We start from the raw sequence: 223,545 nt of genomic DNA, 5'->3' as shown, positions 1-223,545 counted from the left end.
TCGCGGATCAGGCGGCGATAGGCGGCCTTCAGGCTGTCGTCGTCGATCTGCGGCTCGACCCCCAGAACGCCGTAAGGGTCGACGTCGCAGCCGGCGCATTCCTCGGCGCAGAGCCGGTGGAAATCGGCCTGGCCGAGGCCGAACAGCCCGGCGACGGCGCGCAGATAATCGAGTTCTGCCGGCTTCACGTCGCCATCGGACTTGGCGATGTAGAACAGGCACTGCAGCAGCTCCTCCAGCACCTCCGGCCGGTCCCGGAACATGCCGGCGAGCTGCCGGGCATAGGGCTCGAACCCCGCGGAATCGCGGCGCGCCAGGTTGAACAGGCGCTCGACATTCGCCTCTTCCTCCGGCGGCACACGGAAGACCTGGCGGAAGGCCGTCACCTCCTCCGCCGTCACCGCGCCGTCGGACTTCGCCATCTTGGCGCCCAACGCGATCACGCCGATGGTGAAGGCGATGTGCTGAGTGGCGTCGCCATCCGCCGGCGGCTGGCCGCGATACCAGTCGACGGCATGGCCGGCCACGGCGCCGAGCAGCGCCCCGATCGGCCCGCCGATGGCCAGGCCTGCGGCCGCACCGACGATCTTTCCCCAGATGCTCATCCCTCGATCCGCTCGCCGATACGCCGCCCCTCGCCGCCCATGATATCAGTGTCGCGCAGCGGAGCGGAGGGGGTGCGGCGACACGGGTCAGCTCGCTTCCGGCGCGTTGCGCAGATAGTAGCGCCGGGTCGGGAACACCGCCTTGATCTCGGCGAAGTCCGCCGATCCCGTCGTCCCGCCGCCGGCCGGAAGCCGGGCCGCCTGCTGGTCCAGCAGCTCGATGCGCTCGCGGGTGTCGGGATGGCTGGAGAACAGGGAGGTGGTGGCGTCGGTTCCCGGCGGCACCAGCGAGTCCAGGGTCCTGAACACCGCCGAGGCCTGCCGCGGATCGTAGCCGGTGGCGCGGAACACCGTCAGGATATAGGCGTCGGCCTCGCGCTCATGCGTGCGGGAATAGCCGGAGGTGACCAGCTTCTTCACCGGCCCCTCGAGCTGATCGAGGGCGGCCTCGCTCAAGGGATCGACCACGCCGCTCAGCGCTCCGGCATTGGCGCTGATCTCGGTCTGGGCCACGGTCTTGCCGAATGTCGCCAGCCGGTCGAGCAGCCCCTTGCGATTCAGTTCCTCCACCTGATGGCTCAGCTCGGCATGGCCCATCTCATGCGCGATCACCGCCGCCAGCTCGGCCTCGTCGGCGACGTAGCGCAGCATGCCCTTGTTGATGCCCAGCTTGCCGCCCGGCAGCGACCAGGCGTTCGGGCTGTTGTCGTCCAGCACCGTGATCTCCCAGCGGAAGGAACGCTTGGAGACCCGGAACAGAGGCTCGGAGAAGCTGCGCACCGCCGACTGAACCCGGGCGTTCGGATAGGCGCCGCCCGACTCCGCGATCAGGCGGGGATACAGCCCCTCGCCCATCGCCAGCTCCTCGGTCGGGCTCATGTTCTTGGAGGCGAAAAGCTGGCCGATCGTGCTCGCCGCCGACACCGGGTCGCTGGCGAAGCCCTGCACGGTCTGGCAGCCGCCGAGCGCGAGCGCCGCGAGGCTGGCTCCGGCCCCGGCCAGAAAGCCGCGGCGATGCAGGGTGGTGGGCGTGAATGGCTTCATCGAAATGTCCCTCTTCATTTTGTGGTCAGACTATGGCTTCGGTCCCAATCGGCCGGCGGCGGCGCCTGGGCCCAGGCCGCGGCGCGGTCGCGGTAGAGTGCTGAGGCCGGATCCGTGCCGGCCAGCGCCGCGAATTCATCCGCCGCCTCGGCGAAGCGGCGGCGGTAGTAGAGAACCAGCGCGGCGTGGAACCGCCGCACGGCCTGCACCTGCCCGGGCGTGGCGTCGGCCAGCGGCGCCACCGGCTCGTACACCCGGACCGGCCGGGCCTTGCCCTTGACCGCCAGATAGTCGAGCCGCCGCGCCAGCCAGCGCCGCGGCAAAGCCCGATACGTCGTCTCGCCGATCAGCAGCCGGCTGCCGTAGAGCTTGTTGGCGCCCTCCAGCCGCGAGGCCAGGTTCACGGCGTCGCCCAGCACCGTGTAGTTCAGCCGGGTCGGCGACCCGACATTGCCGACGACGGCCCAGCCGGAATTGATGCCGGCGCGCAGGCCGAGCGGCGGCAGGCCCTGCGCCCGCACCACCGTGGCGTTGTAGTCGTCGAGCGCGGCGAAGGCGGCGAAGGCGGTCTCGACCGCCCGCTCGGCCTGCCGCGGATCGGCCAGCGGCGCGCCCCACACCGCCATCACCGCGTCGCCGATGAACTTGTCGACATAGCCGCCATGGCGCTCGATCGCGTCGGCGACGCGGGCCAAGAGGCCGTTCACCACCGCGACCAGCTGCTCCGGCTCTTCCGCCAGGCGCTCGCCGAGCGTGGTGAAGCCGACAATGTCGTAGAAGGCGATGGTGACCGGCCGGATCTCGCCGCCGAGATGCAGAGCCTCTGAATTCTCGGCCAGCTGCTCCACCAGCGCCGGGGCGAGATAGTGGCGGAAGGCGTGGACCACCCGCCGCCGCGTCCGGTCCTCGACCACGAAGCGGTAGACATAGATCGCGGTGTAGGTCAGTCCGAAGGCCAGCAGCAGCGGCAGCAGCGGCAGGACGACGCCGCTGCCGAGCGCGTGCAGCGAAGCGATGACGGCGACCGCCGCGGCGCCGGCCAGCGCCAGCAGGCCCCAGCCCGGCGCCAGCAGGAACAGCAGCGTGCCGAGCGCGGTCGAGGCTACGCCGACCATCGCGGCTGCGGCCAGCGGCGGCAGCATCTGCGGCGCCCGGCCGAGGGCGAAGGTCAGCGCGGCGATGGCGTGGATCTGCGTGCCCGGCGTGGTGCGGCGGCCCAGCATCGACACCGGCTGCCCCGGCGCCGGCATGCAGCGCGCCGCCGGCTCCTGGTCCGCCACCTCCTCCAGCACCCGGCGCGGCGTGGTGTGGCGGTCCTCGACGTCGAGGATGCCGCCGATGACGACGATCCGGTCGGCGAATTCGCGGCGGAAGAAATCGACCCGGCCGGCGGCGGCGCAGGCGGCGAGGTCGGCGAATTCGTAGATCGGCACGTCCCGCGGGCCGATGGTGAAGTCGATCAGCGGCTCGCCCCGCGGTGGCGCATAGCCGGCGCGGGACACCAGCTCGGCCGCAAAGGACGGGGTGTCGCCGCCGCCCTGCAGCGGCAGCCGGACCGGGTACAGGCGGACGACGTCGTCGCGGTCGCGCAGCAGGTTGATCGGCCGCAGATTGGCTTCGCCAGCCGCGATCACCTGCGCCTGCTCCGGCCGCAGCGCGAGGTCGCCGGACTGGGCGAAGCCCAGCACGATCTTTTGCGCCGGGCCGAGCACGGCCAGGGCCTGCAGCAGCGGCCGGTCGTGGTGGCGGATCAGGTCCGGCCGGTCGAGCGTGGTCGGGTAGATCTCGTCCAGCCCGATCACCGACGCCCCGCCCTGGGCCAGCCCGGCCAGCACGGCGCCGAGCTGCGGTGTCCAGGCCACCTTCGGGCGGTTCTGCAGCGGCGGCGTGCGGTAGGTCTCCTCCCGGATCGCCACCACCGCCACGGGCAGCCGGTCCGGCAGCGGCCGGCGGGTCCAGCCGAGCGGCCGGTCAAGCCACAGCAGCACGTCGATCCCCTGACGCTGCAGGAGATCGGCGCCGGGCAGCAGCGCGCCGCCGCCCAGGACCGCACCGATCCCGAACGCCACGGCCAGGCGGCGGAGCCTTCGCATGATCTGGAGCGGGAAGAAGCTGCCGGCCGCGCGTCAGCGCAGCACCACCGCGCCGCCCGCCCCCTTGGCGCCGGGATCGACCGAGAACACGGCGGACCGGCCGCCCGCCTCGATCCGGTAGGGCACGCCCGTCTGCAGCTTCGGCGCGTTGCCGGGATAGCGGAAGCTGCCGCCGCCCTGGCCTTCCCACACCGTCTGCGGCGACGGCGCGTCCAGCATGACGATGCGGACGAGACCGTCAGCGCCGGAGAATTGCGGCCGGGCGGAGGACACGGTGGTCTCGGCCCAGAGCCGCGGGTCGAACGGACTCTCGCCCAGCCGGCTGACGCCGGCCCCGGCTTCGGCCGAGCGGGCGGTGGCCGCGACCTGGGTGCGGGCGCAGCTGCCGCCGCTGGTCTCCATCTGGCCGCCGGCGACGCGGCTCGAGGCGACGCCGACGGTGACGATGCCGCCGCGGATGGTCTCGACCGTGCAGCCGTCGCCATAGGCCAGGGTCAGCCGGCCGCTGCCGCCGAGATCGATGGTCTGGCCGGGGTAGACACCGTCCGTCACCTCGACCCCGGCCCCGGGGGCACCGCTGATCGCCGTCACCCGCGCCGACGGCTCGCCGCCGGTCGCCGGGCTGGGGGAGCTGCTGGAACCGGTGCCGGTGGTTGAAGACAGAATGCCCTGCAGCAGGCCTTCGAACTGGGCGGATGCCGTCGAGGGAAGGAGGAGAGCCGTCGAAAGGACGGCGGCGGACAACGCCGCAACAAGCTTATTCATATAGGCCAATCCCAGACTTAAAATTGCATCAAATGCTGATCTGTCATCAGGGGGAAGTCAAATGCCCCGTCTTTGTGTCGCATTGACGGCGTCTCTGCCACGGGATTGCGGCAAGGAGGCTCCGACGGCCCGGCCTTGCCGCGCGGCGGGCGCGGGCCTAAGGTCGACCGCCTCCGTTATGTCCGATCTTTGAACCCGATCATGGCCGCTCCCCAGTCGCCCCGCCCCGCCATCGACGACCGCGCCCTCGCCGCGCTGCGCGCCCTGCTGGGTGACCGTCTGTCCACCGCCGCGGCGGTGCGCGAGCAGCACGGGCGGGAGGAGACCTGGCACCCGACCATGCCGCCCGACGCGGTCGCCTTCCCGCAGTCGACCGAGGAGGTGGCGGCGGTGGTCCGGATCTGCGCCGCGCACGAAGTCCCGGTCATCCCCTACGGCACCGGCACCTCGCTGGAGGGCGGCATCGCGGCGCTGCGCGGCGGCGTCACCATCGACCTGTCGCAGATGAACCGGGTGGTGCGGGTCTCGGCCGAGGATCTCGACTGCACGGTCGAGGCTGGAGTGACGCGCAAGCAGTTGAATGAGCATCTGCGTGACACCGGCCTGTTCTTCCCGATCGACCCGGGTGCCGACGCCAGCCTGGGCGGCATGGCGGCGACCCGCGCCTCCGGCACCAACGCGGTACGCTACGGCACCATGCGCGACAACGTGCTGGGGCTGACCGTGGTGCTGGCCGACGGCCGCATCATCCGCACCGGCGGCCGGGCGCGCAAATCCTCTGCCGGCTACGACCTGACCCGCCTCTTCGTCGGCTCGGAGGGCACGCTCGGCATCATCACCGAGGTGACGCTGCGGCTGTACGGCATCCCGGAGGCGATCTCCGCCGCGGTCTGCGCCTTCCCGACCGTGGCCGACGCGGTCAACACCGTGATCGCCACCATCCAGATCGGCATCCCGGTGGCGCGGATCGAGCTGCTGGACGAGGTCCAGATCGGCGCCTGCAACGCCTATTCCAAGCTCGACCTCGAGGTCGCGCCGACCCTGTTCTTCGAGTTCCACGGCACCGAGGCCGGCGTGGCCGAGCAGGCGGAGACGGTAAAGTCACTGGCGGGGGAGAATGGCGGCGGGGAGTTCCGCTGGGCGACGAAGGCCGAGGACCGCAGCAAGCTGTGGGAGGCGCGGCACAAGGCCTATTACGCCGGCATCGCCCTGCGCCCCGGCTGCCGCGGCATGCCGACCGATGTCTGCGTGCCGATCAGCCGCCTGGCCGACTGCCTGGTGGAGACCAAGGCCGACATCGCGGCCAGCGGGCTGGTGGCGCCGATCGTCGGCCATGTCGGCGACGGCAACTTTCACACCTGCATGATCCTGAACCCGGACGACCCGGAGGAGATCGCCCGGGCCGAAGCCTTCCACGATCGGCTGGTGATGCGGGCGCTGGCGATGGGCGGCACCTGCACCGGCGAGCACGGCATCGGCTACGGCAAGATCCGCTTCCTGGCGCAGGAGCACGGCGACGGCGTCGCGGTGATGCAGGCGCTGAAGCGGGCGCTGGACCCGGCCGGCATCCTCAACCCGGGCAAGGTGCTGCCGGGGAATTGAATGGCTCGGCCTATCCGAACAAGGCCCAGAGCAGGATGATCACCGCCGCCACGGCGATGATCGCCATCACCGGGGCGTTGCGCTTCGGCTCGGCTTCGGCCTCGTGGTTCGGGGCGCCGCTGGTCACGGCGACCTGATAGGCCGGGGGATCGCTGGCCGGGAAAGTCTCCTCGACCGCCTCGTCGACCTTGTCGTCCGGCGCCGGCCCGGCCGGACGTGGCTCGGCAGCAGACATCGTGGCCTCCCTCGATTGCCTTTTTGTCATAACGGACCCGGCAGTGCCGAGTTCCAACCGGCCCCGCCTGCCCGTATCATCGCACAATCATGCCCAGGCTGCGCATCCGCATCGACTTCGACCCCGCCGGCCCGGACCGGCAGCTCGGCCCCGGCAAGATCGGGCTGCTCGAGCACATCGCCGAGACCGGCTCGATCTCCGCCGCCGGGCGGGCGATGGGCATGTCGTACCGCCGCGCCTGGCTCTTGATCGACAGCCTGAATAGCTGCTTCCGCGAGAAGGTGATCGAGACCCGGCACGGCGGCCCGCAGGGCGGCGGCGCCGCGCTCACCCCCTTCGGTCAATGGCTGGTCGAGCAATTCCGCGCCATCGAGCAGGAGACGACGGCCAGCGTCGCGCGGCGGCTGGCCGGGCTGCAGACGGCGACAGCCGAGGCGCCGCCGCCGGAGAGATCGGAAAGCAGCCGTTAGCCCCGCGCCGCGTCGCGGCCGATCAGCTTCAGCCGCAGCCATTTCGACAGGGTGTCGATCAGCGCGACCACGGCCAGCACCAGGATCAGGATGAAGGCGACCTGGTCCCAGGCCAGGATCTTGATGCGCTCGGAGATCTGCAGCCCGATGCCGCCGGCGCCGACGATACCGAGGATGGTGGCTGAGCGGGTGTTGGATTCGAAGAAGTAGAGCGCCTGCGACAGGAACAGCGGGATCGCCTGCGGCAGCACGCCGAAGCGCAGCACCGAGAGGGTCGAGGCGCCGGTCGAGCGCACGCCTTCGATCTGCTTCTTCTCCGCCGTTTCGATCGCCTCGGCATAGAGCTTGGACAGCGAGCCGATGTCGGAGACGCAGATGGCGAGGATGCCGGCCAGGGGCCCGAGCCCGACCGCGCGCACGAAGACCAGCGCCCAGATCAGCTGGTCGACGCCGCGCAGCCCGTCGAACAGGCGGCGGAAGCCGAAGCGCAGGATGCCGATCGGCACGATGTTGCGGGCGCCGAGGAAGCCGAGCGGGATCGCGATCACCGAGGCGATCAGCGTGCCGATGAAGGCCATGGCGACGGTCTGGCCCAGCGCCGTGAAGATCTCGGCATACTGCCATTCCGCCATGTCGCGCCAGACGACCATCTGCCCGGCGATGACGAACAGGCCGTTCGGGCTGACCAGGCCGCTGTAGAGCCGGGCCGGCGAGAAATCGAAGGTCCAGAGCAGGTAGCCGAGATAGGCGGCGGCCAGCAGCAGCAGGGCGGCGCGGACCAGCCGCTCGCCCCAGGGGCGGCCGAAGGCGCGCGGCAGCGCGGCGCGGGCGGCGTCGACGTCGATCGGCCTGATCCGGGCGAGTCGGGTGCCCATCAATGCGCCTCCCGCGACAGGAAGGCCGAGCGCAGCCGCTCCGAGCCGAGGTCGATCAGCGTCACCGCCGCGACGATCATCAGCACCAGCGCGCTCAGCTCCTCGTAATAGTTGAAGCTGACGATGTAGTAGAGCTCCTGCCCCACCCCGCCGGCGCCGACGAAGCCCAGCACAGAGGCCGAGCGGATGTTGATCTCGAGCCGCAGCAGCGCATAGGACAGGAAGTTCGGCAGCACCTGCGGCAGCACGCCGAAGCGCATGATCTGGACCCAGGTGCCGCCGGCGGCGCGGATGCCCTCGAGCGGCTTCTCGTCGACCGCCTCGTTCACCTCCGAGAACAGCTTGCCGAGCGCGCCGGTGGTGTGCACCGCCATGGCGAGGATGCCGGCCAGCGGCCCGACGCCGTAGGCCCAGACGAAGCACAGCGCGTAGACGATATCGGGCACGCTGCGGCAGATCTCGAGGAAGCGGCGGCTGAGATGGTAGATCAGATGGCTGCGCACCAGGTTGCGCGCCGCCGGAAAGCTGAGCAGCAGCGCCGCCGACGCGCCCAGCACCGTGCCCAGGATCGCCATCTGCGCCGTCTGCCACAGCAGCACGAGATAGCTGCCGGCGCGGTAGTACCAGTAGGCGATTGAGCCCTCGGTCTTGCTGTCGGACAGGATCTCGCCCCAGCTCAGCGTCGGAAGCGTGCGCTCGATATAGTCGCCGATCCGCGGCAGCCCGGCGGCCAGCTTGGACGGGGAGAAGTCGCCGACCCAGGCGCCGGCCAGCACGGCGGCGACGAACAGCGCGAGGCCGAGCAGCGTGGCCCGGCGCCGCTGGCGCAAGAGCGCCCGGCGCCCGGCCTCGAAGGCCGCGACCGGGTCGGAGGGGCGGGTTTCGGACAGGGTGGTCATCGCAGAGTTTTCGGCCTTTTACCGTCATTGCGAGCGCAGCGAAGCAATCCAGGGCCGCAGGAGCGGAGGCAGGGATTGCTTCGTCGGCTGCGCCTCCTCGCAATGACGGTTGAGGGCACAGGCCCGATCCGATCAGCTCCGCCGCGCCGAGGCTTCGGTCTGGCGCATCTTGATGATGCCGGCGAAGAAGTCGTTGGTGACCGGCTCATAGCCCGCGCCGGCGCCCTTCTCGACCGCCTGGTAGACGTCCGGATGCTCCTTCGGAAGCTTCATCATGAAGTCCAGCATGTCCTTGCGGAAGGCTTCCGGCAGGGCGGTACGCGTGGCCCAGGGGCCGTTCGGGATCAGGTCCGACTGCCAGACGATGCGCAGGTCCTTCATGTTCAGCATGCCCTTGTCGACCATGCTGCGCAGGGCGCCGCGGCTGTAGCCCTGGGCCGGGTCGCCCTGGCCGGAGATCCAGGTGACGCCGGCGTCGTACTGGCCCTTCATCACGGCGACCACGCCCTGCTCATGCCCGCCGGAGAAGGCGGTGGAGCCGAAGAACTTGGCCGGGTCGTAGCCCTGGTCCTTGAGCTGGAAGTTCGGGATCAGGTAGCCCGAGGTCGAGTTCGGGTCGGCGAAGGCCAGCGACTTGCCCTTGAGGTCGTCCAGCTTCTGATACGGGCTGTCGGACTTGACGTAGAGCACCGAGTAGTAGCCGGTCGACCCGTCTTCTTCCTTCGGTACCACCAGCGGCTCGACACATTTGCAGTCGAGCCACAGCCCGGCGTAGCTGGAGGCGCCGAAGTTGGCGAAATCGAGCTGGCCCGCGGCCATGCCCTGCATGACGCCGGCATAATCTGAGGCCGGATACAGCTCGACCTTCACGTTGAAGGTGGTCTCGAGCAGCTTCTTGAAGCCATCGTAGCGGGCCAGGCGGTCAGCGTCGTTCTCGCCGCCGAGGATGCCGATGCGGATGACCGGAACGTCCGCCTTCCAGCTCGGATCCGCCGCGAAGGCGGCGCCGGCCAGGCCGGCGAGAGCGACGACAGCCGTGGCCGCCGCGAGGATGGTGCGCCGCAGGAACATGGGTCTACCCCTTTGCTGATCACATGTGTTCGGGCGTCCGGCGCCGCGCCGCACGCCGTTCATTGGAGCTCAGGCCGGGACCAGCTCGCGCTCGCCGGTCCGGGGCTCGATCGCGGTCGAGGTGATGCGCTCGTCGAAGGCCTCGCGCATGCCGTCGACGCCGTAGATCCGCTCGACCACCTCCATGGTCAGGGCCTCGGGCGCGCCGTCGAAGACGACCCGGCCCTTGGCCATGCCGATCACCCGGTCGCAGTAGTGCCGGGCGGTGTCGAGCGTGTGCAGATTGACGAGGACGGTGATGCCGTCCTCGCGGTTGATGGCGCGCAAAGCGTCCATCACCACCTTGGCGTTGCGCGGGTCGAGCGAGGCGATCGGCTCGTCAGCCAGCAGCACCTCGGGCTCCTGCAGCAGGGCGCGGGCGATGGCGACCCGCTGCTGCTGGCCGCCCGACAGGGTGTCGGCGCGTTGTAGCGCGGCATGGGCCATGTCGAGACGATCGAGCGCCTGGATGGCGAAGGCCCGCTCGCGCTCGCCGAACTGCTTGAACAGGGACGGCAGCGTCCAGTGGTAGGCGATGCGGCCGAGCAGGACGTTGGTCAGCACGTCGAGTCGGCTGACCAGGTTGAACTGCTGGAAGATCATGGCGCAGCGCGCCCGCCAATCGCGCAGGGCCCTACCCTTCAGCCGGGTGACGTCGACGCCGTCGAACAGGATGCGGCCGCCGGTCGGATCGGCCAGACGGTTGACCAGGCGCAGCAGGGTCGACTTGCCGGCGCCGGAGCGGCCGATCACGCCGACCATCTGGCCGGGGGCGATCGTCAGGCTGACGTCGTCGACCGCATTCACACTGCGGAAGCTCTTGGTCAGGCCTTCGATCACGAGTTCCGCCATGAGGCTTGCTCCGGTCGGTTTCGGGCGCGGCGCGGCAGAGGGCCGCGGCCGTTCGGCGAGACCGGCCTAACAGAGCGGGGTTACAGTCGCGTGATCCTCGGATGTCGTTTCGATGAACGCCCCGGTTCCCGCGGCACTGCGTCGCCCGGGTTGACGTTCTCCTCCAAAACGTTTTGTCTGCGCGCCAAGACGCAAATCATCATACGATTTGAGGGAGTAGAACGCGTGCCCGAGTCCCGCCCGCAGACGATCGCCAAGATCACCTGGCGGCTGATGCCGTTCCTCGGCCTGCTCTATCTCATCGCCTATATCGACCGGCAGAATGTCAGCTACGCCAAGCTGCAGATGGTCGGCGACCTCGGCCTCAGCGAGGCCGCCTACGGCCTCGGCGCCTCGCTGTTCTTCATCGGCTATTTCATCTTCGAGGTGCCGTCGAACGTGATCCTGGCGCGAGTCGGCGCCCGGCGCTGGCTGGCCCGGATCATCTTCTCCTGGGGCCTGGTCACCGTGGCGCTGGCCTTCACCCAGAACGCGACGATGTTCTACATCCTGCGCTTCCTGCTGGGTGCGGCCGAGGCCGGCTTCTTCCCGGGCGTGCTGTTCGCGCTGACGCTGTGGTTCCCGCAGATGTATCGCGGTCGCATGGTCGGGTTGTTCATGGCCTGGAGCGCGCTGGCCAACGCCGTCGGCTCGACCGTCGGCGGGGCGCTGCTGGACCTCGACGGCATGATCGGCCTCAAGGGCTGGGAATGGGTGTTCATCGCCACCGGCATCCCGGCCGTGCTGATGGGCGTCGTCACCTATTTCTTCCTGCCCGACCGGCCGGAGACGGCGACCTTCCTGGATGACGGCGAGAAGAAGTGGCTGCGGGACGTGCTGGCGCGCGAGAACGCCCAGGGCAAGATGCAGCACGGCAGCCCGTTCGCGGCACTGCTCGACCGCCGGGTGCAGCTGCTGGCCCTGTTCTACATCGCCTTCCCGCTCGGCGCTTACGGGCTGAGCTATTGGCTGCCGACGGTGGTGAAGGGCTTCGGCGTGTCGAACACGGTCAACGGCCTGCTCAATGTCATCCCCTGGGCCTGCGTCGCCCTCGCCCTGTGGTGGGTGCCGCGCAACGCCGCCCGCACCGGCGACCAGACATGGCACATCGTCATCCCGGCGCTGATCGCCGCCGTCTGCCTGGCGCTGAGCGTCGTGGTGCCGGGCAACGCCGTGAAGTTCGCGCTGCTCTGCATCGCCGCTGTCGGCATCTTCGCGCCGCAGCCGGTGTTCTGGTCGCTGCCGCCGACCTTCCTGACCGGCGCCACCGCGGCGGCCGGCATCGCCGCGATCAACTCGGTCGGCAATCTCGGCGGCTTCATCGCCCAGAACGCGGTGCCCTGGATCGGCGACGCCACCGGCAGCCAGCTGGCGCCGATGTGGTTCCTTGCCGCCTGCCTGGTGCTCGGCGCGCTGATGACCTTCGTGGTCCAGGCCGCGCTGCGACGCCAGCAGCCGCCGACCGCCGGCCGGATGCGGTCCGCGCCCGCCGAGTGAGGGGTCACCGTCCCCGAAACCGGGGCGGGCGGCGCTCGGAGAAGGCCGCCTGCCCCTCGCGGAAATCGGCGCTGCGATAGGCGGCCTCGAACAGCGCCGCCGTCTCTTCTGTGTCGGTATCGGCACCGGCCATGACCGCCTCGATCATCCGCTTGGCGGCGCGCAGGCTGAGCGGCGCCCGCTCGGCCAGGCTGCGGGCGTAGTCCAGCGCTGCGGCCTCGACCGCATCGTCGGGCAGCACCCGGTCGACCAGGCCGATCGCCAGCGCCTCCGCCGCATCGAGCAGGCGGCCGGAGAACAGCATGTCCTTGGCCCGGGCGGGCCCGACCGCCGCCACCAGCCGCCGCGTGTCGGCGAAGCCGTAGGCGAGGCCGAGCCGGGCTGGCGTGATGCCGAGCCGCGCCGAGTCGCCGGCGAAGCGCAGGTCGCAGGCTAGCGCCAGGCCGCAGCCGCCGCCGACGCAGAGGCCGCGGACCAGCGCGATGCTCGGCCGGTCCAGGCTCTCGACCGCCTGCAGCCCCGCCCGGACCGCTTCGTTGTACTCCGCGGTCGAATCGGCATCGGCGAAGACCGAGCCGAATTCGGCGATATCGGCCCCGGCCGAGAAGGCCTGGCCGCCTTCCCCCTCGACGATCACCGCCGCGACCTCGGGATCGGCGTCGATCTCGCGGCACAGATCCGGCAGCGCCCGCCACATCGCGGCGCTGATCGCGTTGTGCCGCGCCGGCCGCTGCAGCCGCAGCCGCGCCAGCTGGCCGTCGCGGAACCATCGGATCGGGGTGTCGGTCATCGTGTCCTCGGCAAACACACCATTGTCATGCCTGGGCTTGACCCGGGCATCCAGAAAATGTCGAGACCCTCCGGATTGCCGGGTCAAGCCCGGCAATGACAACAAGGGCTTGGTTCAGCGACGGTTGACCCGTCCGCATGATTCTATGAGAATGAACGTTCATTCTCATTAGTCGCGCCATGTCCGAAGCCCTCGTCACCCCCCTGTCCCGCCGCGAGGAGAAGCGCCGCCGCATCCTGGAGGCGGCGGCCGACTGCTTCGCCCGGCGCGGCTTCCATGGCACCGGCATGGCCGAGATCTGCGAGGCGGCGGGGATGAGCGCGGGCAACCTCTATCGCTACTTCCCGAACAAGGAGGCGATGATCGCCGCCTTGGTCGACGCCGAGCGGGAGGAGACGGCGGCGCTGTTCCGGGCGGTGGAGGACACCGACGACCCGCTGGGCGCCATCGTCGCACTGCTGGAGCGCTTCCTGACCCTGACCACCGATGCCGCCGGGCACCGGCTGTGGCTGGAGATCCTGTCCGAAGGCGCGCGCAACCCGCAGATCCAGGCGGTGCTCGACCGCAGCGATCAGGAGATCCGAGCGGCGCTGGCACATCTGATCGGCCGCGCCGCCGCCCGCGGCCAGGCCGATCCGGGCCTGGACCGCGACATGACGGCGGTGTGGCTGCTGATGCTGATCGACGGCTTCAGCGCCCGGGTGGCGACCGACCCGGGCTTCGACATCGCCGCCGGGATTGCGGCCCTGCCCCGGATGGTCCGCCGGTGCCTGGCCCCGGAGGCTTCGCCATGACCGGATCCGCGAGCCGCTGGGCGATCCTGCCCGTCGTCTCAGTGGCGCTGCTGCTGGTGGCGATCGACGCCACGGTTCTGCACATCGCGGTGCCGACCCTGACCCGGGCGCTGGAGCCGAGCGCGTCGCAGCTGCTGTGGATCATCGACATCTACCCGCTGCTGATGGCCGGGCTGCTGCCCGCCGCCGGCACTCTGGGGGACCGGATCGGGCACAGGCGCATGCTGCTGCTGGGCCTCGCCCTGTTCGGGCTGGCCTCGGCCGCCTGCGCCTTCGCCCCCCGCCCGGAGTGGCTGATCGCCGGCCGCGCCTTTCTGGCCTTCGGCGGGGCGATGATGATGCCCGCCACCCTGTCGATCCTGCGCCTGGCCTTCGACGACCCGCGCGAACGGGCGATCGCGATCGGCATCTGGTCCTCAGTCGCGTCCGGCGGCGCCGCCTTCGGCCCGGTGGTCGGCGGCGCGCTGCTGGAGCATTTCCATTGGGGCGCGGTGTTCCTGATCAACGTGCCGATCGTGCTGCTGGCCCTGCCCTTCGCCGCCTGGCTGCTGCCCGGCCGCCACGCCGGCGAGGAGCGGCCCTGGGACCTGCCCGGCCTGCTGCTGGCCATGGCCGGGATCGTCGCCCTGGTCTATGCGGTGAAGCAGACCACCCATGCCGGCGCCAACCCGTGGCAGGCGGCCGCGATCGGTCTGGCCGGCGCCTGGCTGCTGGCCGCCTTCCTGCGCCGCCAGGCCCGCGCCGCGACGCCGATGATCGACCTGTCGCTGTTCCGCAACCCGGGCATCGCCATCGCCCTGGCCGCGGCGCTGGTAGCGATGATCGTCATCGTCGGCTTCGAGCTGCTGCTGAGCCAGCAGCTGCAGCTGGTGCTGAGCCTGTCGCCGCTGGAGGCCGGCCTCAGGCTGGCGCCGGTGCCGCTGGCCTCCTTCCTGGCCTCGCCCCTGGCCGGCGGGCTGGTGCACCGCTTCGGCTTCCGCGCCAGCCTGGCCGCCAGCATGAGCCTGTCCGCCGCCGGCTTCCTCGGCCTCGCCCTGCTGCCGCCGGGATCGGTCTCGGCCGCCACCATCGCCAGCTTCGTCGCCATCGGCGCCGGGCTGGGCGCGGCCATGACCGCGGCGTCCGCCAACGTGATGAACAGCGCCCCGGCGCACCAGGCCGGCGCCGTCGCCTCGGTCGAGGAGGTGGCCTACGAGCTGGGCGGCGGTCTCGGCGTCGCCCTGTTCGGCAGCCTGATGGCGGTGCTGTACCAGCAATGGCTGGCGCTGCCGCCGCTGCTGGAGGCCGCGGTGCCGGCGGCGCGGCGGTCGATCGGCGAGGCGCTGGTCGCGGCCGAGACGCTGGCGGCGCCGGAGGCCGGCACGGTCGCGACGGCGGCCCGGGCGGCCTTCTCCTCGACCTATCAGGGCGTGGCGCTGGTCGCGGCGGTGCTGCTGGCGGTCACCGCTTTCGCTGCCTTGGTTGTCCTGGCGCGACGGCGGTCGGCACAGCCGAGCTTTTCGAGGCGCTGACGCGTTGCCTCTCCCGCGTCCGGCGGGAGAGGCAACGCAACACGCTCGACATTCTGCCCTCAGCCGCGCCAAGCGGCTCGCAAGTTCGCGGCATCAGCTAGGCGACCGCCGCTGCCGATCAGCGGCTCGGCGACCGCACGGACGAGGTCGGCATTGCTGCAAGCCAGGCTGCCGTCCGGCCGGTGCAGGTTGTTCTCGAAGCCGACGCGGACGTCGCCGCCCAGCAGCGCCGCGGCCAGGGCGCAGGCGGCCTCGTGCCGGCCGAAGGCGCAGGCCATCCAGGACCGGAAGCGCGGCACCTCAGGCGCCAGGAAGGGCAGCAGATCCGCCGGCAGCGAAGTCTGCCCCGCGACGTAGCGGCCGAGGACATAGAGCACCGGCATGTCGTCCCAGGGGATCAGGCCGCGGCGGCGCATGGCGTCGAGCCGCACCGCCTCCTCCGGCGCGTAGAGGATGATCTGCGGCGCCACCCGTTCCCGCTTCAGCCACAGCAGGAATTCGGCAAAGGCGCCCTCGTCGGCCGGGTCGGGAACCAGCTCGCGCAGGGCCAGCGACGCCGCCTCCGGCCGCACCGCCCGCACCACCGCCATCTGCTCGGCCGGGCTATAGCGGCCGAGTGATTCGCTGGTGATCTGCAGCACCAGCCCGTCGCCGACCTCCGCGCGGATCGCCGCGATCGCCGCCCGGTAGGCGTCAGCGTCGAGCAGATGCGCCCCGTCCCGGTCGCGGACATGGATGTGGATCATCGCCGCGCCAGCGTCCCGGCACTCCGCCGCATTCCGTGCCAGCTCGGCCGGGGTCAGCGGCAGAGCCGGGTGATCCGCCTTGGTCCGCCGGCCGCCATTCGGCGCCACCGCGATCGCAACCGGCCTGCGTTCCATCATGATCACCCTTTCGATCCAATCGGATCACGTCAGACAATATTGAAACACTTGTTGCACACCCTGCAATGGCTGCTATCGTTCGATCCATGGATCAGGGCCCCCTCGCCGACCGGATCGTGGAGCGCTTCGACGCCATGCCGGCGCAGCTTCAGGCCGCCGCCCGCTACGTGCTGGACCGGCCGCGGGACGTCGCCCTGCTGTCGATGCGGGAGCAGGCGCGCCAGGCTGGCGTGCCGCCGGCGACGATGACCCGGCTGGCCAAGCGCCTGGGCCTGGACGGCTACGATTCGGTCCGCGCCCTCTATGCCGAGGCGGTGCGCACCGGGGATATCGGCTTCGCCGGCCGTGCCGACGCGCAGCTGGCCAGCCAGACGCTGAAGGGCGACCGGGCACTGGCGGCGGAGATCGCCACCACCGTCGCCGGCCACATCGCCCGGCTGGCCGAGCCGGCGGCGCTGGACCGCCTGACCGCCGCCGCAGCGCGGCTAGCCGAGGCCCGGCGCATCTACTGCCTGGGGTTACGGGCCGGGCACGCCGTGGCCTGGCATCTGCACTACGTCCTGTCGCTGCTGGGCGAGCGGACCGTGCTGCTGGACGCCGCGGGCGCCACCGGCACCGACCCGATCCGCGCGGCGACGCCGGAGGACGTGCTGCTGGCCGCCAGCGTGTCGCCCTACACCCGGGCGACGGTGGAGACCGCACGCTGGGCCGCGGCGCGCGGCGTTGCGGTGGTGGCGGTCACCGACAGCGAGGTCTCGCCGCTGGCCCAGGCGGCGGCGGAGACGATCCTGGTCGCGACCGACAGCCCGTCCTTCTTCCACAGCCTGGCGCCGGGCTTCGTCGCCGCCGAGATCCTGGCGGCGCTGGTTGCCGGCCGCGGCACCGACGCCCCCGCCGCGCTGCGCCGCACCGAGGCGCAGCTGGCCGCCTTCGACACCCATCTCCGTCCCCGGATCGCCAAGGCCACGCCATGACCCGCATCCTGCACCGACAGATCCATGCCGAGTACCCGACCGCCGCCGGCGGCAAGGGAATCGAGATCGTCGATGCCGAGGGACGGCGCTACATCGACGCCTCGGGCGGCGCCGCCGTCTCCTGCCTCGGCCATGGCCATCCGGAGGTCATCGCCGCGCTGCACGCCCAGTTGGACCGGCTGGCCTTCGCCCATACCAGCTTCTTCACCAGCGAGGTGGCGGAGCGCCTGGCCGACCGGCTGATCGAGGACGCGCCGGCGGGGCTGAGCCATGTCTACTTCACCAGCGGCGGGTCGGAGTCGATCGAGACGGCGCTGAAGATGGCGCGGCAGTATTTCGTCGAGACCGGCCAGCCGCAGCGCCGCCACGTCATCGCCCGGCGCCAGAGCTATCACGGCAACACGCTGGGGGCGCTGGCCACCGGCGGCAACGAATGGCGGCGAGCGCCGTTCCGGCCGCTGCTGATCGAGACCCACCACATCGATCCCTGCTTCGCCTACCGCCTGCAGGAGCCGGGCGAGAGCGACGAGGACTACGCCGCCCGCGCCGCCCAGGCGCTGGAGGACAAGATCCTGGAGCTGGGGCCGGAGACCGTGGCCGCCTTCGTCGCCGAGACGGTGGTCGGGGCCACCATGGGCGCGGTGCCGCCGGTGGCCGACTATTTCAAGCGCATCCGCGCGATCTGCGACCGCTACGGCGTGCTGCTAGTCCTGGACGAGGTGATGTGCGGCATGGGCCGCACCGGCACGCTGCACGCCTGCACGCAGGAGGGCATCGCCCCCGACCTGATGACCATTGCCAAGGGGCTGGGCGGCGGCTACCAGCCGATCGGCGCGGTGCTGCTGTCCCGCCGCATCTTCGACGCCTTCGCCCATGGCTCCGGCTTCTTCCAGCACGGCCACACCTACACCGGCCACCCGATGGCCTGCGCCGCCGGGCTGGCGGTGCAGGAGGTGATCCGCGGCGAGAGGCTGTTGGACAATGTCGCGGCCATGGGCGCGCGCCTGGCCCGGCGCCTGGGCGAGCGCTTCGGCAACCACCCGCAGGTCGGCGACATCCGCGGCCGCGGGCTGTTCCTGGGCATCGAGCTGGTCGCAGACCGCAGCACCAAGGCGCCGTTCGACCCGGCCCTCAAGCTGCATGCCCGGATCAAGCGCGAGGCGATGGCGCGGGGCTTGATGGTCTATCCGATGGGCGGCACCGTGGACGGGGTGCAGGGCGACCATGTGCTGGTGGCGCCGCCCTTCATCGTCGGCGGCGCGGCGGTCGAGGCTATCGTCGAACGCCTCGGCGACGCGGTCGACGCCGCCATCGCGGGCCTGCCGGCCACTAGGGCGGCCTGAGAGATCCGGCCGCCCCTCCACCAGAGAGGGAGCCATGACAGCATTCGATCAGAAAGGGAGAGAGATCATGAGGCTTCACATCACCGCGTCGCTGGCCGCCGCGGTCACCGCCGCGGCGCTGGCGCTGACCGCCGGCCCGGCCGCGGCGCAGCAGCGCTTCGTCACCATCGGCACCGGCGGGGTCACCGGCGTCTACTACGCCGCGGGCGGGGCGATCTGCCGGCTGCTGAACAAGGACCGCAAGACGCATGGCATCCGCTGCTCGGTCGAATCGACCGGTGGCTCGGCCTTCAACGTCAACACGATCCGGTCGGGCGAGCTCGATTTCGGCATGGCCCAGTCGGACGTGCAGTACAACGCGCTGAACGGCGCCGGGGCGTTCAAGGACGCCGGGGCGTTCCAGGAGCTGCGGGCGGTGTTCTCGGTCCATCCCGAGCCCTTCACCGTGCTGGCCCGCAAGGAGGCCGGCGTCACCGCCTTCACCGACCTGAAGGGCAAGCGCTTCAATGTCGGCAATCCCGGCTCCGGCACCCGCGCCTCGATGGAGGAGCTGCTGGCGGCCCTGGGCTGGACCCTGGCCGATTTCTCGCTGGCCTCGGAGCTGAAGGCCGACGAGCACGGCCCGGCCCTGTGCGACGACAAGATCGACGGCTTCTTCTACGGCGTCGGCCATCCCTCGGCGAACATCCAGGACCCGACCACGACCTGCGGCGCCAAGCTGGTCCCGATCACCGGTCCCGCGGTCGACAAGCTGCTGGCCGACAAACCCTACTACGCCCGCGCCACCATCCCGGGCGGACTCTACAACGCCAATCCGGACCCGACCGAGACCTACGGCGTGCTGGCGACGCTCGTCACCTCGGCCAACACCGACGAGGAGGCCGTCTATCAGCTGGTCCGCGCGGTGTTCGAGAATTTCGACGAGTTCAAGGGCCTGCACCCGGCCTTCGCCCATCTCCACCCGAAGCAGATGATCAAGGCCGGCCTCTCCGCCCCGCTGCACCCGGGCGCGGAGCGCTACTACAAGGAGAAGGGCTGGATGTGACCGGCCGGGGTCGCCGTAGAAGAGAGTCCCCCCTTTTTGTCATGCCCGGGCTTGACCCGGGCATCCAGAGGGCGTCGAGACCGCCTGGATTGCCGGGTCAAGCCCGGCAATGACAGAAAAGAGGACCGCCTCCTTCCGATGACCTCGTCGACCTCCAGCATCAACTACAAACAGGGAGAGGCGGTCATGACCGACACGCCGGGGCTGCAGCCCAGCGCGGAGCTGGAGCAGCTCGTCGCCGAAGCCGATACCGGCGGCCGCAAGCCGACCGGCATCGCGGCAACGCTGCTGGCCGCGGTGGCGATCGCCTGGTCGCTGTTCCAGCTGTGGTACGCCTCGCCCCTGCCCTTCCGGCTCGGCTTCGGGGTGTTCAACGACACCGAGGCGCGGGCGATCCACCTGGGATTCGCCCTGTTCCTCGCCTTCACCGCCTATCCGGCCTTCGCCCGGTCGCGCCGCGACCGGGTGCCCGCCATCGACTGGATCCTGGCCGCCGCCGGGGCCTTCGCCGGCGCCTATCTGTTCCTGTTCTACCGCGAGCTGGCGCAGCGCCCCGGCCAGCCGACGATGCTGGATCTGGTCACCGCCGGCGCCGGCATCCTGCTGTTGCTGGAGGCGACGCGGCGGGCGCTGGGCCTGCCGATGGTCGGCGTCGCCGCGCTGTTCATCCTGTTCACCTTCGCCGGGCCCTGGATGCCGGAGGTGGTGCAGCACAAGGGCGCGTCCCTGGCCAAGTTCCTGCAGCACCAGTGGCTGACCACCGAGGGCATCTTCGGCATCGCTCTCGGCGTCTCGACCAGCTTCGTCTTCCTCTTCGTCCTGTTCGGCACGCTCCTGGACAAGGCCGGGGCGGGCAACTGGATGATGCAGATCTCGATCGCCCTCCTCGGCCATCTGCGCGGCGGCCCGGCCAAGGTCGCAGTCGTCTCCTCGGCGCTGAACGGCGTCGTCTCTGGCTCCTCCGTCTCCAACGTCGTGTCCGGCGGCATCTTCACCATCCCGCTGATGAAGAGGACCGGCCTGTCCGGCGTGAAGGCCGGGGCGATCGAGGCCGCATCCTCGATCAACGGCCAGATCATGCCGCCGGTGATGGGCGCCGCCGCCTTCCTGATGGTCGAATATGTCGGCATCCCCTATGCGGAGATCGTCAAGCACGCCCTCTTGCCGGCCGTCGCCTCCTATGTCGCCCTCCTCTACATCGTCCATCTCGAGGCGCTGAAGATCGGCGCCAAGCCGATCCCGCGCGAGCGCATGGCGCTGCGGACCCGGCTGCTGCGCACCGGCCTCGGGCTCAGCGGCAGCATCGTCGCGATCGGCCTTCTCTATTACGGCATCCTCGGCGTGCAGGCGGCGTTCGGCCCCGCCGCGCCCTGGATCCTGGCCCTGGCAGGCCTCGCGCTGTACGGCACCAGCCTCGCCTATGCCGCGCGCTTCCCGGACCTCGCGATCGACGACCCGAACACGCCGCTGCTGCACCTGCCGCGGGCCTGGGACGTGACCCGCACCGGCCTCGACTTCCTGATCCCGCTGGTGGTGCTGCTGTGGTGCTTGATGGTGGAGCAGATGTCGCCCGGCCTGTCGGCCTTCTGGGCGACCGCCAGCATCATCAGCATCCTGGCGACCCGCGGGCCGCTGTTGGCCCTGTTCCGCCGGCAGGATGCGGGGGCGGCGCTGCGCCGGTCACTGGCCGAGCTGACTGACGGGCTCGGCCTCGGCGCCCGCAACATGATCGGCATCGGCATCGCCACAGCCACGGCCGGCATCGTGGTTGGCACCGTCACCCTGACCGGGCTCGGCCTCATGATGACCGAGCTGGTCGAGGCGGTGTCGGGCGGCAACGTCATGATCATGCTGGCGCTGATCGCCGTGATCAGCCTGATCCTCGGCATGGGCATCCCGACCACCGCCAACTACATCCTGGTGGCGACGCTGATGGCGCCGGTGGTGGTCGAGCTCGGCGCCCAGGCCGGCCTCGCCATCCCGCTGATCGCGGTGCATCTTTTCGTCTTCTATTTCGGCATCATGGCCGACATCACCCCGCCGGTCGGCCTGGCCGCCTTCGCCGCCGCGGCGATCTCTCGCGAGGACCCGATCAAGACCGGCTTCCAGGGCGCGCTCTACTCACTGCGCACGGCGGTGCTGCCCTTCGTCTTCGTGTTCAACCCGGCGATGCTGCTGATCGGGGTCGACAGCTGGGCCGGCCTCGCGGCCACCATCACCGTCACCTTCGCCGCGGTCCTCCTATTCTCCGCCGCGACCATGGGCTATTTCATGACCCGGTCGCGGCTGTGGGAGAGCGCGCTGCTGCTGGTCGCCTGCTTCGCCCTGTTCCGGCCCGACTGGTGGCTCGACCGCTTCTACCCGTCCACCGTCTCCCAGGCGCCGGCCGCGCTCCTGGCCGAGGTCGCCGCGGCGCCGGCGGACCATCGCCTGACCTTCGTGGTCGAGGGCATCTCGATCGAGGGAGAGGACGTCCGCAAGACCGTCAGCCTGCCGCTCGGCGATCCGCAGCCCGACCCGGCCCAACGCCTGCGCGCGGCGGGGCTGACCGTCACCGCCATGGGCGACGGCGTCACCATAACCAATGTCGGCTTCGGCTCCTATGCCCGCCGCGTCGGCCTCGAGGCGGGCTACGACGTCACCGCCGTGCTGAAGCCGGCGGACCGGCCGTCGCATCTCTGGGTCTATATCCCCGCGCTGGCGCTGGCCGGCCTCGTCGCCCTGCTGCAATGGGGCCGGACGGGCGGGCTGCGCCGCCGCCTGGCGTCAGCCGAACGGCCGCGTCACGAGGCTTTGGCGGCGAAGACCTCGGAGCAGTAGATCGTGTTGCCGCCGGCCAGGACGAAGAACACCACGTCCTGGCTGTTGGTCAGGGCCGTGACGGTGCAGGCGATCGGCAGGACCTGGTCGTCGATCGTCTTGGTGTCGTGCCGCTCCCACACCAGCTTGCGGCCGCCCTCCGAGGTCGGGGTCTCATGGTCGGGCGGGCCGAGATCGGCGATCATCTGCGCCGAGGGGTGGTCCTGGTAGGGGGCGATTCTCTCCCCGAAGCGCTCCCGGGCTGCCGCGGTCACGCTCTCGGCCGTCTGCGGCTCGGCGCAGGCGACAAGCAGCAGCAGGGCGGCCGAGGCGGACAGAATTCTCGGAAACGGCAACGGGCTTCTCCAGCCAGCGGGTCGCGACAGGGCGTCCAGCCATGTACACGGCGGGGGCGGAGCGGTCCAGAGAAGTCGGGTTAGAGCCGCTGCAGGCCGAAGCGGTCCAGCTCGTCCTGACCAAGGGGCGAAGCCGACAGGACGTAGATCACATGGAACGGCTCGGTCCCGCCCGGCCGCAGGACCGGCAGCCGGGCGGGCGACAGGCCGGCGGATCTCGCCCTGGCGACATAGCCCGGATCCTCGAAAGCGGACCAGACCAGCAGGATCCCGTCCGGCTTCAGTGCCCGGCGCAGCGCCTGCAGGCCCCCCGCCGAATAGATCGCCGCGTTCCCGGCCGCGGAGAGCGGCCGGGGGCCGTTGTCAACATCGAGGAGGATGGCGTCATAGGCCGCGCCCTCGGCCGCCACGGCGAGGACATCGCCGTGGCGGATCCGGAGGGTGTCCGGCAGCGCACCGAGCAGACGGGGCCCGATGATGCGCCCGAACCAGCGGATCACCGCGTCCGACATCTCCGCCACGGTGATTCGTCCCGCCCCGTCGAGATGCCGGACCAGGCTGGCCAGGGTGTAGCCGAGGCCGAGGCCGCCGACGAGCACCTCGGGATCGGAGGCGCGGACCAGCCGGGCGGCGAGCTCGCCGAGCCGGTCCTCCGACTCGTGATATTCGCCGTTCATCAGCTCCCAGCCGTCGACCCGGATCATGTAGACGCCGTCGCGCTCGTAGAGGTCGAGCACGCTGTCCCCGAGCGGGGCGCTGTCCAGGTGAACCCACATCGGCCGTCCTTCCCTTCTCACCCTCGCAGGCCGGGGCCGCCGACGGCAACCCTCAGCCCCTCGTGGCGAAGGCGGCTGCAGGCGGTCACGGCCCTGAAAACATCGCTTGCACCGGACGGCGATGGCGAGCAGAAGCATGCCGCCATGCCGGACCGCACGCCTTTCCGCCCCGCCAAGCCGCCCGCCCGCACGGCCGATCCCCGGCGGGAGATCCAGGAGCTCGTCACCTTGCGCGACGTGCTGCGCTATGCCGTCAGCGCCTTCGAGGAGGCCGGGCTGCATTTCGGGCACGGCGCGTCTTCGGCGCTCGACGAGGCGGTGTTCCTGATCCTCGAAAGCCTCCGGCTGCCGGTGGACGACTTCAACCCGTTCGCCGATGCGCGGCTGACGGCGCGCGAAAGGACCCTGCTCGGCGAGCGCATCGCGCGGCGCATCGAGGAGCGCATCCCGGCCGCCTATCTGACCGGACACGGCTATCTGATGGGGGTCCGGTTCCGGGCCGACAGCCGGGCGCTGGTGCCGCGCTCCTACATCGCCGAGCTGCTGGCCTCGCCGTTCTTCGACGGGTCGGATCCGGACACCGGCCTGATCGCCGACCCGGCGGCGGTGACCGCGGTGCTCGATCTCTGCACCGGCGGCGGGTCGCTGGCGATCCTGGCGGCCTATGCCTTCCCGAACGCGACCGTCGACGCTGTCGACCTGTCCGCGGACGCGCTGGCGCTGGCGGCGGAGAACGTCGCCGACCATGGGCTGCAGGACCGCATCCGGCTGCTCGAGGGCGACCTGTTCGCGCCGGTGGCCGGCCGCCGCTACGACCTGATCCTGACCAACCCGCCCTATGTCGGGCGGGAGGTGATGGACCGGCTGCCGGAGGAGTACCGGCACGAGCCGCGCATGGCGCTCGCCAGCGGCGAGGACGGGTTCGACCTGGTGCGCCGCATCCTGGCCGGCGCGGCGGACCATCTGCATCCGGACGGCGGCCTGCTCTGCGAGATCGGCGAGGACCGCGAGACCCTCGAGGACGAGTATCCGCGCACGCCGTTCCTGTGGCTGCCGACGGAGCACAGCGACGGCGAGGTGTTCTGGCTTCCCGCAGGCAGCCTCCCCAAGAGCGGGCGGGCGACGGCGCGCTGACGGGCGAGCGGCGTCAGCCGGCGTCCGGCGGGCGGTCGCGGCCGATCTCGTCGACGCGGTGCTGTAGGCTCATCCGGTCGAGCGTGTCGAAGGGCAGGCTCATGAAGATCCGCAGCCTGCGCTCGAGTTCCCGCAGCACTCGGGAGAAGGCCTGCAGCCGCTCCCAGTCCTCGCCTGTCGCCAGGACCGGGTCCGGCATGCTCCAATGCGCGGTGATCGGCCGGCCGGGCCATTCCGGCTTCGTCTCGCCGGCGGCGGTGTCGCTGAGGGTAAACACGAAATCGAGCGGCTGCGCGCCCGGCCCGGCAAATTCGCCGACAGGCTTCGGCCGCAGCCCCTCGGCCGGGAGTCCGGCCATCCGCAGCAGGGCGATCGTCTGCGGATCGAGCGCCGAGGCCGGTTCGACGGCCGCGCTGTAGCCGCGAAACCGGCCCTTGCCCTCCTTGTTCAGGAGAGCCTCGGCCACGATGCTCCGCGCCGAATTCCGGCGCGACAGGAACAGCACGCTGAAGACCTTCTCAGTCATCCCTGCCCCCTTCGACATTGGCGGCCGACCGGTCAGTCGTGCTCCATCAGCTCACCGATCAGCTCGCGAACCTTGCCCCTGGCGATCACCAGCGCGTCCCGGCCCAGCGGCGTCGCCGAGTAGACGCGCCGGATCGACCGGCCGACGCGCTGGTCGCGCGACACCAGATAGCCCTTCTTCTCCATGGCGCGGAGCATCGGATACAGCGTTCCGGGGCTGAGCTTGTAGCCGTGCCGGGCCAGCTCCTCGATCATCCACTGGCCGTACAGCTCGCCCTCGACCGCGTGGTGCAGGACGTGCAGCCGGATCAGGCCGCTCAGCAGGTCTTGGTGCTCCATGCTCACTGTTCATGCGCGGCTCGGAGTCGCGGAATCGAGTTTCGATATCGATATCCGAGCATAAAGTTGATGGGGCGCGAGTCAACCGGCTCACGGCGGGACAGGCTGCCACAACGGAGGACGGATCGGTAAGGCGACCGCCGCCCCCCGGAGCGGTCTGTCGATGCGGGACCTTCATCATGGCGATCGACTCGACTCCGGCCCGCTCGCAGGTATAGAACATTTAGCGAACATTCGATTGATCCGGGAATGCCAAGAGGCCCCATGAAGCACCGCAAAGGACCCTTCAGCGAAGACCTCCGGGCAGCTTTCCGGCCCGATTCGGCCGACCCGCATCTCCTCGCCGGCGCCATGAAGGCGCGCCGCGAGGAAATCATCCGGGGCGCACGGGAACAGGGCATGAGCGACGAGGAGATCAGCGCCCTTCTGCGGGACGGGATCGAGGCGGCGGAAAGGCGCATCTTCGGTGACGCGGGAAAGGGCCGCTGACGCCCCAGGTGAAGGACCGTGTCCAGAACAACTGGGATATCGGCCTCCGCCTGTCCGATATCTCGCCCGTCACCGGCATCCTGGCGAAGTGCGGGCGCTGCAACCGGAGGCGGGAGTTGGACCGGCGGCGGCTCATGCAGCGCTTCGGCAGCGACGCCCGGCTGTTCCGGATCGAGATGGCGCTGAGGTGTACGGGATGCGGGTCTGAGGTGGCCTGCAGGATCGAGCTGAGGGCGCCGCGGAGGGACTGAGGATCACCTTGCCCGCACGATTTCACAGCAGTTCCCACGAAGAAACATCAATGGAGATCTGAAATAATGTCCCTGTATCTTCGTGACGTCCACGAAATGTTAACTGGTAACAACGTGTGAATTGATTTGCGATTGGCCAAAGATTATCCTTTAGAACTGGCCACGAAGCCGAACCATTTGTGCAAACCGACACTTTATTGTCGCGGTTCGGAATGCGCGGCCTTTCCCCTATGGCCAGCAGGAGAGACGGATGACCTCGGTTTACGACACTCGCGCGCAAGCGCAGGGCCTTACCGTCCCGGCGGCGGATAAGACACTGATCGTCAACGGGTACAGTGCGGCGGGAGATGGTGGGGCTGCTGTCTACAAACGCCTCGATCTGGCGCCTTCACCGGCTCGCCTATGGCATTTCCAGTCCGGCGGTGGAGCGTGGTGGGAGTTGGCAGAAGAGACCGTCAATCCCAGAATGATCGGTGCGAGGGGGGATGGCATATCGGATGACACGCCATACATCCAAGCCCTCTTGAACTGGAAAGGGCGCGTGTACCTGCCGGCAGGACTGTACCGGACCACAGACACCCTAATGATGCCCTTTCAAGGCCAAATGCTGTACGGCCCGCAGCCGGCCGAACGTCTTCCCTCGATGACTCCGCCGATGATCCCGTCAACGTCCCATGCGGTGATCATGGTGGACGGGAACTTCGATGGCATCCAGAGCGGAAACGGGCAAGGCTACAGTCAGGTCATTGAGAACCTGCACGTGGTCTCAACCCATCGAAAGTTGGACAACACTGCGGTTGGGATTAATTGGGGCCATGCGAACTTCAACGGGGCTAACGACGGTCGCAAGGGCAAGATCCGCGGCGTGGCAGTCTGGTACTTCCAAACCGGGGTCAGGATCGGCAATGAGCACCTCACCGACACCTCCTCTTGGGCCTGGCATCTTTCGGACGTGAAGGTCTGGAATTGCCAGACCGGTTTTGAGCTCAACGGCCTTTACAAGGAGGGGTACCTCGCCCAGTCACTCATGGACGGTTGCACGGCGCTCCAGCTCGTCGGCTCCGATCAGAACTGGTACGGAACGAGCTCCTTTGGCGTCAAGCAGCGAGGCGGAAACGTCGCGTACATCAACCCCCGCTTCAGCTTCAACCGGGTCAACTTCTTTCTCGATACCGGCGAAGCGGTCATGTTCAAGCCCGACCTGGAAGGCGCAGTGCAGGCGGTCTTGTCCATCAGCCCACAGTCCCGGTTCATCTGCTACGGCGGCACGTCTACTCACTCTCTCGGGGCATTCAGCCCCAACATGTGGCTGCTGGTGAACCCATCTCAGGCTCCAGGCGAGCGGGAGTACGTGGGAGACATTCGCATCCTCGACCATCAGTACACAGACACCCTATGGGCTTTCGGCAACCCTCCCAATATAGAAGCCCATACAGGTCGGACGCTGACGAACTTCTGTTCAATCAGAGAGCGTGCTAACGTCTATGTAGAGAATATGAACATCAGAGATCCCTTTACAGTGACCCCCGATGTTATCTTTGACAGCGGAACGGGTAAGTTCACTCCTCGCCTGTTCTCTCTCGTCGGGACCGATTTGACCAACTACTACGTCCCGTGCAAGTTCGTGCCCACCCGGCGAGATTTGGATGGCTCCGCCGCCACGCGGATGGTCAAAGTGGGAATCGATGATACAGCCGTTCCGGGCTGGGGCCAGAAGCGACGCTATACGCTCGATCCTGGGAGCGAGTTGGTGAGCGAGGGCCAGTACAACGCTTTCGCCAATATCGCCGGCATCGCCAACACTCAGGGCACTATCCTGATCCAAGGAGGTGGCCGCTTCAACGGCTCCGACGTGGGCATGCTGATCAATCAGGCATGGGATTACCGCGTGAACGCCAGCGGTGTGGCCGTAGTCACCCGAGCCCCATCTCCAGTAGGCGGGAACACTGCTGAGACTGGTGTCACTGGAGCCGCTGGGGGACTGGTTGTTCGCTGCCGGGCCAACTTCAACAACATCGTGTTGGAAGCTTACAAAAGCGGAGACACCCACTACTCGCTTGAGGTCACCAACATATCCAACCTGAACGTCATGGTTTGAGAGAACTCTTGGGGCGCCTTGGGGTGCCCTCTTCTCTTGTGGCGGCTGCCGCTCCTTCATCCAAGCGGCGAAGAGGCCCATGCTGTTCATCCTGGAGGGCTTGGCAGGGCAACAGGAGGAGCCGCCGCGGGAAACTTCGCGGGCCGCGGATCGGCCCTGTAGTCGCCCGATGAGCGGCGCCGCAGGAGCGCCAGGGCTGCCGTAAACTCGTCCTCCAGGGTATCGAGGAACAGGGCGTCGGCCTCGTCGCTCAGCCTCTCGCCGCGCTCGGCCAGGAACTCGGGAACTCGTGCAAGCCCAGCCAGCACGCCCCGGACGTGACGCCGAACGGCCGGCTTGTTCATCCAACTAGCGTCGGCATCCGGCAGATCGGAACCCAGAGGAGCGAACCGGGAATAGGCGTTGTCCAGTTGCTCGGCCAGCAGCTCCCAGCCCTCGGCCTCCCCCGGCTCCTCCCTCGTGCTCGGCGATGCTTCAAGGCTATCTGGTGCGGACGGCGGGAGACCGCGAACCCAACCCTAGACAATTGATATCATTGGTAAATTTCGGCCGCTTTCGAGAGGGTTTGTAGCGCCCTTTGTAGCGGCCGGCAAGGGAAAGGTTCCGAGCATGCTCACCCCGTCCGCTACCATCAACACCTCCCCCGCTGCCCCCTGCATCGCCACCGGAGGAGACCACATCTTCTCCGGTGCCTGCCGGACTTGCCCCATGTTTGCTATCGGCTGCTTCCCCGCCCACCCGGCTGGAGCCGCCAATGAGCGCGGCGAGGCCCCGGCCATTCCGGCCGATGAGCTGGAGGCGATGCAGCGGACCTGCGCGGCTTCCCCCTGCCTCGCTACCGGCGGAGATCGGGCGTTCTCCGGTGCCTGCCGTGACTGCCCCGCCTTCGCCCTGTGGTGCCTCCCTGCAAGGCCAGCCGGTGCGGCGCCTAAGGCTGCATCCGCCGGGTCTCTCGCGTGAAGGACCAGAGGCCGGCCGACATGGTGAACCTCTACATCTTCGCCGGGAGCGTCCTCCTGGCGTTCAACGGCGGCTTCGTTGCCGGGGCGTGGTGGGCGGCTCGCGGAGCCCTTCGGGGCGAACCTCAGGGGCGCCTATGAAGGAGCCGACAAAGAGCGCCGCAGGGTTGGACGTGGCGACGCTTGCCGGATACGTCCTCCTGTCCCTCGTCCAGCTCGCCGCGGTCCATGATGGTCTCCGGCAGTGGATGCACCTCGGGGACCTCGCCACGCTCCTGGTCGCGGTGCCTGTCGCCTTCTCCCCCGGTGCCGGCGCGATCATGGCAAGCCTCGGCGCCATGCAGGCGTGGGGCTGGTCGGCGCTCGGGGCCTTCGGCCTGTTCGGCGGGCTCTCGGCCCTCCTGGTCCTTTACGCGGGCCGTAGCGGGCTCGTGAAGGTGGCCGTGAGGTACACCGAGGAGGACTGACCAACAGCACCAGCAATGCCGTAGCGGCGTCCCTTCGGGGGCGCCGTTTCGCGTTTCCAACTTGGTTCGCAGCCATGTAGCGGGCGGGCCGGCAAGGGGGGTGATGATGAGCGACGGATTGTCGAGAGCGATTAAGATCGTGCGAGAGCTTCACCGGCTCCAGCCGAGCATGACCTTGACCAGCGTCCTTACGCTGTTGGTCGCGGCTCGGTATGAAGGATGCACTATGGGCTTTCTCCTGCAGCAGACGGGGGCGACGAAATCCTCGCTGTCCCGCTATGTGCAGGAGCTTTCCGAGGTGCGCGGCTTCGGGGTCGGCAAGGATGGAAGGGCTGTGCCGATCCCCGGCCATGGCTTGCTCCTAACGCGGAGCCGACCGGAGAACCGCGCGGAGAAGGAGGTGTTCCTCACGATGCGCGGGAGGGCGCTTGTGGCGGCCATTGAGGAAACATTGGCCCGGCCCTGAGTAGCAAGCCACCCGAGTCTCGGCCCGGCGCGCGCGGACGGGCAACAGGAGGTACTTAGAGCCGTATAGACTCTCCGCACCTCCCGCCCGTCTGTTCTGCTGTTCTCCTACGGCTTCTTGGGGGTCAGAAGGTCGCCCAGCATAGGCCGGGCGCCATCACCAAAGGCACCGGACAGCAGGCCGCCACGGCCGAGGGCGCCAAGGGTGGAGCGCGGCTGCGGGCCGGACGATACCCCTTGAGCATCGGGACTGCGCATCCTGGCCAGCAGCGCCCCAGCGAGGGAATTGCCGTACCAGTGCCGGGGTCGGAGATTGTCCAGGGCATCCGTCCCGCCGAAGCTCACGGGGGTGATGTGATCCACCTCCCATCCGTGCGGGTCGTTGCGGTCGCCATACGCGCCCCAGCGAATGGTATGGCCCTCATCGTCCACCCGGTATTCCGCCGGGGGCAAATGGGGATGCACCCTAGCCTTAATCCAGATGTCGACAAGATAATGGCCACACACGGTGGCCGGTGGTAGAAGGTCCGACATAGGGAGAGTTCCTTTCTGCTCTTCCGCACTCGAACGCCGTCCCGGGGGTGGAAGCTTGGGGCGGCGTTCTTGCGTCCATTATACGGTGTTCCGCTTCCTGGCGGAACCGCCGCATTTTAACTATCTCTGAATGTTGGGGTTCCCGTGCCGCAGTACACGCTACTAATGGCGCTTCGGACCGGGTATGCAGTGTGGTGGCGATAGGGCGAGCATTGTGTGGGGATGGCCTTGCGGCAAAGCTGGAGTATCACCGATCCCCTCAGGGGCACCCTAGCCGCTCTCCTCCTGGTCCTCCTTACGCTCCCCTCTCAGGCCCCCGCTCGGGAAACCATCACGGGCCGCGCTTCGGTGGTCGATGGCGACACCCTGGAGATCCACGGCCAGCGTATCCGGCTGTTCGGCGTCGATGCCCCCGAGTCGCGCCAGCTCTGCCGGGACGAGGACGGAGACCGCTACAGGTGCGGCCAGCGGGCAGCCCTGGCCCTGAGCGACTTCATCGGACAGGCGACCGTGAGGTGTACCGAACGGGACCGCGACAGGTGGCGGCGGATCGTTGCTGTCTGCCGGGCCAGGGGTGAGGATCTGAGCGGATGGATGGCTGCCCAGGGCTGGGCCGTGGCGTTCACCCGCTACAGCCGGGACTACGTGGGGCAGGAGGCGGCGGCGAAGGGGGCGCGGAAGGGGATCTGGAGGGGGGCCTTTGAGATGCCCTGGGAGTGGCGCAAGCACACTCGATAGCTGAAAGGGGCGGCTCCTCAGGCCGCCCCTCGGTGAGGGTTGAATTTCGCATCGGACGGTCGATCTGTCCTAGTCGTCGATAAGGATGGGCCAAGCTCTCAGCCCGTAGTCTCGCGCCCAAAGCACACGCTTGGTGTCAGGGCAGCGGCGCCACGGGCGAAAGACGTAGCGCTTCCCAGGAGGGGGGATCAGCGGCTTCCGCATGATCGGCGTTCTCCGAAGGTGGGGCGATGACGCAGGACGGAGACCTTGCACCCCCTAGCGAACGGGCTTACACCCGTACGTGCACACCTAGCGATGCTGGCCTGAGTTGCGGTCATCGCACTGCAACGCTGGCCGGTCCGACGACCAATGGGGCGACGGCAATCGCCCCTTGGTCGAACTCAAGATTGAAGGTCTGCTTCGGCCCTGGAGATGTACGCCATCCCCGGGGCCTTCCTTTTTTCCTCGCATAAGATCGGCGGGCACCGACCGGATGGACGACGATTCGATCCGCCTCCGATAAGAAAGCGTCACTTTAAGTCAAAAACAAGTATTGAAAATCGAATTTTTGCTTCCTCTGTGGATAACTCGGTGGGTAGGGCAGTGAATACCCGGTGGCGAAACAGTGGTTATTTCCCGTTCCTCCGGGATTGCTGGCTCCCCCATACCGTCACGGTGGCCGAGAGGACCAGCAAGTGCGGTGCAAGCCCTAGGGGGTGTGCGCTATGTATGGACAGCTCGGCCCAAGCCGCACGACATAGAGTGTCGCATCGCGCTCGTGAGGAAGCGGCCGATGACCAGCCCCTGCTGCCAATACTTGCCGGCGTTCGCGGCTAATCTGGCACCGGGCATCGCGCTCCGCCTGCCACATAGCCCAATCGGGCCAAGCCACACAGACCTCCTTTCTGAAGCACCGTTGGTTACCGGACAGGCGGGGAGTTGCAGCTCCCCCCTTGCCCCCTCGTTCGCCACGAGACGAGTCGAGATTAGTTGCGGGACCAAGCTGGATGCAAGGATAAATTCGAGACCATGTTGAGAGTCCCAAAATGAGACGCCCACGATAACTTTTTGGTACGCTCAAGAGCGATAACAAAATGTTACGGCCCCATTCAATTGAACTTCCTACCGAACACCTATATTCAACCTTTTGTTGAACAGCGTTGGCGCAACCTACCCGCCGCAGAGAGATATCGTCGCGCCGGTGACGGGCGCAAGGGACGACGTTTGAAGTTGATATCAACCGCCTCGCCCATGCCGCGATTGAAGGAAAACCGTACAGACTGTGGGGCCTGAACTGGACGGGAAGGCTGCTGGCTCCCCACCTAGGGGCCGCCCCTTTCCGATCCTAAGGGCCGCCAAACTGTGGCCCTTTAGCGGCCCCCATCCGACCCCGAGAAGGTGAACCTGGAAGAGCCCCCACGTGGACGCCTGATTGTGTCTCAGCCTCACCGCTGCTTCGGCTCGGACGCAATCTCACGAAGCTTCGGGAGCAATTGGTTCGCCATGGCCTCAGCTTCTCCCCAGACCCTAAGCTCCTCCTCGATCAGTGCCCGTTTGCCGGCCGGCGTGCGATCTTCGAAGTCGCCTCGGGCTGCATCGATCAGCGTCGTCCTGACGCCAGCAATCCAGGAGTAGAGCCGGGCGAAGTCCGCCACCACCGCCGGGCCGAGGATGCCGATGTCGGCCATGCGGGCCTGGGCGATGGGGAACGGATCAAGCGGCCCCTCATCGGCCCGTAGCCAGCCCTTCAAGGACCTGTCGTGCCCTTCGGCAAGATCCTCGCAAAGTTCCCGAGCGCTCTCTACGTGGCGCCTGCGGCGGACGATGGCGAAGTAGCCCTCAAGCTCCGCAGCCAGCGCCGCGGCGAGCCCCTTACGGTTCTCGTCCCGCTCCCTCTCCGCAAGCTCCCGCTGGCTTCTATGGGCGACACGTGCCCCAACCCACACACCCAGGATGCCGATGCCGCCAGAGACGAGCACGGACAACAACTCGGAGGCCCAACCAGGTAGATCCCCACCGGCCATGCGTCCCCTCCCCAAGGCCACGATGGAGCGACTGTACGCGAGACCGAGCGGGGGCCGGTAGGGAGGGCGGGCGGCTTAAAATGTGCCAAATTTTCGAGCTGGCAATCGGATATTTAGCAGCGCGCGGTTACCCCCCGGTACCCCCTCGCGCGACCTTTGCCGGGCGCGGGCGGGCGGCATGGTACCGCGCACGTCGCACGGGATAGCTCCCGCGGCTTCTTTACCGGGGCCGCGTCAAGTGGACCTGACAGGCGCCGGCCGTGCCCGCTCCTCGAACTCCTCCAGCAGCCGCCAGAGCTGGGCGCGCTCGTCCTCGTGTATGGCGCTGTCCGCCATATCCTTGAGTGCGTAGTACTCCACCTCCGTGCGGATGCTGCCCCGCTTGAGAACGGCCTTGAGGTGCCGGTTGCGCTTCAGCCTCAAGGCCGAGAGCGTCGGCAAGCCCATGCCCGCCAATTCCTCGTCCGCGGCCCGCATCTGATCGGGCCTGAAGCCCTCCGCCATCTCCACGCAATCGTTGATCGCCATATCAAGGCCCTTCCGAGCCTTGCTCGGGGCTGTCGCCTCGAACCTCGCGAGGACCTTCAGGGGATGGTCCGGAGCATCGGGGTTGATGTTCATGTAGCGCTCAGGGAACCAGCCCATGAACCGCTTGCGGGCTTCGTAGTCGTCTTTGGCGGATGTCATAGCCTTCCCCTCTTGATCGCCAGGATGGGGCAAGCCGCAGGCCGTGTCACGAGGCGCCTCGAAGCTGCACCATTGCCCGCTAGGGTATACCCGTACGAGCGTTTGGAAAGTGTCCGGAAAAGTGTTCGCTAGGGTTGACTCCTGCCTTTCGAGCACGTATCTCTGCGAGCATCACTCTTTCGGACAGGCTTGCAGACCATGACCGCAACCATCCTGTACGCCCGCGTCTCGACGGCGGACCAGACTATCGAGCACCAGAAGGCCCAGGCTGAGGCGGCCGGCTTCACCATTGATCGGGTGATCGAGGATGACGGCATCTCGGGGGTGAACACGGCTTTCGCCAACCGGCCCGGCGGAAGCCGCTTGCTCGACATCCTGAGGGCCGGGGATGTGCTGGTGGTCCGCTGGGTCGATCGGCTCGGCCGGAACTATCAGGACGTGACGGACACCATCCGCGAGTTGATGCGGCGGGGCGTCGTGGTGAAGACCGTCATCAACCGGATGACCTTCGACGGAGCCACCACCGACCCCATTCAGCAGGCCGTTCGGGATGCCCTAATCGGCTTCATGGCAGCGGCGGCGCAGTCCCAGGCGGAGGCCACGAAGGAGGCTCAGCGGGCCGGCATCAAGTACGCGAAGGAGAAGGCCGAGGGAGAGCGGGGGAAGTATCTCGGCCGGAAGCCGTCCTACACCCGTGCCCAGCTTGAGGAAGTCCGCGATATGCTCGGCAGAGGTGAAGGGCACAGCGCCATCTCCAAGGCCACCAAGCTGACCCGAGCGACCATCTGGCGCATCGAGAGGGAGCCGGCCAAGGCCGAGGCCGCGCTTGCCGCATGGGAGAAGGCGGGCGGATAAACCCCCCCACTAGAAGACCCGCGGCTCATTACCCCCGGAAGTTTCGGGGGTATGCTGGCGCAGCGCGGGTCGAATAAAACGGCCCAATGGGAGACCCGCGCTGGGCAGTGGACCGGCGGGAGCTGGAATATACGTGCGCAATAGCCCGCGCCGCCACCTTCCTACCCTGGGCCGGGGCGGCTTTCCAAAATACCGACAATAGCTCCCGCCAGTCCCGGCCAGCGCCCCCATACGAGCACTCCTGCGCAGAAGCCGCCTAACCCTTTGATACACATTTGTAATTCAGCTTCTGTCGAATATGCCCAGCCAGTAGATACAACGGGCGCTTGGCTCGGGCGTCGCAGACCCGCGGGCGAATAGATAAGTCCTTGTTTCGGAAGGCTTTGGTCGGTGTTCGGCGGATATACCCTGCCAATAGAAGAAGCAGGCGTCGGGAACGGCCGCCTCTTGCGTCGCCTCGCGTGTCTGGCGGGGCGCTCTGGATTCTTTTTTCGGAGATGCTGTCAGCACGAGCCGACACCTCCGCCCACCACCACCACAACCCGAGAGGAACCGCCATGCCGAAGCCCTCGCGCGGCGAGGATGCTGTTACACGTTCACGACCATTCGAGCCCTACCGCCTCCCCATCAGCGCAGCCTCGCGCGCCCTTGCAGACACCTGCTGCGCCCTGGTCGAGGCGGAGGAGGTGAAGCATCGGTTGCGGAAGCGCACCCGCCGTGCCGCTGATCGCGAGACCTTCCGTGCCCTGGTCGGGGCTCTAGTCTCCGATCTAGCCTATCGTGCGCTGGAGACCGGTGACGATGAAACAGGGATCAACCTGACCCTGAGCCGGGATGTGCTATGCCGTAGATCGGAGCGCTACACCCCGCCCTGGCTGGGCAAGACGCTGCCCGCCGTGCTGGCCGTGATGGCTCGGCCGGACGTGGCCCTCTGCCGGGTGACTAAGGGCGCCCGAGGTAGATCGGACGGAACGCCCGGAACGCTGACCGAGGTGTTCCCAGGTCCTGCCCTCCTCGACCGGCTGGCTGGGCTCCGGCTGTCCGACTTCGATCTGTGCGAGACTCAGGAATTGGTCATGCTCCGGGATGGTCGAGACGATGACGGGAACCGGGGCGCCCTGGTGGACTACCGCGACGATGAGACCACCGAGCGGCTGCGGGCCGAAGTGCGGGCCATCAACGCATGGCTGGCCGAGGCAGACATCAGCATCGACCCGGCGGCCCCTGGAGCCGACCGTATCGACACCTCTTATCGCCGCCTCAGACGCCGCTTCACCAACGCCTCGTTCACCTCCGGTGGTCGCCTCTTTGGAGGCTTCTGGCAGCCCATGAAGAAGGCCTGGAGACGAGCGATCAGGATCAACGGGGAGCCAGTGGTCGGGCTGGACTACAATGGCGCCAGCCTTCGCATGCTGTACGGGAAGGCGGGAGCGGCCATGCCTGATGAAGATCCATATGAACTCGGTCCCCTGGCCCAGTGGCCGCGCGATGCTATCAAGAAGCTCTTCGCCAGCATGACTTTCGACAGCACTCTTAAAAAGAACCCTAAGGCGACCTCAGGTCTCCGCCAGTGGCCCGAGGATGTTCGGAAACTTTTCATCCTGCCCGGCTCTGCCGGCGCAAATCCTCCACCCCTCCGGACAGTTCGGACGGCAATCGAGCAGGCCCATAAGCCGATCCGCCATCTGCTGTACCGCGGCATAGGCCATGAGCTGCAGTTCGTCGAGAGTGGACTCATGGTCGATCTTCTGCTGACCCTGAAGGGTATGGGCATCGTAGCATTGCCAATTCATGACTGCCTCATTGTCCAGGACAGTCAGTCCCATCGTGTCGAGGGGCTGATGCTCCACAAATTCATCCTGCACACTGGCGTGGAGGGGCAGGTCAAGGTGGAGTAACTGCCCTTCGCCTTCCCCTTGAGATCCCTTATCAAAGGACCATCACTCATCTCCTGCCATGGTCTTCGACCATGATGACCATCAACCTACGGTCTCACATCAAGCCAATCGCTATGTAGCTTGATCAGGGAAGCTCTATTGGAGGTCCCGTAGAAGTCTTTGATCTATAGGGACTTTTCGACCTGACGCCCCCCATCGCCGCCTGATCGCGGCTCGACGCCACCACCACCCACAGCCCGCCCGGCACGTCCGAGGCGGGTTTCGCATTGAAGGAACACGACACCATGGCAATCAGCCTCCGCAACCGCGGCGAGTACCACCACTGGAACGGCACCAAGCCCACTGACACCGCACCTCTCGCCTCTGCCGAGGTGACCCGCACGGCCACCCTTCCGGGCGCCGTCACGATCACCGTGAAGGCCACCGCCGAGATCCTGGCAGATGGGACGGTCGGGGCGGGGACCGTGGTCGAATGGTCTTTCTCGGAGCGGCCGATGCTGTCCGAGGAGACGGAAGATGGTCGCTTCTACGAGGCCTTCGCCGAGGCCGTAGAGGGAGCGTGGGAGGAGGCGATGCAGGAGGCTCTTTCCCGTGTCCCGGTAAGCGCCAGGACAAGCGATCTGTCACCGCCGCTCTCCATGTAGCCCAGAACACGACCGGCCGTCCTAGCGGCGCCCTCGCACCGCAGCGGTTGAGGCGAATGTTCCCCGATCAGATAGGGGATCATCGACCGCTTCACGCCCCTATCTAACCGCAACCACCCACAGCCCGCCCGGTCACCCCGAGGCGGGCTTCTTCATGCCTGTCCGGCAACCGCCGGCAGCAGCCCACACCCACAGAGAGGAACCACCTCCATGGCTAGAACCTTGCCGGGGCTCACCCCGCAGCGGGACAGCACCGTTGCCGGCGGCGGACGCCGAGAGCCCCGCCTGATCCGCACCTCACAGCCACAGATCGCGCCCCGCCAGATCACCGCCCCGGTCGCCCAGCCGGTGGACACCTACGCGCCCACGCCGGCCCCCCAAGGAGCTGGTGACGGGTTCTTCGCGCTGGCCCAGGGGCTCCGCGACTTCTCCCCTGTCCTGGCCCGGTTCGCTGATGATCAGATGGACAAGGCGAAGCAGGCGGAGGAGGCGCGCGCCGAGGCCCGCATCGGGGGCATGACCCTCGACGAGCAGAACCGGTTTATCAAGAGCGGCGAGATCAAGAACTGGGAGGGGCCGTTCGCCCGCGCCAAGTTCATGCAGCTCTACGGCGAGAACGCTGGCACCGCTGCGGCGCTGGAGCTGGTCCGTCAGTACGAGAGCGGCGGCTTCGACAAGATGAACGGGAACCTGGATGAGTTCATCGCCCAGGGGCAGGCGGCCGGTCTCGCCGAGGTGGGGGACGACCCCTTCGCCCAGCGCCAATACGCCCGGTCCTTCCGCCAGATCGCGGACCGCCTGCGGCCCATGAACGCCCAGGACAAGGCCCAGCAGTTCGCCCAGGACAGCGCCGACCTGATCGCGGGACGCTTCATCAGCATCCGCACCCAGATGCAGGCGGATGGCTCCTACACCCCGCAGGCCTACGCTGAGCGGGTGCGGGCCGAGATGACCAGCAACGCCAAGCTCAACGTCATGGGCCGGGCGGATCAGGATCGCGTCCTCATGGGTGTCATCGGTCGGCTAGCGGACGAGGGTGACGAGGCTACCGTCAACTTCCTGCTGGACGATGACCGCGGGGGCGTGGGCGCCCTTGGCAACAAGCGGGAGAACTTGGCCGATGCTGTCCAGCTCAAGGAGCGGGCGCGGTCCCGGCGGGTGGAACTGACCCAGCGAGCAATGCCGGACCAGATGGCCCCGATCCTCGCGGCGGTGGACAAGGGGACCTACACCGCGGAGCAGGCCGAAAGGGACCGTGCGGCCGGGCTCATCAACGATGAGCAACGCATTTCCCTCGTCGCCCGCTCGGATGCCAGGGCGGCGGACCTTCGGGCGGCCAACGCCAAAGCCGTGGAGAAGCTGGCCCTGGCGAACGCCGCCGATGCATCTCGGCAATCCGCCAGACGGGCCGCCTGGGGGATCGCTGCCGAGGGCCGGGGCGCCCTCATCAGTGACGTGAAGGTGCTCAACGACAGCGGGGAGGAGGTGAACTACAGCCGAGCCGATCAGATCCGCGACACCGTCCAGACCTTCCAGGAGGCGAGCAACCGCCTTGCCCAGGCGGACAACTGGTCGCCTGCCCAGAAGGCGCAGTATGACGCCGATTGGTTCGCGAAGAACGGGTTCGAGGACGACCAGACGCAGGCGGTTTTGTCGAGCGCTTACAGCTCCGTTCGGTCTGTGGATGTCGAGAAAGGGACGGTCTCTCTGGGGCGCCTTCAGGACGCCTACGAGGCCTATTCGGCCGTCTACCAGATGAACCCCAAGTACGCCCAAAACGGGCTCCTGAAGGGCAGCCGGGAGCGCGCCTTCTACGACGATATCCGGGTGGGCATGGAATACGGCGGGCTGACCTTCGATCAGGCCGCAACCCAGGCCATCCAGCTTTCCCGGCTCGACCGGCGCGGCTCGGCGAACCTGACCCTCCAGGAGCGCAATGAGGTTCGGGAAGCCGGCGACCGCATCACCCTCAGGGCTCAGCCGGAGACCGCCTTCGGGCGGCTCTGGTGGGGCGAGGAGGGCATTGTCGGCCCCGTCCACAACACCGGGGATGTTCGGCGCCAGATTGAGGAACTGGCCTTCCGGAACATGGACCTCGGCCTGTCCCCCACAAAAGCCGTAGAGGTGGCAACGCAGCAGTTCGCCACGTCGCATCTCAACGTTAACGGCTATGCGGTCAGGGCCAATGCCAGGGCCTACCCGGCGGACATCGGCGCGCGCCTGACCAAGCGCCTCAGGGCGCTCTACGAGGACGACGGGGCGGACCTTCGGGACGAGTACGACTTCGACGACCTGACCGTGGTGCAGGACGGCGCCTCGGCCGGTAGGTGGATCGTGATCGACCGGAGCGGCCTCCCGATCAGCGACCCGGCCCGCCGGTACATCACCATGGACAGCATCCGCGCGGACATGCGGGAGGAGGCGGCCAAGGAGCGGCAGGAGATCATTGACGAGACTGTCCGGCTGAACGGCCTCAGACAGGATTTCCGCCGCGACATGAGCCGGGGAAACCCTGGCATCATCCCCCCTCCGCGGGACTTCACTACCGAAGACCAGCAGTAGAGCCGACACGGCCCCGAAAGCGGCCTGTGTGCTTCCCCAAACCGATCCCCTACGCGCCCGCTACGGTCCCCCGTGGCGGGCTTTCTCGTTTCCACCAACACAGGAGACCTCTCCCCGTGACTATCACCTCCCGCCTTGTCTACGCCCAGGACCGCGCCTCGCCCCTCCTCATGCCCAGCCCCTACGCGGTCGATGGCGGGGAGCTGATCGGCCGCGATCCGCGGACCATCGATCCCGCGGCCATGGCCCGCGAGCCTCTGCGAGCATCGGGGGACGGGCGCCCCACGAGTCCCCTGAAGGCCATCCGAGCGCAATGCATCGAGTGCTCGGGAGGGGACGCCAGCGAGGCCCGGAAGTGCACCGCCACCGGCTGCGCGCTCTGGCCCTTCAGGATGGGCCGGAACCCTTTCTACGGCATGAAAACCGCACAGTCTGAGGGGCAGGAATTGGACGGCGAGGATTGAGGTACGTCGGCCTACCGCCGGCCTCTTCCCGCCCAGACCCCCTCAAACTCGCACCTTCTGGCCCGCCCGGTTCCCCCGTGGCGGGCTTCTCGTTTCAAACACAGGAGCCAATCTAGATGACGACAGACCCGACAGCGGCGAAACCGGCCGCGCCGTTGATCCCGCCGAAGCCCGGTCGAGCCCCGATCTTCACCGTGGACGAGCGCGGGAAGGAGATCGTTCAGGTGCCCCTAGCGGGTGCCGGCGGAGTCGCTTTGGTGGACCGCGAAGATTGGGAGCGGCTGATGGCCCGCCGCATCTCGCCCAACTGGTATCTCAACGGGACCGGTGGCACCCGCCCGGCCCATGTCAGGGTGGACGTGAAGCGCACCCCTACCAGCGTCGCCCGGCTGATCCTCGGGGCCAACGCCCACGCCCGCACCGTCTATGCAAATGACGACCGGCGGGACCTCCGCAGAAGCAACATCTCGCTCAAGAAGGTGGCCGCGAAGGGCGAAGGCGAGGGCGGAAAGGGCGTGAAGCGAGTACGGCGCCGCACCGAGCGGGAGAAGTCCCCATCCCGAATCGCCTTTGAGGCCCAGGTGGCGAAGTACAACGCCGAGAGTGCGGCGAGACAAGCGCGGTTTGAGGCCAGGATTGCCGAGGCCGTGGCCCGCGGGGTTGACGCTGAGGTGGCCCGGAAGGAGTCGGAGAGGGTTCGTCAGGAGGAGATTATGGCCTACCTGATGGGGCGCCCTGTGGGGACTGGCCCGGCATCGGTCAAGCCAACTTGACACGCACTTGCTTCACGGCCGGCCTCGGCCTGGAGCACCTTCCGGCAGCAATCGGCTGGCTGGGAGATCGGCGCTGGTCCATCGACGGGTGGAAAGCTTGCTTCCCCTTCGCGCTCGGCCGCGCCCTTGCACCGACCGACTCGACTCCCGCCGACCTGGTTTGCACGGACCGCAGCATGTAGCGGCGCGTTCGACCCTGATGCCCGATATATAGCATTTTAGGAATCGACTCGACTCACGGCACACCCAGGCATAGAACAGAAAGGGAACATTGGTACGATCGAGGGCGGAAATGGACGCACTCCCACCGGTAGTCGCCAACGCGATGAGAGGCAGAGCACTCAGCCGAGCGGCCCGGAATCTCGGGCTCGAATGCCTGAAACTGATGGGCGACCGGCTACTGCGGGCGAAGGGGCAGGATCGGGAAGGCGACATAGATCCGAGCTGTGCGACGCCGCTTGGCGCCAACGAACGCGCCGCGATCTGGCAGGCCGCCCGCTGGATCAATGAAGGGATCGATAACCGGGAGCCCGTCAAGCTGGAGAACGCCTTGGCTGCACTTCAGAAGGTGGCCCGCGATGGCAGCCTGCCGGTCGACACTGCAGCAATCCCGGCCGAGGCCCTGAGCTGCACCGATGAGGAGCTGTGGGACGAGGTTAGAGCCTTTTGCGAGGTCTTCGGCCCGCGCCTTCCGGTGGCGGAGTGAACCGATGCCCCGCGACCTCGAAACCAAGCTGATCGATGCGGAAATTGAAGACGCCATTACCCGCAATGAACTGCGGTGGCGCGGCTTAGAGCTAGGTCTTCGCGAGGATGAAATCGCCGCCTTGCTCGCCAAGGGGACCGCTGTCGCCGAACGCCATCTTCGGGCGCTGAGCATCGACCCGGAATAGGAGGCCGCTATGTGCGGCGAGAACACCAACCGCCTGAGCTACTCCGATATCCATGCTCTCTATCGGTTGACGCTTGAAGCCGCGCAGGGGAAGGGCAAGCGGCCACCCGAGGACAATCAGCCGGGTGATCGCGGGATCGTCATCCGCTTCAACGCCGATACCGGCAAGCGCCACGCGGATCTGCTGCAGTGGGGTTTGATCCCCCGCTGGGCGAAAGACCCGTCCATCGGCGCCAAGCTGTACAACGCAAGGGCCGAAACGGTTCACGAAAAGCCGGCCTTCAGGGACGCCTTTGCCCGCCGCCGCTGCATCGTGCCGGCCAGCGAGTTCATCGAACGCAAGACGATCGGCAGGCCGCGCGGCCGGAAGTATGCCTTCGGCATGGCAGACGGTTCGCACTTGGCCCTTGCCGGCCTGTGGGAGGGCTGGCGCGACCCTAGTACAGGGGAATGGATCAAGACCTACACGGTGATCACCACCGACGCCAATGCGATCGTGGCGGAGGTCCACCATCGCATGCCGGTCATCCTTGATCCGGAGCAGTGGCCGGTGTGGCTCGGCGAAATCGAGAGCACCGAGGCCGAGCGCCGGGCGATGCTGAAGCCCTACCCGACCGATCGGATGGCGAGCTGGCTGATGGGCGGCGCCCGGCCGGTCCACGAAGCCGAGCCCGATGAAACCGATCTGTTCTCAATCGCGGCGGAATGAGCCGCATCCTGCGAGGAGAACGCGATGACCATGCTGAACACCACCACCCCGATCCCGGCTGACATACTGGAATTCGAGGTAGCGACCCGAAAGGCTCTGAAGGCGATGCGGAGCGGTGACCCGCAGAGGATGAGCGCCGCTTTCGTCCGCTATATGGACATCTCCATCAAGATGGCAGCGAAGCCTTACGAGCAGATCGTGGCCGACGCCAAGCGCATCGAGCGGCGCGGCCGGATCGACCTCGACGACTGGAGGCGGATCGATGCAGCCATAAGAGCGTTCTGCGACGAGCCGGGGCCTGACGCACAGGCGAACGGTTTCCCGACCGTGACCGGGAATGCCGCTTCGCTGTGTTGATCGACTTCACTCGCTAGGAGTCCCCCATGAAGCACCGTCGCGGCCCCTTCAGCGAAGATCTTCGGGCAGCGTTCCGCCCCGACTCGGCGAACCCGCATCTCCTCATCGGCGCCATGAAGGACCGCCGCGAGGAGGTCATATGGGGCGCACGGGAACACGGGATGAGCGATAAGGAGATCACGGCGCTTCTCCGGGACGGGATCGAGGCGGCGGAAAGGCGCATCTTCGGTGACGCGGGAAAGGGCCGCCAAAGCCCCAGGTGAGGGACCGTGTTCAGAACAACTGGGATATCGGCATCCGGCTTTCCGACATCTCGCCCCTTACCGGCATCGTGGCGAAGTGCGGTAGGTGCAACCGCAGGCGGGAGCTGGACCGGCGGCGGCTCATGAACCGGTTCGGGAGCGATGCTCGGCTGTTCCGGATCGAGATGGCGTTGAGGTGTACCGGATGCCGGAGTGAGGTGGCCTGTAGGATTGAGTTGAGGGCACCACGGAGGGATTGAATAGGCGGATACTTTCGCCCCTTGCGCTTTCAGCCCCGCGCTGCTTTCCTCTTAGGAGTTTGACGGCATTTTAGGAACTCTTTCGATGAAGCGATTTTCGGCGGCTGCCATCGCAGCCCTTAGCCTGTCCGGCTGCGCGTCAATCACCGAGGGGACGAGCCAAGAGATCCGGGTTGATGTCACACCCGCCGTGGCGTCGTGCAGCGGCACCCGGAAGGGCGCCCCGACCGGGACCTATGATCCGGTCTCGCACATCTACAAGGTTGACAAGAGCCGGAACGACATCCTCTTCACCTGCAAGGCGCCCGGCTATCGTGACAAGACCGTGACGCTGGTTTCTTCGGCCAGCGGATGGGGTGTTGCGGGAGCGCTGACGCTCGATTTCGGCTTGGTGGACTACGCCACCGGCGCGCTGAACAAGTACGAGCCCACGCTTACGGTAACCCTGGAACCGCAGGCCGGCCCGACCCTGGTCGCCGCGCCCGCAGTCGCCCGGCAAATCGAGCCCAGCAAGCCGGCCGCCGCTTCGGGGGCCGTCATCTGCCGCATCGGCACCCTGACTCTAGCCAAGCCCGCCCAGGCTTGCGCGGAGGCTGGAGGCGTCGCCGTCGCACCGGTTGACTAGCCGCGCCGGCCACCCGGTTCATTCGGTACAGCGTTTTCACAGAAAGGGATTGTTATGCTGAAGACTGTTCTTGGTGCTGCCTGCCTCGTGGTGCTCACTGCCACTGCGGCTCTTGCCCATTCCGGCGGCACTGACGCAAACGGCTGCCACCAAGACCATAAGAACGGCGGCTATCATTGCCACGGAAAGCCGAGGAGATAGCGGGGCCAATAGGCTTTGTTCTTGGACCACCCCATTGGCCAAGGCCAAACCAAGCATCCTCGTCCTGGGGCTCATCATTCTCGGCGCTCTAGGCAAATGCATGGGGGAGAACACACCCTCCACGCCCCGTTACGTGACCTATTCGCCGTCCGTTCCGGCCACCTCTACGGCTCCCCCGCCGGTTGCGCTGCCGAGGCCGAGCGTGCGCCCCTCAACGCCTCCAGCCGTGGCCCCCCCTGCGCCCTCTACGGCACCCGTCAAGTCCAACTTGACACGAACCCTCACCCCCGTGCCCCGGAAGGTCACGGCCCAATCTCTGAACATGCGGAAAGGGCCTGGCACCGGCTATGAGCCCAACGGCGCCCCGCTCCCGAGGGGGACCATCGTGATCCACACGGGGGACGCTCAGGAGGTCGATGGGGAGGCGTGGATGGAGGTGTCGTATCAGGGCCGCCTAGGGTGGGTGAGCGGGCGCTTCCTGGGGCCTGTGGATACGGTGGAGGCGCCGCCGCCTACAGCCACGGCCACCACCAGGACGGCGCCGGCAGCCCGCCCGGCGACGCTGTTCGAGGCGCCGCAGCAGGAGGCCCCGGTAAGGCAGACAAGAAGGGCCGGCTCAGGGTTCACCTGCGGGGGGAAGCGGACGTGCGGACAAATGAACTCGTGCGCGGAGGCGAACTTCTACCTGAACCAATGCGGGCTCTACAGGCTCGATAGGGACGGCGATGGGCGCCCCTGTGAAAGCGGGCCGTGTTGATTGGGGAGCGTTGGTCGGGAGCACCCCGCCCGCTCCTAGAAGGTTAGGAGCGGCACGTGCCTCGCAGGCGGTATAAGACCGGCCTATATGAATCCGAACCTGATCGGTATTCTTCACCTCCGCCATACCGCGGGCGTGGCTGGCACATCGAGTTCAATCATCTCGTGACTATTCGGGGATCAAGAGATGAGTCCGAGCAGCCAGACCCGAGAACACTAAATCACTTTCGCTCCATTATCAGGAGTAACAATCTGCCAGATGGATCGTTGGAGACGACTTACGCCCCCGAGATAATAGTATGCGCAAAGGATCGCAAAGCGGCTCAGAAGATTGCTAATCTCATCGGCGCAGCAAATGTCCTCGTTTCTGGTGCAGACATTACCGAATACCTGTACGCCCTCCCCGAACAACCTACCGACCTCGAAGATCTGACGCGAGATCGGTATGATTTCATAGTTCAGAGCAAAAGATCGTCGACAGGATTAGCTATGGCTGCGCAAATTGCGGCTAAGGCTAGCCATAAATCGAGATGGTCCTATGCAATCGCAAAATTGTGGTCTAGTCATAGACTCTGCAGTATTGATTGGATAGAAACGCATCCTCATTATGGTACGCGCTTCAGAGTCGATGAAGATCCTCTCAATCACGCGCTCTTCTCGCAGGCGATAGTCGGCGCATATTCTGCGATCGAGCAAGTTGGCCTGGAGATTAGAGCTTCACCTCAAAATCCAAGCAGGATAAACGGCGCCTGGAACCCTTCCGTCCTTCAGGATCTTCGGGAGCGCTTGGCGGCATCCAGAGTCGATGTCGATGGGATATTTCCATGGGCAGTCCGCAACAGCCCCACCCGTATCGAGAGAGAGCGCGCGTTACCTCCGGGCCGATCTGCATCGTGGGCGCGGAATTGGATACGAGACCGAAATATCTCGATCTCGGACGCCATAGCTCAGTCGAGCTTCCTCAGAAGTCGTGTCAGCGCCCACGCATCATCGAGATATACCCGCAGCTTGACAATATACGACGTCTACAATGTCCAGATGCTGGCTAGACGCCTTATCTTGGAGAGCATGGGCCTATGGGAGTTCCCCACCAGGGGATAGCCCCATGGCGCCCGCTCACCGTGTTATTTCACAAGCACCTGAGCGGCGCGCGCCACAGGTCCAGATCGGAGGGGCATGGGACAACGACATCCCAGCTAGCCACATCTGCGGAAGGTGCTCTCATCGACCACCGCAACCCAATACCGCTTCGGTGGCATCCCCCAGGAGCGCAGCTCTAGCACGCCATCGAACTCGAATACATCCGCGGGCTCTAGGCAAAACACCGTCACTGGCATGCCAGCTCGGAACGCCCGATCATTCTCAGCCGAAGTTATCCACACGGCCCCATCTGGATCACAGGTGTTGAAGTCCACCCCGAGGCGCAGCGTAGTTGTCATCGGCGGACGGTCCGCTTATCCCCAGATCATGTCAATCTGCGGGGGATCGTCGGCTCGATAGATGCCCCTCGCCCAGCCCTCATTTCAGCTCGTACCTGGGAAACCGCCCCACCTCGGCCGCCATATCCTCCAGCGTCGGGGTCTCGTACTGGTCCCCTACGTCGCTCGAAGAGTGCCCGCAGAAGGCATTCCGAATGCGCCGCTCGATACCCGCCCTAGCGGCCCGCCGCTTGAAGGTATGGCGCCATGCGTGATTGGGGCTGATGCCCTTATCATCGATCCCGAGACCGCGCACCCAGTCTCCAAGCTTCTGCCGAGCGATGACCCACGGGGGCCGAGCAGGCTTCGTCGGGTCGCTCCCGGCGGTGCGCTTTGCATTCGGATCGTAGAAGAGCGGCCCCTCCCCTACCCCTTGGACGAATTCGAGGAAGCCCTGTTCGATGAGATGCGGGTGAAGCGGAACCTCCCGCGCCTTGCCGCCCTTCACGGTGCCCGCTTCGGGGGTGATCCTGATGAACCAAAAGCCCCCCGAGTGCTGGCGCACGTCCGATCCCCGGAGCTGCGTTATCTCGCCAGGGCGGGAGCCGGTATAGGCGCACAGCCACGGCACCCACCGCCGGGCCGCTGCCTTGTGCCCTACGAGACGCCCATTAGGTTTCTCCAGGGTGGCCTTGAGGATCACCTTCCACTCGGCCTCCTGGAATTCTCGCTCCCGGAGCTTCGGCTCCGCCTTCGGACGCGCCAAGGTGATCCCGTCGAAGGAGTTCCCGCTGATGAGCCTCTTCCCGGCCGCCCAGCCGAAGACCACGTTGGCAGCTCGCAACCAGATGTCATTGGCGACAGCGGCCGAGCGTTCCTCCGTCACCAGGGTATCAGCCCATTCTCTCGCTTCTGCTTCTGCGATTCGCCCCGCATCGCGCTTTTCGAAGTGCTCATCCAGACCCAAGAACACGGAACGCCAGCGGATCACGGTCGAGGTCGCCGGCTTCCGTTCGTTCACCCAGGCGGTGAAGAGGCCCATGCAGTTCATCCCGGAGGGCTTGGCAGGGGCGGCGGGAGGGGCCGCAGCGGGGAATTTCTCGGGCCGCGGATCGGCCCTGTAGTCGCCCTCTGAGCGGCGCCGCAGGAGGGCTAGGGCTGCCGTGAACTCGTCCTCAAGGGTATCGAGGAACAGGGCATCCGCTTCGTCGCTCAGGGCCTCGCCCCGCTCGTTCAGGAACTCAGGGACGCGAGCAAGCCCCGCAAGGACGGCCCGGACGTGGCGCCGCACGGCCGGCTTCGTCATCCAAGCAGCGTCGGCATCGGGAAGATCGGAGCCAATGGGGGCGAACCGGGAATAGGCGCTGTCCAGTTGCTCGGCCAGCAGTTCCCAGCCCTCGGCCTCGCCCGGCTCCTCCTCATGCTCGGCGGTGAACCACGAGTACCAAGCCCCGGCGAGGGCGTGCGCTTCGCGGTGAGTGAGATCCCTTCCGCGCCCTTCACGGGCAGCTCTAAGGGCATCGATCCGGCCCGATATCTCGGCGTCCCAATCCCGCAGCTCGGCGACCGCGCGGGTCTGCGGCAGCGATGCCGGACGGCGGAACCGCTCCTCCCGCCCCTTGCCGTGGGCGACTCGGTAGGCATCCCGCACGTCCTCCGGGATGGCCTTACGGCTGAACCAGTCGCCATTCGGGGCACGCTTCAGGGTTGTCATCGGGATAGCCATTTTGTAGCGCCCTTTGTAGCGGTAGGGCGGCCGAAAAGCCTTGATATCCCGTAAGTTATTGGCTACCAAGAGGTATCAATTGGTTTTGGTGCGGACGGCGGGACTCGAACCCGCACTCCCGAAGGACGCAGATTTTAAGTCTGCTGTGTCTACCGGTTCCACCACGTCCGCGCGGGGCCTCTATGGCGCGCCCTCGCCCGCCGCGCAAGCTGAATGCGCCTTGCCGGCAGGCGGGTCGCGCCCCATTGTCCGGGCATGAGCGATTTCAATTGGATCCAGCTGATCTGGCTGGTCGCCGCCCTGATCCTGGTGGCGCCCGCCGTGCTGCGCCGCGGCTGGGGCGGCCACGGCCTGTTCTACGCCGCCCTCTGGCTCGGCATCGCGCTCCTGATCGGCCTCGCCTATTCATTCTTCTCCGGCTCCGCGCCCGCCGTGCCGCCGAGCGAGACCACGAGGGAGCGCACCGCCTCGGTGGCCGAGGACAGCCGCGCGGCGTCGGTGCCGCGCAGCACCAGGCTGGTGCCGAACTTGCCGGCCCGGAAATACGGGTAGCTGCCGATCGTGAGCTCCGGATAGACCGCGGCGATGGCGCCGAGGCCGGCGGCGATCACCCCTTCGCCCAGGTCGCAGGTGACGGTGCTGCTGAGCACCCGGTCGCCGCCGGTCAGGCTTGGGGCGATGCCGTCGAACATCGCCTGCATGATCCGCGGCACCCCGGCCATGACATAGACATTGCCGATGCGGAAGCCGGGGGCGGCGCTGACCGGGTTGTCGATCAGCTCGCCGCCCTCCGGCACATTCGCCATGCGCAGCCGCGCCTCGTTCAACTGGCCGGGCTCGTAATGCGCCTCCAGCCGCCGCACCGCCTCCGGATGGCGCAGCAGCGGCACGCCGAAGGCGCGGGCGACGCATTCGGCGGTGATGTCGTCATGGGTCGGGCCGATGCCGCCGGTGGTGAAGAGATAGTCGTAACGGGCCCGCAGCGCGTCGACCGCGGCCACGATCTCCTCCGCCTCGTCCGGCACCACCCGGGCCTCGCGCAGGCGGATGCCGAGCCTGGTCAGCCGCTCGGCCAGGAAGCCCATATTGGCGTCCTTGGTGCGGCCGGAGAGGATCTCGTCGCCGATCACCAGAACGGCGGCGGTCACGATGCGCGTCTCGATCATGGTCCTGCCCTGGGCGTTGTCCCGGGCGATGCTATCGCCTGGACGGGCCGCGAGACAGGCGGAAAACGCGGCTAGCGATAGCCGGTGGCGTCGGCCGGCTTGCCCGGATCCTGCACCTCGACGATGTAGCGCCAGGCGTCGGGCTGCGACCCGTCGAGATCGGTGAAGCCGTAGACCTGCGCCAGCTGTCCGCTGGACAGGGACTGGCCGTTCCACCGAGCCCGGTCCGGGTCGGCCGCCAGCGCCGCCACCGCGCGGCCGACGAAGCGCGGCGTCTCGGAGATGATGAAATGCGGTTGCACCTTCGTCGCGTCGCGCCAGTTCCGCTCGGTCACGCCATAGGCGTCCAGCATCATCTCCGAGCGCAGCCAGCCCGGCGTCAGCGACACCGAGGTGGCGCCGTGCGGCGCCAGGTCCTTGGCATGGGCCCAGCCCATCCGGTTCACCGACACCTTGGCGAGGTCGTAGAAGGGCGACAGCCGGTAGTGCTCCGCATTGTACTCGGCGGTGCCGTCGGTCATCTCCACCAGCAGCCCGCCCGGCCGCTGGATCAGGAGCGGCAGGGCATAGTGAGCCGTGATCAGATGGGTGTGCACGCCGAGATGGAGCAGGCGCAGCCCCCTCTGCAGGTCATGCTCCCACACCGGCTTGTTCCACTCGAACAGCGTCTCGCCGCCCCAGAGATCGTTGACCAGGATGTCGAGCCGCCCCTGCTCCGCCCTTATGCGCGCGACCAAGCGTTCCACCTGCTCGGGCACGAGGTGGTCGACCTGCACGGCGATCCCCGTGCCGCCTTCGGCCGAGACCAGCTCTGCCGTCTCCTCGATCGTCTCGGGCCGGTTGTATTCGGAGGGCTGCTCGCGCGTCGTCCGCCCGGTGACGTAGACCGTGGCGCCGGCCGCCCCCAGCTCCACCGCGATCCCCCGCCCGGCCCCGCGCGTCGCGCCCGCGACCAGAGCGACCTTTCCCGCCAATGGAAGCGCCATCGCATCCTCCCGATCTATCTGTTGAGTTTGTAAATGATCATTCGCTTATAAACTTGAGTCAAGATGTTCGGCGGCGATGCGGGCCGGTCCTCGGAATCCCGGCCGGCCGACCCCATATCCCCGCGGGTGGCGACGGCCCGGTGCCGGTGCTATAGGCTAAAGGCGATGCGAGACAGGATAGAAAGCGTGACCGAGGTGGAACCCCAGACCCGCGAGGAAGGCCACATCCCCTTGCATGGCGAGGCCGAGTTCGCGGCGATGCGGCGTGCCGGCCGGCTGGCGGCCGAGGCCCTCGACTTCATCGCCCCGCATGTGCGCCCCGGCGTCACCACCGACGAGCTCGACAGCCTGCTGGACGGCTTCATGCGCGACCACGGCGCGGTGCCGGCCACCCTGGGCTATCGCGGCTATCCGAAATCGAGCTGCATCTCGCTGAACCACGTCGTCTGCCACGGCATCCCGGGCGACCGGAAGCTGGAGAACGGCGACATCCTGAACATCGACGTCACCCCGATCCTGGACGGCTGGTACGGCGACTCGAGCCGCATGTACGTCGCCGGCGACAAGGTCGCGGTCAAGGCCCGGCGGCTGATCGAGGTGACCTATGAGGCGATGATGCGCGGCATCGCCGCGGTCAAGCCCGGCGCCACGCTGGGGGATATCGGCCACGCCATCCAGAGCTATGCCGAAGGCCACCGCTTCTCGGTGGTGCGCGACTTCTGCGGCCACGGCGTGGGCCGCGTGTTCCACGCCCCGCCCAGCATCCTGCATTACGGCCGGCGCGGCGAAGGCCTGGCGCTGCGCGAGGGCATGATCTTCACCATCGAGCCGATGATCAATGCCGGCCACTGGGCGGTGAAGATCCTGTCCGACGGCTGGACCGCGGTGACCCGCGACCGCAGCCTGTCGGCCCAGTTCGAGCACACGGTCGGCGTCACCAGGGACGGGGTGGAGATCTTCACCCTCTCCCCCGCCGGCCACACCCAGCCGCCATACCCCGTCGCGTGATCGGGCCGGTGTCGTGACCGCGCCGCCGGACGCGACGGAACCGGTTCCCCAATATGCCGGCCATCGCGACCGGCTGCGGCAGCGTTTCCTGACCGCCGGCGCCTCTGCCCTGGCCGACTACGAGATCCTGGAGCTGCTGCTGTTCGCGGCGATCCCGCGGCGCGACACCAAGCCCCTGGCCAAGCAGCTGATCGCCACCTTCGGCAGCCTGGGCGCGGTGCTGGCCGCGACCCCGGCCCAGCTGGCGCAGCGCGGCGGCCTGAGCGATGCCACCATCGCCCTGCTGAAGGTGGTGCAGGCCGCGGCCGAGCGGATGCTGAAGGAGCAGGTCGTCGACCGGCCGGTGATCGGGTCGTGGCAGGCGCTACTGGACTATCTCGGCGTCGCCATGAAGTTCGGCGGGGTCGAGCAGGTGCGGCTGCTGTATCTCGACCGCAAGAACGCGCTGCTGGCCGACGACGCCTCGGGCCAGGGCACGGTCGACCAGGCGCCGATCTATCCGCGCGAGGTGGCGCGCCGGGCGCTGGAGCTCGGCGCCAGCGCGTTGATTTTAGTGCATAATCATCCCTCCGGCGACCCGACCCCGTCGCGCGCCGATATCGAGATGACCAAGGCGGTGGCCCGGGCGCTGGAGACGGTCGGCGTGACCCTGCACGACCACGTCATCGTCGGCCGCAAGGGCCATTCCAGCTTCAGGAGCCTGGGGCTGATTTGAGGGGCGCTGCAGGTCCCGAACCGGGCAGGAGGTCAGCGCGACGGCGAGATCCATCTCGGCCCGCAGCCTCCGCGCGGCGGAACTCGCGCAGGCCCCGCCTGTTAACTCATTCAGTCAATATCCCTCATATCCGGCCATGCTTATCGAGCATCAGAGCAAGCGGCCGAACATCGATCCAACCGCCTATGTGGCCTCGACGGCGGTGATCTGTGGCGACGTGACGATCGGCCCACGCACATACGTCTCGTTCGGGGCGGTGATCGAGGCGCATGGCGCGCCGGTGCGGATCGGCGCGCAGTGCGTCGTCCGCGAGAATCTCAACATTCGCAGCACGGGCCGGAACGCTGTCGAGATCGGCGATCATGTCCTGATCGGGCCGCACTCATCGCTCAAGGGCTGCATCGTCGAGGATGAGTGCTTCCTGGCGACGGGTGTCAAAATCTATCAGGGCGCGGTCATCGGGCAGCGCACAGAGGTTCGCATCGACGGCGTGGTCCATGTGCGCAGCATCCTGCCGCCGAACTCGCTTGTCCCGATCAAATGGATGGCGGTCGGCAATCCCGCCCAGCTGTTCCCGCCCGACAAGTACGAGGACATCGACGGGATCCTCAGCGAGATGAACTTCGCCGAGGAGGTCTATGGGCTGGAGCGCCAGTCCGGCAGCGGCGTCGACATGGACATGAAGGAGCTCACCCGACGCGTGACGAGCGGGCTCACCGATCATCGCGACGACCGGGAGCTGTAGCGGTACCGCGGCCGGCACAAGAGAGCGCGGGGTGTGTCAGTCCGCCAGAACCTCAAAAGCGAGCGGGCGCGGCGGCGCGCCGGCGTTGCAGGTCCCGGCCGGGCAGGAGGTCAGCGCCACGGCGAGGTCCATCTCGGCGCGCAGCACGATTGCGTCACCGGCGCGGGACCGGGGCGGTACGATCACCAGCGTCCCGTCGGCCGCGACCTCGACATTCATGAAGAAGTTGAAGGCCGTCGGCAGGGGACCCGGCTCGATCCCCAAGTCCTGCAGCGCGGCCCGCAGATTATCGTGGCAGTTCGGGTGATGGTCCTTCACCCCGTACTGGATCCGGTACATCTCGAGGCTGCAGGGCGCGTAGAGGAAATCGTGCCGGCCGACCTGGTCCTCGACGATGGTCAGCATCGGGTTGCTGCGGTCTGACCACAGCACGTCGCCGGTCGAGAGATAGATCTTGCCGCCGTAGTCGAAGCTGCGGCCGTTCGACAGCCGCTCGCTGCCATCGAGGGAATAGGCGAGGAGATCCCCGGTCTGCCCGCCTTCGGTGTCGATGATCCGCAGCCGCTCCCCGCGCCTGAGGACCAGCCCGGCGCCGCCCGCCGCGGGAACGAGATGTCGTTCAGCCACCCACCCCTCCCTCGATCGTGTTGTTCACGACGGCGGGCCGGCCTGGCTCAGCCCGGCACCGGCGCGTCTTCGCGCACCAGGCCTTCGCGCTTCAGCTCGGCCCAGAAATCGGCCGGGATCGGCGTCGCGATCAGGGCGTGGTTGCGCTCCACCTCCTCCGGCTTGACCGCGCCCGGGATCATCGAGGCCACCACCGGATGGGCCAGCGGGAACTGGATCGCCGCCGCCGGCAGGGGCACGCCGTGGCGCCGGCACACCGCCTCGATCCGCGACACCCGCTCCAGGATCTCCGGCGGCGCCTCCTTATAGTTGTAGCGCGCGCCCGGCACGGCACCGGTGGCGAGGATGCCGGAATTGTACGGCCCGCCCAGCATGATGCCGATGTTGCGGCGCTGGCACAGCGGCAGGAAGTCGTCAAGCGCGGTCTGCTCCAGGAGCGTGTAGCGCCCGGCCAGGAGGAAGCAGTCGAAATCGCCACCCTCGGCGAAGCGCATGCAGGCCTCGACCTCGTTGACGCCGACGCCGATCGCCTTGACCACGCCCTCCTCGCGCAGCTTGAACAGCGCCTTGTAGGCGCCGGCCAGCGCCTCCTGCAGCCGCTGCTCATAGGCCTCGCGCGAGCCGTGGGTCCAGATGTCGACGTCGTGGATCAAGAGGATGTCGACCGAGGAGATGCCGAGGCGCATCAGGCTCTGCTCGAAGGAGCGCATCGCGCCGTCGTAGCTGTAGTCGAACACCGGCTTGAACTCGAGCCCGCCGGCCCAGGTGCCGCGGTCGAACGCCTCACCCCGCCGCGGCGGCACGAAATAGCGGCCGACCTTGGTCGACAGCACATAGCTGTCGCGCGGCCGCGGCCGCAGCACCTGACCGAAGCGGTGCTCGGACAGGCCGTAGCCGTAGAGCGGCGAGGTGTCGACCAGGGTCACGCCCAAATCGAGGGCCCGCGCCATGGTCTGGATCGCCTGGGCGTCGGGCAGCTTCTGGTACAGGTCGCCGAGCGGCGCCCCGCCGAAGCCGAGCTGGGTGACGGGAACGCCGCTCTTGCCCAGCGGGCGCGTCGCGGTCGGGTCCATGGGCGGTCCTCTCAGTGTCAGATCGTTGGGCTCAGGCGAGCCGGTAGAAGCCGATGGCGGTGTCGCGATAGAGCTGCCGCAGCTCCGCCTCCGATGCATCGGCCAGGATCTCGTCCAGCGTCTCGACCCAGCGGCGATAGCTGGAGGCCCGCTCGCAGACGGGCCAGTCGCTGCCGAACATGGTGCGGCCGAAGCCGAAGCAGTCGATCGTATGACGTATGTAGGGCTCGATCTGCGCCCGGGTCCAGCCCTCGTGATCGGCTTCGGTGACCACGCCCGACAGCTTGCACCAGACATTCGGCAGCGCCGCCAGGGCCCGCATCTGGTCGCGCCAGGGCCGGTCGATCCCGTCCCGGATCCCGGGCTTGCCGATATGGTCGAGGACGAAGCGGATCTCCGGACACCGGCGCACCAACTCGAGCGCGTTGTCGAACTGCGGATGGTAGATGCACAGGTCGAAGGACAGGTCGTATTCCGCCAGCAGCCGCACGCCTTCGACGAAGCCGGGCTGGATGCAGAAATCGACGGCCTCGCCCTGGATCAGCCGGCGGATGCCGCGCAGCTTCGGCGTCGCGGCGTGCAGCGCGTCGAGCTCGGTCCGCACCGCCTGGCCGTCCTCGATCGCGGCCGAGGCGACGATGGCGCCGAGCCGGGGATCGTCGAGCGCGCCGACCCAGCGCGCCTCCTCCACCCGCTGCGCGGGGGCGATGTCGACCTCGACGAAGACGTAGCGGTCGATCGCCACCCCGTCGCGCTGCCGGTCGTAATCGTCCGGCAGATGGCGCGACTTCAGGCTCGGCACCTGGTCCATCCACGGATAGGACAATAGGGCGGGGTCATAGATATGGACGTGGCTGTCCACGATCGGAAAACCGGGCACGGGAAGCCTCCACCACCAGCGACGATTTTTGTTTGCCGGACTTTAATCTAAAAGGCGGCCGATGCCATCAGGGCCGTTGCCGGTGCTATCGAGCAGCGCCTCCAGCCCGCCGATATCCGGCAGGCAGAGATCGGCGAGACCGGCCAGGGTCGCCGCGGTGCCGGTCCCGCTCAGCACCCCGACGCACAGGCCCACGCCCGCGGCTCGGCCCATTGCCATGTCGTGCCGGTTGTCGCCGACCATGAGGACAGCGCCCGGCGGCAGGCCGGTGGCGTCGCAGAAGCCGTAGACCATCCCGGGATTCGGCTTGTGGCCGTGGCCGCTGTCGTAGCCGGCGACGAAATCGACCAGGTCGAGCAGGCCGAACATCGCCAGCGTGGCGCGGATCGCGACCTCGCCGTCGCTCGAGGCCACGCCCAGCTTCAGTCCGCGGCCGCGCAGTCGGCGGAACAGGGCAGCCGGGTCGGCGACGGTCGGCCGGATCGCTACCGCCGAGGTCGCGCTCTGGAAGATGCGGTCGATCTCCGGCACCAGCAGGTCGAGGTCGTAGGGGCTGCCGGCGGCGATCCAGGCGGCCGCGATCTCGGGCGTCGCCCCGGCGGCGAACAGGCTGTCGGCGCGGACGATGCCGCTGTCCGGATCGGCACCGGCGACCTCGAGCAGGCGCCGGGCCAGATCCGGATCCCCAGCCGCGGCGAACAGCGCCGCCTCGCGGTTCAGAGGCACCCAGGTCGAGTTGAAGTCGATCAGCGTGCCGTCCTTGTCGAACAGGATGCCGCGGATGCCGGCCGTCATCACGCCTCCCCCTCGAAATAGCCGTCCTTCAGCGTGATGTGGCTGAGCGTCCGGTCCTCGTGCCGCATGCGCCAGGACAGCAGCTTCTGGGCATAGGCCAGCACCTCCCCGGCATAGGCCGGGTCGCGGCTGCGGTCCTCGAACTCGCCGGGGTCGCGCTCCAGGTCGAAGAACAGCGGCGGCAGGGCGGTGCAGTGCACGTATTTGCGGCGCGCGTCGCGGACCACCTGGACGCCGCATTCGTCGGGGCGCAGCCGCACCGGCCCGTCCTCGATCGGTTCCCGCGCATCGCCGAAATCGAAGAACCAATGCGCCGCGTCGCGCCAATCCGTCGGCCGCTCGCCATTGCAGAAGGGCAGCAGCGAGCGGCCGTCGCACTGCCGCGGCACGGCGAGACCGAGCCAGTCGAGGATGGTGGGCAGGATGTCGATCGATTCGGTGAAGTCGTCGATCTGCCGGCCGCGCCCGGCCTCCGCCGCCGGGCGCGGGTCGCGGATGATCAGCGGGATATGGGCCGACTGGTCGAAATAGCCGAGCTTGCCGAAGAGGTAATGGTCGCCCAACTGCTCGCCATGGTCGGACGTGAAGACGATCAGCGTGTCGTCCCACTGGCCGCTCGCCTGCAGGAAATCGAAGACACGGCCGAGATGGTGGTCGACCTCGGACGCCAGGCCGTAATAGGCGGCGCGGACCGCGGCGACGCCGGCGGCGTCGAGGGCCGAGGCCGGCCCCTCGGCATGATTCAGGAACTTGTCCAGCCGCACCGCCAGGTGCAGCCCGGCCAGCAGCGGATGCTGCGCCGCCTCCGCCGCCGCGGACGGGCCGCGCAGCGGCGCCAGCATCGCGGCGGGATCGTAGGCCAGGTGCCAGGGCGCCGGGGCGGCGAAGGGTGGATGCGGGCAGATATAGGTCAGGTGCACGAACCAGGGCCGGCCGCGCAGCACCGCCAGATGGCGCAGCACCTGGTCCGTCAGGAAGGCGGTCTCGCTGTCCTCGGCCCGGATCCGGGTCGGTCCCAGCCCACCCGGCGCCGCCTCGGCCGCCGGGTCGGAGTCGTAGAGCGGGTCCCGCCCCGCCCCCGGCGCCGGCACGTCGTAGCCTTTGGCCATGAGGTCGGCGATCCAGGCCCGGCTGGACTCGGACAGGGCGAGCACCGGGGTGAAGCCCGGCGCCACGCTCTCATAGGTGTCGAGGGCGGGGTCGCCCGGCGGCCGGCCGCGCGGGTCCAGCGAGGTGTCGGTGTAGCCGAACAGCAGCGGCTCCCACCCGCCGCGCCGCACCTCCAGCGCCAGGTTGCTGTGGCGGGCGTCGAGCGGCGTGCCGTTGCGGATGCTGCGATGGGTGTGGGGATAGAGGCCGGTCAGCAGCGAGGCGCGGGACGGGCCGCAGGGCGAGGCCACGGTGTAGTGGCGGCGGAACAGCGTGCCCTCGGCCGCCAGCGCGTCCAGCGCCGGGGTGCGGATGCAGGGATGGCCAACCGCCGACAGCATGTCGCCGCGCCACTGGTCGGCGGTGATGAACAGGACATTGGCCAAGCCCGAGGACTCCCGCATGCGCTCCCCGCCCTGCTGATAGCGCAACGGGCGGCGGTGCGACACGGGAAAGCGAAGGGCCCCGCGCGGCGCACGGGGCCCTTCGGCGTTAGCCAGGACGGTTACGGGATGCGCAGCACCTGGCCCGGATAGATCTTGTCCGGGTGCTTCAGCATCGGCTTGTTGGCCTCGAAGATCTTCGGATAGTCGTTGGCGTTGCCGTACATCGCCTTGGCGATCGCCGACAGGGTGTCGCCCTTCTTCACCGTGTACATCCGCGATTCCGGCGCCGGGGTGGCGGCGGCGAGGTTGTTCTCGACCTGGGCGATGCCGGGCGTGTTGCCGACGGCCAGCGCGATCTTCTCCGCCACCTCGGTCGAGGCGACGTTGCCCTCGATCTTCACCTTGTCGCCATCGACCTTGATGTCGACGCCGGCGGGGTCGAGCCCCTGCGCCTGGATCTGCTTCTTGAGATCGTCCGGCGTCGCGGCCTGGGCCTCGCCCCCGCCGAACAGCTTCTCACCGGCTTCCTTGATGAAATTGATCAGCCCCATGGCACTCCCCCTGACAGCGTGGTCCGCGGTTGTCGGTCATGAGCTCGATAATGGGGATATGGTCCCACAGATCGGCTCTGCGGTCACGCTTCGATTGGCTTGGAGTCCGATCGGCAGGCACCATGGGCGCAGCAATCGTCGACCCCGGATACTATGGGAGTGATGCCCTCTCCGCGGACGACGGTCCGGCCCTGCATCGCCGCCGGCAGGCGCAGCAGCCGCAGCGCGTTCAGCGTCACCAGCACGGTCGCGCCGGTGTCGGCCAGGATCGCCATCCACAGCGAGGTGGCGCCGAACAGCGTGGTGGCCAGGAACAGCGCCTTGAGGCCGAGGGCGACGGCGATGTTCTGGCGGATGTTTGCCAGGGTTGCGCGCGACAGGCCGATCAGCTCGGCCACGCCGGTGACGCGGTTGTGCATCAGCGCCGCATCCGCCGTCTCCAGCGCCACGTCGGTGCCGCCGCCCATGGCGACGCCGACCGAGGCGGCGGCCAGCGCCGGGGCGTCGTTGATGCCGTCGCCGACCATCGCCACCGGCCCGTCCGCCTGCAGCCGGCCGATCGCGGCCAGCTTGCCGTCCGGCAGCAGCTCGGCCTCCACCGCGATGCCGAGGGCGCCGGCCACGGCCTCGGCGGTGCGGCGGTTGTCGCCGGTCAGCATCACCGGGCGCACCCCGGCCCGGCGCAGCGCCGCCACCGCGGCCGCGGCGTCCTCGCGCGGCTCGTCCCGCAGCGCGATCAGCCCGCGCGGGCCGGATTCGCCCAGCAGCACGACCACGGTCTTGCCCTGCCCCTCCAGCGCCGCGATCCGGTCGGCCACGAGAGCAGGTAGCGGCCCGCGCTCGGCAACGTAGCGCGGCGATCCTACCGCCAGCAGCGCGCCGTCGACCCGGCCCAGTACCGCCTTGCCGGCGACGGCGAAGGCCTCGGCGACGGCCGGCACGGCGACGTTGCGGGCGGCCGCAGCCTCCAGGATGGCGCGCGCCAGCGGATGGCTGGAGCCGCTCTCGACCGCGGCGGCCTCGGCCAGGACCGCGGCTTCCGTGCCCTCCAGCGCCACGACATCGGTCACCTGCGGCCGGCCCACGGTCAGCGTGCCGGTCTTGTCGAAGGCCACGGCCTCGACCTTGCCTAGCATCTCCAGCGCCGCGCCGCTCTTGACCAGCAGGCCGCGCCGCGTGCCTGCGGCGATGCCGGAGGCGATCGCCGCCGGGGTCGACAGCACCAGCGCGCAGGGGCAGGCGATCAGCAGCAGCGACAGGCCGCGATAGGCCCAGACCGACAAGTCGCCGCCGAACAAGAGCGGCGGCACCGCGATCACCAGGGTGGCGACGGCCATGGCCGCCGGAGTGTACCAGGCGCTGAACCGGTCGATGAAGCGCGCCGTCGGTGCCTTGCTGGCCTGCGCCGCCTCGACCCTATGGATGATGCGGGCGATGGTGTTGTCGGCCGCCGCCCGCGTCACCCGCAGGCGCAGCACGCCGCCGGCATTGATGCTGCCGGCATAGACCGCATCGCCCGCCGCCTTGGCCACCGGCACGGATTCGCCGGTGATCGGCGCCTCGTCCAGCTCCGACGCGCCGTCAACGATCTCGCCGTCGGCCGGCATCCGGTCGCCGGGGCGGACCAGGACGATGTCGCCGATCGCGAGATCGTCGACAGGAACGGTCGCCAGGATGCCGTTCGCCTCGCGCTGCGCCGTGCGCGGCACCAGCGCGACCAGCGCTTTGATGCCCTGGCGGGCGCGGCCGGCGGCGATGGTCTCCAGGAGCTCTCCGACGGCGAACAGGAACACCACCACCGCCGCCTCGGACGCCGCGCCGATGGCAATGGCGCCGACCGCGGCGACGGCCATCAGCGTCTCAATGCTGAAGGGCGAGCCGGAGCGGATCAGGGCCAGGGCCCGGCGGGCGACCGGCACCAGCCCGATCAGCGCCGCGGCGACATAGGCCCATTCGGCCCCGGCCGGGACGATCTGCGCCGCGATGAAGGCGGCGGCCAGCAGCAGGCCGGTGAAGCCGACCAACCGCGCCTTGCGCTCGCGCCACCAGGGCCGGGCCTCGGCCTGGGCCGGCGCCTTGGGCGCCGTGTCGACGATCGCGGTCGGGGCGAAGCCGAGGGCGCGGATCTTCTGCTCGACCACGCCGCCGTCGGCCGCGGCGCCCACCGCGCCGAAAGCGAGCGTGCCGGCGGCGAAGTTGACCTCGACGCCGCTGACGCCCTCGATCCGGCCGAGAGCCGTCTCCAGCTTGCCGACGCAGCTGGGGCAGTCCATGCCGTCGACCCGGTACCGCAGGACCCGGCCCTGCCCCTCAGTCGCTGCGATCATCGCCATCGCGACGCACTCCCTTGCCGAAAGAACCGTCGCAGGGGAAGATGGGAGCTACAGTGACTGTAGCTTCAAGAGGAAAAATCCATGTCCGCCCGCGGCGACGCGATGCCGATTGGCCAGCTGGCCCGCCGCACCGGCTGCAAGGTCCAGACCATCCGCTACTACGAGCAGATCGGGCTGATGCCGGAGGCGGCGCGGACCCTGGGCAACCAGCGGATCTACGGCCGGGCCCATGCCGACCGCCTGGCCTTCATCCGCCACAGCCGCGAGCTGGGCTTCCCACTGGACGCCATCCGCCAGTTGCTGACCCTGGCCGACGACCCGGACCAGCCCTGCGCCACCGCCGACCGGATCGCGCAAGAGCAACTGGTGGCCGTGCAGAACCGCATCGCCCGGTTGGAGGCGCTGAAGGCGGAGCTGGAGCGGATGGTGGAGCAGTGCCGCCACGGCACCATCGGCCATTGCCGGGTGATCGAGGTGCTGGCCGACCACAGCCACGCGCATTGCCTGCACCCCGACCACGGGGGCGGCGAAGACATCGAGACCGCGGCCTGACGCCGCGGTCCCAGGGAGGACATCATGGATCTTGCCGTTCCACTGCTCAGCATCCTCGGCGCCATCGTGGTCGGCGCGGCCAGCCCGGGGCCCAGCTTCGTCTTCGTCACCCGCACCGCCATCGCCCTGTCGCGCCGCGACGGGCTGGCCGCGGCACTGGGCATGGGCGTGGGCGGGGTGGTCTATGGCGGGCTCGGCCTGTTCGGCCTGCAGGCGATCCTGGCCCAGGTCGAGTGGTTGTACCTGACGCTGAAGGTACTGGGCGGCCTGTACCTGCTGTGGCTCGCCTTCGCCCTGTGGCACACGGCGGACAAGCCGATCGTGGTGCCGAAGACGGCGGAGGGCCGGCCGCGCAGCGTCCGCCGCTCCTTCACCCTGGCCCTCGTCACCCAGCTGAGCAACCCCAAGGCCGCGATCGTCTACGGCAGCATCTTCGCCGCCTTCCTGCCGGCGCAGGTGCCGGCCTGGACCTTCGCCGTGCTGCTGCCGGCGATCTTCGCCATCGAGGCCGGCTGGTACACCATCGTCGCCCTGGTCTTCTCCGCCGACCGGCCGCGCGCCGTCTATCTGTGCTGGAAGCGCTGGTTCGACCGCGCCGCCGGCTCGGTCATGGGCGCGCTGGGCCTGCGCCTGATCCTGGGGGCCGGGAGAGCGTGAGGAGAAGATGAGCGGAGCGGAGCCGGACAGCGGTGGGGCGGTGCCCCTCACACTCACCCAGGACGAAGCCGTCGTGCTGTTCGAGTTTCTGGCACGGACGCTGGACGACGAGAACGGCAGCCGGCTTCGCGAAGCCGTCCGGCATGACGGCGAGCTCTGGGCTCTGACAAGGCTGCAGGGCTACCTTGAGAGCACCCTTTCCGAGCCCTTCCTCCCGGATTATGGGGCACGGGTCGAAGCCGCACGGCAGCGGCTGGTCGAGAGCGGCCCATGGCCTTGGGACGAGGCCAAGGCCTGATCCCCGCCCTCAGAACCGCGTGACGACGCTGATGCCGGTGCCGTCGAAGCGGTCCATCTGCGTCAGGGCCACCGCCGCCTCGTCGAGCGCAATGCGGCTGCCGATCAGCTTCTGCGGGGCCAGCTTGCCGGCCTGGATCATGTCGAGCATCGCCTGGTAGCGGAACGCCTGCATGCCGTGGCTGCCCAGGATCTCCAGCTCATAGGCGATCACCCGGTCCATCGGGACCGGCGGGCGGGCGTGGTCGTCCAGCATCAGCCCGACCTGGATGTGGCGGCCGCGCCGACGCAGGCACCGGATCGAGTTCATGCAGGTGGCGGGGTGGCCGAGCGCGTCGACCGAGACATGCGCCCCGCCCCCGGTCAGGTCGCGGATCTCGTGCACGACATTGGCCGAGGTGGCGGCGTTGACGGTCGCCGCTGCGCCGAGCTGGCGGGCGAGATCGAGCTTCCGATCCGTGAGGTCGACCGCCACGACATTGGCGCCGAGCGCGCTGGCGATCATGATCGCCGACAGCCCGACGCCGCCGCAGCCATGCACCGCCACCCACTCCCCGCTCCGGACCCGTCCCTGGTCGACAATGGCCCGGAACGAGGTGGCGAAGCGGCAGCCCAGGCTGGCCGCGGTAGCCGAGTCGAACCCTTCGGACAGCCCGACGAGATTGGCGTCGGCGAAATCGAGCGCGACGTATTCGGCGAAGGAGCCCCAGGCGGTGAAGCCGGGCTGGAACTGCCGCTCGCAGACCTGCTGGTTGCCGCTGGCGCATTCCGGGCAGTGGCCGCAACCGGCGACGAAGGGCACCGTGACGCGCTCGCCGACCCGCCAGCGCCGGACCTGCGAGCCCACCGCCACGATGGTGCCGGCCAGCTCATGCCCCGGCACATGCGGCAGGACGATGTCGGGGTCGTGCCCCATCCAGCCGTGCCAGTCGCTGCGGCACAGCCCCGTCGCCTCCACCTTGACCACGACGCCCTCCGGCGACGGCGCCGGATCGGGCACGGTCTGCACGGTCGGCGCCTGGCGGAACTGTTCGAAGACGACGGCTTTCATCGATGGGCCTATTGCTGTTGTGAGTGAACCCTATCGGACCAGCACGCCCTCGTCATCGCGAGGGCGAAGCGACGCAGCGATCCAGCGGCTCGATCTCTGGATGGCCACGCCCCTTCGGGGCTCGCCATGACGACAAGAGAGGCTGCCTCGGTCGCCTTGGACTCACCCGATCCCGAAGATCCGGTGCGTGCCCTCGACGTCGCGCAACACGTGGTGGCCGAGGTCGACCAGCGGACGACCGCAGGCGTCGCGGAACGGCTCGGACACCAGCACCCGGCGGCGCAGGGTCTTGGTCAGCTCCTCCAGCCGGCTGGCGCGGTTCACCGCCGGGCCGATCACGGTGAAGTCGAGCCGCCGGGCCGCGCCGATATTGCCGTAGGCGATCTCGCCGAGATGCAGGCCGATGCCGAAATCAACCGCGTCCGGCCCGGTCAGGCCACGCTCGGCATTCCAGGCATCGACGCGGGCGCAGAAGGCTTCGGCCGCGGCCAGGGCGGCGGCGCAGGCGGCGCCGCGGTCGGTCTCGGCCGTCACCGGGAAGATCGCCAGCACCGCGTCGCCGATGAATTTCAGGATCTCGCCGCCCTCGGCCTCGATCGCCACGCCCATGTCGCCGAACCAGCCGTTCAGCAGATCGACCACCTCGCCGATCGGCCGCACCTCGCTGCGCCGGGTGAAGGCGCGCAGATCGGCCAGCCAGATCGCCGCCTCGATCCAGTCGACCTGGCCGCGCTCGATCTGGCCCTCGACGATGCGCTGGCTGGTGCGGGCGCCAACATAGGTGTCGAGCAGGTCGAGCGCGATCCGCTTCCACACCTGGCGTTCGGCATAGGGGCTGAACAGCCGGGCGGCGGTGTCCAGCGCCTTCAGATCGTCATCGTCGAAGCCGCCCGGCTGCCGCGTGGCGAAGGACAGGAAGCGGGTGCGGCTGGTGTCGAGGAAGGGCAGCGGCGTGATGAAGTAGTCGGTGGAGCCGAGCTCGTAGAGCTCCTGCAGCAGCGGCATGTCGGTGACGTTGGAGTCGAGCCGCCGGCGGTACGCCCGCTCGGTGTCGTCGACGATCTTGGTCGGGCTGTTGAGATAGCTCGGGCTCTGCAGGACTCCCTGCCGGGCGCGCTCTCCGAATTCGATGGTCTCGTCGCTCCAGACCAGCATGGTGCCGCTGATCTCCGGGTGCAGCACCTCGAGCCCGAGATGGATCCGCCAGGCCGGGACGATGGTCCGCGACACCTGCTCGCAGAATCCCGGGAACAGGCCCTTGAGCGGCACCGGCCGGCACGTCGCCTCAACCAGCCAGAGGCCGAGCGCCTGCAGCCCGGCGCGATGCCGGTCGGCGATGGCTCGGGTGTCCCAGTCGAGCGGCAGTCCGTCTTGCATGGCAGGAGAAGAGCCCTTCGGCGCGCCGCGGTCAATGCGGCGCGTGCCGCGGCGCCGCGGACATCATCGCATCACCATGCCGGTCCCGGCCAGCCCGCCCGGTCATGCCGTGCGTGCGCATGCCGTCCGTCTGCCCTGCAGCGAGGTCATGTCGCCGGCGCGCTTCGAGGCCTATCCTGCCGGGGCATCGCACCGCCCAGCAAGAGAGGACCGATATGGCTGCGCAGCGGACAGGATCCGACCTTCTCGTCGAGGCCCTAGTCAATGAGGGCGTGGACCGCGTCTTCGGCGTGCCCGGCGAGGAGAACCTGGACATCGTCGAATCGCTCCGCCGCTCCGGCATCGAGCTGATCGTCACCCGGCACGAGCAGTCGGCCGCCTTCATGGCCGCGACCTACGGAAGGCTGACCGGCAAGGCCGGCGTGTGCCTGACCACGCTCGGCCCCGGCGCCACCAACCTCGCGACCGGCGCGGCCTACGCCCTGCTCGGCGCCATGCCGATGGTGATGATCACCGGGCAGAAGCCGATCCTGAAGAGCCGCCAGGCGCAGTTCCAGATCATCGACATCGTCGCCACCATGCGGCCCCTGACCAAGTCGTCGCGCCAGATCGTCAGCACCGCCGCGATCCCGACCCTGGTGCGCAACGCCTTCCGCATCGCCCAGGAGGAGCGGCCGGGCCCTGTGCATCTGGAGCTGCCGGAGGACATCGCCGCCGCCCCGGCGCCCGAAGGGCTGGGCCCGGTGCCGCTGCATCCGCTGGAGCTGCCGGTGGGGAACGACGCGGCCATCGCCACCGCTGCCGAGATGCTGCGCGCGGCCGAGCGCCCGCTGGTGATGATCGGCGCCGCCGGCAACCGCCGCCACCTGGTGCCGGCCCTGTCCGATTTCGTGCGCCGGATGAACATCCCCTTCTTCAACACGCAGATGGGCAAGGGTGCCGTCGACGGCAATTCCAACCTCTATATCGGCACCGCCGCCCTGTCCGAGGGCGACTATCTGCACGACGCGGTGACCCGCGCCGACCTGATCCTGGCGATCGGCCATGACGTGGTCGAGAAGCCGCCCTTCATCATGGAGCAGGCCGGGCAGAAGGTGATCCATGTCGGCTACCAGCCGGCCGACATCGCCGAGGTGTATTTCCCGGACCATGAGGTGGTGGGCGACATCGGCGCCTCGCTGGCCCGCATCGCCGACCTGGCCGGCGGCCCGCATCCGACCGCGGCCGAGGCCTTCGCCGGGCTGCGCCAGAGAATCCTCGAGAGGGTCGCGGCGGATGGCACCAGCGACCGTTTCCCGCTGCTGCCGCAGCGCATCGTCCACGATGTGCGCCAAATGATGCCGGAGGACGGGATCGTCGCCCTTGACAACGGCATGTACAAGATCTGGTTCGCCCGCAGCTACCGCACCCACATCGCCAACACCATCCTCTTGGACAACGCGCTGGCGACCATGGGCGCCGGCCTGCCCTCGGCCATGGTGGCGGCGATGCTCCACCCGAACCGTCGGGTGATGGCGGTGTGCGGCGACGGCGGCTTCATGATGAATTCGCAGGAGCTGGAGACGGCGATCCGGCTGAAGCTGAACCTGGTCGTCGTGATCCTGGTCGACAACGCCTACGGCATGATCCGCTGGAAGCAGGAGGCGCAGGGCTTCGCCGATTGGGGCCTGACCTTCGGCAACCCGGATTTCGTCACCTATGCCCGCGCCTACGGCGCGACCGGCTGGAGGATCGAATCCGCGGCCGACTTCGCGCCGACGCTGGAGAAGGCCTTTGCCCAGGGCGGGGTGCATCTGGTCAGCGTGCCGGTCGACTACACCGAGAACAGCCGCGTCTTCATCGAGGAGCTGCGCAGCCACGCCTCGGCGGTGGAGGCGGATTGAGGCCGGCGCGGCGGCCCACCCGCCGCGTCTTACCGACGAGCTTATGAAAGAATCGTCATTGCGAGCGCAGCGAAGCAATCCAGGGCCGCAAGAGCGGAAGCATGGATTGCTTCGTCGGCTTCGCCTCCTCGCAATGACGGTTCTTTTGCAGGAAGTATGAAGAAGAGTCCGTTTACGGGCTGCCGGCATCAGCCGAACAGCCGCGTGGCGAGGAAGATCAGGCAGCCGACGCAGGCGCCGACGATGGTGCCGTTCATGCGGATGTATTGCAGGTCGCTGCCGACCACGAGCTCGAGCCGCTCGGTCAGGGTGCGCGTGTCCCAGCTGCGCACCACCTCGGCGATGAAGCCGCCAAGCTTGCGCCGCCAGGAGATGAGCTGGATCGCCAGGCGCTGGACCAGGGTATCGATCTGCGCCTGCATCGCGACGTCGGCGGCCAGGGTGCGGCCGATCAGGGCAATGCCGTGCTCGAGCGCGGCGCGCGTCTTCGACGCCGGATCGGCCAGATCCTCCAGCGCCGCCCGGGAGAGCTGGCCCCAGATCGAGGCGAGCCAGGCCTGCACCTCCGGGCTGTCGAGGATCCGGTTCTTCGACGCGTTGACCTGATCGCGCCGGGCCGGCGAGTGCAGCAGCTCCTCGATCAGGCCGGCGAGCGCCTCGCGGAACCGCAGCCGCGCCTCGCTGTCCGGCCGGCGCAGATCGCGCAGGAGGTCGGCGATGGCCGATACGATCGCGGCGGCGATCCGGCGGTCGATCGTCTTCGGAATCCACCAGCGGCTGCGGGCTTCCACCAGCCGGTCGATCTGGCCCCGGTTCTCCTCCAGCCAGCGGACGCCGATGCCGATCGCCCGCTCGAACAGGATGTCGGCCTCGCCGCTGGTCGTCACCAGCTGGACCACCCGGCCGAGGATCGGCGCGAGGTCGGCGCGGCGGAGCTGCTCGCCCAGCGTGCGGTTGGCGAAATCCTGCAGGTCGTGATCCTCCAGCGACCGGATCAGGCCCGGCAGCGCGCCGGCGACCAGCCCGGCGATCACCGGCGCGGTGCCCGGCGCCGCCAGCCAGGCGGCGAAGCGCTGCCCGACCTGGGCATCGGCGAGCTTCCGCAGCAGGATCTCCTCGGTCAGGAAGTTCCGCTCGATGAAGCGGCCGAGGGTGCGCGCGATCCGATCCTTGCTGCCGGGGATGATCGCGGTGTGGGGGATCGGCAGGCCGAGCGGATGGCGGAACAGCGCGGTCACCGCGAACCAGTCCGCGATGCCGCCGACGATCCCGGCCTCCGCGCCGGAGCGCAGCAGCTGCGTGGCGAAGCCGGGCTGCTCGACCAGATGCGTGCCGACGAAGGCCGCCCCCATGGTGGCGAGCAGCCCGGTCGCGAGCCGGCGGTTGCGCCGGAGGCGGCGGCGCGCGACCTCCTCCGTCCGGCCGGATGCGAAGGGCGGCGCGATGGACGGGACGGCGGAGTCCGGCTGCGGCGGCGGGCCTGAGGCCATGTCTCGATCCTCCCTCTCTCCCGGAACGGAACAGTCTTCGCCCTTTCATCCGCCGATCGAAACGAAGCGATTCGGCGCTGAAATTGAAAGAAAAATGTAACACCCAGGTAGAGTTCCTGCGCATCGGGTGTTAACGTATTTCGAGGGAGACGACCAAGCGACGCGCGGGTCCTCCGATACCTGGAGCCATGATCGGGCCGAGCTGGCGAGCCGGTTTCCACCAGCTCGAGGGACTATTCCGCTCTTCCGCCTCCCTGGGCGCTGACCCACGCGCCGCGCGGTCCAGCAACCGTTCCAGGAGGAACGCAAAATGGCCCTGTTCGAAGACGTCCTGAAAGGCGGTGCCGGAACCGGCCTTCTTGTGGGCATTGGCGCCGTCCTGCTCGCCCCGACCGTGCTTCCAACCGTCGGCCGCGTCCTGCGGCCCGTCGCGAAGACGGTGATCAAGACCGGCATGGTCGCCTACAACGAGACGATGAGCGGGATCAGTGAGGTGACCGGAGACATCGTCGCCGAGGCGCGGGCGGAGCTCGATCAGGAGCGGGAGCGGGCCGAGACCGAGGGCGGCACGAGGACGCAGGCCGCCAGCCGCCGCGCCAAGGCAGAGCAGACCGCCTGACGCGGGCGACCTGACCGGCGATCCGAGGGGAGACACCCCATGGCCAAGCTACTCAACGGCAATGTGCTGACGGCGCTGGTGGCCGGCATCGTCGGCGCGGCGATCGCGCCGCATATCCTGCCGCGCCTGTCGAATGCCGCCCGGCCGGCGGCGAAGGGCGCGATCAAGGCGAGCCTGGCGCTTTACGAACGCGGGCGCGAGACAGTTGCGGAATGGGGCGAGACGGCGGAGGACCTGGTGGCCGAGGTCCAGGCCGAGCGCGAAGAGGACTCGCAGAAGCAAGGTCCGCGGCCGGTGCCGCCGGCCACGACCGAAACGACCGGGGCCGCCGCTAGCGACGAGCTCCAGGGCGGGGACGAGGCCGCAGGGCCGGCGGGTGAGCGGGCGCGCGCCGATGGCTGACCGACCCACAGGCCATATCTGCCACCTGACCCCCGGCCGCATCCGCATCCGGATTCCCGAGAGGCGCCACGACGCCGCCTATTTCGCCGCGGTGCAGGACCGGCTGTCGCAATGGGCCGGGGTCGAGGCGGTGGCGGTCAACCCGCGGACGGCGAGCGTGCTGGTGCATTACTCGGATGCCGCCGGCCTGTTCCACGCCCACGCCACGGCCAACGACCTGTTCACACTGACCGACCCGCCGGTCGGCCGGCCGGCTTCGGCCTGGATCCGCGGCGCCGCGGGCCGGCCGCAGGGACGGCTGGGCCGCGGCTGGAGCGCGGCGAAATCCGAGTTGCGGTCGGCGGTCGCCGTCGGGCTGCTCGGCGCGGGGGTGTACCAGCTCCTCCGCGGCCGGATCGCCGCTCCGGCGATCACGCTCTTGTGGTACGCGGGCGACGCAGCCGGGCTGTGGCGGCGCAACGGGCTGATGCCGCGTCATCCGCCGTCCACGACCGATACGCGTGAAAAACAGGCCTGACCCGTGCAGCCGGACGATGTCGCAGCCGCCGACCCGGACGGCGGTCCCGCCCCGTCCGCGGCCGAGATATGGCCGGTCCACGTCGTCGTGCCGGGCCGGGCCCGCTTCCGCGTCGACGGGCTGCGCCGCAGCGGCCGGATCAAGCAGGTGCTCGAGCGCCGGCTGAACGGTGGCATCATCCAAAGAGCCTCGGCCAGCACCACCACCGGCACCCTCCTGGTCCTGTTCGACCCGACGATGCCGCTGGCCTCGGTCGAGGCGAAGATCCGGACGGCGCTGCGCCGCGCGCTGGCCGGGGACACGGCCGAAGGTCCGCCCGACGGGGAGGACGAGGACGGCGAGCGCTGGCATGGGCTTTCGATCGAGGAGACGCTGGCCCGCCTCGACGCCACGCCCGACGGCCTGTCACAGGCGGAGGCCCGCCGGCGCCTCGCCCGGCACGGCCCCAACGCCATCCCTCACGCCCACGGCCGCAGCAGGCTGGAGATTCTGCTCGGCCAGGTCCAGAGCCTGCCGGTCGCTCTGCTGGCTGCCGGATCGGTCCTCTCGCTGTTCACCGGCGCCGTGCTGGATGCCGCCGTGATCCTGGCCGTGGTCGGCATGAATGCCGGCATCGGCTATCTGACCGAGACCCAGGCGGACCGGACCATCGGCGCGCTGTCCGAGATCGGATCGCGCGGCACGCGCGCGGTCCGGGACGGCGTGGTGCGCGACGTCGCGGTCGAGGACATCGCCCCCGGCGACGTGCTGGACCTGTGGCCGGGCACGGTCATCGCCGCCGATGCCCGTCTGGTCGCGGCGGACCGGTTGACGGTGAACGAGGCGGCGCTGACCGGCGAAAGCCTGCCGGTGCTCAAGCGGCCCGACGCGGTGCCGCCGGATGCGGTTCTGGCGGACCGCATCGACATGGTCTATCGCGGCACCGTCGTCACCGGCGGTGCCGGACGGGCGGTCGCCGTCGCCACCGGACCGCACACGCAGATGGGCCGGATCCAGGCGCTGGTCGACTCGGCCGCCGCGCCCGAGACGCCGATGCAGCTCCAGCTCGACCGGCTCGGCCGCCAGCTCGCCTGGGCCTCGCTGGCCCTCTGCGGCGCGGTCTTGGCCGTCGGCCTGCTGCGCGGCTACCGGCTGCTGCCGATGCTGAAATCGGCGGTGTCGCTCGCGGTCGCGGCGGTGCCGGAGGGCCTGCCGACCCTCGCCACGACGACGCTCGCGCTCGGGCTCGAGGATCTGCGCCGCCGCGGCATCCTGGTGCGGCAGCTGGCGACGGTGGAAGGCCTGTCGGCGGTCCAGATCGCCTGCTTCGACAAGACCGGAACCCTGACCCAGAACCGGATGTCGGTGGCCCGCATCGCCTGCGGCCCGCGCCGGCGCTACCGGGTCGTCCGCGACCGGACCATCCTGGCCGACCACCGCAGGGGCCGCCCGGTCGATCTCGACGCCGCGCCGGATCTGGCCCGGCTGCTGCAGCTCGGGGCGTTGTGCAGCGAAGCCGACATCCTGGCCGGGCCGAAGGGGCCGGAGATCGCCGGCTCGGGCACCGAGGCGGCGCTGGTACGGGCGGCGCTTGCGGCTGGTCTCGACGTCGCGGCGCTCCGCCGACAATGGCCGCGGACAGACCTGTCGCAGCGATCCGACCACCGGCCCTACATGGTCACCACCCATGTCTCGGCCGGCCGGGTGCTGACTGCGATCAAGGGCAGCCCGGACGACGTGCTCGCCGTATGCCGGCGGCAGCTCAGGGGCGGCGTGCCCCACCCCCTGACCGAGAACGGCCGCCGGCTGATCCGGCGCCGGAACGCCGAGATGGCGTCCGAGGCCCTGCGGGTGCTTGGCCTGGCCTACCGGCTGGACGGCACCGCAGCGGAGGCCGAGGCGGCGATGCGGTCCGGCGACGGCTTGGTCTGGGTGGGGCTGGCCGGGCTGGCCGACCCTCTCCGCGACGGCGCCGCGGACGCGATCGCGGCGCTGCGGCAGGCCGGCGTCGCGGTGCTGATGATCACCGGCGACCAGGCCGCGACCGCGAACGCGATCGCCCGCACGCTGGCCTTGGCGCCCCCGGATCCCGGCGCCCCGCGCGACGCCGAAGCGGCGCTGCGGGAGATCCGGGCGTCGTCGTCCGCCGCAAGCGTCCCGCGCATCTTCGCCCGGGTCACGCCGGGGCAGAAGCTGCGGATCGTCCGGGCGCTGCAGCAGGCGGGTCTGGTCGTCGCCATGACCGGCGACGGCGTCAACGACACGCCGCCGATGAAGGCCGCCGATATCGGCGTCGCCCTCGGCGGCGGCGCCGATGCCGCGCTGCAGACCGCCGATGTGGTGCTGCACGGCGACGAGCTGATCGGCCTGAGCATCGCGATCGAGCGCGGCCGCGCCACCTACGCGAACATCCGGCGGGCGATCCGTTATCTGCTGGCGACCAATCTGAGCGAGATCGCGCTGATGCTGGCGGTGACCGCGGCCGGCATCGGCGGGCCGCTGTCGCCGATGCAGCTCCTGTGGCTGAACCTGGTGAGCGACGTGCTGCCGGCGCTGGGGCTGGCGCTCGAGCCGCCGGATCCGGAGCTGATGCGCCACCCGCCCCGGGACCCGGCCGAGCCGATCATCCCTCCGTTCGACATGAGAGGTCTGGTGCGGGACGGCGCGCTGATCGCCGGCGGCGGGCTGGCGGCGCAGATCTATGCGACGCTGCGCCACGGCGCCTCGCCGCGGGCGCAGGCGGTCACCTTGGCCGGGCTGGTCACCGGTCAGCTGCTCTACGCCCTGACCTGCCGCGCGCCACGACCGGCGCCAGAGGTCGGGATCCAGCCGCCGGGCAATCCCTATCTGCCGCTGGGCCTCGGACTGTCCTTCGCGGCGCAGGCCGCGGCGCTGTTCCTGCCCGGGCTGCGCCGCCTGTTCGGCGGCCCGATCGACGGGCTGGACCTCGCGGTCGCCCTGGGAACGGGGGCGCTGCCGCTCCTGGCGGGCCGGACCAATCCCTGGCTTGCTGGACCAGGGAAGCGTGGCCCGACCGACCTAGATCAATCCCCGAAAGAGCGCGGTGGCGGATCGCTCGGCCAGGACCTGCAGGAACGCACGCCCGAAGAAATCGACCAAGTGTTCCGGGAGGGTCCCGAAGGAATCGGATGATGACGGCGATGCCGGGGGAGCGGGCGACCTCTCGACATATCCGAGCCGGGCCAGCTCCTCCCACAGCTCGGCGGCGGACAGCGCCCGGTGGTCATAGGTGATGATGACGCTGCCGGTCACGGTGTTGGCGCTGACCGAGGTCACGCCCTCGATGGCGGCGATGGTCGCCTCCACGCCGGTGGCGATGCGCGGCTTGCGGCGGAACAGCGGCAGCTGCACCCGCAGCCGTCCCAAGGAGGAATGAACGTACTCAATCATGGCTATCCGAACTGAGGTTCGGCGTCTTCTAATTCATTCATGTTGCAAACCGATGACGCCTTGGTGTCGGCCGGAACGTAATCCAGCGACGCCATGGCGGACCGAAGTCCGAATACGGGTGTTGTCACCCGTAGAACCGACCGGAGATGCTCTCCCGAGGAGGCTCGACATGTACATCGCCCGCTTCTCGTACGACGTGCAGCCCATCAACCGCCAAAGCGCGATCGACTTCATCCACCGCGAGGTCGAGGCTGCCCGGCGCAACCAGCTCAAGGCCCGGCTGCTGGTGCCGCTGACCCGCGGCCAAGGTGGCGCCGCGCTGCAGTTCGAGGTGGAGCTGACCAACCTGGATCAGTTCGACCAGTTCCGCGAGCGTGGGGTCGGGTCGGACGAAGAAGAGACCGGTCGCTGGATGCACGCTTTCAGCGAGATCCTGACCTCACCCCCCACAGTCGAGCTGCTGCGCGTGGAGGATAGCCGTTAGGCGGGCCGAACCGCCCTAGCTGCCGCTGTCTTCCACCTCCACCGCATCGCCCCATCTCAGCCGCCGGGCCGTCTTCAGCAGCGCGCCGTCGCGTTTCGTCACTGTCCGCTCGACCAGCCCCCCGGGCGCACACAGCCGGAGGTCGATGCGCGATCCGGCGCCGCGGGGCGGGGCGATGACGCGGCCCCGGATCGGCGCGGCCGGGCGGCGCGAGACCGCGACATAGGAGAATTTCTCGTCCTCCCACGGCACCTCGCCGCCCTTGGCCTGGCGGTGCAGGCGCGAACGGGCGACGCGCTGCGCGAAATGGCACCAGTCCGGCTCCGCGAGCGGACAGGCGCGGTCGTGCGGACACGGCGCCACGACATGCCCGCCCGAGGCGATCAGCCGGTCGCGGGCGTCGAGAATACGGTGGTAGCCGGCCGGGGTGCCGGGCTCGATGATCAGCAGCACGTCGCCGGTCGCGGCCCACAGACAGTCGACCAGGGCGCCGCGCCGATCCGGCGCCAGCTCGTCCAGCACATAGGACAGGATGACGAGGTCGTGCGCCGGCAGCTCCGGCAGCGGCCGGGCCAGGTCGGCGGCGCGCCACTCGGCCGGCGGCAGCGGGCTTCCGTGCGCGAGGCGTGCGCCCCAGTCGCGGAAGGCGGCGCTGCCCTCCAGCAGGGTGGCAGAAGCGATGTCCGGCCAGGTCTCGGCCGCGGCCCAGAGCGCGGTGCCCGGCCCGGCGCCGGCGTCGAGCAGGCTCTTGGGGGCGAAGTCCAGCCGCCGCTCCGCCACCGCTCCCAGGCAGGCGCGGATCGCGGCATAGGTGGCCGGCAGCCGGGTGGCGAGATAGGCCTGGACCGCCCGGTCGTCATCGACATGGAAGCGGCCGTCGCGCAGCTCCGCCCGGTAGCGCTGCGACAGCCGCGATGCTGCGGCCGACAGCTCGGCCAGCCCGACGCCCTCCAGCGCCCGGTCGACCGCGGCGCGCAGCGCGGCCGGCAGCTCCATGGCTACCCCGCCAGGGCCCGCCGCACGGCGTCGACCAGGCCGGACTGCGGATGGGCCTGCTGCTCGCCCGAGGCCAGGTCCTTCAGCACCGCGGTGCCGGCGGCGATTTCGGTCTCGCCGGCAATCACCGCCAGGCGGAAGCCCTTCTTGTCGGCGTATTTCAGCTGGTCGCCGACCTTCCTGCCCTCGGTGAACAGCTCGGTCGCGATGCCGCCGGCGCGCAAAGTCGTCGCCAGGCCGAGATAATAGGGCAGCTGCGCCCGGTCCATCACCGTCACCAGCACCGGCGCCGGGGTGGCAGCGCCGGGCTTCAAGAGGCCGGCGTCGAACAGGCGCGACAGCAGGCGGGTGACGCCGATCGAGATGCCGACGCCCGGCAGCTTCTGCCGGGTGTAGTTGCTGGCCAGGTCCTCGTAGCGGCCGCCGGAGCAGATGCTGCCGACCTCCGGGTTCGCCACCAGCTGGGTCTCGTAGACCGTGCCGGTGTAGTAGTCGAGGCCGCGGACGATGGCGAGGTCGATGCGCCAGCGATGCGCCGGCACCTGGAAGGCGGCGAGGCCGTCGGCGACCTGGCCCAGCTCGTCCAGCCCCTCGCGGTAGAGGTCGCCGCCCTCGATCGCGCGCAGGTCATCGACCGTCACCGGCCGGGTGACTAGGTCGACGATCCGCTCCGCCGCGGCCGCGTCGATGCCGGCCTGGGCGGCGAGGTCGGCCACGGTGCGCTCGCGGCTGACCTTCTCGATCGCATCGATCACCTTCAGCGCTGCGCCCACGCCTTCGGCCGAGAGGCCCTGGTCGAGCAGATAGCCCTGCAGCAGCTTGCGGTTGTTGATGCGGATGACGAATTCGCCGATGCCGATACGGGAGAAGATGGCGTTGATGACGCAGGGGATCTCGGCATCCGCCAGGAAGCCCAGCGTGCCGTTGCCGATGACGTCGATATCGGCCTGGTAGAACTCCCGGAACCGGCCGGCCTGGGGCCGCTCGCCGCGCCACACCTTCTGGATCTGGTAGCGCCGGAACGGGAAGGTCAGCCGCGCCGCGTTCTGCGCCACGTAGCGCGCCGTCGGCACGGTCAGGTCGAAATGCAGCGCCATGTCGGTCGAGGGATCCTCCCCCTCCCCCGCCGCCAAGCGGGACAGGGCGTAGATCTCCTTCTCGACGATGCCCTTGGCGGTCAGGATCTCGCGCCGCTCCACCGCCGCCGTCTCGATCGGGGTGAAGCCGTAGCGCTCGTACTCCTCGCGGATGATGCGCAGGATGCGATCCTCGACCAGCTTCTCCTCCGGCAGCCATTCCGGGAAGCCGCTGATCGGCTGGGGCTTGATGATTCGGGCCTCGGGTCGGGTCTCGGACATCGGTGCATCTTCCAAGGGGGTGTGGCGGTTTAGCCGATCGCGCCGCCGCCGTCACCCCGCGCGGAAACGGAACCCGACCTGCGCCGCAGGCGTTTCGCACGCGACCGAACGACACGGGAGAGCCTTAGATGCGTTCACCCCTTGCCCTGGCCTGCCTGGCGGCGATCGCCGGCTGGGCGGGCATCGCGACCGCCGCCAATATCGAGCCCGGCACCTATGTCGCCGGCGGCGGCGCGCCGATCCGCCTCCTGGTGGAGCTGGCGCAGGACGGCGCAGTCGCCTTCCTGCTGCACCGCTCCAGCCGCGGCGGCATCTGCCTGATGGCCGGCATGGCGAAGCCGGTCGGCGACACCATAACCTGGACCAGCAACAGCGGCGCCAACCTGGCGATCCATTTCGACGGCCGCGGCGCCACGGTCGAGACGAGCAACGCGTTGCCGGAGAACTGCGACGGTGCGCCCCGCATCGCCGGGTCCTATGTCTATGACAGCCCGACGATCGAATACGACCGGGCCGAGATCGGCGCGGTGCAGGGTGCCCTGAACGGACAGGGCTACCGCCTTGGCCGGGTCGACGGCGTGGCGGGCCGGCGCACCATGGCGGCGGTGCGGGACTATCAGCAGAAGAACAACATCCCGTCGCCGAACGACGGGCTGACGCTGGAAACGGTGGCTCATCTGGCCAGTGGCGGACGGCCCGTTGCCGCGACGCCGAGCGCGCCGACGCCACTCACGCCAGCCACGCCGCCGGCTGCGACCGACGCAGGTGCCGCTCCGGCCCCGGCCGACACCGCCGCCGCGACGCCGACCGCGCCCGCCCCGGCCAGCCCGCCGCCGCCCCTGCGCTGGCTGGACCCGATCCCCGACCGGCTGATCCCGCTGCTCGAATCGCGCTATGCGCCGATGGTGGCGCCGGCGGTGATCAACTGGCGCGACGCGCCGTTCCAGGTGGCGGAGATGGAGCTGGACGAGAAGCCCGCGCAGCTGACCCCGGACGTGATCGTGTTCTGGAACGACGCCAAGCATTGCGACGCCAATGGCTGCCCCTGGGAGATCCTCGCCGAGGGCCCGCAATCGCTGACCCCGGTGGCCGATGGCAAGGCACATGACTTCGCCTTGGCGCCGAGCTACACCGGCGGCAAGCGCGACCTGCTGGTCGACGGCAACCGGCTGTTCCGCTGGAACGGCAAGGGCTGGGCGCCGGAGTACTACAGGCCGGACAAGGTGAGGTAATCAGCCGGCAGCCGCGCGAGGGCTGCCCCGGAGGCGCCATTCCAGCTGGTCCAGCCGGTCGGCGCCCCAGAAGCCCTCGCCGTCCAAGAGGAAGAAGGGCGAGCCGAACACGCCCTTCCGCAGCGCTGCCTCGGTCTCCGCCCGCAGCCGGTCCTTCACCTCCGGCCGCTGGATCGCCGCCGCGGTCTCCGCCTCGTCGAGGCCGAGCCCGGCGGCGATGCGGATCACCGCCGCAGGATCTGCGATGTCCTCGCCGCGGCCCCAATGCGCGACGTAGAGCGCAACCGCGAGGTCGTGCGCCAGGGCCGGCCCGGCATCCGCCAGCCACCACACCGCGCGCGACGGCGCCAGCGCCGCGATCGGCCATTGCGCCGGCAGCGTGAAGGGCACGCCGAGGAAGGCGGCGAAGCGCGCCGCGTCGCGCTCCAGATAGGGGCCGCGCACCGGCAGATCGCGGATCGGCCTGGTGCCGATCTGCTTCATGATCGGGCCCAGCAGCACCGGCTTCCACTGCACCTCGCGGCTGTGGCGCGCGGCCAGCGCGTCGATCTGCGTGGCGCCGAGATAGCCATAGGGGCTGGCGAAGTCGAAATAGAACTCGATCGGCGACGGCATCCGGCTCTCCTCCCGGCCGGGCACAGCCTCGCTCAGCCCGGCCGCGCTGTCGACCGGATATCCTACGCCGCCATCCCCATCAGCGACCGGTGGGCGCACACCCCGGCCATCACGCCCGAGGCCGAGGCCAGGGTGGCGTTGTGCATCGGGTTCGCCGCGTCGCCCGCGGCGAAGACTCCCGGCACCGTGGTCTGCTTGCAGTCGTCGACGCGCAGGCGGGGGCCGAACGGGCTGTCGTCGAAGGCGCAGCCGAGCTGCTCCGCCAGCGGGCTGGCCATGCGAATCCGCGCCGCGGTGAACAGCGCGGCGACCGGCGCCACCCGGCCGTCGGCCAGCCGCACGGCCTCCAGATCCGGCGCGGAGCCCAGCAGCTCGACCACCGGGCTGCGCTCGATCGTCACGCCGCGGCCCGCCAGATACGCCGCCTGCCCGGCCTCTGGCTCGAACGCGCCCTGGGTGAAGTAGGTGGTCGGCCCCCAGTCGGGCAGCATCCCGGCCTGATGGGTCGAGAGCGGATGGGTGGCCAGGACGCCGAGCGGCCGGCCCGCGACCTCGAAACCATGGCAGTAGGGGCAGTGCAGCACGGTGGCGCCCCAGCGCTCCCACAGCCCCGGGACCGGCGGCAGCTCGTCGGCCACGCCGATGGCCAGGATCAGGCAGGACGCCGTCTCCTCGCGACCGCTGGCCAAGGCCACGGCGAAACCGCCTTCGGTCCGGCTGGCCGCCACGGCCTCGCCCTCGACGAACGCCACCGTCGGATAGGCGCGAAGCTGCCGCGCGGCCTCCTGTTGGATCGCCAGCGGCGGCTTGCCGTCCTGGCCGAGGAAGCCGTGCGCCGTGGCGGCGAAGCGGTTGCGCGGCCGGCCGGCATCGATCACCAGCACCCGGCGACGGGCGCGGGCCAGTTGCATCGCCGCGGACAGGCCGGCATAGCTGCCGCCGACCACGATGACGTCATGAACCATGATGCGGATCTCCGTGAGGGCGGCCGCGGCCGGCGTTGAGCCGGCGGGCGTCGGCCGCGAGGTCGGCCAGGGTCAGGGTGGCGAGGCGCCGGTCCAGCGCGCGTTCGGCCTCCTGCATCGCCTCGTCCAGCGCGGCGGTCACCGCCCGCAGGATCAGGCAGGTCGGCTGGGGGACCTCGAACGCGGTGAGCGAGACCACCCGCTCGCCGAGGGCATGCTGGATCTCGGCCAGGGTGACCGCCTCCGGCGGCCGCGCCAGACGCCAGCCGCCGCCATGGCCCTTGACCGAGGTGACGATGCCGGCCTCGCGCAGCCCGGCGAAGCCGCGCCGGATCACCACGGGGTTGGTGCCGACGAAGGCCGCCATCTCGGCCGAGGTCAGGGCGGCGTCTGGCCGCTCGGCCATGTGCACCAGCACGTGGAGGGCGGCGGAAAGGCGTTCATCGCGTTTCATGTAACTTTAAAAGTTACATGATTCGGCCGCCGCGGCAAGCGCGATGGCGACGGGATGACGGCGCCGGCCGTGTATTAGGATAGGACATGACGACGCGAGTCCGGCCATGTCGATGACACCGCCCCGGGGGGACCACAGCGCGCGCGGCGACCTGGCCACGCTGGGGCGGGTCATGCCCTATCTGTGGCGCGGCGAAAGCTGGGGCGCGAGGCTGCGCATCCTGGCCTGCGTCGCCCTGGTATTCCTGTCCTCCTTCGCCGTGGCGCTGGTGCCGCTGCTGTTCTCGCTGGCGATCGACGCCTATGCCGGAAAGGCGAATGCCTGGGCGGTCGGGGCGCTCGGCATCATCTCCGCCTACGCCGTCGCCTCCTGGATCGGGCGCATCCTGGGCGAGCTGCAATACGCCGCCTACGGCCCGATCGAGCACCGGCTGGTGCGGCGGCTGAGCCGCACCTTCTTCGCCCATCTGCACGGGCTGTCGCTGCGCTTCCATCTGGGCCGCCGCACCGGCGCGGTCAGCGAGGATCTCGGCCGCGGCCTGTCCGGCATCCGCGAGCTGATCTACGACGTCGCCTTCCGCATCCTGCCGCTGCTGATCGAGATCGCCGCCACCTGCGCCATCCTCTTGGCGCATCTGCCGCCCTTCTACGCCCTGGTCACCGCCGCCACCCTGGCCGCCTTCGCCTGGGCGATGACGCTGGGCGCCGACAGCCTGCGTACCACCATCCGGACCATGAACCGGGAGAGCAGCAGCGCCCATGCGGTCGCCATCGACAGCCTGATCAATTACGAGACGGTGAAGTATTTCGGCGCCGAGGGCGCGATCGGCCGCCGCTACGACGAGCGGCTGGAGGAGGTGGAGCGGCTGGCGGCGCGCGGCCTGGCGCTGCGCAGCCTGAACGGCATCGCCCAGATGACGGTGCTGAGCCTCGGCCTCGCCGTGCTGCTGATCCTCGGCGGCCGGGCGGTCGAGGCCGGCACCATGACGGTCGGCGACCTGGTGCTACTGAACACCTATTTCGTCCGCCTCGCCCGGCCGCTGGAGCAGCTGAGCCGGCTCTACCGCGTGATCCGCAACGCCCTCGGCTCGGTCGAACAGATGTTCCAGCTGCTGGACGAGACGCCGGAGGTGACGGACAGGCCGGGCGCGGTACCGCTGCCGCCCGGTCGGGGCGAACTGGTCTTCGAGCACGTCTCCTTCGCCTACGACCCGCGCCGGCCGATCCTGCGCGACGTCAGCTTCACCCTGCCGGCCGGGCGCACGGTGGCGGTGGTCGGCGCCTCCGGCGCCGGCAAGTCGACCATCGCCCGGCTGCTGTTCCGCTTCTACGACCCGGCCGCCGGCCGGATCCTGATCGACGGCCACGACCTGCGCGACGTCACCCAGGCGTCGCTGCGCGCTGCCATCGCCGTGGTGCCGCAGGACACGGTGCTGCTGAACGAGACGCTGTTCGACAATCTCGCCTTCGGCCGGCCCGACGCGACGCGCGAGGAGGTCGAGGCGTCAGCGCGGATCGCCCAGCTGGACCGCTTCGTCGCCGGGCTGCCGGACGGCTGGGACACGCTGGTCGGCGAGCGCGGGCTGAAGCTGTCGGGCGGCGAGAAGCAGCGCGTCGCCATCGCCCGCGCCGTGCTGAAGCGGCCGCGGCTGTTCATCTTCGACGAGGCGACCTCATCGCTCGACAGCGCCACCGAGCAGGCGATCCAGGAGCGCCTGGCCGAGGCCTCGCGCGGCACCTCGACCCTGATCATCGCCCACCGGCTGTCGACCGTGGTCGGCGCCGACGAGATCCTGGTGCTGGACCACGGCCGGATCGCCGAGCGCGGCAGCCACGCCGCCCTCCTGGCCCGGAACGGGCTCTACGCCGCGCTGTGGCGCCGCCAGCATCGAGTGGCCGAGCCGGTTACAGAGTGAGACAGAGCGTCATTGCGAGCGCAGCGAAGCAATCCAGGGGCCAGTGCGAGCCGCCCTGGATTGCTTCGTCGGCTTCGCCTCCTCGCAATGACGGCGAGGGAGGAGTGCGTCTGTCCCCTCAATCCACCTTCAGCCCCGCCGCCTCCGCGGCATCCAGAGCGATCGCGGTCCAGTCGAGCTCCCCGCGGCCGCGGGCGATCGAGCCGATGAAGCGCTCGCGCAGCACCGCGGCGAAGGGCAGCGGTACGCCCGCCTTCTCCCCGGCCGCCATCGCCAGGCCGACATCCTTGAGGCCGAGCGGCATGCGGAAGCCGGGGGGCGAGAACTGCCGGTCGACAATGAAGCCGCCGTAGTTCTTGTAGATCGGCGCGGCGAAGATCGAGCTGGAATACAGCTCATGCGCCTTGCGGGCGGAGACGCCGTGCTTCTCCAGCAGGGTGAAGGCCTCGGCCATCGCCTCGATCGCCGCCGCGATCATGAAGTTGCCGCCGAGCTTGACGACGTTCGCCGCCTCCGGCGCCTCGCCGAAATCATGCACCGCCTGGCCCAGCGTCTCCAGCACCGGCCGGACCGCCTCCTTGGCCGCGGCGGGGCCGGAGACGGCGATCCACAGCTGGCCCGATCCCGCCGCCGGCGGCCGGCCGAAGACCGGCGCCGCGACATAGGCCGACCCCGCCGCTGCATGCGCCGCCGCCAGGTCGGCGGCGATCGTGGGACTGACCGTGCTCATCGACAGGTGCACGCCGCCCTGGCCGAGGCCGGACAGGATGCCGCTGTCGCCCGTGGTCACGCTCTTCAGCGCCGCATCATCCGCCACCATGGAGAGGACGATGCCGCCGGACCCGGCCTCGGCCGGCGTCGCCGCCCGGACCGCGCCCTTGGCGACCAACGGCTCTTCCGCCCCGGCGCTGCGGTTCCACACCGCGACCGGCCAGCCCTGGTCGAGCAGGCGCGTCGCCATCGCCGCCCCCATGCCGCCGAGCCCGACCACGCCGATCCGCTTCTTCTCCGTCATCGTCCTATCCTTTCGTTCCGGCGGAATCGCCGCCTACGCGGCCACCCGCTCGACCGCCACCGCCGTCGCCTCGCCGCCGCCGATGCAGAGGGCGGCGACGCCGCGCTTGAGGCCGTGGGTCTCGAGCGCGTTCAGCAGGGTGACGATGATCCGCGCCCCCGAGGCGCCGACCGGGTGGCCGAGAGCGCAGGCGCCGCCATGGACATTGACCTTGTCGTGCGACAGGTCGAGGTCGCGCATCGCCGCCATCGTGACCACGGCGAAGGCCTCGTTGATCTCGAACAGGTCGACATCCTTCGCCGACCAGCCGGTCTTCTGGAACAGCATCTCGATCGCCCCGATCGGAGCTGTGGTGAACCAGGCCGGCGCCCGGGCGTGGCTGGCATGGCCCTTGATCTCGGCCAGGATCGGCAGGCCACGCCGCTCCGCCTCCGACCGGCGCAGCAGCACGAGGGCCGCCCCGCCGTCGGAGATCGAGCTGGAATTCGCCGCCGTCACCGTGCCGTCCGGCCGGAAGGCGGGCTTCAGCGTCGGGATCTTGTCCGGCCGGGCGGTGCGCGGCTGCTCGTCGGTCGCGACGGTGACGTCGCCGCCGCGGCCCTTGACCGTCACCGGCGCGATCTCGCGGGCGAAGGTGCCGTCCTCCGACGCCTTGCGCGCCCGCTCCAGGCTGGCCAGGGCGAAACGGTCCTGCTGCTCGCGGGTGAACTGGTAGTGCTGCGCGGTGTCCTCGGCATAGGTGCCCATCAGCCGGCCGGGCTCATAGGCGTCCTCCAGCCCGTCGAGGAACATGTGGTCCAGCACCCGGCCGTGGCCCATGCGGTAGCCGCCGCGGGCGCGGTCCAGCAGATAGGGCGCGTTGGTCATGCTCTCCAGCCCGCCGGCGACGCCGAGGCCGATGGTGCCGGCGGCGATCGCGTCATGGATCTGCATCACCGCCTTCATGCCGGAGCCGCACATCTTGTTGACGGTGGTGCAGGGCACCGCGTCGGGCAGTCCGGCGCCGCGGGCGGCCTGGCGCGCCGGGGCCTGGCCCAGGCCGGCCGGCAGCACGCAGCCCATCACCACCTCCTCCACCGCCTCCGCCGCGAGGCCGGCGCGCTCCAGCGCCGCGCGGATGGCGACGGCGCCGAGCTGCGGCGCGCGCACATCCTTCAGCTCGCCCTGAAAACCGCCCATCGGGGTGCGGGCCGCGCCCGCGATGACGACGGGATCATTCGCACTCATGACATCCTCCGGTGTCTCGTTGGCCCGATGCTAGCACGCTGGAGGCGCCGCTGGGCGAGCGTGGATCGACCCGGTAGAGTGCGCGCCGTCGTCACCCCGAGCGAAGCACGGCATCCATGACCGATCCCCTGCTCGGCGGCCTGTCCGCCGCCGACTTCCTGGCCCGCCACTGGCAGAAGACGCCGCTGCTGATCCGTCAGGCGATCCCGGGCTGGACCAGCCCGATCACGCCGGACGAGCTGGCCGGCCTGGCCTGCGAGGACGGGGTGGAGAGCCGTCTGGTCATCCGCCGCCGCGGCAAGTGGTCGGTGCGGCACGGGCCGTTCGACGAGGCCGATTTCGGCAAGCTGCCGGCGAAGGACTGGACGCTGCTGGTCCAGGGCGTCGACTTGTGGGAGCCGGCGGTGGCGGCGCTGCGCGAGCGCTTCCGCTTCGTGCCCGACTGGCGGCTCGACGATGTCATGGTCAGCTACGCCCCGCCCGGCGGCGGCGTCGGCGCCCATGTCGACCAGTATGACGTGTTCCTGCTGCAGGGCCTCGGCCACCGGCGCTGGCGGATCGGCGGTGCGGCCGAGCTGCGGCCCGCCTGGCTGCCCGACCAGCCGCTGAAGCTGCTGGCCGATTTCGAGCCGGCGCAGGAATGGGTGCTGGCGCCCGGCGACATGCTGTACCTGCCGCCGGGCTGGGCCCATGACGGCATCGCCGAGGACGACTGCCTGACCTTCTCGATCGGCTTCCGGGCGCCGAGCGTGGCCGAGCTGGCCGGCCGCTTCGCCGCCGCCGTCGCCGATGCCGAGGACGAGGAGCGGCGCTATTCGGATCCGGATCTCACGCCGCCGGCCCATCCCGGCGAGATCCCGGAGACGGCGATCGAGCGGGTGCGCGCGCTGCTGGCCGAGAAGCTGGATGACCGCCGCTTCCTGGCCGGCTGGCTGGGCGGCCTCTTGACCGAGCCGAAGGAGGAGCGCGAGGCCCCGCCGCCGCGCAAGCGCCGCCCGGCCGGGGCGCTGCGGCGGGCAATCGGCAGCCGCCTGGCCTTCGTCCGCGAGGGCGGCGTCACCCTGTTCGCCGACGGCGAGGCGCATCCGGCCCCGGCCGGCGCCGCGGCCGAGGCAGCGCTGCGCCTGTGCGGCGACGGCCGGCTGACGGCGGAGGAAGCGAAGGTCGCCTGGGCCGACCCGGCGGCGGCGGCGCTGCTGAGCGCGCTGCTGGCCCGCGGTGCGATTGAACCTGCCGGCAGGACGGGTTGAGGAGACTTTTACAGCGGAACGAAGCGGAACTGCTTCTATCGGTCGATCGGGTCAGGTAAAGAGTCCTGACCAACGACAAACGCGAACAGGTCGATCATGCCGATTGCAAGCCGTCGTGCGCTCCTGACCCTGGTTCCCGTCCTCGCCATCGCCGCCTGCGCCCCGAAGCAGGGCGGCGCCTATGCCATCTTCTTCCCCAAGGACAGCGCCGAGCTGACCCCGGACGCTCGGAAGCTGATCGCCTCGGCGGCCGCCGAGGCGAAGAACTGGAACGCGAAATCGATCGCCGTCGACGGCTTCGCCGGCGCCGCCGGGCCGAAGGACGCCAACCAGGAGCTGTCGGCCAAGCGGGCGGAGGCCGTCGTCGTCGCCCTGCAGCAGGACGGCGTCTCGCCGGCCCTGATCCGCCGGGTCGAGGCGCATGGCGAGGCCGGCGCCCTGCCGGCCGTCAGCGTCGGCGACCGGCGGGTCGAGATCCGGATCGCCTACTGATCGACACGGCCTGGATGCCCGGATCAAGTCCGGGCATGACAGGGAAGGAAGGGCTCGGCGGTCAGCTCCGCTGGCCGCGGATGGCGTCGCGGATCTCCTCCAGCAGCACCTCGCTGCGCGGCGGCGCGGCCGGGGCCGCCTCGGGCTTCCGGTAGAAGCGGTTCACCTGCTTCACCAGGATGAACACGGCGAAGGCGACGATCAGGAAGTTGATCACGGCGTTGATGAAGACGCCGTAGTTGATCGTCGCGGCGCCGGCCGCCTTCGCCGCGGCCAGGTTCGGATATTCGCCGCCCGACAGGTTGATGTAGTAGTTCGAGAAGTCGACACCACCGAGGATCACGCCGATCGGCGGCATGATGATGTCGTTCACCAGGGAATTCACGATCGTGGTGAAGGCCACGCCCATGATGATACCGACGGCCAAGTCGATCACATTGCCCCGGGCAATGAAGGTCCTGAATTCCTGAAACATCCGTTGCCCCCAACGTCGTGTTGCGGCCGATGCCGGCCGCGACATAAAAGTATAGATCTGATTTGCATGGGATCACAGAAAAACCGACAAACATCCTGACGAAGCAGGGAAAAGGCCCGATTGGCCGGCCCGAGAAATTCATCTGAATCACCTTGACTTTCGGCGCGACGGGATCAAATTGCGCCCCCTTGCTGCACCACAATGTCGGGCGGCCGACCGCCGTCGGAGCCGCCCGGTCCGGAGAGGGAAACGACCGATGCGCCTGTTCTTTTTCGGCACCCTCCAGGATCCCGACCTGTTCACGCTGGTGATCGGCCGGCCGATGACGGAATTCGCGACCCAGCCGGCGGCCCTTCTGGGCCGGCAGCGACGCAAGGTGAAGGGCGAGAGCTATCCGATCCTGGTGCCGCATCCCGACGGCCGGGTCGACGGCCTGCTGGTCGACGGCTTCACCGACGCCGAGATGGACCGGATGCAGTTCTTCGAGAGCGACGACTACGCGCTGGAGGCGGTGACCGTGGCCCTGGCCGACGGCAGCCGCCTGGAGGCGCAGATCTACGCCTCGACCGGCACGCTCGAAGATGCCGGCGAGCCCTGGCATCTGGAGGCCTGGCAGGCGACCGAGAAGCCGCGCACGCTGCTGCATCACGAGGCCTATATGTCGCTCTACGGCAAGATGAGCAGCGCCGAGGCCGCGCTGCGCTGGCCCGAGGTCAAGGCCCAGGCCGACCGCCGCTACGCCGAGGCCCGCGCCGAACGGCATTTCGCCGAGCGCCGCCGTCCGCGCTGAGCGGCAGTCGACCGACAGTCCCTGAAAGCCTGACGGTCTTCCAGAACTCGAAGACAATTGTCTTCGAGCCGCAATCCGATATTGTTTGTCTATAGATCTACCATAGCCATCCTTTCGAGCATGGCGACATTGATCGCAAATTTGCTCTAATTCCTTGGTTTCGTCTGCGGCAGCGTAGACGTGCCGCGACGTGACGGGAGCGTGTGGACGCTGCGCTTTCCAGCCCGACATGAAAGGAGGGGAGCATGATCAGGGTGCTGTCTGGCGTGTCCTTCGCGGTGCTGATCCTTTCAGGTTGCGCCCCTACGCAGGAAGAGATCATCGCGGATGCCCGGCAGAAATGCTCGGCCTATGGTTACGCGCCTGGAAGCGGTGATTTTTCCAGATGCGTCGAAACTGCAACCATGAGGGCCGAAGACCAGCAGCGTTTCGACAGTTTGATGGGCGACATCCGGGCGCAGCAGCAATGGCAGCGGGATAGCGAAAAGTTCAACCGCGACTTTGACCGCGACTGGCAGCGGCAACAGGAAAGGGCTGATCAGAACATGAATCTCCTGATGAACGGGAGTGGCAGTCTGATGGACAGCGACCCGGACTTCTGAGCGCCGCCGATCGGAACACCGACCTCGCCCGTGCGCTGCGCCGATGACTGGCCATGCGGCGCGAGAGCAGCCAAGCTGCCCCCATGCGCCTGCTTGCCATCAGCGACCTGCACCTCGCCTCCGACGCCAGCTTCGAGCGGCTGGAGGCCGTGCCTGACCATCCCGAGGACTGGCTGATCCTGGCCGGCGACCTCGCCGAGACGGCGGACGGGCTGGCCCGCGCCTTCGCCGTGCTCGGGTCGAAATTCGCGAAGCTGGTCTGGGTCCCGGGCAATCACGAGCTGTGGACCAGGGCCCGCAACCCCGCCGCCCCGCGCGGGGTCGACCGCTACGAATCGATGGTCGCGCTGGCCCGGCGCCACGGCGTGACCACGCCCGAGGATCCCTATCCCATCTGGACCGGTCCGGGCGGCGAGCACGTCATCGTCCCGCTGTTCCTGCTGTACGACTACAGTTTCCGGCCGCCCGACCTGCCGGTCGAGGAGGTGGTGGCCTGGGCGGCGGAGGAGAGCGCGGTCTGCGCCGACGAGCTGCTGCTGTACCCCGACCCCTATCCGACGCGGCAGGACTGGTGCCGGGCTCGGGTCGAGGCGACCGCCCGGCGCCTCGCAGCCCTGCCGGCTGGACTGCCGACGGTGCTGGTCAACCACTATCCGCTGCGCCGCGACCTGGTGCGCATCCCGCGCATCCCGCGCTTCAGCCCCTGGTGCGGCACGGTGCTGACCGAGGACTGGCACCGGCGCTTCCACGTCGCGGTCGCGATCAGCGGGCACCTGCATGTCCGCCACACCGACTGGCGCGACGCGACCCGGTTCGAGGAGGTGTCGCTGGGCTATCCCTACCAGTGGGAACAGAATTACGGCATCGCCGCCTATCTGCGCGAGATCCTGCCCGGCCCGCCCGAACCGGCCCCGCACATCAGGGCTTCAGGGCGACGTGCCGGACCGCGATGACCGGTTCCCCCTGCGGCCGATGCAGCGCCAGCCCCAGCAGGTGCCGCGGCGACGGCCGCCACTGCCGGAAATGCCAGGCGGCGTCGTCGATTGCGGGGTCGAGGAAGCGGACCACCGGCCGCTCCGACAGCGCTTCCACGACGAAACTGTCGAGGGCGATGGTCAGGCCGCCGCCCAGCGCCTTCACATAGGCCTCCTTCACCGTCCAGATGCTCAGGAAGGCCTCGCGGCGACGGTTCGCCGGCACCGCCCGCACCGCCGCCGCCTCCGCCGCGGCGAAGCGGCGGTCGGCGATGCGCGGCTCGACCACCCGGCCGAGCCATTCGAGATCGACGCCGATCACGGTGCCCGGGGCCGCGGCGCAGGCGACCATGCCCTGGGCGTGCGAGATATTGATGCCGATCGACCGCCCCGCCTCCGGCCGGCAGACCAGCGGCTTGCCGTGGTCGCCGATGGCGAAGTCCCACTCGCCGGCCGGGATCCCGGTGATGTCCTGCAGCAGCCGGCGCATCAGCGACCGGGCGGCGGCGAAGCGGCGGCGGTCGCCCGGCATGATGAAGCGCGCCGCCCGCGCCCGCTCCGCCGCGGTCAGGAGCGGCAGGCACGCCTCGAACACGGCATCGTCCTCGGCGACCTCCGCCGTCCAGACATGAGCGTGGGCGGCCGGGCCGCTCACGCCGGATCGATGCCGCCGAGCTTGCAGATATGCTTCCATTCAGCGTCGCTGACCGGGCTGACCGACAGCCGCCCCTGGCGGATCAGGGCGAGGCCGGACAGGGCCGGGTCGGCCTTCATCTGCTTCAGCGTGACCGGCGTCTTCAGCGGCCTCACCGCCTGCACGTCGACCATGCCGAAGCGGCCGCTTTCGTCGCTCGGGTCCGGGTAGTATTCGCGCACCACCTCGACGATGCCGACGATCTCCAGCCCCTCTTGCGAATGATAGAAGAATGCCTGGTCGCCGATCTTCATCGCCTTCAGGTTGTTCGAGGCCTGGAAATTGCGCACCCCGTCCCAATGGGTGCGCTTGGCCTTGACCATCTGGTCCCAGCTCCATTTGACGGGTTCGGATTTCACCAGCCAGTGCTTCACGATTCGGCCTCTCGGATCGACGACGCGTCTTCGTGGCGACGCTAGCGGAAAGACTCCGGCGTTTCCAGGTCAGGCCTCGCGCCGGGCGGGGCGCAGCAGCAGGCCGGCGATGGCGGTGTCGATCGCGGCGCCGCGGTTCAGCACCGCGTCGACCGTGGCGATCACCGGCGCCTCGACGCCCGCCTCGGCCGCCAGCCGGGCCGCCGCCGCCGCGGTCCACACCCCTTCGGTAACCGAGCGGCGGGTGCCCAGGATCTCCGGCAGCGACCTTCCCTGCCCGAGCGCGATGCCGAGCGAGGTGTTGCGGCTGGTGGCGCTGCAGGCGGTCAGCAAGAGGTCGCCGAGTCCGGACAGGCCCATCAGCGTCTCCGGCCGCGCGCCGAGGCCGGCGCCGAGCCGCATCATCTCGGCCAGGCCGCGGGTGACCAGCGCCGCCCGGGCGTTCTCGCCCAGGCCCCGGCCGGTGACGATGCCGGCGGCGATGGCCAGCACGTTCTTCAGCGCGCCGCCAAGCGCCACACCGCGCAGATCCTCGCTCCAATAGAGGCGCAGCACCTTATGGCCGAGGCTGCGGGCCAGCGCCGCGCCGGTCTCGGCATCGGCGCAGGCCAGGGTCAGCGCGGTCGGCAGCCCTTGCGCCACCTCCACGGCGAAGCTGGGGCCGGACAGCAGCGCCGGTGCCGCCTCCGGCCGCGCCTCGGCGGCGACCTGGTCCATGAATCGCCCGGTCGCGGTCTCGATGCCCTTGGCGGTGATCACCAGCGGCCCCGGGCGCGGCGGCAGCCGCTCCAGGATCGCGCGCAGATGCTGCGCCGGCACGGCGATGACACGCAGACCGTCGGACGCGGCGAGGTCGGCGGTGACCGTGATCCCAAGGTGCAGCGCGATGCCCGGCAGATAGGCCGCATTCTCACGGCTGTCCTGCATCGCCGCGGCGCGGTCCGGATCGCGCGCCCACAGCGTGACGGGATGCCCGGCCGCGGCGAAGCTCTGCGCCAGCGCCGTGCCCCAGGCGCCGGCGCCGATCACGGCGATGCGCCCGCGACTCATTGGGGGCTCACGCCTTCACCCCGGCGCCGATCGCGGCCGCGGCGGTGGGGTCGAGCGGCCAGCGCGGCCGCGGCGCGCAGTCGAGCCCGTCGACCAGGCCGAGGCGCAGCCGCTCCAGCCCGGCCCAGGCGATCATGGCGCCATTGTCGGTGCACAGCTTGAGCGGCGGCGCGATGAAGGGCAGGCCGGCCTTTTCCGCCACCTCGGACAGGCGGGCCCGCAGCCGCTGGTTGGCGGCGACGCCGCCCGCCACCACGAAGGCGCCGCCCGCCGGGTGCTGCGCCCGGAACCGGGCGATCGCCCGTTTGGCACGGTCGGCCAGCGAGGCCGCGACCGAGTCCTGGAAGGCGGCGCAGAGATCAGCGATGTCCTGCCGTGTCGGCGGCTGCGGCAGCCCAGCGACGGCGCGGCGCACCGCGGTCTTGAGGCCGGAGAAGGAGAAGTCGCAATCCGGCCGCCCGACCATCGGCCGCGGCAGGGCGAAGCGCTTCGGGTCGCCGGTCTTCGCCGCGGCCTCGACCCGCGGCCCGCCGGGATGGCCGAGGCCGAACATCTTGGCGACTTTGTCGAAGGCCTCGCCGACCGCGTCGTCGATGGTGGTGCCCCAGCGCCGGTACCGGCCGACGCCCTCGACGCAGAGCAGCTGGCAATGGCCGCCGGAAACCAGCAGCAGCAGGTAAGGGAACTCCAGCCCGTCGGTCAGCCGCGCCGTCAGGGCGTGGCCCTCGAGGTGATTGACGCCGATGAAGGGCAGGCCACGGGCGGCGGCGATGCCTTTCGCCGTCATCACCCCGACGGCGACGCCGCCGATCAGCCCCGGGCCTGCGGTGGCGGCGATGCCGTCGACCGCGTCGAGGCCGATCCCGGCTTCGGCCAGCGCCCGGCGGACCACCCCATCGAGATGCGCCAGATGGGCGCGAGCCGCCACCTCGGGCACCACGCCGCCATAGGGGGCGTGCTCCTCGATCTGGCTGAGCACGACATTGGCGAGGATCCGCCGCCGGTCGTCGACCAGCGCCGCCGCCGTCTCGTCGCAGGAAGTCTCGATGCCGAGCACGATCATGATCGGCCCGATATAGGCGGTTCGGCCGTGTGGCGAAAGGACCGGGGCGAAACAGGCCCGCGCGGCTTGCCCGCCGGGCCGCGGGCTTCTAGAAGTCGGGGCCATGAGCACCGTTCTCCGCATCGGCACGCGCGGCAGCGCGCTCGCCCTCGCCCAGGCCGAGGAGACGCGCCGGCGTCTGATCGCGGCGCATCCAGCCCTTGCCGCGCCCGGCGCGGTCGAGATCAAGGTGGTCCGCACCACCGGCGACCGGGTGCAGGACCGGCCGCTGTCCGAGATCGGCGGCAAGGGGCTGTTCACCAAGGAGATCGAGGACGGCCTCCTGGACGGCAGCCTCGACATCGCCGTCCATTCGATGAAGGACGTGGCGACCAAGCTGCCCGACGGCCTGATCATCGGCGCCCTGCTGCCGCGCGAGGATCCGCGCGATGCCCTGTTCGCCCGCGACTCCGCCCTCACCGGCCCCGCCAGCCTGGCGGCGCTGGCGCCGGGCGCCGTGGTCGGCACCTCCAGCCTGCGGCGGCAGGCGCAGCTCCTGGCCCTGCGCCCGGACCTGCGCGTCGTGCCGTTCCGCGGCAATGTCGACACCCGCCTGGCCAAGCTGGACGCCGGCGCGGCCGACGCCACCCTTCTGGCCCTGGCCGGGCTGAAGCGCATCGGCCGAGCCGACAGGGTCTCGGCCGTGCTCGACCCGCGGGAGATGCTGCCGGCCGTGGCCCAGGGCGCCATCGGCATCGAATGCCGCGCCGGCGACGACCGGGTGCGCGCCCTGCTGGCCCCCTTGCACGACCGCGACACCGGCGACCGGGTGGCGGCCGAGCGCGCGCTCCTGACCGCGCTGGAAGGCGACTGCCGCACGCCGATCGCGGCACTCGCCGAAATCGGGCCGGACGACACCCTGACCCTGACCGCCCGGGTCGCGGTGCCGGACGGCAGCGAGATGCACGAGGACCGGCGCAGCGGCCGGCGCGACCAGGCGGAGCAGCTGGGCCGCGAGGCCGGCGACGCCCTGCGCCGCCGCATCGGGCCGCGTTTTCGGGCCGGATGAGGACGGCCGGATGACGCGCTGGCTGGTCACCCGGCCGCGGGAGGAGGCCGAGCGCTTCGCCGAGGCGATGCGTGAGCGCGGCCTGGAGCCAGTGATCGCGCCGGTGCTGGAGATCGAGCCGGTCGATCCGGGCCCGATCGCGCTCGATGACGTGCAGGCGGTGCTGGCCACCAGCCGCAACGGCATCGATGCCTTCGCCCGGCGGGTGCCGCGGCGCGACCTGCCGGTGCTGGCGGTCGGCGACGCCACTGCCGAGCTGGCGCGGACGCTGGGCTTCCGCGACGTGGCCAGCGCCGCGGGCGACGGCGCCGAACTGGCCGAGCTGGTCCGCGCCCGGCTGGATCCGGCGGCCGGGGTGCTGCTGCACCCCTCGGGCGAGGACGTGGCGCGCGACCTGTCTGCCCTGCTCTCCCCCGCCGGCTTCACCGTGCGCCGGATCGTGCTGTACCGCGCCCGGCCGGCGGACGAGCTGCCCTCGGCGGCGGTGGAAGCCCTGGCCGATCCGGGGCTGGCCGGGGTGGTGTTTTTCTCTCCCCGCACGGCGAAGGTCTTTGCTACCCTCGCCGCCCGGGTTGACCTGACCCATCGCCTCGCCGGGCTTACGGCGGTCTGCCTGAGCCCGGCCGTCGCCCAGGCGCTGGATCCGTCGCCCTGGCGGGCGGTGCGAATCGCGGACAGGCCGGATTCGCCGTCGCTGCTGGCGCGGCTTTCCGATTTTCCCGCTGAGCAAGAGACGAGGACGGCGAACGGTATGGACCCGACCCCCGACAAGCCAGGCGAAGCAGCGCCCTCGGGCCCTGACTCCCAGCAGCCGGACGACGCGTCGGCCACCTCCGAGGCTCGGCAGGGTCCCGCGCAGGAGGGGGCGGGCGAACCGGCCGTCCCGCCGACCGAGGAGGGCCTGGAGCTGCCCGGCGAGACCGGCGAGGCACTGACCCCGACCGAGCGTGTGATCGAGGCCTTCGGCGGCATCCGCCCGATGGCGGCGAAGCTGACCGTGCCGGTGACCACGGTGCAGGGCTGGAAGCGGCGCAACGCCATCCCCGAGCAGCGCCACGCCGACATCCTGGCGGCGGCCAAGACCCACGGCATCACGCTCGACCCGGCCGAGCTGGCGCGCACCCGCCCGGCGACGCCCGAAGAAGGCGCCGCGGAGCCGGCCGAGCTGGCCGAGCCCGAGACCCCGCCCGGCCCGCCGCGCGTCGGCCCGCCGTCCCTGCCGCCGCCGCCCCCGGCCGAGCCGCCGGGCAATGTCGCGCGCTCGGCCTGGACCGCGGCAATCGTCGCCATCGTCGCCGCCGCGGTGTCGGCGACCGCGCCGATCTGGTCGCCGGGCCTGTTCGGCCCGACGACGCCCCCGCCCGCCCCGCAGGGCTCACCGACGCTGAGCGACCGGGTTGCCTTCATCGAGAAGCGGCTGGCCGACTTCCCGTCCGGCATCTCCGAGGCGATCGACGGGCTGGGCAAGCGCGTCGAGGCGCTGGAGAAGCCGCCCGGCGGCCCGGTCGATCCCGCGGCGATCGAGAAGGGTCGCGCCGACCTGGCCGCCCGGGTCGATGCGCTGCAGCAGAAGCTGGACCAGCTCGCCGCGGCGCCTCCGGCCCAAGCCCAGCCGCAGCAGCAGCCCGCGCCGGCCGCCCCGCCCGCCGCCGCGCCGGCGCCCGAGGCCGTGGCGGCGCTGGAGGCGCGGGTCGGAGCGCTGGAATCGGCTCAGGCCGCGGTGAAGACGCTGAGCGACACCGTTGCCACACTGTCCTCAGGCGCCCAGGCCAACGGCAGCACACTGGCGGCGCTGCAGCAGCAGGTCGACGCGGTCAAGGCGGCGGTCGAGCGGCTGCGCAGCAGTGACACCGGCGCCCAGGCGCTGAGCCTGGCCGCCGGCCAGCTGCGCAGCGCCCTCGACACCGGCGCGCCGCTCGACGAGACCCTCGCCCTGCTGCGCGGCCTGGCGCAGGCCGATCCGGCCATGGCCGGCGCCGTGACGGCGCTGGAGCCGGCGGCGAAAGGCGTGCCGAGCCGCGCCACCTTGGCCACCGGCTTCGCCCAGGCGGCGGAGGCGGCGCGCCGGGCCGACCAGCCGCAGAGCGGCGACTGGGTCGACCGCAGCCTGGCGGTGGTGCAGGACCTGGTCACGGTCCGCCCGGCCCCGGGCGAGGTCGAGGGCAACGACACCAACGCGGTGCTGGCCCGGGCTGAAGGCCGGCTGCAGCGCGGCGACCTGGCCGGCGCGGTCGACGCCGTCAAGGCGCTGACCGGCCCCGCCGCCTCGGCGATGGCGGCGTGGCGCGGCCAGGCCGAGGCTCGCCTCGCGGCGGAATCGGCGCTGCAGAGCCTGTCCGCGCTGGCGGTGCAGCGCCTGACCGCGGCCAGCGGCGCCGCGGCCGGCAGCGGCGCTGGCGGTTCCGGCGACACCCAGCCCCCGAAGACGCCATGAAGCGTCTGCTGCTCTATGCCCTCAAGCTCGCGATCCTGATCGCGGTCGCGGTCTGGCTGGCCGACCGGCCGGGCCATGTCGAGATCCAGTGGCAGGGCCGGGTGATCGAGACCTCGGTCGCGGTGCTGGTGGCGGCCGCGGCGGCGCTGATGCTGCTGGCGGCTTATCTGTACCGCTTCTGGCGCTCGCTGCGCCGGGCCCCGGGCCGCTTCGTCGAGAACCGCCGCTTCGCCCGGCGCGAGAAGGGCTACCGCGCCCTGACCCGCGGCATGGTCGCGGTCGCGGCCGGCGATGCCGAGGCGGCGCGGCGCTTCGCCCGCAAGGCCGACGTGCTGCTGGACGAGCCGCCCCTGACCCTGCTGCTCTCGGCCCAGGCGGCGCAACTGGCCGGCGACGACGGCGCCGCCACCCGCTATTTCGAGGCGATGCTGCAGCGGCCGGACATGGAGTTCCTGGGCCTGCGCGGCCTGTTGAACCAGTCGCTGCGCAACAAGGAGTCCATCCAGGCGCTGGAGATGGCGCAGCGCGCCCGGTCGCTGCGGCCGGATGCGGCCTGGACCCACCGCGCCTGCTTCGACCTGGAGGTGGCGCAGCGGCGCTGGGCCGACGCCCAGCTCAGCCTCGCCCATTCGGTCCGGGTCAAGGCGATCTCGGCCGAGGACGGGCGGCGCTACAAGACCCGCATCCTGGTCGAGCGCAGCCGCGAGGCCGAAGCCGCGGGCAACCTGTCCCAGGCGCTGGACTTCGCCCACAAGGCGGTGGGGCTGGAGCCGGACTTCGTGCCTGCGGCCCTGCAGGAGAGCCATCTGCTGCAGCTGACCGGCCGCGACAGCCAGGCGACGCGCCTCTTGGAGAAGAGCTGGGGCCGCGTGCCGCATCCGGAGATCGCCCGCGCCTATGCCGCGCTGGGCCCGGCCGACGAGGGCACGCTGCTCAAGGTCAAGCGGCTGGAGAAGCTGGTGCGGCTGCGGCCGGATTCGGCGACCGGCCTGCTGACCCTGGCCGAGGCCGAGTTGTCGGCCCAGCTCTGGGGCAGCGCCCGCACCCATCTGCTGAAGGCGGAGCAGGTGGCGCCGTCGCGCCGCGTCTACCGCCTGCTGGCCGATCTGGAGACGGCGGAGCGCAACGACCCGATCGCGGCGCGCAGCTGGCTGGCCAAGGCGCAGACGGCGGCGCCGGACGAGGTCTGGGAATGCGACGCCTGCGGCGCCCGGGCCGAGCGCTGGTCGGCGCTGTGCGACCATTGCCACGGCTTCGACACGCTGGCCTGGCGCATCCCCGGCCCGGCCCGCGGCCTGGCCCCGGTGCCGGTCGAGATCGACGCCCTGCTGCCCGCGCCGGTGCCGCCGGCCGGGACCGGTGCCGGCGCGGTGGTTCCCGCCGCCACCGCCGGTTGACGCTAAGGCGCGCGCCCTGTATAGGGTGCGCGCCCTGCGGCGCCGAAGTAGCTCAGGGGTAGAGCAACTGATTCGTAATCAGTAGGTCCGGGGTTCAAATCCCCGCTTCGGCACCACCCAATTCTCCGATATCGAGCAGCAGTCGGCCCGGCCCCTCCGGAATCGTTGGCTTTCGGTGCGCCTGCCTATCCGGAACGCCACGCTTTCCGCCGCCATTGACCAGGGAGAAGCACCCGGTCGAGACGGAGAGCGCCATGACCGATCCGAAGACCGCCGGCCCGACCCCGCCGCAGCCCCGGCAGCAGCAGCGGCCGCCGGGCGAGACCGCGGCCATGAGCCCTCGCCCCGATCACGGCGAGGAGAGCTATCGCGGCAGCGGCAAGCTGGAGGGGCGCGTTGCCCTGATCACCGGCGCGGATTCCGGCATCGGGCGCGCCGTCGCCATCGCCTTCGCCCGCGAAGGCGCCGATGTGCTGATCTCCTATCTCAGCGAGCACGACGACGCCCACGAGACCGCGGAATGGGTGATCAAGGCGGGCCGCCGCGCCGTCACCGTCGCCGGCGACGTCGGCGACGAGAACCACTGCCGGATGCTGGTGGAGCGGACGGTGCGCGAGCTGGGCGGGATCGACATCCTGGTCAACAACGCCGCCCATCAGAGGGTCCACGAGACGCTCGACGACATCACCGCCGAGGAGTGGGAACGGACCTTCCGCACCAACATCCACAGCCAGTTCTATCTGTCCAAGGCGGCCGTGCCGCACATGAAGCCGGGCAGCGCCATCGTCAACTCCTCCTCGATCAACGCGAAATCGCCGTCGCCGACCCTGCTGCCCTATGCCGCGACCAAGGGCGCGATCGTCAATTTCACCGCCGGCCTGGCGCAGCTGCTGGCCGAGAAGGGCATCCGGGTGAACTGCGTGGCCCCGGGCCCGGTGTGGACGCCGCTGATCCCTTCGACACTGGGGCCGGACACGGTCGAGAGCTTCGGCGCCAACACCCCGCTTGGCCGCGCCGCGCAGCCGGCGGAGCTGGCCCCCGCCTATGTCCTGCTGGCGTCGCCGGAGGCGAGCTACATCACCGGCGCCGTGCTGCCGGTGACCGGCGGCCGGCCGATGCTGTAGGGGCGAACACCGAGAGGCCGATCATGCAGAGCTGGAACGTCGAGAATCCCGCTGGCGAACCCGTCGAGATCCAGGGCGAGGACCTGGTCAGCGCCCTCTCCCGGCACCGCGAGGCCCTGCTGGCCATCGCCCTTCCGGGCGGGGTCGAGGCGGTGGAGGAGGCCTGGATGCACTGGAACCCGGAGCTGTTCGACAGCGAAGGCGGGGTCGAGATCGTGGTGACGGGCCGGAGCGGCGGCGGGGAGCGGAGGGGGCTTCTCGCGATCCACGCCGCGCCCAGCGACATCGCCCCCGGCACCGGCCGCGCCGTGTTCTTCTGACCGGCCGGAACCGGCCTCCGCCCCCCGCCATTGCCCTGGAGTGACGACGCCATCGAGGATGGAGGTTCCCATGGCCACACGGCACCAGACCGAGAGCAGCGTCGCGCAGGAGACGCGCGACCACGACACCATCCGCCGCTGGGCGGAGGAGCGCGGCGCGGTCCCGACCACCGTGCGCGGCACGGAGCGTGGTGGCGAGGAGGCCGGAGTCCTGCGCTTCGACTTCGTCGGCGACGGCCAGAAGCGGGACGAGTCGCTGGAGGAGATCTCCTGGGAGGAGTTCTTCGAGAAGTTCGACGAGGCCGGGCTGACCTTCCTGCACCAGGATCGTACGGCCGACGGCCAGATCAGCCGCTTCTGCAAATTCGTGCGTCATTGAGGCGCGGCGACGGGGGCCCGGCCTGAGGATCAGGCCCGGGCCGCCGGCCTGACGTCGGTGGCGATCTGCAGCACCAGCTTGCCGCGCAGGCGATGCTGCTCCAGCCGCTCATGCGCCGCCGCAACCTCCTTCAGCGGCAGCACCGCCCCGACCACCGGCCGCACCCGGCGGTCCTCGATCAGCCGGCGGATCTCGTCGAGCTGACGGCCACTCGGCTGCACCACATAGCCTGCCCCGCGCGCCCGGTGCGCCCGCGCCTTGTCTTCCGGCGGCGGCCCCAGGGTCGACACCAGGATGCCGCCGGGCTTGAGCACGCCCCAGGACCGGTCCTGGGTCTCGCCGGCGACCAGGTCGAACACCATGTCGACCGGCTCCACCCGTTCCTCGATACGGTCGGCCCGGTAGTCGATCGCCTGATCGGCGCCGAGCTCATGGGCGAAGGCCAGGTCATCGCCGGAGACGGTGGTGGCGACGAAGGCGCCGCGGGCCTTGGCGAACTGGACGGCGAAATGGCCGACGCCGCCGGCCCCGCCATGGATCAGCACCCGCTGGCCCGGCTGCAGGCCGCCATGGTCGAACAGCCCCTGCCAGGCGGTGAGCGCGGCCAGCGGCACCGCCGCGGCCTCGGCGTCGCTCAGCCCCTCGGGCTTCGGCGCCGCCTCCTCGGCCTTCACCACCGCATAGTCGGCATAGCCGCCGCGGTCCGGGCCCAGCATGGCGTAGACCGGGTCGCCGACCGCCGGCAGATCGCCACGGCCGCCGCCGCTTTCCACCACCTCGCCGGCGATGTCGCGGCCCAGCACGACCGGCAGGTCGTCCCGCCCGACCGGCGGGTACTGGCCGGAGCGGGTCTTGCAATCGACCGGATTGACCCCCGCCGCATGCACCCGCACCAGCACCTCTCCGGCCATCGGATGGGGCGTCGCGATCTCCTCGACCGACAGCACCTCCGGGCCGCCGAAGCTGTGGATTCGGACGGATCTCATCGTCGCCATCGCTGGCTCCCTCGCCGGTTGCTGCCTGGGCAACGGCACCGCCGCCGCCGCCGTTCCGGGCGGAACCCCGGCGCAGCGGCGGCCATTTCCTGTCCATGCATAGGCTTGCCCATGGAGGCGAGACATGATGTCGGATGCGGAGACGCCGCGCCGCGCGCCGCCCGATGCCGCGGACCGGCCCGTGAGAGACAAGCCCGAGGGCCGCCGGGCGATCGAAAGCGCGCTCGATGTCAGCCTGGCGCGCGGGCCGGAGCAGGAGGGCCGCCAGCGCTCGACGCTGGCGATCCTGGCCGGCCTGCTGGTTCTGCTCCTGATCCTGCTGGTCGCGATCTTCGCCTAGACCAGCTCGCGCACGGTGTCGGAGGCGACGGTCATCGCGATCCTGCGTCGCGCCGGCGTGCCGCGGGCCAGGGATTCAGCCAGATGCGCCGCCTGCTTCAGCGTCGCCTTGGCCGGCATCGGCGGTTCGTGCGGGTCGACCACCGCTTCGACCAGCGCCGGGCCGGGCGCCGCCATCGCCTGGCGCAGCACCTCGCCGCAACGGGCCGGGTCGTCCACCGTCCAGCCGGGAATGCCGAAGCCCCGCGCCACAGCGGCGAAGTCGACCGGCTGCAGATCGCAGGCATATTCCGGGTTCCCCAGGAACACCATCTGCTCCCACTTGATCTGGCCGAGAGTGTTGTTCTTGATCACCACGATCTTGATGTCGAGCCCGTATTTCACGCAGGTCGCCAGCTCACCGATCAGCATGGTCAGGCCGCCGTCGCCGATGAAGCACACCACCTGCCGGCCCGGATAGGCCACCCCTGCGGCAATGGCATAGGGCAGACCGCAGGCCATCGAGGCGAGGGTGCCGGAGCAGGAGAACATCATCCCGTCCCGCATCGTCAGATGCCGCGCCGCCCAGGTGGTGACGGTGCCGGAATCGGTGGCGATGATGGCGTCGTGGCGCAGCAGCCGGTCCAGCTCATGTGCCACCACCTGCGGTTTCATCGGCTTGTCCTGCCGGGTGCCGCGCTCGACCATCAGCGCGTTCCACTCCTTCATCCCGGCCTGCGCCTTGGCCAGGAAGGAGCGGTCCTCGCGGTACTGCAGACGGGGCAGCAGCGCCTCCAGCACCTTCCGCGTGTCGCCGACCAGCCCGGCCTCGACCGGGGTGCGCAGGCCGATGCGCTGGGGGTCGAGGTCGATCTGCACCGCCCGCGCCTGCCCCGGCTTCGGGTAGTACTCGATATAGGGGAAACCGCTGCCGGCGATCAGCAGGGTGTCGCATTCCTCCAGCGCCTCCTGTGACGGCCTGGTGCCGAGCAGGCCGATGCCGCCGGTCGAATACGGGCTGTCGTCCGGCAGCGTGCCCTTGCCGAGCAGCGGCTTGATCACCGGCGCGCCCAGCCGCTCGGCCACCGTGGCCAGGATCTCGCCGGTGCCGAGCGCGCCGCGGCCGGCCAGGATCGCGGTCTTCTTCCCCGCGTTCAGGATCGCGGCGGCGCGCGCCAACTGGTCCTCGCTGGGCATCTGCGCCGATACCGCCATCACGTCCGAGACATGGTGGGGCACGTTGCGCTCCGACCGCGTCCGGGCCTCGACCGGCTGCGACTGGATATCGGCCGGAATGGCGACATGCGACACGGCGCGATAGGCCAGCGCCGTCCGGCACGCCAGCTCGACCACGTTCTCGACATGGGCGGGCCCCATCACCCGGACGTTGTATGCGGCGACATCGGCGAAGATCAGGTCCAGATCGACATCCTGCTGGGTGAAGGTGTCCATCAGGTCATGGAATTGCAGCCCGGTGATCGCCAGCACCGGCTGGCCGTCCAGCTTGGCGTCGTAGAGGCCGTTCAGCAGATGGATGCCGCCGGGGCCGGAGGTGGCGAGGCAGACGCCCAGCCGGCCGGTCCATTTGGCATAGGCGCAGGCGGCGAAGGCCGCCGCCTCCTCATGCCGCACCTGGATGAAGCGGATCCTGTCCTGCCGGGTGCGCAGCGCCTCGATCAGGCCGTTGATGCCGTCGCCGGGGATGCCGAAGACGGTGTCCACCCCCCAATCGATCAGGGTTTCGACCAGGATGTCGCCGGCAGTGGGGCGGGCCATCGCGCTTCTCCTGTGGCTGGGGTTAGTGTCGGGGTATCGACCTCACCCCGGCAACAGCGACCGCCGACAGGCCGTTCCGGTCCGGCCCCCGAGGAAAATTGGTCGCATCGCGGGGACCGGAATCGCGGCTGCCTCTATTGCTGCGGTGACGGCGACGCGAACCGCGCGGGAGCGCCTTGCGCTGCCTCAAACGCGGTGGCCCGGGACGACGCTACGCTGGTCAAGTCAATCGCAGCAGGGGTGGGCGAGATGTCGGAACGTCAGGCCGAGGACCAGGGGCTGGAGCTCCTCGACGCCTATTGGCGCGCAGCGAATTATCTGTCGGTCGGGCAGATCTACCTGCTGGACAACCCGCTGCTGGAGCAGCCACTGGCGATCGAGCACGTGAAGCCGCGGCTGCTGGGCCATTGGGGCACGACGCCGGGGCTGAACTTCATCTACGCCCATCTCAACCGGGTGATCGCCCGCGACGAGCTGGACATGATCTTCATCTGCGGCCCCGGCCATGGCGGGCCGGCCGTCGTCGCGAACACGTATCTCGAAGGCACCTATTCCGAGATCTATCCGGAGGTCGGCCGGGACCGCGAGGGGATGCGCCGGCTGTTCCGCCAGTTCTCCTTCCCGGGCGGCATCCCGAGCCATGCCGCGCCGGAGACGCCGGGGTCGATCCACGAGGGCGGCGAGCTGGGCTACGCCCTGGCCCATGCCTATGGCGCGGCCTTCGACAATCCGGGCCTGATCGTCGCCTGCGTCATCGGCGACGGCGAGGCCGAGACCGGGCCGCTGGCGGCGTCCTGGCAGTCCACCAAGTTCCTGAACCCGCGGGTCGACGGCGCGGTGCTGCCGATCCTGCATCTGAACGGCTACAAGATCGCCAATCCCACCCTGCTCGGCCGCATGACCGACGAGGAGCTGCTGCGCCTGTTCGAGGGGCTGGGCTACGAGCCCTATTTCGTCGAGGGGTCGGACCCGATGCCCACGCACAAGGCGATGGCCTCGACCCTCGACATCGTGGTCGACCGGATCCGCGAGATCCGCGAGGGCACGCAGGCCGACGGCACGGCGCGGCCGCCCTGGCCGATGATCATTCTGCGAACGCCCAAGGGCTGGACCGGCCCGAAGGAGGTCGACGGCCTGAAGACCGAAGGCTTCTGGCGGTCGCACCAGGTGCCGCTCGATGGCCTGGCCGACAACCCGGCGCACCTCGCCGAGCTCGAGGCCTGGATGCGCAGCTATCGGCCGGAGGAGCTGCTCGACGGCGCCGGCCGGCTGGCGCCGGAGCTGCAGGCGCTGGCGCCGAAGGGTGACCGGCGCATGGGCGCCAACCCGCATGCCAATGGCGGGCGGCTGCGGAAGGAGCTGGAGCTCCCCGATTATCGAGACTTCGCCCTCGACGTGCCGAACCCGGGCGGCAGCCGTGGCGAGGCGACGAAGGCGCTGGGCAAGCTGCTGCGCGACGTCATCCGGCTGAACCCCGAGAATTTCCGCCTGATGGGACCGGACGAGACCACCTCCAACCGCCTCGACGCCGTGTTCGAGGCGACCGACCGCGTCTGGATGGAGGACATCCTGCCCGAAGACGTGCACCTCGCGCCCGAAGGCCGGGTGATGGAGGTGCTGAGCGAGCATCTGTGCCAGGGCTGGCTCGAAGGCTATCTCCTGACCGGCCGGCACGGCCTGTTCTCCTGCTACGAGGCCTTCATCCACATCGTCGATTCGATGGTCAACCAGCATGCCAAGTGGCTGAAGGTCTCGCGCGACCTGCCCTGGCGGCAGCCGATCGCGTCGCTGAACTACCTGCTGACCTCGCATGTCTGGCGGCAGGACCACAACGGCTTCAGCCATCAGGACCCCGGCTTCATCGACCATGTCGTCAACAAGAAGGCCGACATCGTGCGGGTCTATCTGCCGCCCGACGCCAACACGCTGCTGGCGGTGACCGACCATTGCCTCAGGACCTATGACCGCATCAACGTCATCGTCGCCGGCAAGCAGTCGGCGCCGCAATGGCTGGATCTCGACCGGGCGGCCGCCCATTGCGCCGCCGGCATCGGCCGCTGGGGCTGGGCCAGCAACGAGGGCGACGGCGACCCCGACGTGGTGCTGGCCTGCGCCGGCGACGTGCCGACGCTGGAGGCGGTCGCCGCCGTGGCGCTGCTGCGCGAGCATCTGCCGCGGCTGCGCATCCGCCTGGTCAATGTCGTCGACCTGATGGGGCTGCAGTCGAAGGAACACCATCCGCACGGGCTGCCGGAGGAGGAGTTCGACACCCTGTTCACCCGGGACAAGCCGGTGATCTTCGCCTTCCACGGCTATCCGCAGCTGATCCACCGGCTGACCTACAAGCGGACCAACCACGACAACTTCCATGTCCACGGCTATCGCGAGGAAGGCACCACCACCACACCCTTCGACATGACGGTGCTGAACGCGCTGGACCGCTTCCACCTGGCCATCGCCGCGATCGACCGGCTGCCGCAGCTCGGTGCCGAGGGCGACCGGGCGCGGCGGCTGTTCCAGGACCGGCTGGCCGAGCATCACGACTATGTGCGCCGGCACGGCCGCGACATGCCCGATATCGCCGACTGGCGCTGGCCCGGCCGCGGCACCGCCGCCCCCTTCGACTGAGGGCGCCATGCCGACCGCCATCCTGGCCCTCAACGCCGGCTCCTCCTCGATCAAGCTCGGCCTGTTCGAGGATCGCGACGGCCGGGCGGCGCGCCGCGCCAAGGCCGTGCTCGACCTCAAGGAACAGCCGCTGGCGCTGCGGCTGAAGGCGGAGGGCGCGTCGGGGGAGGCGGAGATCGGCGTCGCGGATGCCGGCGACCTGCGGGCCGTGCTCGGCGGCTGCCTGCGCGTGCTGGACGCCCGGCTGGGCCTCGCCGATCTCGCCGCGGCCGGGCATCGGGTGGTGCATGGCGGGGAGAGCTTCACCGGGCCGGTCCGCGTCACACAGGAGATCTTCGGACAGTTGGAAGCTCTCGTACCGCTGGCGCCGCTGCACCAGCCGCCGGCGCTGCGGCTGATCGAGGCGATGGGCACGCTGCGGCCCGATGTCGTCCAGACCGCCTCCTTCGACACGGCGTTCCACGCCGGGCAGGCCGATCTGGTGCGCCGCTTCGCCCTGCCCCGGCCGATGCACGACCGCGGCATCAAGCGTTTCGGCTTTCACGGCCTGTCCTACCGGTTCATCGCCGGCGCGCTGCGCCGTGACCATCCGGAGCTCGCGGCCGGGCGGGTGGTGGTGGCCCATCTCGGCAGTGGTGCCAGCCTCTGCGCGCTGCGGGACGGCGTCAGCGTCGAGACGACGATGGGCTTCTCGGCCCTCGACGGGGTGCCGATGGCGACGCGGCCGGGCGCGCTCGACGCCGGGGTGCTGCTGCATCTGCTCGGCCCAGGCGGGATGCGGGTCGAGGAGGTGTCGGACCTGCTCTACCGCCGCTCCGGCCTGCTCGGCCTGTCCGGCATCAGCGGCGATACGCGCGAGCTCCTGACCAGCGACGACCCGCGGGCGCGTGAGGCGATCGACATCTTCGCCTTCCGCATCGCCCAGGCGGCGGCCGCGCTTGCCGTCACGCTCGGCGGGCTCGACGCCATCGTCTTCACCGCCGGGATCGGCGAGCATCAGCCGGAGATCCGGGCCCGGATCTGCCGGCGCCTCGGCCCCCTCGGCGTGCGGATCGCCGAGGGGGACGGTCCGGGCCGCATCGACGCCCCGGGCAGCGCGGTCGCCGTACTGGTCATCCCGACCGACGAGGAGCAGGTCGTGGCCGACGAGGCGCTGCGGGTCCTGTCGACCGAAGGCTGATCCCGCGGCGCTCCCGGCCGGTTCCAGGGAACCGATCCATCGGCCGGCGCGTCGAGTTGTAAGGGGCGGCTTTCGGGTCGCCCGCCCGGATCACGGTGGAAGGTCGCCATGGATATCGGCGGATGGCTGTGGCTCGTGGTCGACGTGCTGCTCGTCGCGCTTCTGGCCGCGGGCATGATCTACGGCACCATGCAATGGCGCCACCGCAACCGCAGCCGAGAGATGAAGCGGGCCTCCGAGGAGACGGTCCGCAAGAACTATCGCGAAGGCGGGTGACCGGGACTCGCCCGTCATCGCCCCTGTCCGCCCTGATGCGACTGCGCTACGGCGGCAGTCAGGCGGCTCCAGCGCGGATCGGTATGCCGGCCCGTATATTCGCGATCGATCTCGTCGATGATGGCGTCCGCATGCTCCGGCTCCACCGCGGCCAGGATGGCATCGAGCTTGGCCTCCATCCGGTCGTCGCCCTCCTTCGACTGCGGCGAGCCGACATAGAGGAGGAAGGCCAGGCCGCCGATCTGCCAGAGCAGCTGCAGGAATTCCGACTGCCAGTTCTCGAGCGTGTCGCGGGACATCTCGACCACATAGGCGGCGATCTCCGGAACAGCCCCGTGCTGCCGCTGCTCGTCGACATAGGCGAACCACCCGAACAGCCAGTGCCCGATCAGGGAAATGATGAAGAAGCCGAGCGTCACCCATCCATAGCCGTAGCGTTTCCAGATCGAATGCGACATGTCGGTGCCTCCGTCGAAGGCCTGCGCGACCGCAAGCGGACTCAGATGGAATGACTTTCCGAAGGGCCGTTCCGTTCCGGCGGAGGGGTGGACTGGGACCTTGCTCCAATTGTCGGCTTCACAATCCACCCCTGGGGGACCGATACTGCCGGCCTTCGAGGGTACGATCAGAAAACCCACAACAGGGTAGGCAGATGACCTGGATTTTCCGTTTTGCTGCGGCCGCTGCGGCTGCCGTCGCGCTGGCTGTCGCCGTCCCGGCCGGCGCCGCTTCGCTCACGCTGGTCGAGACACCGATGTACGAGCAGGACGTCGCGGCCGGCAAGCTGCCGCCGGTGGCGAAGCGGGTGCCCGAGGCCCCATCCGTGGTCGACGTGGCGGCGGAGGGCAAGGAACCGGGCCGCCAGGGCGGCCAGATCAGCTGGATGGCCGGCCGCGCCCGCGACATCCGGATCATGAACACCTACAGCTACGCCCGGCTGGTCGGCTACGGCCCCGACTTCAAGCTGCATCCGGACCTCCTGCAGTCGGTCGATGTCGAGGGCGAGAAGGTCTTCACCCTGCATCTGCGGCCCGGCCACAAATGGTCCGACGGCCAGCCCTTCACCAGCGACGACTTCCGCTATTTCTGGGAGGACGTGTCGCTGGACAAGGAGCTGATGCCTTACGGCCCGGATTCACGCCTGCTGGTCGATGGCGAGCTGCCGAAGGTCGAGTTCCCGGACCCGCTGACGGTCCGCTACTCCTGGTCCAAGCCGAACCCGGAGTTCCTGCCGGCGGTCGCCGGCGCCAGCCCGCTCTACATCTTCGCACCGGCGCATTACCTGAAGCAGTTCCACAAGAAATACGCCGATGCGGCGGCGCTGGAGACGAAGGTCAAGGAGGCCGGCGCCCGCAACTGGGTGGCGCTCTACACTCAGCGCAGCAAGCTGATCGATTCGGCCAATCCGGAGCTGCCGGTGCTGGAGCCCTGGGTCAACAGCACCAAGGCGCCGGCGGAACGCTTCGTCTTCGTCCGCAACCCCTATTACCACCGGGTCGACAGCCAGGGCCGGCAACTGCCCTATCTCGACCGCGTCGTCGTCAATGTGGTCGAGGGATCGCTGATCCCGGCCAAGGCCGGGACCGGGGAATCTGACCTGCAGGCCCGCGGCCTGCGCTTCGACAACATCAGCTTTCTCAAGGCGGGAGAGCAGGCCGGCGGCTACAAGGTGCGGCTGTGGCCGACCGCCCTCGGCTCGGAGGTCGCGCTGTATCCGAACCTGAACTGCAACGACAAGGACTGGCAGGCGCTGAACCGAGATGTCCGCTTCCGCCGTGCCCTGTCGCTCGGCATCGATCGCGAGGAGATCAACCAGACCGTGTTCTTCGGCCAAGCGCGGCCGAGCCAGAACACGGTTCTGCCGGAATCGCCCTATTACGACCCTGCCCTGGCCGCGGAATGGACCCAGTTCGATCCCGAGAAGGCCAACGCCCTGCTGGACGAGATCGGGCTGACCAAGCGCGACGGCGACGGCATCCGCCTGATGCCGAACGGCAAGCGGCTGGAGATCGTGGTCGAGAGCGCTGGCGAGCGCAGCATCGAGGCCGACATCCTGCAGCTGATCCGCGAGAGCTGGGCCAAGATCGGCATCGCCCTGCACACCGCCCAGTCGCAGCGCGACGTGTTCTTGCAGCGGATCTTCGCCGGCGATGTGGTGATGTCGGTGTGGAGCGGCCTGGACAACGCGATGATCACGCCGACGACCGTGCCGTCGGGGCTGGCGCCGGTCGATCAGAACTGGCTGCAATACCCGAAATGGGGGCAGTACGTGCAGACCAAGGGTGGCGCCGGCGAGAAGCCGGACCTCGATTTCGGCGAGACGCTGATGGCCCTTTACGACGAATGGCGCGGCACCACCGACCAGGCCCGGCGCGATGCGATTACCCGCGAGATGATCAAGATCCAGGCCGACCAGGTGACCTCGATCGGCACGGTGCAGGGCGTGCTGCAGCCGGTCGTGGTCAAGACCCGGCTGCACAACGTGCCGGAGAAGGGCATCTTCTCCTGGGACCCGGGGGCGCATTTCGGCATCTACCGCCCCGACACCTTCTGGGTCGATCCGTCCTGACCCGACGGGGCGCGTCCGGCCGGGCGCGCCCCTTCACACTTAGCCCGCGGGCTAAACCTCGTGCCACTCGTAGCGCTTGGCGTTCTCGCGATACCACTGGGCGATGGCCGGAATCTCCTCGGCTAGGCGGCGCCGCGGCGCCCAGCCCAGGCTGCGCAGCTTGCGCGAGGAGATCGAGTAGCGCCGGTCGTTGAACGGCCGATCCTCGACGAACTCGACCACGTCCTGCATCCGGACGCCGAAGGCGTCGCAGATCATCTGCGTGACCTGCAGGTTGGTGTACTCCTCGTCCGAGCCGATGTTGTAGACCTGTCCGATCTCGCCGACCTCGTTGATCAGGGCGATCGCCTCGGCCATGTCCTGCGCCGCCAGATAGTGGCGGACATTGCTACCGTTGCCGTGGATCGGCAGCTTCTCGCCGCGCACCAGGCGCAGGCAGAAGCGGGCGATGATCTTCTCCGGATACTGGCGGGCGCCGAAGATGTTGTTCCCGCGGATCATCAGGATCGGCATCCTGTAGCAATGGATCAGGCTGCGGACCATCATCTCCGCCGCCGCCTTCGACGCCGAATAGGGGTTGGTCGGGTTGAGGATCGTGTCCTCGTCGACCTCGCCCTCCAGCACCTCGCCATAGACCTCGTCGGTCGAGACGTGGATGATCCGCGGCACCTGGTTCATCCGGCACGCCTCGAGCAGCGTGTGAGTGCCGAAGACGTTGGTGTGGACGAAGCGGGTCGCGTTCATGAACGACCGGTCGACATGGCTCTCGGCGGCCGCGTGGATCACCAGATCGGCCCCCGCCGTCGCCTGGCGGCAGAATTCCGGATCGCAGATGTCGCCGACCAGAAGCTGGCGCCGGCGGTCGTGCAGATGGTGCACGATGTTCTCGATATCCGCCGAATAGGTCATCTTGTCGAAGAAGACGAAGCGGGCTTCCGGATACCGCGCCACGAACAGGTCGGCGAGATGTGAGCCGAGGAAGCCGGCGGCACCGGTGATGACGATCTTGTTCAACCCCCAAGTCTCCTTCCAATGGCCAGACAGGCCGCACGGATGTCCTCGCGGCCGGCGACCGGGCCGAACCGCGCGACGAAACGATCCACATTCATCGTGAACGCATCGCGAATGGACGGATCGACGATGCTGAGACTGCCGCGGCCATAGCCCTCGAGGATCCACATCGCCAGCCAGCCGATCTCGAGCGCGACGCCGGAGCCAAGGTTGAACAGGCCGCCGGGGCGTGCCCGCACCACCTTGGCCAGCGCCGCCGCGAAGGCTTCCACCGGCAGGAAGTCCTTCGGCGTGAAGGGATTGACGTCATAGCGGATCACCCCCTCCTCGCGCAGCGACCGCAGCAGCACCCCGAGAAAGGTGCGGCGGCCCGGCAGGTCCTCGAAGCCGAAGATGTTGGACAGGCGCAGGATGGTGAGGTGCGGGCCGAACCGGTCCCGCAGCAGGTCTTCGGTCGCCAGCTTGTTGCGGCCATAGGCATCTTGCGGCGCCGGCGGCCGGGTCTCGACCAGGGGCTCGTCCCCGGCCGGGCCGTAGACCTTGCGGGTGCTGATCATCACCACATGCGCGTCCGCCGGCATGCGGCCGTCGCGCTGGGCTCGGCCAATCGCCTCGGCCAGTGTGCGGTCGCAGTCGAGCGCCGGATCATAGGCCTCGCGCATGTAGCGCGGATCGAGGGCGAAATTGACGACGCAGCCAATGCCGTCGAAGGTCTCCGGCCGCGCCACATCGGCCCAGGCGGCGTGGCGGATGCCGGCGGCGCCATAGGCATCGACGAAGCTGCGGGCGAGAAAGCTCGACCGCCCGATCACCAGCACATCAACCACTCATCCCCCGCATGCGAAGCGGCCCCCCGGCCGGCGTGGCTTTCTGCGTCCCTATTGCGACCGCACGATGGCAGAGAGCGCGCGGCGCCAGTCGGGCTGAGCCAGCCCGAACACCCGGCCGATCTTGCCGCAATCCAGCACCGAATTCGACGGCCGCCGTGCGGGGGTCGGATAATCCGAGGTCGCGATCGGGTGCAGCACCGGGGCCGCGCCTCCCCTTTCGGCGAAGATCGCCGCGGCGAAGTCGTACCAGGTGGTGGCCGGGGCACCGGCGAAGTGGAAGGTGCCCCAGCCGGCGAAGCCGGGCAGGAGCGCCCGGTCGCGGATCGCCAGGATCGCCGCGGCGATGTCGGTGGCCGGGGTCGGGCCGCCGCGCTGGTCGGCAACGATGCGCAGCTCCGACCGCTCGGCCCCGAGCCGTAGCATGGTGCGCACGAAGTTGTGGCCGTGCGCGGCGAAGACCCAGGCGGTGCGCAGGATGACATGGCGCGGCAGCGCCGCCCGGACCGCCGCCTCGCCCGCCGCCTTGCTCTCGCCATAGGCCGACAGCGGCGCGATCGGGTCGTCCTCGCGCCACGGCCGGTCGCCGTCGCCGCGGAAGACGTAGTCGGTCGAGATGTGCAGCAGGGCCGCGCCGGCCTCGGCGCAGGCCCGCGCCATCAGGCCGGGCGCGGTCGCGTTCACGGCGAAGGCCTGGTCGCGGTCGGCTTCCGCCTTGTCGACCGCGGTGTAGGCGGCGCAGTTGGCGACGAAGTCGGCCCCCTGCACGGCAGCGGCGACCGCGGCGGCATCAGTGATGTCGACCTCCGACCGCGCGAAGGCCCGCACGGCGAGGCCCTGGGCCCGCGCCAGCTCGGTCAGCTCGCGCCCGACCTGGCCGCCGGCGCCGAAGACGACGAGCGTCATGCGGCCTGGCCGAGGCCGAGGCGGCTGCGCTCGCCGGCCCGGGCGCACCAGTCGCGGTTGGCGATGTACCAGGCGACGGTCTCCCGCAGCCCCTGCTCCAGGCTGCGCTGCGGGCGCCAGCCCAGCTCGGTCTCGGCCTTGGTCGGGTCGATGGCGTAGCGGGCGTCGTGGCCCGGCCGGTCGGTGACGAAGGTGATCAGGTTTTCATAGGGCGTCGCCGCCGGCTGCAGCTCATCGAGGATGCGGCAGATCCGGCGGACCAGGTCGATGTTGGTCCGCTCCGACCGGCTGCCGATCAGATAGGTCTCGCCCGGGCGGCCTTTGGCCATGATCGCCCGCAGCCCGGCGGCGTGGTCGTCGACATGGATCCAGTCGCGGACATTCTCGCCTCGGCCGTAGATCGGCAGCTTCTTGCCCTCGAGCGCGTTCAGGGTGACGACCGGGATCAGCTTCTCCGGATACTGGTATGGCCCGTAATTGTTCGAGCAGTTCGACACCATCACCGGCAGGCCGTAGGTGCGGTGCCAAGCCCGGGCGAGGTGGTCGGAGCCGGCCTTGCTGGAGGAATAGGGCGAGTTCGGCTGATAGGGGCTGGTCTCGGAGAACAGGCCGGTCGCGTCGAGCTCGCCATAGACCTCGTCGGTCGAGACATGCAGGAAGCGGAAGCCGTTGCCCTGCGGCAGGCCGCGCCAGTAGCCCAGCGCCGCGGTCAGCAGGCTGGCGGTGCCCATCACATTGGTGCGGACGAAGGCCAGCGGGTCGTCGATCGAACGGTCGACATGGCTTTCGGCCGCCAGATGATAGACGATGTCCGGCCGATGCTCGGTGAACAGGGCCTGCATCGCATCGACGTCGCAGATGTCGGCCTGAACGAAGCGGTGCCGGCCGGTGGCGTCCAGCCCGGCCAAGTTGTCCAGGTTGCCGGCATAGGTCAGCTTGTCGATGGTGACGACGGTCCCGCCGTCGGCGACGAGCTGGCGGACAAGGGCCGAGCCGATGAAGCCGGCGCCGCCGGTCACGAAGGTGGTCATGCTGCACCGTACCGGAAATGGGCAGGCGCGTCGGCGAGACGCGGCCAGCTGCGGTCGCGGTCGTTGACGATCATCTCGGCCGGCGGGATCGGCCAGTCGATGCCGAGAGCCGGGTCGTCCCAGCGGATGCCGCCTTCCGCCTGCGGGGCGTAGCCGGAGGTAACCTTGTAGACGACCTCGGTGTCCGGCTCGAGCGTGACGTAGCCATGGGCGAAGCCGGCCGGGACCCAGAGCCGGCTCGGCTCGGCCGCGGTCAGCGTCACCCCGACGGCGCGGCCGAAGGTCGGCGAGCCGCGGCGGATGTCGACCGCGACATCGAAGATCGAGCCGCGGATCACGCCGATCAGCTTGCCCTGGGCATGCGGCGGGGCCTGGTAATGCAGGCCGCGCATCGTACCGGGGGCGGCGCTGCCGGCTTGGTTGTCCTGGACGAAGTCGACCGGCAGACCCGCGTTCCGAAACTTGTCCGAGTTCCAGGTTTCAAAGAAATAGCCGCGGGCGTCCTCGAATCTGCGTAATTTGACGAGCTTCACGTCCGGTATTTCAGTTGACGACAGCTCAACCAACTCAAGCCCCCCATCACCGGACTTCCAAAGGCGCGCCACCCTATCGCCCCATCCCCCACCTGTCGACTCCCCAGAGCCGAGGCCAGCGGCGCCCCCTCCTGAACCGCGCCTGTCGCGCGGGCCTATCGGCAGGCACCTCCTTGGGATCAAGCCGACGGACGCCTCGATCGCGTCCGCCTGCCTGTCCCAACCAGCTTGACCCGACCGCCCTGGTCCGCCGCAGCTGCCTCGGCGAGCCCTATTTTTTGTGAAAACGAGTGTAGAGAAAATCTATCCCGTCCCTCACCTGCTCCTTCGAACCAATGACCACGTACTCCGTAAATGAATATTCTCCAGCCGAAGGATTGTCCCTGACGGCCGTTACATTCCATTTGACGACAGTGGGAGTGGAAAAGAAATTATAGAAATTCTCGCGGGCGCGAGCATCGGTGGCGGAAACAACATCCGGTGAGTAGATGCCCATTGCATACTCACCGTCCGACGAAGACAGAATGAGGGGGAGTGTTTGACTATATCCTTTTGGTGCGTCCGGCAAGCGGCACATCTCCGGCCAGGAACAGGACGCCTTGCTGACGGGCGCGTATCTGAAGAACTCGGACACCGTGTTGGTGGGCATGTAAGCCGTCAATGGCTCAAAGACGGCCTGCGTGAAGGGGGACGAATCGGGAAGCTGAAACGTCACTTTATACACGATGATATTGGGATGTCCTTCAAACCCTATGGTGACATCCTTCGAGAACATGTGGTCTGAAGGCTTTGACAGCTCCTGTTTTCCGCCTACGCTTTCGAGCAATTGAGGAGACGACGAGTTGGAGACAACCCTGTCACCCCTGTCACGCACGCAGTTTTTCCAGTAGGCCGGGCGATTGGTGCTCGTCAGCCTGTTTCCTTGGGCGGAGAACTCGATCAGTTGACTGCTTGACTTCCCGCGCTTGTCATAGGTCGAGCCGGCCTCCGTGGGGTTGTAGCATTCGCCCAGCTTATTGAAGCTCGAGGCCGACTGCATCAGGCGGCCGTGGTCCGAGCTGTTGATGAACTCCTTGCCGTTCCAGGTGAGAGATTCGATCGCGCCACCCATCCGTGTCGACGTCCTGATTTTCAGGGTCGAACCAAACACGTCGGCCTGTATCGTGCCGTCTCCGCAGACGGGAGCGTCGATGCCGTCTGCGCAATGTAGAAGACTCTGAGCCGAAGCACTTCCGCTCAGAGCCCATATCAGAGCCGAACAGCATGCCAATGACGGCTTACCCCAGGCCATGTACTCCTCCTTGTCTCCCAGAGCCGCCCTCAAAGGGCTGAGCGGCGGTGGACCTTGTGATTCAAGGACTGTCGAGGTCCTGATGGAGCCTCGATGTGGGCGTCCATCACCGCCCGGATCATAGCCGGCCGGGCCTGTGATACCAGAGCAGTATGGACGATATGGAGTACGTGGCTCTTCGAAACAGCCCCCTAAACCACACCTCCGGACAGGATGGGCGAGTGCGTCGAGTCTGCGGCCTGTGCCACGACGATATCCTGCCAGTTGAGACCGAACAGACCCGGATCGACCTTGGCACCGGCCCAGCGACCGCGGAGGACGGGCTCGGTGAAGGCCAAACCCGCATCGGCATAGGCACGGCGCAGCCAAGCTTCGTCCAGCGCTATCATGTCCTCGGGCATGTTTGGATTGGTGGTCCAGTAGCGGTCGCCCGGATACAGGGTGCGATTGATCGTCCCGCTCTTCAGGCCGGCCTTGGTGTCATCGTTCATCAGGAAGTACGACGCGACCAGCCGGCCGCCTGGGCGTAGCACGCGGCCAATCTCGGCAAGATAGTGCGACACGTCGTCCGGATACATGTGGGTGAAGACCGACCACAGCGAGACGACGTCGAAGGAATTGTCCGGGAAGGGCAGAACGAGCTTGGACGGGGGAATGGCACCGGAGTGGTTGTAGAATTTGTTGAAGACATCGATGTGGATGAAGCTGAAACGGAAGTTCCGCGGCGTAATGTTGCGGCTGCACCAGCGGACCTGATCCGGGTCGATGTCGAGGCCGATATAACGCGCCTTGTCATCCAGATAGGCCAGCAACGGGATCGTCCGGCGCCCGATACCGCTGCCGATATCCAGCATGACAGCGCTTCGATCGAGCCGCAGGATATCGCGGTAGAAGCGCACCACCTCTTCTCCGGCCTCCGACCAGATCTTCCGGCCCCTCGGCCCGTCGCGCATCAATCGCAATGGCGGCATCAGTTCATCTTGAGCACCGCGATCGAACAAATCACGGACAGCCCATGGAACATCCCTGATGATGGAGAAAACCGGCGCCGGGACCGTGTTTTTGATGGTCTGCTTGATATTCATCGACTAACCCTCTGAGGCAAGGGGTCTGCGAATACTCCGCATGAGGTGGGTCGAACAGCACGCTTTCCGGCTCCATAACTGCCGGTTCAGACAGTTCCGGTCAAGCCTCCGGAACGGTGATGTGGCCAAGCTGCCCAGCGACCGCCCGCGTCGCCCGCTCCCGCCGACACCCATTCCCGACGAAAACCGCGCGGACGGGCAATCGTCCCCGCACAGCCGGGCAATCCCCTATCTCGGCCGTCGCACCGCGGCCACCGCATGTTCCGCGCCGGTCTTTCGCGACTCCGCGCCGCGCTCTAGCCGCGGCGACAAGAACCCCACGCATACAAACATCACAAATACGATCGCCGCAGCCCGCCCGATCAAAGAGGGATTGGTGAATCCTGCCAGAATCCAGAATGCATACATTACACAGATGACCGAATATATAAATATATCTCTTGTTTTAATTGTGGACACAAAGGCGGAGAGGAAAACCATAATTGGAATTATACCGATAATTCCAAATTGCATCATTGTTGCCAATATCTGCAATTCGTAGCTGTAAGGAGAATTCTTCGATCTGATAAGATACGGAACATAAGTTGCCAACCCTTTTCCAAAAAAGGGTTGAGAATTTATTGAATCCAGCAAAGCCTTCATTTGAGTATCACGAAGCTTATCTGAGGCATCGACCGCGTATGAGGAAAATCTATTCTCGATAGTGGTCCAAATTTCCTCATTTGCTAGCGCAAATCCCGAAAGCCCTGCCGACAGCAGGACAAAGACGAGCAGATGCTTTCTACCCATGACCAGGGTCGCAAAGAAGGTCGCGCAGAACGCCACCCCCCAAAGATAGCGCGAATACGCGATCAGCATGGCCGACAGCAGGGCAAAGATGTAGAAGGCCTTCGCCTTGCCGGAGATCGAGATCCCCAATCTGCTTGACGTTATAAGACAGAAAATAACTACCGGTATCCCAAAGTCCGGCGGCAAATTAATTCTGATCAAACCAAAAAATAGACTAGTGCTAATGAAGGCTGCCCCAAGGCTGTTTCTGATAACTTCTCTTAGCTCATTCTCCTGAAGCAACTGCATAACGATAAAAATATTAAGCGCGATCTTCCCAAGACTATATATCACAAAGGCATATATAGCACACTTCAGAACAGACTCGGGAGAAATCAATTTATTCACAATCGAGTAATATAAAATCCAAACAATGAAAAGGGTCGAAAGAAAGGTGAGCATAAACTTGATCTGAATGCCTGCCGCATAGCTCGCATCGGAATACGAAATGAACGCTGCAACGATGGCGTAGCTGACAATCAGCAGAATCAACCCCAGGGCTCCAAAGGTCGGATCCACGGCAAACCGCCGGGCGATCGCGTCCTTCAGGGCAAAGGCGAGAAGCGCCAGCAGCAGCAGCACCTGCAGGGCCAGGATCGCAAGCGAACTGCCGATCCCGAGGATGACGGCCACGAACAGCAGCATCACGGCGCCCCTGAACGCCGCACGGTCGGCCTGCCCGATCGCAGGGCCCGCGCCGACGGATCGGCCCGTATCGCTACGCATCTGCCGACCTGATCCGGGTCATGCCCTTGGGCGGATCCAGCGCCCGAAGAATATCAGCGAGAGGGCCAGAATCGGGCCGAGGACGAAACCGAGCAGGAACGCCATCACCACCGGCGGCTTGGTCGGAAGGCTGGTCACGCTGACGCCGCCCCAGGTGCGGATGGCGTAGCTGTTGCTGTCGCTCAGCAGAGTCTTGCTGAGCACGACATTCACGAGATAAGCGCGAAGCGCGTTGATCACCTCAAGATTGCTGGTCTCAGCGATCTTCTTCGTCACGAAGTCAAGCTGGGACAGATAAAGCCCCTCGTTCACCTCCTTGAGATACGCATCACCCTCTGTCGTGACGATGTCCAGGACCCTGGCCGCCAGATCCCGGCTGCTATTGTCGAAGGAGATCTTCACAAAGCCGCTGTCGGCGTCCGACTCCAGCAGCAGGTTGTTGGTCAGGTAATTGGACACATCAACTTCATCAGGTGGAGCCCAAGGCTGGTAGCCAAACAGCTCCCTGAGGGCGATGGAGAGCTTGTTGGTGAGGCCGCGCGGTGCAGTCCATTCGCTGCCATTCCAGCGATCCCTGAAAATTAATTTCTCAAAACCGTACTTTTCGATAAGCCGCTTAGCAAAGCTGGCCGTTGTGATGACGTACAGATACTTCTCAGTCGCGTTGTTTCTTGTGCTCGTAGAAGTCGGTATGGAAAGGGCGGACAGCGCAGAAGATAAAGCTGAACTTTGATTGCTGTCCGGCCCCGCGGATCCAATGACGACCGAGGCTGTATAACGTGGAATCGCGGTTGCCAGATAAAAACCTACCAGCATCCAGACTGACAGGACGACAGCAGCGGCCGCGATGACTTCCCACTTCGAAACGGCGAATCTCCTGGCCCCGGATGGTGCCGTCACCACGGGATCAGGAACGCTGAGGCCAGGAAATTCACGTGTGACCGTCATAGATTCTCCATGGCAGATCCTGCCCGGTTCCTTCGCCGCGCCGACTTCAGAAAGCCGAGGTGCATCGGATCACGCTGTCCTCATCCGCACTCCGGTGCCATGCCAGGCGGCTTCGTTCTCGTGTCCCGATCCGCGGTTCCTGGGATCTTCCCAACCGTCCATGTCGTCGAAGGCGCCCACGTCTCTACAACGCCACGGCTGCGACAATCAACTCCCCTACCGCCCGCGACCCGCGCCTGGTCGCCCGAGAGCCGTCAGCGCAGGCCGCTGTCCCTCCGGATAATAGCGGGCTCGGCGAAGGTCTTGAACAGCCCGCTCGGCAGATAGGACAGCGCAATCCCAACGCGCGGCTTGAGGCCGCCGCCGAGTCCCCGGGCGTCGCGGAACGCCTCTGCCGCCTCTTGTGTGCGCCCGACGGCGAGGAGCCGCGTGCCCAGGGTGAAGCACTGTGCCGCCTGCGCCTCCCTGGGCGCATCGAGCCTGCGGCAGAGATCGATGATGCGCTGCCGGGCCTCGAGACTGGCCTCGTACCGGGTCGAGATGCTGTTCGGTGTGGCGCAGACGACGACGCGGGGGACCGGGTCGTGGCGGATCTCGCCGCGCTGCGCCAGGCGGATGCACAGCTCCCAATCCTGAAAACGGGGCATGGCCGGATCGAAGCCGCCGATGGCCTCGATCTCCGAGCGCCGCGCCAGCAGCGTCTGGGTGCTGATCAGATTGCGCCGGAACAGCGTCCGCGCGATCTCGGCCGGCGCGATCTCAGTGCCTGCCGGCAGAACCGCCGTGCGCGGCCCGGACAGATAGATGAAGCTGCAGAATGTGGCGATCGCCCCGGCGCCGGCCTGGTGCAGCAGCGCCACCTGGCTGGCGAGCTTGGTCGGCAGCCAGAAATCATCGCTGTCCTGGAACGCGACCAGGGGCGCCGTCGCCCGCTCCAGGCCGAGATTGCGGGCGCGCGCCCCGCCGCCATTCGTCGGTGCCGCGATTACGGTCAGGCGGGCGTCCTCGATGCGGGCCAACCTGGCGACCGTGTCATCTGTCGACGCGTCGTCGACGACCAGGATCTCGAAATCCTGGAAGGTCTGCTGCAGCACGCTGCGCACCGCAGCCTCGATCGTCTCCGCGCGGTTGTAGGTGGGGATGATGACGGAGACCTGGGGCATCCTTCGTCCTCGAAATGCGCGTCCGGCGCCCTGCGAAGATCCGTGTCGCTGGCGGCGTGCGGCCGGTCATGTCACCAGGATCTGCCCCAGCGACTTCTGCCATTTGGCCTTGACCAGGCCGTTCCGGATCAGGAACAGCTTTCGCTCCAATTTCGGCATCGATTTGACGGCGGCGTATTTCGAGAAGAGCGCTCGCGTCGCATCGTCCATGCCGTCGCCGTGGCGGCCGAGAAACGCGCCCGCCTGGTCGATCGTCTTCTGCACTGACGCGGCGGCCCCTCCTCCCGTCAGCACGTCGATCATCTGCCGCCAGATGGCCTGAACACCCCAGGTCTTCGCGCCGATGGCATTGGCACCGTGCTGCCGATACAGGATCGTCTGCTCCGGCAGATGGGCGATCGTCCCGAAACAGGCCGCGGCAAGGGCGATCCACCAGTCATGCATGATCGCCTGCGGCGGGACGTCGCCGACAAGGCGGAGAAGCGCCCGGTTGATCATGGCGGTGCAGCCGGTGACATTGTTCTCCACGATAAACCTGCGGACCGATGTCTGCCCCGGATCGATGCCCTGCGATCGCCACATCGATTCGGCGAGCGGCGCCAGGTCGCGATCGACGACCTTGAGATCCGTGTGCACCAGGATCGGCAGATCCGGTCCACGCGCGGCTTCGACGGACCGCATCAGCCCCAAGGTCCGCTCGATCTTCGTCGGCAGCCAGACATCGTCCTGGTCGCAGAACATCACATAGTCGGATCCGGCCTTGCCCATCAGTCGGGAGAAGTTGACGCAGGCCCCGTGCGACGCCTCGGCGCCGAAATCGTGAAATTCGAGGCGGCCGAACCGCGGACGATAGGCTTCGACGATCTCGTGCGTCCGGTCGTTGGAACCGTCATCCCCGATGATGACGTTCATGCGCCCGTGGCTCTGCTGCAGCAGGGAGTCAAGGAGCTGAGGCAGGAACCGCTCGCCATTGTATGTGGCGACGAGCACGTCCACATCGGGGCACGCAGAGTCTCTCGACCGATCCTCGATCATCCGCCCCGCTCCATCCGGCCCTCGGGGTCCGTTGGCATGCGCCATGGCGACGGATCCCCGGCAACACGATGCTCGTATCACGGCCGCGAAAGCTTGGCCACGCCCGTGGAGACCGGCGCGGCCAGGGTACCCCTGATCGTCCAGTGATCCGCCGAAGGTACGGATCGGCATACCAACCGCGGATCCCTGCCGACCCAATTGATGCCATCGGTCTTCAAGACGGGAAGAATGGGCAGCTTTGCGGCCGGCGGGGGGATGTGGCAGACATGCCATCTTCTTGACCGACGGGCGTGAAATATCGACCGGGGCGGCCACGTCTCAGAAGGGCTTCAAGGCAGGATTCTCCCCCAGATGAACCACGAAAATCCCTCCGTCCTGGTCACTGGCGGCGCCGGCTACATCGGCAGCCATGCCTGCAAGGCCCTGGCGGCGGCCGGCTTTGTTCCGGTCACGGTCGACAACCTGTCGCGAGGACATCGCGGCTTCGTCCAATGGGGACCGCTGGAGGAGGCCGATATCGGCGACGGGGCGGCGCTGGACCGGATCATGGCGCGCCACAAGCCGGTCGCCATCCTGCATTTCGCGGCCCTGACCTATGTCGGGGAATCGGTCTCGGAGCCAGCCCTGTACTACCGGAACAACGTCTCGGGGTCGCTCAGCCTGCTCGAGGCCGCGCGCCGCCACGGCATCGGCACTGTCGTGTTCTCCAGCACCTGCGCCACCTACGGCCCGCCCGAGCGCATCCCGATCGCCGAGGACACGCCGCAGCACCCGATCCATCCGTATGGCGCCTCGAAGCTGATGATCGAGCGCATGCTGGCCGATTTCGCCGCCGCCTACGGGCTGCGCTGGGCCGCGCTGCGCTATTTCAACGCCTGCGGCGCCGATCCCGACGGCCAGATCGGCGAGGCGCACGATCCCGAGACCCATCTGATCCCGCTGGTCCTGATGGCGGCGGCCGGCCATCGCCCGCATATCGAGATCCTCGGCGACGACTATCCCACGCCCGACGGGACCTGCATCCGCGATTACATCCACGTCGCCGATCTGGCGGATGCCCATGTCCGCGCCCTGCGCTATCTGCTCGCCGGCGGCCCGTCGCGGGCATTCAATCTCGGGACCGGCACGGGCCATACCGTTCGCGAGGTGATCGCCGCGGTGGAGCGGGTGACCGGGCGCCCGGTTCCGGTCCGGCTCTCGCCGCCCCGCCCCGGCGACTCGCCGACCCTCGTCGCCGATCCCAGCCTCGCCGCATCAGCGCTGGGCTTCCGCCCCCGCTTCGGTCTGGAGGAGTCGATCCGGACCGCGTGGCACTGGTACCAGAGGCAGTCTGGCGGTCCCAGCGTCTGACATCGCCAGGGCGACGGATGCCCCAGGGCATCCGTCTTATCCGGAGCGGAAGGTCAGGCGGGCGAGTAGACCCGCGTCAGGGCCCGTCTCAGACGGGACAGGTATCGCCCCGCGGTCGGCTCGGCGACGGGGGCAGGCTTCGGGACTGCCGCGGCGGCCTCGCCGCGGAACTGCGCTTTCCAGCGATCGATCGCGTCGCGGGGAAGGCTGGGCCGGATCGGCTCTTCCCGCTCCAGCCAAGCGTCGATACCGGCGGTATCAGTGCGCTGGACGACGGGGAGGCCGGTATCCTTGCCGAGTTCGGTGGCGCGGTTGTCGATCGCGAGGATCAGGGCACGCCGGCCCTTCTGCATCGCGCGGATGCCGCCGTGGAGCCGGGTCCCGACGAAATCGACGTCCTCATTTTCGAGGAAGCGGTCGTACGCCTGGGTGGTGACGGCAACGACGGATATGTCATCCCATCCGAACTTACGGAAATAGTCGTAGTCGTTCTGCATCTGAGAAAAGAAATACACGCGTCTGTAACGACGCCTCAGCAACTCGACGAAGGCACGATCGGCATCCACATCCGCTCGCCAGGCGGACAGCGTGAAGACGACCGACGAGGCCCGTTTCGTCGGGATGCTGCTGCAGTGTTCCGGGGTCAGCGACCAGGTGGTCATGCAGGAGGTCGTGACCGCCTTGCGCCCGACCTTCTCCAGGTGACTGGCCGTATAGCTGTCGCGGACGGAGTGGATCAGATCGGGGGACAGTGCGGTCTGGAGCAGGCTCCGCGTCTCCGGCGTCGCGTCGGACATGTACTTGTTCCAGCCGGTCCCGAGGCAGACGGTCCGCGTGGAGCCATAGGCGGCAGCCCCCATCCTGTCCAGGCGCCAGAGCCCTTTGGGACCGATGTCGGAGGACAGCAGATTCGTTCCGCCGATGAAGCACCAGTCCGCCTGCCGGATAAACTTGCGTGTGCGGTCCGACAACGCCTCGTGACTTGGGACCCGGAAAATATACGCGTCCGGAAACAGCTCCCAGACCACGTCATTGACCGCATCCATGATGATCTCGTCGCCGAGATTGTCGGTGCAGATGGCGGTGTCAACGATCGCGACGGTATCCATCATGACCTCCCTGTCGCTCGCTGGCTACCCCGTCGCACCGCCATCTTGGCGCTCCACAACGCTGTCTTGGGCAGATAGCGGGCCAATTGCCTCATCCATGCACGCTTGAGCCGTGTCCGCAAACTCTGATCGTTCACGACCCATGTTTCAGCCCAACGATGGATAGCGAAGGTGTCCGGGGTCACCACCTCGGGGCTGTATTCCTCCAACCATGAATAGGGATAGAAGAAGCGTTTCGGGTAGATCGTCACATCCCGCACGGTGACGCCTTCGTCCGAGTAGCCTCTCAATCCATTGTCCTGGAGCACCTTTGTGATCAGGCCCGGCCCGGCGAAAGAACCGATATTGGTATGGCCGTCCAGCTGCTTGTCGAAGATGTCCCGTATCGTCGCCGGCAGCCAATGCCCCGGTTCCGCCCCGAAAATCGCGCCGTTGACCATCACATCCGGCCTCTCATCGCCCATCTGGAAGCCCAGGAACGCGGCATTGCCCAGCAACGGATCGAGCGGCCGGCGAAGCTCCATGTCGGTATCCAGATACACGCCGCCGAATCTGGACAGCGCGTCCATGCGTGTATAGTCCGACACGCGGTTCCAGGCCCGGACCGAGTAGGCCTGCGAGAGATAGCGGCTTCCGAAATTGACGTTGTCATTGTTCCAGAAGCGGAACTCCCAGTCGGGCAGGACGCCGCGCCACTGTTCGACACGCTGCCGGTCCTCCTCCGGCAACGCCTTTGGGCCGACCCAGACGTAGTGGACGATCTTCGGTATGGCCATCAACGTGTCCCCTTCAACACCGTGCAGCCGTAAGAGGCCTGGGCCGATCGCGATCCCGCCGGGAGACCTCTGAGACGTTGCGGCGATCCTTCATGCCGACCCGCGCCTCAGGGCGCTCGCGACGAGCGACGCGACTTCGCTCTCCGGACCGGACGGCCGGCCGGCGATCCTCCAGAGGAAGGCCGTGGACGCCACATAAATCGAAGCTGCAGAAATCGACATGATCGCAATCTTGCCGGCCAGGAACAGGGGGTCGGTGCCGTCTCCGATCCATCTGTCCCAGGCGCCCACGAGCGCCACCATCACCATCGTGCTGACCAGCGCGCGGGCATTGGCCGCAAGTTGCGCACGGATGGGCAAGGCCAGGAGCCGCCGCACCATCGCCATGTTGACCAGCGTGCTCGCCATGCCGCTGATGCAGCGGGCAATGATGACCCCGGGAATGCCATAGAGCACCATCCCGGCGATGAGGATCGGGATGCGAATTCCGAGATTGATCAGGTCCCGGATGAAGAGGCTGCGCGTCGCCCCCAGCGCCATCGCCAGAGGCTGAAGCGAGGACGCAAGCGTCTGGATGGCGAAGATCCCGGACAGGAACTGGATGATCATCACCGCCGGAAGCCACTTGGCCCCCATGGCCAGCAGCACCAGAGGCTTCGCGACCAGCGCGAAGGTGAAGCCGACCGGCAGCGCCACCGCGCAGAGCAGGGTCTGCGCGCGCTGATAGGCGTTCCGCAGACGCACCGGATCGTCGTTGATGCGCGAGAAGCCGGGAAACAGGGTCTGCGCCAGCGGCGCCGTCGCCTCGCGCGTCGGAAGAACCGCCAGATTGTCGCCGACGGTGTAGTGTCCGAGCGCGGTGCCGCCGAGGACGTAGCCGATCGCCAGATGATCGGTGCGCCAGTTGATCGTATTGACCGCCTGGCCGAGCGACAGCCAGACCGAGAAGGACAGCAGTTCTCGCGCCCGCCGGAGTCGCAGCTTCGGACGATACGGCACGAACAGAAAGGACAGCAGGACCGCCGAGACCTGCGTCGCGATGATTCCAGCGACGATGGCCCAATAGTTGCGGAACACCAGCGCCACGACGACGGCGAAGGCCAGCCCGGCCGCTCGCTGAGAGACGTTCAGGACGAAGTCCTGCCAGAAGACGAGGTTTCTCTGAAACGTCACCAGCTTTGGATTGGTCAGGCCGGGCAGCAGCGCACCGGCCCCGATCACGAGCATGATCGGGCCAAGCCGGGGATCGGAATAGATCCAGGCGATCGGATGGGCCAGCGCGATGACCAGGGCAGCAAGGACGGCCGATCGAGCCAGGTTCAGCGTCCAGGCGCTGTGAAAGTGCTCTTCCTCAGGATTGCGATGCTGGATCAGCGATTGGGAGAGGGACAGCTCGGTCAACGAGCTCACCACGAAGGAGACCGTGCTGGCGATCGCCACAACGCCGAAATCCGCCGGCGTGAGCAGGCGCGCCAGAAGCAGCGTGTTGCCGAACCCGATGAGGTTGATCAAGGCCCGCGTTGCGGCAACCCATGCTGCGCCCCTCGCCAGCTTGCCACTCAACCCTTGCGCAGCCATTCGCCCCAACTTGGCAATTCATGCCGGTTCCAAAGGCACCCGAGCGCCGCCGATATATCCACCCGGCCGCCGCCTCCCCTAGCAGGGGAACGGTGTGTCGACAAGCTGCGATCAGGGCTCTGCGAGCGCACGGCGCAAGCCTCATGTCATCCGCACATCGTGGCGGAACGATGTCTGGTCGCTCCGCCGAAGGGCGAACCTGATCCCGCAATATTTCGCCAGACCTCGCCGGCGAGATCCGCCCTCCAGTTGGTACCTGCAGCAAAGCCTCAGACCGGCAGCTGCAGCAAATCCTCAGACTCGACACACTCGATCGTCGCTCATCCTGTTTCCAGGCACTTGGCGGGGATCGAGCGGAGGTGACGGCCAGGACTGGACACGCCTCGGCGACACTTGCCCGCGATCTGGATCTATCGCATCGTCTCCTTCGGCAACGACCGCTTCGGAGCTTCCATGCCCATCTCGGCCGCCCACCGCTTCATCCGGCGCGCACACCTGGCGGTGCTGCGACGGTCGCTCAGCCAGACGACCAAGGCCGTGGTGCGGGAGAAGCTGACCTATCTGTCTCCGGTCAGGCTGCATCGTCTGGAGAAGGCGTTGCGGCACATCCGCAACCGGAACATTCCGGGCGACATCGTCGAATTCGGCATCGCCCTGGGCGGCAGCACCATCATCCTGGCCAAGGCCGCCGGCGCCGGCGGGCGCAACTTCCACGGCTTCGATGTGTTCGGGATGATCCCGCCCCCCACCTCGGAGAAGGACGACGACCGCGCCAAGCAGCGGTACGAGACGATCGCCGCGGGCCAGTCGAGGGGCATCGGCGGCGACGAGTATTACGGCTATCGCCAGGACCTCTATGGCGATGTCTGCCGGTCGCTGGCCCGCCACGGGCTCGAGGTGAACGGCAGGACGCTCGCCCTGCACAAAGGGCTGTTCGAGGACACCGTCCCCGCGGCGCCGCTCGGGGCGATCAGCCTCGCCCACATCGACTGCGACTGGTACGACCCGGTGCTGTACTGCCTGACGGCGGTGGCCGATCGGATCAGCCCCGGCGGCGTGGTCCTGATCGACGACTATCACGACTATTCCGGCTGCAGGACGGCAACCGACGAGTTCATGGCGCGCCGATCCGACTTCCGGTTCGAGGATGGCGAGAACGTCCTGCTGCGGCGCGTGAGCTGACGCGACCCACCGGCCTCGCTCCGGGCGATCCCCGGACGACGGCTCGCTTCGGCCATCACATTGCCATCTCCTTGGCCCCTCACTATACAGGCCGTCCCGCATGCACGGCCCACTTCCGGGATGCCTGATGCCGAACCAGCCGCCCCGACTGTCCGTGGTCATCCCGGCCTACAATGTCGAGAGATACGTGCAGGCGGCGATCGATTCCGTCGTCAACCAGTCCTCGCCGGCCGATGAGATCATCATCGTCGACGATGGCTCGACCGACCGCACCGGGCAGATCGTGGAGGAGCTCTACGGCCGGTTCGACAACATCCGCATCATCCACACGCAGAACCAGGGGCTCGGCACGGCGCGGAACGTCGGGACGGCGGCGGCGACCGGCGATTTCATCTACTATTTCGATTCGGACGACATCCTCGCGGACGGTCTGTTCGCCGATTTTCGCGCGACGCTGGAAGCCCATCCGGATCTCGACCTGTTCTGCTTCTCCGGGCGTTCGTTCCTGGACGAGGAGAATCAGGGCGGCAACCACACGCTCATCGATTACCGGCAGCGCACCGAGGGGCTGTTCCCGACCGGCGAGGACCTGCTGAACTTCCAGGTGGGCCGGAAGAACTATCTCCCGACCTCCTGGCTGTACATCCATCGGCTCGCCGTGTCGCGCCGGAACGACCTCGAATTCCTGCCGATCTTCCACGAGGATGAGGAGCACACGCCGCGGCTGTTCGTGAAATGCGGCCGCGCCTATGTGTGCGACAGGGAGTACTTCCTGAGACGGGTCCGCGCCAATTCGATCATGACCCGTCGGAAGTCGGAGCGGCACATCTACGGCTATTTCTGCGCCGCGAAGACGCTGGAGACGATGCTCCAGACCCCGGGACTCAAGCCGGAGACCTATGGCAGCCTGCGCCGCCTCGTCATCCGGGTGCTGATCAACGCGATGATTGCGATCCGCACCAGCGGCCTGACCCTGAATGATCCGGCCCTGCGCCTCTTCCCGGCAACCGTCCGCCGCTATGCCATGGCCAGCATGAGGCTGTTCCTGCTGACCTTCTGCTATCCGGCCTTTACGGCGGCGAAAGCGGCGAAGAGCGCCCTTCGATCGGCGGGGGCGATCCGCTGACCCGCTGCCGCGGCTGAGCATCGAAAGCGCCTGATCCGGTCACAGGCCCCATCTTCGCAGCCCGCGCCAAGCCGGCGCCTTGGCTCGGCGCGTCGCTTCGCTGGATCATTGTTGCGCGTCGCGTGTTTGTTCGTTGCCCGCGGCCGGTACCGCACCGAAGGGGGACGCGCACGGCATGACAAGTTCGACCTGCAGCGGCGACACGCGGCCGCCGCCGATCGGGGCCGCGGCCTTGTGCCCGGCCGCCAGGGGCGATGCGGCGACATCAGGCGTCACCGCCACGGCCCGATCACGGAAACGCCCCGACACTGCCAAGATCGTCTCCTACGGCTCTCAAGGCGGCCGATCCCTCAGCCTCTCCTGGCGTTCAGTTCCCGGGAGAGACCGTCGCGGATGCCTTCGAACCTGCTCTAGGAATGAGTACTACTGGCCCGCGATGGAAAATTGCCGTAACAATGTTGCATTGCACCATCCGCGGAGACGAGCATGACGCCCTTCGACACGGATAGTGTGCTCGGGGTCGAGCCGACGATATCCGAGGATCGCGTCGCCCTGGTCATCCCGACCCTGAACGCGGCGAAGCATCTCGACGTCCTGCTGCCGGCGCTGCAGGTCCAGTCCTTCCAGCCGCGGGCCCTGCTCGTCATCGATTCGAGCTCGACCGACGACACGGCGGAGCGCTTCCGGGCGGCGGGCGCCGAGGTGATGGTCATCCCGCGGTCGCAATTCGACCATGGCGGCACCCGCCAGCGGGCGGTCAATCGGCTGTCGCCGCGGATCGAGGTGGTCGTCTTCCTGACCCAGGATGCGGTGCCGGCCGATGGCGAGACCATCGCCCGCATCGTCGCCGCCTTCGCCGATCCCCAGGTCGGCGTCGCCTATGGCCGACAGCTGCCGCATCACGGCGCCGGGGCGATCGAGGCGCATGCCCGACTGTTCAACTACCCGCCGGAGAGCGCCGTGCTGCGCCCGCAGGATGCGGTGAGCGCCGGGATCAAGGCGACCTTCTGCTCCAACTCCTTCGCCGCCTATCGCCGGCGGGCGCTGGAGATGGTCGGCGGCTTCCCGTCCGGCACCATCTTCGGCGAGGACGCCGCGGTGACCGGCCGGATGCTGCTGTCGGGCTGGGCCAAGGCCTATGTCGCCGAAGCTCGGGTGCGCCATTCGCACGGCTACAGCCTGGGCGAGGAGTTCCGGCGCTATTTCGATGTCGGCGTGATGCATGCCCGCGCGCCCTGGCTGCTGGAGCGCTTCGGCAGGGCCGAAGGCGAAGGCCGGCGCTTCATGCAGTCCGAGCTGCGGCACCTGGCCCGGCACCAGCCCTTGGCGATCCCGTCCGCCCTGCTGCGCAGCGCGATCAAGCTGGCCGCCTATCACTGCGGCCGCCGCGAAACCCGGATTCCGCGCCCGCTGAAGCGCCGGATCAGCCTGAACCGGCGCTACTGGGCCTGACGCGGCGGCTCGGGCGGCCTCGCGCGGCGCCGGGTGTGGCGGAGGGCCCTCTTCCCGGCGGTGCTGCGATCTGCTTAACAGGGGCGATGAGCAAGCCTGCCCCCGACCGTCCGCCCCCCGATCGTCCGAACGCGGCGCAGATGGCGTCGCCGTCGTTCCGCCTGCCCGAGCTCGACCAGGATTTCCTGCTCGGCGATTCCATGCGCGGCGTGCGACTGATGCTGGAATACGCCAAGGCCGAGGAGTCGCTGCGCGCCTGGGGCGTGCGCTCCACCATCGTCGTCTTCGGCAGCGCCCGCGTCCGCGAGGACGGGCCCGGCCGCCACGCCGAATGGTACGCCCAGGCTCGCGAGTTCGGCCGTATCGCGTCGGAGCGCGGCGGCGCCGTGAGCGACAAGGGCGGGCTGCGCGACAACGTCATCGCCACCGGCGGCGGCCCCGGCATCATGGAAGCGGCCAACCGCGGCGCGGCGGAGGCCGGCGCGCCCACCATCGGCTTCAACATCACCCTGCCGCACGAGCAGGAGCCGAACCCCTACTCCACCCCGGCGCTGACCTTCCGCTTCCACTACTTCGCCATGCGCAAGATGCATCTGGCGATGCGGGCCAATGCGCTGGTCGTGTTCCCCGGCGGCTTCGGCACCTTCGACGAGCTGTTCGAACTGCTGACCCTGCGCCAGACCGGCAAGTCCTCTTCGGCCTTGCCGATCGTGCTGTTCGACGAGGCCTATTGGCGCGCCGTGATCGGCTTCGACGCGCTGGTCGAGCACGGGATGATCGATGCCCGCGACCTGCAGCTGTTCCACTTCGCCGACAGCGCCGAAGGGATCTGGTCGGTGCTGGCCGAGCAGGGGCTGAAGCGGCGGTCCTGATCGTCCCGTCCCGCGTCATTTGGCGAAATGTTTGCCCGGATATAACGGCGCGGTAAGATCGCGCCGGACAGGCCGGCACGCCCGGCCGGCAACTGGGAAGGGGGACCAGGACGATGCGGATCACACGACGCGGCTGGCTGGGCGTGCTTTTGGCCGGGGCGCTGGGGGCGGTCACGACCTTCGGTGCGCCCGTCGCGGCCAAGGCGCAGGACGTCACCGTCTTCGCCGCTGCCAGCCTGAAGGACGCGTTGGACGCCGTGAACGCCCAGTGGCAGGCCGACGCCAAGCACAAGGCCACCATCTCCTACGCCGCAAGCTCGGCGCTGGCGAAGCAGATCGAATCCGGCGCGCCGGCCGATATTTTCATCTCGGCCGATCTCGACTGGATGAACCATCTGGCCGACCGCAAGCTGATCCGGCCGGAGACTCGGACGACCCTGCTGGGCAACCGTCTGGTGCTGGTGGCGCCGAAGGACTCGGCGGTGCAGCTGGCCATCGGCCCGAATTTCGAGCTGGCCGAGGCACTGGGCGACGGCCGCCTGGCCATGGCCGACGTGAAGGCGGTGCCGGCTGGCAAATACGGCCAGGCGGCGCTGCAGACGCTCGGCGTCTGGTCCTCGGTCGAGGGCAAGGTGGCCCAGGCCGAGAACGTCCGCGCCACTCTGGCGCTGGTGTCGCGCGGCGAGGCCCCGCTCGGCATCGTCTATCAGACCGATGCGGCGGCGGATCCTGGGGTGAAGATCATCGGCACCTTCCCGGCCGACAGCCACCCGCCGATCCTGTACCCGGTCGCGGTGCTGGCCGACAGCTCCAGGCCCGAGGCGCAGGCCTTCGTCGACTATCTGAAGTCGCCCGCCGCCAGGCCGCTGTTCGAGAAGCAGGGCTTCACCGTGCTGGCGCAGTAGCCCCGTGTTCGACTTCACCCCCGACGAGCTGACCGCGATCCTCTTGAGCCTGAAGGTCTCGCTCTGGGCCATGGCGGTCAGCCTGCCGCTCGGCGTGCTGGTGGCGCTGACCCTGGCGCGCGGCCGGTTCTGGGGCCGGTCGGTGCTGAACGGCGTGGTCCATCTGCCGCTGGTGCTGCCGCCGGTCGTCACCGGTTACATCCTGCTGCTGCTGTTCGGGCGAAGGGGGCCGATCGGCTCGCTGCTGGCCGAGATCGGCATCGTCTTCTCCTTCCGCTGGACCGGCGCCGCGCTGGCCGCCGGGGTGATGGGTTTCCCGCTGATGGTGCGCGCCATCCGCCTGTCGATCGAGGCGGTGGACCGCCGCCTCGAGGACGCGGCCGGCACGCTGGGTGCCTCTCCCGTCTGGGTGTTCCTGACGGTCACCCTGCCGCTGATCCTGCCCGGGGTGATCGCCGGCGCCATCATGTCCTTCGCCAAGGCGATGGGCGAGTTCGGCGCCACCATCACCTTCGTCTCCAACATCCCGGGCGAGACCCAGACCCTGCCCTCGGCGATCTACACCTTCACCCAGGTACCGGGCGGCGATCTCGGCGCGCTGCGGCTGACCCTGGTCTCGGTCGCGATCTCCATGGCCGCCCTCCTCGCCTCCGAGATGATGGCCCGGCGCGCCGGCGTCCGGGTGCACGCCACGTGAGTCTCGAGATCGAGATCCGCCACCGCCAGGGCGACTTCGCTCTGGATGTCGGCTTCCGCGGCGAGGGCCGGCTGACGGCGCTGTTCGGCCGCTCCGGCGCCGGCAAGACCACGGTGGTCAACGTCATCGCCGGGCTGGTGCGGCCGCAGCACGGTCGGGTGGTGGTCGACGGCCGCACCCTGGTCGACACCGACCGCGGCACGGTCCTGCCGGCGCATCGCCGCCGCATCGGCTATGTCTTCCAGGAAGGGCGGCTGTTCCCGCATCTGACGGTGCGGCAGAACCTGCTGTATGGCCGCTGGTTCACGCCGAAGGCCGAGCGCAGCGCCGAATTCGGCCGCGTCGTCGAGCTGCTCGGCATCGCCCCCCTGCTGCACCGCCGGCCGGCGCTGCTGTCGGGCGGCGAAAAGCAGCGCGTGGCGATCGGCCGGGCGCTCCTGGCCAGCCCCCGCCTCCTCTTGATGGACGAGCCGCTGGCCTCGCTGGACGAGGCGCGGAAAGCCGAGATCCTGCCCTATATCGAGCGGCTGCGCGACGAGGCGCGGATCCCGATCGTCTATGTCAGCCACGCCATCGGCGAGGTGGCGCGTTTGGCCACCACCCTGGTGGTGCTGGCCGACGGCCGGGTCGCGGCGGCCGGGCCGGTGGCGGAGGTGATGGGCCGGGCCGACCTGTTCCCCCGGGCCGAGGCCGGCGCGGTGCTGGAAGCCGCGGTCGAGGACCATGACGACCGCTATCAGCTGACCCGGCTGCGCGTCGCTGCCGGCCTCCTGACCGTACCGCGGGTCGACCTGCCGGCCGGCGCCAAGGTCCGCATCCGCATCCGCGCCCGCGACGTGATGCTGGCGACCCGCCCGCCGGACCATCTGAGTGCACTGAACGTGCTGCCGGCGACGGTGACGGCGATCGCGCCCGACGACGGCCCGACCGCCGACATCGGCCTGGACTGCGCCGGCGACCGCCTGCTGGCCCGGCTGACCCGGCGCTCGATCGAGGCGCTAGGCCTGGCGCCGGGCCGGCCGGTGCATGCGGTGATCAAGAGCGTCGCCTTCGACCGCCACACCGTCGGCGGCGCCCTGCGCGGCCCGCACGGCGCCGACGCCGAGCTGGAGAGCGGCTGAGGCGTCAGGCGAAGGCCGACCAGTCGACGGCACCGGAAACATAGCCGTAGCGCAGATTCGAACGCGCCGGCCCGTTTCTCTCGTACTCCTCCTTCATCAGGGCGAAGCGGTCGCGGTCGGGGCCGATGTCGCTGCGCCGGCCGATATTGAAGTCATAGAGCCTGGCGTTGGTGCCGCCGAAGATCGCGGCCTTGACCGGGCCGTCGGCGGCGCCGAGCGGCTTGAACCCGTACTGTTTCTGCATGTCCTCGGGAATCTCGAGCCGGCGCAGCGCTTCGATCTGCCATTGCGGCGACCCGGTCCACACCGCGTCGGTGCCCCAGACGACGTGGTCATAGCCCAGGCCGCGGCCCAGGATGCCCATCAGCGCCGCCGCCAGCCGCGGCTCGGCCACGACGCTCTGGGCGAAGAGCTGGCCGACATCGGCATAGACGTTGGTGACGCCGAACTTTTCCGGAATCTCGGCAAGATCGCTGACCCAGGACACCCGGCCGGTCTCGGCGAATTCGCGCCAGCCGTCCTCGGCGCTCCCTCCGGCGGCATGGCGATAGCCGGCGTGGTAGATGATGAAGTTCAGCTGCGGCCAGTCCTTCGCCGCGCGTCCGACGTCGCGCACATCTGCATAGGCCAGGAGATGCGGGTAGCGCTCGGCCGTCGCCCGCGGGAACAGGCCCTTGTGCACGCAGACATTCTTGATGCCGTATTTCACGCACAGCTCGTAGGCCTTGTAGGTGACGGCCTCGTCGTCCATGAACCAGGGATGTCGGGCCTGGTCCTTGTTGGTGTTGTCGCCGACGGTATAGCCCTTGATCGATTCCGGCCGGCGCTGCAGGGACCCTTCGAGATGGTCCAGCCAGCCGTCCCAGCCGGGCGTGAAGATCGCATGCGCGAACATGCGGCGGGCGCCGGCCTCCCGGTTCACCCTGTCGCGCGCCTCGATCATCATCTCGTTCGTCAGGAACCAGTCGCGCGGGATCTCCGACGGCGAGCTCGAGATCAGCGCGATCTTGGTGTCGCTGTCGAGATAGATCTCCTTGAAGTAGTTGTTGAACTTGAGATCCTCGAGCGTCTGCGGCTTGCCGACGAGAGCGGGGTTCCAGCCGGCCTTGCCCACCGCCTCGCGCGATCTGACGAAATTCTCCAGCCTTGTGTCGTCGCGCAGGAAATGCGTGTGCATGTCCATGATGAACTGGTCCTTCAGCGCTGCCGCGCGCTCCCCCGCCATGTCGGGCGTGGCGGCCTCGGCGCGGCTCGCGTCGAAGACCGCGCCGAAGGTCTCGTTCAGCGCGACGAAGCCGGCCGCCATCCCGGCCGCGGTCTGGAAGAAGGCGCGGCGCGACAGCCCCTGGCGGCCGCCGAGTTCGTCGGCCATGGCCAAGAGACGCGCCTCGACCTCCTTCTGCCGCTCGCTCTGCGGCGGCGGCGTGTACTCGTCGCTGGAGACGATCTGCGTCGGGATCGGCGTCCGGTGCGGCAGCAGCTCGGACGGCACCAGCTCGGCAATCTCCTCTTCGGTCAGAAAGCCCATGATGTCCTCCGGTCTCGGGACGGGTATCGGGGCCTGGCGATCCGGCGCAAATCCGCAGCCGATGCACCGGAATCTCCAGCCTGCACGGGTTGCCGTCGATGATCGGCGGCACGCGAGCGGATCACGGTCGTTTGATCCTACACGACCGAACGGCCGTTTCCGTCGGTCCGGTCAGAACGTCTTCCCAACCAGGGAGGATCGAGGCGTGGGTCGAGCCATTGACAATCGACGTATCCGAATGGATATGTCGAGCAGGCAATCGGGCTCTCCCCGACGCGCCTCCCAGGCTGCGCCCGGTCCCGTCCCAAGCCCGGCGCGCGGCCCAGCCTTCGGGGCGGCGGTCCTTCCGCCGCCCTTTTTCTTGGTCGCGCGCCTTTGTCGACAAACTGCATTCCGTCGGCCTATCATCGAGATTGGATCGAGAGGCAGGGAAGGACACGCCTTGGCGCGCACGGCGAAGGTACGGGAGAACGGCGAGGCGCGGCCGCGCGGCGGCGGGGTCGCCAAGGTCTATGAAGCGCTGAAGCACGACATCCTCGACCTGGTGCTGGCCCCCGGCTCGGCCCTGGACGAGAGCCGCCTGGCCGAGCGCTTCGGCCTGTCGCGCACCCCGATCCGCGAGGCGCTGGTGCGGCTGGCCGCCGACGGGCTGGTCGCGACCCTGCCGAACCGCAACACCATCGTCGCGCCGATCGACTTCTCCGCCCTGCCCGCCCATTTCGACGCGCTGACCTTGATGCACCGGGTCACCACCCGGCTGGCCGCGCTGCGCCGCACCGCCAAGGACCTCGACGAGATCCGCACCCACCAGGCCGCCTTCGGCCGCGCGGTGGCGGCGGCCGACGCGATCGGCATGTCCGACGCCAATCGCGACTTCCACCTGGCGATCGCGCGCGCCGGCCGCAACCGCTACTACACCGAGCTGTTCGGTCGGCTGCTGGACGAGGGCCGGCGGCTGAACCGGATCTACTACGCCTCCTTCGACGATCATCTGCCGGTCGAGTTCGTGGCCGAGCACGAGGCGATCATCCAGGCGATCGCCGAGCGCGACGCCGACCGGGCCGACAGCCTGGCCCGCTCCCATGCCAGCCAGGTGGTGCGGCAGATCCAGGGCTTCCTGGCCAGCGGCGTGGGTGGCGACGTCGCGCTCGGCCCCGCGGCCGAGCCGGCCCAGCCTTCGCTTCCCGCCTGAGGATATCCCATGGCCGACATCGCCATCATCGGCGGAGGGGTGATCGGCTGCGCCACGGCGGCCTGGCTGGCGGCGGATGGGCATGAGGTCACGGTCTATGAACGCCGGCCGGAGGACCGCCACGCCTCCGCCGGCAATGCCGGGATGCTGGCCTTCCCCGAGATCACACCCCTGGCCCGGCCCGGCGTGCTGAAATCGGTGCCGCGCTGGCTGGCCGACCCGCTGGGCCCGCTCGCCCTGCGCTGGCGCGACCTGCCGGCGCTCACCCCCTGGCTGCTGCGCTTCCTGGCCGCGGCGAAGGCGGAGCAGGTGGAGCGGTCGACCGCCGCCCTGGGCGGGCTGATGCGCACCGCCCTGGACGACCAACACGAGTTGGCCCGCCGCGCCGGCCTGTCCGGCCATCTGCGCCAGACCGGGGCGATCGACCTCTACGACAAAGAGGCCAGCTTCCAGGCGGCCTTGCCGGAATGGGAGCTGCGCCGCCGCCTCGGTGGCCACGACTTCCAGCCGCTGACGCCGGATGAGGCCCGCGCCCTGGTGCCGGACCTGAACGGCGGCTTCGCCCGCGCCGTGCTGTGTCGGTCCTACTGGATGGTCGACAGCCCGCTGGGCGTGCTGCAGGGCCTGCGCCGCAGCCTGGGCGACCGGCTGGTCGCCGGCACCGTGACGGCGGTCGAGCCCGGCGCAGGCGGCGTCTCCGTCCGACTGGCTGGCGGCACCGCCCGCGCCTTCGACAAAGTGGTCGTGGCCGCCGGCGTCTGGTCGCGCGACATCGTCCGCGGCCTCGGCCTGAAGGTGACGCTGGAGACGGAGCGCGGCTACAACACCACCATCCCGGATTCGCCGGTGAGCCTGCCGATGCCGCTGGTCTTCGCCGATCACGGCTTCGTCGCCTCGCCGCTGGCCGAGGGCTTGCGCATCGGCGGGGCGGTGGAGCTGGCGGCGGTGGACGCGCCGGCCAACCTGGCCCGCGCCCGGGCGCTGCGGCGCAAGGCCCGGCGCTACCTGCCGGCGATCCCGGAGACCGGCGGCACGGAATGGATGGGCCGCCGCCCCTCCACCCCCGACAGCCTGCCGGTGATCGGCCCGCATCCGCGCGACCGGCGCATCGTCTTCGCCTTCGGCCACGGCCATCTCGGCCTGACCCTGTCGGCCACCACCGCCCGCTTCGCCGCCGGCCTCTTGTCGGGCGACGGACCGGCAAACCCGGCGCTTGCGCCTTTCGGCATCCAGCGCTTCCAATGAGAGTGCCATGAGCAAGAGCAGCTTCTTCTGCATCGACGCCCACACCTGCGGCAACCCGGTCCGCGTCGTCGCCGGCGGCGCCCCGCCGCTGCAGGGCGCTTCCATGAGCGAGAAGCGCCAGGCCTTCATCGCCGAATACGACTGGATCCGCACCGGGCTGATGTTCGAGCCGCGCGGCCATGACGTGATGTCGGGGTCGATCCTCTACGCCCCGACCCGCGACGACGCCGATGCCGCGATCCTGTTCATCGAGACCTCGGGCTGTCTGCCGATGTGCGGCCACGGCACCATCGGCACGGTGACGGTGATGATCGAGGAAGGTCTGGTGCGGCCGAAGCAGCCGGGCCGGCTGCGGCTGGAGGTGCCAGCCGGCATCGTCGACGCGGAGTACGAGCAGGATGCGGCCGGGCACGTCACCTCGGTGCGGATCCGCAACGTGCCGTCCTTCCTCTACAAGGAGAAGCTGGATTTCGAGGTGCCGGGCTTCGGTCCGCTGGTGGCCGACATCGCATATGGCGGCAACTTCTACGCCATCATCCAGCCGCAGCCGGGCTATGCCGATCTGGAGGATCTCTCGGCCGGCGAGATCCAGCGCCTGTCGCCGATCGTCCGCCGGGTGGTGAACGAGCGCTTCGACATGGTCCATCCGGAGGACCCGACCATCCGCGGCCTGCGCCATGTGCAATGGACCGGCCGGCCGAAGCACCCGGAGGCGCATGCCCGCAACGCCGTGTTCTATGGCGAGAAGGCGATCGACCGGTCGCCCTGCGGCACCGGCACCTCGGCCCGCATGGCCCAGCTGGCGGCGCGCGGGCAGCTGAAGACCGGCGACGCCTTCGTGCATGAGAGCATCATCGGCAGCCTGTTCCACGGCCGGGTCGAGGGCACGGCCAAGGTCGGGCCCTATGACGCGATCATCCCGTCGATTGCCGGCCAGGCCTGGATCACCGGCTACAACACCATCTTCCTCGACGACCGCGACCCCTTCGTCCGCGGCTTTACGGTCATGTGACGGCGGCGCCCGCCCCGCTACTGTGTCCCCCGGACGATTCGCGGGGCTTCTTCGGAGTGCTCATCTCACAACGTCATTGCGAGGAGGCGAAGCCGACGAAGCAATCCAGGGGCGGCTCGCATCGACCCTGGATTGCTTCGCTGCGCTCGCAATGACGGTGTTGGGTTTCCGAGAAGCCTTCCATCTGTGGGGAGAACGGGATGATCGACCGGGTGCTTCTGATCGGGGCCGGGCTGCACGGCGCGATCGCGGTGGCGATGGGCGCCTTCGCCGCGCACGGCATGGCCAATGCTGTGCCGGAGCGGCTGGGCTGGGTGCAGACCGGGGCGCATTACCAGCTGGTCCATGCCGCCGCCCTGCTGGCGCTCGCCCTGCTCGGCCTGTCCGGGCCGCTGCGCTGGGCCGGCTGGGCCTTCCTGGTCGGCGCCGCGATCTTCTCCGGGACGCTGTACCTGATGGCCTTCGGCGCGCCGCGCTGGTTCGGCGCCATCACCCCGATCGGCGGGGTGCTGCTGATCCTGGGCTGGGCCTTGGCGGCGCTGGCCGCTTTCCGCGCAGCGGAAAGCTGATGCGCGAGACATTGGCCGCGGGCGCCGAGCGCGCTAGGCTTCGAGCCATCATGGCGGACCTCGATCTTGATGCGCGCGACCTGATCTGCCCGATGCCGGTGCTGAAGGCGCGCAAGGCGCTGCAGGGGCTGGCGCCGGGCCAGGTGCTGGACGTCCTCGCCACCGACGCCGCGGCGCGCAAGGACTTCCCCGCCTTCTGCGAAGCCACCGGCCATGTCCTGGTCGCGGTCACCGAGGAGGCCGACGGCGTCACCCGCTACAGCATCCGCAAGGCAGGCTAGGATGGACACGCTGCTCTTCACCCATCCGGCCTGCATCGGCCACGACACCGGCCCGGGCCATCCCGAGCGGCCGGACCGGCTGCGGGCGGTGCTGGCGGCGCTGGAGGGTGAGAGCTTCGCCCTGCTGCAGCGGCGCGAGGCGCCGGAGGCGACGCTGGAGCAGATCGCCCGTGCCCATCCCGATGGCTTCGTCCGCCGCCTGCTGGCCGCGGTGCCGTCGGAGGGGCTGCGGCCGGTCGATGCCGACACCGTGCTGTCACCCGGATCGGGCGCCGCCGCGCTGCGGGCCGCCGGCGCCGGCTGCGCCGCGGTCGATGTGGTTCTGGCGGGCGAGGCGCGCAACGCCTTCTGCGCCGTGCGGCCGCCCGGGCACCATGCCGAGACGGCGCGGGCCATGGGCTTCTGCCTGTTCAACAACGTGGCGATCGCGGCCATGCATGCCCGGCTGGCGCACGGGCTGGGCCGGATCGCGGTGGTCGATTTCGACGTCCATCACGGCAACGGCACCCAGGACATCTTCTGGTCCGAGCCGGACCTGCTCTACGCCTCGACCCACCAGTCGCCGCTCTATCCCGGCACCGGGGCCGAGGACGAGACCGGCGTCGCCGGCAACATCGTCAACGCGCCGCTGCCGCCGATGTCGGGCGGCGTCGAGTTCCGCCGGGCGATGGAGCGGATCGTGCTGCCGGCGGTCGACAGCTTCGCGCCGGAGCTGCTGCTGATCTCCGCCGGCTTCGACGCCCATGCCCGCGACCCGCTGGCACATCTCGAGCTGAGCGAATCGGACTTCGCCTGGGCGACGCAGGAGCTGATGCGCCTGGCCGACCGGCATTGCGGCGGCCGCGTCGTCTCCACCCTCGAGGGCGGCTACGACCTGCGCGGCCTTGCCCTTTCCGCCGCCGCTCATGTGCATACCCTGATGACCGGCTGAGACCAGCGGTCATGCTGCAATGCAACATTCACAACCTATTTAGCAATGCGCGATTGACTCACGTTATGCTGCATCGCAGCATAACGCGAGCGACCGGAAGGAAACGCCGCATCACCGCTGAAAGGTGCATGATGTGGCCCTACACCACGCGCGAAGCCGATTATCTGACCGTTCCGCCGGACAAGGCCGCCCCGCCGGCCGACGCCGCGCCGCGCGGCGAGCTCGCCGCCCGAACGCTGGCGATGCCGGCGCATGCCAACCCGTCCGGCGACATCTTCGGCGGCTGGATCATGGCGCTGATGGACGAGGCCGGGGCGATGACGGCGATGCGGCACGCTCAGGGCCGGGTGGTCACGGTCGCCGCCACCAACATGGCGTTCATCCATCCGGTCAAGGTCGGCGACGTCGTCTGCTGCTACACCGATGTCGCCCGGGTCGGCCGCAGCTCGATCACCCTGACCATCGAAGTCTGGGTGCTGCGCTCCGGCCTCGGCGACCGGATGAAGGTCACCTCCGCCGAATTCACCTTCGTCGCCCTGGACGAGGCCGGCAGGCCGCGCCCGATCCGCTGATCCTTGTCCGCGGCCGGCCTATCGCGCCGGCGCCGTGATCCACAGCGCCCGCGCCTCCGCCTCGCCCGCGGCGATCAGGGCATGCCCCATGCGGGCATCGAAATACACGGCGTCTCCGGGGCCGAGCTCGACCGGGCCGGAATGCTCGGTGAACAGCGTCACCCGGCCGGAGAGCACATAGAGGAAATCGTCGCTGTCGTGACGCTCCCAATCCTCGAACTCGTCCAGCGACCTGGCGCGGACGGTGACCTCGGCGGCGAGGAAGGGCGCGTTCCGCAATTCGCCGGTGAACAGGCGAAGGCCGTAATTCGGCATCTCGGTGGCTGCGCCCTCGCCGGCCCGCACCACGATCCGGCGCCCGCGCAGGGTAGAAGCGGCCTGGCCGAACAGATCGACCAGCTTGATGCCGAAACCGCGCGCCAGCTTCTGCATCGCCTGGAAGGTCGGCGACATCTCGCCGCGCTCGATCTTCGACAGGGCCGAGCGGGACAGGCCGGTCCGGCCGGCTGTCTCCTCCAGCGTCCAGCCCCGCCCCGCCCGCAGCCGGCGAACGGTCTCCGCCAGGTCGATCGCCGGCGGCGAGCCGGAGGATGCGGCCCCCTCCGTCGCCTTTGCCCGCAGCACGTCCAGCAAGGGCATGATCATTCCCGTGGTTCAGCCTTCCGCTTGTCGGGCGATGCCGTTGCTCCGTCAAGAGGCATCTTTCCACTATGATGGAGCCATCCACTATAGTAGATGTCGACGATGCCGGCGCGACCGGCCGTTGCGGAGAGACGATGTCATGGAAGCGCTGGTGTTCGACCGCTTCGGCGGCCCCGAGGTCCTGGAGTATCGGAGGCTGCCGGATCCGCCGGTGCCGCCGGGTCATGTGCTGCTGGCGATGCGGGCGGCGGGCCTGAACTTCGCGGATCTGCATAGACGCCGGGGTCACTATCGCCTGGCCGGCACGGCCCCGCATATCGCCGGCTACGAAGGCGCGGGCGACGTGGTCGCGCTGGGCGACGGGGTCGACGGCATCCGCATCGGCGACCGCATCGGCTTCGCCGACGTGCCCTTCGCCAACGCCACGCGCGTCTCCGTGCCGGTCGAGCGCGCGATCCCGCTGCCGGACGATATCGGCCATCGCGAAGCCGCTTCCATCCTGCTGCAGGGCCTGACGGCGCAGTATCTGGTGGCGGACAGCGCCCCGGTCCGCAGCGGCGCCAAGGTCCTGATCCATGCGGCCGCGGGCGGGGTCGGGCAGTTGCTGGTGCAGATGGCGAAGCGGCGCGGGGCCACGGTGTTCGCCCTGACCTCCACGCCGGCCAAGGCCGCCATCGCCACGGCCATCGGGGCGGATCACAGCCTGACCTACGCCGAGGACTGGGTGGCGGCGGTGCGGGCGCTGAGCGATGGCGGGGTCGACATCGCCTATGATTCCGTCGGCACGACGCTGGCGGACAGCCTGGCCGCCGCCCGGCCGCGCGGCACGGTGGTGGCCTACGGCACGGCCGGAGGCGACCCTCCGGCGATCGATCCACGCCGGTTGATGGAGCAGTCGAAGGCGGTGGTCGGGGGCGACCTGTGGGACCATCTCGACAGCCGCGACAGCCGGCTGGCCCGCGCCGGCACGTTGTTCGCCGCGCTGCGGGCCGGCGAGATCGCCCTGCCCGAGATCGAGGTCTTCCCGCTGTCGCGCGGCGCCGACGCGCATCGCCGGCTGGAAAGCCGCGGCGTCGCCGGCAAGATCGTGCTGGTCCCGGACGAGGCGGGCTGAGGCACCGGTTCAGTCGAGCGCCGCGGCGATCTCCGCCCATTCCTGCTCCAGGCTGACGGAGGGCATCGGCCGCCCGGCCCGGCGGTACCAGTAGCCGGCATTGCCGAGGTCGCCTTCTTTGCGGTGCAGATAGGCATGGGCCCAGGCGGCCTCCGCGCCGTCCTCGGAATCGACGCAGCCATGGGCGCGGTCCCAGTCGCCCTTGGCGTCCCACCACAGGGCGGCGAGCGGTGGCGACAGGGTCGCGGGCGGGCGGTCCTCGGCCAGAGAGCGTTTGAGGGCGGAGACATCCATCGGTCGGCCTCCCGGATCGGCATCGCGTCATCCTTCGACACAAGCCGGTCGGAGGCAATGCCCGGAATCAAAACGAGGGGCGAAGGCCCCTCGTCTCATCCATCGTACCGATGACGGGTTCGGGACCGTGCGGCCCCGGAACCGGGTCAGTAGCCCTGGATCTGCATCCGCTTGCGCAGCGCCTTGCGCTGGCGGCGGACCGCTTCGGCTTCCTCGCGGATGCGGCGCTCGGACGGCTTCTCATAGGCCCGGCGCTGCTTCATCTCGCGAAAGATGCCTTCGCGCTGCATCCGCTTCTTGAGGACGCGCAGCGCCTGGTCGATGTTGTTGTCGCGGACGAGCACCTGCATCGGCTGAAGCCTTTCATCAAAGAGTTCGGGCGGGACTACGCCCTTTAGCCGAGAATGTCGAGAACGATTCGGCGAATCTCGGCGCGGGACAGCTCTGCCCTGCGCGGCGGCTGCCGCAGGGTCGCGGCGGCCGGTGCCGGCGTCGGACGACGCGGCAGGCGGGGCAAAGTCTTGATCTGTACGGTCTTCATCTCTTGGTTCTTTACGGTTCGGGCCCTTGGGGCCTCGTTGCACTCAATGACTTTTGAGCAGCGGATGCGCAGGCGGTAGGCCTGCCATCGCTGCACAAGCACGATCGACAGGCGAAGCGCCTGCCTTATCGCTCGGATCATGGTTGGGAGGGGGATCCGGGCCGGTTCATCGAAACGGCGGGGATCGTGTCGAAACCGATCTCGAAGCCCCATATGGGGGAACGGCGCACCGTTTGCAAGCCGCCGGATGAAAAACCGGCCGGAGCGGAGATGACACCGGGCCGGATCGTTCCCACATCGAAACCAATGTCGTCGGCTGCTCATGGGGGGCAAGGATGCGCCTCGGCATCGTCGGACTCGGCCTGATTGTCAGCTTCTTCCTGCCGGCAGCGCCCGCGGCGGCGCAGGACCAGCCGGTCGATCTCGAGCTGGTGCTCGCGGTCGACGTCTCGCGTTCGATGGACGAGGACGAGCAGGCGCTGCAGCGCGACGGCTACGTCGCCGCCCTCAGCCATCCCGAGGTGATCGACGCCATCGCCTCCGGCGTCAACGGCCGCATCGCCATCACCTATGTCGAATGGGCCGGCGCCAATTCCCAGGCCGTGATCCTGCCCTGGCGGCTGATCGACGGCGCCGCGGCGGCCCGCACCGCGGCGGCCGACCTTGCCGAAGCCTCCGGCACGGTGATGCGGCGCGGCACCTCGATCTCCGGCGCGCTGCTGTTCACCGCCGGGCTGTTCGACAACAACGGCTTCGACGGCATCCGCCGTGCCATCGACATCTCCGGCGATGGGCCGAACAATGCCGGCTGGCCGGTGACCGGCCCCCGCGACATGGCGCTGGCGAAGGGCATCACCATCAACGGCCTGCCGATCATCCTGAAGCGCGGCGGCTTCGGCGGCCTGCCCGAGCCCGAGATGCTGGACGCCTATTACCGCGACTGCGTCATCGGCGGCCCCGGCGCCTTCACCGTACCGGTCCGCAGCACGGCGCAGTTCGCCGAGGCGATCCGGCGCAAGCTGGTGCTTGAGATCGCCGGCGCCGAGCCGGCGGCGACGCCGATCGCCTTCGTCCAAGTCCAGGCCGGCGGCACCGACTGCCTGATCGGCGAGAAGACCCGGCCGCGCTGGCTGGACCAGGATCAGCGGTAGGCGGGGCAACAGCCGCGTTGGTCCGACACCCCGGGGTGGAGTAAGATGGTCGAGCCGGAGCAGCGCTGGGGGGCGGCCCGCCTTCCTCCGGCAAGTCGGACCATCCGATCCGTCCCCGAGGATCCGGCGCGGCCATCCCGAGGAAAAGCCGGGGATCCGGACGCACCGGCGTCCCGAACAGACTGCGCAGGATGGGCGCGACCGCGCAGCCATATTTCCAGGGCGCTTCGCCCGGGAGGTCATGATGCTTGTTCGTGAGGCCATGGCTCCGCATGCGGAGTGGATCAGTCCCGACATTTCGCTGGCCGAGGCCGGGCGGAAGATGCGCGACAACGGCATCGGCTGCCTGCCGGTGGGCGAGAACGACCGGCTGATCGGCATGATCACCGATCGGGATCTCGTCTGCCGCGGTGTCGCCGAAGGAATGGACTGCAACACCGCCAAGGCGCACCAGGTGATGACCAGGGGCATCACCTGGTGCTTCGAGGACGAGAGCTGCGAGGACGCCGTGCAGCGGATGGAGGAGAAGCAGATCCATCACATGCCGGTGCTCAACCGGCAGAAGCGGATCATCGGGATCCTGTCGCTGTCGGACCTCGCCCTGCGCGGGCCGAAGAATCTCTACGGCAAGGTGTCCACGCTGGCCGCACGCGACGCCCGGCTCCATGCGAAGGGATCGACAGCACGGCATTAGATCCTGACGATGTGGGCTCCCTCCGATCGCGCGGGAGGGAGCCCCGCCTTCCCGCGATCAGTCCTCTACCACCAGCCGATAGCCGACCCCGGGCTCGGTCGCGATCAGATGCGGCCGGGCCGGGTCGTCGCCGAGCTTCTGGCGCAGCTGGCCGACATACACGCGAAGATACTGCATGGCGTCGATATGGGCCGGGCCCCAGACCTCGCGCAGGATCTTCTGATGCGTCACCACCCGGCCATGATGGGCGGCAAGCAGGCGCAGGATCTCGAATTCCTTCTTCGACAGCCGGATCTCCCGCCCGTCGAGCCGCACCCGGCGGTGCGGCACGTCGACCGTCAGCGGCCCGGCCTCGATCACCGCCTCGGCTTCCTCCTGCCCGCGGTGGCGCAGTGCGGCGCGCAGCCGGGCGGTCAGCTCGGCGATGCCGAAGGGCTTGGTGACATAGTCGTTGGCGCCGCGATCCAGCGCCTCGACCTTCTCCGCCTCGCCGGCACGGACTGACAGCACGATCACCGGCACTGCCGACAGCTCGCGGATCCGGCTCAGCACCTGCTGGCCGTCGATGTCGGGCAGACCGAGGTCGAGGATCACCAGGTCCGGCCGGTCCTGCATCACCCGCTCCAGCCCCTCCGTGCCGCCCGCCGCCTCGATCGGGACGTAGCCGTCGGCGGCCAGGCTGATCTTGAGGAAGCGGCGGATCTGCGGCTCGTCGTCGATGACCAGGATGCGCGGTGCGGGCCGGGTCTCTGGGGGCATCATGCTGGCGGTCCGAAACACCAACCCGTCATGGCGAGCCCCGAAGGGGCTCGCCATGACGGAGTCGAAAGGACAGAGAGGCGAAAATCCGGAGCCGTCGCATCACACCCCCAGCGAAGTGCCCGGCAGGGCCGGCGCCGCCAGGTCGGCCGGGAAGGTCACAGTGAAGACGGCGCCGCTTCGGTCGCCGCGGTTGCCGGCGGTGATCCGACCGCCCAGGGTCTCGACGAAGCCGCGGCAGATGGCGAGGCCGAGCCCGGTGCCGGCCTGGGCGCTGTCGCCGTGATGGATGCGGTGGAACTTGTCGAAGATCGCCTCCAGCTTGTCCTCCGGAATGCCCTCCCCCTCGTCCAGCACCCGAATCACCAGCCCGTCCTCCTCCCGCGCCGAGACGGTGATGGCCGTGCCGGGCGGCGCGTATTTGGCGGCGTTGTCGATCAGATTGACCAGCACCTGCTCCAAGAGGATCGGGTCGAGCAGGTAAAGCGGCAGGCCGGGCGCGATGTCGAGCACGAGGCGATGGCGGGCGACCAGGGCCGCGCAGCGCTCGGCCGCGGCGCCGACCAGCTCCGCCACATCCGTCGCCTCCAGCTTCGGCCGCAGCACACCGGATTCGAGGCGGGTCATGTCGAGCAGGTTGCCGACGAAGCGGTTCAGCCGCTCGGCCTCGTCCTCCGCCGTCTCCATCAGCTCGACCCTTGCCTTCGGCTCCAGTGCCGCGTCGTAGCGGCGCAGGCTGGAGACGGCACCGATGATCCCGGCCAAGGGCGTGCGCAGATCGTGGCTGATCGAGGTCAGGAGGGCGGCGCGCAGCCGCTCCGTCTCCGCCACCACTCGCGCCTCGTCGACATCCTTGGCGAGATGCACCCGCTCGATCGCCACCGCCGCCTGATCCATCAGCGACTCCAGGAGGCGCTGGTCGTCGGGGCTGAGCAGCGGCCCCGGCTGGTCGCGGTCGATGCCGATCACGCCGATCTGGGCCGAGGTGGTGCGCCAGGGCAGGAACAGCCATTTGCCGCCGGGCAGCGTGTCGGCCCCCCGCCCTGCCGGCCGGTTGCTGGCCCAGCTCCACTGCGCCGCCGCCCGATCCGCCTCCTCGATCCGGTCCTCGGGCGGATAGCCTGCCACCACCTGTAGCGAGCCCTCCTGCGGCATCAGGATGACCACGCGCAACTTCAGCATCGCCGCGATCTGGTAGGCGGCGGCCCAGAGCAGGTCGTCGGCCGAGGCGATCGCCGCCAGCTTGCGGCTGAATCCGAACAGCTCGGCCGTCGCCTTGGCCCGCGCCGCGGCGCTGCGGGCCTGCAGCCGGGCCCGGCTCTGCAGGTTCGAGGTGACGACCGCGACCACCAGGAAGAACACCAGCGAGGTGACGTTCGACGGGTCGGCGATGACCAGGCTGTAGAGCGGCGGCAGGAAGAAAAAGTTGACCGCGAACACGCTGAGGATGGAAGCGAAGATCGACGGCCCCAGCCCGTAGCGCGCGGCGCTGAACAGCACCGGGATCAGGAAGACGAGGGCGATGCTGTTGGCGGTGGCGACGAAGGCGACCAGATGGGCGGCCGCGGTCGTCGCCGCCACGCCGATCGCGGCGACCAGATAGGGCCGCAGGTCGAGGCCGGACTCGGCCGGGCGGGTCTGGATCCGCTCCTGGCCGGGCTCCGCCTCCTCCCCCGCCATGACATGGACCGAGATCGTCCCTGCTCTTCGCACCAGGTCGTGCACCACCGAGCCGTGCAGCATCTCGAACCAGCGCGAGCGGCTGGACTTGCCGATGACGATCTGGGTGATGTTGTTGCGCCGGGCATAGGTCAGGATCTCGGCGACGATGTCGTTGGCCGGGATGGTGACCGTCTCGCCGCCCAGCTTCTCGGCCAGCAGCAGGGCGCGGGCAATGCGGTCGCGCTCGGCCTCGCTCAGCCGGTGGTGGCGTGAGCTCTCGATATAGACGGCGCTCCAGCGGGCGCCGAGCCGGTCGGCCACGCGGCGGGCGTAGCGGACCAGCGCCTCGCAATTCGGCGCGTCGCTGACGCAGACCATGATGCGGTCGCCGGCGGCCCAAGGGCCGGTGATAGCGTGGGCCCGCATATAGCCCAGCATCTGGTCGTCCACCCGTTGGGCGGTGCGGCGCAGCGCCAGTTCGCGCAGCGCCGTCAGGTTGCCGGGCTTGAAGAAATGCTCCACCGCCCGCCTGGCCTGATCGCGGATATAGACCTTGCCTTCGGCCAGCCGCTTCTGCAGATCCTCCGGCGTCAGGTCGATCAACTCGATCTCGTCGGCGCCGTCGATCCAGGAATCCGGCACCGTCTCGCGCACCCGGATGCGAGTGATCTGGGCGACGACGTCGTTCAGGCTCTCGACATGCTGGATGTTCAGCGTGGTCCAGACATCGATCCCGGCCGCCAGGATCTCCTCGACATCCTGGTAACGCTTGTCGTGGCGGCTGCCGGGCGCGTTGGTGTGCGCCAGTTCGTCGACCAGCACCAGGGCCGGACGGCGCGCCAGGATGGCGTCGAGATCCATCTCCTGCAGCAGCCGGCCGCGATGCTCGACCCGGCGGCGGGGGATGATCTCGAAGCCGTCGACCAGGGCCTGGGTCTCGGCCCTGCCATGGGTCTCGACCACGCCGATGACGACGTCGCCCCCGTCGCGCCGCCGCGCGGTGCCCTGGGACAGCATCTCGTAGGTCTTGCCGACGCCGGGCGCCGCCCCGAGGAAGATCTTGAGGCGGCCGCGGGTTTTCGCGACCGCCTCGAGCAGAGCTTCCGGCGAGGGACGATGATCGTCGTCGGACCGATCGATCGATACCATGCGGGGAGGAGACTACGGGGCCTTCAGCCCGTCCAGCATCATATTGAGCCTCAGGACGTTCACCCGCGGCTCGCCGATCAGGCCGAAGAGGCGGCCGGAAGTCGCGTCCTGCACCGCCTGGCGCACCCACTCCGGCGGCAGGCCGCGGGCGGCGGCGACGCGCGTCACCTGCAGCTCGGCATTGGCCGGGCTGATGTCCGGGTCGAGGCCCGAGGCCGAGGTGGTGACCATGTCGGCCGGCGGGTTCTCGATGCCCTGCGCCGCCAGCGCGTCGACATCGGCCTTCACCCGGTCGGCGAGCGCTCGGGCGGTGGGGCCGAGATTCGAGCCGGCCGAGCTGGCGGCGTTGTAGGGCGCCGGGGCCGTCGCCGACGGCCGGCCGTGAAAGTACGTGTCGCCGGTGAACTCCTGGCCGATCAGCGTCGAGCCGATGACGGTGCCGTCAGCGCGCTTCACCAGGCTGCCATCGGCCTGGTCGGGGAACAGCCCCTGGGCAATGCCGGTCATGGCGAAGGGATAGGCGAGGCCGGTGAGGATCGTCAGCACGACGACCATCACCAGGGCGGGTCGGATCTGGTTCAGCATGGTTGCCTCACGCCAGGCCGAGGGCGGTGACGATCAGGTCGATCGCCTTGATCCCGACGAAGGGGATGACGAGGCCGCCCAGGCCGTAGATCAGAAGGTTGCGCCGCAAGAGCGCGGCCGCGCTCAGCGCCCGGTAGCGGACGCCGCGCAGCGCCAGCGGGATCAGGGCGATGATGATCAGCGCGTTGAAGATGATCGCCGACAGGATCGCGCTCTGCGGCGAATGCAGGCCCATGACGTTGAGCACGCCGAGCTGCGGGTAGAAGGCCAGGAACATCGCCGGGATGATGGCGAAATACTTGGCCACGTCGTTGGCGATCGAGAAGGTGGTCAGGGCGCCGCGAGTGATCAGCAGCTGCTTGCCGATGCCTACCACCTCGATCAGCTTGGTCGGGTCGCTGTCGAGGTCGACCATGTTGCCGGCCTCGCGCGCCGCCTGGGTGCCGGTCTGCATCGCCACGCCGACATCGGCCTGGGCCAGCGCCGGCGCATCGTTGGTGCCGTCGCCGCACATCGCGACCAGCCGGCCCTTGGCCTGCTCCTCGCGGATCAGCGCCAGCTTGTTTTCAGGCGTCGCCTGGGCCAGGAAATCGTCGACCCCGGCCTCGGCCGCGATCGCCGCCGCGGTCAGCGGGTTGTCGCCGGTGATCATGATGGTGCGGATGCCCATCCGCCGCAGCTCGGCGAAGCGCTCGCGGATGCCGCCCTTGACCACGTCCTTCAGGTGGATGACGCCGAGCGGCCTACCGTCCCTGGCCACCGCCAGCGGCGTGCCGCCGGACTTGGCGATGCGCTCGGTGATCTGCTCGAGTTCCTTCGGCATCGCCAGGCGCGGATTGCCGGCGGCCTCGCGGACATGGGCGACAACGGCGTCGACCGCGCCCTTGCGGATCACCGAGCCCTCGATGTCGACGCCGCTCATCCGCGACTGCGCGGCGAAGGGCACGAAATGGGCATGCATGCGGCCGACCTCGCGGCCGCGCAGCCCGTATTTCTCCTTCGCCAGCACCACGATCGACCGGCCTTCCGGCGTCTCGTCGCTGAGCGAGGAGAGCTGGGCGGCATCCGCCAGCTCGGCCTCGGTGACGCCGGGCAGCGGCACGAATTCGGTGGCCAGGCGGTTGCCGAGGGTGATGGTGCCGGTCTTGTCCAGCAGCAGCGTGTCGACGTCGCCCGCGGCCTCGACCGCGCGGCCGGACATGGCCAGCACGTTGAAGCGCACGAGGCGGTCCATCCCGGCGATGCCGATGGCCGAGAGCAGCGCGCCGATCGTGGTCGGGATCAGCGTCACGAACAGCGCCACCAGCACCACCACCGGGATCGCGCCGCCGGCATAGGCGGCGAAGCTGGGGATGGTGACCGTGGCGAAGACGAAGATGATCGTCAGCCCGGCCAGGAGGATGTTCAGCGCGATCTCGTTCGGCGTCTTCTGGCGCTGGGCGCCTTCGACCAGCCCGATCATGCGGTCGAGGAAGGTCGACCCCGGGGCCGCGGTGATGCGCACCTTGACCCAGTCCGACAGCACCCTCGTGCCGCCGGTGACGGCCGACCGGTCGCCGCCCGACTCGCGGATCACCGGGGCGGATTCGCCGGTGATCGCACTTTCGTCGACCGAGGCGATGCCCTCCACCACCTCGCCGTCGGAGGGGATCAGGTCGCCGGCCTCGACCAGCACGATGTCGCCCTGGCGCAGCGACAGCGCCGGCACCGGCTCCCACGCCTCGCCGGCCGGGTCGGCCAGGCGCTTGGCCGTGGTCTCGGTGCGGGTCCGGCGCAGGGTCTCGGCCTGGGCCTTGCCGCGCCCCTCGGCCACGGCTTCCGCGAAATTGGCGAACAGCACGGTGAACCAGAGCCAGAGCACGATCTGGACGGTGAAGCCGACGCCGGAGGCGCCGGCGGCGATGTCGCGCAGCAGCAGCACGGTGGTGAGGGCCGCGACGACCTCGACCACGAACATCACCGGGTTGCGCCACATCACGCGCGGGTCGAGCTTGCGCACCGCGTCGATCGCGGCCGGGCCCAGGATCTTGGCGTCGAACAGCGACGCCGACATATGGGAGGGTTTCATGACCGAGGGATCCGATCAGAACAGGGTGCCGGCGGCGCCGGCCAGGTGTTCGGCCACCGGGCCCAGCGCCAGGGCCGGGAAGAAGGTCAGGCCGCCCATGATCAGCACCACGCCGATCAGGAGCCCGATGAAGAGCGGCCCGGTGGTCGGGAAGGTGCCGGAGGACGCCGGCAGGCTGCGCTTGGCGGCGAGCGACCCGGCGACGGCCAGCATCGGCACGATCATCAGGAAGCGGCCGATCAGCATCGCGAGGCCGAGGGTGACGGTGTAGAACAGCGAGGTCGCTGTCAGCCCGCCGAAGGCCGAGCCGTTGTTGGCCGTGCCCGAGGTGTAGGCGTACAGCACCTCGGAGAAGCCATGCGGGCCGGCGTTGAGGATGCCGGCGAGGCCGGGCTGGATCGACACCGCCAGCGCGGTGAAGCCCAGCATCGAGGCCGGCAGGATGAGAAGCGCCAGCATCGTCATCTTCACCTCCTTCGCCTCGATCTTCTTGCCGACATATTCCGGCGTGCGGCCGACCATCAGCCCGGCGACGAAGATCGCCTCGATGACGAAGAGCAGCATGCCGTAGAGGCCGGCGCCGACGCCGCCGATCACCACCTCGCCCAGCATCATGTTGACCAGCGGCACCATGCCGCCGAGCGCGGTGAAGCTGTCATGCATGGCGATGACGGCGCCGCAGGAGGCGGCGGTGGTGACCACGGCGAACAGGGCCGACAGCGCTTCGCCAAAACGGACCTCCTTGCCCTCCATGTTGCCGAGCGCGGGATCGACGCCGAGCGAGGCCAGGAGGTGGCCGCCGCCCGCCTCCTGCCAATAGGCGACGAAGACGCCGGCGAGGAACAGCACGCCCATGGCGGCGAAGATCGCCCAACCCTGGCGCTCATTGCCGACCATGCGGCCGAAGGTGTTGGTGAGGCCGGCGCCGATGGCGAAGATCAGCACCATCTGCACCAGGTTCGACAGCGCCGTCGGGTTCTCGTAGGGATGGGCCGAGTTGGCGTTGAAGAAGCCGCCGCCATTGGTGCCCAGCATCTTGATCGCCAGCTGCGAGGCCACCGGCCCCTGGGCGATCGTCTGATGCGCGCCCTCCAGCGTCGTGGCGTCGACATAGCCGCTCAGGTTCTGCGGCACGCCCTGCCAGACGAAGAAGACCGTAGCGACGACGCAGATCGGCAGCAGCACGTAGAGCACGCAGCGGGTCAGATCGACCCAGAAATTGCCGATGGTCTGGGCCGAGCGCCGGGCGAAACCACGCACCAGGGCGATGGCGAGCGCGATGCCGACCGCGGCCGAGGCGAAGTTCTGCACCGTCAGCCCGGCCATCTGCACCAGATAGCCCATGGTGCTCTCGCCGCCATAGGACTGCCAGTTGGTGTTGGTGGTGAAGCTGACCGCGGTGTTGAAGGCGAGCCCCGGCTCGACCCCCGCCATGCCTTGCGGGTTGAAGGGCAGCACGGCCTGCAGGCGCTGCAGCGCGTACAGCGCGACCACGCTGGCCAGGCTGAAGATCAGCATGCCGAAGGCATAGCCGGTCCAGTGCTGCTCGCGCTCCTCGCGCACGCCGGCGGCGGCGTAGAAGACGCGCTCGACCGGGCGAAGGATCGGGGACAGGAAGGTGCGTTCGCCGGCGAAGACGCGGGCCATGTAGCCGCCGAGCGGGCGCGTGATCAGGATGACGATCGCGCAGAACAGCGCGATCTGGATCCAGCCGTTGAGGGTCATGGCCGCCTCAGAACTTTTCGGGACGGACCAGGGCGTAGACGAGGTAGCCGAGCAGCAGCACGGATACGACGCCGCCGAGGATGAGGTCGAAGGTCATCGCCGCCTCACAGCCGGTCGCAAAGCAGCACGTAGCCCAGGGCCACGGCGAAGAACGCCGCGGCTAGGGCGAGCATCAGGACGTCGAGCACGAAGTCTCCTTTCCGCAGGCGATGCCGCGGATCCGTGTGATCGGCGCGGATCACACACCCGGAGCGCATAAAAATTCGATCGGGATTTCCGTTGTGCTGGCCGCCTGTTTCCGGTGCGCAGGCCGTCAGGCGAGGGTGAGATAGATCTCGGCCTCGATCACCCAATCCGCGCCGGTCTTCCGCCACTTGGCGGTGTAGGTGCCGGATGCGAGAGGCAGGCCGCCGGCGGCGGTGACGCCCCGCCAGCGGCCGTGCTCCAGGGCAATGGGCTCGACGGGCGAGACCAGGATGGTGTCGGGGGACCGGGTGTAGATCGTGCGTAGGGACGCGGCGAATTCGCGCTCCCATGCCGCGAGCTGGGCCTTGCGGCCGGAGATGACGGCGCTGTCCGTGCCCGTGACGAGAATGGCGCCCTGGGCCAGAAGCGGGCCGATGGCCTTGATGTCCGCCCCGGCCAGAGCCCGATTGAAGGCCTCGCGTCGCAGGCGGATGGCGTGATCGGCAGCTTGGGTCATCTTGCGGTGTCCGGCAGAAAGATCGATTGCGGGGATATTGCCTCCGCGCGCGATGGGGGTCGACGCCCTACCTTCGACGGTGCTCTGCGCGAGTTGGCCGGCGACGCGGCACGGGGATGATCGGTGCTTCGGCGCGCTGATCTTGGTCGATCCCCCGGGGCTGGCCGTGATGTCCCTGGCCGGGTTGGGCCGCTTTCGAACCGAAGCCGCCGCTCCAGTTAGCCCGTCAAATGGGCGTAACCTTGTGGATACCAGATGCCTCGACGCATCCAGTTTCCCATGTTCGGTGCGACGTGATTTTGGTCGAGAGATCGCATGTCCGTGATCGGCGCTATGCGAGTGATCTTGTAAATGGCTGGCAACACGAGCCGAACCACCGACTCAGCATCCTCCGCTGAATACGCTGTAACGCCGAAGCCCGAACCCATCGGTTGGTCAGTGTCGATCCAATAAGGCTTCATCATGGAGATGATAGTCGCCCGCGCCGGGCTCGAATACAACCGGTGGAGTCTGCCCCTTCCAGCCAGATGACACAGGATTTCCGCCGGTCAGCGCCCCGTCAACGGCCGCGCCACCCAGACCAGCCCGCGCCAGGGGACCCCATCATAGACCGCGGTGAAGTCGCGCGACGGGTCCCGCTGCAGGCGCAGCCGTGCCATCACCGCCTGCGACCGGAGGTTGTCGGGCGCGGTGTAGGCCAGGACCTCGCCGAGGCCGAGCCGCCCGAAGCCGTCCGCCAGGGCCGCCGCGGCGGCCTCGGTGGCGTAGCCATGGCCCCAGGCGCTCCGCCGCAGCCGCCAGCCGATCTCGACGCTCGGGCCGAGCGGATGGTCCGGCCCCAACGGCATGATCCCGGTATAGCCGAGGAACTCGTCCGACAGGGTCTCCACCGCCCAGCGGCAGAAGCCGTGCCGGTCGAAGGCCGCGCGATAGCGGTCGAGCTTGACGTCGCTCGCCGCCCGGTCCAGCGGCCCGCCGAGGTCGCGCATGACCTCGGGGTCGGCGGCCAGGGCGGCGAAGGCGTCCCGGTCGCCCTCCCGCCAGGGCCGGAGCCTGAGGCGCGCCGTGACGAGGATCATCGCCGCTCCGGATCGAACTCCAGCCCGTCGCCGACCTCGTCGAGGCCGAGCAGCGGACCGCGCGGCAGGGTCTCCCAGCGCGTCTTCTCCTCGTCGCTCTCGATGTTGCCCTCGGTCCGCTTCACCCGCCGCGTCAGGTAGTTGATGCTGAGGCCGTTCGTCTCGCCGCTGCCGCGATGGGTGCTCGTGCGGTCGTAGCCGATCAGCTCGAAGCGGCCGTTCTGCCAGCGGAAGGTCTGGGTCGTATTCCACGTCGTCCAGGAGCCGGCGCTGACGAAGACGCCGAGGGTGATGCGCAGCGTGCCGCGGGCGATCTGCAGGCCGCCCGCGGCGGTGCCGTCGAACGGATCCTCCAGCACGGGATCGGTCCGGCGCGGGATCAGGGTGTGATTCTCCAGCGCAAGGTCGTAGGCGGCGCCCCCCTTCCGGGCGAAGGCGACGGCGAGGATGCGGGGATTGGTGTCCAGCGGGTCTTCGCCGAACCCATCCGGATTGGGCACCACGTTCTTCGGATCCGTCGCGTGCAGGACGAAGGCGAGATCCTCCGCGCCATCGCCGTTCAGGTCGCCCCTGGCCTGCGCCTCCAAGCGCCAGCCCGCCGGTGCGAAGCCTTCGGCCGAGGCGGCCTGGCGGGGCAGCGGCGGGTAGGTGACGGTGGGGATGTCCGGCGCCTGCGCGGCGGCGCAGGACAGGCCGGCGAGAAGGGCGGCGATGACAGACGGCAGTATCTTCACGGCGAATCGGCCTCCGGAAACAATGCGTTCCAGAGACACCGCGCTTCGGGCTTTATGATGGCAGCGCCGGGCCCCGCAGCCGCGCCAGCGCCATCATCGCGCCACCGGCCACGAGACCCCAGAAGGCGGCACCGATGCCGAAGGGCGCCAGGCCGGAGACGGTGGTCACGAAGGTGACCACGGCCGGCAGCCGCTCCTCCTCCCGCGCCAGCGCCGTCGACAGGGCGCCGCCCAGGCTGCCCAGCAGCGCCAGCCCGGCCACCGCCTGGATCAGGAGCGGCGGCGAGGCGGCGATGAAGGCGGCGGCGAAGCCGGCGAACAGGCCGATCACGACATAGGCGGCGCCGGCCACCACCGCCGCCGGCCAGCGCCGTGCCGGGTCGGGATGCGCTTCGGCCGAGGCGCAAAGGGCCGCGGTGATCGCCGACAGGTTGACCGCGTGGCCGCCGAACAGCGCGGTCAGGGCGCTGGTCAGGCCGGTGGCGACGAAGACCGGCCCGACCGGCGGCCGGTAGCCGTTGGCGTTCAGCACCGCCAGGCCGGGCACGTTCTGCGACGCCATGGTGACGATGAACAGCGGCACGGCGATGCCGATCACCGCCTCGGCGGAGAAAGCGGGGGCGACGAAGACCGGTGCCGCCCAGGCATGGGCGAAGGCGTCCGCCGGCACGGCGGTGGTCAGCGCGATCAGCGCCACCGCCGCCGCCACCGCGGCGGGCACGGCGTAGAGCCGGGCGAAGCGCCAGGCCAGCGCCCAGACCAGGATCACCGGCAGGGCCAGCATCGGCATGGCGCCCACGGCCCGGGCCGGGGCCAGGCAGAGATCGAGCAGCACCCCGGCCAGCATGGCGCTGGCGAGAGGCGTCGGGATCGCGGTGACGAGGCGGCCGAAGGGCCGCCACAGCCCGGCCGCGACCACCAGCACCGCCGCCACCAGGAAGGCGCCGGCCGCGACCGGAAAGCCGCCCGCCGGCACGCCGGTGGCGATCAGCAGCGCCGCGCCGGGGGTCGACCAGGCGATGCTGATCGGCTGCTTCGACCGCCAGGACAGCGCGATCGCCAGCAGCCCCTGGCCAATGCAGACGGCGAGCAGCCCGGAGGCCGCCTGGGCCGGGCTGGCGCCGGCCGCGGCCAGGCCCTGCAGCACGATGGTGAAGGCGCTGGCGAAGCCGACGATGGCGGCCAGGAGGCCGGCCGAGACCGGCTGCAGGGCCGAGCCGCCGCGCGGCGCCGCGGGCGCGTCGTCGAAGGTGGAGGAGGTGTCGGTCCGCATCGCCGGGTCTCCGCGGTCTGGCCGGAGACGGCGGCCACCCGGCGGCTGCCCAAGCTAACGGCAGTCGCCCGGGTCCGAAACAGGCCAATTGTTCGGATACAACTTCCGGCCGCGGGCCCCGCGATCCGTGCTTGCGCGGAAGCGCAGCCGGGAGGATCGTAGAAGTCGAAGATCATACGGGGGGTATGGATCATGCGGTATCCGGTGTTGGCAATCCTTCCGATGGTCCTGGCCGGCCTGGCCGTGGCCGCGTGCTCGATGGACGAGGTCAGGGATACTTTCAGCCTGTCGGTCCACAACCCGACGCCGGCGGCGGAGGCCCGGACTCAGCCGGCCCACGAGCCCGGCGACGATCCCTACAACCGGACCGTCCCGCTGCCCTGACGGGCTCACTCCATCCTCCGGCGGAACATCCACGCGGCGGCGCTGAGCGTCACCAGCGCGATCAGCGCCAGCGGCACGGTGTTCTGCAGCATCTCCTCGACCGGCAGCCCCTTCAGGAACACGCCGCGGACGATGACGATGAAGTAGCGCAGCGGGTTGACATAGGTCGCCGGCTGCAGCCACTCCGGCATGTTCTCGATCGGCGTGGCGAAGCCGGACATCAGCGTCGCCGGGATCATGAACAGGAACGACCCGAGGATCGCCTGCTGCTGCGTCGCCGAGAGCGAGGAGATGAACAGCCCGACCCCGATCAGGGCCAGGAGGTAGAAGAACACCCCGGCATAGAACATCCCCAGCGACCCGCGCAGCGGCAGGCCGAACCAGACCAGCGCGACCAGCAGATAGAAGCTGCAATGGACGAAGCCGATCAGGAGCGACGGGACGGTCTTGCCCAGCAGGATCTCATGCACCCGCAGCGGCGAGACCAGCAGCTGGTCGAAGGTGCCGAGCTCGCGCTCCCGCGCGATCGTCAGGCCGGTGACGATCAGCCCGATCAGCACCGCGATCACCGCGATCAGGTTCGGCACCATGAACCATTGCGTGTCCAGCGCCGGGTTGAACCAGAAGCGCGGCACCGCGGTGTCCGGCCGGTTCGCGACGCCACTCGGGCTGGCGGCATCGGCCGCCATGCCGCTGACGATCTGCGACAGGTAGTTGCCGGCGAGCTGCGAGGCGTTGGAGCGGCGGCCGTCCAGGATGATCTGCAGATCGGCCGGCCGCCCGGCGGCGATGTCGCGGGAGAAGCTGGGCCCGATCTGCACCGCGGCCAGCACGCGCTGCCGGTCGACCGCCTCGCGCAGCGCCGCCGGCGTCTCGACCGGCACGATCGTCCGGAAGGTCGGCGTGCCTTCGATCCGCCGCACCAGCTCCTGGCTCCAGGCGCCACGGTCGCGGTCGAGCAGCGCGATGTCGACGTTCTTCACCTCCATCGTCGCGGCATAGGCGAAGACGAAGAGCTGCAGGATCGGCGGCACGATCAGGATCATCCGGCTGCGCGGGTCACGCAGCACCGCCAGCAGCTCCTTGATGATGAGAGCTCTCAGGCGGCGCAGCATTGCACACCACCCCGCGCCACACACGAAATCGTCATGGCGAGCCCCGAAGGGGCGTGGCCATCCATCGGCACCGGCCCCTGGATGGCCACGGCGCTGCGCGCCTCGCCATGACGGTCTCGAAGGGCGGACAAGCCTGTTCTTCCCTCGTCCGACATCACGCCAGCCTCTTCCGGGTCAGCCGCGCCGCCAGCGCGAACAGCACCGCGCCCTCGAACAGCAGCACCGCCATGTTGCGCAGATAGAGCGGCCAGATGTCGCCGGCCAGGAACACGGTCTGCAGCGCCGGCACGTAGTAGCGCGCCGGCAGGATGTAGGTGATCAGCTGGATCGGCCGCGGCATCGAGTTGATCTCGAACAGGAAGCCCGACAGCAGGAAGGCCGGCAGGAACCCCGCCACCAGCGCCAGCTGCGACGCCAGGAACTGGTTCTTCGTCGCCGAGGAGATGATCAGCCCCAGCCCCAGCGCCGGGCACAGGAAGGCGGCGGTGATCAGGTACAGCGCCCCGACCGAGCCGCGGAACGGCACCCCGAACAGGAAGACGGCCACGAGCGCGCAGAGGGTCAGCGAGGCCAGGCCGAGCAGGAAATAGGGCAGGATCTTGCCGGCCAGGAGCTCCGCCGCCGTCACCGGCGTCGCCATCATCGCCTCCATCGTGCCACGCTCCCACTCCCGCGCCACCACCAGCGCGGTCAGGAGGGTGCCGATCATGGTCATGACGATGGCGATGGCGCCGGGCACCAGGGTGTTGCGGCTGACCAGCTCCTGGTTGAACCAGACGCGCTGCTCGACATCGATCGCCGGCGTTCCGTCGGCGCCGGTCCCGGCGGCCCGCTGCGCCCGCCAGGCCGACAGCGTGCCCTGGGCATAGGCCATGACGAAGTTCGCGGTGTTCGGGTCGGTGCCGTCGACCAGGATCTGGATCTGCGGCGCCCCGCCCGGCCGCGCCGCCTCGGCGGCGAAGCGGTCCGGGATCACGACGATACCCTTGACCCGGTTGGTCACCAGATCCTCGGCGAATTGCCGCCGGTCGGTGCCGATCCGGGCGTCGAAATAGCGCGAGGCCTGGAAGCTGGCGGCGAGGTCGCGCGCCACCGGCCCCGGGCTCTCGACCGCCACGCCGATCCGGGTGTGGTCGGCATCGAGCGACAGGGCATAGCCGAACAGGAACAGCAGCAGCACCGGCAGCACCACCGCGATCAGCAGGCTGGACGGGTCACGCAGGATCTGCCGCCCCTCCTTCCCCAGCAGCGCCCCGAAGCGCCGCAGCCGGTCGCGACGGGAGGAGACGGCGCCGGCGTCGTGGACGGCGGCGGTCATGGACGGCCTCGTGACGCAATCCCTTCACTTTGCCTCTCCCGCGTGGCGGGAGAGGTCGGACGTCCGCCAGGACGTCCGGGTGAGGGCTGGCACAGGCCTCGACAAAGGGCCCTCACCCGGAGCCGCTTCGCGTCTCCGACCTCTCCCGCAAGCGGGAGAGGCAACGCAATGAAGGTCGACCGTTCCATCACGCCGCCTCCTGCTGCACGTCCGAGGCCTCGACCAGGGCGATGAAGGCATCCTCCATGGTCGGGTCGGGACGGTCCGGGCCGGCGACCCTCGCCTTCAGCTCGTCCGGCGAGCCGAGGGCGATCGAGCGGCCGCGATAGATCAGCGAGATCCGGTCGCAGTACTCCGCCTCCTCCATGAAATGGGTGGTGACGAGCACGGTCACGCCGCGCTCGACCAGGCCGTTGATGTGGGTCCAGAACTCGCGCCGGCTGATCGGGTCGACGCCGGAGGTCGGCTCGTCCAGGAACAGCACCTCGGGCTCGTGCATCACGGCGCAGGCCAGCGCCAGGCGCTGCTTGAATCCGAGCGGCAGGATGCCGGCCGAGCGCGGCAGCAGGTCGCCGAGCGCGAAGATCTCGACCATCAGCCCGATCTGGCGCCGCGCCCGGCGCCGGTCGAGCCCGTAGACCCCGGCGAAGAAATCGAGGTTCTGGGCGACGCTGAGATCGCCGTAGAGCGAGAATTTCTGGGCCATGTAGCCCAGCCGGTTGCGCGCCTCGGCGGTGTCGCGGCGCAGGTCGAAGCCGGCCACCCGCCCCTCCCCCGCCGTCGGCTTCAACAGGCCGCACAGCATCTTGAAGGTGGTCGACTTGCCGGCGCCGTTGGGGCCGAGCAGGCCGAAGATCTCGCCGCGCGGGATGTCGAAGCTGATGTCGGCGGCGGCGGTGAAGTCGCCGAAGCGCTTGGTCAGGCCGCGCGCCTCGATCACCGGGCCCTCGCGCGGCGGCAGCGCCTCGCGCGCCTCGGCCAGCTTCGACCGGCCGCCTGGCCCGCCGCCCAGGATGTCGATGAAGGAATCCTCGAAGCGCGGCGCCGCCGGATCGATCCTGGCGGCCGGGCCGGCACCGTCCGGCGGGGACGGCGCTCCCGCCTCCTTCGTCACCAGCCGGATCGCGGTGCCCTGGATCACGCCGTCGATCACGCCGGGCCGGTCCAGCGCTGCCGCGAGAACCTGCCGGCGGCGGCCTGCGATCCCGGTCAGCCGGAACACGCGGCCCTCGACCCGCCCGGTCAGCCCGTCGGGTTCGCCTTCATAGAGCAGCCTGCCCTCGTTCAGCAGCAGCACCCGATCGCAGCGCTCGGCCTCGTCGAGATAGGCGGTCGACCAGACCACGCCGATGCCCTCGCGCGTCAGGTCCTGCACCATGGCCCACAGCTCGCGCCGCGAGATCGGGTCGACGCCGACTCCCGGCTCGTCCAGCAGCAGCAGGCGCGGCTTGCGCAGCAGAGCGCAGCCGAGGCCGAGCTTCTGCTTCATGCCGCCGGACAGCTTGCCGGCCAGGCGGCCGGTGAAGCGCTTCAGGTCGGTGAAGCCCAGGATCTCGTCGAACACCGCCGGCCGCTCGCCTTTCGGCAGGCCCCGGAGATCGGCATAGAGATCGAGGTTCTCCTGCACCGTCAGGTCCTCGTACAGGCCGAAGCGCTGCGGCATGTAGCCGATCCCGGCCTGGATCGCCGCCGGCTCGGCCCGGCTGTCGTGGCCGAGCACGATCGATGCCCCCTCCTCCGGCCACATCAGCGCGGTCATCAGCCGGATCAGCGTGGTCTTGCCCGCCCCGTCCGGCCCGACGAGGCCGGTGATCCGGCCGCCGCCGATCGCCGCAGTGACCGCGTCGAGCGCCGGCCTGCCCGGCCCGAACCGCTTGGTCACGCCCTCGATCCGGACCAGGTCCTTCGTCGGCTCTGAGTTGGGGCTCGGCTTGTTCATCGGCGCGACCGTTTCCCCCTCACCCTCCCGCCGCCTTCGGCGTCGGGCCCCTCCCTCTCCCCAAGGAGAGGGATTTGATGCGCAGCCCCTTCACCTCTCCTTGGGGAGAGGTCGAAATCGCATCAGCGATTTCGGGTGAGGGGGCGGCTCCGGCCCGTCCTCCTGGCTCGACAACCGCGTCGGGAGCAGCAGCCATCTCACCCCTCCTTCGGCACGCGCACCGTCACCGGCATGCCCTGGCGCAGCCCCTCGTCGGCGTCGTCGACGATGATGCGCAGGCGGTAGACCAGGTCGGTGCGTAGCTCCGGCGTCTGCACCGTCTTCGGCGTGAACTCCGAGACCGGCGAGACGAAGCCGACGCGGCCGCGATAGGGCCGGTCCGGCCGGGTGTCGGTGACCACCTCGACCATCAGCCCCGGATGGACCCGGCCGAGATCGGGTTCGGCGACATAGGCGCGGATCCAGACCGGCCTGGTCAGCGACAGCACATAGGCGACGCTGCTCTCCGACATGATCGCGCCCGGCTCCGCCACCCGCGACAGGATGATGCCGTCGGCCGGCGCCTCCAGCGTGGCGTCGGCCAGCGAGGTCTCGGCGGAGGCGAGCTCGGCCTGGGCGGCGGCCAGGGCGGCGCGGCCGGCGGCGATGTCCTCGACCCGGTTGCCCTCCAGCAGCAGCTCCAGGGCCTGCCGCGACAACTCGAGCCGGGCCTGGGCCATGTCGCGGTCGGCCTGGGCTTGGTCCAGCGCCGATTGCGGCGCGTTGCCCCTCTGGCGCAGCTCCTGCGTGCGATCGAAGGCCAGCCTGGCATTGGCGAGATCGGCCTCGCGCTCCGCCACCGTGGCGCGGGCCTGGGCGATCTCGGCGGCGCGCGGGCCGGCGATCAGCTTGTCGAGATCCGCCTGGCGCGCCGCGACATTGGCCCGGGCCGCCGCGACGCTGTCCTGGAACGGCCGGTCGTCCAGCCGCGCCAGCACCGCGCCGGCGGTCACCGCCTCGCCCTCCTCCAGCTTCATCTCGACCAGCCGGCCGGAGACGCGGAAGCCCAGCTCCGCCTGGCGGATGTCGACATTGCCGTAGAGCGTCAGCGTGCCGTCCTGCGTCTTGCCCCAGCCCAGCCGGCCGGGCAGGTCGAACCACCAGCCGGCGGCGACGGCGGCCGCGAGCAGGAGGAGGACGGCGATGCGGATAAGGGTTTTCACGACCGTTTCTCCGCCGCGATGCCGCGCAGATAGATGTCGAGGTGCCGGTCGATGAAGACGCCGAGATCGAAGCTCTCGTCCTCGCGCACGAAGGTGCTGCCCCAGATCACCGCCATCAGCAGCGGCGCGATCAGCAGCCTGCCCGCATCTGCCGGATCGACCGGCCGGATCTCGCCGGCGGCAATGCCGCGTTCGATCAGCCCGACGACGGTGCCCAGCATCCGGTCGATCACCGTCGCCCGCCAGAACTGCGCCAGCTCGGGAAACTGCGGGGCTTCGGCGATGATCAGGCGGGGGAACTGCCGCAGCGGCGACCCGGCCACGGTGCGCATGATGGCGCGCAGCAGCCGGGCCAGGATCTCCGGCACCGGCATCCCCGGCTGCGCCGTCTCGCCGATCAGCCGTTCGACATTGGGCAGCACCGCCTGGCGCACCAGCGCCTCGAACACCGCCTGCTTGCTGGGGAAGTAGAGATAGACCGTGCCCTTGCTGACCCCGGCGCGGGCGGCGATGTCCTCCATCCGCGTGGCGGCGAAGCCGCGCTCCACGAACAGGGCGAAGGCGGCCTCCAGCAGTTCCGCCGGCCGCGCCTCCTTGCGCCGCTTCCTCGCCGCCTGCGCCATGACCGGTCCGCTCGCCCTCGTTAATGACTGACTGGTCAGTTATTATCTGAGCAGGTATTGGGAGTCAAGCGAGGCGGCCGCATGGGTAAACACAATGTGCAGTTGTGCTAACTTGCGTTTTTGTTCATGATATGTTCCATGAACAAGGCGCAGACCGATCAGGGCATGGAGCCGGCGGCCGCTTCCGCGGAGGAGCGGGCGGCGCGGCATCTGCGCCTGCTGGCCCGGGCGGCCGAGATCCAGATGGAGGTGATGGAGGCGACGCGCATCGAGGCGGTGGAGGCGCCGCAGTCCGGCGTCGACTATTGTCAGCGCATCGCCGTCATCACCCGGTCGCTGCGGCTGACCCTGCTGCTGGAGGACAGGTTCTCCCGCCCGCCCGAGGAGCATCCGCAGAAGGTCGCGGCCCGATCGGTCGAGACGGCCGACAAGCTATCGTCCGAGCTGCGGGTGAGGCTGGCCATGGGCGCTGCAGCCTATGACGGCGCCGAGACCGAGGACGAAGAGGCAGAGGCCAGCCGGCTCTTCGGCGAGATCGGCGAACGGCTGGAGCGGCCGGAGCTGGCGGAGCTGGTCGAGACCTGCCCGCCGCCGGTGGCCGTGGCCCGGCTGTGCCGGACCTTCGGGCTGCCGGAGGAGACGGGGCGCTGGCTCGCGGCCGCGGATGCGGCGCTGGCGGAGCTGGGCTTCGCGCCGCCGGACGACGCGGCCGCCGCCCCGGTCCAGGCCGAGGCCGTGGACCAGGGCAGGATCCGGCGCCGGCTGCGAGTCATCATGGCGCTGGGCGCCGCGATCCGGGCCGGGACCGAGGACGAGGCGGAATGCGACCGCCGCGTCTTCGAGATGGCCGGGCAGATGGACCTGCCGGAGCTGGTGGAGATCGCCGACAGCTGCCCGGCGGTGGACGCCGTGGCCCGGCTGTGCCCGCGGTTCGGCCTGCCGCCGGAGGAGGCGGAGCGCTGGGTCGCGGAGTCGGACCAATTCCTGGCGACGATGGACCTGCCGCCGGTGGACGACCCGCCCGAGCCGCCGGACACGGGGTGACGTAGCCTTCCACCCTCCCTCCCTTGCCCGACCGGAGTCACATCGTCTCGTTGGCTCTTTTCTCGTCCCCCCTCGCCTTGCGGGAGGGGGGCAGGGGGAGGGGCCTGCGCGCGTCCGCGCGCCTGCGGGAGGAAACGGCCCCGGCCCGCGCCTACTGCCCGATCTCGTCCAGCTCCGGCGGCAGGGCGCCGGACTCGATGACCCATTTCGTGCCCTCGAGGCGGGCCACCGCCTGCTCGCTGCGCTTCCGGCCCTTATTGGCGACGGCGAAGCTCAGCGTCATGCGGCCGGCAACGGGCTTGTCGAGCGCATAGCTCCCCTTGGCCTCGACGATCTCCGCCTGCTGCTCCACCGCCCCGCCGTTGCTGGCGCCGATACGCAGCGGCTCGGCTGCGGCGATCCGGTCGCGGTCGAGCAGGTACAGGTTGATGTCGGTGAAGGAGAAGCCCTGATAGACCGCCAGGCTCTGGATCACGAAGCCGTCGCGGCCTCCGAACCTGACGGCCGTCAGCTCTCCGGGATTGCCGTAGGTCCCAACATCGGCGAAGTCCGGAATGGCGGTGACGAGGCCGGGTCCGTCGAGGGCCGGGCGTGAGGGATCGGGCCGCAGGATATAGGCCGAAAGCCGCGCGGCCTCGCCATGCCCCATGCCGCCGACGCGGCCCCGGGCCATGACCAGCAGGTCGAAACCGTCATAGGCCAGCGCCTGGACCGGCCACTGGCATTCCACCCCCTCATCGGTGTCCTTGGCGATGGTGTAGGACGAATTCAGCGCCGCCTCGACCAGGACGGCGAGCGGCATGTCGTCGTCCAGCATCCGGTCGACCTCCGGGCACAGGACCGTCTTGGTCTCCGCCAGCGCCGGCGACAGGCTGCCGGCCGCGACCATGCCGGCCGCCAGGGCACTCATCAGGAATCTCATTTGCGGATGTCCCCCGTTCCTTCCGCCCTATCTCAAGCCGGAGATCGCGGCGGCAAAGAGGCGATTCGCGATCGGCTTCTGGGCGGCGGGCGGGGTCTATACCCGCATGCGCATGGGCGCCGCCACCTGGTCCCGCCCCTCCTCCACCGCATGGCAGGCGACCAGGGCGTCGCCGGCGGCGAGCGGCCGCGGCACCTCGCGCCGGCAGCGGTCACTCGCCAGCGGGCAGCGCGGATGGAACGGGCAGCCCGGCGGCGGGTCGATCGGGCTCGGGATCTCGCCCTCCACCATCTTGCGCGGCCGGCCGGTCATCTCCAGGTCCGGCAGGGCGTCCAGCAGCATGCGGGTGTAGGGGTGCCGCGGCGCCCGGAACAGCGACCGGGCCGGCGCCAGCTCGACCATCCGGCCGAGATAGACCACGCCGATCCGGCTGGCCATGTGCCGGACCACGGCCAGATTGTGGCTGATGAACAGATAGGTCAGGCCGAACTGATCCTGCAGGTCGCGCATCAGGTTCAGGATCTGGGCCTGGACCGAGACGTCGAGCGCCGAGGTCGGCTCGTCGCAGACGATGAATTCCGGCTCCGACGCCAAGGCCCGGGCGATGCAGATACGCTGGCGCTGGCCGCCGGAGAATTCGTGCGGGAACTTGCGCCCGTCGCGCGGGTCGAGCCCGACCCGCCGCAGCAGCTCCGCCACCTTCTCTGCCGTCTCGACCGGGGACGAGGCCAGGCCGAAGGCGCGGATCGGTTCCGCCACGATGCGGTCGACCCGCCAGCGCGGGTTCAGGCTGGCATAGGGGTCCTGGAAGATCATTTGGATCCGCCGCCGCAGCTTCTGCAGCTGCGGCTTCTTGGTCGGGTCCGACAGGTCGATGCCGTCGATCAGCACCGCGCCGTCGCTGGGCGGCAGCAGCCCCACCGCCATGCGGGCGATGGTCGATTTGCCGGAGCCGGATTCGCCGACCAGGGCCAGGGTCTCGCCGCGGGCGATGCTGAAGCTGACATCCTGCACCGCCTTCAGCGTCAGTCGCGGCGAACGGTCCAGCAGCCGCGCCAGCCAGGGCTTGGACAGGTCGAACCGCCGGCTCAAGCCCACCGCCTCGACCAGAGCCTTCGTCGTCATGCGCGCGCTCCCTCGGCCAGCCAGCAGGCCGCCGCCCCCTGCCCGGCCGACATCAGGTCCGGCCGGTCCTGCCGGCAGCGGTCGAAGCAGACGGCGCAGCGCGGATGGAAGGCGCAGCCGGCCGGGATCGCGTCCAGCCGCGGCATGGCGCCCGGGATCTGCTGCAGCCGCTCCGCGTCGGTCGCGACCGTCGGGATCGAGCCCATCAGCCCGCGGGTGTAGGGGTGGTGCGGCTGCTTGACCACGGTGCGCACCGGGCCGATCTCGGCGATCCGGCCGGCATACATCACCGCCACCCGGTCGGCGGTCTCGGCGATCACGCCCATGTCGTGGGTGATCAGCATCACCGCCGTGCCGCGCTCCCGGCACAGCCGCTTCAGCACCGCGATCACCTGGGCCTGGACCGAGACGTCGAGCGCCGTGGTCGGCTCGTCCGCGATCACCAGCTCCGGCTCCGCCGCCAGAGCCAGGGCGATGACCACGCGCTGGCGCATGCCGCCGGAGAACTCGTGCGGGTAGCTGTCGATCCGCTCCGCCGCCGCCGGGATGCCGACCTCCTCCAGCAGCGCCACAGCGCGGCGCCGCGCGGCGTCGCGGCCGAGCGGCAAGTGGGTGCTGATGGTCTCGGTCAGCTGCCGGCCGACGGTGTAGAGCGGGTTCAGGCTGGTCAACGGGTCCTGGAAGATCATGCCGATCCGCCGGCCGCGGATCCGCCGCATCGCCTCGGGCCTGAGATTGTCGATGCGCTCGCCCTTCAGGCGGATCTCGCCGCCGGCGATGCGGCCGGGCGGGTCGATCAGCCCGATCACGGCAGTGCCGGTGATCGACTTGCCGGCGCCGGATTCGCCGACCACGCCCAGCACCTCGCCGGGCGCGATGTCGAAGGAGACGCCGTCGATCGCGGTCAGAAGGCCGCGCCGGGTGCGGAACTGGACCTTGAGGTCGCGGACGCTGAGGGTCGGCGTCGTTTCAATACTTGGCATGGCCCTCACCGCAGCTTCGGGTTGAGGGCGTCGCGCAGCCAGTCGCCCAGCAGGTTGACCGACAGCGCCAGCACCGCCAGCGCCGCGCCGGGGAAGATCGTGATCCACCACTCGCCGGAGAACAGGAAGCGGTTGCCGATGTTGATCAGCGTGCCGAGCGAGGGCGAGGTCGACGGCACCCCGACGCCGAGGAAGGACAGCGTCGCCTCGGTGATGATCGCCAGCGCCAGGTTGATGGTGGCGATCACCAGCACCGGGCCCGTCACGTTGGGCAGCACGTGGCGGAACATGATGGTCCAGTCGGACAGGCCGATCAGCCGCGCCGCCTGGACGTATTCCTTGCGGGACTCGACCAGGGTGGAGCCGCGCACGGTGCGGGCGTACTGCACCCAGTAGGACAGGCCGATGGCGACGACGATGACCCCGATCTGCACGTCGGTGCCGCCGCCCTTGCCGACGAGCGCGAGGGCGATGCCGTTGATCAGCAGCGCGATCAGGATCGCCGGGAAGGTCAGCTGCACGTCGGCGACGCGCATGATCACGGCGCCCAGCCAGCCGCCGTGATAGCCGGCGATGAGGCCGAGGGTGACGCCGATCAGCATGGCGAGAGCCACCCCGGCGAAGCCGACCATGAGCGAGATCCGGGTGCCGTAGAGGATGGCCGAGAACAGGTCGCGGCCCTGGTCGTCGGTGCCGAGCGGGAATTGCGGGTCGCCCTGCGCCTCGAAGGCCGGCGGGATCAGCGAGTTCATCAGGTCGAGGCTGGCCGGGTCGAACGGATCCTGCGGCGCGATCAGCGGAGCCAGCACCGCCCCCGCGGCCATCAGCAGCGTGATCAGCAGGGCGAGGATGGCGAGCGGGGAGCGGCTGAAGCGCCAGGCGAGGTCGCTGTCGAGGAGGCGCCGCATCGCTCAGGCCCCCGCCCCGATGCGGATCCGCGGGTCGACCATGGCGTAGAGGATGTCGACCACCAGGTTGATGGTGACGAAGATGAAGGCGCTGAGCAGCAGGTAGGCGGCCATGATCGGGATGTCGACATTGGCCACCGCCTGGATGAACAGGAGGCCCATGCCCGGCCATTGGAACACCTGCTCGGTGATGATGGCGAAGGCGATGATCGAACCGAGCTGCAGCCCGGTGATGGTGATGACCGGAATCAGCGTGTTCTTCAGCGCATGGCCGAAATGGATCGCCCGGTCGGTCAGGCCGCGGGCCCGGGCGAAGCGGATGAAGTCGGTGCGCATCACCTCCAGCATCTCGCCGCGCACGAGGCGCATGATCAGCGTCATCTGGAACAGGCCGAGCGTGATCGCCGGCAGGATCAGCGAGCGGATGCCGGAGAGGGTGAGGAACCCTGTGCTCCACCAGCCCAGCTGCACCACCTCGCCGCGGCCGAAGGAGGGCAGCCAGCCGAGCTCGACCGAGAAGACGAAGATCAGGAGAATGCCGATCAGGAAGGTCGGCAGCGACACCCCGACCAGCGAGGCGCCGAGGAACAGGCGCGAGATCCAGCGCTGGGGATAGAGGCCGGTGAACACGCCCATCGGCACGCCGACCAACAGCGCCAGGAGGGCGGAGGTCAGCGCCAGCTCCAGCGTCGCCGGCGCGCGTTCGCCGATGAGAGTCGAGACCGGCTGCTTGAACTGGTAGGAGTTGCCGAAGTCGAACTGCGCGGCATGGCCGGCATAACGGGCGAACTGGACGATCACCGGGTCGTTCAGCCCCAGGCTCTCGCGCAGCGCCTCGCGCTCCGCCTCGGTGGTCTCCTGCCCGACCATCTGGTTGATCGGGTCGCCGACGAAGCGGAACATGGTGAAGGCCAGAAGCGCCACCACCAGCATCACCAGGATCGCCTGCGCCACGCGCGTCAGGATGAAGGCCAGCATCGCACCCCGCTGCCGATGAGGAAGACGGGGCGGCGGCTCCGCGCCGCCGCCCGGCAGGTCCGGACCGTTGGCCCTAGCTCTTCTTGATCCAGTCGAAGATCAGCCAGTTGTCCGGCCGCTGGACCACGGTGAACTTCTTCGACACGCCCCAGGACAGCGCCTGCTGGTGCAGCGGCAGATAGCCGACATCCTGGTTCAACAGGATGTCGTAGGCCTGGGCGATCAGGTCGTCGCGCTTGGTCTTGTCGCCCTCCACCGAGAAGGCGTCGATCAGCGCGTCGACCTTGGGGTTGCAGTAGCCGCCGTCGTTCGAGACGGCGACGCCGGGCGCCCGGCAGCGCACCAGGTTGTTGAAGACGCTGAGCGAATCGTAGCCGTCCGGAGTCCAGCCCAGCAGGTAGAAGCTGGTGCTGTGGCCGCCGGCCTCGCCGATCTGGGTGAAGTGTTTGGCGCGCGGCTGGGCGTTCAGCGTCACCTTGACGCCGACCCGGGCCAGCATCGACGCCACGGCCTGGCAGATCGCCTCGTCATTGACGTAGCGGTCGTTCGGGCAGTCGAGCGTGACCTCGAAGCCGTCCGGATAGCCGGCCTCGGCCAGCAGCTTCTTCGCCGCCTCCGGATCGTAGGGATGCCGCTTGAACTCGCCGGCGCGGTCGAACAGCTTGGGCGAGATCATCAGCGCCGTCGGCGTCGCCTGGCCGCGCATGATGCGCTGGGCGATCGCGTCCTCGTTGATCGCCTGGTAGAAGGCCAGGCGCACCCGCTGGTCCTTGAACGGGTTCTTGCCCTTGACGCTGGAGTAGAGCAGTTCGTCGCGGCTCTGGTCCAAGCCGAGGAAGATGGTCCGCAACTCGGGCGCGGTCAGCAGCGCGGTGTCGGGATTGTTGGCGACACGGTCCTGGTCCTGCACCGGCACCGGGTCCACCCAGTCGACCTGCCCGGACAGGAGCGCGGCGACGCGCGTGGCCGAGGACGCGATCGGCGTGAACTCGACCCGGTCGATGTTGCCCTCCGGCTTGCCCCACCAGTTCGGGTTGCGCACGAACACCGTCTTCACCCCGATCTCATGGCTTTCGACCATGAAGGGGCCGGTGCCGTTGGCGTGCAGCACCGCATAGCCCGGGTTCTTGTCGGCCGTGGAGGACGGTGCCACGGCGTTGTTCGCCTCCGACCACTCCTTGTCGAAGATCGGCCAGGAATCCCAGGTCGCGTTCAGGAGCGGGTTGGGCTTGGTCAGGACGAAGTCGACCGTGTGGTCGTCGACCTTCTCCGCCTTCATGTCCGACGGGACGCGGCCCTTGATGTCCGACCCCGGAGCGCGCAGCCGGTCGAGCGAATACAGCACGTCGTCGGCGGTGAACGGGTTGCCGTTCTGGAACTTCACGCCGTCCCGGAGATGGATGCGCCAGCGCAGCCCGTCATCGGTCACCTCCCAGCCCGTCGCCAGCGCCGGCACGATCTTCATCTCCTGATCGCGCTTCGTGAGCCCTTCGTAGACGTTGCTCATCGTCGCCGTCGTGAAGGTCTCGTTGAACTGGTAGGAGTCCAGCGTGTTCAGGTTGCCCTGGAAGGCGAACCGGAACACGTTCTCCGCCCGCGCCGTGGCCGAACCCGCCAGGATGGCCGCCCCGACCAAAAGCCCGGCCGCGGCCCATCGCAGCGGCGCGGGCGCCGCCAGGGCCAGGGATCGCTGTCTGCCTCTCTGTCTCACATCGGCCATCGCTGCCTCTCGTTCGGTTCTTGGTTGCGGGGAGCCGAGCAGGGCCGGCCGGGACCGGGCGATCGAAAGCGCGCCCGTCCGGTCTCCGCCGGCGCGATGTGTTGCCTCCCGCCCGGATGATTGCGCGAGTTTCGCTCCGGGTCGAGCCGGATCGGGAAGGAATGCCCAAATCGAGGGCAGCGGACGGCGTGCCTGCCGGCAAATGCGGTCTGCAATCCCTCGATTCCTTCCCCCGGCCTCGCGTCCCCGGAGATGTCACGCAACTGCCGTGCCAAAGCCGCCGGGCTGGGATGCCGATCCGCCGTCCACGGCCGCAGCCGGCCAGCTTGCACGGTATCCGCCCAGGCCCTAGGGTACGCCGCTTCTGTCCTGGAGAATGCCGCGGTGCGCTATATCAGCACCCGGGGGAACGCCCCCGCCCTTGCCTTCGACGACGTGCTGCTGGCCGGCCTCGCCCGCGACGGCGGGCTGTACCTGCCCGAGACCTGGCCCACCCGCTCGGCCGAGGAATGGCGGCGCCTGCGCGGCCTGCCCTATGCCGAGCTGGCGACCGAAGTGATGCTGCCCTTCGTCGAGGGATCGCTGACCCGGCAGGAGCTGGCGGCGCTGGCGGCCGAGACCTATGCCGGCTTCGACCACCCAGCGGTGGCGCCGCTGGTCCAGCTCGATCACGAGCTGTGGCTGATGGAGCTGTTCCACGGCCCGACCATCGCCTTCAAGGACTACGCGCTGCAGCTGCTGGGCCGGCTGTTCGACCATGTGCTGACCAAGCGTGGCGAGCGGGTGATGATCGTCGGCGCCACCTCGGGCGACACCGGCTCCGCCGCGATCGAGGCCTGCCGCGACCGCGCCGCGGTCGACATCGTCATCCTGCATCCCGAGGGCCGCACCTCCGAGGTGCAGCGCCGGCAGATGACGACGGTCATGTCGCCCAATGTCCGCAACATCGCGCTGAAGGGCAGCTTCGACGACTGCCAGGATCTGGTGAAGGCGATGTTCGCCGACGCCGCCTTCCGCGACGAGATGCATCTCTCAGCGGTGAACTCGATCAACTGGGCCCGGATCATGGCCCAGATCGTCTATTACGCCGCCGCCGCCCTGGCGCTGGGCGCGCCAGACCGGCCGGTGGCCTTCGCCGTGCCGACCGGCAATTTCGGCAACGTGCTGGCCGCCTATGCCGCCCGGCGCATGGGCCTGCCGATCGCAAAGCTGGTGGTCGGGTCGAACCGCAACGACATCCTCGACCGCTTCTTCAAGTCGGGTGAGATGCGGATGGACGGGGTGGTGCCGACGTTGAGTCCGTCGATGGACATCCAGATCTCCTCCAATTTCGAGCGGCTGCTGTTCGAGCTGTGCGACCGCGATGCCGACCGGCTGGGCGCGCTGATGGCGGAGTTCCGCGGCACTGGCCGTTTCGCCGTGACCCCGGCGATGCATCGCGCCGCGACCGAGCTGTTCGCCAGCCATCGCCTGGACGACAAGGGCACGCTCACGGTGATCGCCGAGACGCGCGCGAAGACCGGCCAGACCATCGACCCGCACACCGCCTGCGGTCTGGCCGCCGCCCGCGCCAACCCGGCCGATCGCGGCATTCCGATGGTGGTGGCCGCGACCGCCCATCCCGCCAAGTTCCCGGACGCGGTCGAGCGTGCCACCGGCTGGCGCCCGCCGCTGCCGCCGCATCTCGCCGACCTGTTCGAGCGCGAGGAGCGGTTGACCGTGCTGGCCAACGACCTCGCCGCGGTCGAGGGGTTCGTCCGCCAATCCCGCACCAACGGGGGGCCGCGATGATGCCGGTCCGACAGAGCACCCTGTCGAACGGTCTGCGCGTCGTCACCGACCCGATCGGCACGGTCGAGAGTGCCTGCGTCGGCCTCTGGGTCGGGGCCGGCACGCGGCACGAGACCGCCGAGGTCAACGGCGTCGCCCATCTGCTCGAACACATGGCGTTCAAGGGCACGCGCCGGCGCAACGCCCAGGACATCGCCCAGGAGATCGAGGCGGTCGGCGGTCATCTCAACGCCTATACCAGCCGCGAGAACACGGCCTATTACGCACGCATACTGAAGCAGGACGCGCCACTGGCGCTCGATATCCTCGCCGACATCCTGCAGCACTCGGTGTTCGACGAGGCCGAGCTGGGGCGCGAGCGCGCCGTGGTGCTGCAGGAGATCGGCCAGGCGATCGACACGCCGGACGACATCATCTTCGACCAGTTTCAGGAGGCCGCCTTCCCGGACCAGCCGATCGGCTGGCCGGTGCTGGGCACGGCCGAGATCGTCGGGTCGCTGCCGCGCGAGGCGATCGCCGGCTATATCGGCCGCAACTACGGCGCCGACACCATGGTGCTGGTCGCCTCCGGCAACATCGACCACGACCGGCTGACCGAACAGGCCGAGCGGCTGTTCACCGGCCTGCCGGTCAGGGCCGAGGCGCGCACCGCCCCCGCCGCGTATCACGGCGGCGAGCATCGCGAAGAGCGTGATCTGGAGCAGCTGCACCTGGTGCTGGGCTTCCCGGGCCTCGCCTATGCCGACCCGGATTTCTACGCCGGCTCGGTGCTGTCGACCCTGCTCGGCGGCGGCATGTCCTCGCGCCTGTTCCAGGAGATCCGCGAGAAGCGCGGCCTGGTCTATTCGATCTACTCCTTCACCAGCGCCTATCAGGATGGCGGGCTGTTCGGCATCTATGCCGGCACCGGCGAGAGCGAGGTGCGCGAGCTGATGCCGGTGCTGTGCGGCGAGATCGGCCGGGCGGCGGCGGATGTGGCGGAGGACGAGGTCGCCCGCGCCCGCGCCCAGATCAAGGCCGGCCTCCTGATGAGCCTGGAATCGACCATGGCGCGGGCCGAGCAGCTGGGCCAGCAGATGCTGATCTTCGGCCGCCCGGTGCCGCCGGAGGAGGTGGTGGCGCGGATCGATGCGGTCGACGCCGCCGCGGTGCGTCGGGTCGCCGAGCGCCTGTTCCGCACGGCCCCCACCCTGGCAGCGCTCGGGCCGGTCGGACAGCTCGAGAGCTACGACGCGATCCGGGCCCGGATCGGCTGACGGCGTTGAGCGGGGCGGCGGTGATCGGCTTCTTCCGAACGGGGCTCGGCACCCTTCCGCCGGTCCGGATCGAGGGCCGGCGCACCTTCCTGCGGCCGCCGCGGCTGCGCGACTGGCGCGCCTGGGTGACGCTGCGCGGCGAGAGCCGGGCGTTCCTGACGCCGTGGGAGCCGACCTGGCCGGAGGATGCGCTGAGCCGCGCCGCCTATCTGCGCCGGCTGCGCCGCCAGATCTACGAATGGCGGCAGGACGAGGGCTACGGATTCCTGATCTTCGAGCGCGAGAGCCGGCAGCTGGTCGGCGGCATCGGCTTCTCCAACGTCCGCCGCGGCGTCGCGCAATCGGCCTCGATCGGATACTGGATCGGCGAGCGCTTCGCCCGGCAGGGGCTGATGACCGATGCCACGGCGGCGGCGGTCGCCTTCGGCTTCAACCAGCTCGGCCTGCACCGAATCGAGGCGGCCTGCCTGCCGCACAACGAGGCGAGTCAAAAGCTGCTGACCCGGCTCGGATTCACCCGCGAGGGCTATGCCCGCGCCTATCTCAAGATCGACGGGGATTGGCGGGATCACCTGCTGTTCGGGCTGGTCGACACCGAGTTCCACGGCGGGCCGTGACCATGCCGCTTGATGCTGTTCGTCTGCGCGCCTAGGGTTCAGGCAAAATTATGGCGGAACGCGGCACGTGGCATTGGACTGGGACACCCTCTCGCGCACCCTGCGCCCCGAGAACAGCCCCGGCTTCCTGCTGTGGCAGGTGGCCAATCAGTGGCAGCGGCTGCAGCGGTCGACCCTGGAGCCCCTCGGCCTGACCCATGTCCAGTTCGTGCTCCTGGCCGGCCTTGCCTGGCTGAGCCGCAAGGAGAACGACGTCACCCAGGCCCGGCTCGCCGCCTTCTGCAAGACCGACGCGATGATGACGAGCCAGGTGGTGCGGTCGCTGGAGGCCGGCGGCTTCATCGCCCGGGCGCCGCACCCGACCGACAGCCGGGCCCGGCAGCTGCGGGTCACCGCCAAGGGCGCCGAGGTGCTGAACGCCGCCATGCCGCGGGTGCGCGAGGCCGACGCCCAGTTCTTCGGAGCGCTGCAGGAGAGCCAGGGCTTCGTCGAGCAGCTGCGCCGGCTGTGGGCCAGCGGCGCCAAGCGCGAGCCTTAGAACGCCTACTGCGCCAGCAGCACCGCCGGGATCAGGAACAGCAGCGGCGCGAACAGCGCCACCCGCATGCGCGGCAGCGCCACGCCGTTGCGGCGCAGCAGGGTGAGCTGAATGTGCAGCACCAGAAACAGGGTGCCGGCGAAGACCAGCGCCGCGACGGACAGCGTCAGCAGGTCCAGCGCGCGCAGCAGCGCCAGAGTCGCGACCATCAGCCCGGCGCAGCCGACCAGCCACGTCGTCGCCTGATGCGAGATCAGCGCCCGGTTGACCCGCAGCTCGACATGGGCCAGCGACACCCACCAGATCGTCTGCATGCAGACGATCGGCAGCAGGCGCGACATCTCCGGCAGATGCGCTGACCAGCCCGGCAGCAGCCGGTCGCCGAACAGCTCGAAGCCGGCGAGGATCACCGCCGCCCCGGTCATGGTCAGCGCCAGGAGGCCGAGATAGAACCGGTCGAACCATTCGACCGAGGCCTCGTACAGCGTCTTGAAGAAAGCGGTGACGATCAGCTGGTGGACCAGGAAGATCGCCGCCGAGATGCGGAAGCAGACGGAATAGACCGAGACCGCCTCGACCGACAGGAACCAGCCGACCAGGATGCGCGAGCTGTTGACGATGGCGAAATTGACCAGCGAGTTCACCATCATGAAGAAGCCCATCCGCCGCGCATCGGCATAGGCGGCGAGGAAGCGCGGCCGGATCGTCCGGGCGAGGCCGAAGAGGGCGAAGACGGTGAAGCCGAGCGCCGCGCCGCCGCAGCCGATGATCACCGGCCATAGCGGGACCTGCCGCAGCGCGGCGAAGACCAGGGCGCCGACGATCAAGAACACGTAGAGGGCCAGGTTGTCGGCCACCAGAATGCCGAAGCGCCGCCCCATGGCGCGGTAGTAGACGCTGGCCGCGACCTGAGCCCCGGCGGTGGCGATGGTGATGCCGGCGAAGACGTGCAGCAGCGGGCCCGAGACGGCATAGGCGATCGCGGCGCCGGCCAGGCCGATGACGCCGATCGAGGCGACGACGAAGAACAGCAGGTCGAGGACCCGGTCGTCCTTGCGGATCAGCACCAGCTGCGGGATCGCGCCCGGAATGCCGAAGCTGAGAATCTGCGCCCCGATCACGCCGATGCTGAGCCCCAGCTCGGCCGTGCCGTAGTCCTGGATGCTCATGATCTGCGACAGCAGCAGCGGCCCGAAGAAGGCGGAGCCCTTGCCGAGCGCGAAGGCCAGCAGGAACAGCGCCGCCTGCCAGCCCACCGCCCTCACCCGGGCCAGGTTCATCGTGAACGCCATGGCACCGCTCGTGGAGAGCGTCTCACTCCGGTTCCCAGACCGTCATCGCGAGGCGCGCAGCGCCGTGGCGATCCAGGGGCCGGTGCCGCTGGATGGCCGCGCCCCTTCGGGGCTCGCAATGACGATGCGGGCACGGGGTGCCGTGAGCGCAATTCGGGTCAGGCCCGGAGGTAGACGCGGTTGACATGGGGATCGAGCGCCAGGCCGCGGGCCACCCGGTCGGCCTCCACGATCGGGCGCAGCGGGCCGTACAGGATCGGGCCCTGGCAATAGACCACCTGGAAGATCAGCCGCGGCGTCTGCCGCGCCGGCAGGCCGCGATGCAGGCCGAAGGTGTTCTCGAGAAAGCTGGTGCCGGCGGGCCCCTCGAACTGCACGAAGCGCTCGCGTCCGAAGGCGGTCTCGACTTCGGCGTCGGAGTAGCGGCGGATCGGCATCAGCCGGTCCTCGCGGTGCGAGCCGCGGACATAGATGTGCGGCCCGGCCCCGGCATCGACGTCGGTCAGGTAGACGAACAGCTTGATGAAGCGCCAGTCGTCGTAGTCGCGGTGGAACAGCTCGGCATGCTGCCCCTCCTCATGCCCGGCGATCGACCACCAGGCGGCCATGTAGCTGATCGTGGGCTTGCAGCCGAGGGCGCCCTGCACCGCCTCCAGCACCGCCGGGTCGTTGGCGATGGCGAGCGCGTGCGGCGCGTTCACCACCACCTCGGGCCGGAAATGCGCGACATGGGTGCCGGCCGGCGCCTGCTCCGGCGCCTGGAAGGTGCCGTGCTCGGGCTTGTAGGGGTTGAAGGAGGGATGCCCGGCGAAATAGCGCCGCATCTCCTCGATTCTCTCCGGCGTCATCAGCCAGGGCGTCATGGCGAAGCCGTCGCTGGCAAGGGCGGCGGCGGCGGCCTGGGCCTGAGGCGCGCCGGCGACCGGGCCGCGCCCGACCCGGCTGGCGATCCGGTCGGCCACCCAGTCCCGCCAGGCGACGCGCCGGAACCGGCGCTGCAGCAGGAACCGGGTCATCAGGCCGGCCTTGGCCGCGTGTTCGGAAAGGGCTGCCATCAAAATCTCCTCGCGCCGAGCGCTGCACGCCATCGACGATGGCCCGGGACGGAACGGATCCGCCCCGGGCCACCAGCGGTCAAATTCCGCTGCGAGTCCTATACCGGTCGTGTCCGCGCGCACCAAGAATGATTTTCATCTCGGTCCGCACGGAGCGGCCGGCCCGGGGGGCAATGGTCACTCGGCCGCGCGGTAGATCTCCCCGCCGCCCTCGCGGAACCGCGCCGCCATCTCCGCCATCCCCGCCTCGGCGCTGGCCCGGATCTCCTGCGTGATCTTCATCGAGCAGAATTTCGGGCCGCACATCGAGCAGAAATGCGCCGTCTTGGCGCCCTCTGCCGGCAGCGTCTCGTCATGGAAGGCCAGCGCCGTGTCCGGGTCGAGCGACAGGTTGAACTGGTCGCGCCAGCGGAATTCGAAGCGGGCGCGGGACAAGGCGTCGTCGCGTGCCTGCGCCGCCGGATGACCCTTGGCCAGGTCGGCGGCATGGGCCGCGATCTTGTAGGTGATGACGCCAGTCTTGACGTCATCGCGGTTCGGCAGGCCGAGATGCTCCTTCGGCGTGACGTAGCAGAGCATCGCCGTGCCGAACCAGCCGATCATCGCCGCGCCGATGCCGGAGGTGATGTGGTCGTAGCCCGGCGCGATGTCGGTGGTGAGCGGCCCGAGCGTGTAGAACGGCGCCTCGCCGCAGGCGGCGAGCTGCTTGTCCATATTGGCCTTGATCTTGTGCATCGGCACATGGCCGGGGCCTTCGATCATCACCTGGACATCGTGTTCCCAGGCGATCTTCGTCAGCTCGCCCAGCGTCTCCAGCTCGGCGAACTGGGCCGCGTCATTGGCGTCGGCGATCGAGCCGGGGCGCAGCCCGTCGCCCAGCGAGAAGGCCACGTCATAGGCCCGCATGATCGCGCAGATCTCGCGGAAATGGGTGTAGAGGAAGCTCTCGCGGTGATGCGCCAGGCACCATTTCGCCATGATAGAGCCGCCGCGGCTGACGATGCCGGTGACCCGCTTGGCCGTCAGCGGGATGTGGGGCAGCCGCACCCCGGCATGGATGGTGAAATAGTCCACCCCCTGCTCCGCCTGCTCGATCAGCGTGTCGCGGAAGATCTCCCAGGTCAGGTCCTCGGCCACGCCGCCGACCTTCTCCAGCGCCTGGTAGATCGGCACTGTGCCGATCGGCACCGGGGAATTGCGCAGGATCCATTCCCGGGTGGTGTGGATGTTGCGGCCGGTCGACAGGTCCATGACCGTGTCGGCGCCCCAGCGGATCGCCCACACCATCTTCTCCACCTCCTCCGCGATCGAGGAGGTGACGGCGGAGTTGCCGATATTGGCGTTCACCTTCACCAGGAAGTTGCGGCCGATGATCATCGGCTCGGATTCCGGGTGGTTGATGTTGGAAGGGATGATGGCGCGGCCGCGCGCGACCTCGTCGCGCACGAATTCCGGCGTGACGTGGTCCGGGATCGCAGCGCCGAAGCTCTCGCCGTCGCGCGCCGCCTCCTCCCTGAGGCGCTCGCGGCCGAGAGTCTCGCGGATCGCGACATACTCCATCTCCGGCGTGACGATGCCGGCGCGGGCATAGGCCATCTGCGTCACCGCGGTGCCGCCCTTGGCCCGGAGCGGCCGCCGGTCGCCGCGCCGGAACTCGAACAGGTTGGCCGCCTCGCCGGGGCGGCGGCCGTCGTCCTCCGGCCGCACGGCACGGCCGTCATAGGCCTCGACGTCGCCGCGGGCGGCGATCCAGCCGGCGCGCAAAGGCTGCAGGCCGGTGCCGATGTCGATCAGCGCGTCGGGGTCGGTGTAGGGGCCGGAGGCGTCATAGACCCGGAGCGGCGGCTCGCCCGACTCCGGCGACAGCTCGATCTCGCGCATGGCGACGCGCAGATCGGGATGGCGCTCGCCGGGCACATGGATCTTGCGCGACGCCGGCAGCGGGCCGGTGGTGACGGTTGTGGGGATGGCGTCCTTGGGCATCGGCGTCCTCCTCGATCGAACGGATTGAGGGCGTGCCAAGGACGGAAAGCTGGAAAGAAGGCGGCTGAGCGCGCATGTGGTTCCATTCCCTACGCCGGCACGACCCGGATCAGGTTCGAAGGGTTCCCACGTCGCGAATGGTGTGGTGTCTCAGCTCCCTACCGGAGCTCCCCTCGGAACGCCCCGATCAGAGCGCGCCCGGGGACGGGATGTCAAGCAGCGGCTGACCGGAGGCGCCCCCCTATCCGTCTCGAAGGCCCACGGCCTCGCCGCTTCGCCTCGCACTTGATCGCATTCCTAAAAACATCTACATTCCAACGCACTGGGGTGGATTTCTGAGTCTTCGGTTGAGAGCGAGCGATGCTTCGACGCGCCTGCGTGCTGTCGGTCGCGCTGGTCCTGGCCGCCTGCGGCGGCGGGCCGGAGATCGTGCGCAACCCGACCGGAAGCGGCATCGCCCGCTATGTCACCGCCAACGCGCCGGAGGAATGCGTGCCCTATGCCCGCGCCGTCTCCGGCATCCAGATCCGGGGCGATGCCTGGACCTGGTGGGATCAGGCCGACGGGGTCTACGGCAAGGGCAGCGCACCGCGCTCCGGCGCCGTGCTGGTGCTCGGCCGGTCGGACCGGCTGAGCGCCGGCCACATCTCGGTCGTGGTCTCGGTGCGCAATTCGCGCGAGATCACCGTGTCACACACCAACTGGGGCAATGACGGGCCGACCCGGCGCCGGATCTACCGCGAGCAGTCGGTGATCGACGTCTCCGCCGACAATGACTGGACCGCGGTGCGGTTCTGGAACCCCGACACCGGCGCCTATGGCGGCGTCTACGAGGCGGATGGCTTCGTCTACCCAACCACCGCCTAGAGATCGCTCGATAATGCTACTGGCGCGGCCGCCTGACGGCGGTTCCTGCGCTTCCGGTGCTCACGGACCTCCATGTCCGCTGCGCTCCGGTTCTCGGAACCACCGCCAGTCGACTCACGCCAGCGCATTCTCAAGCGATCTCTGAGACCCACGGGGAGCCTCTCGACGATTCGGGGGCGCTTCGGCTATAAGCCCGCGCGCGACCGCGGCACGGCCGCAGCGCTTCGGACGTTTCTACCCATGACACTGCCCCTTCCCACCCCCGATCCGCGGGCGCGCCGGCGCCTGGAGATCGGTCTTGCCCTGCTGGCGGAAGGCCGGCCGGCCGAGGCCGCGGACGCCATCCGCGCCGCGATCGAGATCGACCCCGGCGATGTCGAGAGCCGCTACGCGCTGGGCCAGGCGCTGGAGGCGGCCGGCGGCGATGCCGCCGCGGCTTATCACGCTGCGCTGGAACTGGACCCGGACGACCGCATGGGCGCCGCGGTGCGGCTGGCGCTGATCGGCGCCGCCCCGGTGCCGGCACAGCTGCCCGAGGCGCATGTCCGCACCTTGTTCGACCAGTACGCGCCGCGCTTCGACGCCGCGCTGGTCGAGGCCCTGCGCTATCGCGGGCCGGAGCTGCTGCGCCGCGCCGTCGACCGGGCGGCGCCGCCCACCTCATCGGCAGACGGCTACCTCGACATCCTCGACCTCGGCTGCGGCACCGGCCTGGCCGGCCTCGCCTTCGCCGACCGCCGCCGCCGGCTGGACGGCATCGACCTGTCGCCCGGCATGATCCTGCAGGCGATGGCGCGGAAGCTATATGACCGGCTGGAGCCGGGCGAGATCGTCGCCGCCCTGGCGGACTGGCCGGAGCGGTACGACCTGGCCCTGGCGGCCGACGTCGCGGTCTATATCGGCGATCTCGCGCCGCTCTTCGCCGCGACCCGCCGGGTGCTGCGGCCGGACGGCCTGTTCGCCCTCACCCTGGAGGCACATGACGGCGCCGAGGGCGAGGGCTGGCGCCTGGGCGACCACCACCGCTACCAGCACTCCGCCGACTATGTCCGCGCGGCCGCGGCCGGCGCCGGCTTCGTCGTGGTCGAGATCGACTCCGCCTGGACCCGCACCGAGAAAAAGGTGCCGCTGCCCGGCTGGGTCGCAGTGCTGCGGGCGGCATGAACTACCGCCACGCCTTCCACGCCGGCAACCATGCCGACGTCGTCAAGCACGTGGTGCTGGTGGCGCTGCTGAAGGCGCTGCGCGGCAAGGACAAACCCTTCTCCGCGCTCGACCTCCACGCCGGCATCGGCCGCTATGCGCTCGCCGCCGAGGCGGCCAAGACCGGCGAATATGTCGACGGCATCGCCCGGATCGAGCGGGCGCCGGAGGCGCCGGCCGCGGTCGCGCGCTATCTCGAGCTGGTCCGCACGTTCAACCCGTCCGGCCGGCTCGAGATCTATCCCGGGTCGCCGCGGCTGGTCCGGGCGCTGATGCGGCCGGAGGACCGGCTGACCCTGGTCGAGCTGCATCCGGAGGACCATGCGACGCTGCGCGCCGAATTCGCCGGCGACGGCCAGGTTGCGATCCATCGCCGCGACGCCTGGGAGGCGCTGCGCGGCCTGCTGCCGCCGCAGCCGCGGCGCGGCCTGCTGTTGCTCGACCCGTCCTATGAGCAGCCGGACGAGCTGGCGCGCCTCGCCCGCGGCATCACCACGGCGCATCGCCGCTGGCCGGAGGGGGTGATCGCCGGCTGGTACCCGATCAAGGACCGGCCGCCGGTCGACGCCATGCTGACGACGCTGCCACCCCTGCCCCGCGCCCGGGTGGCCGAGCTGACCGTGTTCGACACGCTGTTCCCGGCCCGCCTCAACGGCTCAGGCCTCGTCCTGGTCAACCTGCCCTGGGGCGTGGAGGAGGCGCTGCGCGAGGCCCTGGCCTGGCTGCAGCCCCGGCTGGCCCGCCAGGGCGGCGACTGGCGGCTGGAACCGCTGCCGGGCTGACGACCGGAATTCCGTCGTCGCCGGGATGCCGCCGCGCTAGGCTTCCTGGATTGCGTAGGGGGATTTCTCGATGCGATTTTTTGGACTGGCAGTCCTTCTAACGGCACTTTCGGCCTGTGCCGCGCCGACATCTCGGCCACCTGTCTTGCAATCGGGCGCGCCGCCATTCCGAGTGGTTGCCCCCACCGGGTACTGCCTGGCGGACAACGCGGACCCGTTGGCGTCCGGGTTTTCCCGAACCCGCGAACAGGTGTCCCAGCTCGGCGGTCGGGTGCTGGCGGTCTTCCGACCATGCGACGAGCCCATCCCGGAGCGGGACCCCACGAAGCGCTGGCACGGCACCCGGCTGATGTTCAGTGTCAAGTCGGTTCCCTCCGCCATGACCCGGCAGGCCTATCTGGCCGGCGTCGCGAATCCAAAGCATGTCGAACTCGCGAACAAGTCCGTCTTCCCGATGCTGCGGAAGTCGACGCCGGACGCCATCAGCAGCAGCACGGTCATCAGCGACTGGCTCCCCCTCGGGTCAGATACCGACGCCGTGTATGCAGGCTTCGATGTCGTTACCCGTGGGCCACCCACCGGCATGACGCTGACGACGCGATCCGTCTCCGCCGATACGCTGATCGGCGCTTACGCCCTGAATGTGACCGTCCTGGACCTGACCCTGAACCTGCCACCCAAGGATTGGGACGCTCTTCGGGAGATAGCCGCCGGAGTGGTCCGCGCGACGATCGCCGGAGCGGATCGGGTCGACCAGTCGCCGGCACGGCCTTCCAGTGTGAGCCCGACGACCTGATCGTCACCGCCGGCCCCGAAGCGCCTCAGGCCTCTTTCCTCTGCCGCTCGATCTTCTTGCGCTCGTTCGGGTCGAGGATCTGCTTGCGCAGGCGGATGGTCTTCGGGGTGACCTCGACCAGCTCGTCGTCGTTGATGTAGGTCAGCGCCCGCTCCAGCGTCATCTGGATCGGCGGGGTCAGGCGCACCGCGTCGTCCTTGCCGGCGGCGCGGATGTTGGTCAGCTGCTTGCCCTTCAGGACATTGACCTCGAGGTCGTTGCCGCGGGTGTGCTCGCCAATGATCATGCCCTGATAGACCTTGGCCTGCGGCTCGATCAGCATCGGGCCGCGATCCTCCAGGTTCCACAGCGCATAGGCCACCGCCTCGCCCTGGGCGTTGGAGATCAGCACGCCGGTGTGGCGCGAGGCGATTGCGCCCTTGTGCGGGGCGTAGCCGTGGAAGATCCGGTTCAAGACGCCGGTGCCGCGGGTATCGGTCAGGAACTCGCCCTGATAGCCGATCAGGCCGCGGGTCGGCACCAGCATGACGAGGCGCTGCTTGCCGCCGCCCGAGGGCCGCATCTCCAAGAGCTCGCCCTTGCGCTCGGACAGCTTCTGCACGACGACGCCGGAATGCTCCTCGTCGACGTCGATCGTGACCTCCTCGATCGGCTCCAGCAGCTGGCCCGAATCGTCCTTCTTGAACACCACGCGCGGCCGGCTGATCGACAGCTCGAAGCCCTCGCGGCGCATGGTCTCGATCAGGATGCCGAGCTGCAGCTCGCCGCGGCCGGCCACCTCGAAGGCGTCCTTCTCGGCGGTCTCGGTGATCCGCAGCGCGACATTGCCCTCGGCCTCACGGAACAGCCGGGCGCGGATGACACGGCTGGTGACCTTGTCGCCCTCGGTGCCGGCCAAGGGGCTGTCATTGACCGAGAAGGTCATGGCGATGGTCGGCGGGTCGATCGGCTGGGCCGGCAGCGCCTCGGTCACCGACGGGTCGCAGATCGTGTCGGCGACGGTCGCGGTCTCCAGCCCGGCGATGGCGACGATGTCGCCGGCCTCGCCGGCATCGATCGGCTGCCGCTCGATGCCGCGGAAGGCCAGCACGCGGCTGATCCGCCCGGTCTCGATCGTCTCGCCGCTGCGCGACAGCGCCTTGACCGACATGTTCGGCTTGACCGTGCCGGATAGGACGCGCCCGGTCAGCACCCGGCCGAGATAGGGGTTGGCCTCGACCGTGGTCGCCAGCATGCGGAAGGGCTGATCGGCCTCGACCTTCGGCGCCGGCACATGCTTGACCACGAGGTCGAACAGCGGCGCCATGTCGGTCCGCTCCGCCTCCAGGCTCTCGGCCGCCCAGCCCTGCTTGGCCGAGGAGAACAGGGTCGGGAAGTCGAGCTGCTCGTCATTGGCGTCGAGCGCGGCGAACAGATCGAACACCTCGTCATGCACCTGATGCGGGCGGGCGTCGGGCCGGTCGCATTTGTTGATCAGCACGATCGGCCGCAGGCCCAGCTTCAGCGCCTTGCCGGTGACGAACTTGGTCTGCGGCAGCGGCCCCTCGGCCGCGTCGACCAGCACCACCACGCCGTCGACCATGTTCAGGATGCGCTCGACCTCGCCGCCGAAATCGGCGTGGCCCGGCGTGTCGACGATGTTGATGCGCACATCCTTCCACACCAGCGAGGTGCATTTCGCCAGGATGGTGATGCCGCGCTCGCGCTCCAGGTCGTTCGAGTCCATCACCCGCTCGGCGACCTGCTGATTCTCGCGGAAGGCCCCGGACTGGCGCAGCAGCACGTCGATCAGCGTGGTCTTGCCATGATCGACATGGGCGATGATGGCGATGTTCCGGATATCCATGGTCCGTCCAAGGGGCGGGAGGGCGGGAAGCGTGCGGGCAAAACAAAGGACGGCGGACGGGTCGTCTTGCCAACGCCCCAGCCGCCGTTGCCGCGAAATATAGGCAGATCGGCGCCGAGCGCAAGCCGAGTGCAGCAAATCGTTGACAAAACGAGAGAAAATTTAAGGCAACGAAAGCCGCGTGGTATGTGTTCCCATCAGGCACAACCGAAGCGCGAGCGGCGGGCAGCTCCGCGCGCGCGGCGTAAGGGGGAGCGCGGGATTGCGGACAAGACTGGGCAGGATCGGGTGGCTCGGCCTCCTCGCCGCATTGATTCCCCCGGCAGGGCTGCTGGCCCAGGACGAGCCGGCCACCGACGGCGACGCGCCGGCCGAGGCGACGCCGCTGCCCGACGAGCTGCCCTATACCGCCACGCTGGAGCCGATTGCGGACGAGAACGCGACGGCGGCGCTGACCGGCGCCTCCAACCTGTTGAAGCTGCAGTCCAGCCCGCCTTCCGGCCCGGTCGGGCTGGTCCGCCGGGCGCTGGCGGACCGCGACCGGCTGTACGGCGCGCTCGGCGCCCTGTCCTATTACGGCGGCGAGGTCCACATCACCATCGACGGCGTGGGCCTGGACGATCCGGGGCTGATCGACCGGCTGACGGCGCGGCAGAGCAAGGATCCGGTCAAGGTCTCGATCAAGATCGATCTCGGTCCATCTTATAAGTTCAAGACCGTGCGGCTGACCGACACCCAGGGATCGGAGCAGCTGCCGGTGACGATCGACCGGGCCCCGCTCGGCCTCGACCCCGGCGAGCCGGCGCTGTCGGCCACCATTCTCAGCGCCGAGGGGGCCATGGTGGCGCAGATGAACGACCAGGGCTACCCGCTGGCCAAGGTGCCGTCGCGCGACGCGGTGGTCGACCATGCCGACCGGACCATGGACCTGACCGAGGTGCTGGATCCGGGGCCCAAGGCCGGCTTCGGCCCGGTCACGGTGGAGGGCGAGGACACGGTCAGGGAAAGCTTCATTCTCAGCCGCGTGCCCTTCGTCACCGGCCAGACCTATTCGCCGGAGCAGATCCAGGACCTGCGCAAGGACCTGGCCGATCTCGGCGTGTTCAGCAATGTCCGGGTCACCACCGCGGACCAGGTGGACGCCCAGGGCAACGTGCCGGTGACCATCGCGGTGAAGGAGCGGCCGCTGCGCTTCATCGGCTTCGGTGCCAAGTACGAGACCAATTACGGCGCCGGGGTCAACGCCTATTGGGGCCACCGCAACCTGTGGGGCGGGGCCGAGCAACTGCGGATCGACGGCGAGGTCAGCGGCCTCGGCTACAACAACGCAACCGAGCCGAACTTCAAGTTCGGCGTCAGCCTGAAGGTGCCGGGCTTCCTCGACCGCAACACCACCTTCGACGCCAAGGCCGAGGCGGTGCGTGAGGTGCTGGACGCCTACACCAGCACCCGCGGCACGGTGCAGGGCATTGCCACCTATCACTACACCAAGCAGATCGATTTGCTGGCCGGCCTCAGCTTCGAGATCGGCCATGTCGAGAACGAGCACGGGGTCTGGGACTACACCTTCGTCGGCATTCCGCTCGGCGCCAAGATCGACACCACCGACAACCTGCTGAACCCGACCAAGGGTTACCGCGCGCAGTTGTCCTTCACCCCCTACCCCACCTTCCTCGGCTCCTCGGTCGACATGATCGTGACCAAGGCGCTGGGGTCGGCCTATCTCGACCTGTCCGGCGGCGACGGCGACATCGTCCTGGCCGGACAGCTGGGCATCAGCAGCATCGCCGGCCCGACCCTGGACGAGGTGCCGCCCGACAAGCGTCTCTACGCCGGCGGCGGCGGCAGCGTCCGCGGCTACAAGTACCAGAGCATCGGCCCGCTGGACGAGCACGACAACCCGACCGGGGGGCTGAGCTCGATCATCGGCAGTCTGGAGCTGCGCTACAAGATCACCGACACGATCGGCATCGTGCCCTTCTTCGATGCCGGCGGCGTCTATGAGAAGAGCGTCCCGGATTTCGGCAGCGACATCCAATACGCGGCCGGGCTGGGCGCCCGCTACTACACCGGCATCGGGCCGATCCGCGCCGACGTCGCCTTCCCGCTGAACAAGCGCAAGAGCGACGACAGCTTTCAGCTCTACATCAGCATCGGGCAGGCCTTCTGATGCGGGCGTTGCGCATCCTCCTCATCCTCCTCGCGGTCGTGATCGGCCTGCCCATCGCGCTGCTGCTGATCGTGTTCGCGGCGGCGCAGACCGGCCCGGGCAAGCGCCTGATCGCCGACCAGGCTGGCGGCCTGGCCAGCTCGCCGGAGATGCAGGTCTCGGTTGGCGCGATCGAGGGCTTGGTGCCCTTCGACATGACCGTGCGCGACGTCGCCGTGTCCGACCCGGCCGGCAAGATGATCACGGTCGACTGGGCCCGGATGGCCTGGAGCCCGACGGCGCTGCTGCGCCGCACCTTGCGGATCGACGCGGTCGAGGCCGGCACGGTCACGGTCGACCGCCTGCCCGCCGGCGGTGCCGAGCCGGAGCCCGAGCCCAGCCCGGGCGGCTTCTCGCTGCCGCGGCTGCCGGTCGACATCCGGCTCGACCGGCTGAACGTCGAGCGGATCGCGATCGGCCCGGCCGTCGCCGGGATGGCGGCGGCGCTGAACGTGGCCGGCGACGCCCGGCTGGGGGATCCGTCGCAAGGGCTGGCGGCCAATCTCGCCGTCCGCCGGCTGGACGGGTCGGCCGGCGACATCACCGCCCGGCTGGCCTTCATCCCGTCGACCGAGCAGCTCGACGTCGCCGTGTCGGTGCAGGAGCCGCCGGGCGGCGTCATCGCCACCATGGCCCAGTTCCCGGAGCAGCCGCCGGTCGACATCAGGCTCAACGGCACCGGCACCCTGCGCGACTGGCGCGCCACCCTGGCCGGCAAGGTCGGCGATCTGGGCGGCGTCAACGGCCAGGTGCGGATCGAGCCGGGCGAGGGTCGCCGGCGCCTGACCATCGATCTCGACGCCGACGCGGCCCGGCTGGTCCCGGCCGCGCTCGCCGCCACTGCCGCCCCACTGCTGCAGGGGCGCACGACGCTGAAGGCCGAAGCCGAGATCGCCGATGCCGGCCCGATCACGATCCGGCAGCTCGACGCCGCGGCGGCGGCCGGCAGCGTCTCGGTGACCGGCAGTGTGAATCCGACCGGCAACCAGGTGGATCTCGCCTACAAGCTGCAGGCCGGCGCCGCCGCAGGCTTCGCCACGCTGCTGCCGCCTGGCACCGGCTGGGAGTCGCTGACCATCGACGGCACCGCCAAGGGCGCTCTGGACGCGCCGGTGGTGGTGGCCGCGATCCGCGGCGCCGGGCTGCGCCAGGATCCCTACGGCGCCGGCACGCTGGCGGTCGACCTGACGGCGACGCCGCAGGGCCCGCTCTCCGACCCCGAGGCCCCGATCGGGCTGCGCGTCACCGCCTCCGCCGACGGCCTCGCGCTCGGCGACCCGGTGCTCGAGACGGCGGCCGGGCACACCCTGCAGCTCAGCCTCGACGGCAGCGCCACCCAGTCCGGCAAGGCGGTGATCGACCGGCTGGAGACCCGGCTGGACAACGCCGTGCTGACCGCCAGCGGCCGGGGCGACGCGATGGTGCCCTCCGGCGATGGCACGCTGCGCCTGACTGCCGCCGATCTCGGCCACTTCTCCGGACTGGTCGGCCAACAGATCGCTGGCAATCTCGACCTGACGGTCAGGCCGATGCTGGCCGCGGACGGCACCGCCACCCTGGAATGGGACGGCACCATCGGCGAGGCGAATGTCGAGGCGACGCCCACTGCCGCGGTGCTGGGGCAGCGCACCACCCTGACCGGCCGGGTGGAGCGCGACGCCGGCGGCAAGATCACCGTCTCCGGCATCAGCGTGAAGGGCGAGAAGGCCTCGCTCGACGCCTCCGGGTCCCTGGACGGCGACGCGATCGAGGGCAGGATCAAGGCGGCGCTCGGCTCGCTCGCCGCGGTCGCCCCCGGGGTGGAGGGCGCGGTGTCGGTCGACGCCACCCTGTCCGGCAGCATCGGCGCGCTCGGCGTCCGCGGCCAGGTCGTCGCCGACGGGGTGAAGAGCGTCGGGCATACTATCGAACACATGACCGTCGACATCGACGCCGCCGGCCTGCCCTCTGCCCCCGCCGGCACGGTGAAGCTGGCCGGCACGGTCGACAACAAGCCGGCCACCGGCAACATCGTGTTGGGCCAGAAGCCCGACGGCGGCATCGATGTCAGCACGCTGGTGCTGGACGTCGCCGGCATCAAGGCCGACGGCAACGCCGCGGTGGCGGCGGACGGCAAGCCGGTCGGCGGCACGGTCCGCTTCGCCGTCGCCGATCTCGGCGTCGTCGGCGCCTTCATCGGCCAGGCGCTGCGCGGCCGGCTCGACGCAACCCTGTCACTCGACCCCGCGGCCGGGGCCAAGATCGACCTGACCGCCCACCGCGTCGCCTATGCCGACCAGGCCCAGCTCGGCGAGATCCGGCTGACCGGGACGGTGCTCGACCCGATGGCCGACAGCCGGCGCATCCAGGACGGCCGGCTGCTGGTCACCAACGCCACCGCCAGCGGCACCCCGATCAGCCGGGCCGAGCTGACGGTCGCCGGCACGATGCAGCAGTTGGCGCTGCGGCTGCAGGCCGCGACCGGCTACGGCACCGCCGACATGGCGGCCGATATCGGCCTGAACGGGGCCGAGACCGTGGTCGGCCTGAAGAGCCTGGCGATCCGCCAGTCCGGGCAGTCCGTCACCCTGAGCAAGCCTGCCACCATCCGCGCCGGCGCCGCGGGCGTCGACCTCGGCACCATCGACCTCGCCGTCAGCGGCGGCGGCAGCGTCACCCTGTCCGGCCGCGCCGGAGACGCGCTGGACCTGCGCGCCCGCATCGCCCGGCTGCCGCTCGGCCTGGCCTCGATCGCCAGCCCCGGCCTCGACCTGCAGGGCCGGCTTGACGGCGACGCCACCATCACCGGCAGCGCCGCCGACCCGGGCGGCAAGTTCTCGCTGAAGGTCTCCGGCGCCAAGATGGGCGGCATCGACACCGCCGGCCTGCCGGCCGTGGACGCCACCGCCGACGGCACTCTGGGCAGCCGCCGCGTCACCGTCACCGGCCGGGTCACCGCCGGGCGCGCCCGGCTCGACCTGCAGGGGGCGGTGCCGCTGGGCGGCGGCCCGCTCTCGGCCTCGGCCAAGGGCCAGGTCGAGCTGGCGATGTTCAACGACTTCCTGGCCGCCGGCGCCGACCGCATCAGCGGCCCGCTGTCGCTCGACATCAGGGTCGAGGGCACGCCCGAAAGGCCCCAGGCCTCCGGCACCGTCACCCTGCGCAACGGCAGCTACCAGAACTCGGAATACGGCGTCCGGCTGCAGAACATCAATGCCACGGTCACCGGCGCCGGCGACAGCTTCCGCCTGACCAGCCTGTCGGCGAAGACGCCGGGCGGTGGCACCGTCACCGGCAGCGGCAGCGTCACCTTGGGCCCGCGTGGCAGCCTGCCGGTCGACCTGAGGATCCAGACCAGCAACGCGCTGCTGGTCTCCAGCGAGTTGGCGACAGTCCATGCCGACAGCGACCTTTCCCTATCCGGCGACCTGTCGGCCGACTCGTTGTTCCAAGGTTCGATCAGGATCCGCAATGCGATCATCCACATCCCGGACAGCTTCCCCGTCTCGGTAACGCCGATCCCGGTGCGCCAGATCAACGTGCCGCCGGAGATCGCAGCCCGGATGAAGGCGGAGGGCGTTGCCCTCAACACGGCGCCACCGCCATCCCGGAACCGAAACCAGCCGCAGAAACCTCCCTCCCAAATCCGGCTCGATGTCACCGTCGACTCGCCGAATCAATTCTATGTCCGCGGCCAGGGCATCGACGCCGAGATGCAAGGCCAGCTCCACATCGTCGGCACGACCTCCACCCCCGATATCCAGGGCAACTTCGAAATGCGCCGCGGACAGATCTCGAAGTTCGGCCAGCGCCTGGACTTCGAGCACGGCAATCTCAGCTTTGATGGCGGCGTGATGGACCCGCGGCTGGACTTTCTGGCCTCGACCCGAGCCGGCGACGTCATCGCCTATATTCAGGTCGGCGGCTATGCCTCGAAGCCGGAGCTGACGCTGAGCTCGTCGCCCGAGTTGCCGCAGGATGAGGTGCTGGCGCGCCTGCTGTTCGGCCAGGCCACCAGCGAGCTCAGCCCGACCCAGGCGATCCAGCTGGCCCAGGCCGCGGCGGAGCTGGCGGGCGTCGGCGGCGGCTCGGGCGGCCTGCTCGGCGGTCTCCAGCAGTCGCTCGGCCTCGACCAGCTCGACTTCAACACCGACGCCTCCGGCGGGTCCGCGATCGGCCTTGGCCGGTACATCACCAAGGGCGTGCGGGTCGGGGTGGAGCAGGGCATCGATGCCGGCAGCACCCGGGCCACGGTCACGATCGACGTGACCGACCACATCAAAGGCAAGGCCGAGGTCGGCGGCGACAGCGGCGGCGGCGTCGGGGTAACGATGGAGTGGGACTACTGAGGCAAGGGCCGCGACCCATTGCCGCAACCTGGAGTTGCATTATCTGCAATGTCCGCTCATCGCCCCGTCGCCAGAGCGCGAAAAATTGCCGTCTTGTATGGATTTGCCTGCTTCGCAGGGGATATCTCTTGTATTGAAAGTTGAATACAATTTTATATTCTTTTGATGAAATTTTTTTGTTATATTCATTCGACTTGTCTGTAATGTCCTTTCTTGGCACGCATATTTTTCATCCCCAACGAGACCTGGCGGAGGGACCAGCAGATGGCGCTTGAGAAAGCCCCGGTGCCGCGGGACGGGGACGCACTGTTCGACGACACCTCCTGCGAGACGATCTACGCTTTGGATTCCCGGCAGATCATGGAACAGCGCTGGTACAAGCGCTTCGGCGGCGACGAGGCCGGCTATCGCCTGCACCGCGACGCGGCGCCAGCGCGTGTCGAGTATCATGACAACGGCGCGGTGCGCCGCGAGGACTGGTACCAGGCCGGGCGCTACCACCAGACCGAGAGGCCCGCGGTGACCGTCTATCATCCCGACGGCACGCCGAAATTCGAATGGTGGTTCGTGGCCGACGAAGCCCATCGCGAGAACGGGCCCGCCTATGTCCACTACGGCCGCGATGGCAGCCGGCTGGAGCGCTGGTACCGGTACAATCAGCGCCACCGCACCGACGGGCCCGCCGTGGTCGAGCGCGACCGGGACGGCGTCGTCTGCAAGGCCGAGTGGTGGCTGGGCGGCAAGGAGGTCACCCCCGCGGCCGAAGCCTTCCTGGCCGAGACCGGGGCGCGGTGGCCGTTCGATCCGAAGACCGAGACCCGTTTCCTGGAGCAGGTGCTGGCCCGCGCCGCATAGCCGGGGACCTCAGCCAAGCTTGTCCGGCTCCGCGTCGCCGTCTCCGGACAGCTCGTCCCGCGGGATCGGCACGGCCCCTTCCGGCAGGTGCCGGCGCAGGAATTCGGCCAGCATCTCGATCTCGCTGCGCCGGGCCGCGCCCCGGCGCCAGACCAGGCCGATCCGGCGCGACGGCGCCGGCGCATCGAAGGGTCGGAGCGCGATGTCGCTGTCGGCCGTGGTCGGCGCGGTGCAGGCCAGGGCCGGCAGGAGGGTGATGCCGATCCGCCCGGCCACCATCTCGCGCAAGGTCGACAGGCTGGTGGCGCCGAAGGCGTCCTCCTCCGTCCGCGCCGCGCTGCGGCACACCTCCAGCGCCTGGTCGCGCAAGCAGTGCCCGTCCTCGAGCAGCAGCAGATGCTCGCCCGACAGGTCGCCCGGCGTCACTCGGTTGGCCTGGGCCAGCCGGTGCCCGCTCGGCACAGCCAGGAGGAAGGGCTCGTCGAACACCGGCAGCGCTTCCAGCTTCACATCCGCAACCGGCAGGGCCAGCAGCGCCGCCTCCAGCTCGCCGCGGCGCAGCCGCTCCACCAGCCGGTCGGTCAGATCCTCGCGCAGATACAGGCGCAGATCGGGAAAGCTGCGGCGCAGCATCCGCATCAGCCGCGGCAGCAGATAGGGGCCGAGGGTCGGGATGACCCCGAGCCGGAAGTCGCCGGCCAGGGGTGCCGCCCGGTCGCGGGCGGCGAGCAGCAGGTCCTGGGTCTCCGCGAGGATCCGCCGCGCCCGCGCGACCACCGCCTCGCCCAGCGGGGTCAGGATGATCCGCCGCCTCGACCGCTCGAACAGCGGCCCGCCCAGCAACTCCTCCAACGCCTGCACCTGGGCGCTGAGGGAGGGCTGGCTGACATGGCAGGCGGCCGCGGCCCGGCCGAAATGCCGCGTGTCGGCGACCGCGACGACGTAGCGGAGCTGCCGCAAGGTGATCGGCTGTTTCATAGGATCAACCTATCATAATCCTCGGAACAATCGATTGGATTATGGGAATCCCCTTTGCTATCTGCTTGCTGCAGCGCGAAATTATTTCCGCTGCACCGCAAACACGAAGCCTACGACAGAACCCACGGAGCCTCTCCAGATGCCCATGTTGACCATCGGCGACACCTTCCCGGATTTCTCGCTCCAGGCCGTCGTCTCGACCAATCCGAAGGACGCCTTCACCCAGATCGACCGCGCCGCCAGCAAGGGCAAGTGGAAGGTCGTGTTCTTCTGGCCGAAGGACTTCACCTTCGTCTGCCCGACCGAGATCGCGGCGTTCGGCAAGCTGGCCGGCGACTTCGCCGACCGCGACGCCCTGGTCTACGGCGTCTCGACCGACAGCGAGTTCGTGCACCTGGCCTGGCGCCAGAACCACGCCGACCTGAAGGAGCTGCCGATCCCGATGCTGGCCGACATCCGCAAGGATCTCAGCCGCGCCCTCGGCATCCTCGAGAAGACCGAAGAGGTCTGCCTGCGCGCCACCTTCATCGTCGACCCGGACAACATCATCCGTTTCGTCTCGGTCAACGACATGTCGGTCGGCCGCAACCCGCAGGAGGTCCTGCGCGTGCTCGACGCGCTGCAGACCGACGAGCTCTGCCCGTGCAACTGGCAGAAGGGCGAGGAGACCCTGAAGGCCGCCTGATCGGCGCCTTCCTTCTGTGCGGCCGGTCCGACCCCGGACCGGCCGTCGCTTTGCCTGAACACCCGATACCCGCCGGAGCGACCCCCATGTCGATCGACACGCTGAAGGCCAGCCTTCCCGACTACGCCAAGGATCTGAAGCTCAACCTGTCCTCGGTCCTGACCCAGCCCGGCCCGACCGCGCAGCAGATCTGGGGCTCGGCCCTGGCCAGCGCCTATGCCTCGCGCAACGCCACCGTGATCAAGGCGATCGCGGCCGAGGCGGCGCAGCACCTGTCGCCCGAGGCGCAATCGGCGGCCAAGACCGCGGCCGCGATCATGGGCATGAACAACATCTACTACCGCTTCACCCACCTCGTGTCCGAGAAGGACTATGCGACCATGCCGGCGCGGCTGCGCATGAACGCGATCGCCAATCCGGGCATCGACCAGGTGGATTTCGAGCTCTATTCGCTGGCGGTCTCGGCGATCAACGGCTGTGGCATGTGCATGGACAGCCATGAGCAGGTCGTGGCGAAGAAGGGCGTGGGCAAGGACGTGGTGCAGGCGGTGATCCGTATCGCCGCGGTGATCCACGCCGTCGCCGCCACTCTCGACGCCGAGGAGAAGCTGGCCGCCTGACGGTCTCCGCTCCGGTAACATGCAAGGCCCGCCGTTCGGCGGGCCTTTTGCTATTCCGCCGCCAGCCGGTCGAGCGCGATGCGGCGTCGGCGGGTGGAGCGGTCGGCCAGCACCATCGGCATGCCGTCCGAGCAGGACTCGATCCGCGCCTCGACGCCGTAGACCCGGCGCAGCATCTCGGCGGTGACCACCGCGCGCGGCTCGCCGCAGGCGGCAACGCGGCCCTCCTGCAGCACCAGCACCCGGTCGGCGAAGCGCACCGCCTGGTTCAGGTCGTGCAGCGCGATCAGCACGCACAGGCCCCGGCTGCGCGCGAGGTCGCGGACCAGGCTCAGCACCTCGACCTGGCGCTGCAGGTCGAGCGCGCTGGTCGGTTCGTCCATCAGGAGGATGCGCGGGTCGCGCACCAGCGCCTGGGCGATCGAGACCAGCTGCTTCTGGCCGCCGCTCAGCTCGCCCAGGTTGCGCATGGCTAGGTCGTCGATCTCGAGCAGCGCCAGGGTGCGGGTGACGGCGTCGAGATCGGTGTCGTCCACCCGCCAGCCGGCGCTGCTCTTGCGCGCCAGCAGCACGGATTCGAGCACGGTCAGGACGGCGTTCACCGCCGTCTCCTGCGGCAGGTGGCAAGGCCGGTTCGGGTCGCCCTGGGCCCAGGCCGCGGCCGGGCGGCCGTCGATCAGCACTTCGCCCGGGCCGCCGATCAGCCCGGCGATACGCCGGAACAGGCTGGACTTGCCGACCGCGTTCGGGCCGATCACCGCCGTCACCTCGCCGCCCGACATCACTGGGGTGGTGATGCCGTGCAGCACCGCCCGGCGACCATAGGCGACCGAGACGTCGCGGAGCTCGAGGGTGACGGGGTTCATTGCCATGCCCGGCGCCGGCTGGTCAGGATCAGGCTGAAGAAGAAGGGCACGCCGACCAGCGCCGTGATCACCCCGATCGGGAAGATCACGCCCGGCACGATCGACTTCGACACGATCGAGGTGGCGGACAGCATCAGCGCCCCGGCCAGGGCCGAGGCCGGCAGGAAGAAGCGCTGGTCCTCGCCGATCAGCATGCGGGCGATATGCGGCCCGACCAGGCCGACGAAGCCGATGGTGCCGACGAAGGCGACCGGCACCGCCGCCAGCAGGCTGACAGCCAGGATCGTCTCCAGCCGCAGCCGGCGGACATCGATGCCGAAGCTGCGGGCCTTGTCCTCGCCCAGGCGCAGCGCCGTCAGCTGCCAGGCCCGGCGCGCCATCAGCGGCAGCAGGACGACGAGCACCACGGCAGTGACCGCGAGCTTGCCCCATGTCGCCTTGCCCAGGCTGCCCATGGTCCAGAACACCACGGCGGCCAGCGCCTGCTCCGACGCCACGTATTGCAGCAGCGACAAGAGGGCGTTGAAGGTGAAGACGATGGCGATGCCCAGCAGCACCACCGTCTCCATGGTCACGCCGCGCCGCTGGCTCAGCGCGTGCAGGCCCAGCGCGGCGGCCAGTGCCATCAGGAAGGCGTTGACCGGCACCATGAAGTCGGTCAGCGCCGGCACCAAGGCGACGCCGAGGACGATGGCCAGCGCCGCGCCGAAGCTGGCGGCGGCCGAGATGCCGAGGGTGAAGGGGTCGGCCAGCGGGTTGTTCAGCACCGTCTGCATCTGCGCGCCGGACACGGCCAGGGCGGCGCCGACCACCACCGCCATCAGCGCCACCGGCAGTCGGATGTCCCAGATCACCACCCGCAGCGTCGCCGGAACGTCCGATGGCGAGATGAGGGCCGACACCACCTCGCCGACGCCGTAGCGCGCCGGGCCGATGCCGATGTCGAGCACCATGCTGAACAGCAGCGCCGCGGCCAGGGCCGCCAGCAGCAGCAGCTTGCGCCGCGCCAGGCCGCGATAGGCGGCACGGCCGGCCCGCAGATGGGTGTCGATCGGAATCGCGACGGCGTGATCGGCCATGGTATGACTCTCAGCCCGCCGGGCTCAGCGAGACCCAGTAGCCCGGCTGGTACGGGATCGGCAGGAAGCGCTCGTGCAGGGTGCGGAACGTCGCTTCCGGGTCGAGGTCGGCGAAGAGATCCGGATGCAGCCATTTGGCGATCTGCTGCACCCCGACGAACTGGTACGGGCTGTCGTAGAACTGGTGCCAGATGGCGTGGACGCGCCCCCCGGCCACCGCCTTGACGCCGGTATAGGCCGGGCGCCGCACCAGCGCCGCCAGCCGCTGCTTCGCCGCCGCCTGGTCGGCGCCGGGGCCGAGGCCGACCCAGCCGCCGTCGGGCACGAACTGCGACCAGTTGGCGCCGGTGGCGATGACCACATCGGGGTTGGCGACCGTCACCTGTTCCGGGTTCAGCACGCCGAAGGTGCCGGGGATCAGGTCGGCGGCGATGTTGATGCCGCCCGCCATCCGCACCATGCGGCCGAAATTGTTGTCGCCGAAGGAGGCGCAGCATTCCGCGCCCCAGCCGGTGCCGGCGGCGCGCTCGATCATCACCTTGGGCTTCGGCGCGTCGGACTTGGCCAGCCGGTCCTGCACCAGGTCCATCTGCTGGCGGAAGAAGGCGATGAACTCCTCGGCCCGGTCCTGCCGGCCCAGAACCTCACCGAACAGCCGGACGCTGGGCTCGGTGTTGGTGAAGGGCTCGTCCCGGAAGTCGATGAAGACGGTGGCGATGCCGGCGCCTTCCAGCGTTTTGATCAGCCCGGATTCCTCGGCCGCCGGCTTCTGGCCCAGCAGCAGGAACAGCACGTCCGGCTTCAGCGCCAGCGCCTGCTCGGTGTTGAAGGTCCCCTCCTCGGGGTCGCCGATGTCGGGGATCACGTCGATGCCGGGGAACTTCGCCTGGTAGAGCCTGTAGGTGTCGAGGTCGGAGCGTTCGAACTCGTCCTTCCAGCCGGCGATGCGGCCGATCGGGTTCTCGCGGTCGAGCGCGGCGACGATGTAGATCTGCCGCCCCTCGCCGAGAAGGACGCGCTCGACATGCTTCGGCACCTCGACCGTGCGGCCGGCCAGGTCGGTGACCGTGATCTTGTCCTCCGCCGCCAGCGCCGTGCCGGCCCAGAGGCTGAGCGCCGCCACCGCCAGGACCCTCATCATCGAACCCATCGCCGCCCCCTTTTCCGAACGGGCGTTGGGTACCATGCAGGAACTGCGATTGCGAGTGCTTTTCAGTCTCGCAGAACCATGGCTGCTGCTGATCGCCGCTCTCTGGCATGCTTCTCGGGATCGCGCCGGAGTCGCCATGCTTCAGCTATCCCGCCCCCGCCTCGACCCGATCCATCTGCGCCAGGCGGTGCGCGGCGCCATCGCCGCCGTCGCCGCCTATGCCCTGGCCGAGGCCTTCGGGCTGCCGAAGGGCTATTGGTCGGTGCTGACGGCTGTGATCGTGATGCAGGCCACGCTCGGCGCCACGCTGAGCGCGACTATCGACCGGCTGCTCGGCACCATGCTCGGCGCCGCCGCCGGGGTGGTCGGGGCGGTGCTGTCCGGCCCCTCGGCGCTGCGCACCGGGGCGGTGCTGCTGCTGGTCATGCTGGTCACCGTCTACATCGCCGCCCGCCGGCCCAGCTTGCGGCTCGGCTCGGTCACGGCGGCGATCGTCATGCTGTCCGACCCGAGCCATGCTGATCCGCTCGGGGCCGCGTTCCAGCGGGTGGCCGAGATCGGCCTGGGCGCCGTGGTCGGGGTGCTCGCCGCCCTCCTGATCCTGCCGGCCCGGGCCGGCGATCATCTGCGCGGCACAGGCGCCGAGCTCCTCGGCCAATGCGCCGCTCTGCTGACCTTGATCGCCGGGCGGCTGGCTGGTTCGGGGGAAGATCCGACCGCGCTCAACCAGCGTATCCGGAAGCTGCTGCGCAAGGGCGACGGCCAGATCGACGAGGCGCGGCGGGAACGGCCCGGCGCGATCCCCGACCATCTCGACCCCGCGCCGATCATCCGCACGATCCGCCGCCTCTGGCACAGCGAGATCATTCTGGTCCGCGCCGCCCAGACCCCACTCTCGGCACCGCTCCAGGCCGCACTGGGGGCGACGCTCGACCAGGCGGTGACGGCGGCGAAGAAGCGGATGACGACCCTGGCCGCGGCGCTTGAGGCCAGGGCGGCGCCGGGCGACGGCACCGCGCTCGACCAGGCCGTCGCGGCGCTGCAGAGCAGCGTCGACGCCCTGCGGGGGACCGGCGGCGAAGGGCTGGACGGGCGTGAATTCGGCCAGGCCTTCGCCATCGCCTTCACCTTCGCCCAAATCCGCGACAATCTCGCCGATCTGGCCGAAAGGCTGCGCGAGCAGGCGGGGGAAGCGGGGCCGGCGGCTGCCGGGGCCTGAGATCGGGTTGCACGCTGCGCCGCCTTGGCCCAGAACAGGACGGCTCGAGGAGGACGTCCGCCATGACCGCATCCGGCATCCACGCCATCCTCTACGCCTTCTTCGACGCGGAGGAGCGGCTCGACCGCGCCGCCATGCGCCGGCAGACGGAAGCCTGCCTGGAGGCCGGGGTTGCCGGCGTCGCCGCGCTCGGTCTCGCCACCGAGGTGGCGAAGCTGAGCATCGAGGAACGCCGGACGGTGATGGAATGGGTGGCGGAGGATGTCGGCGGCCGGGTGCCGGTCGGCTTCACCATCTTCGGCCCGTCGGTGGCGGAGCAGGTCGCCATGATCCGCGCGGCGGAGGCGGCCGGGGCCGACTGGCTGATCCTGCAGCCGCCCGCGGCCGGCAGCTACGGCGGCGGCGAGTATCTCGACTTCTTCGGCCGGGTGATGGACGCGACGGCGCTGCCGGTGGCGATCCAGAACGCGCCGCAATATCTCGGCCGGGGCCTGGCCGCCGACGACATCGCCCGGCTGATGCGGCGCCACGCCAACATGACCCTGATCAAGGCGGAAGGTTCGGCGGTCGAGGTCGAACGGCTGATCGCCGCGACCGAGGGAAAGCTACGGGTGTTCAACGGCCGCGGCGGGCTGGAGATGATCGACAGCCTGCGGGCCGGCTGCAGCGGCTTCCTCCTGGCGCCGGACGCGGTCGATCATGCGGTGGCGGTGCAGCGGCTGCACGAGGCCGGGGACGAGGCGGGCGCCGCCGCAGCCTATGCCCGGGTCGCGCCGTCGATCGTCTTCGTCATGCAGTCGATCGAGACGCTGATCTGCTACGGCAAGCGCCTCGTCGCCGCCCGGCTCGGCCTCGCCGTGCATGATCGGGCGCCGGCCCTGCGCCCGACCGATTTCGGGCTCGACCTGGTGGCGCGCCATGCCGCGGCGCTGGGGCCCTTTGGCCTCCGGGCCTGACGCTCAGTTCCGCAGAACGTTCGACAGCTCGCGCATCTGGGTGCGGGCGCGCAGCAGGAAGAAGCCCTGCACCGCCAGGTGGTTCGGCTGGAACATGGCGTCGGGGCGGCCGTTCATCACCGCCAGCGGCCGCAGCTCCGCCGCCTCGCGCAGGTTGTCGACCATCTCGTTCCAGATCCTGGTCGCGCCGGACTGGGAGATCACCCCCTGGAAATCCTGGCCCAGCGCCCGCAGCACCAGGAAATAGGCATAGAGCCGGCCCTTGGTGGCGTAGAAGATGTCGTCGGCCTGGGTGTCGATCAGCCAGCCGCGGCTGGCCTCGATATGGTCGGCGATCACCGAGGATTGCGACCCGAGATCGGCGGCGAAGCGGTCGATCGTCTGCAGCAGGTTGTCGGCCCGCCGCTCGAAGGGCGCGGTGCCGGTGGCGACCCGCTCGTTGTACCGGCGCAGCGCCTGGGCGGCGGCGCGGTACTGCGATTCCGACGACGCGGTCGGCGCCCAGGAGGTGCTGAGGTCGAACAGCCAGATCGTGCCGGGATAGCGCAAGAGGCCGGTGGCGCGGTCGAGATCCGGGTCCATCTGGGACGAGCCGCGCGAGCGGCCGAGCTGGTCGCCCATCTCCGCGGTGAAGCGCGACAGGGCGTAAATGATGCCCTGCTGGTAGTTCGGCATGTTGTCCAGCAGCCAGCCGGGCAGAAAGAACGGGTCGTTGGCGGTCCAGCGATGGGTGCCGCCGGTCTCACGCTCGATCAGGGCGACGGCGACGTCCACCGCCCGGCTGCCGTTGGCGACCGGCGCGGCCACGGCGAAGTCCGGGTCGTCGTCGATCGCGTGCACGATGAAGGCGCCGACCGCCATATAGAGCACGAACAGCAGCAGGAGCCCGCCGATGCCCCAGGCCAGGGCGCGGGACCAGCGCCGGGCGCCGGCCGGGGGTGGCGGCACGGCTTCGGCGGGCGCGCCGCGCCGGAACAGGCCGCGCAGCCGCGCCCCCCAGCCGCGCCGGGGCGGCGGCGGATCGGCGGCGAGGTCCTCCTGGAAAGTGTCGTCCGGCCGTTCGCTCACCTGCTCCCCCGCCTTCGTGGTCTCGGGGACAGAATGGCGGTGGCGGCGATTCGGTGCCAGCCCCGCGTCAGCCGCGCGGCACCACGTAGATCATGACGCCGGCGAAGTGCAGGGCGCTGCCGGCCAGCGTGAACAGGTGCCAGACCATATGGTTGAAGGGCAGCCTTTCCCAGACATAGAACGCGACGCCGGCGGTGTAGGCGAGGCCGCCGGCCACGATCCAGCCGACCGCGGCGCCGCCGAGCGACGACCAGACCGGGCCGATGGCGACCAAGATCAGCCAGCCCATGCCGAGATAGAGCGGCAGCGCGACATGCCGGCCGTAGCGGCGCCAGGTCAGGCGCAGCGCCACGCCGGTGACGGCCAGGGCCCAGATCACCGCGAAGAGGGCCCAGCCCCAGGTGCCGCGCAGGCCGAGCAGCAGGAACGGCGTATAGGTGCCGGCGATCAGCAGGTAGATCGAGGCATGGTCGAGCAGGTTGCAGATATGCTTGAACCGGGCCGTGCGCGCCGCATGCAGCAGGGTTGACGACACATAGGTCAGGACCAGCGTCGCGCCGTAGATCGCCAGGCTGACGATCTCGAGCGCACCGCCATTGAGGCTGGCGAGAACCAGGAGCACCACCAGCCCGGCCAGGGCGAAGACGGCGCCGACGCCGTGGGTGACCGCGTTGGCGATCTCCTCGGCCAGGGTCTCGGTATGAGCGACGATCCCTTCGGTCATGGGATCAGCTTAGCATCCGATCCGACCGGCGCCATGCGGCGAGATCATCCATGAGACGCATCGATCGTCATGGCGGGCCCTCGCCCCACGGCAGGCTGCCGAACAAACCAAAACAAGAGCCATGATTGACGATAAAAGAATCTAATTTTGAGCAATATTGAATAGATCTCCATCTACCGCTTTCTGTTCCGTCAAATCCGCTTGTCAAATTTCGTTTCATTTGTAATGGTGAAATCCAGATTCGAATCTGTGGATCGGCATTTCGCCGCCAGATCCATAGATTTCGGTGTTTCCGAGATCGAATAGTCCACGGGAGGCGAACGTGCATCCATGCCTACGTCGATCGTGCAGCATGTCCTTCGTGAGTTCGCCCGCATCCCGTTGAGAACGCTCGTCCATCCCGGCACTGGCATCGGCTCTTCGCCCCCCTTCCCCGTCACGGCGAGGAGCGGAGCGGGGTGGCCATCCAGGGGCCGGTGCGAGCCGCCCTGGATGGCCACGCCCCTTCGGGGCTCGCCATGACGGTTCAATGGCCTCAACACCGAATGTTGGCACCTGCCAAAACGAACCCAGTCAACAAGGAGCCGATCGTGGGGGAATATGAAACGATAAGTTTATCGGAGCGTGTGCGGCAGAAGACACTTCGATATTCAAAGCAGATGGCGCTGGCGCTAGCCCTCGCGATATCCGGAGCGAGCCTGGCCCACTCGCAGGATCTGGCGACACGGGCCAATCAAACGGCCTATGGCGGCCAGATCGGCATCCCTCTCAAGCGAGGCGACTTCGTCTATCTTCCGGCCGGATCCACCATAACGGCATGGGACTACCGGAATCCGGAGGCGCCCCGGCTGGCCGGCGACACGCGCCGGCAGCCGCTCGCCGGCGTCATCACCGCGATCGCGTCCCGCGGCCGATATCTCTACGCGAGCTGGCGACGACAAGACGGCACCTCCGGCCTGGCCATCTATTCCCTCCTCGATCCGGGGCGACCAAGGCTGGTCGACGGCGGCACCCTTCGGAAAAGCGCATCGCCCGAGACCATCACGGCGATCTCGATCGATGGGGATTTTCTCTATGCGTTCGACAGCGAAAGAGGCCTTATCGTCCACTCCCTGGCCGATCCGCTCTACCCCAAAGCCATCAGAGTGGTCGAGGGCGGCCCCGCCGATGTGGTCGGCATGGCCGGCAACCGCATCTTCACGGCTGGCCGGACGTTCCTGGGCGACACCCTGCTGCAGGTTTTCGACAACAGCCGAAAGAATTTTCCCAAGAAGGTGGCCAGTGAAAATCTGGACGGGTTCGATAATTTCCGCCTCCAGTTCTCCTGGCCGCTCGCGGTAGGATTTGGGTTGAGTGTCAATCTGTATTACCTGCCGCCGTGGGGAGGCCCGCCGCTGCTGTGGGGGAGCGCGGCGCCGGGGGAAGCTCTCTTCAACGGCTTCATCGCCGGCGACAAGGCCTACGGCTTCGGGGCTTCCGGCGTCAGCGCCTGGAGCCTGCGCCTGCCGATCCGCCGGGTCGGCCGCGCCGACTTCGACAATGCCTTCGCCGCGGAAACGACCACCGTGCAGGGCCAATGGGGATGGGTGGCCACCACCACCGATCAGCTGGCTCTCTTCGACACGGGCAGGACGGCATCCCCACGCCTGGCCAGCGTCGTCGACACCATCGGCGGCGCCGATGTCAGGGACGCGGCCCTCATCGACCGCAACCTGATCCTGCTCCAGAACGTCTATGGGCTGAGCTCGGCGAACGACGATGATCTCATACCGACGGGAAAGTTCTACGCCGACTTGCCGAAAGCCAAGCAGGCCCGCGCCTTCGAGGACATGTCGGTCGATGGCAGGCGGGCCTATCTGGCAGCCTGGGGCTATGGGCTGATTGTCGTTGACCTCAGCAATCCGTCGTCCCCGCGCGAACTGGGGCGCCTACCCGCCGAATTCTCCTCCGCGATCTCGGGGAAAGGCCGGCATGTCTATCTCGGCACAGCCACGAACGGGGGCTCGGTGACGTCCGTCGATGTGTCGAACCCTGCCCGTCCGGTCGTGCGGGATTCGATTCCGGTGGACACCCGTGTCGAGCGGCTGCAGTTGGCCGGAACGCTGCTCTTTGCGGCCACCGCGCCGGACGCCGCAGGCGGTCCTCCGGGGGGACTGCGCATCTTTAATGTCAGCAACCCCTCGCAGATCGACGAGATCGGACGCTACACCGACGATTGCGCGTTCTCGAGCGACCTGGCCCTCAGCGACGACGCCAGGACCATCCATCTGCGATGCTCAACCGGCCTCCACATCCTGGATGTGAGCCAGCCGAGCCGGCCGGTCCGCGTCGGGTTCTACGCGGCCGGCCAGGGTGGTCCGGCGATCGCACTCGGCTCCGGGACGGTGTTCGTCGCGGCAGACGGTGATGTCGAGGAGATCGATGTCCGCAACCCGCGCCAGCCGACCCTGCTGAACCGATATCACCTTCCGGCCGAGGCCCGCCGGCTGCGGGTGATGCCGGGCCGCCGCCTGTTCGTGTTCACAGGGACGGGAGGCCTGCACATTCTCAGGCTCTAGCGAGACCTTTTCACAGAGCGCATCCCTCGTCGTCATTGCGAGGAGGCGAAGCCGACGAAGCAATCCAGGGGCCGGTGCGTGCTGCCCCTGGATTGCTTCGCTGCGCTCGCAATGACGATGTTCGGAATTCCGAAGAGCTCTCTCTAGCGGGCCGCTCGAGATCAGGCGCGCCAGAACGGCTTGCGGACCTCCGACTCGACGTCGCCATGGCTCAGGCCGACATCGGCCAGGATGTGATCGTCGAGGGTGGACAGGTGGCGGCGCTGCCGGTCACGGTCCTGCCACTCCAGCACCCGGTCGATCAGGCGCAGGACCAAGCCCCCGCCGGCGGCGGCGTTGCGGGACGTGGTGAGCGAGAATCCGGTGGTGGACATGGCGGTTCTCCTTGCTTCCAGAGGCGGCCGCCCCGTGGCAGGGCGACCTCCCTTGCCTTGATAGTTGCGCCTTCGTTCTCGCTTCGACAAACGAGGCTTTCTCGTGCTATGGCTTAGAAATTCTATCGCTCCGACCGGCCCGATCCGATGGCGCGCCGCCTGCCACCGTTGAACGCCCTTCGCGCCTTCGAGGCCGCCGCCCGCCATCTCAGCTTCGTCGACGCGGCCGACGAGCTCGCGGTCACGCCCGCCGCGGTCAGCCATCAGGTCAAGGCGCTGGAGGCGTATCTCGGCCTCGCCCTGTTCCAGCGCCTGGCGCGCGGTCTGGCGTTGACCGAGCAAGGCCGGACCCTGGCGCCGCAGCTGACCCGCGGCTTCGACCGCCTGGCCGAGGCGGTGGCGCGGGTCCGGGCCGATGGCGGCCAGACCGTGCTGTCGGTCACGGTGCTGCCCTCCTTCGCCGTGCGCTGGCTGCTGCCGCGGTTGGGTGAGTTCCGGCGGCTCAACCCGGGCATCGAGATCGAGGTCCGGGCCCAGCACCAGGCCGTGGATTTCCGGCGCGAACGGGTCGACATCGCCCTGCGCTACGGCCGCGGCGGCTGGCCCGGCCTCTATGTCGAGCGCTTCCTTGGCGACGAGGTGTTCCCGGTGTGCAGTCCGAAGCTGCTGCATGACGGGCCGAATCCGCTGCGCCGGCCGGAGGATCTGCGCCACCACACCCTGATCCACGACGTACTGACCGGGGACGACGAACCCTGGGTCACCTGGCAGCAATGGCTGCTGCATTTCGGGCTCGACGATGTCGACCCCCGGCGCGGGCCGCGCTACAGCGACAGCCACATGATGCTGCAGGCCGCCGCGGCGGGCGAAGGGGTGGCCATCGGCCGCAGCTCGATCATGGCCGACGACCTGACCAGTGGCCGGCTAGTCCGGCCGTTCCCGGACAGCCAGGTGGCTGACTACGCCTATCACTTCCTGTGCCGGACCGATGCGATCGACCGCCCGGCCGTCCGCGCCTTCCGCGACTGGCTGGTGGCCACGGCCGCTGGTTGAGGGCCTTCGGCGAGGGGCTGGTCCCGGCCGATGATCCACACGGCGCCGAAAGCACGATCGCCGCGATCGTGCGGCCGCCCGGTTTCAGTGAAGAATTGTTTTGACCGTTTGGTCAGCTTTTCCACATCCTCCCGCTCATGCCTCGGGCGTCCAGACCCTCGCGGCGCTGGCGCCCCATGCGCATGGCAGATATGTTCTGACTCTTGGTTCGACAGGGAGCGTCTTCCAACAATGAAAAAGCTTCTTTCCGCCCTCGCCCTCTCCACGGCGCTCGTGGCCGGGGCTGCGTTCGCCGAGGAGGTGAAGCCGGCAGTGGTCTTCGACATGGGCGGCAAGTTCGACCGCTCCTTCAACGAAGGCATCTACAACGGCTCGAAGAAGTGGTCCGACGAGTCCGGCATCAAGATCGCCGAGTTCGAGGTCACCAACGAATCCCAGCGCGAGCAGGCGCTGCGCCGCATGGCCGAGAACGGCGCCAATGTCGTGATCGCCGTCGGCTTCGCCCAGGCGCCGGCGCTGGAGATCGTGGCCGAGGAGTTCCCGGACGTGAAGTTCGCGATCATCGACGCGGTGGTCGAGAAGCCGAACGTCCAGTCGATCGTGTTCAAGGAGCAGGAGGGCTCCTTCCTGGTCGGCGTGCTGGCGGCGCTGGCCTCGAAGACCGGCACGGTCGGCTTCGTCGGCGGCATGGACATCCCGCTGATCCGCGCCTTCGGCTGCGGCTACGTCCAGGGCGCGCATTACGCCAATTCCAGCATCAAGGTGCTGCAGAACATGACCGGCACCACCCCGGCCGCCTGGAACGACCCGACCAAGGGCGGCGAACTGGCGCGGAGCCAGTTCGACCGCGGCGCCGACGTGGTCTATGCCGCGGCGGGCGCGACCGGCCTCGGCGTGCTGCAGGCCGCGGCCGATGCCAAGAAGCTGTCGATCGGCGTCGACAGCAACCAGAACCACCTGCATCCGGGCTCGGTCCTGACCTCGATGCTGAAGCGCGTCGACGTCGCCGCCTACGATGTCTTCAAGACCGCACAGGACGGCAGCTGGAAGCCGGGCGTGAAGGTGCTCGGCCTCAAGGAGGAGGGCGTGGGCTGGGCGCTGGACGACAACAACGCCAAGCTGATCACGCCGGAGATGAAGCAGAAGGTCGACGCCGCGGCGAAGGGCATCATCGACGGCTCGATCCAGGTGGTGGACTACCGCACCAACAACTCCTGCCCGCTGTGACGGCGGCGCCAGAGCGCAGATGGACAATGACGGCGTGACCCGCGCCGCGGTGGCCGGCGGTTCCCTTGCGGGGGGACCGCCGGCCATCGAATTGCGCGGCATCAACAAGAGCTTCGGCCCGGTCCGGGCCAACCAGGACGTCTCGCTGACGATCGCCCCCGGCACGATCCACGGGATCATCGGCGAGAACGGCGCCGGCAAGTCGACCCTGATGTCGATCCTGTACGGCTTCTACGAGGCCGACAGCGGGGAGATCCTGGTCAACGGCCGGCCGCAGCGCATCACCTCCTCCAGCGACGCGATCGCGGCCGGCATCGGCATGGTGCACCAGCACTTCATGCTGGTCGAACCCTTCACCGTGCTGGAGAACGTGATCCTGGGCGCCGAAGGCGGTGCCCTCTTGGCCGGCGGCAAGGCCCGGGCGCGGGCGGAGCTGCAGCGGCTGGAGCGCGAATACAGCCTCGAGGTGCCGGTCGACGCCGTGGTCGGCGACCTGCCGGTCGGGCTGCAGCAGCGGGTCGAGATCCTGAAGGCGCTGTACCGCGGTGCCGACATCCTGATCCTGGACGAGCCGACCGGCGTGCTGACGCCGCAGGAAGCCGACCACCTGTTCCGCATCCTCGCGGCGCTGCGGGCCCAGGGCAAGACTGTGATCCTGATCACCCACAAGCTGCGCGAGATCATGGCGATCACCGACGCGGTGACGGTGATGCGGCAGGGCCGCGTCGTCGCCAATGTCGCCACCCGCGACACCAGCCGCGAACAGCTGGCCGAGCTGATGGTCGGCCGCAAGGTGCTGCTGCGCGTCGACAAGACCCCGGCGCGGCCGGCCGAGACGCTGCTGGAGGTGCACGGCCTCGACGTCGTCGACGGCCAGGGTGTGCGCCGGGTCAAGGACGTGTCCTTCGCCCTGCGCGCCGGCGAGATCGTCGGCATCGCCGGCGTGTCCGGCAACGGCCAGTCGGAGCTGCTGGCCGCGCTGGCCGGCATGGTGCGGCCGGCCAAGGGCGACATCGTGGTCGGCGGCACCGCGCTCTCGACCCTGCCGCATGTCGACGCCAGGACGCTGCGCGGCCTCGGCGTCGGCCATGTGCCTGAGGACCGGCACCGCGAGGGGCTGGTCACCGCCTTCACCGCCGCCGAATGCTCGATCCTCGGCCATCACGACGACCCGGCCTATAACGGCGCGGTGATGACCGACGGCCGTAAGGTTGTGGCGCATTGCGAGCGGCTGATGCGCGACTACGACGTCCGGCCGCCCAACCCGCATCTCAAGGCGGGCAATTTCTCCGGCGGCAACCAGCAGAAGATCATCGTCGGCCGCGAGGTCGAGCGCGACCCGCAGGTGCTGCTGGTCGGCCAGCCGACCCGCGGCGTCGACATCGGCGCGATCGAGGCGATCCACCGCCGCCTGGTGGCGCTGCGCGACAGCGGCAAGGCGATCCTGCTGGTGTCGGTCGAGCTCGACGAGATCCGCTCGCTGGCCGACCGCATCCTGGTGATGTTCGACGGCATGATCGTCGGCGAGGTCGCGGCCGACGGCGCCAGCGAGCAGTCGCTGGGCCTGATGATGGCCGGCGTCCAGCAGGAGGCGGCGGAATGAGCTATGTGGTCTCCTCCAGCAGCCGGCGCGTGCCTTCCGGATCGGCGGCGATCACCTTCAGCAGGGCCATGCCGGCTTCGTCCGGCACGCGCCGTCGCTGTTCCCAGTTCCTCACCGTCGCCAGAGGAAGGCCGTACCGCCTGGCGAATTCTGGCTGGGACAACCCCAGCGCGCGCCGCAGCGCCTTGACGCGGAATGCGGGTGCGGCAGCGCGGCGCGAGATCATGAAGATCCGCCGGACCTGCGGCAGCGTCAGATCAGGGGCGGCGTCCGGATCCGCCGCGATGCGGGCGGCGATTTCATCATCCGTCATGGCGTCGATCGCCGCCCAGTCGGTCGGCGCCGGCGCATATGGAACCTCGCTGCCGTCGTCTCGAAGCACGACAAAGGATCCATCGGGTTTGCTGCGGACCATGTCAGCCATAGCGCCTGACCTCCCGGCTGTTGGCCTTGCGAAGCGAAATGATGCGGCGCCTCTCGCTGCGCTCGGTATAGACGCAGACGAAAAGCCGTCCCTCGACATAGCCGTAAGCGATCCGTCTCTGTTCGGCATAGTCGCGACGGAGATCGAGCCGATCGACGCTCAGGTTCGCGAACAGCGATACCGCCCGCGCCAGCGATACGCCGTGCTTTTCGACATTGATGGCGTCCTTGCGGGGATCGAACTCGATCTGCATTGCAAAGATAGTACGCCATTGGCGCACCTTCAACAATCCAGCCTGCGGCGCGAGAACGCGCACCCCATGCGAGGTATGGAATGAGCGCCCTCGGCCGTCCGGCCGCGGTGCCGCGCTGGGTGTCGATCGGGCTGATCCCGGCGGTCAACCTGGTCCTCGCCTTCATCGCCGCCGGGCTGGTGGTGCTGGTGATCTATTGGGGTCAGTACGCCGACGGCACGCTGGCCGGGGCGGATTATTTCTACACCCCGGTGCGCGCGGCGGGGCTGCTGCTGAAGGGCGCCTTCGGCAGCTTCCCGAACTGGAGCTACACGCTCTACTACACCACCAACTTCATCTTCGCCGGCCTGGCCGTGGCGGTCGCCTTCCATGCCGGGCTGTTCAACATCGGCGCCGAGGGCCAGGCCTATGTCGCCGGGCTCGGGGTCGGCCTCGTCTGCCTCTATCTCGACTTCCTGCCCTTCATCCTGGTGCTGCCGCTGGCGATCGTCGCCGCGGCCCTGTTCGGCGCCGCCTGGGCCTTCATCCCGGCCTATCTCCAGGCCAAGCGAGGCAGCCACATCGTCATCACGACGATCATGTTCAACTTCATCGCCTCGTCGCTGATGGTCTATCTGATGGTCCATGTGCTGATCGCGCCGGGCCAGCAGTCGCCGGAGAGCCGGGCCTTCGCCGCCGGTACCGTGCTGCCGACCATCAGCGAGGTCCTGTCCTGGTTCGGGATCCGGATGCGGCGGCTGCCGCTGAACCTGTCCTTCCTGTGGGCGCTCGCCTGCTGCGTCTTCGTCTGGATCTTCGTCTGGCGCACCCGCTGGGGCTATGCCCTGCGGACCGTCGGGCTGAATCCCCGCGCCGCGGTCTATGGCGGCATCTCGGTCGCCGGCATCATCATCCTGGCGATGTGCATCTCGGGCGCGCTCGCCGGCTTCATCGCGCTGAACGAGATCATGGGGGTGCAGCGGCGCATCCTGCTGAACTTCGTCGCCGGCGCCGGCTTCGTCGGCATCGCCGTGTCGCTGATGGGCCGCAACCATCCCTTCGGCATCATCTTCGCGGCGCTGCTGTTCGGCGCCCTCTACCAGGGCGGGGCCGAGCTGAACTTCGACATGCCGGAGATCACGCGCTGGATGGTGGTGGTGATCCAGGGGCTGGTGATCCTGTTCGCCGGCGCGCTGGAGAACATGTTCCGGCCGCGGATCGAGGCGCTGTTCCGGCGCCGCGAGCCGGCGCTGCAGGCGGCGCGGGGAACCGGCTCATGACCCTGCTCGACATCGTCGCCCTGCTCGACGCTATGATCCGCACCTCGACGCCGCTGGTGCTGGCGGCGCTCGCCGGCCTCTTCGCCGAACGGGCCGGGCTGGTCGACATCGGGCTCGAGGGCAAGATGCTGGCCGCCGCCTTCGCCTCGGCCGCCACCGCGGCCTATGCCGGGTCGGCCTGGGCCGGGCTCGGCATGGGCGTGGTGGTCTCGGTCGTGCTGGCCCTGCTGCACGGCTACGCCTCGATCACCCATCGCGGCAACCAGGTGGTCTCCGGCCTCGCCATCAACATCCTGGCCTCGGGCCTGACGGTCACGCTTGGCATCGCCTGGTACCAGCGCGGCGGCCAGACCCCGCCGCTGGAGGGCGACGCCCGGTTCCAGCAGATCGCGCTGCCGCTGGCCGATACGCTGCGCGACGTGCCGGTGATCGGACCAATCTGGTCCGAGCTGGTCTCCGGCCATTCGATCCTGGTCTATGTCGCCTTCCTGGCCGTGCCGCTGGTGGCCTGGATCGTCTACCGCACCCGCTTCGGCCTGCGGCTGCGCGCGGTCGGCGAGAACCCGGCGGCGGTGGACACCGCCGGCATCTCGGTCGTCAGGCTGCGCTACCGGGCGATCGCCCTCACCGGCGTGCTCTGCGGTTTCGCCGGCACCTATCTGTCGGTGGCGCAGAATGCCTCCTTCGGCCCGGAGATGACGGCCGGCAAGGGCTATCTCGCCCTCGCCGCCCTGATCTTCGCCAAGTGGAAGCCGTGGCCGGTGATGTTCACCTGCCTGCTCTTCGGCCTCCTGGAGGCGATCGAGGCGCGGCTGCAGGGCACCGTCATCCCCGGCATCGGCGAGATCCCGGTGCAGTTCATCCAGGCGCTGCCCTATATCCTGACGGTGGTCCTGCTCGCCGGCTTCATCGGCCGGGCGACCGCACCGAAGGCGAGCGGCATCCCCTACGTCAAGGAACGCTGAGCCATGAGCGACCCCGGCTTCGAGGCGCTGTTCCAGGCTGCGAGCGGGGCCCGCGCCCGCGCCCATGTGCCCTATTCGCATTTCCCGGTCGGCGCCGCGATCCGCACGCAGGATGGCCGCATCCATGCCGGCTGCAATGTCGAGAACGCCGCCTATCCACAGAGCCAATGCGCCGAGGCGACGGCGATCGGCGTCATGGTCGCGGCAGGCGACAAGGCGATCGCCGAGATCGTGGTGATCGGCGGCGACGCTGGCGATGCGCTGCTGTGCACGCCCTGCGGCGGCTGCCGCCAGCGCATCCGGGAGTTCGCCCGCGGCGACACGAAGATCCATGTCTGCGGGCCGGAGGGGCTGCGCATGACCACGACGCTCGACGCCCTGCTGCCCCATTCCTTCGGGCCGGAGAATCTGCAGGACTGACGCCGCAGAACGGCTCTGGCGTCCGACCCGATCCCGTCCTAGTAAGAACCAACCGTGTCCAAACGGATTCGCCCGAGGGTCGCCATGTCCGAGACCGCTGCCGTGCCGGCCGAGGGCCGCTGACATGACGCTGCTGCCGCAGGAGATCATCCGCCGCAAGCGCGACGGGGCCACGCTCGACGACGCCGAGATCGAGGCGATGGTGCGCGGCGCGGTCGACGGCAGCGTCACCGACGCCCAGATCGCCGCGTTCGCCATGGCCATTTTCTTCCGCGGCATGACGATGCCGGAGCGGGTGGCCTTCACTCGCGCCATGGCGCGGTCCGGCCGGGTGTTGGACTGGTCGGCGGCCAATCTGCCCGGCCCGGTGCTGGACAAGCATTCGACCGGCGGCATCGGCGATAAGACCAGCCTGATCCTGGCCCCGATCGTCGCCGCCTGCGGCGGCTTCGTGCCGATGATCTCCGGCCGCGGCCTGGGCCATACCGGCGGCACGCTGGACAAGATGGATTCGATCCCGGGCTATGTCAGCCAGCCGGAGACATATGTGCTGGACCGGGTGGTGCGGTCGGCCGGCTGCGCCGTGGTCGGCGCCACCCGCGACATCGCCCCGGCCGACCGCCGCATCTACGCCATCCGCGACACCACCGGCACGGTCGAGTCGATCGACCTGATCACCGCCTCGATCCTGTCGAAGAAGATGGCGGCCGGGCTGGGCGGGCTGGTGATGGACGTCAAGTTCGGCACCGGCGCCTTCATGAGCGACATCGGCGATGCCCGCGCCCTGGCGCGGTCGATCGTCGACGTCGCCAATGGCGGTGGCCTGCCGACGGTCGCGCTGCTGACCGACATGAACCAGCCGCTGGGCCGCACCGCCGGCAATGCGGTCGAGGTGCGCGAGGCGATCGACCTGCTGACCGGCGGGCCGAAGGATGCGCGGCTGTGGGAGGTGACAGCCCGGCTGACCGCGGAGCTGCTGGTGATCGGCGGCCTCGCCGCCGATGCCGAGGCGGCGCGGATCAAGGTCGAGCACGCCTTGGCCAGCGGCGCCGCGGCCGAGCGCTTCGCCCGAATGGTCCGGGATCTGGGCGGGCCGGCCGACATCCTGGAGAAGGCCGACGACCATCTGTCGGCGGCGCCGGTGGTGCGGCCAATCGCGGCGGAGCGCGACGGCGTCGTCGCCGCGGTCGATGCCCGGGCGATCGGCGTCGCCATCGTCGCCCTGGGCGGCGGGCGCACCAAGCCGGAAGACGGCATCGATCACGCCGTCGGCCTGACCGAGATCGCCGCCATTGGCGAATCCGTCGGTCCGAAGGGCCGACCTCTCGCGCTGCTGCACGCCTGCGACGAGGCCGCGGCGGACCAGGCCGCGGCCGCGATCCGCGCCGCAGTCACGGTGGCCGAGGCCGCGCCGGCCCAGCCGCCGCTGGTGGCCGAGCGGATCGCCTGAGCCATGGGCACGCAAGCCGCCACCGGGCCGCAGGCGAGGCAATCGCCGGCGCAGGGCATCGCCCTCTATGCCGGCGGCGTCTTCGTGCTGTGCGTCATGGATGCCATGATCAAATGGCTGTCGGCGGACTATCCGATCGCCCAGATCGTGTTCTTTCGCGCCACCATCGGGCTGATACCGACGCTGGTGATGCTGTATCGGCCGCCGGGGCTGGAGGCGCTGCGGACCCGGCGGGTCGGGGCGCATCTGCTGCGCGGCCTGGTCGGCCTCGTCGGCACCTTCGGCTTCTTCTGGGCCTTCGCGGTGATGCCGCTGGCCGACGCCTACGCCATCGGCTTCGCCGCGCCGATGTTCATCACCGCCATGTCGGTGCCGATCCTGGGCGAAAGGGTCGGCCTCAAGCGCTGGCTGGCTGTGCTGGTCGGCTTCGCCGGGGTGCTGATCATGATCCGGCCGGGCGGCGAGGGCGCCTTCGGCGGCGGCGCCGCCATCGCCCTGGTCGCCACCGCGGCCTACGCCCTGTCGATGGTGCTGATCCGTCTCTACAGCCGCACCGAGACCAACGCCGCGATGATCTTCTACGCCACCCTGGTGATCATCGTCGTCGCCGGGGTGCAGATGCCCTTCGTCTGGGTGACGCCCAGCTGGACCGATGCCGGGCTGCTCACGCTGCTCGGCCTGCTCGGCGGCATCGGCACGATCATGATGGCCCAGGCCTATCGCGTGGCCACGCCGTCGATCGTGGTGCCCTTCGAATACACCGGCATGATCTGGGGCGTGGCGCTCGGCTTCATGATCTGGGGCGACATGCCCGATCTCTGGATCTGGGTCGGCTCGGCGATCGTTGTCGCCAGCGGCCTCTACATCCTGCACCGCGAGACGCGGAGCCGGGCCCCCTCGCCGCCGGCCGGAACAGGGGTCCCGGCATCATGATGGAGGCTGCAGCGATGCTGCCGAAGGCGGAGCTTCACCTGCATCTGGAAGGGGCGGCCGGCCCGGACCTGGTCCGCCGCCTGGCAGACCGGCACGGCATGACCCTGCCGGCGGAGCTGTTCAACGCCAGGGGCGAGTTCGCCTGGACCACCTTCCTGCACTTTCTCAAGGTCTACGACCTGGCCAGCACGGTGATCCGCACTGACCAGGACTACCGCGACGTCACTTACGAATACCTCAAGGCCTGCGCCGCCGAGGGCGCGATCTATGTCGAGCTGATGTCCTCGCCCGACCATGCCGCGGCCGCCGGCCTGTCCTATCAGGGCCATCTCGACGGCATCGTCCAGGGCATCGAGGATGCGCGGGCCGAGACCGGCATCGAATCCCGCATCATCGTCACCTGCGTCCGCCATCTGGGGGCGGAGCGCGGGGTCGAGGTGGCGAGGCTGGCGGCGAAGCATCCACATCCGCTGGTCACCGGCTTCGGCATGGGCGGCGACGAGGCCGGCTTTCCGCCGCGCCTGTTCGCCCAGGCCTTCCGCATCGCCCATGAGGAGGCCGGCCTGGCCTGCAACGTCCATGCCGGCGAGGCGGCGGGGCCGGAGAGCGTCTGGGCGGCGCTGCGCCTGCCGGTCGCACGCATCGGCCACGGCGTTCGCTCGATCGAGGACCCGACCCTGGTGCGGGAACTGGCCGACCGCGGCGTGGTGCTGGAGGTGTGCCCGACCAGCAACGTCGCCACCAAGGTCTATCCGGACTACCGCGCCCATCCGCTGCGCCGGCTGATGGAGGCCGGGGTGAAGGTGACGCTGAACAGCGACGACCCGCCCTATTTCGGCACCACCATCGGCCGGGAATACGAGGTGGCGGAGCGGCATTTCGGCCTGGACGAAGCGGCGCTGCGGCAAGTGACCCGCACCGCGCTGCAAGCCGCCTTCGTCGACGAACCCACCCGGGCCCGGCTATTGTCGCGGCTCGATTCCTGATCCATCCGGAAGAAGAGAGAGGATTGCATGACCATCAAGCGCATCGGCGTCGGCCCGCGCATGAGCCAGGCCGTCATTCATGACGGCCGCGTGTTCTTGGCCGGCCAGGTCGCCGACACGCCGACGCCGGATGTCGGCGAGCAGACCCGCCAGATCCTGGCGACGATCGACAAGCTGCTGGCCGAGGCCGGCACCGACAAGACGAAGCTGCTGACCGCCAACATCTGGCTGGCCGACATCGCCGATTTCGCCGCGATGAACGCGGCCTGGGACAGCTGGGTCTCGCCGGGCAACACCCCGGCCCGCGCCACGGTCGAGAGCAAGCTGGCCGGCCCGGAATACCGGGTCGAGATCCAGGTCACCGCGGCGATCTGATCGCAGCAGCCTTCCCTATCGTCATCGCGAGGCGCGAAGCGCCGTGGCGATCCAGCGTCTCGATCTCTGGATGGCCACGCCCCTGCGGGGCTCGCCATGACGGTTGTGGCCAGGCGGGGAGGCAGCCTCGCCGACGCCCTCACTCGATCGCGGAGAAGAACCGGTCCAGCCGCAGGCCTTCGGGCCAGGTCCAGACCGGCTGCGACCGCCGGCCGAGATCCCAGGACGCGACCACGAACGCGGCCTTGCCGACCAGGTCGCCGACCGGCAGGAGGCCCACCCCGCCGGCGGCCACGGGCAGGCGGCTGTCGGCCGAGTTGTCGCGGTTGTCGCCCATGACGAAGAGATGGCCGGGCGGGACCGTGACCTCCGGCATCTCGTCCAGCGGCCCCTGCGCGAACCGCTTGAAGATCGGGTGGCTGACCCCGCCCGGCAGCGTCTCGATCAGGCGGACGGCGAGCATGGTGGTGCCGTCGCCGCGCTCCACCTTTCCCTCGCCGTCCGGCCGCAATTCGACCGGCTCGCCGTTGATCCACAGGCGCCCGTCATGCATCGCAACGCGGTCGCCCGGCAGCCCCACCACCCGCTTGACCCAGGTCTGGGACGGATCGCCGGGCCAGCGGAAGACGACCACGTCGCCGCGGGCCGGCAGCCGCCCCAGCACCCGGCCGCCCTCGGGTAGGGTCAGGCCGAAGGGCAGAGAGGCCGTGCTGTAGCCGTAGCTGAACTTCGCCGCCACCAGCTCGTCACCGATCTGCAGCGTCGGCTCCATCGAGCCGGAAGGCACGTAGAAGGGCTCGGCGATCGCAGCCTTGCCGATGGCGATCACCAGCAGCAGCGCCGCCAGCTCGCCCGCGCCGCGCAGCCAGCGCCGGGCGCTTCTTCCGTTCTGCGATGCCGTATCGGTCGCCATGGCGCACCTCCGAGGCCGCGACGTTCGCGCCGCGCCCGGCCCCGGACAAGTTACGAATGGGACAGGATCAGCCCGGCTCGAGGCCGGTGAGGCGGGCACTCAACCGTCGCAGCCTCTCCCGCGCCGCCGGATCCTCGGCCTGGGCCAGCGGCCGGGCCGGACGCTGGCCGTTGTAGTAGACGCCGCTCTCGCCCTCCCGCTCGGGCGAGACCGCGAGCGCCAGGATCGCCTCCCCTCCCTCCTCCACGGTGCTGGTCGGCCGGAAGCCGCCCTGCCGGACCATGGTCGTGTCCATATGGGTCGCGGGGTGCAGGCAGGTGGCGGTGACGCCGCTGCCGCGCAGCTCCTCCGCCAGGTCAAAGGTGAACAGGATCTGCGCCAGCTTGCTCTGGCAATAGGCGCGGAGGCCGCTGTAGCCGCGGGTCAGCATGACGTCGTCGAAATCGATCGTCTGCTGCCCGGCCGAGGCGACGTTGACGATCCGTGCCGGCGCGCTGCGTCGCAGCGCCGGCAGCAGCAGCCGAGTCAGGAGGAAGCCGGCGAGGTAGTTCACGGCGAAGCGCAACTCGTGCCCGTCGGCACTGGTCTCGCGCCGGTCCGGACCCGGGCCGGTGCCGATGCCCGCATTGTTGATCAGCACGTCGAGCCTGTCGTGCCGCGCCAGCACGGTCTCGGCCAGGCGCCGCACCTCGGCCAGTGAGGACAGGTCGGCCGGCAGGAACTCGGCGCTGCCGCCCTCGGCCCGGATCGCCTCCAGCTCCGCCCGGCCGCGCTCCTCGCTGCGGCCGTGCAGCAGCACATGGGCACCGTCGGCCGCCAGCCGGCGCGCGACCCAGCGGCCGACCCCGTCGGTCGAGCCGGTGATCAGGACGGTCTTGCCGTGCAGGTCCATGCCTCGCGCTCCCCTGTCTTCGTCTGATGACCGGAAGAAGATGGGGATGACTGATCCACCATGAACCTCTCGGCGGCTATTCGTCCCAGGACCGCAACCCCAGCAGTTTCTCGCCCAGCGGGGTCAGCCTGGCACGCTCGTAGCGGGTCTTCTCCCATTCCCGCGGGTCGCCGGGGAAGGCGTAGCCCTGCGGCGGCTCGCGGTCGCGCCAGGAGCGGATGCGCCAGTCGCGCAGCTGGGCATTGCCTTCATCGGCCGGCGTCATCGAGATGTACTGCGCCATCCGCACCTGGTCCTGCGACCGGTTCGGCCGGATGCCGTGCGCCAGCAGGCTGTTGAAGATCAGGAGGTCGCCGGCCTTCATGGTGATGTTCCTGATCTCGAAGCCGGTGGTGTCCGGCGCCCAGGGGTTGCGGTCGGCCGGCTGGGTCTCGCGCCAGGTCTCCAGCGTCCGGAACAACTCCGGCACGCATTGGAAGCCGCCCATCTCCGGATCGGTGTCGACCAGCGACAGCACGCCCTGGCAGTTCACCGGCAAGGGTGTCAGCGAGGTGTCGGCGTCCCAGTGGATGAAACCGTTGAAGCCGCGCGCCTGCCGGTTCGGCGGGTTCAGATTGGCGCGGTCGATCGTGACCCACAGCCGCTCGGTGTCCCAGATGTCGACAAAGGCGTCGTAGATCCGCGGGTGCTGCCGGTTGTCCCACAGAAACTGGTGGTTGTAGATCTCGACCATGCCGCTGTTGTTCAGCTCCTTCATCGCATGGTCGCGCAGCTGCGGCTTGTACCAGCTCTCCGGATCCTTCGGATCCATCTCCTGGAATTCCCACAGCAGGTCCCGGGTGCGCCGGATGTTCTCGGCCGGCACCGCGTTGGGGACGATGACGTAGCCCCAGGTGGTCCAGTGCTGCCAGTCCGCCTCGGACAGGACGCGCAGCGGCAGCGCCTTCTCGATGTCCTTGAGCTGGGTGTCGTAGGTGTAGGCGACCGAGGCGTTGCCCGGCCGGTTGTCCCCGTACTGATAGCGGTCCATCGGCGTTTCCCCTGATCGGCGCGGCGTCGTTCGGCCACCCATGTCGGGGACTCTATCGCCGTCCGGCCTCGCCATGTTGGCGTCGCCTGCCGAAAACTGATACTGGAGTCGCGTCGGATGGCCTGGCCGCCGTCCTCCTGTATCAGTTTCAGGCCATGCAGCCGGTCTTCGAGAAGGTGACGGTGCCGCCGGGCGCGTCCTGGACGCTGCTGAACCGGCGGCTGGACGACGCCATTCCCTTCGAGTGGCACTACCACCCCGAGTTCGAGCTGACGCTGACCCTGAACAGCCGCGGCCAGCGCCATGTCGGCGACCATCTGGGCCAGTACGACGACGGCGACCTGGTGCTGGTCGGCCCCAACCTGCCGCACACCTGGTGCTCGCGCGAAAGGATCGACCCGACGCGGCCGCACATCGCCCTGGTGATGTGGTTCACACCGGACTGGGCGGCGCGGCTGGTCGAGTCTCTGGCCGAGCTGCGGCCGGTCGGGCGCATCCTCGACGAGGCCGGGCGCGGCCTCGCCTTCTCCGCCGAGCCGCCGCCGCGGTGCGCCCGGCGATCGAGGCGATGCCGGATCTCGACCCCGCCGGCCGCCTTCTGCGGCTGATCGAGGTGCTGAGCGCGCTGGCGCGGGACGACGGCCGGGTGCCGCTGGCCGCCCCGGCCCCGCTTCCGGCCGCCGTGGCGGCGCCGGAGCAGGCGCGGATCGACCGGGTGCTGAACCACATCCATGCGCATTATCGCGACGAGATCCCGATCGCGGCGCTGACGGACCTGGCCTGCCTCAGCCCCTCGGCCTTCCACCGCTTCTTCCGCCGGCACACGCGGATGACGGTGTCGCGCTACGTCGCGCAGCTGCGCATCGGCCAGGCCTGCTCGCTGCTGATCAACAGCGACCGGCCGATCGCCCACATCGCGGACGAGGTCGGCTATCCCAACATCGCCAACTTCAACCGACAGTTCCGGGCGCTGAAGGCGATGACCCCGCGCGAGTTCCGCCGCAGCTTCCGGGGGTGAGCCGGCCTTACCCTTTCCCAGGCAAAGGGTGGCCCGGCATCAGCTCATAGGCGGGGGTCCAGCCGGGCAGCGCGCGGATGCGGCCGAGCCAGGCCTCGATCCGCGGATAGCCGTCCGCCCAGTCGACACCGATCTCCTCGGGCCAGAACAGATAGCTGCACAGCGAGATGTCGGCGATGGTCGGCTTCGCCCCGAGCACGAAGTCGCGTCCGGCGAGATGGCCGTCCAGCACCTTCCAGGCCGCCCGCGCCCGCCCTTCGAGGAAGGCGATCACCGCCGGATCGGCCGGGTCCTTGGCGAAGTTCCGGAACCAGCGCAGCGTCGCCGTGTAGCTGGTCAGCTTATGGTTGTCGAACAGGATCCAGCGCAGCACCTCCTCCGCCTCGGCCTCGCCCTCCGGCGCGAACCTGCCGAAGCGGCGGGCGAGGTGATGCAGGATCACGCCGGACTGGCTGATCAGGCGGCCTTCGGCCTCCAGCACCGGCACCTCGCCCATCTCGTTGACGGCGCGGTACTCCGGCGTGCGGGTCTCGCCATTGAAGAAGTCGACGAAGCGCGGCCGCCAGTCGGCCCCGCACAGCGCCAGCATCAGCGCCGCCTTGTAGGCGTTGCCCGACTGGGCGAAGCAATGCAGCACGTATTCCGCCATCCTTATCCCCTCCGTCAGAGCGGCTTGGTCATCTCGATCCAGGTCGGCTTGTCGTAGCCGGGATGGGCGTGCAGCGCCCCCTCGGCGAAGCCGAGCGATGCGAAGAAGCGGCGGTTGCCGTCCAGCGCCAGCCGCACCCCCAGGGTGAGACGGCTGCCGCCCAGCCGCCGCGCCTCGGCCTCCGCCGCCGTCATCAGCGCCCGGCCGACGCCGACATGGCGATACTCAGGCGCGACCGCGACCCGGCCGACATAGATGTCGCCGCCGTCGCGCCGCTGCAGGAACAGGCAGCCGACCGCCGCCCCGCCTGCCTCGGCCACCAGCCCCTGCTCGCGGCCCAGCAGCGCGGCGATGCTCTCCGCTGTCTCCCGCACGGCGCCGGGCGGCGGGTCGAGCCGGCCGACATGCTCCGCGAAGGCGCCGCGGATCAGCGCCGCCACCGCCGCGATCTCATGGCTGTCCCGACGCATCGGCCGGACCGTCAGCCCGGCTTCGGTCGCGCCGCTGCCCTGCCCCGCCTTCGCCATCGAAAAGCCCCGAGTCGACTGCCCCAATATGCAGGCCAGTATGGGGCCGGCGGAGACAACCCCGCCCACCGCAATTCGAAGGGGGAGACCATGAATCATCGCATGACCGCGGGCGTCGCGACCATTGCCGCCGTGCTCGCGGCGGCGCCGGCCTGGGCGCAGAGCGGCAATCGCGGCCTGCAGACCGTGCCGGACGGGGCCAAGGTCGCCGGCCACATGACCATCGACTTCAACTCGCGCAGCGTCCGCAACAACATCGGCCTCGACCGGTACAGCATCGAGACCCTGACGGTCGCGGATCTGATGGCCTATTCCGGCTCGGCCCAGCGCAAGCCGGAGGACACGATCACCTACAGCCTGAAGATCGACGTCAACAACCCGCAGAACCCGAGCCAGGTCGCCAAGGAAGTCGCGATCCTGCGCGGCGAAACGCCGATCGACGAGGGTGGGCGTTACCAGCCCGAGGCCGGCAATCTGCGGCTCGACATCGTCAAGGGCCAGCAATCCTCCGGCAAGTTCGGCGGCGTCATCCAGGGCCGCGAGGTGACGCGCTGGTGGGAGCTGGGCGAGCAGATCAGCCGCGCCTCGGCGGCGGCGGACAAGCTGTATTCCCGCACCGTCAACGGCAAGGTGGTGACGATCCAGGTGAAGAACCCGGACCCGCTGTCCTTCCAGGGGCTGGTGCTGGCGCCGGGGCCGTTCTCATTTCTGCCGCAGACCCGCGTCTCGGGCGATCTCGACTACGACTACGAGCTCGGCAACTGGCTGACCGACAACAGCGGCATCACCTTCCAATATTCCATCGGCAACCAGGCCTATACCGACAAGGTCACCGGCTCGATCCGTTATGTCGAGGAGGAGGGCAGCTTCACCGACGCCAAGGGGCAGAGCCGCAACTACACCGGCTATTACGACTACAACCTGCGCTTCAACGAGCCGGTGGTGAAGCCGGAGGAGGTGTTCTTCGGCGGCGAGAACAAGGATGCCGATGTCGAGGCGTTCTTCGGCACGGTGGAACAGAACCAGGCCGGCCTCTACGGCCGCGTCTATTATGACGACACCGAGGACGGCTGCCGCCGCGAGAAGACCGAGTCCGGCCAGATGGAGTGCATCGGCCCGACCCGGTCGGAAGTGTACTGGGACCTCAAGCCGGTGAAGCTGACCTACAGCCAGCTCGGCAACTGGTTCAAGCTCGAGCCGCTGATGATCGGGCCGTTCAACGACGAGTGAGGCCGGCTTCAGCCGTCTGCGCCCACCCCCTCACCCTCCCGGCCCTGACGGGCCGGGCCCCTCCCTCTCCCCTAGGAGAGGGAAATCACCTCTCCTCGGGGAGAGGTCGAAATCGCGCAGCGATTTCGGGTGAGGGGGTGGCTCCGGCCCATCCGTCCGTCGGTGCGCTCTCCTACCCCGGCAGCGGTCCGGTGGGATCGGCGTGGCCGTCATGATGCTCGTCGGCGGCCGAGGAGACCTCGACCTCGCGGAACCGCACCCGGTTCTGCCGCGCCACGGTGGCCCGGCGCAGCTCGTCCAGCCGGGTCTCCGGCGCGGCGATCGGGCCGATCAGGATGTTCGGGGCCGACTGGTCGCGCGTGGTCAGCCCGACCGTGCCCAGCCCCAGCACCAGCCAGTGCAGCGGCCGCGACAGCGAGAAGTCGCGCACCCGGAACAGCTCCACCTCCTCCCGCTTCCGCACCAGGAGGCCGGAGCGGATGATCAGGCGCTCGGTCGTCAGCTCATAGCTGGTCAGCCAGCGCCAGGCGGTCCAGACGAGCGCCAGCACGATCGGCACCGCGGCCAGCGGCCCGCCGATGAGGCCGAGCAGCACCGCCAGCACGACGGCCAGCACCCAGATGTAGAACGTCGCGCGCAGCGCGGTGCGGATCTTCCAGATCGTCGTCTCGCCGGCGGCCCCGGTCGGGGTGTCCTGGGCGGCGTCCCGGGTGGTCTCGGCCATCATCGCTCCCCTTGGCTCATGCCGGAGCGAAGGGTACGGTCGAACCGCACGGCCGTCCATCCGCGTCCGCCGGCACAGGAGTCCGAGACGATGAGCTGGCAACCGACCCGCGCCCCGGTCATCGGCGACACGCCCTGCCCCTTCGTCGAGACCGTGGTGATCCCGCGCACCGCCGACATCGGCGGCTTCGAGGTGCGGCGCGCCGTGCCGTCGATGCAGAAGCGCTCGGTCGGGCCCTTCGTCTTCGTCGACGAGATGGGCCCGACGCTGTTCGGCGCCGGCGAGGGCATCGACGTGCCGCCGCACCCGCATATCGGCCTGGCCACCGTGACCTATCTCTTCGCCGGCGAGCAGACCCATCGCGACAGCCTGGGCACCCGCCAGTTGATCCGCCCCGGCGACGTCAACTGGATGACCGCCGGACGCGGCATCGCCCATTCCGAACGCACGCCGCCGGCGCTGCGCGCCACCGGGTCGACCCTGTTCGGGGTGCAAACCTGGGTCGCCCTGCCCGCCCCTTACGAGGAGGTGGAGCCGAGCTTCGCCCACCACGGCGCCGAGGACCTGCCGGTGATCGAGGATGCGGGCAAGACCGTGCGGCTGATCGTCGGCTCGGCCTATGGCGCCCGCTCGCCGGTCGCCACCTTCTCCGAGACGCTGTACCTCGACGCGGCGCTGGAGGCCGGGGCGGTGCTGCCGCTGCCGGCGGAGCATGAGGAGCGGGCGGTCTATGTCGTCTCCGGCAGCATCCGGATCGGCGGCGACGATTTCCCGCCGCAGCGCCTCTTGGTGCTGCGCCCCGGCGACAAGGTCGATGTCGAGGCGCTGGAGGAGACGCGGTTGCTGGTGTTCGGCGGCGAGCCGCTCGACGGCCCGCGCAAGCTGTGGTGGAACTTCGTCGCCCGGAGCCGGGAGCGCATCGAGCAGGCCAAGGAGGATTGGCGCGAAGGCCGCTTCGGCGCGATCCCGGACGAGACCGAGAGGCTGCCGCTGCCGGAGCGGTGAGTGGAGAGCCTTGCCCTTTCTGTCATTGCCGGGCTTGACCCGGCAATCCAGAGAGCGTCGACATCTTCTGGATGCCCGGGTCAAGCCCGGGCATGACAATTAAGGGGCCCAACCTACGTCCCCGACGAATCCTCCCGCAGGTGTTCCACCAGCCGTCTCGCATGCAGCGGCAGGGCGTCGAGGCGGCGGACGCAGATCGACAGCCGACGCAGCGCCCAGGGATCGGACAGCGGCACCGCCCGGATCGCCATGCTGCGGCGGCAGCGCCGGGCCGCGGTCTCCGGCACCACCGCCAGGCCGACACCCTGCTCCACCATCCGGCACACCGCGTCGAAGCCGCCGAGCCGCACCCGCAGCTTGAGCGGCCGCCCGGCCCGGGCGGCGTGGCGGGCGAGATGGTCCTGCAGCGCGCTGCCGGGGCTGAGGCCGACGAAATCCTCGGCCAGCGCCTCGGCGAAGGCGACGCGGCGCCGGGCCGACAGCGGATGGCCACGCGGCACCGCCAGCACCAGCCGGTCGATCCGGAACGGGAGGCTCTCCAGCCCGCTGTTCTCGATCCCGCCGCCATCCGCCGCGTCGGCGACGATGCCGAGATCCGCCAGCCCTGCCGCCACCGCCTCGACGATGGCATGGCTCGGCCGTTCCTCCAGGTCGATGTCGATACGGGGATGGGCGGCGAGCCATTCGGCCAGCGGGCCCGGCAGGAATTCGGTGAGGGCCGCGGTGTTGCTGAGGATGCGGACATGGCCCTTGAGACCGCGGGCATAGTCGCCGAGCTCGCCGCGCATCCGCTCCATCTGCTGCAGCACCAGCCGGGCGTGGTGCAGCACCGCCTGGCCAGCCGGGGTCGGAGCGACGCCGCGGCGGCCGCGCCGCAGCAGCGCCGTACCCGCCGCCGCCTCCATGCCGCGGATGCGGGCGCTGGCCGAGGCCAGGGCCAGATTCGCCCACTCAGCGCCAGCGGTGATGCTGCCGGCCTCCGCGACGTGCAGGAACAGGCGCAGATCGGTCAGGTCGAAACGCATCGGCAGGTTCTCCCGGAGCACCCCCAGCCTTCGTGCCGGCCGAAGGCTGGCTACGCCACTCCCACATTGTCCCCTGGAGCTGCGCCGGGCAAGGTCCGGCCATGCTGGACCCGCTGCCGCTCCTCCTCGTCGCCCTCACCTTCCTCCTCGCCGGCTTCGTCAAGGGCGTGGTCGGGCTCGGCCTGCCGACCGTGGCGATGGGGCTGCTCGGCCTGGCCATGGCGCCGGCCCAGGCGGCGGCGCTGCTGGTGGTGCCGTCGCTGGTGACCAATCTCTGGCAGCTTCTCGCCGGGCCGCGCTTCGGCGGGCTGCTGCGCCGGCTGTGGCCGATGATGGCCGGGATCTGCCTCGGCACCTGGGCCGGGGCCGGCCTTCTGACCGGCGCCGGCGCCGGGCGCGCCACCGTCGCCCTCGGCGCGGCGCTGGCGGCCTATGCCGCGATCGGTCTCGCCGGGCCGCGCTTCTCGGTGACGGCGCGGGCCGAGCGCTGGTGGTCGGCCCCGGTCGGCGCCGCCACCGGCCTGGTCACCGCCGCCACCGGTGTCTTCGTCATCCCGGCGGTGCCGTTCCTGCAGGCACTGGGGTTGGAGAAAGAGGATCTGGTGCAGGCGTTGGGCCTGTCCTTCACCGTCTCGACCCTGGCCCTCGCCGCCGGGCTGGCGCGCGACGGCGCCTTCCCGCTGGCCGCCGCCGGCACCTCGCTGCTGGCCCTCGCCCCGGCGCTGGCCGGCATGGCGGCCGGGCAATGGCTGCGGCTGAGGGTGCAGCCGGAGGTGTTCCGGCGCTGGTTCTTCCTCGGCCTTCTGATCCTCGGCTCGGATCTGGCGCTGCGGCCGCTTCTCTGAGACCCGCGATCGGCCCGCTCACTCCGGCGCGACGCAGCCGCCGCCCGCATAGGCATAGCTGGCGACGCGGTTGGCGGCGTTGAAGTAGAACGTCGCCAGGCAGCGACGGCTGATCGCATAGGGCGGGACGTAGCTGTCGCCATAGGCCGTCCGCAAGCCGCCATAATAGTAAGGGCCG

At 69.2% G+C, this 223,545-nt stretch carries 220 protein-coding genes, 2 tRNA genes and 1 riboswitch (2 of these 223 running past the window's edge); of the genes, 111 read left to right on the top strand and 111 right to left on the bottom strand.

Translation table 11 applies throughout. The features are described from left to right. The 4 genes from KXR53_RS01660 to KXR53_RS01645 all read right to left on the bottom strand — a co-directional run. On the bottom strand, positions 1 to 605 hold the 5' portion of the coding sequence (locus KXR53_RS01660; protein WP_437372752.1) for a TerB family tellurite resistance protein. The gene continues 124 nt to the left of window position 1, outside the view; 605 of the gene's 729 nt are visible here — the first part of the coding sequence; its start codon is at positions 603 to 605; its stop codon lies beyond the left edge, outside the window. 87 nt (positions 606 to 692) lie between these two features. After that, positions 693 to 1,649, bottom strand: coding sequence for a M48 family metallopeptidase (locus tag KXR53_RS01655; RefSeq protein ID WP_437372750.1), 957 nt, complete (start codon positions 1,647 to 1,649; stop codon positions 693 to 695). A gap of 14 nt (positions 1,650 to 1,663) precedes the next feature. Then, positions 1,664 to 3,742: an adenylate/guanylate cyclase domain-containing protein gene (locus KXR53_RS01650; RefSeq protein WP_437372749.1), complete on the bottom strand. Its 2,079-nt coding sequence runs from the start codon at positions 3,740 to 3,742 to the stop codon at positions 1,664 to 1,666. Between the two features lie 33 nt (positions 3,743 to 3,775). Continuing rightward, entirely contained in the window at positions 3,776 to 4,507 is a 732-nt protein-coding gene (locus tag KXR53_RS01645) for a hypothetical protein (RefSeq protein WP_437372747.1), read from the bottom strand. A gap of 201 nt (positions 4,508 to 4,708) precedes the next feature. Here KXR53_RS01645 and KXR53_RS01640 point away from each other — a divergent pair, with 201 nt between their 5' ends. Continuing rightward, entirely contained in the window at positions 4,709 to 6,109 is a 1,401-nt protein-coding gene (locus KXR53_RS01640) for an FAD-binding oxidoreductase (RefSeq protein WP_437372745.1), read from the top strand. A gap of 10 nt (positions 6,110 to 6,119) precedes the next feature. Here KXR53_RS01640 and KXR53_RS01635 read toward each other — a convergent pair whose 3' ends face one another. Then, positions 6,120 to 6,344 (bottom strand): hypothetical protein, encoded by a 225-nt coding sequence (locus KXR53_RS01635; protein WP_437372743.1) that lies wholly within the window; start codon positions 6,342 to 6,344, stop codon positions 6,120 to 6,122. A gap of 89 nt (positions 6,345 to 6,433) precedes the next feature. On the opposite strand from KXR53_RS01635, the gene KXR53_RS01630 reads away from it, so the two are divergent. Beyond that, positions 6,434 to 6,814, top strand: coding sequence for a winged helix-turn-helix domain-containing protein (locus KXR53_RS01630; RefSeq protein ID WP_437372741.1), 381 nt, complete (start codon positions 6,434 to 6,436; stop codon positions 6,812 to 6,814). Here the strand turns inward: KXR53_RS01630 and phnE (KXR53_RS01625) are convergent. From phnE (KXR53_RS01625) to phnC, 4 genes are all read right to left on the bottom strand, one after another. Next, positions 6,811 to 7,689, bottom strand: a complete 879-nt coding sequence (phnE, locus tag KXR53_RS01625) for a phosphonate ABC transporter, permease protein PhnE (protein WP_437372739.1) — start codon at positions 7,687 to 7,689, stop codon at positions 6,811 to 6,813. The genes KXR53_RS01630 and phnE (KXR53_RS01625) overlap by 4 nt on opposite strands. After that, positions 7,689 to 8,588: a phosphonate ABC transporter, permease protein PhnE gene (phnE, locus tag KXR53_RS01620; RefSeq protein WP_437372737.1), complete on the bottom strand. Its 900-nt coding sequence runs from the start codon at positions 8,586 to 8,588 to the stop codon at positions 7,689 to 7,691. Before phnE (KXR53_RS01620) ends, phnE (KXR53_RS01625) begins: the two co-directional genes overlap by 1 nt. A 132-nt stretch (positions 8,589 to 8,720) precedes the next feature. Continuing rightward, on the bottom strand, positions 8,721 to 9,659 hold the full coding sequence (gene phnD, locus KXR53_RS01615; protein ID WP_437372735.1) for a phosphonate ABC transporter substrate-binding protein: 939 nt from the start codon (positions 9,657 to 9,659) through the stop codon (positions 8,721 to 8,723). Between the two features lie 69 nt (positions 9,660 to 9,728). Then, a complete protein-coding gene (gene phnC, locus KXR53_RS01610) occupies positions 9,729 to 10,550 on the bottom strand; it encodes a phosphonate ABC transporter ATP-binding protein (protein WP_437372733.1) in 822 nt (273 codons plus the stop codon). Positions 10,551 to 10,775: 225 nt separating this feature from the next. Between phnC and KXR53_RS01605 the strand changes: the two genes are divergently transcribed. Then, positions 10,776 to 12,086 (top strand): MFS transporter, encoded by a 1,311-nt coding sequence (locus tag KXR53_RS01605; protein ID WP_437372731.1) that lies wholly within the window; start codon positions 10,776 to 10,778, stop codon positions 12,084 to 12,086. Between the two features lie 4 nt (positions 12,087 to 12,090). Here KXR53_RS01605 and KXR53_RS01600 read toward each other — a convergent pair whose 3' ends face one another. Further along, the gene (locus tag KXR53_RS01600; protein ID WP_437372730.1) at positions 12,091 to 12,876 is read right to left on the bottom strand and encodes an enoyl-CoA hydratase-related protein; all 786 of its coding nucleotides are present in this window, start codon (positions 12,874 to 12,876) and stop codon (positions 12,091 to 12,093) included. 179 nt (positions 12,877 to 13,055) lie between these two features. On the opposite strand from KXR53_RS01600, the gene KXR53_RS01595 reads away from it, so the two are divergent. Together KXR53_RS01595 and KXR53_RS01590 are read left to right on the top strand one after the other, a co-directional pair. Beyond that, positions 13,056 to 13,670, top strand: coding sequence for a TetR/AcrR family transcriptional regulator (locus tag KXR53_RS01595; RefSeq protein WP_437372729.1), 615 nt, complete (start codon positions 13,056 to 13,058; stop codon positions 13,668 to 13,670). Next, the gene (locus KXR53_RS01590; RefSeq protein ID WP_437372727.1) at positions 13,667 to 15,181 is read left to right on the top strand and encodes an MFS transporter; all 1,515 of its coding nucleotides are present in this window, start codon (positions 13,667 to 13,669) and stop codon (positions 15,179 to 15,181) included. Before KXR53_RS01595 ends, KXR53_RS01590 begins: the two co-directional genes overlap by 4 nt. Before the next feature lie 59 nt (positions 15,182 to 15,240). Here KXR53_RS01590 and KXR53_RS01585 read toward each other — a convergent pair whose 3' ends face one another. Beyond that, on the bottom strand, positions 15,241 to 16,065 hold the full coding sequence (locus KXR53_RS01585; RefSeq protein ID WP_437372725.1) for a 3-keto-5-aminohexanoate cleavage protein: 825 nt from the start codon (positions 16,063 to 16,065) through the stop codon (positions 15,241 to 15,243). Between the two features lie 86 nt (positions 16,066 to 16,151). Between KXR53_RS01585 and KXR53_RS01580 the strand changes: the two genes are divergently transcribed. From KXR53_RS01580 to KXR53_RS01565, 4 genes are all read left to right on the top strand, one after another. Beyond that, a complete protein-coding gene (locus KXR53_RS01580) occupies positions 16,152 to 17,039 on the top strand; it encodes a MurR/RpiR family transcriptional regulator (protein WP_437372723.1) in 888 nt (295 codons plus the stop codon). Continuing rightward, complete coding sequence (locus tag KXR53_RS01575; protein WP_437372721.1) at positions 17,036 to 18,382, top strand: aspartate aminotransferase family protein; 1,347 nt, start codon at positions 17,036 to 17,038, stop codon at positions 18,380 to 18,382. Before KXR53_RS01580 ends, KXR53_RS01575 begins: the two co-directional genes overlap by 4 nt. Positions 18,383 to 18,449: 67 nt before the next feature. Then, positions 18,450 to 19,427 (top strand): TAXI family TRAP transporter solute-binding subunit, encoded by a 978-nt coding sequence (locus KXR53_RS01570; protein ID WP_437372719.1) that lies wholly within the window; start codon positions 18,450 to 18,452, stop codon positions 19,425 to 19,427. 186 nt (positions 19,428 to 19,613) lie between these two features. Further along, positions 19,614 to 22,247 (top strand): TRAP transporter permease, encoded by a 2,634-nt coding sequence (locus KXR53_RS01565; protein ID WP_437372717.1) that lies wholly within the window; start codon positions 19,614 to 19,616, stop codon positions 22,245 to 22,247. Here the strand turns inward: KXR53_RS01565 and KXR53_RS01560 are convergent. Beyond that, a complete protein-coding gene (locus KXR53_RS01560; RefSeq protein WP_437372716.1) occupies positions 22,211 to 22,582 on the bottom strand; it encodes a hypothetical protein in 372 nt (123 codons plus the stop codon). The two genes, KXR53_RS01565 and KXR53_RS01560, sit on opposite strands and share 37 nt — an antisense overlap. An 80-nt stretch (positions 22,583 to 22,662) precedes the next feature. Further along, positions 22,663 to 23,358: a hypothetical protein gene (locus tag KXR53_RS01555; RefSeq protein ID WP_437372714.1), complete on the bottom strand. Its 696-nt coding sequence runs from the start codon at positions 23,356 to 23,358 to the stop codon at positions 22,663 to 22,665. 144 nt (positions 23,359 to 23,502) lie between these two features. Here KXR53_RS01555 and prmB point away from each other — a divergent pair, with 144 nt between their 5' ends. Beyond that, positions 23,503 to 24,492, top strand: a complete 990-nt coding sequence (gene prmB, locus KXR53_RS01550) for a 50S ribosomal protein L3 N(5)-glutamine methyltransferase (protein WP_437372712.1) — start codon at positions 23,503 to 23,505, stop codon at positions 24,490 to 24,492. Between the two features lie 13 nt (positions 24,493 to 24,505). Here the strand turns inward: prmB and KXR53_RS01545 are convergent, their stop codons facing one another. Together KXR53_RS01545 and KXR53_RS01540 are read right to left on the bottom strand one after the other, a co-directional pair. After that, the gene (locus KXR53_RS01545; protein ID WP_437372710.1) at positions 24,506 to 25,018 is read right to left on the bottom strand and encodes an arsenate reductase ArsC; all 513 of its coding nucleotides are present in this window, start codon (positions 25,016 to 25,018) and stop codon (positions 24,506 to 24,508) included. A gap of 32 nt (positions 25,019 to 25,050) precedes the next feature. Further along, the gene (locus KXR53_RS01540; RefSeq protein ID WP_437372708.1) at positions 25,051 to 25,356 is read right to left on the bottom strand and encodes a PadR family transcriptional regulator; all 306 of its coding nucleotides are present in this window, start codon (positions 25,354 to 25,356) and stop codon (positions 25,051 to 25,053) included. A gap of 264 nt (positions 25,357 to 25,620) precedes the next feature. Here KXR53_RS01540 and KXR53_RS01535 point away from each other — a divergent pair, with 264 nt between their 5' ends. The 3 genes from KXR53_RS01535 (at position 25,621) to KXR53_RS01525 (ending at position 28,194) form a co-directional block, all read left to right on the top strand. Continuing rightward, a complete protein-coding gene (locus KXR53_RS01535; RefSeq protein ID WP_437372706.1) occupies positions 25,621 to 25,845 on the top strand; it encodes a hypothetical protein in 225 nt (74 codons plus the stop codon). A gap of 8 nt (positions 25,846 to 25,853) precedes the next feature. Beyond that, positions 25,854 to 26,096, top strand: coding sequence for a hypothetical protein (locus KXR53_RS01530; protein ID WP_437372704.1), 243 nt, complete (start codon positions 25,854 to 25,856; stop codon positions 26,094 to 26,096). A gap of 250 nt (positions 26,097 to 26,346) precedes the next feature. Further along, positions 26,347 to 28,194, top strand: coding sequence for a hypothetical protein (locus KXR53_RS01525; RefSeq protein WP_437372702.1), 1,848 nt, complete (start codon positions 26,347 to 26,349; stop codon positions 28,192 to 28,194). Positions 28,195 to 28,280: 86 nt separating this feature from the next. Here KXR53_RS01525 and KXR53_RS01520 read toward each other — a convergent pair whose 3' ends face one another. Beyond that, the gene (locus KXR53_RS01520) at positions 28,281 to 28,538 is read right to left on the bottom strand and encodes a hypothetical protein (protein WP_437372700.1); all 258 of its coding nucleotides are present in this window, start codon (positions 28,536 to 28,538) and stop codon (positions 28,281 to 28,283) included. A gap of 752 nt (positions 28,539 to 29,290) precedes the next feature. On the opposite strand from KXR53_RS01520, the gene KXR53_RS01515 reads away from it, so the two are divergent. Both KXR53_RS01515 and KXR53_RS01510 read left to right on the top strand, forming a co-directional pair. Beyond that, complete coding sequence (locus KXR53_RS01515; RefSeq protein ID WP_437372698.1) at positions 29,291 to 29,620, top strand: hypothetical protein; 330 nt, start codon at positions 29,291 to 29,293, stop codon at positions 29,618 to 29,620. 226 nt (positions 29,621 to 29,846) lie between these two features. Continuing rightward, entirely contained in the window at positions 29,847 to 30,086 is a 240-nt protein-coding gene (locus KXR53_RS01510) for a hypothetical protein (protein WP_437372696.1), read from the top strand. A gap of 107 nt (positions 30,087 to 30,193) precedes the next feature. Here KXR53_RS01510 and KXR53_RS01505 read toward each other — a convergent pair whose 3' ends face one another. After that, positions 30,194 to 30,448, bottom strand: a complete 255-nt coding sequence (locus KXR53_RS01505; RefSeq protein WP_437372694.1) for an HNH endonuclease signature motif containing protein — start codon at positions 30,446 to 30,448, stop codon at positions 30,194 to 30,196. 519 nt (positions 30,449 to 30,967) lie between these two features. Between KXR53_RS01505 and KXR53_RS01500 the strand changes: the two genes are divergently transcribed. Beyond that, positions 30,968 to 31,357 carry a thermonuclease family protein gene (locus KXR53_RS01500; protein WP_437372692.1) on the top strand — a complete coding sequence of 130 codons (390 nt, stop codon included), beginning with the start codon at positions 30,968 to 30,970 and terminating at the stop codon, positions 31,355 to 31,357. A gap of 1,427 nt (positions 31,358 to 32,784) precedes the next feature. Here the strand turns inward: KXR53_RS01500 and KXR53_RS01495 are convergent. Both KXR53_RS01495 and KXR53_RS01490 read right to left on the bottom strand, forming a co-directional pair. Next, on the bottom strand, positions 32,785 to 33,363 hold the full coding sequence (locus KXR53_RS01495; RefSeq protein WP_437372690.1) for a hypothetical protein: 579 nt from the start codon (positions 33,361 to 33,363) through the stop codon (positions 32,785 to 32,787). 234 nt (positions 33,364 to 33,597) lie between these two features. Continuing rightward, positions 33,598 to 34,050, bottom strand: a complete 453-nt coding sequence (locus KXR53_RS01490) for a hypothetical protein (RefSeq protein ID WP_437372688.1) — start codon at positions 34,048 to 34,050, stop codon at positions 33,598 to 33,600. Positions 34,051 to 34,248: 198 nt separating this feature from the next. Here KXR53_RS01490 and KXR53_RS01485 point away from each other — a divergent pair, with 198 nt between their 5' ends. The 13 genes from KXR53_RS01485 (at position 34,249) to KXR53_RS01425 (ending at position 45,289) form a co-directional block, all read left to right on the top strand. Next, positions 34,249 to 34,905, top strand: a complete 657-nt coding sequence (locus KXR53_RS01485; protein ID WP_437372686.1) for a recombinase family protein — start codon at positions 34,249 to 34,251, stop codon at positions 34,903 to 34,905. Positions 34,906 to 35,462: 557 nt separating this feature from the next. Beyond that, positions 35,463 to 36,803, top strand: coding sequence for a hypothetical protein (locus KXR53_RS01480; RefSeq protein WP_437372684.1), 1,341 nt, complete (start codon positions 35,463 to 35,465; stop codon positions 36,801 to 36,803). A 284-nt stretch (positions 36,804 to 37,087) separates the two neighbouring features. Further along, entirely contained in the window at positions 37,088 to 37,447 is a 360-nt protein-coding gene (locus KXR53_RS01475) for a hypothetical protein (protein WP_437372682.1), read from the top strand. A 210-nt stretch (positions 37,448 to 37,657) separates the two neighbouring features. Next, positions 37,658 to 40,009, top strand: coding sequence for a hypothetical protein (locus KXR53_RS01470; protein WP_437372680.1), 2,352 nt, complete (start codon positions 37,658 to 37,660; stop codon positions 40,007 to 40,009). 580 nt (positions 40,010 to 40,589) lie between these two features. After that, positions 40,590 to 41,246, top strand: a complete 657-nt coding sequence (locus KXR53_RS01465) for a hypothetical protein (RefSeq protein ID WP_437372678.1) — start codon at positions 40,590 to 40,592, stop codon at positions 41,244 to 41,246. Between the two features lie 292 nt (positions 41,247 to 41,538). Then, positions 41,539 to 41,952, top strand: a complete 414-nt coding sequence (locus KXR53_RS01460) for a hypothetical protein (RefSeq protein WP_437372677.1) — start codon at positions 41,539 to 41,541, stop codon at positions 41,950 to 41,952. A gap of 4 nt (positions 41,953 to 41,956) precedes the next feature. Further along, complete coding sequence (locus tag KXR53_RS01455; protein ID WP_437372675.1) at positions 41,957 to 42,139, top strand: hypothetical protein; 183 nt, start codon at positions 41,957 to 41,959, stop codon at positions 42,137 to 42,139. A 9-nt stretch (positions 42,140 to 42,148) separates the two neighbouring features. Then, the gene (locus KXR53_RS01450; RefSeq protein ID WP_437372673.1) at positions 42,149 to 42,847 is read left to right on the top strand and encodes an SOS response-associated peptidase; all 699 of its coding nucleotides are present in this window, start codon (positions 42,149 to 42,151) and stop codon (positions 42,845 to 42,847) included. A 24-nt stretch (positions 42,848 to 42,871) separates the two neighbouring features. Continuing rightward, positions 42,872 to 43,204 (top strand): hypothetical protein, encoded by a 333-nt coding sequence (locus KXR53_RS01445; protein ID WP_437372671.1) that lies wholly within the window; start codon positions 42,872 to 42,874, stop codon positions 43,202 to 43,204. Between the two features lie 26 nt (positions 43,205 to 43,230). Beyond that, positions 43,231 to 43,467, top strand: coding sequence for a hypothetical protein (locus KXR53_RS01440; protein WP_437372669.1), 237 nt, complete (start codon positions 43,231 to 43,233; stop codon positions 43,465 to 43,467). 324 nt (positions 43,468 to 43,791) lie between these two features. Continuing rightward, positions 43,792 to 44,331 (top strand): hypothetical protein, encoded by a 540-nt coding sequence (locus KXR53_RS01435; RefSeq protein ID WP_437372668.1) that lies wholly within the window; start codon positions 43,792 to 43,794, stop codon positions 44,329 to 44,331. Between the two features lie 54 nt (positions 44,332 to 44,385). Continuing rightward, complete coding sequence (locus KXR53_RS01430) at positions 44,386 to 44,532, top strand: YHYH domain-containing protein (protein WP_437372666.1); 147 nt, start codon at positions 44,386 to 44,388, stop codon at positions 44,530 to 44,532. Between the two features lie 100 nt (positions 44,533 to 44,632). Next, a complete protein-coding gene (locus KXR53_RS01425) occupies positions 44,633 to 45,289 on the top strand; it encodes an excalibur calcium-binding domain-containing protein (protein WP_437372835.1) in 657 nt (218 codons plus the stop codon). Between the two features lie 1,517 nt (positions 45,290 to 46,806). Here KXR53_RS01425 and KXR53_RS01420 read toward each other — a convergent pair. The 4 genes from KXR53_RS01420 to KXR53_RS01405 form a co-directional block, all read right to left on the bottom strand. Next, on the bottom strand, positions 46,807 to 48,501 hold the full coding sequence (locus KXR53_RS01420; RefSeq protein WP_437372664.1) for a hypothetical protein: 1,695 nt from the start codon (positions 48,499 to 48,501) through the stop codon (positions 46,807 to 46,809). Positions 48,502 to 48,518: 17 nt separating this feature from the next. Continuing rightward, a tRNA-Leu gene (locus tag KXR53_RS01415) sits at positions 48,519 to 48,603 on the bottom strand. Between the two features lie 230 nt (positions 48,604 to 48,833). Further along, complete coding sequence (locus tag KXR53_RS01410; RefSeq protein WP_437372662.1) at positions 48,834 to 49,598, bottom strand: competence/damage-inducible protein A; 765 nt, start codon at positions 49,596 to 49,598, stop codon at positions 48,834 to 48,836. A gap of 71 nt (positions 49,599 to 49,669) precedes the next feature. Further along, positions 49,670 to 50,584, bottom strand: coding sequence for an SDR family oxidoreductase (locus KXR53_RS01405; protein WP_437372660.1), 915 nt, complete (start codon positions 50,582 to 50,584; stop codon positions 49,670 to 49,672). A 195-nt stretch (positions 50,585 to 50,779) separates the two neighbouring features. On the opposite strand from KXR53_RS01405, the gene map reads away from it, so the two are divergent. The 3 genes from map to KXR53_RS01390 all read left to right on the top strand — a co-directional run bounded on the left by map (position 50,780) and on the right by KXR53_RS01390 (position 53,052). Continuing rightward, entirely contained in the window at positions 50,780 to 51,592 is an 813-nt protein-coding gene (gene map, locus KXR53_RS01400; RefSeq protein WP_437372833.1) for a type I methionyl aminopeptidase, read from the top strand. Positions 51,593 to 51,605: 13 nt separating this feature from the next. After that, positions 51,606 to 52,307, top strand: a complete 702-nt coding sequence (gene radC / locus KXR53_RS01395; protein WP_437372658.1) for a RadC family protein — start codon at positions 51,606 to 51,608, stop codon at positions 52,305 to 52,307. Between the two features lie 187 nt (positions 52,308 to 52,494). Then, positions 52,495 to 53,052: a gamma carbonic anhydrase family protein gene (locus KXR53_RS01390; RefSeq protein WP_437372657.1), complete on the top strand. Its 558-nt coding sequence runs from the start codon at positions 52,495 to 52,497 to the stop codon at positions 53,050 to 53,052. A gap of 36 nt (positions 53,053 to 53,088) precedes the next feature. On the opposite strand, the gene KXR53_RS01385 is transcribed toward KXR53_RS01390, so the two are convergent. The 7 genes from KXR53_RS01385 to KXR53_RS01355 all read right to left on the bottom strand — a co-directional run bounded on the left by KXR53_RS01385 (position 53,089) and on the right by KXR53_RS01355 (position 60,846). Further along, positions 53,089 to 53,679 (bottom strand): DUF1989 domain-containing protein, encoded by a 591-nt coding sequence (locus KXR53_RS01385; protein WP_437372655.1) that lies wholly within the window; start codon positions 53,677 to 53,679, stop codon positions 53,089 to 53,091. A 47-nt stretch (positions 53,680 to 53,726) separates the two neighbouring features. Beyond that, positions 53,727 to 54,752: an aldo/keto reductase gene (locus KXR53_RS01380; protein ID WP_437372654.1), complete on the bottom strand. Its 1,026-nt coding sequence runs from the start codon at positions 54,750 to 54,752 to the stop codon at positions 53,727 to 53,729. 31 nt (positions 54,753 to 54,783) lie between these two features. Then, positions 54,784 to 55,632, bottom strand: coding sequence for an amidohydrolase family protein (locus KXR53_RS01375; protein ID WP_437372652.1), 849 nt, complete (start codon positions 55,630 to 55,632; stop codon positions 54,784 to 54,786). A gap of 42 nt (positions 55,633 to 55,674) precedes the next feature. Then, positions 55,675 to 56,427 (bottom strand): HAD family hydrolase, encoded by a 753-nt coding sequence (locus tag KXR53_RS01370; protein ID WP_437372650.1) that lies wholly within the window; start codon positions 56,425 to 56,427, stop codon positions 55,675 to 55,677. Next, positions 56,427 to 57,980, bottom strand: a complete 1,554-nt coding sequence (locus KXR53_RS01365; protein ID WP_437372649.1) for an alkaline phosphatase family protein — start codon at positions 57,978 to 57,980, stop codon at positions 56,427 to 56,429. The genes KXR53_RS01370 and KXR53_RS01365 overlap by 1 nt, the downstream gene beginning before the upstream one ends. Before the next feature lie 101 nt (positions 57,981 to 58,081). Continuing rightward, entirely contained in the window at positions 58,082 to 58,513 is a 432-nt protein-coding gene (gene lysM / locus KXR53_RS01360; RefSeq protein WP_437372647.1) for a peptidoglycan-binding protein LysM, read from the bottom strand. An 83-nt stretch (positions 58,514 to 58,596) separates the two neighbouring features. Then, positions 58,597 to 60,846, bottom strand: a complete 2,250-nt coding sequence (locus KXR53_RS01355) for a heavy metal translocating P-type ATPase (RefSeq protein ID WP_437372645.1) — start codon at positions 60,844 to 60,846, stop codon at positions 58,597 to 58,599. 81 nt (positions 60,847 to 60,927) lie between these two features. Here KXR53_RS01355 and KXR53_RS01350 point away from each other — a divergent pair, with 81 nt between their 5' ends. Genes KXR53_RS01350 through KXR53_RS01340 form a run of 3 tightly spaced genes read left to right on the top strand, consistent with a single transcriptional unit; the run spans position 60,928 to position 62,353 of the window. After that, a complete protein-coding gene (locus tag KXR53_RS01350; protein ID WP_437372643.1) occupies positions 60,928 to 61,398 on the top strand; it encodes a MerR family transcriptional regulator in 471 nt (156 codons plus the stop codon). A 24-nt stretch (positions 61,399 to 61,422) separates the two neighbouring features. After that, positions 61,423 to 62,055, top strand: coding sequence for a LysE family translocator (locus KXR53_RS01345; protein WP_437372641.1), 633 nt, complete (start codon positions 61,423 to 61,425; stop codon positions 62,053 to 62,055). Between the two features lie 7 nt (positions 62,056 to 62,062). After that, a complete protein-coding gene (locus KXR53_RS01340) occupies positions 62,063 to 62,353 on the top strand; it encodes a hypothetical protein (protein WP_437372638.1) in 291 nt (96 codons plus the stop codon). A gap of 9 nt (positions 62,354 to 62,362) precedes the next feature. On the opposite strand, the gene KXR53_RS01335 is transcribed toward KXR53_RS01340, so the two are convergent. Next, positions 62,363 to 63,403 carry a zinc-dependent alcohol dehydrogenase family protein gene (locus KXR53_RS01335; protein ID WP_437372636.1) on the bottom strand — a complete coding sequence of 347 codons (1,041 nt, stop codon included), beginning with the start codon at positions 63,401 to 63,403 and terminating at the stop codon, positions 62,363 to 62,365. Positions 63,404 to 63,565: 162 nt separating this feature from the next. Next, complete coding sequence (locus tag KXR53_RS01330; protein WP_437372633.1) at positions 63,566 to 64,780, bottom strand: adenylate/guanylate cyclase domain-containing protein; 1,215 nt, start codon at positions 64,778 to 64,780, stop codon at positions 63,566 to 63,568. A gap of 215 nt (positions 64,781 to 64,995) precedes the next feature. On the opposite strand from KXR53_RS01330, the gene KXR53_RS01325 reads away from it, so the two are divergent. Next, positions 64,996 to 66,663: an acetolactate synthase large subunit gene (locus tag KXR53_RS01325; protein ID WP_437372631.1), complete on the top strand. Its 1,668-nt coding sequence runs from the start codon at positions 64,996 to 64,998 to the stop codon at positions 66,661 to 66,663. A 188-nt stretch (positions 66,664 to 66,851) separates the two neighbouring features. Here the strand turns inward: KXR53_RS01325 and KXR53_RS01320 are convergent, their stop codons facing one another. Next, on the bottom strand, positions 66,852 to 68,153 hold the full coding sequence (locus KXR53_RS01320; RefSeq protein ID WP_437372629.1) for a DUF445 domain-containing protein: 1,302 nt from the start codon (positions 68,151 to 68,153) through the stop codon (positions 66,852 to 66,854). 310 nt (positions 68,154 to 68,463) lie between these two features. On the opposite strand from KXR53_RS01320, the gene KXR53_RS01315 reads away from it, so the two are divergent. The 4 genes from KXR53_RS01315 to KXR53_RS01300 are packed head-to-tail and all read left to right on the top strand — an operon-like array spanning position 68,464 to position 72,823. After that, positions 68,464 to 68,772, top strand: a complete 309-nt coding sequence (locus KXR53_RS01315) for a DUF5132 domain-containing protein (RefSeq protein ID WP_437372627.1) — start codon at positions 68,464 to 68,466, stop codon at positions 68,770 to 68,772. A 39-nt stretch (positions 68,773 to 68,811) separates the two neighbouring features. Then, positions 68,812 to 69,174, top strand: coding sequence for a DUF5132 domain-containing protein (locus tag KXR53_RS01310; RefSeq protein WP_437372625.1), 363 nt, complete (start codon positions 68,812 to 68,814; stop codon positions 69,172 to 69,174). Next, on the top strand, positions 69,167 to 69,691 hold the full coding sequence (locus KXR53_RS01305; protein WP_437372623.1) for an HMA2 domain-containing protein: 525 nt from the start codon (positions 69,167 to 69,169) through the stop codon (positions 69,689 to 69,691). The genes KXR53_RS01310 and KXR53_RS01305 overlap by 8 nt, the downstream gene beginning before the upstream one ends. 3 nt (positions 69,692 to 69,694) lie before the next feature. Further along, on the top strand, positions 69,695 to 72,823 hold the full coding sequence (locus tag KXR53_RS01300; protein WP_437372620.1) for an HAD-IC family P-type ATPase: 3,129 nt from the start codon (positions 69,695 to 69,697) through the stop codon (positions 72,821 to 72,823). Here the strand turns inward: KXR53_RS01300 and KXR53_RS01295 are convergent. Beyond that, positions 72,710 to 73,081, bottom strand: a complete 372-nt coding sequence (locus KXR53_RS01295; RefSeq protein WP_437372618.1) for an HMA2 domain-containing protein — start codon at positions 73,079 to 73,081, stop codon at positions 72,710 to 72,712. The genes KXR53_RS01300 and KXR53_RS01295 overlap by 114 nt on opposite strands. A gap of 169 nt (positions 73,082 to 73,250) precedes the next feature. On the opposite strand from KXR53_RS01295, the gene KXR53_RS01290 reads away from it, so the two are divergent. Further along, positions 73,251 to 73,565, top strand: a complete 315-nt coding sequence (locus KXR53_RS01290) for a hypothetical protein (RefSeq protein ID WP_437372616.1) — start codon at positions 73,251 to 73,253, stop codon at positions 73,563 to 73,565. 15 nt (positions 73,566 to 73,580) lie between these two features. Here KXR53_RS01290 and KXR53_RS01285 read toward each other — a convergent pair whose 3' ends face one another. Further along, positions 73,581 to 74,561, bottom strand: a complete 981-nt coding sequence (locus tag KXR53_RS01285) for a small ribosomal subunit Rsm22 family protein (protein WP_437372614.1) — start codon at positions 74,559 to 74,561, stop codon at positions 73,581 to 73,583. A 2-nt stretch (positions 74,562 to 74,563) separates the two neighbouring features. Next, on the bottom strand, positions 74,564 to 75,919 hold the full coding sequence (gene hisS, locus KXR53_RS01280) for a histidine--tRNA ligase (protein WP_437372612.1): 1,356 nt from the start codon (positions 75,917 to 75,919) through the stop codon (positions 74,564 to 74,566). Positions 75,920 to 76,047: 128 nt separating this feature from the next. On the opposite strand from hisS, the gene KXR53_RS01275 reads away from it, so the two are divergent. Next, the gene (locus KXR53_RS01275; RefSeq protein WP_437372610.1) at positions 76,048 to 77,151 is read left to right on the top strand and encodes a peptidoglycan-binding domain-containing protein; all 1,104 of its coding nucleotides are present in this window, start codon (positions 76,048 to 76,050) and stop codon (positions 77,149 to 77,151) included. Here KXR53_RS01275 and KXR53_RS01270 read toward each other — a convergent pair whose 3' ends face one another. From KXR53_RS01270 to KXR53_RS01260, 3 genes are all read right to left on the bottom strand, one after another. Continuing rightward, on the bottom strand, positions 77,152 to 77,766 hold the full coding sequence (locus KXR53_RS01270; RefSeq protein WP_437372608.1) for a 2-hydroxychromene-2-carboxylate isomerase: 615 nt from the start codon (positions 77,764 to 77,766) through the stop codon (positions 77,152 to 77,154). Between the two features lie 62 nt (positions 77,767 to 77,828). After that, positions 77,829 to 78,731: an NAD(P)/FAD-dependent oxidoreductase gene (locus tag KXR53_RS01265; protein WP_437372606.1), complete on the bottom strand. Its 903-nt coding sequence runs from the start codon at positions 78,729 to 78,731 to the stop codon at positions 77,829 to 77,831. Beyond that, a complete protein-coding gene (locus KXR53_RS01260; RefSeq protein WP_437372604.1) occupies positions 78,721 to 79,185 on the bottom strand; it encodes an Rrf2 family transcriptional regulator in 465 nt (154 codons plus the stop codon). The genes KXR53_RS01265 and KXR53_RS01260 overlap by 11 nt, the downstream gene beginning before the upstream one ends. 106 nt (positions 79,186 to 79,291) lie before the next feature. On the opposite strand from KXR53_RS01260, the gene KXR53_RS01255 reads away from it, so the two are divergent. Continuing rightward, positions 79,292 to 81,100 (top strand): ABCB family ABC transporter ATP-binding protein/permease, encoded by a 1,809-nt coding sequence (locus KXR53_RS01255; RefSeq protein WP_437372603.1) that lies wholly within the window; start codon positions 79,292 to 79,294, stop codon positions 81,098 to 81,100. Between the two features lie 118 nt (positions 81,101 to 81,218). Here the strand turns inward: KXR53_RS01255 and KXR53_RS01250 are convergent, their stop codons facing one another. Continuing rightward, positions 81,219 to 82,115: an NAD(P)-dependent oxidoreductase gene (locus tag KXR53_RS01250; protein WP_437372601.1), complete on the bottom strand. Its 897-nt coding sequence runs from the start codon at positions 82,113 to 82,115 to the stop codon at positions 81,219 to 81,221. 33 nt (positions 82,116 to 82,148) lie between these two features. Further along, positions 82,149 to 83,342 carry an acetyl-CoA C-acyltransferase gene (locus KXR53_RS01245; protein ID WP_437372599.1) on the bottom strand — a complete coding sequence of 398 codons (1,194 nt, stop codon included), beginning with the start codon at positions 83,340 to 83,342 and terminating at the stop codon, positions 82,149 to 82,151. Between the two features lie 116 nt (positions 83,343 to 83,458). On the opposite strand from KXR53_RS01245, the gene KXR53_RS01240 reads away from it, so the two are divergent. Together KXR53_RS01240 and KXR53_RS01235 are read left to right on the top strand one after the other, a co-directional pair. Continuing rightward, positions 83,459 to 84,592 carry a cupin domain-containing protein gene (locus KXR53_RS01240; RefSeq protein WP_437372598.1) on the top strand — a complete coding sequence of 378 codons (1,134 nt, stop codon included), beginning with the start codon at positions 83,459 to 83,461 and terminating at the stop codon, positions 84,590 to 84,592. Positions 84,593 to 84,688: 96 nt separating this feature from the next. Then, positions 84,689 to 85,084 (top strand): OmpA family protein, encoded by a 396-nt coding sequence (locus KXR53_RS01235; RefSeq protein WP_437372597.1) that lies wholly within the window; start codon positions 84,689 to 84,691, stop codon positions 85,082 to 85,084. A gap of 61 nt (positions 85,085 to 85,145) precedes the next feature. On the opposite strand, the gene mscL is transcribed toward KXR53_RS01235, so the two are convergent. After that, the gene (gene mscL, locus KXR53_RS01230; RefSeq protein WP_437372595.1) at positions 85,146 to 85,559 is read right to left on the bottom strand and encodes a large conductance mechanosensitive channel protein MscL; all 414 of its coding nucleotides are present in this window, start codon (positions 85,557 to 85,559) and stop codon (positions 85,146 to 85,148) included. A gap of 256 nt (positions 85,560 to 85,815) precedes the next feature. Here mscL and KXR53_RS01225 point away from each other — a divergent pair, with 256 nt between their 5' ends. The 3 genes from KXR53_RS01225 to KXR53_RS01215 all read left to right on the top strand — a co-directional run bounded on the left by KXR53_RS01225 (position 85,816) and on the right by KXR53_RS01215 (position 87,904). Beyond that, positions 85,816 to 86,349 carry a gamma-glutamylcyclotransferase family protein gene (locus KXR53_RS01225; protein ID WP_437372594.1) on the top strand — a complete coding sequence of 178 codons (534 nt, stop codon included), beginning with the start codon at positions 85,816 to 85,818 and terminating at the stop codon, positions 86,347 to 86,349. Between the two features lie 245 nt (positions 86,350 to 86,594). Beyond that, on the top strand, positions 86,595 to 86,951 hold the full coding sequence (locus KXR53_RS01220) for a hypothetical protein (protein WP_437372592.1): 357 nt from the start codon (positions 86,595 to 86,597) through the stop codon (positions 86,949 to 86,951). Positions 86,952 to 87,034: 83 nt separating this feature from the next. Continuing rightward, complete coding sequence (locus KXR53_RS01215) at positions 87,035 to 87,904, top strand: metallophosphoesterase family protein (protein ID WP_437372590.1); 870 nt, start codon at positions 87,035 to 87,037, stop codon at positions 87,902 to 87,904. On the opposite strand, the gene KXR53_RS01210 is transcribed toward KXR53_RS01215, so the two are convergent. The 4 genes from KXR53_RS01210 to tsaD all read right to left on the bottom strand — a co-directional run bounded on the left by KXR53_RS01210 (position 87,870) and on the right by tsaD (position 91,106). Continuing rightward, positions 87,870 to 88,580, bottom strand: a complete 711-nt coding sequence (locus KXR53_RS01210; RefSeq protein WP_437372588.1) for a 4'-phosphopantetheinyl transferase family protein — start codon at positions 88,578 to 88,580, stop codon at positions 87,870 to 87,872. The two genes, KXR53_RS01215 and KXR53_RS01210, sit on opposite strands and share 35 nt — an antisense overlap. Further along, on the bottom strand, positions 88,577 to 88,993 hold the full coding sequence (locus KXR53_RS01205) for an EVE domain-containing protein (protein WP_437372586.1): 417 nt from the start codon (positions 88,991 to 88,993) through the stop codon (positions 88,577 to 88,579). The genes KXR53_RS01210 and KXR53_RS01205 overlap by 4 nt, the downstream gene beginning before the upstream one ends. Before the next feature lie 69 nt (positions 88,994 to 89,062). Further along, entirely contained in the window at positions 89,063 to 90,043 is a 981-nt protein-coding gene (locus tag KXR53_RS01200; RefSeq protein WP_437372584.1) for an NAD(P)H-dependent glycerol-3-phosphate dehydrogenase, read from the bottom strand. A gap of 7 nt (positions 90,044 to 90,050) precedes the next feature. Further along, positions 90,051 to 91,106, bottom strand: coding sequence for a tRNA (adenosine(37)-N6)-threonylcarbamoyltransferase complex transferase subunit TsaD (gene tsaD / locus KXR53_RS01195; protein WP_437372582.1), 1,056 nt, complete (start codon positions 91,104 to 91,106; stop codon positions 90,051 to 90,053). A gap of 103 nt (positions 91,107 to 91,209) precedes the next feature. On the opposite strand from tsaD, the gene hemC reads away from it, so the two are divergent. The 7 genes from hemC (at position 91,210) to KXR53_RS01160 (ending at position 97,808) form a co-directional block, all read left to right on the top strand. Beyond that, positions 91,210 to 92,154 (top strand): hydroxymethylbilane synthase, encoded by a 945-nt coding sequence (gene hemC, locus KXR53_RS01190; RefSeq protein ID WP_437372580.1) that lies wholly within the window; start codon positions 91,210 to 91,212, stop codon positions 92,152 to 92,154. Positions 92,155 to 92,164: 10 nt separating this feature from the next. Next, complete coding sequence (locus tag KXR53_RS01185; protein ID WP_437372578.1) at positions 92,165 to 94,588, top strand: uroporphyrinogen-III synthase; 2,424 nt, start codon at positions 92,165 to 92,167, stop codon at positions 94,586 to 94,588. Continuing rightward, positions 94,585 to 95,985, top strand: coding sequence for a heme biosynthesis protein HemY (locus tag KXR53_RS01180; protein ID WP_437372576.1), 1,401 nt, complete (start codon positions 94,585 to 94,587; stop codon positions 95,983 to 95,985). The genes KXR53_RS01185 and KXR53_RS01180 overlap by 4 nt, the downstream gene beginning before the upstream one ends. Before the next feature lie 41 nt (positions 95,986 to 96,026). Next, positions 96,027 to 96,101, top strand: a tRNA-Thr gene (locus KXR53_RS01175). Positions 96,102 to 96,239: 138 nt separating this feature from the next. Then, positions 96,240 to 97,109, top strand: a complete 870-nt coding sequence (locus tag KXR53_RS01170) for an SDR family oxidoreductase (protein ID WP_437372574.1) — start codon at positions 96,240 to 96,242, stop codon at positions 97,107 to 97,109. Positions 97,110 to 97,132: 23 nt separating this feature from the next. Continuing rightward, positions 97,133 to 97,429 (top strand): hypothetical protein, encoded by a 297-nt coding sequence (locus KXR53_RS01165; RefSeq protein ID WP_437372572.1) that lies wholly within the window; start codon positions 97,133 to 97,135, stop codon positions 97,427 to 97,429. Positions 97,430 to 97,499: 70 nt separating this feature from the next. Continuing rightward, positions 97,500 to 97,808 (top strand): hypothetical protein, encoded by a 309-nt coding sequence (locus KXR53_RS01160; protein ID WP_437372571.1) that lies wholly within the window; start codon positions 97,500 to 97,502, stop codon positions 97,806 to 97,808. Positions 97,809 to 97,837: 29 nt separating this feature from the next. On the opposite strand, the gene KXR53_RS01155 is transcribed toward KXR53_RS01160, so the two are convergent. Then, the gene (locus KXR53_RS01155; RefSeq protein WP_437372569.1) at positions 97,838 to 98,803 is read right to left on the bottom strand and encodes an NADP-dependent oxidoreductase; all 966 of its coding nucleotides are present in this window, start codon (positions 98,801 to 98,803) and stop codon (positions 97,838 to 97,840) included. A gap of 124 nt (positions 98,804 to 98,927) precedes the next feature. On the opposite strand from KXR53_RS01155, the gene KXR53_RS01150 reads away from it, so the two are divergent. Continuing rightward, positions 98,928 to 99,143 carry a hypothetical protein gene (locus tag KXR53_RS01150; protein ID WP_437372567.1) on the top strand — a complete coding sequence of 72 codons (216 nt, stop codon included), beginning with the start codon at positions 98,928 to 98,930 and terminating at the stop codon, positions 99,141 to 99,143. Here the strand turns inward: KXR53_RS01150 and KXR53_RS01145 are convergent. Then, on the bottom strand, positions 99,140 to 100,897 hold the full coding sequence (locus tag KXR53_RS01145) for a thiamine pyrophosphate-dependent enzyme (protein ID WP_437372566.1): 1,758 nt from the start codon (positions 100,895 to 100,897) through the stop codon (positions 99,140 to 99,142). The genes KXR53_RS01150 and KXR53_RS01145 overlap by 4 nt on opposite strands. Before the next feature lie 249 nt (positions 100,898 to 101,146). Between KXR53_RS01145 and KXR53_RS01140 the strand changes: the two genes are divergently transcribed. The 3 genes from KXR53_RS01140 to KXR53_RS01130 all read left to right on the top strand — a co-directional run bounded on the left by KXR53_RS01140 (position 101,147) and on the right by KXR53_RS01130 (position 104,981). Then, positions 101,147 to 103,525, top strand: a complete 2,379-nt coding sequence (locus KXR53_RS01140) for a phosphoketolase family protein (protein ID WP_437372564.1) — start codon at positions 101,147 to 101,149, stop codon at positions 103,523 to 103,525. Between the two features lie 7 nt (positions 103,526 to 103,532). Further along, positions 103,533 to 104,705, top strand: a complete 1,173-nt coding sequence (locus tag KXR53_RS01135; protein WP_437372562.1) for an acetate/propionate family kinase — start codon at positions 103,533 to 103,535, stop codon at positions 104,703 to 104,705. Between the two features lie 108 nt (positions 104,706 to 104,813). Then, positions 104,814 to 104,981, top strand: coding sequence for a hypothetical protein (locus KXR53_RS01130; RefSeq protein WP_437372560.1), 168 nt, complete (start codon positions 104,814 to 104,816; stop codon positions 104,979 to 104,981). Between the two features lie 14 nt (positions 104,982 to 104,995). On the opposite strand, the gene KXR53_RS01125 is transcribed toward KXR53_RS01130, so the two are convergent. After that, positions 104,996 to 105,439, bottom strand: coding sequence for a DUF6766 family protein (locus KXR53_RS01125; RefSeq protein ID WP_437372558.1), 444 nt, complete (start codon positions 105,437 to 105,439; stop codon positions 104,996 to 104,998). 194 nt (positions 105,440 to 105,633) lie between these two features. On the opposite strand from KXR53_RS01125, the gene KXR53_RS01120 reads away from it, so the two are divergent. Then, complete coding sequence (locus KXR53_RS01120) at positions 105,634 to 107,550, top strand: ABC transporter substrate-binding protein (RefSeq protein WP_437372556.1); 1,917 nt, start codon at positions 105,634 to 105,636, stop codon at positions 107,548 to 107,550. A gap of 51 nt (positions 107,551 to 107,601) precedes the next feature. Here KXR53_RS01120 and KXR53_RS01115 read toward each other — a convergent pair whose 3' ends face one another. From KXR53_RS01115 to KXR53_RS01065, 11 genes are all read right to left on the bottom strand, one after another. After that, positions 107,602 to 108,564 (bottom strand): dTDP-glucose 4,6-dehydratase, encoded by a 963-nt coding sequence (locus KXR53_RS01115; protein ID WP_437372554.1) that lies wholly within the window; start codon positions 108,562 to 108,564, stop codon positions 107,602 to 107,604. Continuing rightward, entirely contained in the window at positions 108,561 to 109,388 is an 828-nt protein-coding gene (locus tag KXR53_RS01110) for an NAD-dependent epimerase/dehydratase family protein (RefSeq protein ID WP_437372552.1), read from the bottom strand. Before KXR53_RS01110 ends, KXR53_RS01115 begins: the two co-directional genes overlap by 4 nt. 51 nt (positions 109,389 to 109,439) lie before the next feature. Beyond that, positions 109,440 to 110,294, bottom strand: a complete 855-nt coding sequence (rfbD, locus tag KXR53_RS01105) for a dTDP-4-dehydrorhamnose reductase (protein WP_437372550.1) — start codon at positions 110,292 to 110,294, stop codon at positions 109,440 to 109,442. After that, entirely contained in the window at positions 110,291 to 111,325 is a 1,035-nt protein-coding gene (rfbB, locus tag KXR53_RS01100) for a dTDP-glucose 4,6-dehydratase (protein ID WP_437372548.1), read from the bottom strand. The genes rfbD and rfbB overlap by 4 nt, the downstream gene beginning before the upstream one ends. After that, positions 111,322 to 111,930: a dTDP-4-dehydrorhamnose 3,5-epimerase gene (gene rfbC / locus KXR53_RS01095; RefSeq protein WP_437372546.1), complete on the bottom strand. Its 609-nt coding sequence runs from the start codon at positions 111,928 to 111,930 to the stop codon at positions 111,322 to 111,324. Before rfbC ends, rfbB begins: the two co-directional genes overlap by 4 nt. A gap of 199 nt (positions 111,931 to 112,129) precedes the next feature. Then, positions 112,130 to 113,149, bottom strand: coding sequence for a hypothetical protein (locus KXR53_RS01090; protein ID WP_437372544.1), 1,020 nt, complete (start codon positions 113,147 to 113,149; stop codon positions 112,130 to 112,132). 191 nt (positions 113,150 to 113,340) lie between these two features. Next, positions 113,341 to 114,234 (bottom strand): class I SAM-dependent methyltransferase, encoded by an 894-nt coding sequence (locus KXR53_RS01085; RefSeq protein WP_437372543.1) that lies wholly within the window; start codon positions 114,232 to 114,234, stop codon positions 113,341 to 113,343. 228 nt (positions 114,235 to 114,462) lie between these two features. Then, entirely contained in the window at positions 114,463 to 115,788 is a 1,326-nt protein-coding gene (locus KXR53_RS01080; protein ID WP_437372541.1) for an O-antigen ligase family protein, read from the bottom strand. 18 nt (positions 115,789 to 115,806) lie between these two features. Continuing rightward, positions 115,807 to 116,736, bottom strand: a complete 930-nt coding sequence (locus tag KXR53_RS01075) for a hypothetical protein (RefSeq protein ID WP_437372539.1) — start codon at positions 116,734 to 116,736, stop codon at positions 115,807 to 115,809. 254 nt (positions 116,737 to 116,990) lie between these two features. Then, positions 116,991 to 117,899: a glycosyltransferase family 2 protein gene (locus KXR53_RS01070; protein ID WP_437372537.1), complete on the bottom strand. Its 909-nt coding sequence runs from the start codon at positions 117,897 to 117,899 to the stop codon at positions 116,991 to 116,993. 66 nt (positions 117,900 to 117,965) lie between these two features. After that, entirely contained in the window at positions 117,966 to 118,934 is a 969-nt protein-coding gene (locus KXR53_RS01065) for a glycosyltransferase family 2 protein (RefSeq protein WP_437372536.1), read from the bottom strand. A gap of 351 nt (positions 118,935 to 119,285) precedes the next feature. Here KXR53_RS01065 and galE point away from each other — a divergent pair, with 351 nt between their 5' ends. Further along, on the top strand, positions 119,286 to 120,284 hold the full coding sequence (gene galE / locus KXR53_RS01060) for a UDP-glucose 4-epimerase GalE (protein WP_437372534.1): 999 nt from the start codon (positions 119,286 to 119,288) through the stop codon (positions 120,282 to 120,284). 53 nt (positions 120,285 to 120,337) lie between these two features. On the opposite strand, the gene KXR53_RS01055 is transcribed toward galE, so the two are convergent. From KXR53_RS01055 to KXR53_RS01045, 3 genes are all read right to left on the bottom strand, one after another. Continuing rightward, a complete protein-coding gene (locus KXR53_RS01055; RefSeq protein WP_437372533.1) occupies positions 120,338 to 121,393 on the bottom strand; it encodes a polysaccharide pyruvyl transferase family protein in 1,056 nt (351 codons plus the stop codon). Continuing rightward, the gene (locus tag KXR53_RS01050) at positions 121,393 to 122,169 is read right to left on the bottom strand and encodes a glycosyltransferase (protein WP_437372532.1); all 777 of its coding nucleotides are present in this window, start codon (positions 122,167 to 122,169) and stop codon (positions 121,393 to 121,395) included. The genes KXR53_RS01055 and KXR53_RS01050 overlap by 1 nt, the downstream gene beginning before the upstream one ends. 90 nt (positions 122,170 to 122,259) lie before the next feature. Further along, positions 122,260 to 123,747 carry a lipopolysaccharide biosynthesis protein gene (locus KXR53_RS01045; RefSeq protein WP_437372530.1) on the bottom strand — a complete coding sequence of 496 codons (1,488 nt, stop codon included), beginning with the start codon at positions 123,745 to 123,747 and terminating at the stop codon, positions 122,260 to 122,262. Between the two features lie 453 nt (positions 123,748 to 124,200). On the opposite strand from KXR53_RS01045, the gene KXR53_RS01040 reads away from it, so the two are divergent. Beyond that, a complete protein-coding gene (locus KXR53_RS01040) occupies positions 124,201 to 124,929 on the top strand; it encodes a TylF/MycF/NovP-related O-methyltransferase (RefSeq protein ID WP_437372528.1) in 729 nt (242 codons plus the stop codon). A 127-nt stretch (positions 124,930 to 125,056) separates the two neighbouring features. After that, complete coding sequence (locus tag KXR53_RS01035) at positions 125,057 to 126,055, top strand: glycosyltransferase family 2 protein (RefSeq protein ID WP_437372526.1); 999 nt, start codon at positions 125,057 to 125,059, stop codon at positions 126,053 to 126,055. Between the two features lie 105 nt (positions 126,056 to 126,160). Here KXR53_RS01035 and KXR53_RS01030 read toward each other — a convergent pair whose 3' ends face one another. Then, entirely contained in the window at positions 126,161 to 126,370 is a 210-nt protein-coding gene (locus KXR53_RS01030; protein ID WP_437372524.1) for a hypothetical protein, read from the bottom strand. 171 nt (positions 126,371 to 126,541) lie between these two features. On the opposite strand from KXR53_RS01030, the gene KXR53_RS01025 reads away from it, so the two are divergent. The 5 genes from KXR53_RS01025 to modC all read left to right on the top strand — a co-directional run bounded on the left by KXR53_RS01025 (position 126,542) and on the right by modC (position 131,102). Then, complete coding sequence (locus tag KXR53_RS01025; protein WP_437372522.1) at positions 126,542 to 127,507, top strand: glycosyltransferase family 2 protein; 966 nt, start codon at positions 126,542 to 126,544, stop codon at positions 127,505 to 127,507. Between the two features lie 86 nt (positions 127,508 to 127,593). Further along, positions 127,594 to 128,379, top strand: coding sequence for a TIGR00730 family Rossman fold protein (locus KXR53_RS01020; RefSeq protein ID WP_437372520.1), 786 nt, complete (start codon positions 127,594 to 127,596; stop codon positions 128,377 to 128,379). A 113-nt stretch (positions 128,380 to 128,492) separates the two neighbouring features. Next, entirely contained in the window at positions 128,493 to 129,284 is a 792-nt protein-coding gene (gene modA, locus KXR53_RS01015) for a molybdate ABC transporter substrate-binding protein (protein ID WP_437372518.1), read from the top strand. A gap of 4 nt (positions 129,285 to 129,288) precedes the next feature. Continuing rightward, complete coding sequence (gene modB, locus KXR53_RS01010; RefSeq protein WP_437372516.1) at positions 129,289 to 129,981, top strand: molybdate ABC transporter permease subunit; 693 nt, start codon at positions 129,289 to 129,291, stop codon at positions 129,979 to 129,981. Continuing rightward, a complete protein-coding gene (modC, locus tag KXR53_RS01005; protein ID WP_437372514.1) occupies positions 129,978 to 131,102 on the top strand; it encodes a molybdenum ABC transporter ATP-binding protein in 1,125 nt (374 codons plus the stop codon). The genes modB and modC overlap by 4 nt, the downstream gene beginning before the upstream one ends. Before the next feature lie 4 nt (positions 131,103 to 131,106). On the opposite strand, the gene KXR53_RS01000 is transcribed toward modC, so the two are convergent. Further along, complete coding sequence (locus KXR53_RS01000) at positions 131,107 to 132,630, bottom strand: amidohydrolase family protein (RefSeq protein ID WP_437372512.1); 1,524 nt, start codon at positions 132,628 to 132,630, stop codon at positions 131,107 to 131,109. Between the two features lie 442 nt (positions 132,631 to 133,072). On the opposite strand from KXR53_RS01000, the gene KXR53_RS00995 reads away from it, so the two are divergent. From KXR53_RS00995 to KXR53_RS00965, 7 genes are all read left to right on the top strand, one after another. After that, complete coding sequence (locus tag KXR53_RS00995) at positions 133,073 to 133,822, top strand: GntR family transcriptional regulator (protein WP_437372510.1); 750 nt, start codon at positions 133,073 to 133,075, stop codon at positions 133,820 to 133,822. Between the two features lie 9 nt (positions 133,823 to 133,831). Continuing rightward, positions 133,832 to 135,067 carry an NAD(P)/FAD-dependent oxidoreductase gene (locus KXR53_RS00990; RefSeq protein ID WP_437372508.1) on the top strand — a complete coding sequence of 412 codons (1,236 nt, stop codon included), beginning with the start codon at positions 133,832 to 133,834 and terminating at the stop codon, positions 135,065 to 135,067. Positions 135,068 to 135,074: 7 nt separating this feature from the next. Continuing rightward, positions 135,075 to 136,079 (top strand): 4-hydroxyproline epimerase, encoded by a 1,005-nt coding sequence (locus KXR53_RS00985; RefSeq protein ID WP_437372506.1) that lies wholly within the window; start codon positions 135,075 to 135,077, stop codon positions 136,077 to 136,079. A 200-nt stretch (positions 136,080 to 136,279) separates the two neighbouring features. After that, the gene (locus KXR53_RS00980; RefSeq protein WP_437372504.1) at positions 136,280 to 136,648 is read left to right on the top strand and encodes a DUF423 domain-containing protein; all 369 of its coding nucleotides are present in this window, start codon (positions 136,280 to 136,282) and stop codon (positions 136,646 to 136,648) included. A 50-nt stretch (positions 136,649 to 136,698) separates the two neighbouring features. Beyond that, a complete protein-coding gene (locus tag KXR53_RS00975) occupies positions 136,699 to 136,929 on the top strand; it encodes a sulfurtransferase TusA family protein (protein ID WP_437372502.1) in 231 nt (76 codons plus the stop codon). 1 nt (position 136,930) lies between these two features. Then, positions 136,931 to 137,860 (top strand): histone deacetylase family protein, encoded by a 930-nt coding sequence (locus tag KXR53_RS00970; RefSeq protein ID WP_437372500.1) that lies wholly within the window; start codon positions 136,931 to 136,933, stop codon positions 137,858 to 137,860. A 128-nt stretch (positions 137,861 to 137,988) separates the two neighbouring features. Next, a complete protein-coding gene (locus KXR53_RS00965) occupies positions 137,989 to 138,432 on the top strand; it encodes an acyl-CoA thioesterase (RefSeq protein WP_437372498.1) in 444 nt (147 codons plus the stop codon). An 18-nt stretch (positions 138,433 to 138,450) separates the two neighbouring features. Here the strand turns inward: KXR53_RS00965 and KXR53_RS00960 are convergent, their stop codons facing one another. Next, positions 138,451 to 139,071 (bottom strand): helix-turn-helix domain-containing protein, encoded by a 621-nt coding sequence (locus tag KXR53_RS00960; RefSeq protein WP_437372496.1) that lies wholly within the window; start codon positions 139,069 to 139,071, stop codon positions 138,451 to 138,453. Between the two features lie 142 nt (positions 139,072 to 139,213). Here KXR53_RS00960 and KXR53_RS00955 point away from each other — a divergent pair, with 142 nt between their 5' ends. After that, positions 139,214 to 140,188: a quinone oxidoreductase family protein gene (locus KXR53_RS00955; RefSeq protein ID WP_437372494.1), complete on the top strand. Its 975-nt coding sequence runs from the start codon at positions 139,214 to 139,216 to the stop codon at positions 140,186 to 140,188. Positions 140,189 to 140,197: 9 nt separating this feature from the next. Here the strand turns inward: KXR53_RS00955 and KXR53_RS00950 are convergent, their stop codons facing one another. Both KXR53_RS00950 and rpsU read right to left on the bottom strand, forming a co-directional pair. After that, positions 140,198 to 140,482, bottom strand: a complete 285-nt coding sequence (locus tag KXR53_RS00950; protein ID WP_437372492.1) for a hypothetical protein — start codon at positions 140,480 to 140,482, stop codon at positions 140,198 to 140,200. Positions 140,483 to 140,628: 146 nt separating this feature from the next. Next, entirely contained in the window at positions 140,629 to 140,832 is a 204-nt protein-coding gene (gene rpsU / locus KXR53_RS00945; protein ID WP_437358285.1) for a 30S ribosomal protein S21, read from the bottom strand. Positions 140,833 to 141,358: 526 nt separating this feature from the next. On the opposite strand from rpsU, the gene KXR53_RS00940 reads away from it, so the two are divergent. Both KXR53_RS00940 and KXR53_RS00935 read left to right on the top strand, forming a co-directional pair. Then, a complete protein-coding gene (locus tag KXR53_RS00940; RefSeq protein ID WP_437372490.1) occupies positions 141,359 to 142,174 on the top strand; it encodes a DUF1194 domain-containing protein in 816 nt (271 codons plus the stop codon). 244 nt (positions 142,175 to 142,418) lie between these two features. Then, a complete protein-coding gene (locus KXR53_RS00935) occupies positions 142,419 to 142,868 on the top strand; it encodes a CBS domain-containing protein (protein ID WP_437372488.1) in 450 nt (149 codons plus the stop codon). A gap of 57 nt (positions 142,869 to 142,925) precedes the next feature. On the opposite strand, the gene KXR53_RS00930 is transcribed toward KXR53_RS00935, so the two are convergent. The 11 genes from KXR53_RS00930 to KXR53_RS00880 form a co-directional block, all read right to left on the bottom strand. After that, the gene (locus tag KXR53_RS00930; RefSeq protein WP_437372831.1) at positions 142,926 to 143,627 is read right to left on the bottom strand and encodes a response regulator; all 702 of its coding nucleotides are present in this window, start codon (positions 143,625 to 143,627) and stop codon (positions 142,926 to 142,928) included. A 102-nt stretch (positions 143,628 to 143,729) separates the two neighbouring features. Continuing rightward, positions 143,730 to 146,438, bottom strand: coding sequence for an ATP-binding protein (locus tag KXR53_RS00925; protein ID WP_437372486.1), 2,709 nt, complete (start codon positions 146,436 to 146,438; stop codon positions 143,730 to 143,732). A gap of 12 nt (positions 146,439 to 146,450) precedes the next feature. Next, positions 146,451 to 147,023 carry a potassium-transporting ATPase subunit KdpC gene (gene kdpC, locus KXR53_RS00920; protein WP_437372484.1) on the bottom strand — a complete coding sequence of 191 codons (573 nt, stop codon included), beginning with the start codon at positions 147,021 to 147,023 and terminating at the stop codon, positions 146,451 to 146,453. A gap of 7 nt (positions 147,024 to 147,030) precedes the next feature. Then, complete coding sequence (kdpB, locus tag KXR53_RS00915) at positions 147,031 to 149,091, bottom strand: potassium-transporting ATPase subunit KdpB (protein WP_437372482.1); 2,061 nt, start codon at positions 149,089 to 149,091, stop codon at positions 147,031 to 147,033. Positions 149,092 to 149,106: 15 nt separating this feature from the next. After that, positions 149,107 to 150,816, bottom strand: a complete 1,710-nt coding sequence (gene kdpA, locus KXR53_RS00910; protein WP_437372480.1) for a potassium-transporting ATPase subunit KdpA — start codon at positions 150,814 to 150,816, stop codon at positions 149,107 to 149,109. A gap of 7 nt (positions 150,817 to 150,823) precedes the next feature. After that, complete coding sequence (kdpF, locus tag KXR53_RS00905; protein ID WP_081991425.1) at positions 150,824 to 150,913, bottom strand: K(+)-transporting ATPase subunit F; 90 nt, start codon at positions 150,911 to 150,913, stop codon at positions 150,824 to 150,826. A gap of 7 nt (positions 150,914 to 150,920) precedes the next feature. Continuing rightward, a complete protein-coding gene (locus KXR53_RS00900; RefSeq protein WP_437372477.1) occupies positions 150,921 to 151,073 on the bottom strand; it encodes a hypothetical protein in 153 nt (50 codons plus the stop codon). A gap of 56 nt (positions 151,074 to 151,129) precedes the next feature. Continuing rightward, entirely contained in the window at positions 151,130 to 151,519 is a 390-nt protein-coding gene (locus KXR53_RS00895; RefSeq protein ID WP_437372475.1) for a nuclear transport factor 2 family protein, read from the bottom strand. A 548-nt stretch (positions 151,520 to 152,067) separates the two neighbouring features. Further along, on the bottom strand, positions 152,068 to 152,598 hold the full coding sequence (locus KXR53_RS00890; protein ID WP_437372473.1) for a GNAT family N-acetyltransferase: 531 nt from the start codon (positions 152,596 to 152,598) through the stop codon (positions 152,068 to 152,070). Beyond that, positions 152,595 to 153,332, bottom strand: a complete 738-nt coding sequence (locus KXR53_RS00885) for a hypothetical protein (RefSeq protein ID WP_437372471.1) — start codon at positions 153,330 to 153,332, stop codon at positions 152,595 to 152,597. The genes KXR53_RS00890 and KXR53_RS00885 overlap by 4 nt, the downstream gene beginning before the upstream one ends. A gap of 52 nt (positions 153,333 to 153,384) precedes the next feature. Next, positions 153,385 to 154,605 carry a benzoate/H(+) symporter BenE family transporter gene (locus tag KXR53_RS00880; protein ID WP_437372469.1) on the bottom strand — a complete coding sequence of 407 codons (1,221 nt, stop codon included), beginning with the start codon at positions 154,603 to 154,605 and terminating at the stop codon, positions 153,385 to 153,387. Between the two features lie 204 nt (positions 154,606 to 154,809). On the opposite strand from KXR53_RS00880, the gene KXR53_RS00875 reads away from it, so the two are divergent. Then, positions 154,810 to 154,989, top strand: a complete 180-nt coding sequence (locus tag KXR53_RS00875) for a hypothetical protein (RefSeq protein ID WP_437372467.1) — start codon at positions 154,810 to 154,812, stop codon at positions 154,987 to 154,989. A 5-nt stretch (positions 154,990 to 154,994) separates the two neighbouring features. On the opposite strand, the gene KXR53_RS00870 is transcribed toward KXR53_RS00875, so the two are convergent. The 5 genes from KXR53_RS00870 to KXR53_RS00850 form a co-directional block, all read right to left on the bottom strand. Beyond that, on the bottom strand, positions 154,995 to 156,104 hold the full coding sequence (locus tag KXR53_RS00870; protein WP_437372465.1) for an ABC transporter permease: 1,110 nt from the start codon (positions 156,102 to 156,104) through the stop codon (positions 154,995 to 154,997). Between the two features lie 154 nt (positions 156,105 to 156,258). Next, complete coding sequence (locus tag KXR53_RS00865; RefSeq protein ID WP_437372463.1) at positions 156,259 to 157,422, bottom strand: ABC transporter permease; 1,164 nt, start codon at positions 157,420 to 157,422, stop codon at positions 156,259 to 156,261. Between the two features lie 187 nt (positions 157,423 to 157,609). Next, the gene (locus KXR53_RS00860) at positions 157,610 to 159,361 is read right to left on the bottom strand and encodes an ATP-binding cassette domain-containing protein (RefSeq protein WP_437372462.1); all 1,752 of its coding nucleotides are present in this window, start codon (positions 159,359 to 159,361) and stop codon (positions 157,610 to 157,612) included. Positions 159,362 to 159,558: 197 nt separating this feature from the next. Then, a complete protein-coding gene (gene hlyD, locus KXR53_RS00855; RefSeq protein ID WP_437372460.1) occupies positions 159,559 to 160,563 on the bottom strand; it encodes a secretion protein HlyD in 1,005 nt (334 codons plus the stop codon). Then, on the bottom strand, positions 160,560 to 161,186 hold the full coding sequence (locus tag KXR53_RS00850) for a TetR/AcrR family transcriptional regulator (protein WP_437372458.1): 627 nt from the start codon (positions 161,184 to 161,186) through the stop codon (positions 160,560 to 160,562). Before KXR53_RS00850 ends, hlyD begins: the two co-directional genes overlap by 4 nt. A gap of 138 nt (positions 161,187 to 161,324) precedes the next feature. Here KXR53_RS00850 and KXR53_RS00845 point away from each other — a divergent pair, with 138 nt between their 5' ends. Then, positions 161,325 to 162,230, top strand: a complete 906-nt coding sequence (locus tag KXR53_RS00845) for a hypothetical protein (protein WP_437372456.1) — start codon at positions 161,325 to 161,327, stop codon at positions 162,228 to 162,230. 151 nt (positions 162,231 to 162,381) lie between these two features. Here KXR53_RS00845 and KXR53_RS00840 read toward each other — a convergent pair whose 3' ends face one another. The 6 genes from KXR53_RS00840 to KXR53_RS00815 all read right to left on the bottom strand — a co-directional run bounded on the left by KXR53_RS00840 (position 162,382) and on the right by KXR53_RS00815 (position 168,866). Further along, on the bottom strand, positions 162,382 to 163,140 hold the full coding sequence (locus KXR53_RS00840; RefSeq protein ID WP_437372454.1) for a hypothetical protein: 759 nt from the start codon (positions 163,138 to 163,140) through the stop codon (positions 162,382 to 162,384). A gap of 108 nt (positions 163,141 to 163,248) precedes the next feature. Then, positions 163,249 to 164,277, bottom strand: a complete 1,029-nt coding sequence (locus KXR53_RS00835; protein ID WP_437372452.1) for an ABC transporter ATP-binding protein — start codon at positions 164,275 to 164,277, stop codon at positions 163,249 to 163,251. Then, a complete protein-coding gene (locus KXR53_RS00830) occupies positions 164,274 to 165,260 on the bottom strand; it encodes an ABC transporter ATP-binding protein (protein ID WP_437372450.1) in 987 nt (328 codons plus the stop codon). Before KXR53_RS00830 ends, KXR53_RS00835 begins: the two co-directional genes overlap by 4 nt. A gap of 5 nt (positions 165,261 to 165,265) precedes the next feature. Beyond that, positions 165,266 to 166,168 carry an ABC transporter permease gene (locus KXR53_RS00825; protein WP_437372449.1) on the bottom strand — a complete coding sequence of 301 codons (903 nt, stop codon included), beginning with the start codon at positions 166,166 to 166,168 and terminating at the stop codon, positions 165,266 to 165,268. A gap of 3 nt (positions 166,169 to 166,171) precedes the next feature. Next, positions 166,172 to 167,146: an ABC transporter permease gene (locus KXR53_RS00820; RefSeq protein WP_437372447.1), complete on the bottom strand. Its 975-nt coding sequence runs from the start codon at positions 167,144 to 167,146 to the stop codon at positions 166,172 to 166,174. Between the two features lie 73 nt (positions 167,147 to 167,219). Then, positions 167,220 to 168,866 (bottom strand): ABC transporter substrate-binding protein, encoded by a 1,647-nt coding sequence (locus KXR53_RS00815; protein WP_437372445.1) that lies wholly within the window; start codon positions 168,864 to 168,866, stop codon positions 167,220 to 167,222. A gap of 384 nt (positions 168,867 to 169,250) precedes the next feature. Between KXR53_RS00815 and thrC the strand changes: the two genes are divergently transcribed. The 4 genes from thrC (at position 169,251) to KXR53_RS00795 (ending at position 173,068) form a co-directional block, all read left to right on the top strand. After that, positions 169,251 to 170,657: a threonine synthase gene (thrC, locus tag KXR53_RS00810; RefSeq protein ID WP_437372443.1), complete on the top strand. Its 1,407-nt coding sequence runs from the start codon at positions 169,251 to 169,253 to the stop codon at positions 170,655 to 170,657. Continuing rightward, the gene (locus tag KXR53_RS00805; RefSeq protein ID WP_437372441.1) at positions 170,654 to 171,913 is read left to right on the top strand and encodes a M16 family metallopeptidase; all 1,260 of its coding nucleotides are present in this window, start codon (positions 170,654 to 170,656) and stop codon (positions 171,911 to 171,913) included. The genes thrC and KXR53_RS00805 overlap by 4 nt, the downstream gene beginning before the upstream one ends. 5 nt (positions 171,914 to 171,918) lie before the next feature. Continuing rightward, positions 171,919 to 172,530: a GNAT family N-acetyltransferase gene (locus KXR53_RS00800; protein ID WP_437372440.1), complete on the top strand. Its 612-nt coding sequence runs from the start codon at positions 171,919 to 171,921 to the stop codon at positions 172,528 to 172,530. Positions 172,531 to 172,597: 67 nt separating this feature from the next. After that, positions 172,598 to 173,068: a MarR family winged helix-turn-helix transcriptional regulator gene (locus tag KXR53_RS00795; RefSeq protein WP_081991322.1), complete on the top strand. Its 471-nt coding sequence runs from the start codon at positions 172,598 to 172,600 to the stop codon at positions 173,066 to 173,068. Between the two features lie 5 nt (positions 173,069 to 173,073). Here the strand turns inward: KXR53_RS00795 and KXR53_RS00790 are convergent, their stop codons facing one another. The 3 genes from KXR53_RS00790 to thiC all read right to left on the bottom strand — a co-directional run bounded on the left by KXR53_RS00790 (position 173,074) and on the right by thiC (position 177,398). Beyond that, positions 173,074 to 174,360 (bottom strand): lipopolysaccharide biosynthesis protein, encoded by a 1,287-nt coding sequence (locus tag KXR53_RS00790; RefSeq protein ID WP_437372438.1) that lies wholly within the window; start codon positions 174,358 to 174,360, stop codon positions 173,074 to 173,076. A 158-nt stretch (positions 174,361 to 174,518) separates the two neighbouring features. After that, the gene (locus KXR53_RS00785; RefSeq protein WP_437372436.1) at positions 174,519 to 175,415 is read right to left on the bottom strand and encodes a phytanoyl-CoA dioxygenase family protein; all 897 of its coding nucleotides are present in this window, start codon (positions 175,413 to 175,415) and stop codon (positions 174,519 to 174,521) included. Between the two features lie 177 nt (positions 175,416 to 175,592). Further along, positions 175,593 to 177,398, bottom strand: a complete 1,806-nt coding sequence (gene thiC / locus KXR53_RS00780; protein ID WP_437372434.1) for a phosphomethylpyrimidine synthase ThiC — start codon at positions 177,396 to 177,398, stop codon at positions 175,593 to 175,595. 68 nt (positions 177,399 to 177,466) lie between these two features. Continuing rightward, a riboswitch (TPP riboswitch) is annotated at positions 177,467 to 177,582 on the bottom strand. Between the two features lie 176 nt (positions 177,583 to 177,758). Between thiC and KXR53_RS00775 the strand changes: the two genes are divergently transcribed. The 4 genes from KXR53_RS00775 (at position 177,759) to KXR53_RS00760 (ending at position 181,046) form a co-directional block, all read left to right on the top strand. Then, the gene (locus KXR53_RS00775; protein ID WP_437372432.1) at positions 177,759 to 178,265 is read left to right on the top strand and encodes a CHAP domain-containing protein; all 507 of its coding nucleotides are present in this window, start codon (positions 177,759 to 177,761) and stop codon (positions 178,263 to 178,265) included. 240 nt (positions 178,266 to 178,505) lie between these two features. Further along, entirely contained in the window at positions 178,506 to 179,429 is a 924-nt protein-coding gene (locus tag KXR53_RS00770; protein ID WP_437372430.1) for a class I SAM-dependent DNA methyltransferase, read from the top strand. Next, positions 179,426 to 180,250, top strand: a complete 825-nt coding sequence (locus tag KXR53_RS00765) for a 23S rRNA (adenine(2030)-N(6))-methyltransferase RlmJ (protein WP_437372429.1) — start codon at positions 179,426 to 179,428, stop codon at positions 180,248 to 180,250. The genes KXR53_RS00770 and KXR53_RS00765 overlap by 4 nt, the downstream gene beginning before the upstream one ends. Before the next feature lie 250 nt (positions 180,251 to 180,500). Next, the gene (locus KXR53_RS00760; protein WP_437372427.1) at positions 180,501 to 181,046 is read left to right on the top strand and encodes a hypothetical protein; all 546 of its coding nucleotides are present in this window, start codon (positions 180,501 to 180,503) and stop codon (positions 181,044 to 181,046) included. A 25-nt stretch (positions 181,047 to 181,071) separates the two neighbouring features. On the opposite strand, the gene typA is transcribed toward KXR53_RS00760, so the two are convergent. Further along, positions 181,072 to 182,892 (bottom strand): translational GTPase TypA, encoded by a 1,821-nt coding sequence (gene typA / locus KXR53_RS00755; protein WP_437372425.1) that lies wholly within the window; start codon positions 182,890 to 182,892, stop codon positions 181,072 to 181,074. A 262-nt stretch (positions 182,893 to 183,154) separates the two neighbouring features. Between typA and KXR53_RS00750 the strand changes: the two genes are divergently transcribed. The 3 genes from KXR53_RS00750 (at position 183,155) to KXR53_RS00740 (ending at position 190,284) form a co-directional block, all read left to right on the top strand. Continuing rightward, positions 183,155 to 185,062 (top strand): autotransporter assembly complex protein TamA, encoded by a 1,908-nt coding sequence (locus KXR53_RS00750; protein WP_437372423.1) that lies wholly within the window; start codon positions 183,155 to 183,157, stop codon positions 185,060 to 185,062. 8 nt (positions 185,063 to 185,070) lie between these two features. Next, the gene (locus KXR53_RS00745; protein WP_437372421.1) at positions 185,071 to 189,429 is read left to right on the top strand and encodes a translocation/assembly module TamB domain-containing protein; all 4,359 of its coding nucleotides are present in this window, start codon (positions 185,071 to 185,073) and stop codon (positions 189,427 to 189,429) included. 264 nt (positions 189,430 to 189,693) lie between these two features. Continuing rightward, positions 189,694 to 190,284 carry a hypothetical protein gene (locus KXR53_RS00740; protein ID WP_437372420.1) on the top strand — a complete coding sequence of 197 codons (591 nt, stop codon included), beginning with the start codon at positions 189,694 to 189,696 and terminating at the stop codon, positions 190,282 to 190,284. 9 nt (positions 190,285 to 190,293) lie between these two features. On the opposite strand, the gene KXR53_RS00735 is transcribed toward KXR53_RS00740, so the two are convergent. Then, positions 190,294 to 191,262 (bottom strand): LysR substrate-binding domain-containing protein, encoded by a 969-nt coding sequence (locus tag KXR53_RS00735; protein ID WP_437372418.1) that lies wholly within the window; start codon positions 191,260 to 191,262, stop codon positions 190,294 to 190,296. A gap of 139 nt (positions 191,263 to 191,401) precedes the next feature. Between KXR53_RS00735 and KXR53_RS00730 the strand changes: the two genes are divergently transcribed. Further along, positions 191,402 to 191,947 (top strand): peroxiredoxin, encoded by a 546-nt coding sequence (locus KXR53_RS00730; protein ID WP_437372416.1) that lies wholly within the window; start codon positions 191,402 to 191,404, stop codon positions 191,945 to 191,947. Positions 191,948 to 192,033: 86 nt separating this feature from the next. Continuing rightward, positions 192,034 to 192,567: a carboxymuconolactone decarboxylase family protein gene (locus KXR53_RS00725; protein WP_437372414.1), complete on the top strand. Its 534-nt coding sequence runs from the start codon at positions 192,034 to 192,036 to the stop codon at positions 192,565 to 192,567. A gap of 50 nt (positions 192,568 to 192,617) precedes the next feature. Here KXR53_RS00725 and KXR53_RS00720 read toward each other — a convergent pair whose 3' ends face one another. From KXR53_RS00720 to KXR53_RS00710, 3 genes are read right to left on the bottom strand one after another with little or no spacing between them, the layout of a single operon-like run. Next, a complete protein-coding gene (locus tag KXR53_RS00720; protein ID WP_437372412.1) occupies positions 192,618 to 193,439 on the bottom strand; it encodes an ABC transporter ATP-binding protein in 822 nt (273 codons plus the stop codon). Further along, positions 193,430 to 194,512, bottom strand: a complete 1,083-nt coding sequence (locus tag KXR53_RS00715) for a FecCD family ABC transporter permease (RefSeq protein WP_437372411.1) — start codon at positions 194,510 to 194,512, stop codon at positions 193,430 to 193,432. Before KXR53_RS00715 ends, KXR53_RS00720 begins: the two co-directional genes overlap by 10 nt. Before the next feature lie 10 nt (positions 194,513 to 194,522). Next, positions 194,523 to 195,653, bottom strand: coding sequence for an ABC transporter substrate-binding protein (locus KXR53_RS00710; RefSeq protein ID WP_437372409.1), 1,131 nt, complete (start codon positions 195,651 to 195,653; stop codon positions 194,523 to 194,525). Positions 195,654 to 195,798: 145 nt separating this feature from the next. Here KXR53_RS00710 and KXR53_RS00705 point away from each other — a divergent pair, with 145 nt between their 5' ends. Then, positions 195,799 to 196,881, top strand: coding sequence for an FUSC family protein (locus KXR53_RS00705; RefSeq protein ID WP_437372407.1), 1,083 nt, complete (start codon positions 195,799 to 195,801; stop codon positions 196,879 to 196,881). A gap of 62 nt (positions 196,882 to 196,943) precedes the next feature. Beyond that, positions 196,944 to 197,837: a dihydrodipicolinate synthase family protein gene (locus KXR53_RS00700; protein ID WP_437372405.1), complete on the top strand. Its 894-nt coding sequence runs from the start codon at positions 196,944 to 196,946 to the stop codon at positions 197,835 to 197,837. 3 nt (positions 197,838 to 197,840) lie between these two features. Here the strand turns inward: KXR53_RS00700 and KXR53_RS00695 are convergent, their stop codons facing one another. Beyond that, the gene (locus KXR53_RS00695; protein ID WP_437372403.1) at positions 197,841 to 198,905 is read right to left on the bottom strand and encodes a DUF2333 family protein; all 1,065 of its coding nucleotides are present in this window, start codon (positions 198,903 to 198,905) and stop codon (positions 197,841 to 197,843) included. A gap of 67 nt (positions 198,906 to 198,972) precedes the next feature. After that, a complete protein-coding gene (trhA, locus tag KXR53_RS00690; protein WP_437372401.1) occupies positions 198,973 to 199,629 on the bottom strand; it encodes a PAQR family membrane homeostasis protein TrhA in 657 nt (218 codons plus the stop codon). A 458-nt stretch (positions 199,630 to 200,087) separates the two neighbouring features. Here trhA and KXR53_RS00685 point away from each other — a divergent pair, with 458 nt between their 5' ends. Further along, a complete protein-coding gene (locus KXR53_RS00685) occupies positions 200,088 to 202,187 on the top strand; it encodes a hypothetical protein (protein WP_437372400.1) in 2,100 nt (699 codons plus the stop codon). 161 nt (positions 202,188 to 202,348) lie between these two features. On the opposite strand, the gene KXR53_RS00680 is transcribed toward KXR53_RS00685, so the two are convergent. Next, positions 202,349 to 202,561: a DUF1127 domain-containing protein gene (locus KXR53_RS00680; RefSeq protein ID WP_437372398.1), complete on the bottom strand. Its 213-nt coding sequence runs from the start codon at positions 202,559 to 202,561 to the stop codon at positions 202,349 to 202,351. Positions 202,562 to 202,708: 147 nt separating this feature from the next. Between KXR53_RS00680 and KXR53_RS00675 the strand changes: the two genes are divergently transcribed. From KXR53_RS00675 to KXR53_RS00665, 3 genes are all read left to right on the top strand, one after another. Further along, on the top strand, positions 202,709 to 203,614 hold the full coding sequence (locus tag KXR53_RS00675) for a transcriptional regulator GcvA (protein ID WP_437372397.1): 906 nt from the start codon (positions 202,709 to 202,711) through the stop codon (positions 203,612 to 203,614). A 231-nt stretch (positions 203,615 to 203,845) separates the two neighbouring features. After that, positions 203,846 to 204,841 (top strand): BMP family lipoprotein, encoded by a 996-nt coding sequence (locus tag KXR53_RS00670; RefSeq protein ID WP_437372395.1) that lies wholly within the window; start codon positions 203,846 to 203,848, stop codon positions 204,839 to 204,841. Between the two features lie 19 nt (positions 204,842 to 204,860). Beyond that, a complete protein-coding gene (locus tag KXR53_RS00665) occupies positions 204,861 to 206,444 on the top strand; it encodes an ABC transporter ATP-binding protein (protein ID WP_437372393.1) in 1,584 nt (527 codons plus the stop codon). Position 206,445: 1 nt separating this feature from the next. Here KXR53_RS00665 and KXR53_RS00660 read toward each other — a convergent pair whose 3' ends face one another. Both KXR53_RS00660 and KXR53_RS00655 read right to left on the bottom strand, forming a co-directional pair. Continuing rightward, positions 206,446 to 206,868 (bottom strand): helix-turn-helix domain-containing protein, encoded by a 423-nt coding sequence (locus KXR53_RS00660; RefSeq protein WP_437372392.1) that lies wholly within the window; start codon positions 206,866 to 206,868, stop codon positions 206,446 to 206,448. Beyond that, on the bottom strand, positions 206,861 to 207,148 hold the full coding sequence (locus tag KXR53_RS00655) for a BrnT family toxin (protein WP_437372829.1): 288 nt from the start codon (positions 207,146 to 207,148) through the stop codon (positions 206,861 to 206,863). Before KXR53_RS00655 ends, KXR53_RS00660 begins: the two co-directional genes overlap by 8 nt. A gap of 53 nt (positions 207,149 to 207,201) precedes the next feature. Between KXR53_RS00655 and KXR53_RS00650 the strand changes: the two genes are divergently transcribed. The 7 genes from KXR53_RS00650 to KXR53_RS00620 all read left to right on the top strand — a co-directional run bounded on the left by KXR53_RS00650 (position 207,202) and on the right by KXR53_RS00620 (position 213,509). Further along, a complete protein-coding gene (locus KXR53_RS00650; RefSeq protein WP_437372390.1) occupies positions 207,202 to 208,380 on the top strand; it encodes an ABC transporter permease in 1,179 nt (392 codons plus the stop codon). After that, complete coding sequence (locus tag KXR53_RS00645; protein ID WP_437372389.1) at positions 208,377 to 209,345, top strand: ABC transporter permease; 969 nt, start codon at positions 208,377 to 208,379, stop codon at positions 209,343 to 209,345. The genes KXR53_RS00650 and KXR53_RS00645 overlap by 4 nt, the downstream gene beginning before the upstream one ends. Before the next feature lie 3 nt (positions 209,346 to 209,348). After that, positions 209,349 to 209,765: a cytidine deaminase gene (locus tag KXR53_RS00640; RefSeq protein WP_437372387.1), complete on the top strand. Its 417-nt coding sequence runs from the start codon at positions 209,349 to 209,351 to the stop codon at positions 209,763 to 209,765. Between the two features lie 124 nt (positions 209,766 to 209,889). Then, positions 209,890 to 211,215, top strand: coding sequence for a thymidine phosphorylase (deoA, locus tag KXR53_RS00635; RefSeq protein WP_437372385.1), 1,326 nt, complete (start codon positions 209,890 to 209,892; stop codon positions 211,213 to 211,215). A gap of 3 nt (positions 211,216 to 211,218) precedes the next feature. Further along, on the top strand, positions 211,219 to 212,148 hold the full coding sequence (locus KXR53_RS00630; protein WP_437372383.1) for a DMT family transporter: 930 nt from the start codon (positions 211,219 to 211,221) through the stop codon (positions 212,146 to 212,148). After that, entirely contained in the window at positions 212,145 to 213,134 is a 990-nt protein-coding gene (locus KXR53_RS00625; protein WP_437372381.1) for an adenosine deaminase, read from the top strand. Before KXR53_RS00630 ends, KXR53_RS00625 begins: the two co-directional genes overlap by 4 nt. A 27-nt stretch (positions 213,135 to 213,161) precedes the next feature. Next, a complete protein-coding gene (locus tag KXR53_RS00620) occupies positions 213,162 to 213,509 on the top strand; it encodes a RidA family protein (protein WP_437372379.1) in 348 nt (115 codons plus the stop codon). Positions 213,510 to 213,648: 139 nt separating this feature from the next. Here the strand turns inward: KXR53_RS00620 and lepB are convergent, their stop codons facing one another. From lepB to KXR53_RS00605, 3 genes are all read right to left on the bottom strand, one after another. Continuing rightward, positions 213,649 to 214,422, bottom strand: a complete 774-nt coding sequence (gene lepB, locus KXR53_RS00615; protein ID WP_437372377.1) for a signal peptidase I — start codon at positions 214,420 to 214,422, stop codon at positions 213,649 to 213,651. Positions 214,423 to 214,489: 67 nt separating this feature from the next. Then, entirely contained in the window at positions 214,490 to 215,314 is an 825-nt protein-coding gene (locus KXR53_RS00610; protein ID WP_437372375.1) for an SDR family NAD(P)-dependent oxidoreductase, read from the bottom strand. A gap of 76 nt (positions 215,315 to 215,390) precedes the next feature. Then, positions 215,391 to 216,344 carry a phytanoyl-CoA dioxygenase family protein gene (locus KXR53_RS00605; protein ID WP_437372373.1) on the bottom strand — a complete coding sequence of 318 codons (954 nt, stop codon included), beginning with the start codon at positions 216,342 to 216,344 and terminating at the stop codon, positions 215,391 to 215,393. Between the two features lie 155 nt (positions 216,345 to 216,499). On the opposite strand from KXR53_RS00605, the gene KXR53_RS00600 reads away from it, so the two are divergent. After that, positions 216,500 to 216,952 carry a cupin domain-containing protein gene (locus KXR53_RS00600; protein ID WP_437372371.1) on the top strand — a complete coding sequence of 151 codons (453 nt, stop codon included), beginning with the start codon at positions 216,500 to 216,502 and terminating at the stop codon, positions 216,950 to 216,952. Beyond that, entirely contained in the window at positions 216,892 to 217,362 is a 471-nt protein-coding gene (locus KXR53_RS00595; protein WP_437372369.1) for a helix-turn-helix domain-containing protein, read from the top strand. The genes KXR53_RS00600 and KXR53_RS00595 overlap by 61 nt, the downstream gene beginning before the upstream one ends. Before the next feature lie 7 nt (positions 217,363 to 217,369). Here KXR53_RS00595 and KXR53_RS00590 read toward each other — a convergent pair whose 3' ends face one another. Next, the gene (locus KXR53_RS00590; protein WP_437372367.1) at positions 217,370 to 218,011 is read right to left on the bottom strand and encodes a glutathione S-transferase family protein; all 642 of its coding nucleotides are present in this window, start codon (positions 218,009 to 218,011) and stop codon (positions 217,370 to 217,372) included. Positions 218,012 to 218,025: 14 nt separating this feature from the next. Then, on the bottom strand, positions 218,026 to 218,538 hold the full coding sequence (locus KXR53_RS00585) for a GNAT family N-acetyltransferase (protein ID WP_437372365.1): 513 nt from the start codon (positions 218,536 to 218,538) through the stop codon (positions 218,026 to 218,028). A gap of 90 nt (positions 218,539 to 218,628) precedes the next feature. On the opposite strand from KXR53_RS00585, the gene KXR53_RS00580 reads away from it, so the two are divergent. Continuing rightward, positions 218,629 to 219,768 carry a hypothetical protein gene (locus KXR53_RS00580; RefSeq protein WP_437372363.1) on the top strand — a complete coding sequence of 380 codons (1,140 nt, stop codon included), beginning with the start codon at positions 218,629 to 218,631 and terminating at the stop codon, positions 219,766 to 219,768. Between the two features lie 172 nt (positions 219,769 to 219,940). On the opposite strand, the gene KXR53_RS00575 is transcribed toward KXR53_RS00580, so the two are convergent. Further along, positions 219,941 to 220,492 carry a PH domain-containing protein gene (locus KXR53_RS00575; RefSeq protein ID WP_437372361.1) on the bottom strand — a complete coding sequence of 184 codons (552 nt, stop codon included), beginning with the start codon at positions 220,490 to 220,492 and terminating at the stop codon, positions 219,941 to 219,943. 90 nt (positions 220,493 to 220,582) lie between these two features. Between KXR53_RS00575 and KXR53_RS00570 the strand changes: the two genes are divergently transcribed. Further along, positions 220,583 to 221,497 carry a pirin family protein gene (locus tag KXR53_RS00570; protein WP_437372359.1) on the top strand — a complete coding sequence of 305 codons (915 nt, stop codon included), beginning with the start codon at positions 220,583 to 220,585 and terminating at the stop codon, positions 221,495 to 221,497. Between the two features lie 113 nt (positions 221,498 to 221,610). Here KXR53_RS00570 and KXR53_RS00565 read toward each other — a convergent pair whose 3' ends face one another. Then, on the bottom strand, positions 221,611 to 222,522 hold the full coding sequence (locus KXR53_RS00565; protein ID WP_437372357.1) for a LysR substrate-binding domain-containing protein: 912 nt from the start codon (positions 222,520 to 222,522) through the stop codon (positions 221,611 to 221,613). Positions 222,523 to 222,623: 101 nt separating this feature from the next. On the opposite strand from KXR53_RS00565, the gene KXR53_RS00560 reads away from it, so the two are divergent. Continuing rightward, complete coding sequence (locus KXR53_RS00560; protein WP_437372355.1) at positions 222,624 to 223,367, top strand: sulfite exporter TauE/SafE family protein; 744 nt, start codon at positions 222,624 to 222,626, stop codon at positions 223,365 to 223,367. 18 nt (positions 223,368 to 223,385) lie between these two features. On the opposite strand, the gene KXR53_RS00555 is transcribed toward KXR53_RS00560, so the two are convergent. After that, positions 223,386 to 223,545: the end of a hypothetical protein gene (locus KXR53_RS00555; RefSeq protein ID WP_437372353.1), read on the bottom strand. Its footprint extends 248 nt past the window's final position; only the last 160 of its 408 coding nucleotides appear in the window; its start codon lies beyond the right edge, outside the window — the gene reads right to left on this strand; it ends in the stop codon at positions 223,386 to 223,388.

This window comes from Inquilinus limosus (assembly GCF_051487185.1).
GTDB lineage: Bacteria > Pseudomonadota > Alphaproteobacteria > DSM-16000 > Inquilinaceae > Inquilinus > Inquilinus limosus_F.
Note: the sequence above shows the minus strand (reverse complement) of the source record. Positions and strands in the feature narration are given on the sequence as shown.

Coding starts and splice junctions, on each gene's coding strand:
- KXR53_RS00805 (WP_437372441.1), top strand. CDS start 170,654: ATGATGCCGGTCCGACAGAGCACCCTGTCGAACGGTCTGCGCGTCGTC.
- KXR53_RS00935 (WP_437372488.1), top strand. CDS start 142,419: ATGCTTGTTCGTGAGGCCATGGCTCCGCATGCGGAGTGGATCAGTCCC.
- KXR53_RS01285 (WP_437372614.1), bottom strand. CDS start 74,561: ATGGAGCTGCCGGCCGCGCTGCGCGCCGCGGTCGACCGGGCGCTGGAG.
- KXR53_RS01565 (WP_437372717.1), top strand. CDS start 19,614: ATGACCGACACGCCGGGGCTGCAGCCCAGCGCGGAGCTGGAGCAGCTC.
- KXR53_RS01025 (WP_437372522.1), top strand. CDS start 126,542: ATGACGCCCTTCGACACGGATAGTGTGCTCGGGGTCGAGCCGACGATA.
- KXR53_RS00785 (WP_437372436.1), bottom strand. CDS start 175,415: ATGGCAGCCCTTTCCGAACACGCGGCCAAGGCCGGCCTGATGACCCGG.
- tsaD (WP_437372582.1), bottom strand. CDS start 91,106: ATGATCGTGCTCGGCATCGAGACTTCCTGCGACGAGACGGCGGCGGCG.
- KXR53_RS01345 (WP_437372641.1), top strand. CDS start 61,423: ATGGATCTTGCCGTTCCACTGCTCAGCATCCTCGGCGCCATCGTGGTC.
- KXR53_RS01580 (WP_437372723.1), top strand. CDS start 16,152: ATGGATCAGGGCCCCCTCGCCGACCGGATCGTGGAGCGCTTCGACGCC.
- KXR53_RS00950 (WP_437372492.1), bottom strand. CDS start 140,482: ATGGATGTCTCCGCCCTCAAACGCTCTCTGGCCGAGGACCGCCCGCCC.
- KXR53_RS01475 (WP_437372682.1), top strand. CDS start 37,088: ATGGCAATCAGCCTCCGCAACCGCGGCGAGTACCACCACTGGAACGGC.
- KXR53_RS01085 (WP_437372543.1), bottom strand. CDS start 114,234: ATGAATATCAAGCAGACCATCAAAAACACGGTCCCGGCGCCGGTTTTC.
- deoA (WP_437372385.1), top strand. CDS start 209,890: ATGACGCTGCTGCCGCAGGAGATCATCCGCCGCAAGCGCGACGGGGCC.
- KXR53_RS00845 (WP_437372456.1), top strand. CDS start 161,325: ATGAACAAGGCGCAGACCGATCAGGGCATGGAGCCGGCGGCCGCTTCC.
- kdpA (WP_437372480.1), bottom strand. CDS start 150,816: ATGACCCTCAACGGCTGGATCCAGATCGCGCTGTTCTGCGCGATCGTC.
- KXR53_RS01255 (WP_437372603.1), top strand. CDS start 79,292: ATGTCGATGACACCGCCCCGGGGGGACCACAGCGCGCGCGGCGACCTG.
- KXR53_RS01510 (WP_437372696.1), top strand. CDS start 29,847: ATGGGCTTTCTCCTGCAGCAGACGGGGGCGACGAAATCCTCGCTGTCC.
- KXR53_RS01305 (WP_437372623.1), top strand. CDS start 69,167: ATGGCTGACCGACCCACAGGCCATATCTGCCACCTGACCCCCGGCCGC.
- KXR53_RS01340 (WP_437372638.1), top strand. CDS start 62,063: ATGAGCGGAGCGGAGCCGGACAGCGGTGGGGCGGTGCCCCTCACACTC.
- prmB (WP_437372712.1), top strand. CDS start 23,503: ATGCCGGACCGCACGCCTTTCCGCCCCGCCAAGCCGCCCGCCCGCACG.
- KXR53_RS01165 (WP_437372572.1), top strand. CDS start 97,133: ATGCAGAGCTGGAACGTCGAGAATCCCGCTGGCGAACCCGTCGAGATC.
- KXR53_RS01265 (WP_437372606.1), bottom strand. CDS start 78,731: ATGGTTCATGACGTCATCGTGGTCGGCGGCAGCTATGCCGGCCTGTCC.
- phnD (WP_437372735.1), bottom strand. CDS start 9,659: ATGTTCCTGCGGCGCACCATCCTCGCGGCGGCCACGGCTGTCGTCGCT.
- KXR53_RS00670 (WP_437372395.1), top strand. CDS start 203,846: ATGAAAAAGCTTCTTTCCGCCCTCGCCCTCTCCACGGCGCTCGTGGCC.
- KXR53_RS01130 (WP_437372560.1), top strand. CDS start 104,814: ATGGATATCGGCGGATGGCTGTGGCTCGTGGTCGACGTGCTGCTCGTC.
- KXR53_RS00825 (WP_437372449.1), bottom strand. CDS start 166,168: ATGCGGCGCCTCCTCGACAGCGACCTCGCCTGGCGCTTCAGCCGCTCC.
- KXR53_RS00830 (WP_437372450.1), bottom strand. CDS start 165,260: ATGCCAAGTATTGAAACGACGCCGACCCTCAGCGTCCGCGACCTCAAG.
- KXR53_RS00735 (WP_437372418.1), bottom strand. CDS start 191,262: ATGAAACAGCCGATCACCTTGCGGCAGCTCCGCTACGTCGTCGCGGTC.
- KXR53_RS01240 (WP_437372598.1), top strand. CDS start 83,459: ATGACCGATCCCCTGCTCGGCGGCCTGTCCGCCGCCGACTTCCTGGCC.
- KXR53_RS00815 (WP_437372445.1), bottom strand. CDS start 168,866: ATGGCCGATGTGAGACAGAGAGGCAGACAGCGATCCCTGGCCCTGGCG.
- KXR53_RS00710 (WP_437372409.1), bottom strand. CDS start 195,653: ATGATGAGGGTCCTGGCGGTGGCGGCGCTCAGCCTCTGGGCCGGCACG.
- KXR53_RS01525 (WP_437372702.1), top strand. CDS start 26,347: ATGACCTCGGTTTACGACACTCGCGCGCAAGCGCAGGGCCTTACCGTC.
- KXR53_RS01640 (WP_437372745.1), top strand. CDS start 4,709: ATGGCCGCTCCCCAGTCGCCCCGCCCCGCCATCGACGACCGCGCCCTC.
- KXR53_RS00955 (WP_437372494.1), top strand. CDS start 139,214: ATGGAAGCGCTGGTGTTCGACCGCTTCGGCGGCCCCGAGGTCCTGGAG.
- KXR53_RS01535 (WP_437372706.1), top strand. CDS start 25,621: ATGAAGCACCGCAAAGGACCCTTCAGCGAAGACCTCCGGGCAGCTTTC.
- KXR53_RS01380 (WP_437372654.1), bottom strand. CDS start 54,752: ATGGACCCGACCGCGACGCGCCCGCTGGGCAAGAGCGGCGTTCCCGTC.
- KXR53_RS01235 (WP_437372597.1), top strand. CDS start 84,689: ATGCCGATTGCAAGCCGTCGTGCGCTCCTGACCCTGGTTCCCGTCCTC.
- KXR53_RS01275 (WP_437372610.1), top strand. CDS start 76,048: ATGCGTTCACCCCTTGCCCTGGCCTGCCTGGCGGCGATCGCCGGCTGG.
- KXR53_RS01070 (WP_437372537.1), bottom strand. CDS start 117,899: ATGCCCCAGGTCTCCGTCATCATCCCCACCTACAACCGCGCGGAGACG.
- KXR53_RS00605 (WP_437372373.1), bottom strand. CDS start 216,344: ATGGACCGCTATCAGTACGGGGACAACCGGCCGGGCAACGCCTCGGTC.
- KXR53_RS01435 (WP_437372668.1), top strand. CDS start 43,792: ATGAAGCGATTTTCGGCGGCTGCCATCGCAGCCCTTAGCCTGTCCGGC.
- KXR53_RS00640 (WP_437372387.1), top strand. CDS start 209,349: ATGAGCGACCCCGGCTTCGAGGCGCTGTTCCAGGCTGCGAGCGGGGCC.
- KXR53_RS01125 (WP_437372558.1), bottom strand. CDS start 105,439: ATGTCGCATTCGATCTGGAAACGCTACGGCTATGGATGGGTGACGCTC.
- trhA (WP_437372401.1), bottom strand. CDS start 199,629: ATGACCGAAGGGATCGTCGCTCATACCGAGACCCTGGCCGAGGAGATC.
- KXR53_RS00865 (WP_437372463.1), bottom strand. CDS start 157,422: ATGACCGCCGCCGTCCACGACGCCGGCGCCGTCTCCTCCCGTCGCGAC.
- KXR53_RS00840 (WP_437372454.1), bottom strand. CDS start 163,140: ATGAGTGCCCTGGCGGCCGGCATGGTCGCGGCCGGCAGCCTGTCGCCG.
- KXR53_RS01465 (WP_437372678.1), top strand. CDS start 40,590: ATGACGACAGACCCGACAGCGGCGAAACCGGCCGCGCCGTTGATCCCG.
- KXR53_RS01545 (WP_437372710.1), bottom strand. CDS start 25,018: ATGACTGAGAAGGTCTTCAGCGTGCTGTTCCTGTCGCGCCGGAATTCG.
- KXR53_RS01035 (WP_437372526.1), top strand. CDS start 125,057: ATGCCGAACCAGCCGCCCCGACTGTCCGTGGTCATCCCGGCCTACAAT.
- KXR53_RS01120 (WP_437372556.1), top strand. CDS start 105,634: ATGACCTGGATTTTCCGTTTTGCTGCGGCCGCTGCGGCTGCCGTCGCG.
- KXR53_RS00650 (WP_437372390.1), top strand. CDS start 207,202: ATGAGCGCCCTCGGCCGTCCGGCCGCGGTGCCGCGCTGGGTGTCGATC.
- KXR53_RS00630 (WP_437372383.1), top strand. CDS start 211,219: ATGGGCACGCAAGCCGCCACCGGGCCGCAGGCGAGGCAATCGCCGGCG.
- KXR53_RS01310 (WP_437372625.1), top strand. CDS start 68,812: ATGGCCAAGCTACTCAACGGCAATGTGCTGACGGCGCTGGTGGCCGGC.
- KXR53_RS01020 (WP_437372520.1), top strand. CDS start 127,594: ATGAGCAAGCCTGCCCCCGACCGTCCGCCCCCCGATCGTCCGAACGCG.
- KXR53_RS01315 (WP_437372627.1), top strand. CDS start 68,464: ATGGCCCTGTTCGAAGACGTCCTGAAAGGCGGTGCCGGAACCGGCCTT.
- KXR53_RS01585 (WP_437372725.1), bottom strand. CDS start 16,065: ATGATGGAACGCAGGCCGGTTGCGATCGCGGTGGCGCCGAATGGCGGC.
- KXR53_RS01425 (WP_437372835.1), top strand. CDS start 44,633: ATGGGGGAGAACACACCCTCCACGCCCCGTTACGTGACCTATTCGCCG.
- modA (WP_437372518.1), top strand. CDS start 128,493: ATGCGGATCACACGACGCGGCTGGCTGGGCGTGCTTTTGGCCGGGGCG.
- hemC (WP_437372580.1), top strand. CDS start 91,210: ATGAGCACCGTTCTCCGCATCGGCACGCGCGGCAGCGCGCTCGCCCTC.
- KXR53_RS01590 (WP_437372727.1), top strand. CDS start 13,667: ATGACCGGATCCGCGAGCCGCTGGGCGATCCTGCCCGTCGTCTCAGTG.
- KXR53_RS01335 (WP_437372636.1), bottom strand. CDS start 63,403: ATGAAAGCCGTCGTCTTCGAACAGTTCCGCCAGGCGCCGACCGTGCAG.
- KXR53_RS01430 (WP_437372666.1), top strand. CDS start 44,386: ATGCTGAAGACTGTTCTTGGTGCTGCCTGCCTCGTGGTGCTCACTGCC.
- KXR53_RS01150 (WP_437372567.1), top strand. CDS start 98,928: ATGATGTCGGATGCGGAGACGCCGCGCCGCGCGCCGCCCGATGCCGCG.
- galE (WP_437372534.1), top strand. CDS start 119,286: ATGAACCACGAAAATCCCTCCGTCCTGGTCACTGGCGGCGCCGGCTAC.
- KXR53_RS01215 (WP_437372590.1), top strand. CDS start 87,035: ATGCGCCTGCTTGCCATCAGCGACCTGCACCTCGCCTCCGACGCCAGC.
- typA (WP_437372425.1), bottom strand. CDS start 182,892: ATGGATATCCGGAACATCGCCATCATCGCCCATGTCGATCATGGCAAG.
- KXR53_RS00560 (WP_437372355.1), top strand. CDS start 222,624: ATGCTGGACCCGCTGCCGCTCCTCCTCGTCGCCCTCACCTTCCTCCTC.
- KXR53_RS00700 (WP_437372405.1), top strand. CDS start 196,944: ATGACCGCATCCGGCATCCACGCCATCCTCTACGCCTTCTTCGACGCG.
- KXR53_RS01200 (WP_437372584.1), bottom strand. CDS start 90,043: ATGAGTCGCGGGCGCATCGCCGTGATCGGCGCCGGCGCCTGGGGCACG.
- phnC (WP_437372733.1), bottom strand. CDS start 10,550: ATGGCGGAACTCGTGATCGAAGGCCTGACCAAGAGCTTCCGCAGTGTG.
- KXR53_RS01250 (WP_437372601.1), bottom strand. CDS start 82,115: ATGACGGAGAAGAAGCGGATCGGCGTGGTCGGGCTCGGCGGCATGGGG.
- KXR53_RS01450 (WP_437372673.1), top strand. CDS start 42,149: ATGTGCGGCGAGAACACCAACCGCCTGAGCTACTCCGATATCCATGCT.
- KXR53_RS01080 (WP_437372541.1), bottom strand. CDS start 115,788: ATGCGTAGCGATACGGGCCGATCCGTCGGCGCGGGCCCTGCGATCGGG.
- KXR53_RS01520 (WP_437372700.1), bottom strand. CDS start 28,538: ATGAACAAGCCGGCCGTTCGGCGTCACGTCCGGGGCGTGCTGGCTGGG.
- KXR53_RS01575 (WP_437372721.1), top strand. CDS start 17,036: ATGACCCGCATCCTGCACCGACAGATCCATGCCGAGTACCCGACCGCC.
- KXR53_RS01370 (WP_437372650.1), bottom strand. CDS start 56,427: ATGACGGCCGGCATCCGCGGCATCCTGTTCGACAAGGACGGCACGCTG.
- rfbD (WP_437372550.1), bottom strand. CDS start 110,294: ATGACGCTCGTCGTCTTCGGCGCCGGCGGCCAGGTCGGGCGCGAGCTG.
- KXR53_RS01445 (WP_437372671.1), top strand. CDS start 42,872: ATGACCATGCTGAACACCACCACCCCGATCCCGGCTGACATACTGGAA.
- KXR53_RS01440 (WP_437372669.1), top strand. CDS start 43,231: ATGAAGCACCGTCGCGGCCCCTTCAGCGAAGATCTTCGGGCAGCGTTC.
- KXR53_RS00660 (WP_437372392.1), bottom strand. CDS start 206,868: ATGGCTGACATGGTCCGCAGCAAACCCGATGGATCCTTTGTCGTGCTT.
- KXR53_RS01350 (WP_437372643.1), top strand. CDS start 60,928: ATGTCCGCCCGCGGCGACGCGATGCCGATTGGCCAGCTGGCCCGCCGC.
- KXR53_RS01090 (WP_437372544.1), bottom strand. CDS start 113,149: ATGGCCTGGGGTAAGCCGTCATTGGCATGCTGTTCGGCTCTGATATGG.
- KXR53_RS00645 (WP_437372389.1), top strand. CDS start 208,377: ATGACCCTGCTCGACATCGTCGCCCTGCTCGACGCTATGATCCGCACC.
- KXR53_RS01470 (WP_437372680.1), top strand. CDS start 37,658: ATGGCTAGAACCTTGCCGGGGCTCACCCCGCAGCGGGACAGCACCGTT.
- KXR53_RS01330 (WP_437372633.1), bottom strand. CDS start 64,780: ATGCAAGACGGACTGCCGCTCGACTGGGACACCCGAGCCATCGCCGAC.
- KXR53_RS00585 (WP_437372365.1), bottom strand. CDS start 218,538: ATGGCGAAGGCGGGGCAGGGCAGCGGCGCGACCGAAGCCGGGCTGACG.
- KXR53_RS00580 (WP_437372363.1), top strand. CDS start 218,629: ATGAATCATCGCATGACCGCGGGCGTCGCGACCATTGCCGCCGTGCTC.
- KXR53_RS00775 (WP_437372432.1), top strand. CDS start 177,759: ATGCTTCGACGCGCCTGCGTGCTGTCGGTCGCGCTGGTCCTGGCCGCC.
- KXR53_RS01635 (WP_437372743.1), bottom strand. CDS start 6,344: ATGTCTGCTGCCGAGCCACGTCCGGCCGGGCCGGCGCCGGACGACAAG.
- KXR53_RS01045 (WP_437372530.1), bottom strand. CDS start 123,747: ATGGCTGCGCAAGGGTTGAGTGGCAAGCTGGCGAGGGGCGCAGCATGG.
- phnE (WP_437372739.1), bottom strand. CDS start 7,689: ATGGGCACCCGACTCGCCCGGATCAGGCCGATCGACGTCGACGCCGCC.
- KXR53_RS00860 (WP_437372462.1), bottom strand. CDS start 159,361: ATGAACAAGCCGAGCCCCAACTCAGAGCCGACGAAGGACCTGGTCCGG.
- KXR53_RS00770 (WP_437372430.1), top strand. CDS start 178,506: ATGACACTGCCCCTTCCCACCCCCGATCCGCGGGCGCGCCGGCGCCTG.
- KXR53_RS00985 (WP_437372506.1), top strand. CDS start 135,075: ATGAGCAAGAGCAGCTTCTTCTGCATCGACGCCCACACCTGCGGCAAC.
- KXR53_RS01270 (WP_437372608.1), bottom strand. CDS start 77,766: ATGCCGTCGCCGATCGAGTTCTATTTCGACTTCGCCAGCCCCTATGGC.
- thiC (WP_437372434.1), bottom strand. CDS start 177,398: ATGCCCAAGGACGCCATCCCCACAACCGTCACCACCGGCCCGCTGCCG.
- KXR53_RS01515 (WP_437372698.1), top strand. CDS start 29,291: ATGAAGGAGCCGACAAAGAGCGCCGCAGGGTTGGACGTGGCGACGCTT.
- KXR53_RS01050 (WP_437372532.1), bottom strand. CDS start 122,169: ATGGCCATACCGAAGATCGTCCACTACGTCTGGGTCGGCCCAAAGGCG.
- KXR53_RS00895 (WP_437372475.1), bottom strand. CDS start 151,519: ATGACCCAAGCTGCCGATCACGCCATCCGCCTGCGACGCGAGGCCTTC.
- hisS (WP_437372612.1), bottom strand. CDS start 75,919: ATGTCCGAGACCCGACCCGAGGCCCGAATCATCAAGCCCCAGCCGATC.
- KXR53_RS01065 (WP_437372536.1), bottom strand. CDS start 118,934: ATGATCGAGGATCGGTCGAGAGACTCTGCGTGCCCCGATGTGGACGTG.
- KXR53_RS01540 (WP_437372708.1), bottom strand. CDS start 25,356: ATGGAGCACCAAGACCTGCTGAGCGGCCTGATCCGGCTGCACGTCCTG.
- KXR53_RS00590 (WP_437372367.1), bottom strand. CDS start 218,011: ATGGCGGAATACGTGCTGCATTGCTTCGCCCAGTCGGGCAACGCCTAC.
- KXR53_RS00715 (WP_437372411.1), bottom strand. CDS start 194,512: ATGGCCGATCACGCCGTCGCGATTCCGATCGACACCCATCTGCGGGCC.
- KXR53_RS01460 (WP_437372677.1), top strand. CDS start 41,539: ATGGACGCACTCCCACCGGTAGTCGCCAACGCGATGAGAGGCAGAGCA.
- KXR53_RS00790 (WP_437372438.1), bottom strand. CDS start 174,360: ATGGCGTTCACGATGAACCTGGCCCGGGTGAGGGCGGTGGGCTGGCAG.
- KXR53_RS01295 (WP_437372618.1), bottom strand. CDS start 73,081: ATGATTGAGTACGTTCATTCCTCCTTGGGACGGCTGCGGGTGCAGCTG.
- KXR53_RS00925 (WP_437372486.1), bottom strand. CDS start 146,438: ATGGTATCGATCGATCGGTCCGACGACGATCATCGTCCCTCGCCGGAA.
- KXR53_RS01650 (WP_437372749.1), bottom strand. CDS start 3,742: ATGCGAAGGCTCCGCCGCCTGGCCGTGGCGTTCGGGATCGGTGCGGTC.
- phnE (WP_437372737.1), bottom strand. CDS start 8,588: ATGACCACCCTGTCCGAAACCCGCCCCTCCGACCCGGTCGCGGCCTTC.
- KXR53_RS01290 (WP_437372616.1), top strand. CDS start 73,251: ATGTACATCGCCCGCTTCTCGTACGACGTGCAGCCCATCAACCGCCAA.
- mscL (WP_437372595.1), bottom strand. CDS start 85,559: ATGTTTCAGGAATTCAGGACCTTCATTGCCCGGGGCAATGTGATCGAC.
- KXR53_RS01645 (WP_437372747.1), bottom strand. CDS start 4,507: ATGAATAAGCTTGTTGCGGCGTTGTCCGCCGCCGTCCTTTCGACGGCT.
- kdpF (WP_081991425.1), bottom strand. CDS start 150,913: ATGACCTTCGACCTCATCCTCGGCGGCGTCGTATCCGTGCTGCTGCTC.
- KXR53_RS00705 (WP_437372407.1), top strand. CDS start 195,799: ATGCTTCAGCTATCCCGCCCCCGCCTCGACCCGATCCATCTGCGCCAG.
- KXR53_RS00570 (WP_437372359.1), top strand. CDS start 220,583: ATGAGCTGGCAACCGACCCGCGCCCCGGTCATCGGCGACACGCCCTGC.
- KXR53_RS01220 (WP_437372592.1), top strand. CDS start 86,595: ATGATCAGGGTGCTGTCTGGCGTGTCCTTCGCGGTGCTGATCCTTTCA.
- KXR53_RS01155 (WP_437372569.1), bottom strand. CDS start 98,803: ATGGCGACGATGAGATCCGTCCGAATCCACAGCTTCGGCGGCCCGGAG.
- lysM (WP_437372647.1), bottom strand. CDS start 58,513: ATGGGGCTGATCAATTTCATCAAGGAAGCCGGTGAGAAGCTGTTCGGC.
- KXR53_RS01480 (WP_437372684.1), top strand. CDS start 35,463: ATGCCGAAGCCCTCGCGCGGCGAGGATGCTGTTACACGTTCACGACCA.
- KXR53_RS01410 (WP_437372662.1), bottom strand. CDS start 49,598: ATGATCGAGACGCGCATCGTGACCGCCGCCGTTCTGGTGATCGGCGAC.
- KXR53_RS00820 (WP_437372447.1), bottom strand. CDS start 167,146: ATGCTGGCCTTCATCCTGACGCGCGTGGCGCAGGCGATCCTGGTGATG.
- KXR53_RS01170 (WP_437372574.1), top strand. CDS start 96,240: ATGACCGATCCGAAGACCGCCGGCCCGACCCCGCCGCAGCCCCGGCAG.
- KXR53_RS01055 (WP_437372533.1), bottom strand. CDS start 121,393: ATGGATACCGTCGCGATCGTTGACACCGCCATCTGCACCGACAATCTC.
- KXR53_RS00940 (WP_437372490.1), top strand. CDS start 141,359: ATGCGCCTCGGCATCGTCGGACTCGGCCTGATTGTCAGCTTCTTCCTG.
- KXR53_RS00730 (WP_437372416.1), top strand. CDS start 191,402: ATGCCCATGTTGACCATCGGCGACACCTTCCCGGATTTCTCGCTCCAG.
- KXR53_RS01490 (WP_437372688.1), bottom strand. CDS start 34,050: ATGACATCCGCCAAAGACGACTACGAAGCCCGCAAGCGGTTCATGGGC.
- KXR53_RS00620 (WP_437372379.1), top strand. CDS start 213,162: ATGACCATCAAGCGCATCGGCGTCGGCCCGCGCATGAGCCAGGCCGTC.
- KXR53_RS01180 (WP_437372576.1), top strand. CDS start 94,585: ATGAAGCGTCTGCTGCTCTATGCCCTCAAGCTCGCGATCCTGATCGCG.
- KXR53_RS00980 (WP_437372504.1), top strand. CDS start 136,280: ATGATCGACCGGGTGCTTCTGATCGGGGCCGGGCTGCACGGCGCGATC.
- KXR53_RS01555 (WP_437372714.1), bottom strand. CDS start 23,358: ATGTGGGTTCACCTGGACAGCGCCCCGCTCGGGGACAGCGTGCTCGAC.
- KXR53_RS01000 (WP_437372512.1), bottom strand. CDS start 132,630: ATGGGCTTTCTGACCGAAGAGGAGATTGCCGAGCTGGTGCCGTCCGAG.
- KXR53_RS01600 (WP_437372730.1), bottom strand. CDS start 12,876: ATGACCGACACCCCGATCCGATGGTTCCGCGACGGCCAGCTGGCGCGG.
- KXR53_RS00850 (WP_437372458.1), bottom strand. CDS start 161,186: ATGGCGCAGGCGGCGAGGAAGCGGCGCAAGGAGGCGCGGCCGGCGGAA.
- KXR53_RS00680 (WP_437372398.1), bottom strand. CDS start 202,561: ATGTCCACCACCGGATTCTCGCTCACCACGTCCCGCAACGCCGCCGCC.
- KXR53_RS01630 (WP_437372741.1), top strand. CDS start 6,434: ATGCCCAGGCTGCGCATCCGCATCGACTTCGACCCCGCCGGCCCGGAC.
- lepB (WP_437372377.1), bottom strand. CDS start 214,422: ATGGCGACCGATACGGCATCGCAGAACGGAAGAAGCGCCCGGCGCTGG.
- KXR53_RS01040 (WP_437372528.1), top strand. CDS start 124,201: ATGCCCATCTCGGCCGCCCACCGCTTCATCCGGCGCGCACACCTGGCG.
- KXR53_RS01485 (WP_437372686.1), top strand. CDS start 34,249: ATGACCGCAACCATCCTGTACGCCCGCGTCTCGACGGCGGACCAGACT.
- KXR53_RS00930 (WP_437372831.1), bottom strand. CDS start 143,627: ATGCCCCCAGAGACCCGGCCCGCACCGCGCATCCTGGTCATCGACGAC.
- KXR53_RS01245 (WP_437372599.1), bottom strand. CDS start 83,342: ATGAGTGCGAATGATCCCGTCGTCATCGCGGGCGCGGCCCGCACCCCG.
- KXR53_RS01320 (WP_437372629.1), bottom strand. CDS start 68,153: ATGGCCTCAGGCCCGCCGCCGCAGCCGGACTCCGCCGTCCCGTCCATC.
- KXR53_RS01075 (WP_437372539.1), bottom strand. CDS start 116,736: ATGACGGTCACACGTGAATTTCCTGGCCTCAGCGTTCCTGATCCCGTG.
- KXR53_RS00970 (WP_437372500.1), top strand. CDS start 136,931: ATGGACACGCTGCTCTTCACCCATCCGGCCTGCATCGGCCACGACACC.
- KXR53_RS01185 (WP_437372578.1), top strand. CDS start 92,165: ATGACGCGCTGGCTGGTCACCCGGCCGCGGGAGGAGGCCGAGCGCTTC.
- KXR53_RS00575 (WP_437372361.1), bottom strand. CDS start 220,492: ATGGCCGAGACCACCCGGGACGCCGCCCAGGACACCCCGACCGGGGCC.
- KXR53_RS01135 (WP_437372562.1), top strand. CDS start 103,533: ATGCCGACCGCCATCCTGGCCCTCAACGCCGGCTCCTCCTCGATCAAG.
- KXR53_RS01160 (WP_437372571.1), top strand. CDS start 97,500: ATGGCCACACGGCACCAGACCGAGAGCAGCGTCGCGCAGGAGACGCGC.
- rfbB (WP_437372548.1), bottom strand. CDS start 111,325: ATGACCACCTTCGTGACCGGCGGCGCCGGCTTCATCGGCTCGGCCCTT.
- KXR53_RS01655 (WP_437372750.1), bottom strand. CDS start 1,649: ATGAAGCCATTCACGCCCACCACCCTGCATCGCCGCGGCTTTCTGGCC.
- KXR53_RS00625 (WP_437372381.1), top strand. CDS start 212,145: ATGATGGAGGCTGCAGCGATGCTGCCGAAGGCGGAGCTTCACCTGCAT.
- KXR53_RS00610 (WP_437372375.1), bottom strand. CDS start 215,314: ATGGACCTGCACGGCAAGACCGTCCTGATCACCGGCTCGACCGACGGG.
- KXR53_RS00975 (WP_437372502.1), top strand. CDS start 136,699: ATGGCGGACCTCGATCTTGATGCGCGCGACCTGATCTGCCCGATGCCG.
- KXR53_RS01365 (WP_437372649.1), bottom strand. CDS start 57,980: ATGCGGGAGTCCTCGGGCTTGGCCAATGTCCTGTTCATCACCGCCGAC.
- KXR53_RS01140 (WP_437372564.1), top strand. CDS start 101,147: ATGTCGGAACGTCAGGCCGAGGACCAGGGGCTGGAGCTCCTCGACGCC.
- rpsU (WP_437358285.1), bottom strand. CDS start 140,832: ATGCAGGTGCTCGTCCGCGACAACAACATCGACCAGGCGCTGCGCGTC.
- KXR53_RS00990 (WP_437372508.1), top strand. CDS start 133,832: ATGGCCGACATCGCCATCATCGGCGGAGGGGTGATCGGCTGCGCCACG.
- KXR53_RS01455 (WP_437372675.1), top strand. CDS start 41,957: ATGCCCCGCGACCTCGAAACCAAGCTGATCGATGCGGAAATTGAAGAC.
- KXR53_RS00600 (WP_437372371.1), top strand. CDS start 216,500: ATGCAGCCGGTCTTCGAGAAGGTGACGGTGCCGCCGGGCGCGTCCTGG.
- kdpB (WP_437372482.1), bottom strand. CDS start 149,091: ATGAAACCCTCCCATATGTCGGCGTCGCTGTTCGACGCCAAGATCCTG.
- kdpC (WP_437372484.1), bottom strand. CDS start 147,023: ATGCTGAACCAGATCCGACCCGCCCTGGTGATGGTCGTCGTGCTGACG.
- KXR53_RS00960 (WP_437372496.1), bottom strand. CDS start 139,071: ATGCCCTTGCTGGACGTGCTGCGGGCAAAGGCGACGGAGGGGGCCGCA.
- KXR53_RS00835 (WP_437372452.1), bottom strand. CDS start 164,277: ATGACGACGAAGGCTCTGGTCGAGGCGGTGGGCTTGAGCCGGCGGTTC.
- KXR53_RS00870 (WP_437372465.1), bottom strand. CDS start 156,104: ATGCTGCGCCGCCTGAGAGCTCTCATCATCAAGGAGCTGCTGGCGGTG.
- KXR53_RS01355 (WP_437372645.1), bottom strand. CDS start 60,846: ATGGCGATGATCGCAGCGACTGAGGGGCAGGGCCGGGTCCTGCGGTAC.
- KXR53_RS00565 (WP_437372357.1), bottom strand. CDS start 222,522: ATGCGTTTCGACCTGACCGATCTGCGCCTGTTCCTGCACGTCGCGGAG.
- KXR53_RS00765 (WP_437372429.1), top strand. CDS start 179,426: ATGAACTACCGCCACGCCTTCCACGCCGGCAACCATGCCGACGTCGTC.
- KXR53_RS00665 (WP_437372393.1), top strand. CDS start 204,861: ATGGACAATGACGGCGTGACCCGCGCCGCGGTGGCCGGCGGTTCCCTT.
- KXR53_RS01145 (WP_437372566.1), bottom strand. CDS start 100,897: ATGGCCCGCCCCACTGCCGGCGACATCCTGGTCGAAACCCTGATCGAT.
- KXR53_RS00675 (WP_437372397.1), top strand. CDS start 202,709: ATGGCGCGCCGCCTGCCACCGTTGAACGCCCTTCGCGCCTTCGAGGCC.
- KXR53_RS01495 (WP_437372690.1), bottom strand. CDS start 33,363: ATGGCCGGTGGGGATCTACCTGGTTGGGCCTCCGAGTTGTTGTCCGTG.
- KXR53_RS00890 (WP_437372473.1), bottom strand. CDS start 152,598: ATGATCCTCGTCACGGCGCGCCTCAGGCTCCGGCCCTGGCGGGAGGGC.
- KXR53_RS00725 (WP_437372414.1), top strand. CDS start 192,034: ATGTCGATCGACACGCTGAAGGCCAGCCTTCCCGACTACGCCAAGGAT.
- KXR53_RS01595 (WP_437372729.1), top strand. CDS start 13,056: ATGTCCGAAGCCCTCGTCACCCCCCTGTCCCGCCGCGAGGAGAAGCGC.
- KXR53_RS00740 (WP_437372420.1), top strand. CDS start 189,694: ATGGCGCTTGAGAAAGCCCCGGTGCCGCGGGACGGGGACGCACTGTTC.
- KXR53_RS00900 (WP_437372477.1), bottom strand. CDS start 151,073: ATGCGCTCCGGGTGTGTGATCCGCGCCGATCACACGGATCCGCGGCAT.
- KXR53_RS00880 (WP_437372469.1), bottom strand. CDS start 154,605: ATGCGGACCGACACCTCCTCCACCTTCGACGACGCGCCCGCGGCGCCG.
- KXR53_RS01325 (WP_437372631.1), top strand. CDS start 64,996: ATGGCTGCGCAGCGGACAGGATCCGACCTTCTCGTCGAGGCCCTAGTC.
- KXR53_RS01405 (WP_437372660.1), bottom strand. CDS start 50,584: ATGGCGCTTCCATTGGCGGGAAAGGTCGCTCTGGTCGCGGGCGCGACG.
- KXR53_RS01260 (WP_437372604.1), bottom strand. CDS start 79,185: ATGAAACGCGATGAACGCCTTTCCGCCGCCCTCCACGTGCTGGTGCAC.
- KXR53_RS01225 (WP_437372594.1), top strand. CDS start 85,816: ATGCGCCTGTTCTTTTTCGGCACCCTCCAGGATCCCGACCTGTTCACG.
- KXR53_RS01570 (WP_437372719.1), top strand. CDS start 18,450: ATGAGGCTTCACATCACCGCGTCGCTGGCCGCCGCGGTCACCGCCGCG.
- KXR53_RS00965 (WP_437372498.1), top strand. CDS start 137,989: ATGATGTGGCCCTACACCACGCGCGAAGCCGATTATCTGACCGTTCCG.
- KXR53_RS00720 (WP_437372412.1), bottom strand. CDS start 193,439: ATGGCAATGAACCCCGTCACCCTCGAGCTCCGCGACGTCTCGGTCGCC.